A 230,686-nucleotide genomic window follows, 5' to 3' on the forward strand; every position below is an offset into this window, starting at 1 on the left:
ATCGCGCTTTCTCACTTCCTGGATGTCGATAATTCTTATCTCTACGTCCCAATCAAACAGGACGCGATAGTTTCCGATGCGCAGGCGATAGCCATACTGGTGATTCGTCAGCGCTTTGATGTTCTGCGATCCGGAGCAATTGGGCATGTCAGCCAAGTTGCCGACACCGTCGCGGATAGCGCCCTGGTGTTGCCTGTCGATCTTGCGCAGCTGTTTGGCGGCTTTGGGTGTCCAGAATATCGAGTTCATGGACAAAATATAAGTTAATTATAAGTTAAGTTCCTTGATATAAGTTTGGAAAAATTGCGCGAAGGCAGGCAAAAAACCATTTGTGACCTCTGCTCTTGCACTCCCACGGCTAACTTGAAACGCGCACGAAATATCACAAATACCATCGTTGGCAGTATTTATATTATTTTAAAAAATAATATAAATATCAATAACTTGAGGTAATTTCATCCAGCTGTTAGCCAGCATAAGTAAATGATTGTTCTGTTGTGGTGCCAGGGGAAGGGAGTCGATGTAATAGAAGCTTCCAAGATTTGCCTGCAAGCGCAGGCCCACCCCGTGAGGCACTGTTTACCATGCTCCAGCATCTGTCCAAACTCATCGTAGCTAGTGCCCTTGTGCTGGCTGTTTCTCCGGCCATCGCTGCCGACTCTTTACGCATTGGCGTGGTGCCGGGCGCCTATGCCGATTCCATCAATGCCGCGGCTCAGGATGCCAAGGCCCAAGGCATCAATGTCGAGGTGATTGAATTCACCGACTGGACCACGCCCAATGTGGCGGTGGATAACGGCGATATTGATATCAACTACTTCCAGCACCAGCCTTTCCTGAAAAACGCCATCGAGAAAAACGGCTACAAGCTGGCCAGCGCGGGCACGGGAATTCTGGCCAATGTGGGTGTGTATTCGCTCAAGCATCAGGCGGTGGACCAAGTCCCCCAAGGCGGCAAGGTAGGCATTGCCAACGATCCCGTGAACCAGGGCCGTGGTCTGCTGTTGCTGCAAAAAGTCGGGCTGATCAAGCTCAAGCCAGAGGTCGGTTATCTGGGCAGCCTGGATGACATTGTCGAGAACCCCAAAAAGCTCAGCTTTGTGGAAGTGGAAGGCCCGCAACTGGTGCGTATTACGGGTGATGTGGATATTGCCCAGGGCTATCCGCATTTCATCGTGGCGGCCAAAGCCTTTGATCCTTCCAGTGGTCTGGCCTACTCCGGTATAGAAGATGCGCAGTTTGCGATTCAGTTCGTGGTGAAAGCGGACCGTACCAACGACCCTGTCATTCAAAAGTTCATTTCCATCTATCAAAACTCGCAGTCTGTACGTGACGTGTCGCGTGCGGCATTCAATAACGACGAACGCCTCTACACCCTGGCCTGGCTGAATACCCAAGGAGGGGCGAAATAATGACGGCGATTTTCTCCTCTCGCGTGCAGCGTTGGGCGCTGGGCATTCTGTTTGCCGCTGCCCTGCCTTTCAGCAGCTCCGCCGCCGTGATCAAAGTGGGCTCCATTCCCGGTGCAACCTCGGATGCGGTGCAAGCGCTGATCCCGGAAGGCAAGAAGCAGGGTCTGGATATTCAGCTGGTGGAATTTACGGATTGGACGCTGCCCAATGAGGCCGTCAATAACCGCGATATTGATGTGAATTTCTTCCAGCACGAAGCCTTTTTGAACAATGCCATCAAGGAGCGTGGTTACGACCTGGAATTGATTGGTCTGGGCTTGCTGCAAAACATTGGCCTGTACTCGAACAAGTACCAGTCCCTGGACCAGGTTCCCAAGGGCGCAACCGTGTCCTTGCCGAATGATCCGGTCAATCAGGGCCGTGGCCTGTTGCTGCTGCAAAAAGCGGGCCTGATTACCTTGCGCCATGGTCTGGATACCGGGGCTACGGTCAATGATGTGGTGGACAACCCCAAGCAGCTCAAGCTGGTGGAAATTGAAGGCCCGCAACTGATTCATTCCCTGCCAGATGTGGATCTGGCCGTCGTCTGGCCCAGCTATTTCGTCAGCGCTGGCCGCAAGGCGGATGCGGGCAAGGCCCTGGTCTATTCCGGCATTGCCGACACCTTTTATGCAATGGGTTTTGTCACACGCAAAGACCGCGTCAACGACCCTGCCCTGAAACAGTTCGTGGAGCTGTTCCAGCAGTCGCAGGCGGTACGCAACACGATTGCAGACCGCTTTGATCACAACCCCCATCTGTACACCTTGCCCTGGCAAGGCAGCAGCACAGCGAGCAAGTGATATGGCATACACATCAGCACTACGGCGTAATTTGGACGAATTACGCGATACCGCCGAACAGGCCGCAGGACAGCGCGAGGTTCACAAGGCCAGTGCGTCTGTCAAAGCGGAACTGGAACAGCAGCCCAGCGTCGTCAAGGCAGGCAGCGTGGCCTTCCGTAATCTGTCCAAAATCTATCAGTCCTCGGCAGGCGCTGTGCCTGCTTTGCAGGACATTGATCTGGACATAGAGCCGGGCAGCATCTTCGGCATTATCGGTCGCAGTGGCGCGGGTAAGTCCAGCTTGCTGCGCACCATCAACCGGCTGGAGCGCCCAAGCAGCGGCCAGGTGTTGGTAGACGGCGTGGACATTGCCCGTCTGAATGAATCGGAGCTGGTGCAGCTGCGTCGCCGCATTGGCATGATTTTTCAGCACTTCAATTTGCTGTCTGCCAAGACGGTGTACGAGAACGTGGCCCTGCCCTTGAAGGTGGCTGGTGTGTCCGCGCAGGATATTGCCCAGCGCGTTCAGGAACTGCTGCAACTGGTTGGTCTGCAAGACAAGGCTGATACCTATCCCAGTCGTTTGTCGGGTGGGCAAAAGCAGCGTGTGGGCATTGCTCGCGCCTTGGCCACCGGCCCGGAGATTTTGCTGTGCGATGAAGCCACTTCGGCGCTGGACCCGGAGACCACGCAGTCCATCCTGAGTCTGCTCAAGGACATTAACCGCCGTCTGGGCATCACCGTCGTGCTGATTACGCATGAGATGAGCGTGATCCGTGAAATTGCCGACCGCGTGCTGGTGCTGGAAAAAGGCCGCATTGCCGAACAGGGAGAGGTCTGGCGTGTATTTGGTAAGCCGCAGCATGACGCCACCAAGGCGCTGCTGGCACCCTTGCAGCACACCTTGCCGGAGGACTTGCAGGCGCGTCTGGTGCAGCAGCCTCCTGAAACCGGGACCTACAGCCGCATCCTGCAATTGAGCTATAGCGGCGAAGGTGGCTGGGAGCCGGATTTGCTGCGCATTGCCCGCAGCCTGCCCGGCCAGCCGCAGCTGGTGCATGGCGGCGTGGACCGCATCCAGGGCCATGCACATGGACGCTTGCTGGTCGCTATTGAGGGGCATGTAAGCCTGCCCGATTTGAAATCCCTGACGCAAGGCCCGGCGGCCATCGCGCATCACATTGAGGACATTGGATATGTTGTGGAATCTGAGTATCCCCGCTGAACGTTATTGGCAGGCGTTTCTGGACACGCTGATGATGGTGGGCGTATCGGGGAGCATCGCCTTTCTGGCCGGTATTCCGCTGGCGGTGCTCTTGATTGTGACGGCCCCTCATGGCTTTTGGGAGTCGCCCAGGATCAACCGGGCGGTGGGTAGCGTGGTGAATGGTTTTCGGGCTACGCCCTTCATTGTTTTGCTGGTCGCGCTGATTCCTTTCACGCGTTTGCTGGCAGGCACCACGATTGGAGTGTGGGCGGCCATTGTGCCCCTGGCAATCAGCGCCACGCCGTTCTTCGCACGGATTGCCGAGGTCAGCCTGCGCGAGGTGGATTCGGGCCTGATTGAAGCGGCTCAAGCCATGGGCTGCAAGAAGTGGGACATTGTGCGCCATGTCTACTTGCCCGAGGCACTGCCCGGCATTGTGGGTGGCTTCACCATCACCATCGTGGCCTTGATCAGTTCCTCGGCCATGGCCGGTGCGGTCGGTGCCGGTGGCTTGGGTGACTTGGCGATCCGCTATGGCTATCAGCGTTTTGATACGCAGGTGATGTTGATCGTGATTGCTGTGCTGATTGCTTTAGTGACCGTAGTGCAGGTTGCTGGGGACCGCTACGTGCATTGGCTGCGCGCACGTTGATCCGAGTTCAGCCAAGGGCTGGCGCACGTAGTGGCGTCGCCTTGGCAAGGAATGTGATGTTCTTTGTTTGCTCGGACGCTCTGTCTTGAGCCGGGACGCAGGTGCTGGAAGCTGCGTCTATCCCTACCGTTTTTAGTCATTGAAAAGAGTGCCGTATGAATGATCGGATTACTCAGGGCGGAGCTTTGCCCGAAGCATCTGCAAAGCAGCGTCTGCCCTTGCCCCCCCAACAGCCTCATGTGATTGGCAGCGAGGCCGAAGCCCTCGCCATTGCTCGGCAATTGGCCACTGAATTTGCTCAAACCGCTGCCGAGCGCGACCGCCTGCGCCAGCTTCCCTGGGACGAGATAGAGCGCTATACCGCCAGTGGCCTGGGTGCCATCACTATTCCCAAAGCCTATGGCGGTCTGGAAGCTTCCAACGAAACGCTGGTGCAGGTGTTTGCCATCATCAGCGCGGCTGATCCTTCCCTGGGTCAGATCCCGCAAAACCATTTCGCGCTGATCCAGAACCTGAAAGACACCGGCACCGAATCTCAAAAGCAGCGCTGGTTCCAGGCGGTGCTGCAAGGTGCGCGTTTAGGCAATGGCGGGCCGGAGAAAAAGAGCAAGGCAGCGGTGATTACCGACATCACTGCCCATCTTGCTCGGGCAGCAGATGGCAGCTTGCGTGTCAGCGGTACACGCTTTTATTCAACCGGCGCCTTGTTCGCGCATTGGATTCCCTTCCGAGCCGCGGATGAGCAAGGCCGTGGTGTGCAAGTCTGGGTACGCCGTGATGCACCCGGTGTGCAGGTGATTGATGACTGGAATGCCTTTGGGCAACGCACCACCGCCAGTGGCAGTGTGGTATTCGACCAGGTTCTGGTTGATGAAGACCATGTGCTGGAAAGCTGGCGCTTTGTGGACAAGCCTTCCCTGTCAGGCCCGATTTCTCAACTGATTCAAGCCAGTATTGATGCCGGTATCGCCCAGGGTGCCTTGCGGGATGCGCTGGAATTTGTCCGCAATCGGGCGCGCCCCTGGACCGATTCGGGTGTGGCCAGCGCCACGCAGGACCCTCACATCATTCAGGAAGTGGGTGCTTTGCAGATTGAGGTGGATGCCGCTCAGGAAGTCTTGCTGGAGGCAGCGCGTTTGCTGGATGAGTTGGCCGCCAAGCCCGTGGATGCGGGCAGCAGCGCTCGTGCCTCTGTGGCCGTTGCCGAGGCCAAAATCCTGACGACAGAAGCTGCCCTGAATGCCAGCGAACAGCTCTTTGCCTTGGCTGGCTCATCGTCCACCCGTGCAGCTCATAACCTGGACCGCCACTGGCGCAATGCCCGCGTGCACACCTTGCATGACCCGGTGCGCTGGAAATATCACTTGCTGGGCAATTACCTGCTCAATGGCGCCTCGCCGTCTTATCACCAATGGAATTGAGGCCATGACTACACAGCTTTCTACATCCGTACACATCATCCAGTCCGAGGCCGAAGCGCTGCAAGCAGCCGAGCAGTTTGCACAATCCATTGCCCAACATGCGCTGGAGCGTGATCGCGACCGTATCTTGCCGCATCGCGAGGTGGAGCAGTTCAGTCAAAGCGGTTTGTGGGGCATTACGGTCCCCAAAGAATATGGGGGCGCAGGCGTCTCCACCGATGTGCTCACCCGTGTCGTGCAGCGCATTGCTCAGGCCGATGGCAACTTTGGCCATATCCCGCAAAACCACTATTACGCGCTGGAAGTGTTGCGTGTGGGGGCGACGCACGAGCAAAAAGCCTTTTTCTACGATCAGGTGCTGCAAGGCAAACGCTTTGGCAATGCATTGGCGGAGATCGGCAAGAAGGACTTTGTACGTCGCACGCAATTGCTGAAAGAGCCGGATGGCTGGTTCGTAGACGGCCGCAAGTTCTATTGCACGGGCTCGCTGTTTGCGCACTGGATTCCCACGTTGACGACCTCGCCTGATGATGGCCGCCTGTATCTGGTTTTTGTACCGCGCGGGGCTGCAGGCGTCACGCTGACAGACGATTGGGACGGCTTTGGCCAACGTGTCACAGGCAGTGGTTCGGTGGAGTTCACGCGTGTTCCTGTGCAGCCGCAATGGGTCGTGCCGTTCACGGATTCCTTCGAGCGTCCGACCACCATTGGCCCCTACGCCCAGATCATCCACGCGGCACTGGATTTGGGCATAGGCCAAGGGGCTTTCGAGGCCACCTTGCCCTTCATCCGCGAGCACAGCCGCCCCTGGATTGCCGCTGGTGTGGACAGCGCCGCACAGGACCCGTTGCTATTGCAGGAAGTGGGCAATGTGCATGTGCGTCTGCGTGCCGCGCAAGCGCTGCTGGCTCGCGCTGCCCGCTTTGTGGATGCCGCCCAACAAACCCCGGATGAGGACAGCGTGGCTCAGGCCTCCATTGCCGTCGCGCAGGCCAAAGCCCTGGCTACTAGCGCCAGTGTGTTGGCAGGCAGCAAGTTGTTTGAACTGGGGGGCACCAGCGCTACGCAGGCCCAGCATGGTCTGGATCGCTATTGGCGCAATGCCCGCGTTCATACCCTGCATGATCCGGTGCGCTGGAAATATCACGCCATTGGCAACTATGCCCTGAATGGCGTGCGTCCGCCGCGTCATGGTGCTTTGTGATGCCACCTGAAAAACCGTGTTTTGGCACGACTGCAAGGATGCAGAACAGATGCTCCACATGGCTCAAGGCGAGCCAATAAATATGTTTTAGCAAGGCATACATACGCTTCGATATGGCCTGTGTTCCAGGCCAAGAGCCTTTCTCTTTTATCTGGATTTTGATTGATGACTATCTCGCGATTTCTTAAAAAACTGACGGCATTCAGCCTTGTTTCTACCGCTGTCTTGTTGAGCAGCACAGCAACCGCAGCCCCTCTGAAAATCGGTGTTGTGCCCGGCATTTTTGCGGACTCGGTGGCCGTTGCCGCGCAGGAAGCCAAGAAGCAGGGTGTGGATGTACAGGTGATCGAATTTACCGATTGGGCCACGCCGAATGTGGCGCTGGATGCGGGCGATATCGATTTGAACTACTACCAGAACAGCAATTACCTGGCCAATGCCGTGCGCGACAAGGGCTTCAAACTGGTCAGTGTGCAGCCGGGCATTTTGTCTTACTTGGGCCTGTATTCCCTCAAGCACGCCACCTTGGCTGATTTGCCCGATGGCGCAAAAGTGGCAATTGCCAGTGACGCCGTCAACGTAGGCCGTGGGTTGCGCCTGTTGCAACATGCGGGCTTGATCACGCTGCGCCCTGAAACCGGCTTGCTGGGCACTCCGGATGACATTGTTTCCAACCCCAAAAACTTGAAGTTTGTGGAAGTGGAAGGCCCGCAATTGGCACGTGCCACGCAGGACGTGGATCTGGCTCAGGGCTTTCCGTATTTCATCCTGGCATCCAAAGCCTTCGATGCCACCAAGGCCTTGTCCTTGACCAGTTACGAGGACGATTCCTGGGCGATTCAGTTTGTGGCCCGTAGTGACAAGACGGAGGACCCGCGCATTGCCCAGTTCCTGGAGGTCTACAAAACATCGCCCGCTGTGCGCGAGGCAATCGATCAGTTCTACCAGGGCGAGAAAAAGCTGTATCGCCTGACCTGGTTGCCGCATTAAGCAAGGAGAATGCCCCATGACGCAGCCCAAGAAACACATCCATATCAACGCCTTCAATATGAATTGCGTCGGCCATATCCACCATGGTTTGTGGACGCATCCGCGGGATCAATCCACGCAGTACCACACCCTGAAGTACTGGACGGATCTGGCCAGAACTCTGGAAAAAGGCTTGTTCGACGGCATTTTTCTGGCGGATGTAGTCGGCTATTACGACGTCTACCAGCAAGGTGTGGACTTGACGCTGCGCGAGGGCATTCAACTGCCTGTGAACAATCCCTGGCTGCTGGTGTCGGCCATGGCGGCGGTCACGCAGCATATTGGCTTTGGCCTGACGGCGTCGGTGGCGGCGCATCATCCCTACACCTTCGCACGTGATGTCAGCACGCTGGATCAGCTAAGCAATGGCCGCATAGGCTGGAACATCGTGACCGGCTATGTGGATAGCGGAGCGCGGGGCTTGGGGCAGGATGGTCTGGATGCGCACGACAGCCGCTATGACCGGGCCGAGGACTTTTTGCAATTGGCCTACAAGCTGTGGGAAGGCAGCTGGGAAGATGGCGCGCTGATTGCCGACAAGCAGCGTCGCATCCATGCGCTGCCCGAGAAAGTGCATACCGTGCATCACGAAGGGCCGTTTTATCGCAGCAATGCGATTCATATGAGCGCGCCCTCGCCCCAGCGCACACCTCTGCTGTTCCAGGCTGGCACCTCGGCACGTGGGCTGCAGTTTGCCGGGCAACATGCCGAAGGCGTTTTTATCGGTGCGCGGGACCCGGAAGCGGCCAGGGACTCGTCCCGCAAGCTGCGTCAGGCAGCGATCAATGCGGGGCGGCAAGCGCAGGATCTGAAAATTTATGCGGGCGTGGCGGTCGTCACGGGTGCTACGGAAGCCGAGGCTAAAGAAAAATACGCCGACTATCTGGCCCATGCCAGCTCCGAAGGCGGCCTGGCGCACTTTGCGGCCAGCACGGGCGTGGATTTTGCCCAGTATGACCTGGACGAACCCATCAGCTTTGGTCCCAGCAATGCGATTCAATCCGCAGCGGCAGCGGCCCAGAAACAAGGCTGGACGACGCGCCGCAAGCTGCTGGAGCAATTCACGCTGGGTAGCCGCTACAAAACCATTGTGGGCGACCCACAGCAAGTGGCGGATGCACTAACTACCTGGATTGATGAAGGCGAGATCGACGGCTTCAACCTGACCCGCATCGTTGTGCCCGAAACCTGGGAGGACTTCGCCAGCTATATCGTGCCCGAGTTGCAAAACCGGGGCCGCTATCGCACGGCTTACGAAGGTGGAACCCTGCGCCAGCAACTGTTTGGGCAAGGTGATCGGGTATCTGCCACTCACCCTGCTGCGCAGTGGCGGCATTTGAATTCCGGCTCGACCTCGGAAGCGGGATCGGATGAGTCGGCCGCCTCCGCCTTGCAGGCAAGCTGATTCGGGCGGGAAAGAGCCTGTATCCGCTGCCTTGAACCCCCTTATTTACGAGCACTTTTATAAGGTTTGGACCATGTTGTTTGCCCGTTTTTCTATTCGTGCTGTGTTTGCCTTGGCAGCCTTGGGCCTTGCGGGCCAAGTGTCTGCTGCTGCGTTGAAAATTGGTGTCACCCCCGGCTCTTTGGCCGACTCTGTCGCCGTGGCGGCCAAGGAGGCCAGGCAAATTGGGTTGGAGGTAGAAGTCATCGAGTTCACCGACTGGACCACACCCAATACGGCCCTGGCATCGGGGGACCTGGATCTGAATTACTTCCAGCATCAGGCTTTTTTGGACAATGCTGTCAAAGAAGGTGGCTATGCCATTGAAAGTGTGGCTTACGGTTTGCTGCCCAATATTGGCTTGTATTCCAAGCAGTACCAGTCCTTGGATGCACTGCCCGAAGGCGCTTCTGTTGGGGTGGCCAATGACCCGGTGAATCAGGCGCGTGGTTTGCTGCTCTTGCAGACGGCGGGCCTGATCCAGCTGAAGGACGGTGTGGCGGCACGTGCCTCGATTCACGATGTGACGGCCAATCCCAGAAAGCTGCGCATTGTGGAAGTCGAAGGGCCGCAATTGGTGCGCGCAGCCGATGACCTGCCCCTGGTCCAAGGCTACCCGGCCCACTTTGTTAACGCCGGGCAGGCTGAACTGGCCAGCAAGGCTTTGCAGTATTCCACGGTGGATGACCTGTATTACGCGATTCGCTTTGTGGCTAGAAGCAGCCATAGAGATGATCCGCGCATACGCCAGTTTGTGGATCTTTATCAGAACTCTCCTGCCGTAGCCGCGCAGATCGACGCGTCTTTTGCGGGGGACAAGAAGCTGTATTCCTTGCCGTGGAAAACGGCGGGCCATGCCTCCATTACGCAGGCTCCTTGAGGGCTGAACATCATGATTACTGACACTGCCGTTTTTGCCCCTGATGCTGCGCCAGCGACAGCTTTTGCAAGAAAGGCGGAGGCTGCGCCTGCAAGTGTGCGGCCTTCTGATCTGGCTGCCTTGCGTGCCCGTTTCAGCGCCCTCTTTCAGCGCATTGCCGATACCGCTGCAGAGCGCGAGCACACCCGCACCTTGGCCTACGCACCCATTCTTTGGCTGAAAGACAGCGGCTTTACGGCTCTGCGTGTGCCGCCTCAATGGGGTGGCAGCGGTGTCTCCATTCCGGTGTTCTTTGAGCTGTTTCAGGAGCTGGCCGCGGCAGATTCAAATGTCGCCCAAATTCTGCGACCTCATTTTGGCTTCATCGACCGATTGTTGATTGATCGGGATGAGGCCACGCAAGCACAGTGGCTGCCGTTGGCAGGCCAAGGAGCGATCTTTGGCAATGCCACAACCGAGACTGGCTTGGGCGCTGTCGGACAACTGCAAACCACGCTGGAGCCTGATGCCGAGCAGGCCGGGCAATGGCGCTTGAATGGCCGCAAGTTCTACAGCACTGGCACTTTGTACGCGGATTGGGTCACCGTGGTGGCCCGCAGTACCCGGACGGGGCAGGAAGATGAAACGGTACATGCCGTGGTTGCCACCGACCAGGAGGGTGTGGAGCGTCTGGATGACTGGCATGGCTTTGGACAAAGGCTGACGGGCTCTGGCACAACGGTACTGACAGATGTGCTCGTGCCCGAGAGCGCCATCATCCGTTTTCCACGTCAGGAACCCACGCCTTTGGTGGCCTACTTTCAACTGGTGCATTTGGCGACCCTGGCAGGTATTGCCCAAGCCTTGCAGCGTGATGCTGTGGCCTATGTACAGGACCGCAAACGCGTCTTTAGCCATGGCAGTGCGGCGCTGCCCAAGGACGACCCTTTGGTGCAGCATATTGTGGGAGAGCTGGCCAGCACGGCTTATATCGCCCAACTGGCGGTACGTGATGTGGCGGCTCATTTGCAAAACATTGCGGATCAGCGGCAGGCGGGTGTGGAGATTTCCCGCGAAACCTTGGATGCTCTGGAACTGCGAACGGCACAGGCGCAAGTGGCGGTGGTGGAGCCAGTCTTGCGGGCAGCCACGCGCTTGTTCGATGTAGGTGGCTCTACGGCCTTGGAGGAGTCCCGTCGTCTGGATAGACATTGGCGTAATGCGCGAGCTTTGGCTTCGCATAATCCGGTGATCTACAAGGCTCGTTCGGTGGGGGATATTTTGCTGAACGAGGCCGAGCCTGTGTACTACTGGCATGTGGGGACCAAGGAGAGTTGAGGCTATGCGGCCAGTGACAGGGCCGCCTCTTGGAAACACAAAGGGCACGAATCATTCGTGCCCTTTTGCTTGGTACGCTCGGAGATCTGAGGATTGACGAGAAGCAAGCAGACTGTGGCGCTATCGCTAGTGCCCCCTTGGGGTGTTTTGGGGCGGGGATGTCGATAGGCTCCAAGGAGCACCATCAAAGAGGGGCGATTGTCTCGCCCTTTTGGTGTGCATTTTGTTCTACACCTGACGCTTGTATGTAATGAGTCAGAGGCCACCGGCCTCACCTTACCTGGGCAGCTGAAACAGCCTGGCCGCATTGCCATAAAACAGCTTGTCCAGAATTGCATCCTTGAAACCCAACTGCTGGAAGTCCTCAATACTCTGGCGAATCGGGCGGAAGGTGTAGGACGAACCAAACAGCAATTGCTCGGACAGAAAGCTGTTGGCTGCCTGCACATAGCCCTCATTACCTGGCTGGAAAATGTACATATCTGGCACCAGATGCACGTTCTCGTGCAGAAAGGCCAGGCCTATGGCCTGCTGCACATTGGGCCAATAGCCGTGATAGACCACCAAAGGCAGATCCGGGAAGGCTTTGGCCACTTTGGCCAGCCCGGCCGGGTCGTTATAGCGTGGGTCCGGTGTGGTGGGGCCGCTCATCAAAAAGACGGGCACTTTCAGGTGCCGGGCCAGCTCGTAAACCGGCCAGTAAATCGGGTCATCGGGGTGACGTGCTGGAACACCAAAACCCGGCTCGATATCAATGCCGGACAAGCCCAGTTCCTTGATGGCGCGTTCCGCCTCGGCCAGGGCTTCCTGCTCGCCTTGCAGGGTCGGGTCTATACCGGCAATGCCCAGCAATTCTTCGTGTCCATGCACGATCTGGTGAATGGTGTCGTTGGGCAAGTGTTGCGATGGCGTGTGGCGGCCTACGACTACCGCTTTGCTCAGCCCAGCCTGACGCACTTCTTCCAGAAAGCCCTCCTGGCTCAGCGACTTTTCAAAGTGGGTATCGCTGCCACGAGTGCCTACGCGGCGGTTCAGCCAACGAGCAGTGGCGTGTTCTGGCGAGCCGGGTTCAGCCCCGAAAAACTTGTGCAGGAAGGCAGGTCGGCAACGCAGATCGATTATTTTTTGGCTCATGATGCAGAAGAAAGTTGCTGGTTTTGAACACCGCGCGCGTCAAAGGCGCCGCCGGTCTGGGCGCGATCACTGACGGTGACGGCGCGTTTGCCCAGAAGTGGAAACACCAGCTCGGCAAAGCGTATGGACTCTTCCAGATGCGGATAGCCCGAGAGCACAAAGGAGTCCGCGCCCAGATCTATGTATTCCTGCAAGCGCTGGGCCACGGTCTGGGCATCGCCTACCAGGGCGGTGCCTGCTCCGCCCCGTACCAGCCCCACGCCTGCCCACAGATTGGGCGAGACTTCCAGCTGATCGCGACGGCCACCATGCAAGGCGGCCATGCGTTTCTGGCCTACCGAGTCCATGCTGGCGTAATTGGCCTGTGCCTTGGCAATGTCCTCGTCCGTTAATTTGCTGATCAGGCGATCCGCCTCGGCCCAGGCTTCTTCATTGGTTTCGCGCACAATCACGTGCAGGCGCACGCCCAGCCTTAATTTGCGACCACGGGCGGCGGCACGGCGGCGGATGTCCTCAAACTTCTTGCCCACCGCAGCCGGTGGCTCGCCCCAGGTCAGGTAGGCATCGACATGCTCGGCAGCCAGCTCGTGTGCGGCGTCCGAAGAGCCGCCAAAGTACAAGGGTGGATAGGGTTTTTGCACAGGCGGAAAGAAGTTGCGGCCGTTCTTTACCTGGAAGTGCTTGCCCTGAAAATTCACAGTTTCGCCAGAGAGCAATTGACGCCAGATCGTCAGATATTCATTGGCGTATTCGTAGCGGGAATCGTGGTCCAGAAACACGCCTTCGGCTGCCAGTTCAGTGGCATCGCCGCCGGGCACCACATTCAGCAGCAAACGGCCATGCAGGGCCTGGTCCAAGGACGCTGCCTGACGTGCGCTGGAGACGGGTGCGCCCAAAGAGGTGCGCAGTGCCACCAGTAGCTTGATGCGCTGGGTAACAGGAACCAGGCTGGCCGCCACCACCCAAGGGTCCAGGCAAGAGGCTCCGGTAGGAATCAGCAAGCCGTCATAACCCAGGTTCTCGCTGGTGACGGCAATGCTGCGCAGATACTCGTTGGTGGGGGCACGGCCAAAGTCGGATTTGCCCAGATAACGGGTGTCGCCCGAAGTGGGCAGGAACCAGAAAATATCGGGCGTGGTGGAGGTAATTTGGCTCATGCTGCCTGAGCCTCCAGAACGGTATTTTGCAGCGGCAAACGCGCTTGAATGCTGTGCAGCACAGGTACGGCCAGATCAACGGTGCGTTGGATGTGCTGTTGCAGGGCGGCGCTGCTGACTTCGCCATCCTGAATCTCTTCAGGCGTGGCATAGACCCCGATGGGCAAGGTCAGAGACTGGAAGAAGCTGAAGAGGGGACGCAGCTGATGTTCGATGACCAGGGCATGGCGCTGACTGCCGCCAGTGGCGGCCAGCAGCACAGGCGTGCCGTTCAGGGCATTCATGTTGACCAGATCGAACAGGTGCTTGAGCAGGCCCGGAATGCCTGCGCGAAAGATGGGCGAGCCCACGATCAGAAAGTCGGCCTGCTCAATGGCCTGGATGGCCTGATGCGCGTGGGCGGGCAAGGCGTCGGTGGACAGGGCCGCGCCCAGTTCGGGCAGCAGGCTGACCAGCTCGATGTTTTGCACGTCCAGTGCCAGTTGATCGTTCAGTGTGTCGCGCAGCGCGTCCAGCAGCACTTGGGTGCGGGAGGGACGGTGCAGGCTTCCATTCACAATAACGGTTTTCAGAGGGCGGCTCATGGCAATTCCTTGCAGTGAAATCAGGACAAGGTGCCGCCAGAAAACGGGGGCACCTGTGCGAGTCAATGCCTTGTATTACATGCCTGATCGCCGCCGCCACGAAAGACAATTCGCTCATGTGTTTATGGCCGATAAGCGTCCTTACTCTTTTGATTTGCTTATGAAAATCAGTATTGTTGAATGTGAAAAAATGAGCTGCCAAATGGCATGAATATGAAGAGTGTCAGGAGTCAAGCGAAGAGTCTGCTGCCTATGTTTTTCGGGGGCAGAAAAGCTGATCGGAACAGGAGTGCCAGAACTGGATAATGCGCAGCTGTGTTGTGCCAGAGCTGGATAGTTCGGTGCCAAATGAATCCATAGAATGAAAACAAGCCAATCCGGGGGGATTGGCATCCGACTGTGTCATACACGCAGCGGTTTTTATTTCTATGAGAGAGACAAGTCATGACTCAAAACAGCACCCCACCCTACATCGAGATCGAAAAGCGCATCGACAAGGTACGCGACGAATACGCTCTGGTTGAAGGCCACTTCGATACGTCTGAAGAAACCTCCCCCTGGATTCCCTTCGGCCCCAATATCTGGCTGCGTCACTTGAGCTTTGATATTCGCAACAACACCTCGGTGCACATCATGCGTGCCGACAAGGGTGGTTCTTTGGGGCGTCACCGTCACCGCGCTGTGGTGACCGGCTACATCCTGTCGGGCAGCCTGCGTTACGAGGAATACGATTGGGTGGCTCGCGCCGGCCATTACATCCACGAAAGCCCCGGCCGCACGCACACGCTGGTGTCCGATGAAGGCATGGAAACCCTGTTCCACCTGGGCACGCCTATCGAGTTCCTGGACGAGAACGACAACATCCTGGAAATCATTGATGTGTTCTGGATGATCGACCACTACACCAGCTACTGTAAGAAGCACAATCTGCCCATCAACCAGTCCATGTTCATCTAAGACTGTTTGAGGCTTGTGTGCCGTGTCTGCCCCGTTTGATGGGGCAGCTCCTGGAAGCGTTGCTGATAGTAGGCAGAAAACCGCCCCAGATGCCCAAAGCCATGTGCCAGGGCCACTTCGGTGACGTTGGGGCGGGGTCGGCTTTGCAGCACCTGATGGGCGGCGTCCAGACGCAGATTGCGTACCCAGCTCATGGGGGACTGCTTGTAGTGACGACGGCACAGCAGATGCAGGAAGCGGGGACTCACACCCGCTGCCTGAGCCAGATCATCCAGTGAGATGTTGCTGTGTAAATGCGCCAGCACATAGTTCCTGGCCTGGAGCAGACGCATTTGCCCTGCCCGGGCTGCGGCTCCCATGGATTCATCCACCAGAGCCTGCACAGCCTGTTCGTCGGCGGGATGACACAGCAGGAATAAAGCCAGGCTGCTTTCAATATGCTGCGTCCAGCTGGCCGAACGGTCGCTGTGTTGCGCCGGGAGCAGAAGCAGGTGCTGGATGAGGTTGGCCCATTGCGGGCCCATACAGGGGTCCAGCTTGTAGACACAGCCTCGGGTCATGCCCTCTTGTGCCAGAGTCTGGTGGCCCACGCCATCAAACAGGCTGTAGGGGATTTTCACGATCAGCTGTTCGCAACCGGCCTGCCACAAGGTGCGCACATGATGGCGGGGGGATACTACTGCAATATCGCCGGGATAGGCTGTTAATTTGTGATGGCCATCGCTGATGAATTCGGCCGTGCCCTGCAAGGGCATTTGCACCAGACAGAAGTCTCCGAAAGCATCGGCCTGGATTTCCACTTCAGCACCGTAACCCAGCCGCATCAGGCTGATCTGGTCTATATCGCGGCGGTACAGGCTGGTGTTGATGCGCCCGCGACCCCAATGCAGGGCATGCCGGGAAATGGCCCGGCTAAGTGGCTGATGAGACAGCTCGGCGCTGTGGGAATGAAAGATTGGATGACGGTACAACACCGACAGATCCAAGCCATTTTCTGCCGACATTGGGAACCCCTTGTTCCAGAGCATAAGGATGCGCGTGACCAGTGCCTAGTGTAGAAGTTGCGCGGCTAGGCGGGCATGGGGGCTATCCCTGATCGGGGTTTGATGGTTTTAGAATATTCTTTATTTACAGATAGATAGACGGCATTCTGTTTTATTTAAGTTTAAAAGAAGCTGTCTGTTTTTTGGTGCTGTGGTTGAGGTCTGAAGAAGTCGGCAGCAGGAGTTTTATCGCCCCTGTGCCCGATCCCCTTTCAAGGTCATGACAGCGCTTTCCACCGTAGCAATCATCTTGCCGTCTTCGCGCTGGATCTCACAGCGGTAATGGCTGATGCTGCGTCCGCGATGCGTGGCCCAGGCCCGGGCTTGCAGCCGTTCTTGCCAGACCGGGCGTAGAAAGGTGGCTTTCAGATCAATGCTGGTAAAGCTTTCGCCTTCCTGCATCAAGGTGGAATGGGCCGTGCCGATGGCGGCATCGGCCAGTTCGCACAAAAGGCCGCCATGTACAGTGCCCTGCTGGTTGCCATGCAAGGCAGCATCAGCGTCCAGCTCCAGCGTGGCGCTGGCTTCAGCTATAGCCGTAATGCGAAAGTTCAGCAGCCGGGAGATTGCTGTGGGGTAACGCATATGCGTGTGCTCGCCATCGGTCAGCGTGCCATCCAGTTGGCGTTGCAGATACTCCAGTACAGGCAAATGGCGAGATGAGCTTGGCATGGTGGTTCCAGTTGGAATAGATGATTTGAGAGTCTTGGGAATACTTGCAGCGAGGGTATGGGCTGCTCGATGATCAAAGGTTCAGGCGTGATCTGGAAAGCCGTCTTGGTCAGCCCCAACTTGCTTGCTGACCCGATCCGACCCGGCAAGTAGCGACAATTACCTTGTGCTCTGCCTCAAACAAAGGGTCGGATGATTAGCTGCAAACCCAGCACAGCCAGAAACAGCAACAAGCATTGCTTGAAGCGACGCGGGCTGATGCGTACGCGGATCTTTTGTCCCAGCCACATACCCAGCAAAGAAGGAATAATCACCAAGGTCGACATGCCTAGCTGATTGAGCTTGAACACATCGTGCATGAACAGGCCACCCGCCAGCGCGATTGTAGAGATCGTGAAGGACAGCCCCAAGGCTTGCACCAGCTCGTCTTTATCCAGATTCAGGGCTTGCAGATAGGGCACGGCAGGCATTACAAAAACGCCGGTAATGCCGGTGACGATACCGGTCACCAGACCAATCAAGGGTGAAAGCCAGGGTTCGAAGCGGGGTGACACGGTCAGGGCGGGGGCGATAAGGGCATAGCCTGCGTAAACCAGCAGTGCAATGCCCAAGGCCATGCCCGATAGCTGTGGCGAGGTATTGGCCAGCAGCGATGAGCCCCAGAGCGTGCCCAGCACAATGGTCAGCATCATGGACCAGAGCCTGCGCAGCAAAGCCAGCATGGACGGCCCGGCAAAGCATTGCCAGACATTGGTGATGAAAGAAGGCAGCACCAGCAAGGCGGCGGCCGAGGCGGGTGACATCACCAGACCCAGCAAGCTCATGGCGGCCGTAGGCAGGCCCATGCCGGTAATGCCTTTGACCATGCCCGCTACCAGGAAGGTGGCGCCGATCAGAAGAAGGAAAGAGAGTGATTCGTTCATGCCTGTATTGAAGCGTGGCAGGCCGGTGTACACAATGTGGATTTAAGACGGTATCCTTCGGTTTATCCGAAGGGTTTTCAGGAGTGGTCATGCGACTGGGGCTGGCAGATCTTCACTTGTTCTTGAGCATTGTGGATGCAGGCAGCATTACACAGGGGGCGGCACGCGCGAATCTGGCTCTGGCCTCGGCCAGCGAGCGTTTGCGTCGTATCGAGGACGATGCGGGCGTTGCCCTGCTGGAGCGGCTGCCGCGTGGAGTCGTCACCACAGAAGCGGGTGAGGCGCTGGCCCACCATGCCCGTTTGATGCTGCGTCAGCATGATCTGCTGAAAGGGGAACTGCAGGATTTTGCTGTCGGAGCGCGGGGGACCTTGCACCTGTATACGAACACGGCGGCCTTAACCGAATTTCTGCCGTCCCGTCTGGCACCCTGGTTGGCGCAGCGGCCTAATCTGCATATCGAACTGAAAGAGCGCACCAGCGCAGATATCGCGCGTACAGTTGCTGCGGGTTTGGCCGAGGCCGGTGTGGTGTCGGATGCAGTACAGGCATCGGGGCTGGTGCTGGAGCCGGTCGCCAAGGATCATTTGGTGCTGATTATGGCTGCGGCTCATCCCTTGGTGGCGCACGGCAAATTGAGCTTGCAGGATGTTCTGCATGAGCCTTTCGTGGGCCTGATGCCGGGTAATGCCTTGCAGGATCATCTGGACGAACATGCCCGCGCTGCGGGCCATGTTTTGGCGCAGCGCATCCGTATGAAAACCTTTGAGGGGCTATGCCAGATGGTGGCCCACGGCGTGGGCCTGGGGATTGTGCCGCAAGGCGTAGCCAGCCGCTACAAGCGCCGTCACGGCTTTGTAGCGCGGCCTTTGAGTGACACTTGGGCCAAGCGCTCCCTGTGCCTGTGTTATCAGGACTGGGACGCCCTATCCAAACCCATGCAGCGCTTGTTGCAGCATTTGGGGTCGACGAAGGTCTGCTGAGTCCAAGCTTTTTGCGGGAGCTTATTCACTGGCTGCTTGCTTTTCAAGTAGCCAGTGGGCAGATGTTAGGCGTAGTCCTCGTGCTGGTTTCCGCATTTTCCGTCGGCTTCAGCGGCCCGTTTATTTTGTCGCTGGTGCTTTGTAATTCTGTTGGTTGATTACTTACTCTAATGCTGGAGCTTATCTTTCTGGCTTTCGCTAAGCGCCCGCGAGGACAACGCTGACAAAGAGTGGACTGTTGGTGTAGTTACTCCAGCCCCTCCAGCTTGTGAGCTACAAGCGGCTCCTGCGATTCCGCTGGCTCCGTCAGGCTGACCTTCACTCCAATATCAGCCGGTTTGGCGTAGTGCAGGCTGCTGGTCACCAAAGCATTCACGCCCGTTGCGGCGTAGGCGGCTGCGTTACCTGCATGAATCCCGCCTGCTGCCAGAATGGTGACGTTGGGATGGGCTTTGCGTAGCGCAGGCACGATTTGCGCCAGGGTCTCAGGCGGGACTTTGTCGAACTGCACCACGTCTGCGCCAGCCTGGGCCGCGCTGTAGGCTTCGTCCAGATCCGCCGCTTCAATCACGATTTTCTTTTCGCACAAAGCGTATTTGTGACGGGCAATTGCACGGCCTACCTCTTCCCAGCCACCCATCAGCGCGCGGTGCTGGGGGAAGATCAAGATGGTTTCACCCAGGCCCAGCCGATGTGGCATGGCTCCGCCCGATAGTGTGGCTTTCAAGGCCAGCTTGCGCACGCCAGGGGCATGTTTGCGGGTGGTCAGCACCGCCACCGAGGCATTCACCGTTTGCACGGCCTGCACGACTTGATGCGTTAGGGTGGCGATGCCGCAGGCAAACTCCAGCAGGTTCTGGCCAACCTTCCAGGCACGCAGCAAGGCTTTGGCGGGACCTTGGGCCAGCAAGATGGTCTGGCCGGGCATGGCCGCCACGCCGCTGGGGGTGTAGTGCTGGGTCTGGCCGCCGCAAGAGCGCACAATCTCGGCCACCTCTTCGGTGCCTGCCACGCGGATATGGTCACGCACGACGTAACGCAGCGTGGTGTGCTGGTTGTGCAGGCCCAGCATGTGACTGGTCAGATCCAGGTAGGATGCATCTTCGCCAATCCATTGGTCGATTTGGCTTTGTTCAAAAAAAACCGTCATTTTTGATTCCCGTAGCGCCGCAGCGCCCAAAAGCAGGCTAATGCCGTCAGCCCCAGCAACCAGGACAGCGCATTGGCACAGTTTGTGTCGCCATCCAGGACGGCGTTGTAGATAGATAAAGACAAGGTTTCAGTCCGGCCCGCGATATTGCCGCCCAACATCAGCGAGATTCCGACTTCGCCCAGCGCCCTGCCACCCGACAGAATCAGGCCCGTGGCCAAGGCGGGCCGCAGCAAGGGCAACTCCACCCGGAAGAAGTAGGACCAAGTGCCATGGCCCAGCGTGGCCGCTGCTTCACGCAGCCGTGGCGACAGGCTGTTCATGCTGTTTTGCACGGGTTTGACCATTAAAGGCAGCCCGGCGATAAAGGCGGCAATCAACAAGGCCGCAGGCTGAAAAACAATATTGGGTGACCAGCCGGTGGCACTGGCCAGCCAGCCCTGTCTCCCCAAGGCAAGCAGCAGTAAATAACCGATGACAATCGGTGGAAAAACCAGCGGCAGACTCACCAGCGAATCGAGTAATCCGTGGCCCGGAAAGCGTTTTCTGGCCAGTACCCAGGCCAGCGCTACCCCCAGAACCAATTGGGCCACCAGGGTGGCGGCCAGCACATATACACTCAGACCCAGCGAGCTGCTGGAGCAGCTCATCCAGGCAGACATCACAGGCCGTGGCGCTCAAGAATGGACTTGGCCTTGTCCGAGCCCAGGAACTGGGTCCAGGATTGCAAGGCAGGGTTTTCAGGGCGGTCCTTGAGCACGGCCAGGCTCAGATCAATCGGGTCGTGACATTGGGCTGGCATGGGCAGGATGGTGCCCAGCTTGTCCTTGTGGGCCAGCGCTTCGCTGCGGTTGATGAAACCGGCATCCACTTCGCCGTTCAGCAAGTAAGTCGATACTTGCGGCAGCATGGCGACTTCAATGGTGCGACCATCGGCCTGGATTTTTTCACGTTCCATGCAGGTGGTGGCGGCGCGGCCGTAAACCGTTTTCTTGGCATCGCCAATTGCAATGCGGGCGTAGCTGGGCTGCTGCAAATCCTGGATGGAATCAATGGTCTTGCCCTTGGGCACGGCCAGCATCAGCGCACCCTGGCTGATGTTCACGAACTGCTGGGCAATGCCCATGGGTTCCAGAAAAAAGCGGTCGCCAATGATGGCGGCAATCTCCGGATTTTGCTCGCTCTGGGCGCGGACCTGCTGCATATTGCCAAAGCTGCTCTCTACCGTCAGGCCTGTTTCGTTATTGAAGGCTTCCATCAATTCCGTGACGGGCTTGCGATAGCCAGCGCCGGTGGCAATCAGCAGGTCGGAAGCGTGGGCCGTGGTGGTGATCGCCAGCAGGCAAGCGGCGGAAAACAGCAAAGATTTCATGGGGTTTCCTGTCGGTCAAATTCGTTATGAGTTCGAGTTTATAACGAGAAGGGACGGACAGGGACTACCAGGGTGCTTTTAGGCCGTGGGTTTGAAAGTGCTAGCAGGCGCAGTGGTTCGACCGCAGGGTTGAGATGTGTGGATAGGACGGCAAGCCGCGATCAAGCAGGTGTGCTGGAGGGCATGAAAAGGAGGCATTGCCGCCGCGTGAACATGATGTTTTCATGGTCTGGCTTACGGCTTACGGCTTACGGCTTACGGCTTACGGCTTACGGCTTACGGCTTACGGCTTACGGCTTACAGCCACAGCTCATAGCTCCTAGTCCGTAGCCCACCAGAGTTCACGGCAACACTCCCGCCTCTTTCAGCAAAGGCTCTTCATAAACGGAGTCTTCAGCGGGATAGCGCAGGTTCGGCACGTTTTTGGCCTTGGCCAAGGCCCAGATGATGCTCTCCCCGGCAGGCAGCGTATTGGGGGCTTGTGCGTACAAGGGGTCCTGAAATGCTGCCTCTGTTGAGGTGATGGTCCAACCCTTGGCGGTGAATGCCGCGATTACATCCGGCAATGCAGCCGCATTGATCTGGTTGGTATGCAAGAGGATCACATGAACCGGACTGCGTCCCAGAACCGCTTGAGCCAACTGATCGTAGTAGTTGGCACGATCCATCAGGTGAAGGATGTACTGCTCCTTCACGCGTTCTGCTTTGGCGCTGTTGCCCGCTTGTACATGATCCGCAAAGACCCGGCTGTAGTACCAGTCGCTGGCATCAATGGATACGGGCGCGCTCTTGTAATCATGCTCCGCCATCCATTGACGCAAGCCGTCGCGCTTGGCGATGGTGTCCCCTTCTTTCAAATAAGGAAAGCGCAGCATGGGGGTGAAGGTGGACAGACTTTTGAATGCGGCATCGGCAACTTGCACGTCTGCAATGAAGTCCTCCAGGCTGAGCGCCGGGTCGGCCAGGCTTTTATGGCTGGCGGTATGGTTGCCGACCCTATGCCCCTCTCTTGACCAGGCCTGAACCAGACTCAGCCCCCCTGCCCCGCCCATGCGGGCTAGCGAGGGGAACAGAGTCGCCTTGATTTTGTGGTCCCGCAGACTGGTCAATATTTGCTCATTCCATTGATGAGCTTGTGGTTGCGTACTGGGGTTGAAGCCGTCATCAAAGCTGAGGGCCAGGGTTTGAGCGGAGGCCCACGTCGCGCACAGAGCCAGAACAGCCGTAGCCAGGAAATGAAGGGGAGAAAAACGGAAAGCCATGCGGAAACGGAGGGTGCAAAAAGAGTGACAGAAACAGTGACAGAAACAGGCAAGCTTGCCCAGGCCTTGTCAGCATGCAGGACGGCAAGCGGCGGTGCAAGTTCGTAGTTATCGCAAGGGGCGAGTCAGAAGACGAAAAAAATCCCCATCCTGAACCAGCAAGATGGGGATTTTGGGGGGGCACCCGCCACCCGGAGTCAGGCTCCGGGCGACATCGTGTGCTTTAGGCCTGAGCGGCTTTGAAAGCCAGACGCCATTGGTGCAGCAAAGGCTCGGTGTAGCCGTTAGGCTGTTCCAGACCCTTCAGAACCAGATCCTGAGCGGCGCGGAAGGCAAAGGAGCCTTCAAAGTTGCCGGCCATGTTCTGATAGGCTGGGTCGCCCGCGTTTTGCTGATCCACCACAGCAGCCATGCGCTGCAGGGTTTCAACCACTTGTTCGTGGGTGACGATGCCGTGCAGCAGCCAGTTGGCGATGTGCTGGCTGGAGATACGCAGGGTAGCGCGGTCTTCCATCAGGCCCACGTTGTGGATGTCAGGCACTTTGGAGCAACCCACGCCCTGGTCAATCCAGCGAACCACGTAACCCAGGATGCCCTGAGCGTTGTTGTCCAGTTCTTCCTGGATTTCCTTGGCGGACCAGCTGGTATCAGTGGCCACAGGAATGGTCAGGATGCTGTCCAGGTAGTTGTTGGTGTCGCCTTCCAGACCCTTCTGGACGTCGACCACATTGACCTGGTGGTAGTGCAAGGCGTGCAGCGTAGCAGCGGTAGGCGATGGCACCCAGGCGGTGTTGCCACCGGCCTTCACGTGACCAATCTTTTGCTCCAGCATTTCAGCCATCAGGTCAGGCATGGCCCACATGCCTTTACCGATCTGGGCACGACCACGCAGACCGCATTGCAGGCCGATCTGAACGTTGTTGCGTTCGTAGGCAGGCTGCCAGTCAGCTTGTTTCATGTCGGCCTTGCGCACCACGGCGCCAGCTTGCATGCAAGTGTGGATTTCGTCGCCAGTGCGGTCCAGGAAGCCGGTGTTGATGAACACCACGCGCTCGGTGGCCTGGGCAATGGCTGCCTTCAGGTTCACGCTGGTGCGGCGCTCTTCGTCCATGATGCCCAGCTTGACGGTGTTGGGAGCCAGACCCAGCAGGCCTTCCACACGGTCAAAAATTTCGCTGGCAAAAGCCACTTCGTCAGGACCGTGCATTTTGGGTTTGACGATGTACAGCGAGCCGCTGCGCGAGTTTTTCTTCAGTTCCAGATCGCGCATGCCGATCAGGGTAGTGACCACGGCGTCCAGAATGCCCTCAGGGATTTCGCGACCTTCGCCGTCAATGATGGCAGGGTTGCTCATCAGGTGACCGACGTTACGCACGAACATCAGGGAGCGGCCAGCCAGAGTCTGGGTAGCGCCCTTCAGGTCGGTGTACTGGCGATCGTCAGCCAGGCGGCGGGTAAACACCTTGCCGTCTTTCTTGATTTCTTCGGTCAGCGAACCGGTAACCAGACCCAGCCAGTTGCGGTAGGCCAGCGTTTTGTCTTCGGCGTCCACGGCAGCCACGGAGTCTTCGCAGTCCATGATGGTGGTCAACGCCGATTCCAGGGCGATGTCTTTTACGCCAGCCGGGTCGGTCTTGCCGATGGGGCTGTTGGGGTCGATCTGCAGTTCAAAGTGCAGGCCGTTGTGCAGGAACACGATAGCTTCAGGCGCGTCGGGCTGACCACGGTAACCCAGCAGGGTCGATGGGTCTTTCAGGCCGGTGGTGCCACCGTTTTCCAGGGTGACGCGCACAGCGCCGTCAGCGATGGTGTAGGAGGTAGCCTGGTCGTGGCTGCCTTGAGCCAGAGGAATGGTGTCGTTCAGGAACTGACGGCCAAAGGCGATAACCTTGGCACCGCGCACGGCGTTGTAGCCACCGCCACGCTGCGCACCGTCGGTGTCAGGAATGGCGTTGGTGCCGTACAGAGCGTCGTACAGGCTGCCCCAACGTGCGTTCACGGCGTTCAGCGCGTAACGTGCGTTCATGATGGGCACAACCAGCTGAGGACCACCTTGTTCGGTGATTTCGGTGTCGACGTTGGCGGTGTTGACCTTGACGTTGGCAGGCGCGTCTTTCAGATAGCCGATGGAGCTCAGGAAGCTCTTGTAGGCAGGCATATCGGTGATGGGGCCTGGGTTGGCCGTGTGCCACTTGTCCAGTTCGACTTGCAAGCGGTCGCGTTCGGCCAGCAAGGCGCGGTTTTTAGGTGCCAGATCATGGACCAGCTTATCGAAACCAGCCCAGAAGGCTTCGGAGGAGATACCTGTGCCGGGCAGGGCTTCTTGTTCGATGAACTGATGAAGCACCTCGGCGACTTGCAGTCGCTGGCAGGAGATTCGAGTGGTCATGTGTACCCTTGCTGATAGTTAAAAGTGATTCGGTACAGCGGCAGGCCAAAACGGCCTTGCTGACTGCAATTACCTGGTCAAGAGCACATTCAGAACTTGCTGAATTCGCGGGTGGATAGACCCACGCGGCGCCAGGACACAAATGACATCAGAGGGCGAGCAGATTGCTTGAAGCGAAAATCATTAAAATACGCTAACCCATTGTAAATTAGCCTAAATACAAGCTAATTTGCGCGATGACGAGCTATGTCTCACACGCATGCCGAGCACACTGCCAGGTTGGATAACTTAAATTATGAAGGACTGACGCAAGCTGGATTTAATACTAAAAGTATTAAGACTACATACTTAATGTATTTACTGGTTTTGGACAAGTCTTATATATGAGGTAGAAGACGTGCCTGACTTCCACTTGCCATCATAAGCTGCCACATCAGGCCTTGCTTGAAATACTTGAGATGCCCGCCAAGCCGCTTGTCTAGCGCCATTAGCATAAAAAAGGGGGCTTGGGCTGCGAGGGCGTGCAGGGGGGCTGTCGGCCAGATCGCAGAAAAGTGGAATTTGCCCAAAACGGGGGTAAAGCCGCCAGTTCAAATGGGGTCCGTGAGTAAATTCCGTCTCAAAACCAACGATAGTCGTGTCCATTGTGTGGACAGTGGGGCTTGTGATTCAGTCGAAAACCAGTAACGACATTTGCTTTGGATGGGGACGGAGCTGTGGTCGCCTGGCTCTGATCCGGCAAGACGTGGGGGTGCTTACTGAGCCATTGCAAAGGTATATGGGCGATGGCCCCAGGTGCAGGCGAAAACAATAGCCGGGCTTCTGTATGGGGCGCGGTGATCCGCGAAAGCGGCATATGGTCAGGCTTCTCTGTTTGGCGGGTGCATGAGCGTCAGGATCGGGCGGCTGAATTTGTCATGGAGCCGTGTAGGAGGCGGAACAATAAACAGCTTATGATGCTTGCAGATCTGCTTGTCTTTGTTTCCCCTTGGAATACTTGTTATGTCTGATCCCAGCGGTTTTTCCCGTATTACGTCCACGCCCGAATTGATTCCGTTCAATGGCTATCAGGACGCAGGCCAGGCTTTGGCGCAGCTGCGCCATATCTATGACCGCAACACCGCCTTTTTGCGCGACTCGTTTGCCCAGTGTCTGGAAACCGGCTTTCCACGCGGGCAGCGTTTCAGAGCCTGCTACCCAGCGGTGCGTTTGCGTGTCGATACTTATCAGGAAGTGGATAGCCGTCTGTCTTACGGGCACGTGGTCGAGCCCGGTGTGTACATGACCACCATTACCGCCCCTGGCCTGTATCACGATTACTTGCTGGAGCAGTTGGAACTGCTGCTGCGCAATCACGGTGTGCAGGTGGAAGTGGGTGAGTCTTCCGTGCCTATCCCGCTGCATTTCGCGCTGAACAATGGCGTGCAGTCCACAGTGACAACCGTGCCCGAATCGCCCGGTGACACCTTGCGCGATCACTTCGATGTGCCGGATCTGGCCTATATGGACGATGCCATCGTCAACGGTACGTGGGAGCGTGTGCATAACGAGCCGTTGCCGCTGGCTCCTTTCACCGCACCGCGTATCGACTACTCCTTGCATCGTTTGCAGCACTACAGTGCCACCCGGCCCGAGTACTTCCAGAACTTTGTGCTGTTCACCAATTACCAGTTCTATGTGGACGAGTTCTGCCAGTGGGCGCGTGAAGTGCTGCAGGCTGATGACCAGGGCTATATCGATCTGGTGGAGCCGGGCAATATCATCACTCCAGCCGGTGCGAATGCCTCGACAACAGGCTCGCCCCTGGCTCGTGCGCCCCAAATGCCCTCGTATCACCTGCGCCGTGCCGATCACTCCGGCATCACGCTGATCAACATTGGTGTGGGGCCATCCAATGCCAAGACCATTACCGACCACGTCGCCGTCTTGCGCCCTGCTGCCTGGCTGATGCTGGGCCACTGCGCTGGTTTGCGTACTACACAGCGTTTGGGTGATTACGTGCTGGCGCATGGTTATGTGCGTCAGGATCACGTGCTGGACGAGGATTTGCCCACCTGGGTGCCTATCCCTCCCCTGGCTGAAATTCAGGTTGCCCTGGAGCAAGCCGTGGCCGAGGTGGCCGGGCTGTCCGGTTGGGAGCTGAAACGCATCATGCGTACCGGAACGGTGGCGTCCATTGATAACCGTAACTGGGAGCTGCGTGACCACCACGAGCCGGTGCGACGCTTGTCCCAGTCGCGGGCGATTGCGCTGGATATGGAGTCCGCCACGATTGCCGCCAATGGCTTCCGCTTCCGTGTGCCTTATGGCACCTTGCTGTGCGTGTCGGACAAGCCCTTGCATGGCGAGCTGAAGCTGCCGGGTATGGCTAGCGAGTTCTATGCGCGGCAGGTTGGTCAGCATCTGCACATTGGTATCCGGGCGCTGGAGTTGCTGCGCGAAATGCCCAAAGAAAGGCTGCACTCGCGCAAGCTGCGCAGCTTTCTGGAAACGGCGTTTCAATAAGGTATTGCAGGTACTCATATGGATAAAGCGTTTCAAGATTTTTATGCAGACAACTTCAGCCATTGCTACGGCTGCGGCAAACATAATCCCGACGGGCATCAGCTAAAGAGCTACTGGGACGGCGACGATACCGTGGCCCGCTACACACCCAAGCCAATTTACAGCGGTGGTGTGCCTAATCATGTGTACGGCGGTTTGATTGCTTCTTTGCTGGATTGCCATGGCACCGCTTCTGCGGCAGCGTTCATCTATCGGGATTTGAATATCGAGATGGGCACCAGCGAGGAGCCGATTCGCTGCGTGACAGCCTCTCTGAAAGTGGAGTTTCGGCGTCCTACCCCGATGGGGGCAGAGCTGACCGTGCAGGGCAAGCTGCGTGAGCTGGATGGGCGCAAGGTCTGGGTAGATCTGTCGCTAAGCGCGAATGGCGAGGTCTGTGCGACAGGTGAAATGCTGGCGATTCGCTTCAAGGAATAAGCGGGGGTGTCTGGGGCTTGAGGGGCCGCCAGACAATAAAAAGCCGGGCCCATTCAGGCCCGGCTTTTAGTCTTTCAAACCCAGCTAATTAGCGGCTGGCAGCAATTGCATCGCGTGCTTTCTTCACCAGATCTTCACCAATGGTCTTGGTCCACTTCTCGACCACGCCTTCGGTTGCCTTGGCAAAGGCAGCATGCTGTTCAGGAGTCAGCGTGGTGACCTTTACACCGTGGCTTTCGATCTCTTTCAGCAAGGTGGGGTCTTCAGCGGTGATGCCGGTACGGGCAATCACGATTTCACGCTTGCCGGCTTCAATAGCGGCTTCACGCACAATCTTCTGGTCTTCCTCGCTCCAGGATTTCCACACGTCACGGTTCACCACAAACACCAGTGGATCAGACACGTAGTTCCACAGGGTCAGGTATTGCTGCTGCACGTCGTACAGCTTGGCACCGGCGTAAATGGACAGGGGGTTTTCCTGGCCGTCTACGGCCTTATTAGCCAGTGCAGGTTGTGCATCCGCCCAGCTCATTTGCGTGGGGTTGGCACCCAGGGCGCTGAAGGTGTCCATGTATAAAGGTGAACCCACCACCCGCAGTTTCAGACCCTTCATGTCTTCAGGCTTGGTCACTTCGTGCTTGGAGTTGCTGAGCTGACGGAAACCGTTTTCACCCCAGGCCAGAGGCACCACACCGGCTTTCTCGATGTAGCCAAACAGGTCCTTGCCCACTTCGCCGTTGATCAGAGCATCGGTAGCTTTGGCATCAGGCTGCAGGAATGGCAGGGAGAACAGGTTCAGTTGCTTGATCTGGGGGGACCAGTTGATGGTGGAACCCACGGCCATATCAATCATGCCTTGGCGAATGGCGGTGAACTCGCGTGTCTGGTCGCCTTGCACCAGCGAGGTGCCGGGGTAGATCTTGATATTGATGCGGCCATCAGTGCGCTCGCGCACCAGATCGGACCAGATCACCGCCCCTTGGCCCCAGGGGAAGGTGGTCCCCACCACGATGGACAGCTTGTACTCGGATTTATAGGCAGCTTGGGCTGCAGGAACCACGGCCAGGGTGGCGGCTGTACATGCCAAAGCGGCCAGAATGTGACGTAATTTCATGGGTCAGGTCTCCCTTTCTATGAGTTGTGTTTCAGTCTTGTGGTTTTAGTTAAAGCCCAGGTAGCGTGGCAGCCACAGGGCGATCTCGGGTTCTGCGATCACAATCAACATGGTCGAACCCATGCCCAGCAGCAGCCAGCCTACCCAGCGCAAGGTGCTTTCCATGGGCACGCCCGCGATACGGCAGGCCACCATCAGGTTTACGGCGATTGGTGGGGTGAACTGGCCCAAGGCCACGTTCAAGGTCAGCAAGACACCGAACCAGACGGGATGCCAGCCAAAGTTGTAGGCAATAGGCATGAACAGCGGCACAAAGATCAGGAAGATCGAAATGCCATCCAGGAACATGCCCAGCACAATCAACATGACAATCATCAGCGCCAAAATGCCGTACTCGCCCAGACCGGAATTGATGATGGCATTGGTGACGGGGTCAATAATGCTCAGGGTGGACAGAGCCCAGGCAAAAATACCGGCCAGCGCCACGACCATCATGATGACGGCTGATAATTCGGCGGCTTCCCGCAGGATCAAAAACAGATCGCGGAACTTGATAGTGCGATGGATGACCATGCCTACGAACAGGCCGTAGAACACGGCCACAACAGCCGCTTCGGTGGGGGTGAACAGACCCAGGCGCATACCGCCCAGAATGATCACCGGCGCAATCAGACCCCAGGCTGCTTCTCGCAGGCTGCGCCAGAATGGTGGACGTGGCAGTTCGGCTTCGGCCAATCCCAGCTTGTGACGACGCGACAGCCAGATGGCCGGAATAATCAGGCCAATACCCGCCAGAATGCCGGGGAACATACCGGCCGCAAACAGCGCAGGTACGGAGGCCTCGGGCACCAGCACCGAGTAAATAATGAAGGCGATGGAGGGGGGAATCAGAATGTCGGTGGCAGCACCCGCGCCCACAATACTGGCCGCAAAAGGACCGGGATAGCCCGCGCGTTTCATGGCGCCGATCATGACCGCGCCCACGGCGGCGGCGCAGGCCGGGCCGGAGCCGGAAATACCGCCCAGGAACATGGCCACGCCAATGGCAACGACGGGCAACATACCAGGACCACGGCCAACCAGCGCTACGGCAAAGTTCACCAGACGGCTGGCCACGCCCGAGCGGTCAAAAATGGAGCCCACCAGCACAAACATAGGAATGGCCAGCAAAGGGTATTTGGCCAGACCGGCGTAAAAGCTTTGCGGCACGGCCATCAGGCCAAACCAGTGCGTATCCAGGTTGGACATCAAAATGGCAAAGGCACCGCCTATACCCAGGGATACGCCAACGGGCACGCCCACCAGCATCAAACCAATGAAGATGACGAACAGCAACGTTGCAATCATGATTTGGCCTGCCAACGACGCACCCACATGCCCAGCAAACGCAGGCTCAGGGTAGTAGACAGGATGGGCAGCCACATGCTGTACCACCAGGTCGGGACGCCAATGGACGGCGAGGTATCACCCCACTCGAACTCGTCCAGGGCCATGCGGCCAGACAGAATGGCCATGCCGATAAAGAACAGCAGGCTCATGCCAATGCCAAACAGGGCCAGGCGGCGTTGACGACGCTTTGTGCCCGCATCGGCAAAGACTTCAATACGAATGTGCAGGTGGCGCACACAGGCGCTGGCACCGGCATTCATGGTCAGGACCACCAGCAGGAAAATGGAGATTTCCTCGGTCCAGGCAAAGGAGCTATCGGTCAGATAGCGCACAAACACGTTGGCAAAGGTAATTAAAGCCAGGGCCGCCATGATCAGGACCGAAGCCCAGTCCTCTATTTGCAAAGGAATGCGCAAGCCGGATTCGGCGGGCGAGGCGGCGTGATTATCTGGTGTATCTGTAGAACTTGAATCCATGAGGTCTGTCAGATTTGGCAATAAAGCTACATGCTAGCGGTCAAAGACGGGGCTGGCAGTGAGTAATTTCCCCCGGTGCAATAGCACCTGCGGGCCTTAGTCGGCCAAGGGAAAGACGGAAGGGATAAGGGCGAGCACACACACAAAGTGGGGGTTTGTGTAGTCGCGTAGCTGATGAGGTGTGAACCTGGCCCGGCACGGCGAACCGACCTGTGGTGGGGTGTTCGGCCAGGGCTCGGCGGGGGTGTTGCCGGGCCTGTGCGGGCAATTAGCAGGGGTAAACAAACGGCCCCGGAGGGCCGCTTGAGCTAAGTGCGAGCTGAGGGAAGCTTACTCTTTTTTGCCGCCCTTTTTCTCTTTTTTGCCTTCTTTGTCCTTTTTGGACGCCTTCTTGTCCTTATTTTTCTCTTTGCCTTTATCTTTCTTTTTGGCTTTTTCTTTCTTCTTCTTTTTGTCTTTCTTATCTTTCTTGTCTTTTTCGTTTAAAGACTCTTTATCGCCGTCAGCATCCTCGTCTTTATCCTGATCAGACGTATCCTTTGCCGCTGTTTTACTTTCGGTGGCCTTGGAGCCAGCCGCTTTTTGTTTGGACGAAACTGGCGTTTTGCGGGCCTGCTCCATTTCCGCATCCAATTCTGCGGCCACTTCACGTAGCTCATCTGCAACAGCCTGGGAGCGATCTGATTGCAGGGCAATCATGGTGCCACGGCATTGGTCCGCGCCACATAGACAGCGATAGTTCTGCTTGAGCTCCTCGGTAATTTCATCGTCGATGACCAGCGAGTAGTCATACAAAAGCTCTTCCCCGGCGGGAATATCGCGCATGGCCACAATGAAGACACGCGAGCCATCGGCGTTTTCGTGACCTTCACAGTTGGGGGCACAAGAGTGGTTGATCCAGCGTGAATCATTGCCTCCTTGCCCACCATCCACAATTTTTCCGTTGCTCAAGGCAAAGAAAAACGTGTGAAAAGGTTCATCCGGATTGACCGGGAATAAGGCATCGGCCTGTTCCGGTGTAAGCCGCTTGCCAGCGTATTGCAGGATGCGAGTTCCGGCAGGAATATCGCGTAGCGCAAAGACGCCATTGCCATGCAGTTTGGATGGTTTAACGACGTGCCAGGGTTGGCGTTGAGTGACCATGGGGAATCAGCCTGTAAAAGGGGATAAACTGGACGGCGATCTCTATCTTACAAAACATGCAGGGCTACGCAACCATGTCACTTGAAACGACCGCCCACAACGGCGCGCAAATCTTGCTCGAAACCTTGATCGCTCAGGGTGTAGATACCATTTTTGGTTATCCTGGCGGAGCGGTGTTACCGCTCTATGATGCTCTTCATGCACAACCGCGAATTCGTCATATTCTGGTCCGTCACGAGCAGGCTGCCGTACACGCGGCCGAAGGCTATGCCCGTAGCACCGGTAAACCTGGCGTGGTGCTGGTGACATCAGGCCCCGGTATGGCCAATACCACCTCCGGTCTGCTCGATGCCTTGTGTGATTCTATTCCTGTCCTGTGTATTAGTGGTCAAGTAGCGACCACGGCAATTGGTACCGCTGCGTTCCAGGAGTGCGATGCGATTGGTATTTCCCGCCCTGTGACCAAGTGGAATGCCCAGGTTCGTCGCATTGAAGACGTGGCCTCCCTGACGGCCAAGGCCTTGCGCCTGTGTACCCAAGGCCGCCCTGGCCCGGTGCTGCTGGACTTCCCCAAAGATATTCAGATCGCCACCCTGCCCGCTGCCAGCAGCGAGGCTCCAGTCCAGGAAGAGGCCGACAGCCTGTTGGCTCCTGCCGCTCCGGCCCCGGCTCAGGAAGCCGCGATCAAACGCGCTGCCGCCATGATTGCCCACGCTCGTCGCCCTGTTTTTTACGGTGGTGGTGGCCTGATCAACTCCGGTGCTGACGCCAGTCACGCCTTCACCAGCCTGGTTCAGGAAACCGGCGCTCCTTGTACGCTGACTTTGATGGGCTTGGGTGCCTACCCCGCACGTGATGAGCAGTTCGTGGGCATGTTGGGCATGCACGGCACGCTGGAAGCCAATCTGGCCATGCACCATGCGGATCTGATTATCTGTGTGGGCGCTCGTTTCGACGACCGCATTACCGGCCGTCTGTCCGATTTCTGCCCGCATGCCAGCAAGATTCATATTGATATCGACCCCGGCTCCATCGACAAGGTGGTGCGTGCTGATGTGGCTTTGGTGGGCGATTGCTATCCCCTGCTGCGTGCCTTGCGCAAGGAGCTGTCGCACCACGAATTGCCCGAAGGTCGTCTGAATGACTGGTGGCAGCGTATTGGTGTGTGGCGTGCGCAAGAGTGTTTGAAGGTCACTCCACGCAGCGATGCAATTTTGCCTCAACATCTGCTGGAACGTCTGGACGCGCACCTGGAAGGCCATGATGCCATCGTGTCTACCGATGTGGGCCAGCACCAGATGTGGGCGGCGCAATACATCAAATTTGATCGCCCTCGCCGTTGGCTGACTTCGGGTGGTGCAGGCACCATGGGTTACGGCGTGCCAGCCGCTTTTGGGGCGCAGATTGCGCATCCGGACAAGCTGGTGGTGTGTGTCAGTGGTGACGCTTCGGTCTTGATGAATATTCAGGAACTGGCCAGCGCCGTGCAGCATCGCACGCCGATCAAGGTGATTCTGTGCAATAACCGTCACATGGGTATGGTGCGTCAGTGGCAAGAGCTGATTCATGATGGCCGCTACAGCCACAGCTATAACGAAGCCATGCCGGATTTTGTGGCCTTGTCGCGCGCCTTTGGCTGGGAAGCCGAACGCGTGGAGCACCCCGATCAGCTGGATGCGGCGCTGGAGCGCTGCTTGGCTCATGACGGCCCCTTCTTCCTGAACGTGGAAGTGCTGGCGCTAGAAAACTGTTTCCCCATGATGCCAGCGGGCTATGGCCATCAACAGGTCATGCTGTCCGAAGATAACTGGTACGTAGAAGAATAAGGTGCCCGGCTGGGACACAGGCGTAAAAACCCCTATGTCCCAGCCCGAGCACTACGCATTAAATACACTGATCCATTCAGACAGGAGGGGCATGCATGATGTACCGTCACATGAAGAACCGTCTTTTGGCCGCGGGTTTGATGCTGGGTTTAGGCCTGGCTGCGGGAGCGGCTACGGCTCAAACGTCCTTGAAGTTGGCCTACGCCTTATCCACCAGTTCACACTATGGTGCTGGCGCGAAAGCCTTTGCCAGTGCCTTGGAAAAGGATGGCAATTACACCATTGAGGCCTTTCCCAACAGCGCCTTGGGTGGTGAGCGCGAAGTTATTGAAGGCCTGCAACTGGGCACGATTGATCTGGCGATTGTGTCTACCGGCGCAACCCTGAACTTTGTGCCCAAGACCGGCGTGTTCGATATCCCCTTCCTGTTCCGCGATCTGCAACATGCCCGTCATGTGCTGGATGGCAAGATCGGTCAGGACATGCTGGCTGAGTTTCCCAAGCGCGGGATTGTGGCGCTGGCCTGGGGTGAGCAAGGTTTCCGTCACCTGACCAATAATGTGCGTCCTGTCACTACCCCGGCTGATGCCAAGGGTTTGAAGATACGCACCACAGAAAACCCCATTCATATTGCTGCTTTCCGTGAAATCGGCATTCTGGCAACGCCCATGGCCTGGCCGGAAGTGGCCACTGCCTTGCAACAAGGCACCATCGACGGTCAGGAAAACCCCTTGTCCGTGATTGTGTCGGCCAAGCTGCCGCAGCTGCAAAAGTATCTGTCGCTGACCGCTCACGTGTATGGCCCGGCCTTGGTTCTGATGTCCCCGGCGGTGTATGACGGCCTGTCCGATCAGGACAAGCAGTTGATGAAAGATGCCGGCGTAACGGCTGCTCAGGCCATGCGCGATTACGTGGACGACATCGAGAAAACCGGCGTGGATGCCGTCAAGGCGGAAGGCATGCAGGTCAATACGGTTGACCATGCTGCGTTTGCCAAAGCGGTAGAGCCTGTCTATCCCCAGTACTACAAACAGTTCGGCCAGGAGCTGGTCGAGTCTATCCGTCAGACTCAGTAAACGGCATTCATCATGAAAGCTCTGTTGTCCGTTCTGGATAAGGGCCTGTTTCGTCTGGTGTCCTGGGTGACGCAGTTGCTGTTGCTCTCGGCAGTGGCGGCTGCGTTCTATCAAGTGATTGCCCGGTTCGTGCTCCAGTCGCCCGCCGACTGGAGCGAAGCCTGGTCACGTGCCGCCCTGATCTGGACGGTCATGCTGGGTCTGTGTCTGGCCTTGCGTCAGGGCGCCATGCTTAGCGTGGATGTGCTGCGGCTCTGGGTCGGGAAGCGGACGCAGCATTGGCTGGATGTAGCCGTGCTGATTACTTGTCTGGCGTTTTTCGGCCTGTTGACCTGGGTCGGCATTCAAATGACCTGGCGGGTACGGTTTCAGACCATGCCCAGTCTGGAGTGGTCCATTTCCTGGGTGTACATCGCCATCCCGATTGGTGCCGTGCTGGCCATTTTGGGCCTGTTGGCTCGTTGGCTGGAGAAACCAGCGCCTGCTGTAGTCGATAACACGCAGCTCTAATTCAAGACCTGATTCCGTGCCTGTAAAGCACCACCGAACTCTGGATGTCTTACGGGCATCTGTTTAGACCGGAGACCGTATCGTGTCCCAGATCATGCTTGTGTCCATGCTGCTGTTTTTTGTATTGACGGTGCCCGTGGCGATTGCCGTGGGCCTGGCCAATATGGCGGGGGTAGCGTGGGAGGGGCGCATGACCTTCCTGGTCATCGCCCAGCAGTTGTATGCAGCTCTGGACAAGTATCCCCTGGTGGCGGTGCCTTTCTTCATCCTGGCAGGCAATCTGATGGAATCGGGCGGCATGTCCAACCGCATGGTGGAGTTTGCCAAAAGTCTGGTCGGTGGCGTGCAGGGTGGTCTGGCGTGCAGCTGTGTGCTGACCTGCATGATTTTTGCAGCTGTAGCCGGTTCCAGTGTGGCCACCACCTTTGCGGTCGGGGCAATTCTGATTCCCGCCATGGTCCGGCATGGCTACCCAGCACCTTTTGCCGCGTCCTTGCAGGCCTCAGCGGCGGAGCTGGGAGTGATTATCCCGCCGTCCATTCCCATGATTCTGTTCGCGGTATCCACGGACACCTCAGTAGGCGAGCTGTTTGTTGCGGGTATTGGCCCCGGCTTGTTGATTGGCGGTGCCTTGATGGTTTATGTGTGGTTATACGCACGTCGTCATGGTCTGGGTTTGCAGGACGGCGTGGGCCGTTTGGGTGTCTGGACGGCCTTTCGTCAGGCTTGGCTGGCCTTGCTGATGCCGGTGATTATTCTTGGCGGGATTTACGGGGGTATTTTCACGCCTACCGAGGCTTCAGCCGTAGCGGTAGTCTATGCCTTGATCGTGAGCATGTTTGTCTATCGCAGCGTTAAATGGGGCGATTTGTCCAAGGTGCTGCATCGGTCCGTGGTGTCCACGGCGGTGATCATGTTCATCATCGCCAATGCGGGGGTGTTTGGTTTCTTGCTTAATCGCACCGGCATTCCGGCTGCCATGGGGACATGGTTGGGGGAGTTGTTCAGCAGCCCCATGATGTTCTTGCTGGGCGTGAACGCGGCCTTGTTTGTGGTGGGAATGTTCGTCGAGACTTCGGCTTCGATTGTGGTGCTGGCCCCGCTCTTGTTGCCGGTGGCCATGCAGTTTGGCATTGATCCGGCGCACTTTGGCATCATCATGGTGGTCAATCTGGCCTTGGGAATGGTGACACCGCCTTTTGGTGTGAACCTGTTTGCGGCGTGTTCAGTAGCCGGAATTTCTTTGGAAAAACTGATACGTCCCCTGCTGCCTTTTGTCGTTGTCATCCTGGCCTGCTTGATGCTGATCAGCTATGTGCCAGAAGTCAGTTTATGGGCGCGAGACCTGGTGTACCGTTGATGAATTGTCTGCTTTTCTGAGCACTGTTCATGAGCTATTTCTTCCTGTTGTTGGTTCACCTTCTGGCTGCGATTTTCTTTATCGGCACCGTGTTTTTCGAGGTGCTGATGTTGTCGCCTTTGGCGCGTCAGGTTTCCCGCCCATCGATGCGGGAGTTCGAATATGCCCTGGGGCGTCGCGCGCGTCGCATCATGCCTTGGGTTCTGTTATTGCTTTACGGTGCGGGCTTGAGTCTGGCCTGGCAGCATCGGGCCTTGTTTGAGGTCGGCGGGGCCAGGGCCTGGATTCTGGGCTTGAAAATCACCTTGGCCTTGAGTGTGTTTGGACACTTCCTGTCCGTCATGGTGATGAGCCGACGCAAGACCATGACAGCGCGTCGGTCACGGATTATTCACCTGAGTGTTTTTGCACACGTACTGCTGATTGTGGTGCTGGCCAAGGCTTTGTTTTATTTGCCGCTTTAGTCGTGGGTTTTCATGCTGTGGCATTGATGTTTAGAAAGGGTTTGGCTGTGGAATAGTACTCGGATGCAGCTTGGCGTAGGAGAGCTTATTAAAAGCCAGGCGCAAGTCCGTGGGGCTCTGGGGGTGGGCTGAGCACTTGCCGGTGCTGCGCACCGGTTCCCTTGTCAGGAGATAGCGCAGGGCGCATCCTGAACTCGCACGATGGTTTGTCCACCGGACAAACCATAAGCGTCGTGCTCAAACAGCAGGATGCTTGGACCCCTGCGCTATCTCCTGACCGCGGCAAGTACTCTGATCCGCCCACCCCCAGAGCCCCACGGACTCGCGCCTTCACAGAGACTCTCTTCCCCAGCCTGCAAGCCCTACACGACTGCTCATAAAAAAAACGGCCCCCCAAAAAAGGGAGGCCGTTCTTCCAAAGAAACCAAGCTTTTTACTCCGCCTTGCTGGCCGTCTTTTTAGCAGCTGTTTTCTTGGCTGCCGTCTTCTTGGCCGCTGTTTTCTTCACTGCTGTCTTTTTAGCCGCCGCTTTAGTCGCCGTTTTCTTGGCGGCTGTTTTGCGACCTGGCTTCTCTGGGCGCGGCTCGAACTCAAAGCCGATCTTGCCGTCTGCCTGACGTACCAGGAAGGCTTTGAACTTGCGGTTGGTACGCGAAGACACGAAACCATCCAGCAGGTCTGTCTTGCCTTCGCCCAGCAGCTTGGCCATCTGCTCGCGGGTAATTTCCTGCTGCAAGATCACCTTGCCGCTACGGAAGTCGCAGCTCTTGGACGGGCCAACCGACTTTTCGCACAAGTAACGCAAGCCGTGTTCAAAGACGGAAGACTGGCACTTGGGGCAGGGGCCGACCGGGGTCTGGCCGCTGAAATCCAGAGCTTCCTCATCATCGTCATCGTTCTGGCCGAAGTCGAACTCCAGCTTGTACTCGTCGGTGATGCGCAAGAGAGCAGCAAAGGGGCGACCCATCTTGCTGATGAAGCCAGGTAGTGGACCCAGTTCTTTCTTGGCCAACAGCTCTTCAACTTCAGGCAGCTCGAAGGTGCGACCACCTGGGTGCTTGCCAATGGAGAAATCGCAAGCCGTGCAAGCATAACGACGGTAATTTTCTTTGACCACGCCACCACATTTAGGGCATGGAGTCTGCAAAGTCGCGTAATCGCCCGGAACCGTGTCGCGCTCGTATTCTTTAGCGCGCTTGACGATAACTTGCGTCATCTGCGCAATTTCACGCATGAACACGTCGCGGTCCAGCTGACGTTGCTCGATCTGCTTGAGCTGGTGCTCCCATTCGCCAGTCAGTTCGGGCGACGTCAGTTCGCTAACACCCAGACCGGACAACAAAGTCATCAGCTGACGTGCCTTGGCGCTAGGCACCAGTTCGCGGCCTTCACGACGCAGATAGGCTTCGTTCAGCAGACCTTCAATAATGGCAGCGCGAGTGGCTGGTGTACCCAGACCGCGCTCGGACATGGCTTCACGCAAGGCTTCATCGTCAACCAGTTTGCCGGCGCTTTCCATGGCCGACAGCAAGGTCGCTTCCGTAAAGCGTGCAGGCGGCTTGGTGGCCAGCGCTTTGGTGTTCACATCTTCAGTGCGAACCTTCTCGCCATCGGCAACCGGCACCAGGGAAGCATCTTCACCTTGAGCATCGCGGCCATAAATAGCCAGCCAGCCCGGTTTGACCAGCACTTTGCCTTCTGTCTTGAAGTGGTGTCCCGACACCTGCGTAATACGCGTAGTGACGCGGAATTCCGCGGCTGGGAAGAACACGGCCAGGAAACGACGGCTGATCAGCTCGTAAATCTTGTGTTCGGCATCGCTCAGCTCCCGAGGCACCTGCAAGGTGGGGATGATGGCAAAGTGATCCGAAACCTTTTTGTTGTCGAAAATCCGACGGTTGGGCTTGACCCATTTCTGCTCAACCACTTCCTGCGCAAACGGCTGTACCGAAGCGCTGGCAGGCGTACCGCTGTCAGCCAGCGCACGCATGGTCTCTTGCACCGTACTTATATAGTCTTCGGGCAGATAGCGCGAATCGGTACGTGGGTAAGTCAGGGCCTTGTGGCGTTCGTACAGCGTCTGCGCCAAGGACAAGGTGGTCTTGGCGGAGAAACCGAAGCGCGAGTTGGCTTCGCGTTGCAGCGAGGTCAAATCAAACAAGGCGGGCGACATCTGTGTGCTGGGCTTGGATTCCTCGGTGACTACACCGGGTTGCTCGCGGCAGGCGGCCACAATCGTTTGGGCAGCGGTCAGGGACCACAGACGCGAGTCTTTCTTCTCGGGGTCGTGCTCGTCTTTGGTGAATTTGGGGTCAAACCAGCGGCCGGTATACAAGCCGGCGGCAGCGATAAAGTCCGCGTGGACTTCCCAGTAATCGCGCGACACGAACTGGCGAATGCGGTTCTCGCGCTCGTTCACGATAGCCAGCGTGGGGGTTTGCACACGGCCCACGGGGGTTTTGAAAAAGCCGCCGTCCTTGCTGTTGAAGGCCGTCATGGCACGGGTGCCGTTAATGCCCACCAGCCAGTCTGCCTCGGCGCGCGAACGTGCCGCCGCTTCTAGCGGTTTCATGTCCTCGTCATCGCGCAGATTCTCAAATGCTTCACGAATCGCCGATTGTGTCATCGAACGTAACCAAAGCCTTTGCACCGGTTTTTTCGCCCCGGCGTACTGCATAATGTAGCGAAAAATCAGCTCACCCTCGCGCCCCGCGTCACAGGCATTAATAACAGCGGTGACATCTTTTCGTTTGATCAGCTTGACCAGCAGTTTCAAGCGCTCAGTCGATTTCTTGTCAGTCGGGTTGAGCTCAAACTGAGGGGGAATAACAGGTAGATGTGTGAAGCTCCACTTGCCGCGGACCGGATCATTAGGGGCCACCAGGCCCAGCAGATGGCCGATGCTGGAGGCCAGCACATAGCGATCGCTTTCAAAATAATCACCTTCTCGAGTGAAACCGCCCAATGCCCGCGAGATATCTACGGCGACTGAAGGTTTCTCGGCAATGATTAGTGTTTTATCCATATGATTCCAGTGACAGCAACTGCGCTGCAATGCGCGAAATGATACGAGGTGCTTATCCCTCTATGCAAGTTATGAGACCTGACAAGACTAACGTATGGCCAACGGACTGGCGAGTGTTTCTGACAAAACTGGCCTGGGGTTTGGCCGTTTTGCTGCTCGCCAGTGGTCTGGTGACCTGGATTGCGGCCAATTGGGAAAACTGGGGGCACGTAGCCAAATTTGCCCTGGCTCAAGGCGCCGTGCTGGTTTCTGCAGGGCTGGCCTTGCTGTTTCGCCGACGTTCCGGTGGCTGGGGTCATGATCTGGGAGTGCCTGCTGCTTTGACCGGCCTGGCCGCCGTGGCCACGGGCGGTTTGCTGGCGCTGATTGGCCAGACTTATCAGACTGGCGCAGACCCTTGGCAGCTTTTCGCATTGTGGACTGTGCTGATCATACCTTGGGTATTCACAGTGCGCAGTGTCTTTCTGTCCGTGCTGTGGCTGGTACTGATCAATACCGCCTTGTACCTATGGATAGATGTGACCCGCCTGGGCTGGTTTGAGCGCACCTATACCTCGCAGACCTTGATGGCTCTGGGGGTGAATGCGCTGCTCTTGCTGGCGGCCGAAACCATCTGGCGTGCGCGTCATGACCCGTGGCGCATCTTGCCGCGTGTGGCGGCAATTGCGGTGGGCTTTTTCATCGGTGCCCAGGTCATGGAGGGCGACTTCCTGCTGGGACTGGTCCTGTTCCTGGCGCTGTACGGTATTTATCATTACCGTCGCCCTGACCTGCTGATCATGTCGTTGGCCTCCTTCGGGGCTTATGGTTCCTTGAGTGCGCTGATCATCGAGCATGCGGGGAATGCCTTCCTCTTGATTGTGGTGGTGATTGTGGGCCTGGGCCTGGGGCTGCTGCGTTTCTTGCAGCAGCAGGTCGTCAATTGGCGACGGACTCATGGCGGTGATGTGCAGGCTGCTAAAGAAGATACGGCGGGCGTTATCAAGGCGGACGCAGGTGCTGGGACGCTTGAAGCGGCTGCAACTCAATCAACCGTCAACGCAGCAGCGGCAACAAGTCCTGCGGTTTCAACAGCAGAGGTCCTGGCCAATGCTCAGGCCAGCGTTCAGGCTGATGCCGCTCCCCAAGCGCAACATCTGGCCCAGGCAGATGCACTGGATGCCCAAGGCAGTGACGAACATCACCCTTGGTATCTGCGGCTGATCAAGCTGTTCCTGTTTCTGTTGCTGCCGCTGATCATCCTGCTGTATCTGGTCGTCTCGCTGGATTTGAGCCTGGAAGTGCTGGGTGTATTGGGCGGGATCATGGCGGTGGTGTCCCCGATTCTGTTTGCCAAAGCGCATACGGTGCCTAGCCGGGATCTGGTGGGCGGCTGGGTGGCGTGCGCGATCCTGCTGCTTAGTGCGCCCATTGTGGACATGCGTTATCCCTGGCCCCATGAAGTCAGCGCCATGCTGGCTGTGGTGATCAGCACTTTGCTGTACAGACAGGCCAAGGGCCAGTTTGTGCTGCGCATGTTGCTGACACTCTGGGCTTTGGCCGCGATCGAGTTCCTGGTGATCGAGCGCCTGTTTGATCGCTGGACCATGATGCCTTACTGGGTGCTGGAAATGCCCGCGGCCGTCATGTTCTTGGCGGCGTTGCTGCTGGGACATCTCTATTTGCGCGAGGGCAAGAAGTCCACTTTCTGGCAGCCCCTGTTCTGGTCCTTGTTGCTGTGCGCTCAAATCCACATTGTGTCTGCAGGCGCCCTGTTTTTCTCCATGCCCTTCTGGGATGAAACCCGCCCTTATCTGACACCAGCCGGTTTCCTGCTGGCGGTGGCTCCAGTAGCCATCCTGGCGTTTTACTGGCGCGGTTGGCGCGAACAGCCTCTGGTCTATGGCATTGCTTTGCTGGGCCTGGCTGCCTTGTGCGCAGTCTGGACGCCCTATCCGCCTGTGGCCTTGGCCCTGAGCTGGATTCTGGCCGCATACGCCTGGCGTTACCTGAGCTTGATGGCCGTGGCGGTAGCCATGGGCTTGTTCTGCCTGTGGCGCCTGTATTACATCCTGAACATCAGCCTGTTGGACAAGGCCGAGCTGTTGTTGGCAACTGGCGTAGGCTGCCTGGTGTTTGCTTACCTGGGCCAGTTGGGACGTAAGAAAGTGGTGGCAGATGCGCCGGTGCAGGCAGCTCCTAAAGGCATTCTGGCCAGCGTGTTGCTGGGGACTGTGCTGGTACTGGGCGTGGCTAATGTGGCCATTGTGCAAAAAGAACGGATCCTGAGCGACGGCCAGACTGTATTGCTGGAGCTGGCCCCTGTGGACCCGCGCTCCTTGATGCAGGGCGACTATATGTCCTTGAATTTTGCCCTGTCGGAAAACCTGTCTTATCTGGCCTGGCGCTTGCCCAAGGATGCCGTCGCCAAGATTGACTCCCAGCAGTGGGTCGTGATTGGCGTACAGCTGGATGAGAACAAGGTGGCGAAGATGAAAGGTGTTTATCTGGAGCTGGATGGCCAGGAGCGTCTATGGAGCGAAGAAGGCCCCGTGGCTGAAACGGGCGATGTGATGCGCTTGCGCATGCGTCGTCACCGCAATAACTGGACGCCCGGCACGGATGCCTGGTTCTTTGCGGAAGGCGCGGCAGATCGCTTTGATGCGGCCCGTTACGGCGAGTTTGCCGTGGTCGAGAACGGCCAAAGCTTGCTGCGTGCGATGCTGGACAAGGACAGACAGGCCATCAAGTAAGCCTGTGCCAGCTGTCCTGAGGCCGGATTGCTTTTAACAGAGGCGATCCGGCTTTCCTGTATCCGGGCTGTCTCTATAAAGAAGGCTAAATACCGTCCAAGCGATGGCAGGACCCATCAAAAAGGCCCGAATCCGCTGAAGTGTCGGATTCGGGCCTTGGTTTTTTGTGTTGAAGGACCCTCTTTATCGGGGCCGTTTCCTGAACAAAAAATAGGTTCCTGTGTATCAGCTTAGTGGGACTGACGGGTGGAGTCGTCGCTGAGCAGCTCTTCAAAGATCAGGTGATCGATTTCGGCTTCGTGGCTCCACAAAACCATCAGGGCGACAATTTTTATTTTGTCCAACGAGACCGGGCTTTCGTCCACCGTCATGGCGCTTTCAATCAGAATTTCGCGCAGGTGGGCGGTAAGAGCGCCGGAATTTTGCAAAAAGGTGATGAAACCCATCGCGTCAGCGCCCAGCACATTTTGTTCGTGCTCGGAAAAAATACGCTGACTGTTGGGACTGAGTTGAGCCGTAGGCTGACACTGTTGCGAGGTCTCGCCCAGTGCATGTAACCAGCCCAGTGCGTCGTTGATGTCCTCGTCTTCAAAGCCAATAGCGGCCAATTTGTGGGCCAGAACCTCCGCCTTGGGACAGGACTGGGGGTTGTAATACGTCTCGAATAGATAAACCAGGATATCAAACATGGGTATAAGGTTGCCGTCCTAAGTGATTAAAAAAACTGCGTGATTTCGGTAACCAGTGACCAAACTTTACGCTGATTTGCGGTAGGGGGCAAATGGGGTGTTCAGGGGATGGATGAGTCTTGCCTTGTGCATCCGGGCGGCTTTTCGCCGGGTTTTGCTCTGGCAGACGTCCTTTGCGGCAGGGCGTCTTTATGATTGAAACATAAATCGATTGTTGGGGCAGAAACTGTCGTTTATTTGAAACCCTGCAAGTGGGATCACAGCGGCTGAAAGGTCTCTAAACTAGCTGGCATCCGCATCCGCATCCGCATCCGCATCCGCATCCGCATCCGCATCCGCATCCAGCCTAGGCTCGTGGCTCAGTTGTTCGGGCTTGGCTCCGCAGGCAGCGGGAAGCGCTGCGCCCAGGCGCTGATGGCCTGACTCCAGAATTCGTCCAGGGTGTTCGCAGCCAAGGGAGCAAAACCCAGAAAAGCCCAGACCCGTTGCAGCGTCTCCATTGGATGGTCCAGGTCAAAGGCCGGGGCATGGTTCTGTTTGGAGAGCTTGCGGCCTTGTTCATCGCAGGCCAGCGGCACGTGCAACGTGCGCGGGACAGGCAGGCCCAGGACTTTTTGCAAGACGCGCTGGCGGGCTGTGGAGCTGAGCAAGTCGGCGCCGCGCACAACATCGGTGATCTGGCTGTCCGCATCATCAATGACTACAACAAACTGGTAGGCCCAGAGCTTGTCGGCGCGCTTAAGAATGTAGTCCCCTACTTCTTTGGCTACGTCCTGCTGTTGCGGCCCGGCCCAGCGATCGGTGAAGTGTTCCACCCCTTCCGGGACACGTAGCCGCCATGCACGGATGGTACGGTCTGCCGGGATGCCGTGGCGGCAGGTGCCTGCATAGGGATATTCGTGCGAATCCGGGGCGACTGGCATGGAAGCCGCCAGAATCTCCTGACGGGTGCAGGTGCAGCCGTAGACCAGATTCCGCTCGCGCAGGCCATCAAACACTTCCTGATAGCGTGCCAGCCGCTGACTTTGCCAAATCACCTCGCCATCCCAGTGCATGCCCAGACCTTGGAGCTGCTGCATGATGATCTGGTCGGCCCCCGCAACCACGCGTGGCGTGTCTATATCTTCAATGCGCAGTAGCCAGCGCCCGTTCTGGGCACGTGCATCCAGGTAGCTGGCCATGGCGGCAACCAGCGAACCCTCGTGCAAGGGACCACTGGGACTAGGCGCAAAGCGACCACAGTAGGGGGTAAGGGGCTGGGCGGTCATGAGTCGTTCTTAACGGCAAGAGCCCCTGTGTGGGGGCTCTTGTTTGTGCGACTTTACGCCTATTTTTCCAGCCCGGCAATGCGTTTTACACGGGCTGAAAGGGAGGAGTTTTAGCTCTCCATTGTGACCAGTTCTGCGCCTTCGGGCACTTGATCGCCCACCGCAAAGAACAGCTCGGCTACAGTGCCATCGGCAGGTGCCTGAATGGAGTGTTCCATTTTCATGGCTTCCATCACCAGCAGCACATCGCCCTGTTTGACGCTGGTGCCGGGTTCCACATTCAGGGCAATAATCTTGCCTGGCATGGGAGCGGTCAGGCGGCCACCGTGGGCTTCCTGACTGTTGGTGCCAGCACTGGCCAGGGTGTCGACCACGGCCAGAGTCCAGTCCGAACCGGCCTGGGCAACTTGCAGATGCTCGCCATCTTGCAGCACCTGGGCGCGGTATTCGACCTGATCCAGCCACAGACGCAAAGTCAGGGTTTTGGCCAGATCAGCCCTTGCCTCGGCTTGCCAGCGCAGCGCGTGTTGGGTTTCGCCCAGCGTGATCTGCCACTGGTTTTCACGACGTTGCAGCACAACTTCGTGGGCTTGCTCGCCCAGTTGCAGGGCCACTTTCTGGTCGTAGTCCCCGCTCAGACGCCAGGCGTCGTGTACGGCCCACGGGTCGGAGTTTTGGGCTTGCCCGCTCATACCTTGGTGAGTCAGCACGGCGCAGGCGGCAAAGGCCAAGACAGAAGCCGGAACGTCCTGATTGCTGGGGAACAGCGCATCGTGACGACGTGGGATCAGACCCGTATCCAGATCGGCCTGGGCAAAGGCTTCATCGCCCAGCAAGCGTTGCAGGAAGGTCTTGTTGGTGTGTACACCGGCCACCTGAGTGTCAGCCAGCGTGCGAATCAGGCGACGACGGGCCTGTTCACGATCAGCACCATGGGTGATGACCTTGGCGATCATGGGATCGTAGAAGGGGCTGATCACGCTGCCTTCACGCACACCGCTGTCGATACGCACATCACCAGAGGTAAAGGACGCGTGGGCGGGGTACTGCAAGCTGCGCAGCGTACCGATGGACGGCAGGAAGTCCTTATCGGGGTTTTCTGCGTAGATACGCACCTCGATGGCGTGGCCGTTGATGCTCAGCTCGTCCTGTTTGGCAGGCAAAGGCTGGCCGTCGGCCACACGAAGCTGCCATTCCACCAGATCGTGGCCGGTAATCAGTTCGGTGACCGGGTGTTCCACTTGCAGGCGGGTATTCATTTCCATGAAGTAGAAACGTCCGTCCTGCTCGGCAATGAACTCCACCGTGCCTGCGCCCACATAGTTCACTGCGCGGGCCGCAGCAATGGCGGCTTCGCCCATGGCCTGGCGACGCTCGGGCGTCATGCCGGGGGCGGGGGCTTCTTCAATCACTTTCTGGTGACGGCGCTGTACAGAACAATCGCGCTCGAACAGGTAGACGTACTCGCCATGTTGGTCACCAAAGACCTGGATTTCGATATGGCGTGGCTTGGTGATGTAGCGTTCGATCAGCACGCGGTCGTCGCTAAAGCTGCTGGCAGCTTCGCGCTGGCAAGAGCGCAAGGCTTCCAGAAATGCGCCGGATTCTTCCACAATGCGCATGCCCTTGCCGCCACCGCCAGCACTGGCTTTGATCAGCACGGGGTAGCCGATGTTGTCGGCTTGCTGGTGCAGGAAGTCGGGGTCCTGGTTGTCGCCGTGGTAACCGGGCACCAAAGGCACACCGGCTTTTTCCATCAGGGATTTGGCGGCGGATTTGCTACCCATGGCCGCAATGGCTTGAGCAGGTGGGCCTACAAAAATAATGCCGGCTTCTTCACAAGCGCGAGCAAAGTGCTCGTTCTCGGACAGAAAACCATAGCCAGGGTGGATGGCATTCGCGCCAGTGGCACGGGCGGCTTCCAGAATGGCGTCGATCTTCAAGTAACTGTCGCGTGGCTCGGGGCCACCGATGCGTACGGCTTGATCACAAGCACGTACGTGCTGGGCGTCGGCGTCCGCGTCGGAGTAAACCGCAACGGTACGCAGCCCCAGGCTGCGGGCAGTGGCGGCCACCCGGCAGGCAATTTCACCGCGATTGGCTATCAGCAGGGTCTGAAACACAGTGTCTCCTTGTCTTACATGCGGAACACGCCAAAGCGGGTGTCTTCAATAGGGGCGTTCAAGGCGGCGGACAGGCCCAGGGCCAGAACGCGCCGGGTATCCGAAGGCTGGATGATGCCGTCATCCCACAAACGCGCGGTGGCGTAGTAGGGGTGGCCTTCATGTTCGTATTGTTCGCGGATGGGGGCCTTGAAGGCTTCTTCTTCCTCGGCGCTCCAGCTTTGGCCACGAGCTTCCAGGCCATCACGGCGCACGGTAGCCAGCACGCTGGCCGCCTGTTCACCACCCATGACCGAGATACGGGCATTGGGCCAGAGGAACAGCAGGCGCGGGCTGAAGGCACGGCCACACATACCGTAGTTACCGGCACCAAAGGAGCCGCCCAGAATCACGGTGAACTTGGGCACGGCCGCGGTAGACACGGCGGTGACCAGCTTGGCGCCATGACGGGCAATCCCTTCGTTCTCGTACTTGCGGCCCACCATGAAGCCGGTGATGTTTTGCAGAAACACCAAAGGCGTCTTGCGCTGGCAGCACAGTTCAATGAAGTGCGCGCCCTTCTGTGCCGCTTCCGAGAACAGAATGCCGTTATTGGCGATGATGCCCACGGGCATGCCGTGGATATGAGCAAAGCCGGTTACCAGGGTGGTGCCAAAGCGGGCCTTGAATTCATCAAAATCCGAGTCATCCACAATGCGGGCGATCACTTCACGCACATCGTAGGGCTTGCGGGTGTCGGCCGGGATGATGCCGTTCAGTTCTTGCGGGTCGTAACGTGGCTCGCGGACTTCTTTCAGCGGCCAGGGCAGTTTTTTCTCGCGGTTCAGGCGGCCGACGCAGCGGCGTGCCAGCTCCAGCGCATGCAGATCGTTCTCGGCAAGATGGTCGGCCACGCCGGACAGACGGGTGTGCACATCGCCACCGCCCAGGTCCTCGGCGCTGACTTCTTCACCTGTTGCGGCTTTCACCAGTGGCGGGCCACCCAGGAAGATGGTGCCCTGGTCGCGCACGATGATGGACTCATCGCTCATGGCCGGAACGTAGGCACCGCCAGCGGTACACGAACCCATTACCACGGCGATCTGTGCAATGCCCTGGGCCGACATATTGGCCTGGTTGTAGAAGATGCGGCCAAAGTGGTCACGGTCCGGGAACACGTCTTCCTGGTTGGGCAGGTTGGCCCCGCCCGAGTCCACCAGGTACACGCAAGGCAGATTGTTCTGTTGGGCAATTTCCTGGGCACGCAAATGCTTCTTCACCGTCAGCGGATAGTAAGTACCGCCCTTGACCGTCGCGTCGTTGCAGACCACTACGCATTCAATGCCTGCAATGCGGCCGATGCCCGTGATGATGCCGGCACCGGGAGACTCGTTGTTATAGACATCCTGGGCAGCCAGAGGCGAGAGCTCCAGAAAGGGAGTGCCGGGATCAAGCAGACGTTCGACGCGCTCGCGGGGCAGCAGCTTGCCGCGACCCACATGGCGTTGCCGGGAGGATTCGGACCCACCCAAGGCGGTTTTCTGTAGCTTTTGGCGCAGATCAAGGATCAGGGCCTGCATGATTGAGGCGTTGTCCTGAAAGTCTTGGGAACGCGGATTGATGCGGGATTCAATAACTGACATGGCGTGCCTGGAAAGAGAACAGAGAAAAGCCCATAAAATCAGCCGGGCCGCAGCCCGGCTGATGAGCTTGCTTTAAACCAGCTCGACGGCCAGGGCGACAGCTTCGCCACCGCCAATGCACAGCGAGGCAATACCGCGCTTGCCGCCGGTCTTGCGCAGTGCGCCGATCAAGGTTGCCAGAAGGCGAGCACCCGATGCACCGATAGGGTGACCCAGGGCAGTGGCGCCACCGTGGATATTGACCTTGTCGTGCGGGATGTTCAGCTCTTTCATGGCGGCCATGGTGACCACGGCAAAGGCTTCGTTGATCTCGAACAGATCAACATCGGCCACGCTCCAGCCGGTTTTATCCAGCAGCTTCTGGATAGCGGCCACAGGTGCGGTCGTGAACCAGGCGGGTTCCTGAGCGTGCTGGGTGTGAGCCACAATGCGGGCCAGTGGCGTGGCGCCCAGTTCCTTGGCTTTCTCTTCGGTGGTGATCACCATGGCGGCGGCACCGTCCGAAATGGACGAGGCGTTGGCAGCAGTAATCGTGCCGTCTTTCTTGAAAGCGGGACGCAGCGTCGGGATTTTCTCGGGCATGGCTTTGGTGGGGGCTTCGTCCTTGGCCACAACGACATCACCCTTGCGACCAGCGATAGTGACTGGCGCAATTTCCCATTCAAAGCTGCCGTCATCGCTGGCTTGGCGAGCGCGGCGCAGCGATTCCAATGCGTAGGCGTCCTGCTCTTCGCGGCTGAATTCGTATTTGCTGGCGCAGTCTTCAGCGAACACACCCATGGCGGTGCCACGGCTGTACGCATCTTCCAGGCCGTCCATGGCCATGTGGTCATACACGGTGGAGTGACCGTAGCGGTAGCCTTCGCGGCCCTTGAGCAGCAGGTAAGGGGCATTGCTCATGCTTTCCTGACCACCTGCCACCACCACGTCCACGCTGCCTGCCTTGAGCAGGTCGTGGGCAAACATGGCGGCTTTCAGACCGGAACCGCAAACCTTGTGAATGGTGGTGCAAGCCACGCCCTGGGGCAGACCGGCGCCCAAGGCTGCCTGGCGTGCAGGGGCCTGGCCCTGACCGGCTTGCAGCACGTTACCCATGATCACTTCGTCGACCTTGTCGGCCTGAATGCCCGAGCGCTCCATGGCCGCCTTGATGGCGACGGCGCCCAGTTCGTGGGCGGCCAGATCGGACAGGCTACCCATCATGCCGCCCATAGGGGTGCGGGCGATCGAGACGATGACAACGGAATTAGTCATGAAAGACTCCTGGTTGCAAAGAGGAGACCGGCGCGCGCTTGGCAAACTCGTGCAGCTGCCGATCTTTGTTATATGGAAAAATATTTTCGATCCGACCTTGTGTCACTCGCAAGCGGCACTGAGTCCACCATTCAGGCTCCAGCAGTTCTGCGTGGTGGGCCATGAAGGCTTTGCGAATGCGCGGGTCGGTCAATAGAAAGTAGCCGAATTCTTCGGGAAATACATCGTTCGGGCCGATGGGGTACCAGGGTTCGCTGGCCATTTCGGCTTCTTCGTTAGGTGCGGGCGGGATGGCGCGGAAGTTCATCTCGCGCATGTGCTGGATTTCGTCGTAGTCATAGAAGACGACGCGGCCCAGACGGGTCACACCAAAGTTCTTGAACAGCATATCGCCTGGGAAGATGTCGGCGGCGGCCAGCTCCCGGATGGCCTTGCCGTACTGTTCCACGGCGGCATTCAGGGCGGGGTCGCTGGCCTTGTTCAGATACAGGTTCAGCGGGGTCATGCGCCGCTCAATGTAGACGTGGCGCAGCAAGATGGTGTCTTCGGACTCTTCCAGCAGGCTGGGCACTTCGCGGCGCAGCTCTTTCAGCAAGGCTTGCGAAAAACGCGCCTTGGGCAAGGCTACCTGGGCGTAATCCCAGGTGTCGGCCATGCGTCCGACACGATCATGTTTTTTGACCAGTTGGTATTTGCTGCGCACCGTGGCGTGGTCCATGCCCTGCTTTTGAATGCGGTCGCGGATCAGCTTGAACACATAGGGGTAGGACGGCAGGGTGAATACCGTCATCACCATACCGGCAATACCGGGTGCCAGATCAAAGTGATCGTGCGAGTGCGACAGGTGATGCAGAAAGTCGCGGTAGAACAGGGTCTTGCCCTGCTTCTGCAGGCCGATGGCGGTGTACAGCTCGGCCTTGGGCTTGCGGGGCAGCAGGCTGGACAGGAAGTCCACATAGGCCGACGGCGCTTCCATATCGACCAGAAAATAGGCGCGGGTAAAGCTGAACAGCGTGGACAGGTCGTCCGTGGTGTGCAGCAAGGCGTCTATATACAAGTGTCCCGAGGGGCGATGCAGGATGGCAATCGAAAACGGCAGCACTTCACCCTGATTGATCAGGCGGCCCACTACATAGGCACCCTTGTTGCGGAAGAACAGGGAGTTCAGCACCTGAATCTGGCAATCCGAGCCAATGCGCGAGCCATAGCCGCGCGGCAGACGGCGGCACAGTTGGCGCACGGCCATACGAGCCAGCGTGCGCACATCGCGCGGCAGGTCGGCAAAGGGGGCGGCCAGGCCGAAGTCGGCCAGCATACTGGTCAGGCTGGCTTCCAGACCTTCTTCGGTGGGGTAGTAGACCCGATACGAAGGCAGCGCACCGTCCAGATAATCCGTGGCAACGGCTGGTCGCACGAAAATGAATTCGTTGCGGAAGTAGTGCCGGTGCAGCACGCGGCAGGAGACGGAGTTGAAAAAGGTCTCCGCACACTCTGGCTGGCGGTGGCCCGAGAGCAAACGCACAAATTCAGCCTTGGCCTGCAACCACAATTGCTGCTGGGCCTCGTCCAGATGAGCCGGATCGGATGGCGTGGGCTGATGCAGACGCAGGTTCTGGCTAAGCATGGATGCGCATTCGCGCACCCGTGTGGCGTAGTACTCGATACGTTCGCGCGAGAGCTGCTGAATACCATGCCAGTCGCCTGATTCGTATAAAGACTTGGCGCGCTGGGCGCTGTAGCGAAACAGCGCATAGTGGCGATTGAACCCATCCAGCATGGCCTGGGCCACCTGGATAGCCGTCATCCCCGGTTTTTGAACCGGGGTGATGACGGTGGTTTCGCCAAAATCAGGGTTGGACATGCCTTTGCCTTTTTAGGCGGTTTCAGCGAACAGTTCGCGGCCGATCAGCATGCGGCGGATTTCACTGGTGCCCGCGCCGATCTCGTACAGCTTGGCATCGCGCCACAGACGGCCTGTGGGGAATTCGTTGATGTAGCCGTTGCCGCCCAGAATCTGGATGCCTTCACCAGCCATCCAGGTGGCTTTTTCAGCGCTGTACAGGATCGCGGCAGCGCAGTCTTTACGCACGGAACGCACGTGGCCTGCACCCAGACGATCCAGGTTCTTGCCCACGGCGTAGCACAGAGCGCGGCTGGCTTGCAGGGTGGTGTACATATCGGCCACCTTGCCTTGAATCAGCTGGAATTCGCCAATGGCCTGGCCGAACTGCTTGCGATCGTGGATGTAGGGAATCACCACATCCATCACCGCCTGCATGATGCCCAGCGGGCCACCGGCCAGCACGGCGCGTTCGTAGTCCAGGCCGGACATCAGTACTTTGACGCCACCGTTCAGTTGGCCCAGCACGTTTTCTTCTGGCACCTCACAGTCCTGGAACACCAGTTCGCCCGTGTGGCTGCCGCGCATGCCCAGCTTGTCCAGCTTTTGGGCAACGGAGAAACCGGCAAAATCTTTTTCGATCAGGAAGGCGGTAATGCCGCGTGCACCGGCTTGCGGGTCCGTCTTGGCGTATACCACTAGGGTGTCAGCGTCCGGGCCGTTGGTAATCCACATTTTGGAGCCATTGAGCACGTAGCGATCGCCCTTCTTTTCGGCGCGCAGCTTCATGCTGACCACGTCCGAACCGGCACCGGGCTCACTCATGGCCAGGGCACCAATATGCTCGCCGCTGATCAGCTTGGGCAGGTATTTCTGCTTCTGAGCTTCCGTACCGTTGCGGTTGATCTGGTTCACACAGAGGTTGGAGTGTGCACCGTAGGACAGGGCCACCGAGGCGCTGGCACGGGAGATTTCTTCCATTGCGATCATGTGGGCCAGATAGCCCAGGTTCGCACCACCGTATTCTTCGCTGACGGTCATGCCCAGCAAACCCATCTCACCGAACTTCTTCCACAAGTGCATGGGGAACTGGTCATCGTGATCCAGTTGAGCCGCTAAGGGGGCAATTTCGGCCTGGGAGAAGTCGGCGACAGCGTCGCGCAGCATGTCCAGGTCGGAGCCAAGATCAAAATTCAGGCCGGGCAGGCTCATGAGACACTCCGTGGAAATAAATGGGTTGTGGAATTGTATTTATATTACGTTTACGTAAACGTCATATATATGGGTTTTCCCTTATCGGGATTCCAGCTTCAACTGTTCGCTCATGGTGTGACAGATATCGAGCTGATCCTGGATTTCCTGCAAGGTCTGGTCCAGATCCTGCCGCTGGCGCTCCAGGCGCAGGCGATGCTCGTTCAATACCTCCTGATAGTGCTTAAGCTGGGAGGCCGTGTCCATCGGGGATTCATACATATTGATCAGCCGCAGAATCTCCGATAACTGCAGCCCCAGCCTTTTGCCGCGCAGGGCCAGCTTCAGGCGGGCGCGATCGCGGGGCTGATAAATGCGCTGAGTGCCTTGGCGCAGCGGGCTCAAGATTCCTTGATCTTCATAGAAGCGCAGGGTGCGGGGCGTGATGCCAAACTCGTGCGCCAGATCCGATATTGTCCAGGTTGTCGTTGTCATTTTTAGTGTGATTTACGTAAACGTAAACTATCATGCCATAGAGCCGGGGTGCGAACTAGGGCCTTTTAGTATGGTCTGCCCTTACGCCCTACAAGAGCCATTCATTGGAGCGAGCATGAATCCTAACGAACAAAAATTGAATTATCCCTGGGCAGATACCCTGCCCCCAGCGGGCGGCAGCCTGGAAGTCGCGCCGGGGGTGCGCTGGCTACGCATGCCTTTGCCCTTTGCGCTGGATCACATCAATCTGTGGCTATTGCGCGACCAAATCGATGGCCGCGAGGGCTGGACGATTGTGGACTGTGGCGTGGCTCGCCCCGAAGTGCGGGAGCTGTGGGAACAGGTTTTTCAGAATGAGCTGCAAGGCTTGCCCGTGCTGCGTGTAATCGTCACGCACATGCATCCGGATCATGTTGGTTTGGCGGACTGGCTGTGCCAGCGCTGGGATGCGCCGCTGTGGATCAGCATGACGGATTACGCGACCGCCAAGCTGTGGTCGGGTACGGGTGGACGCCAGACTGGTGCGGAAGCCGGTGGCCCGAATGGGGTGGCCGCAGAAGCGCACTTTGTCCGTCATGGCCTGCAGGATGAAAAAGCCCGCGAGCAGATTCGCAGCCGTGGGGATTACTACCCTTCGATGGTGCCTTCGGTGCCCGAGCGTTTTGTGCGCTTGATGGATGGTCAGCGTGTGGTGATTGCCGGTCGTCCCTGGCGCCTGATTGTGGGTTACGGCCATGCTCCCGAGCATATGTCCCTGTACTGTGAGGAGCTAAAGGTGCTGATCTCCGGTGACATGCTCTTGCCGCGTATCTCCACCAATATCAGCGTGTTCGATACCGAGCCTTTCGCCAATCCTTTGCCCTTGTATTTGAACTCCCTGCTGTCCTATCAGGACCTGGCCCCGGACACCCTGGTGCTGCCTTCGCACGGCAAGCCTTTCCGTGGCATGCACGAGCGTATTCGTCAGCAGCAGGAGCACCATGCCGAGCGCCTGGAGGAAGTGCTGGAAGCCTGTGCCCAGCCTTGTACCGCCGCCGACATTTTGCCCGTGCTGTTCCATCGCAAGCTGGACTCGCACCAGATGACTTTCGCCATGGGCGAGGCTATTGCCCACCTGCACGCCTTGTATTTCGACGATCGTTTGCGTCGCGAGATGGGCGAGGACGGGGTTTACCGCTTTCAGCGTATTTAAATACCGGGGCGCCTCTTAATAAGAGGGGGCAATATAGCGACTGTTGGCATAGGCGACCGGGCCTGCTGGCCTGTGGTAGCGTAGAGCTTTTCTTGCTACCGCCTGCCGACACTATGAGCTCTGATCTCGCCCTGGACACCGCCCTGCAACACACTGGTCTGGCCCCGTTCGATCCGCATACGGATGCGGCGCCGGTGGCCGTGCCCATCATGCGCACCAGTACGGTGCGCTTTCGCAATCTGGATGCCTTGGACCGTGCTCAGGCTGACAAGGCAGATCCTGAAAAACGCTCGGTTACCTACGGGCGCTCCGGTATGGATACCCATGCCGCGCTGGAGCAGGTGTTCTGTCAGCTGGAGTCTGCTACCCAGGCCTTGTTGGCACCGTCGGGCATGGCAGCCATTACCTTGGGTTTGCTGGCCTTGCTGGACTCCAGCGATCACGTGCTGATTGCCGACAGTGCGTATGGCCCGGTGCGCTATCTGGAAAAAACCGTGCTGCGTCGCATGGGCATACAGGCCACATTCTGCGCCCCGATCCCCGAGGAAATGGCCCGTCATCTGCAGGACAACACCCGCATGGTGTACGTGGAATCACCCGGTTCCTTGCTGATGCAGATGCTGGATATGCCCGCCTTGGCCGAATTTGGCCGCAAGCATGATTTGCTGCTGGTCACCGACAATACCTGGGGCTCGGGCTATATCTATCGTCCACTGGAATTGGGCTTTGATGTGTCTATCGTGGCGGGCACCAAATACGTGGCAGGCCACTCCGATTTGATGCTGGGTGCGGTGATGTCGGCCGACCCGGAGATCAACAAGCGCTTGCACGATAATCACTATGCTCTGGGCTTTTCCATCAGTGCGGACGATGCCTGGCTGGCTCTGCGTGGTGTTCGCACCCTGCCTATCCGTATGCGTGAAAGCGCCGCCAATGCCTTGAAGGTCTGCCAGTTTCTGGATAGCCGCCCTGAAGTCACCCGTATCTATCACCCGGCATGGCCGCAAGATCCAGGCCACGCTTTGTGGCAACGTGATTGCACCGGCTCTAACGGCATGTTGTCGGTGCAGCTACGGCTGAGCAATGCGCAGGCCCGTGTGTTTGTGGATGCCCTGACGCTGTTTGGTATCGGCTTTTCCTGGGGTGGCTTTGAAAGTCTGGTGCAACTGGTAGATACGAGCTTCCTGGGGGGCCACAGCTATTGGGAACAAAGTCAGGACAGTTTGGTGCGCCTGCATATCGGCCTGGAGTCCACCAAGGACTTGTGTGCCGATCTGACACAGGCTTTTGAGAAGGCGGCGCAGGCTTAGGCCTTTAACTGACTGCTCTAGCCAGGGACGCACCCTGGCTTTAATAAATGGCCCAGAATTGCAATGACGTTGGAATCCCGTATCTTCTTATAAGCCGCTGTTATCGAATTACTTACGGGCTACCGGCAGCTAATAGATCACAGATATAGAAACACCAAGGGCCCTCAAAACCGGAGCGAATCCAGTCTTGAGGGCCCTTGGCTGTATGGTTCAGCCAGATCGCTGATTAGCCATTGGTGACCATTTTCAGCAGCTCTTGAGCCTTGGTGATGCTTTCGTCGTAGCCATTGGCCAGTGCAGGCGAAGTCACAAACTTGCCACCCACGGCCAGGCTGGGTGTGCCCTGGATCTGGTAGGTGTTGGACAGTTCGTTGGCTTTATTGGCCTTGGTCTGTACGCCAAAAGAGTTGAAGGTCTGCTCGAAGCGGGCCTTGTCCACGCCTTGCTGGGCTGCCCAGGCCGTGATGGTCTTGGCATCAAAAATGCGCTCACGTTTCTGGTGAATGGCTTCAAACACCTTGGGATGCAGGTCCAGACGGTCCATGGCTTCCAGGGTGTAGTACAGCTTTTGCAGATCGGTCATGCCGGCATTGAAGGCAACAGGCACACGGCGCAGCACGACGTTGTCTGGCAGGCTCTTGGCCCAGGCTTCGACCTTGGGTTCCAGAATGGCGCAGTGTGGGCAGCTGTAGGAGAAGAACTCCAGCACTTCGGTTTTACCGACGCTGTCCGAGGGCTGAGCCGCAGGCAGGGTGACGTAGCCTTGGTTGGCTTGTTGAGCCAGCGCGCTGGTGGCGGGCAACAAGGTCGCCCCAGCCAACAGACTGGCACCGACCAGGGATCGTACAAACAATGCGTTCAGCTTCATGAATCAATTTCCTTAATGGGGAAGATGAGGTCTATGACCTGTGCAATGGCGGAAAAGTTCACCTTGGGGCTGCCTTTGGCGCAAATTGCTTAGGGCCGTACCACCGAAGTATCAATTTTTTCCTCGGCCAGACGGCTGCGTGCCCGGTTCATTTCGTCTATGCCCTTGAAGGGGCCCATGCGTACCCGATTCACCGTGCTGCCGTTGACCTGAGCGCTTTGCACCGATGCATCAAAGCCCAACATCAACAAGCGTGCCTTCATGGCTTCGGCGTCCGCATTGTTGCGGAAGGCACCTGCTTGCAGGTAGTAGGGGGTAGAGGTGGTGGCTGGCTTGGTCGCTGCCGGGGGCGCAGCAGGAGCCGGTGTGGCTGGTTTGCTGGCTGCCGGTGCCGGGGTGCTTGGAGCGGCAGGCGCTGTGGCCGGAGGCGTGACCGCAGGTGCCGCAGGAGCGGTATTGCGAGTCTCTGGCTGGCGCGCCGGTTCCGTACCCATGGCGGGCAAGGTGGCGATCAGATCACCCAAGGCATCTGGCGCCGCGGGCTTGGGCGGGATGCTGGGCAAATTGACGGGGGGCAAGGTCAAACCGGGAATGGTGTCGCCCGGCGGAGGAGTTTGTCCGCTGGAGCTGCCATACAGGTCCCGGTTCGGGTCCAGCAAGTCTCGCCCCTCAGGCAAGGCAACGGTAGGTTTGTCCCGGCTGGCCTTGTCCACAAAGGGCATGGGCACTTTGGTGACAAACAGGGCAACGGCAACCGCCGCGCCCAGACCCAGAATCAGGCCAATCAGAATGCCGGTATAGGTACCGCCGGAACTACTGGATTTTTTACGTGCTCTTGCCATATCTGCCTATGGGTTTACATACGTTCGGGTGCGGACACACCCAGCAGGTTCAGACCATTGCGAATGACTTGGGCGCAGGCCTGGGCCAGACGCAGACGGGCCAGACGCAAGGCGGTGTCGTCTACCGACACGCGCTCGGCGTTGTACCAGGAGTGGAAGTCCGCAGCGCAGTCGCGCAGCCAGAAGGCAATGTGGTGAGGAGCCAATTCGCGAGCGGATTGGGCCAGCACATCGGGGTATTCGGACAGACGCTGCATCAGGGCGATTTCGGTGGGGGCGGTCAAAGGCGTGATGTCGGCCTGAGGCACCTGATCCAGCAGTTCTGCCGACTGGTTCAACATGGAGTTGATACGGGCATGAGCGTACTGGATGTAGTAAACCGGGTTTTCTTCGCTCTTGGACAGGGCCAGATCGATATCGAATACGAATTCGGAGTCGGCACGACGCTGGATCAGGAAGAAGCGCACGGCGTCCTGGCCTACCCATTCGATCAGGTCACGCAAGGTGACGTAGCTGCCTGCGCGCTTGGAAATTTTCACTTCCTGGCCATTGCGCATGACTTTGACCATCTTGTGCAGGATGTAGGCCGGGAATTCCTTGGGGATACCCAGACCCAGACCTTGCAGGCCAGCGCGCACACGGGCAATGGTGCCGTGGTGGTCGGAGCCCTGAATATTGATGGCGTGGTGGAAACCGCGTTCCCACTTGGCCACGTGGTAGGCCACGTCCGGCACGAAGTAGGTGTAGCCGCCTTCGGATTTGCGCATCACGCGGTCTTTGTCGTCGCCTGTGCCCAGTTCGGTGGTGCGCAGCCACAGCGCGCCGTCCAGCTCGTAGGTGTGACCGGCGTCGATCAGGGCCTGCACGGTTTTTTCAACCTTGCCGGAGGTGTATAGCGAGCTTTCCAGGTAGAAGTTGTCGAACTTCAGGCCGAAAGCCTGCAAGTCCAGATCCTGTTCGCGGCGCAGGTAGGCCACGGCAAAGCGGCGGATGTCTTCCAGATTGTCCAGATCACCACTGGCGGTGACGGAGGCGCCATCGGCAGCCTGAACCGTTGCACCGGCCTGGTAGTCGCGGGCGATATCCAGAATGTAGTCGCCTTTGTAGCCGTCAGCGGGGAATTGCTCGCTGTCGGGCTCGATGCCACGGGCACGGGCATGCACGCTGGTGGTCAGGTTGTCGATCTGGTTACCGGCGTCGTTGTAGTAAAACTCGCGGGTAACGTCGTAGCCTTGCGAGCTGAACACGCGGCACAGGGAGTCGCCCAGCGCGGCCTGGCGGGCGTGGCCCACATGCAAGGGGCCGGTCGGGTTGGCCGACACGAACTCCACCATCAGTTTTTCCTGGGTAGGAGCGACGTGGCCGAAGTTCTCGCCCTGCTCGGCAATGGTCTTCAGGACAGCCTGATGCGTGGCGGTGGACAGACGGAAGTTGATAAAGCCCGGGCCGGCAATTTCCGCACCTGCCAGCAAAGCGGCGGCATTCGGATCGGCCAAGAGGGTATCGACGATTTGCTGAGCCAGCTCGCGCGGGTTGCGACCGGCTGGTTTGGCCAATTGCATGGCAATATTGCAGGCGGCATCACCGTGCGCAGCCACTTTGGGGCGCTCCAGCGTGATGTTGGGTTCAGCCTGGGGCAAGATGGCACGGACGGCAGCCTGTAGGCAGGCGATTAATTGAGATTGTTGCTCAGCAAGCATAGGAAAGGTCTGGATTGGTAGAAAGACAACTGAGGCGGGTGGTTCCCGCATCAGATGGAAGGCGCGACATTGGCCCGCCGGATAGCCCCACATGATAGCGTGATTTGACGCCAAATTCTTTTCAAGAAGCCTGGCGCTCCCATCCCAGGTGGTTATGTAACCACGTATCGTAAGCGTCCATGTCTACCCAACCCACTTGATTACCGGGGCGGATACGCCAACTGTTATGACGCTTGATCACTGTTTCCATGGATTGCTGGGTGGCCTTACCCAGACGCGGGTGCAGGTCTTGGTACATCAGGTTTCGACCCTGCCCGTGAAAGTCCACACCCCGCAAACTGCCTTTAGCTAGCCGCAGCCCAGGCAGGCGCATGTCCAGCAGAACAGGGTGACGGACGCTAAGGTCTGTGTGCGCCAGTTCCGCCAGCGTCAGGCCCGTTGCCCTGGCTTGCCAGTGCATCCAGGCCAGCGCCACTTTATCCAGATCGCTGATGGTTTCTTCGTTTTCATCAGGCAGCACGCCGCCGCCAATTTGGCTGTGTGCGCCGATAAAGGGCATTTCCACGGTGTTCATGGCCTCTGACAGGGCGCTCAAGGGGAAGTAGGCACGGTGTTCATGCATGGCGACGGCATGGGCAACCCAGCTCCAGGCGTCGGATACGCCCAGGCGATATTGGGAGTTGTTGCCGCCGCCCAGCCCGAATTGGGCCACGGTATCGAACAGTCCTAAAAAGCGGGGCGTGATGCAGGCTCGAATCGCACCGCGCTGCGGATCATTCAGCACAAACCACCCCTGTTGCACGTGATCCAGAATGCGATTGGAGAAGTCTCGTGCCAGTGCTGCTCCCCGAGAAAAACCCAGCAAATCTACAGGTGCAGCGCTCGGGGCCGGGCCTTGCTCCTGCATGCGATTCAGAAAGTTGTTCCATTGCGATTCCAGAATCCGCCCTGCTCGCCACGCGGTCAGTGCATCCCAGTTCAGGGTCACGGGATCGCCCGGCCCTTCGGCGTAATGCACCGCTCCATCCTGATACAACTGCGACAGTTTCCACACATTGCTATTGGTAATGGGGGCCTGTCGTGTGCCATCAAAGGCGAACAGAAGCAGGCCGGTGGGATCAATATGACGCAAGGGCTGTTGTTGGGCGTAACCCACGGCCTGGGTTTGTGGCCATGGGCCTAACGGGTCCGCCTCCAGATAGTGGCCGTGCTCGGGTAGATAGGTACGCAGCAGATTGTCGTGCCAGCCGGTAGCGGACTCCGTATATTGCCCCGGCAGACGTAGATTGAACTCCAGGGTTTCAAGCAAGGGTTCGGCCTGTCCAAAAGGGTTGAGGTCGGCAGCCCAGACCGGCCTGGCTTGCTGGTCGCTAATCAGCCGTACCGCACCCATCAAGTCACTATGCAGGTAGTACAGTTGCCCTTGCCCGTCTGGCTGATAAACAATCATGCCTATCGGCGTCAGCCCGGCATACAGATAGCGCCGGGAGATGAGCTGGCCGGGCGCAGCGGGTAAATCCAGTTCAGCCATCAATTGCTGACCATGAAAGAAGAAGGCGCGCTCCTGATTGCCTTGCTTGCGCCAGATGCGCTGGCCAAAGGCATCGTGCCGGTATTCGACCAAAGTGGTGTTTGCTGTTTGTACACGCTGTAAGCGACGGTTGGGACCGTAGTCCAGATTTAAGTTGCCGACGGCTTTCGCCGTGCCGGTGGAGGAACGCTGAATGGAAGCGGCTGGCTTTGGATGGCGTGCAGCAAGTGCGCCGCTGTGGTTCCAGGCCAGCCACTGTTCTGATTCCGTCTTGCCTTGGCGGAACGCGATCAGCCGGTTTTGGGCGTCGTAATGCAAAAGCCAATGGCGTGTTTGCTGTAGCAGCGGATATTCATGTCGATCCTCCAGCACCTTGCCTTGAGCATCCAGGCGGCGGGCTTGTGTCCAGACAGGTGTGCCATCCGGCTGCAAAAGCATTAAATCCACAGCTTGCCCGGTGTTGTTTGCATGGCTGATCAATTGAAGGCCATTGCCCCAGGCATAGCCCACCTCTTGTGCGTGGATCACGGTCTGGCTTTGCCCGGTTTTCGGGACCCACTCCAGAGACTGCAAACGTCCGTGTGCATCCCAGCGATAGCGCAGTTGTCCACCCTCCGGCAGGGTGTGCTGCGTCAGCCTGCGCTGTTCGTCGTACTCAAAGCGCGCGGTCCAGCTTTGGCCGGGGCTATGGCTACGTTCCAGACGGCGTTCTTGTAATAGGCCAGCCCGCAACTTCAGCCATTGCGTTTCCATGGGATGACGAATACGCAGCGCGCCAGGCCCGAGCCAGTCCAGTTCACTGCGTTCAGTTTCCTGATCTTGCTGATGTTCAAGGTTGCGCAAACGTCCCTGTTGGTCGTATTGAATCTGAAGTGAGCCTTCTCCGGCATATTCAATACGTGTCAGCTTGCCGTCCGGGTTCCAGTAGCGGGTTTCGCTTCCATGTTGCTCACTGGCCCAGCTCTGCAAGCGCCCTTTTGCATCAAGCGCCAGGCTTAGTGGCCCCCAACTGCCTTGCTTGTGCTCCAGCCGAGACAGAGTTCCATTTGCACGGCGCTGCGCGGTCCAAGGTCCGGCCTGCAACCAGCGCCCTTGTGGATCGTATTGCCACTCCGTGCTGTGGACCGGGCAGTCCTCACACAAGCGGCTTTCCAGTTTTTGTAGCCGCTGCTGGCCTTGATAAGCGCGGTAATGGAAGCGATGTCGCTCTGTGCCTATGGACCATTCACTCAGGCCCGGCTCATAGCGCGCCGTCCAGTCCTGATTGAAGGCGTGGGAGATCAAACGGCTGACTCGGCCTTGGGCGTCGTACTCCCATTGCTGGACTGGCTGAGGGGCTTGTTCCGGTGCTTGCAGGCGGCTGCCACCTAAACGGTGTGACCAAGGTGCAGGGGCCGGATGGTAGAGGCGTTGCATGCCGTCCGGACGGCTGACGCTGGCCAGCCAGATTTGCTGATCGTGCTGTTCCAGACGCAAGCGAAATGGCCCGGCCGGGGTTTTAATACTGATGGCTGTGGCTGTGGCTGTGGCTGTCGGCGCGGTTGTGGTTGCCGCCGTTGCCTTTTCTTCTTCTTCTTCTTCTTCTTCTTCTTCTTCTGCTGCTGCTGCTGCTGCCGTTTCCGCTGTCGTTATCACCGTTGTGACATTAGCTAGGGGCCTGGTTTTGGTTTGAGCTGGTCTTGGAGTCTGGGCCTGAGCCTGAGTTTGGTTTTGCTCTTGCCCTTGTCCTTGTCCCGGCCCCTGCCCCTGTGGCGACACCTGCTCCTGCGCTTGGTTTTTCCAGTCAAACACCAGCGTTTGGCCCAAATGATTACGTACAGTTTTAATCGCATACGCATGTGGATGCGTGTCCGGAAAGCGCTCTATATCCAGCCACTGCTGGGTCGAAACCCGCACATGGATCAACCAGCCCTGCTCGTCAAACCGTAGAATCAAACCGTTCGGCCCCTGCCAGAACCAGCCCGTACTTTGCTCCTGTGCTGGCGGGTACAAGCGAGTCTGTCGCCCATCTGGCATGAACAAGGCATGGCCTTGCTGCCGCAATTGCAGGTCGTAATTCAAGGCCCAGCCAGTTTGTCCAAGAGTCGGCGTAGGATTGCGTCCCTGCCCATTCCAGTGACGCTGCAATTGCAGCAAGGGCCAGGCCTGGCTTAATGGCAGGTCCGTATCGCTTTGGTATTTCTGACCGCTCAGTAAATCCACTGGATTGAGCAAACCCATATCTGCTGCGGGCTCGCCCTGTTCTCCCAAGGCCGCTGCCGGCGCACAGCGGGTGGATGACGGGGGCAAGGGACATTCAAGCGAGCTTTGTGACCAGGCCAGGGATGGCAAGGTGATCAAGAGCAAGATTAGCCAAGACAGGAGTGCGGCTGGCATGAAGGACTCTCCAAGACGGGGAAAATCCTGCTATCTTGCAGGGGTGTGTATCCTGAAAGTCGAATCGGAAACACAAAGATCCATAAGGAGAAACCGTATGCTAGTCGTCTTTAAAAGCAAAGCCGCCGCCGATGTTCTGATGTTCTCTGAACATGCCATGCCTATTCTCCGGGCCGCGGGGCGCTCCTATCCTGATGGTTTGCCCGAGCGTGGCGTGTTCACGGCAGAGCAACTGTCCGAAGCCATTGGCAATATCGAGCGAGCGATCGGGCAAGACCGGGAAAACAAGCATTCGCCCCACGAGGACGAAGACGAGGACAAGGAACACCCGATTTCGCAGGCCGTGAGCTTCAGCCAACGTGCCTATCCTTTGCTGGATATGTTGCGCCAGGCGAATAACACCGGCGTGCCGGTGATGTGGGAACCGGCAGATAGTTCCTGGTAGTCCCTGGAATGTCGGCCTGCCGACAATTTGGCAGGCCTTCTTTGCTTAAGCTCCAAAGTTGATCTATTTTTTTTCGGAGATCGTCTATGAGCGCTATGGTGCTTGTGATCTTTAGTCCTCGCCAGCACATAGAGCTGGTCACTCCTATACAAACCATTGATCCGGACAGCGGCAAGCAATCGCGCGACTGGTTCGATCGCACCTGGCAAGAGCTGGGCTGTGAACCTCTGCGCGCCAGCGGCAAAGTGCTGTTGCTGGACAAGATTATGGGCGTGGCTGATGCCCTGGGTTACACGCTGCTGTCGCAAGACGATGAGCGCGCCCAGGAGTTTGCGCGCCATTGCTTGCAAGCGGTGGGCTCCATGCAGGTCACCGTGGACTTGCCGGGCCTGGCGGTCACGTACTGATCAGGTTCAAGGCAATGGGAAACCGGCTCTGTGGGGCCGGTTTTTTTTATGTCTTTTTGAATGTTTTTGGGCTTGTGAGGCTGTTGGTTTGCAGTTGATGCTGCCGTCACAGTCATGAGCATAGGCCTCATCGCTGTTATTGCCGCTGCCAGCGCCACTACAACCTTGTGGGGCAGGCGTACCTTGAGAACTTGCACGGCTTTCGACCCAGCCTCCTGCCGGAGCTTCAGTTACACAATGCATAGGCTCAGTCTTCAGGGGCTTATTACAATCCAGCAGATTCAGACTTGGCTTGAAACTGCATAGTCTGCAACCCTGTTATCCGAAGCACTATGGATCTCAAAACGCTAGAAAAACACCTTGATGCCTCGCCACTGCTGCAAGCGCATAAACAGTATTTCCTGGATTTGGCGCAGCCCGCGGTGGCTATCCATTTGGGTAAAGACAAGGGCCAGCCCTTGCAAAGCCGTTTTGGTGGTCAGCCTATGGTGCCTCCCGGTTTTACCTGGCCCGAGCATCCAGATGGTCACTATCTGTTTGTAGGTCAGATCAACTTTGCGGAGTTGCCGCAGGGGCCGGATCGCCCGGCTGATTTGCCAAGCAGCGGTCTGCTGTCGCTGTTCTATGGTTTCGATGAAGATGACGCCATTTTCTGGCGTGATGAGGACTATCTCAAGGCTTATTACTGGGCAGACACCAGCGATTTCCAGGAGATTCAGGCGCCTCATCGCTGGAGCACGCGTAGCTGGGCGTTGGAGTTTGAAAACTGCATCGACATTCCGCGTCATGAGGAACTGCGTCAGGATTGGCCGGTTGATTTTGAGGAACTCTACGACTGGTTCGACGAGCTGGAAGAAAACGGTGAGCTGCCGGCTGACTACCTGCTGGGCCGCCCTTCCTGGGACAGTCTGGCCTATGACCCTACGCCCAACCAGGAGGAGCATCCGAGCCAATCGCGCTGGCGCTCCTTGTTGACCGTGCAGTCGCATGAAAAACTGCATTGGTGCTGGCAGGACGGTGCTCGTCTTATGGCTTTTATCGAAGACGATAAGTTGCGGGCCAAAGACTTTAGCCATTTGCAGGTTGATTGTGGCTAAGGGCAATCAAGCCATTTAGGGCATGGCTAGCTGCGTTGGCGATAAGAGATGTTCCCCTAAAGCTCTAGTGCTAAGCCAAGCCAAGCCAAGCCAAGCGAAGGTGAATGTTCGCACCTTTGTCGGTGCCGGTTTCACTACTTTGCTGGGTTTACTGCTTTTTGATACGAGTTGCCATGTTGCACCCACGAAAAACCCGCCTTGTGGGCGGGTTGCGGGCAGAGCGACGATAAGTCGGGCTGCGAAAGCGGGTCTGGCGCGGCTAGTGTGAGCCGGGCGGGCGCTTGGATGGGATCACCACCCAAGTCGCGGTATGAAGACGGTATTAAGCCGTTGTGGTTTCAGCTTCTTGCTGAGCGATGGTGTGGCGGTTAACCGCGCTCAAGATCGCCAGGAAGGAGGAAGTCACGATGTCGGCGTGAACGCCCACACCAAAGCCCGATGGGCTGTCACCGATACGCATTTCCACGTAAGCGGCAGCGCGGGTTTCAGCACCGGAGCCAATGGCGTGCTCGTTGTAGTCCATGATCTTGATGGATAGATCCAGGGCATTCACAAAGGCAGAGATCGCGCCTTCGCCCGAACCCTTCAAGGTGCGAACCTGGCCGTCGTGTTCCACATCCACTTCAATCGTGAATTGCTGGCCGCTGTCGGCGTGAGGCTGGCTGATGATGTTGTGCTTGAGCAGCTTGTAGTGCTTCTTGCAGTTCAGGTATTCGGATTCGAAAATGCCGTACACGTCCGAAGGCGTCACTTCCTTGCCGGAAGAATCGGTCACGCGCTGAATGGCGCGGCTGAATTCGATTTGCATGCGACGTGGCAAGACCAGACCGTGCTCTTGTTCCAGCAAGTAGGAAACCCCGCCCTTGCCCGACTGGCTGTTGACGCGGATAACCGCATCGTAGCTGCGGCCCAGGTCGGCCGGGTCGATAGGCAAGTAAGGCACTTCCCACAGTTCGTCGGATTTCTGCTGAGCCAGGCCTTTCTTGATGGCGTCCTGGTGGGAGCCGGAGAAGGCGGTAAAGACCAGATCGCCAGCGTAAGGATGACGTGGGTGCACGGGCAACTGGTTGCAGTACTCGGCAGTGCGACGCACTTCGTCGATGTCCGAGAAGTCCAGCTCAGGGTCCACGCCCTGGGTGTACAAGTTCAGGGCCAGGGTCACCAGGCAGACGTTGCCGGTGCGCTCGCCGCTACCGAACAAGCAGCCTTCGATACGGTCTGCGCCAGCCATCACGGCCAATTCAGCAGCAGCCACGGCAGTGCCACGGTCGTTGTGCGGGTGCACGCTCAAGGTCACGTTGCTGCGCTGTTCCAGATTGTTGTGCATCCACTCGATCTGGTCGGCGTACATATTGGGCGTAGTGGCCTCAATGGTCGCGGGCAAGTTCAGGATCACGCGCTCGTCGGCGGCTGGACCCCAGGCTTTCACTACCGCGTTACACACGTCCAGAGCAAACTCAGGCTCAGTGGTGCTGAACACTTCGGGCGAGTACTCGTAGCCCCATTGGGTTTGCGGGTACTTGGCCACTTCGTTCTTGACCAGACGTGTACCGGTCAAGGCAATTTCCTTGATCTCGTCCTTGCTCAAGTTAAAGACAATCTTGCGAAAGGCCGGTGCACATGCGTTGTACAGGTGAATGATGGCGCGTTTGGCACCGGCAGCGGCTTCGGCCGTGCGCTTGATCAGGTCTTCACGCGATTGCGTCAGGACGATGATGGTGACGTCTTCAGGAATACGGTTTTCTTCGATCAGCTTGCGAACGAAATCGAAGTCGGTCTGCGATGCGGAAGGGAAACCGACCTCGATTTCCTTGAAACCGATTTTGACGAGTTGCTCGAAAAAGCGCAGTTTGCGAGCCACGTTCATGGGCTCGATCAGGGACTGGTTGCCGTCACGCAAGTCTGTGCTCATCCAGATGGGCGCTTTGGTGATGCGCTTGGAAGGCCAGGTGCGTTCAGCGAAGTCGCGATCAAAGGCGACAAAAGGACGATACTTTTGAGAGGGGTTTTTCAGCATTGCCATGGGGATACCTGTCGGACAAAAAGTGTTGATTACTTCTTGCCGTCACCAGCGATTGCAGCATTTACGTAGGCCGGTGGCGGCACAAATGACGTAGATGTGGCTGAGTATTGGCTGCCGAACTGCCACAGGACACTAGGCCCGGCAACCGGACGCTAGTAGTAGCAGCTGGGATAGGCTGGAGGCAGGGGCCGAAGAACGGCCTTCACGCACGGAACGCGACAAGGCTGCTTCAGCGGCGGGGCTGAAACCTTGGCAGGCGTAGGAGGATTGGCGTGCGTGAGTCATGACCGTTAGTCAAACACAAAAAAAACAGGAAGGCAAGCTTTACGCTTGTGGCTCGTGGCGTTCGTAATCGGCTTGAAGCAGGCGGCTTTGCTGCTCGGCCAGTTCCATTTTGCCAAAGCGTCCGGCGCGCAACTCGCTATGGGCTCGTTGTAAATCGCCCACAGTCAAAGGACTGCGCTGGTCGGGCCAGCACCACAAAACTACTTCACGGGCCGGACGACTGAGCGATCGGGCCAGTTGAGCCACGGTGGACTCGTCGATAATGCGTTGCTGGTTGCGTCGCATGACCCCTTGTACGAAGCCATACAAAAGATAGGCAATAATGAGGGTTATGACGCCCACTACCGTCCACCAGAAAAACGGGTTGTATTGCTTGATCAGCGCCAGGTTTTGAATGCTCAAGGCCTGCAGGCCGGAGTAATCCAGGCCACGCCCAAAGCTGATGAGACGGTTGAGCAGGTCCCACCAGATAATGGCTACCACGATAGTGACTACGGTGCAGATAATAGTGGCCGTGGCGCACAGCTTGAACAGCGTGCTGCGCAGAGCCTGACTATCGTTGGCGGTGGGTGTCTGGGCGTTGTCAGTTTTCATGGAAACGATTGTACCTATGCTTACGCGTCAGTCACTAGATTTACGCCAGCAGCAAACGCTGGTTTTGACGCCGCAATTGCAACAGTCTATTAAAGTGTTGCAGCTATCGGGGGCCGAGCTGGAGCAGGAATTGGCTCAGGCTTTGCTGGATAACCCCTTGCTGGAACGTCTGGACGTGCAGACGGATGTCGCCGCCGAGCCATTGCCCGAAGCCACTTCGGGCGAGGCGGAATCCTCGTGGGCGAGCCTGGAGTTTCCCAAGCATCAGGGGGACTCGGACGACCCTGACTGGACCCCCGAATCGGCCATTGCCCAGGACCTGGCCGCTTATTTAAGCGAGCAGTTGGGACTGTTGCGTTTGAGCGACCGTGACCGCGCTTTGGCCCAATTACTGATCGATGAGCTGGACGATAACGGCTACCTGCCCGTCTCTCTGGAAGAGGTGCTGGCCTGCCTGCCTGAAGAGCTGGATATTGATGAAAGTGATTTGCGCTGTGCTCTGGCACAGGTGCAGTCTCTGGATCCGGCTGGTGTCGGGGCGCGGGATCTGGCCGAGTGCCTGGGCTTGCAATTGATGCAACAGGCCCAGCAGCTGGAACCTGCCTTGCTCGATTGCGCCCGTTATCTGGTGCGCGAGCATGTTGGTATTCTGGCCTCGCCCAGTCAGCTGCGTCAGCGTTGTGCGGGGCATTATCCGGCTGAACTGGTGGAACGGGCTCATCATCTGGTCTTGAAACTGGACCCCAAACCGGGGCGTGCCTGGACGCAGAACGTCTCGGCCTATGTGGTGCCGGACGTGTTGTTGATTCGTGGCAAGGATAGCTGGCAGGCGGCCTTGAATCCCCTGGCTGTGCCGCGCCTGCAACTGGTTAACCTGCACGATTATGAAATTGAAGCGCACCCAGCCTTGCTGGCGGAGCGTCAAAAAGCTACTGGCTTGCTGCGCAGCGTTAACAGCCGTTTCGTGACGATTTTGCGGGTGGCCCAAGCTATCGTGCAGATGCAGCAGGACTTCTTTACGCAAGGTGTGTCGGCGCTGAAACCCATGCAATTGGCCGATCTGGCGGCCGAGCTGGACTTGCACGAGTCCACGATTTCCCGCGCAACGCGGCAAAAGTACATGCAGACGCCGCATGGGGTGATGGAGCTTAAGCAGTTCTTTACCGTGGCGCTGGCCAGTGCCGATGGCAAGGCTGACCTGTCGGCGGCTTCGGTGCGTGCGCAGATCGCGCAGATGATTCGGGACGAGTCCCCCACCAAGCCTTTGTCGGACCAGCAGATTACCGATCTCTTGCAGGCTCAGGGCCTGACTTTGGCGCGCCGTACGGTGGCTAAATACCGGGAAGCGGAAGGTTTGGCACCGGCTTCACAACGCAAGATGCGGGCGGCGGCCGGGGTGTAGGAGCTGAATGCCACTGCATCTCTCGAAGATGCTTGGCAAGCCCAGAGGCTTACCGTTTTGGCTCGCAAGCCCTTTAAAACAATAAAAAAACAGGGCCTGGCATACACGCATGAACCGGCCCTGCAAAAGCGGAGTTAGACTCTGCCAGCCAGACGGAGAACTGGATGGCAGAGGTATCGCTGGTCTGCTTAGAATTTCATGGTGGCCGAAGCCAGGAAGGTACGTGGCGAACCCTGGCCATTGCTCAAAGGTACGACCCAGTAGGCTTTATTACCCACGTTTTCCAGGCTGGCGCGCAAGGTCACTTCCTTGCCGGCAAAGCGCGTTTTGTAGCGCATACCCAGGTCATAGGTGGTCACGCCCGGCATGTAGTAGCTGTTGCTGGCGTCGGCATATTGCTTGGACTGGCTGTGCAGGTTGGCATTCAAGGTCAGGCCCTGAACAAAAGGCGTATCCCATTCAATCCCGGCCTTGGCAACCCAGCGGGACAGGCCTACGGCCATACGTCCTTCGTTGGTCGGGTTGCTGGCCTTGCGAATCTTGGGGTCCAGGTAGGCAATGCCGCCGGTCAGACGCCAGTTCTCGGCGATTTGACCAAAGACTTGCACTTCCACTCCTCGGTTGCGCTGGCGGCCGTCATAGCTCAGGTTGGGCTTGCCATTGAAACGTTCGGCGCTCTCGTAGCTGTTGGGTTGGGTGATGTCAAAAAGAGCGGCGGTCAGCGCGTAGTCCCCGCTGTCATACTTCATCCCGATTTCGTATTGACGTGTTTTCTGGGGAGCGAAGATCTGGCCTTCGTTGGCGTAGTCATCGCCCACAATCATGCCCTGGGTCAGACCCTCGGCGTAGTTGGCGTACAGCATCCAGTCGTCACGCAATTGCCAGACACCGGCAATGGTGGGGGTCAGTGCGTTCTTGCTGTAGTTGTCGCTCTTGCCGCTTTTATCTTTGGTGCTGACCCATTGCTGGCGCAGGCCCAGTGTCAGCTGATATTTGCCATCCGCAAAAGACAGGGTATCGGCCAGCGCTGCACTGTACAGATAGCTGACGTTAGGCGCACTTAGCCCATTCATGGGGACATAAGGGCGAGCCGGGTAGTCCGGATCGTAGATATTGATGGTCTCGGACCAGCCCTTGATGGAGGTGTTGTCGCTGCGCGAGCTTTTGCGATTCCAGTCCAATCCAGCGCTGATGGTGTGGTGCACGGCGCCGGTGTCGAAGTTGTAGAACAGGCCACTATTGGCGGCCAGGTTGTAGCCGTTATTGTTGCGACGAGTCGCAGCCAGCTTCAGGTCCCCTTGCTCGTTCAGCAAGGTGCTGCCCTTGGTGTTGTAGTTGCTCATCTCGGACTTGCTGTAACCCGCCGAGCCGTAGACGGCCAGCTTGTCGCTGGCAGCCCAGTCTGCACGTACCAGCGCCGTGGTTTCGCGCGTCAGGCCAGCGGCCCAAGGGACACCCAGCAAGACATTGCCCTTGGGTGGCGTGGGCAAGGGGTTCTTGTCCAGACCCTTGGCCAGACGCACACCCCGGTTCAGGCCGGAAATGTACTCTTCCAGGTGGTACAGATCGGCAGACAGCTTGACGGAGCCCAGGCGATAGTCAGCGCCCAAAGAGATCAGCTTGTCGCGATTGGTACGGTGGTCCACTACGCCCTCGCCGTCCTTGAACACACCGTTCAAACGCAGGCCCAGCTCATTGGATTCCCCGAAACGACGGCCCAGATCCAGATGCGTCCCGAATTGGGAAGGCTGGATATAGGACATGGTGACGTTGGTGATGGGATCGTCCGTGGCACGCTTGGTCACCAGGTTGATCGAGCCACCCACATCGTTGCTGGCATTCATGCCGTTCAGAACGGCAGAGGGGCCTTTGAGAATTTCTAAACGCTCTGCGATGGCCATCACGCGGCGGCCACTGGTCAAACCTTGCAAACCATTTAGAGACACGTCACCGGCACGGAAACCCCGTATATACATGGTGTCTTTGCCGCCCGTTCCGCCTGCACCGGGGGTCTGTACGGAAGGGTCGTTCTTGCTGATCAGAATGCGCAGTTCCTGACCTTGCAGGTCTTCGATGTAGTCGCTGGTGTAGTTGATGGTGCTAAAGGGGGTGTTCATGACATCCCGGTTGCCCAGCAAACCCAGATTGCCGCCGGTAGCGACATGATTGCCTTCATAAGCGGGGGGCAAGTCAATGTATTCGCTGGCTTTGACTTCAATGGTGGACAAAGACGTAACCGGGGGAGCATCGGAAGATTGTGCCCAACTGCTGCTCGCGCTGAGCAGGCTCAGGCCAATAAGATGAGAAATGCGCATGGATCTTTAAGTTAAATATAAATAAAAATGATTCTCATTAATGTTTCATTTGTAGCATTTGCTTGTAGGTGGTTCAAGCAGTTAGGCGCCTTTGTGATATAAAAACGACCCTAAAAAACTTAGGGGTATAAGGAGGTGATGCAGTCGATTTCGCTCCGAAACCGCGCCGGAATCAGGGTTTCAGGGGGATTTTTGAGCAAATTCGAAGCGCGTCTGACTCCACGGTGGGAGTGCGTCCCATGGAGCTGTTTTGGCAAAACAGGCGATGTTTGCTTGGTAAGGGGTAGGCAAAGGAGCGGTGATGGCTCCCGGCTAATAAAGCAGCGGTTCAAGAAATTGTTCTATTTGTGGCCTGAACAGGCTTGAGCTGTGTTTTGATGCTTGTCGACTGCGACTGCGACTGCGACTGCGACTGCGACTGCGACTGCGACTGCGACTGCGACTGCGACTGCCAGGGCGGGAGGCAGGTAAGCAGCGGCGGAACTCCCCTTCCGCGACTGCCCCCTTTATCTATCGTCTTTAGCTAAATAACCAGGGTTCCTGTTTCCTGCGGTGTTGCTCGTATGCCTGGATCTGATCCATTTTCTGCTCTGTCACGCTGATGTCGTCCAGCGCCAGCAGCAGGCGGTGGCGACGTTCAGGCTCCACCTGGAAACGGATGTGTTGATCGGGACCGATCAACATGCAGGCTTCCAGATCTACCGTCCATTCATCCCACGGATTTTGCGCGGCAGTGGTGAATAAGCCATCAATCTGCTCCGCAGCCAGCTGTATCGGCAACATGCCGTTTTTAAAGCAGTTATTGCGGAAGATGTCAGCAAATGAAGGGGCGATAAGTACCGCAATGCCTAAATCCTTCAACGCCCAGACCGCGTGTTCGCGACTGGACCCGCAGCCAAAGTTTTCGCGTCCCAGCAGAATGCGGGCGCCTTGCGCATGCGGCTGATGCAGGCAAAAACTGTGGATCGGCTCACGCTCGGCCAGCGGTTTGCCGGGGTAGCCAATATCCGCGTACCGCCAGTTGTCGAAGGCATATTGCCCAAAGCCGGTGCGCGACAAGGAAGTCATGTACTGCTTGGGCAAGATCGCGTCGGTGTCCACATTGGCGCGGTCCAGCGCAATCAGGCGCGAGCGCACGGAAGTAAAGGGTGTGTTCATGCAGCGTCCCAGTGGCGGATATCGACAAGATGGCCTGCAATTGCGGCGGCAGCTGCCATGGCGGGGCTCATCAGGTGTGTGCGTCCCAAGGCGCCCTGCCTGCCTTCAAAATTGCGGTTGGAGGTGGAGGCGCAGCGCTCGCCCGGATTCAGGCGGTCTTCGTTCATGCCCAGGCACATGGAGCAGCCCGGCTCGCGCCATTCAAAACCGGCTTGCGTGAAAACCTGGTCCAAGCCTTCCTGCTCGGCCTGACGGCGTACCAATCCCGAGCCGGGTACGACCAAGGCTTGCAGCACCGTGCTGGCCACGCGTTTGCCTTTCACCATGGCCGCAGCGCTGCGCAAGTCTTCAATGCGGGCGTTGGTACAGGAACCAATAAACACCCGGTCTATGCTGATACCCGCCAGCGGCTGCCCGGCCTGCAAGGCCATATAGTTCAAGGCGCGTTGGGCGTCAGCCTGTTTGCCCGTGGTGGCCGCTAATGGATCAGGCACAAGCTGGTCGATAGCCGCCGCCATATCGGGGGAGGTTCCCCAGGTCACAGTAGGGGCGACCTGCGTGGCGTCGATTTGCAAGTGCTGATCGTATTGGCAGCCCTCATCGCTGATCAGCGTGCGCCAGTATTGTTCCGCCTTGTCCCAGGCCTCGCCTTTCGGTGCCAAGGGGCGACTGCGCACATAGTCCAGAGTCTTGTCGTCCACAGCGACCAGACCAATACGGGCACCCGCTTCGATCGCCATATTGCACAAGGTCATGCGCCCTTCCATGGACAAGGCGCGGATGGCGGGGCCGGTAAACTCGATGGCACAGTCCCGCCCGCCATCTGCACCCATGCGGGCAATGATGTGCAGGATCAGATCCTTGGCGGTGCTGGTAGCGGGCAGTTCGCCTTGCACATCCACTTGCAGGCTGCGCATGCGTTTTGCGGCCAGACATTGTGTGGCCAGAACATGCTCCACCTCGGAGGTGCCAATGCCAAAGGCCAAAGCCGCAAACGCACCATGCGTGCTGGTATGGGAATCTCCGGCCACGATGCTGGAGCCGGGCAAGGTCATGCCCTGTTCGGGTCCGATCACGTGAATGATGCCCTGGCGCTCGTCATCCAGCCCAAAATAGCGCAGGCCAAATTCCCGGCTATTGATCTCCATCTGGTCGATCTGCGCTTGGGCCAAAGGATCTTCCAGACGCTGATTGCGGCGACGAGTGGGCACGTTGTGGTCCACCGTGGTCAGTGCGGTTTCCGGGCGACGCACATGGCGTCCGGCCAGGCGCAAACTCTCGAAGGCTTGCGGACTGGTGACTTCGTACAACAACTGACGGTCTATGTAGATCAGATCATGCTCATCGTCTACTGCCGCGACGCGATGTGTATCCCAGAGCTTTTGAAAAAGGGTACGGGCCGTGCTCATGGTTGGCATACCTTCAAGGCGTAGGCAGGCCCCGCTTTGTGCAGGCGACTTTGAATAGGCTCTTGCGTCAGGGCCGCGATTTCTTCGGCCAAGGGCTGGAGCGCTTCCAGATTCAAACCTGTTTCCACACCGCTGATCTGGAACATATGCGCCAGATCTTCCAGGCTGGCATTGCCGCTGGCACCGGGGGCGTAGGGGCAGCCACCCAAACCGGCCAAAGCCGCATCGAAACGACGTCCGCCTTCACGATAGGCCGCCCAGGCATTGGCCAGCGCCAGCCCGCGGGTGTCATGGAAATGGCCGGTTACGCCCTGCTCGCCATACAAGCTCAAGGCGGCTTGGGTCAGGCGCTCTACATCCACGGGCGAACCCATGCCGGTGGTATCGCACAGGCTGATGGAGCTGGCTCCCATGCGCTGCACTTCCTGCATCAAGGCAATCACGTGTGCGGGGGCGACGGCGCCGGTAAAGGGGCAGCCGAAAGCGGTGGACAGGGACACGTTGACCGGCGTTTTTTCCGCCGCTTCCAGTACCTGTTCCAGCTGGGCCAGTGATTGCGCAATGTTCATGCGCAGATTGGCCTGGTTATGCGCTTCAGAGGCTGAAAACACAAAGTTCAGCTCGTTCATATTGGCTGCCAAAGCGCGCTGCGCACCGCGCAGATTGGGGACCAGTGCGGTGTAGCAGACTTGAGGGTCGCGTGTGGTCAGACTGGCCAGCTCGTCGGCATCCGCCAAGGAGGGGATGGCTTTGGGCGACGTAAAGGACGTCAGCTCAATCTTGCGCACGCCGCATTGAGGCAGTCCTTGCGCGATACGCAGTTTGTCCGGCGTAGGCACCCAGCGTGGCACGATTTGCAGGCCGTCACGCAAGGTGACGTCGGTGATCAATACGGTACTCATTCCACGATTCCTTGTTCGCGCAGGGCTTGGCGGCGCTCCGGGCTCATGCCCAGTTCTTGCAGGATGCTGTCTGTGTGCTCGCCCAACTCCGGCCCCAACCATTGAGTGGCGCCGGGGCTGCGGCTTAGCTTGGGCACGATGCCGGGTATGGTCAGCTCCTGGCCGTCTTCCAGTGTGTGTTTCTCCAGCATGCCGCGCGCCTGGTAGTGCGGGTCATCCAGAATGTCGGCGGCGGTGTAGATGCTGCCGCTGGGAACTTCGGCCTTGTCCAATGCTGTCAGCACATCTTCCAGGCTGCGCGCGCCGGTCCAGTCGCCAATGGTTTGGTCCAGCATGGCGCTGTGTTCCACGCGTCCGGCGTTGTCGGACAGGCGCGGATCGTTGGCCAGATCGGGCCGGCTCATGGCCTGCATCAGACGAATGAAAATGGCATCGCTATTAGCCGCAATCACCACCCATTTGCCGTCGCCGGTGGGATAGGTGTTGGACGGTGCGATACCGGGCAGGCTGGCTCCGGTGCGTTCGCGTTGATGACCATTCAGTTGATAGTCCGGAATCAGGCTTTCCATGATGGCAAAGACAGATTCGTACAAGGCCACATCAATCATTTGGCCCTGCCCGCCTTCCTGGCGCAGATGGTGCATGGCCAGCAGCGCGCCTATGGTGCCGTACAGCGAAGCCAGCGTATCGCCCAGGCTGACACCGGCTCGTACGGGGGGGCGATCCGGATAGCCTGTGCCATAACGCAGGCCACCCATACATTCCGCGATGGCGGCAAAGCCGGGGCGACGGTGATAGGGGCCATCCTGTCCATAGCCGGAGACGCGTACCATGATCAGGCGCGGGTTCAGTGCGTGCAGCGTTTCCCAGCCCAGGCCCCAGCGTTCCAGTACGCCAGGGCGGAAATTTTCAATGACGATATCGCTTTGCAGGGCCAGCTCACGGGCAATTTCCTGGCCCTCGGGCTGGCGCAGATCCAGCGCAATGGAGCGCTTGTTGCGGCTTTGCACGCGCCACCACAGGGAGGTGTCCTTGTGCAGCTGCCGCCAGCGGCGTAGCGGGTCGCCTTTGCCGGGCGGTTCGATCTTGATGACATCGGCCCCGAATTGGGCCAGCAGGCTACCGGCATAGGGGCCGGCAATCAATGAACCCAGCTCCAGGACTTTGATGCCTTTGAGCGGGGGTTCGGTAAAGCTGTTCTTATCCATTTCTGTTTCCTCCAGCTATGGATTCTGGAATAGAAAAAGAAAGTGGAAAAGCAATCAAATATTATGCTGCCATCGTAAAAAACGTGGGTGGAAGATAAATAAAAACCCGCATTAAGCGGGTTTTATTTTTAAAGCGTTCTAGGTAACCAAAGAATGATGTCGGGGAATATCGTCAAAATGATAATCGCCAGAATTTCCAGGGCCACAAAGGGCAGCGCACCACGAGTAATCTGCTGTAGCGAGATCTGCGGGGCAATGCCTTTGATCACATACAGATTCAATCCCACCGGCGGTGTAATTACGGCCATTTCGCAGGCAATAATCATCACAATGCCAAACCAGAGAGGATCGTAACCCAGGGCCACAATAACCGGCAGTAAAACAGGCGTGGTGATCAGAATAAGCGAAACAATATCCAGGAACATGCCGATCAAAATAAGAAACAGCAGAACGAATATCAGAATGACCCACGCCGGTTGAGACGAAGCCGTAATCAGCGTGACCAGCTTTTGCGGAATCATCAGACGCGTCATGATGTAGCCAAACAGCAGTGCGGCGGCCAGAATCAGCAAGATCATGCCGCTGGTGACGGCGGTGGAACGCAGGATTTGCAGCGCCGTGCGCCAGTTCATTTCGCCATAGGCAATGGCGATCAGGAACGCGCCGGAGGCACCGATACCGGCTGCTTCGGTGGGCGTGGCAATACCCAGATAGATAGTTCCGAGCACCAGCAGAATCAGCAGTGCGGCGGCCCAGATATCTTTCAAGGCACCCAGCTTTTGCGCCCAGGTAACCGTTTCCGAATTACGAGGAGCGGCTTCAGGGCGGAAGATGGCAACCAGCGCGACATAGATCACCATCATGACGGTAACCATCAGGGCGGGCAACAAGGCACCAATGAACAGCTTGCCGATGGACTGGTCCGCCATTTCGCCATACAGCACAAATCCGATGCTGGGAGGAATCAGCAAGGCCAGCGCACCGGCCGCGGCAATCGTCCCACCGGACAGGCTGGGCGAGTAACCGCGCTTGAGCATTTCAGGAATGGCAAAGCGGCCAATTGTGGCTGCGCCGGCCACACTGACACCGCTCATGGCACCGAACACAGCCGAGCTGCCCACACTGGCCACGGCCAAACCACCGGGCAAACGGTTCAACCACAGGTAAAACAACTGATAGAGCTTGCCGCCGATACTGGTGCGCGCAATGACTTCGCCCATCAGGATGAACAGCGGAATGGCGATCAGGGAGTAGCTGGCCATGCCACGGTGCAAGGTGGCGGGGATCACGTCCAGACCGGCCAGGCCGGACTTCATCAAAATACCGGAAATACTGGCAACACCCAGCGCGGCGAAGATGGGGGTACCGATAACCATCAGGATGGCAAAGCAAGCCATCATCAGGCTGAAAATGAGCATGGAATCCATGTCAGAACTCCTTGATGCTGTCGTTGGATTCCACACTGTTCGGAATGAACAGTTGGCGCAGGGTCGCCAGACCCAGCAAGGTGCCGCCCAGCGGGATCATGCCGTAAGCCATCCACAGGGGGAAACGCAGCATGGAAGCCGAGCGATAGTTACGGGCAATGGCGGTTTCCACCACCGAAATACCGGCCCACAAGAGCACCAGGCAGAAAAACAGAATGCACAGCTGCGACACGCAGCTTGCCAGGCGCTGGCCGCGTGGGGAAAACTTCTGGTGGAAAGCCTCGACGCTGACGTGGCGGTTTTCCAGGTGGACCCAGCCTATGGAAAGCCAGGAGCACACCAGCAGCAAGTACACACACACTTCAGTGATGTAAATGCTGGGGCTGTTAAAGACATAGCGCGCAATGACGCCATAGGTGCAGGCAAGCATCAGGGCGGTCAAAGCGACTTCAGCCACCAGGATGGCGACTCGGTTGCTGCCGCGCGCAAATGCGCCCAGGAAGTGAATAAGTGGATTCATGGTGTCTCCACACGAGAGCAGCGCGCCAGTGGTTCACACTGGCGCGTCTTCACGCGTGATCAGGGCTGGCGGGTTTTCTCGATCAGGTCCAGGTAGGCGGGACCGTTATCGACCTGCTTGCTCCACTCATCAATGGCAGGGCGGGTCAGCTTGCGCATCTCTTCCAACTGGGCGGGTTCAACGCGGTTGATCGCCACACCGGCTTGTTCGTAGCGTTTCAGCGCCTGGTCTACAAAGGCGTTCACACGATCAAACTGTTCTTGGTCGCGCTGGTGGGCGGCCTTGCTGATGATCTCTTGTAGATCAGGTGGCAGGGATTCCCACTTCTTGCGGTTGATGGTCAGCACGGACACGTCGATACCGAAGTTGGCGATGGACAGGTACTTGGCCACTTCGTACAGATTGCGGCCAATGCCGGTCAGCAATGGACGGGGGGTGGCGTCGATCACACCACGGTCAAAGGCCAGGTACAGTTCGGACGAGGGCATGCCGGTGGGCGAGCCGCCCAGCAGTTGCAGTGCGCGTGCGTCCATGGAGCTGGTCGAGGCCCAGACTTTGCCTTTGACATCCGCTGCCGAGTTGATCGGAGCCTTGCGGCTGTAGAACTCGTAGGGGTCCCACGGAGCCAGGCCCAGGACCACGGCGTCGTGTGTGTCGCGCAGCTCCTGTTCGGCACCCAGCTTGAACAGGCCCTGGTCCAGAGCACGTTTTAGGTGAGCCGTGCTGTCAAACAGGAATGGCAGGGTAAAGATGTTCAGCGCAGGCACGGTACCGCTGGGGTAGGTGCTGGTCATGTTGACGATGTCCACGTCACCACGCGACAGGGCGGGCAGTTCCTCGTAGCCGTCAAACAACTGGCCGGAGTGGAACACATTGATCTTGATCCGGCCCTGGCTTTCTTTTTCCACGGTCTGGACGAAGTTCTCGATTGGCTTCCAGGCGTATTCGTAGGAAGGGGGCAAGTAGGTCGAGAAAGTCAGCTCAACTTCTTGGGCGTGGGCGGGCGAAATGCCTAGCGCCAGGGTGCAGGCGGTCAGCGCCGCTGTCAGGGCTTTTTTCATGAAGGTCTCCTGTGGTTTCTTTTTTTGTGTAGCGTTAAAGCGTGTGTAGATGGGTGATCAAGTCCGCCGAGGGCAGGACTTCGGCGTATTTACTGGCCATATCGACCAGGTTGCTGCGGTGTTGGGCTGCCGAGCGGTCAGCCACCGCATCTTCAGCCACGAATGGGGCAAATCCCGACTGCAGGCTGTCCACCACGCTGGCACGGACGCAACCGCTGGTGGTGGCACCGGCCACAATCAGCATGTCGCAGCCCTGATGGGCCAGCAAGGCAGGCAGCGGCGTGCCGTAAAAGGCGGAAGCCTGGGTCTTGTACAGGATGATGTCTTGTTCGGGGTCGTAGTCCAGCCGTGGGTCCAGCTCACAGGCAGACGAACCGCGCAGCAGGCAGCGCAAGGACGAGGCCTTGGTCAGCCACAGATTGGCATCGGCCAGATGAGCCTCGTAGCCGATGATGGTGAAAATAACGCGACCCTTGCCACGCATGGCGCGGATCAAGGCATTGGTTTGCTCGATCTGGCTGTCGCAGTTCGAGGCCAGGGGCGTCAGGCCCGGTTCGGTAAAACCACGTTGAAAGTCGATAACGACCAAAGCCGGCTGTTGCCCCATGGGCAGGGTGCCGTCAAACCCCCCTTTCAGATTATCGCTATCGCGCATCTGTTCTCCCCTTATATTTTTCCTGACTTAAATAATCAGGTTCCGTATTATTTGCGTAGTCTGTCATCGCTAATGACGTGAGTACAGCGTCAAATTGCGATGGTGCTATCGCAATTGATGATGGCAGAGCGCTTGTCGCGATGGCCTTCATAGGATGGAATACTGGCTTATGAACATCGATCCCAAATCTTTGCGGCTGTTTTTGTTGGTGCTGGAGCGCGGCACCATCTCGGGGGCAGCCGAGCAGTTTCACATTGCCCCAGCGGCAGTCAGCAAGCGCCTTAGCGATCTGGAGCAGCAGCTAGGTGCAGCCTTGATCGAGCGCAGCAATAAGGGTGTGTATCCAACGGCAGCGGGTAAATCGCTGGCTGCCATGTCGCAACGTCTGCTGGATGATATGGATGCCATGGGCGCACTGATGCGGGACTTCGCGGGTGGAGCAACCGGGCATGTACGGATTGCTGCGAACCTGTCGTCCATCACGCAGTTTTTGCCGCAGGCTTTGAGCTCCTTTATGGCACGTCATCCCAAAGTGCGGGTGTCGCTGGAGGAACGTATCAGTGCCGGAGTCGCCCAGGCGGTGGCCGACAACAATGCCGATCTGGGCGTGCTGATTCGAGGCGTAGGCAGTGCCGAGGTGGAGTACTACGACTATCGCCAGGACGAGCTGGTTCTGCTGGTGCCCGCCACACATCCTTTGGCAGGTCAGGGAGAACTGGCCTTTGCCGATACGCTGGATTTTGACTATGTGGGCATGCATACCGGCAGCCATCCCAACCTTTTGCTGATACGTGCCGCCAGTGAACTGGAGCGCCCGTGGCGTTGCCGTGTGCAAGTCACCAGCTACGATGCGCAGTGCCGCATGATCGAGGCGGGTTTGGGGATTGGCGTGCTGCCCCGCTCCGTGGCCGAGTCCTATGTGCAGAGCCTGGGGCTGGTTTTATGTGTGATCAAGGAGCCCTGGACCTCCCGCCGCGTGGCCTTGTGTGTGCGTAGTCGCTATAGCTTGTCGCCCGCCGCGCGTCTGCTGATGGACCATCTGTTGCAGAATTGACGCGTCTGCCAGCACTAGCCAAAATCCCTGAAGGCAGGCTACAAGCCCTTTCCAGTGATTTTTCGGCACGCCAGATTTCTTAATGAGAATGACTCTTGATATTTTTAGAATTCTTGATAATAATAGTTCTCATGTTTATCTGCATATGTAACGCGATCACCGAGCGTCAAGTACAAGAAGCAGTACGTGGCGGCGCTTCCAGCCTGGCAGACCTGCAAGGTCAGCTTGGCGTGGCGTCTTGCTGTGGCTGCTGCGCGGAGACGGCTCAGGACTATTTGCCCGGCGGACGCTATGCCAATCAAACCATGATTGCTAGCCTTGAAACCGCCCGGGTGGATTACGCTGCCAACGACAGCCTGATCCCTGACCCTGAGTTTGGCCGTCTTGTTTGCCGCGCCTAAGCGCATGTTTTTGATCAGGATTTCCCATTCCCACTATTGCTAGTGGGAATGATTGTTATTGGTCCTGTTACTAACCCAAAAGCGCAACGCTTTCTGGGTGCTTTTTCGTTTTTTAAGCCATTGCCCATGCGTGCATGGTAGCCTGTCACATTCATCCCCCACTGTGTTTTTGCCTGCATCGCGCCTGTGTGCGATCTCTGGCGTGAGCAGCGTTTGTGGGGGCTCGGCGGCTCCTTGGGGGGAGCGCCGTCAGATTTACAGGAGAACAGCATGTTTGGCGATAAAGTGGTAATTCAGCATCTGAACAAGCAGCTAAAGAACGAACTAACAGCAATCAATCAATACTTCTTGCACGCTCGCATGTTGAACCATTGGGGCTTTAACAAGCTGGGCAAACACGAGTATGACGAGTCCATCGGTGAGATGAAGCACGCCGATATGCTGATTGAACGTATCTTCATGCTGGACGGCCTGCCTAACCTGCAGGACATGCACAAGATCATGATCGGTGAGAACGTGCCTGAATTGCTGGGCTGTGATCTGAAGCTGGAACAGGCTGCCCGTCAGACCGTGGTAGAGGCCATCGAATACTGTGAGTCCACTCGTGACTACGTGTCGCGCGATTTGTTCCTGAAGATTCTGGACGACACCGAAGAGCACATCGATTGGCTGGGCACTCAGCTGGAACTGATCGAAAAAGTGGGTCTGCAAAACTACCTGCAATCGCAGATGGGCGACCACGACGAGTAAGCATCCGCTGCTCAGGCTACAAAAAAAGCACCCGCTAAAACGGGTGCTTTTTTATTGGGCTACACAGACCGGGTAGCAGGCCAGACAAACTGGCTGTGGATACGCCCTGCAGCCTTAGAAGGACTTGCTAGGACAGCCTGCAACCTTGCCCCACGCATTATTGGGACCACAGTATTTGTTGCGTGCTTCCCAGGAACAGCTGGGACGGTCGAAAAAGCCTTTATTGCTGCAGGCATTGAGCTCCTGCTGCAATTGAGCTTGCCAGGCGCCATTGTTGGAGCCTGCGATTTGAATATCTTGAGGAGGTGGTGGAGGGGGCGTACCAACGTCGACAGGCTGGATAGGCTCGGAGCCTCCCAGATTGACGCGGGCAATTCCTTGCAATTCCCGGTTCTGCTCGGTCATGGCAATTTGAATAGCCTGCTCCAGCGAAATGGACGTGGTAGCCAGGGCAATGGGCGGCTTTTCTTCCGTTAGCGTAGAAGTGTCGATTTCCCAGGCGATCGGTGTGGGTGCTTGTGGCACTCCCAGTCGACCATTGGGCAAAGGCTGCGGCGGTTGCGCGGTAAAGGGTTTGCCATCGGCATCAAGCGTAGGCAAGTCTGACGGGTCGGGGGTGCTGACCGCCATGGACTTTTCAGGGCCGTGCGCGATAAGCCAGTTCCCCAGTTCCAGGCCGCCCCACACTGAAGCACCTGCTACCAGCAGCAAGACAGCAATGATAAAACGCCAGGGCATAAGCGATGTCTCGGTTGAATCAGGGGCAATCCGGTGGGCCGGATGCGCGTTATTAAAAGAAAAGAGCCGTCATTGTAGCGAAATGTCGGCCCTGCTCTTGTGACAGAATTAGACGGCATCCCCGAAAACGTGTCCACCATGTTCACGTAATGCGTGGAATTCAATGCCCGGATTCAGCTCCTGCGCCACGCGCAGCTGCGCAGGCGATGTTGCTAAAAAGGCAATGGCTTCGACCACGTCATAGGCGATATTGCCCGCGTTGGTCTCGATGAACTTCTTCATGTCCTTGGGGTCTTTGGCCGTTACCCAGCGAGCCATATTGAAGCGGCTGGACGACAGGCGTGCTTCCACACCGTACTCCGTTTTCAGGCGATGGGCCACCACTTCAAACTGCAGTTGGCCAACCGCGCCCAGCAGCATCATGCCGCCTGCCATATGGGGACGGAACACCTGAATGGCGCCCTCTTCACCCAGCTGGGTCAGGCCGGTACGCAATTGCTTGGTGCGCAGCGGATCTTTGACTTCAATGGACTGGAACAGTTCGGGAGCGAAGAAAGGCAGGCCGGTAAATTGCAGGTTTTCGCCTTCGGTCAGCACGTCGCCCAGTTGCAAAATGCCGTGGTTGGGCACACCGATAATGTCGCCTGCAAACGCATCGTCCAGCAGTTCACGGCGTTGCGACAGGAAGGACACCACGTTATTGGGGCGAATTTCCTTGCCGGTACGAGACACTTTCAGTTTCATCCCGCGCTTGAAATGGCCGGAGCTGACGCGCACAAAGGCCACACGGTCGCGGTGGGCTGGGTCCATATTGGCTTGCACCTTGAACACTACACCACTGAACTTGGGCTCGTCAGGCTGCACTTCGCGCTGCAGGGCGGCGCGTGGGCCAGGAGAAGGAGCCAGGTCAACCAGCGCGTCCAGCACTTCCTGCACACCAAAGTTATTGATGGCCGAGCCAAAGAACACGGGGGTTTGCTTGCCTTGCAGGAACAGGTCCAGGTCGAACTCGGGCGCTGCGGCGTTCAGCAGTTCGATTTCTTCCTGCGCCTTTTCAAAGGGCTCGCCAAAGCGTGCGGCAATCGCCGGGTTGTCCAGGCCGGGGATGATTTCATCCTCGCCATGACGTTCCTGACCGGGCTTGAACACACGCATATGGTTGGCGCGCAGATTGAACACACCGCCAAAGCGACGTGCCATCCCGATAGGCCAGGAAAACGGCACCACTTCCATGCCCAGGTGCGACTCAATTTCCGACAGCACATCCAGCGGCTCTTGAACTTCGCGGTCCAGCTTGTTTACGAAAGTGATGATGGGCGTATTGCGGGCCCGGCACACTTGCAAGAGGCGAATGGTTTGCGGTTCCACACCGTTGGCCGCGTCAATCACCATCAGGGCGGCGTCCACGGCGGTCAGCACACGGTAGGTATCTTCCGAGAAGTCCTGGTGGCCGGGGGTGTCCAGCAGGTTGATGACGCAATCGCGGTATTCCATCTGCATGACCGAGGAGGCCACCGAAATACCACGTTGCTTTTCAATTTCCATCCAGTCCGAGGAGGCATGGCGGCTGGCTTTACGGGCCTTGACGCTACCTGCAATCTGAATCGCACCCGCGAACAGCAGCAGTTTTTCAGTCAGTGTGGTCTTACCCGCGTCAGGGTGAGAAATAATGGCAAAGGTGCGGCGTTTCTTGACTTCAGAGCGTATGTCACCGGACGACATTGAAAATCCTTGTGGCAGCGCCAGTCTGGCGCGTGGAAAACAGTGAGCGAATTATCCGTAAAGCAGGGCTTGGGGGCAAGCGCAGGCGCGCACAAGGCTAACGCGACACGCTGGCCAATACCGTACCTGCCAGAATAAATAGCGAACCGAACACGCGGTTCAGCAGCCGCACATGGCTGGCCTGACGGAGCAAATGCAACATGCGGGCCGCCAGCGACGTGTAGCAACCCATGGCCACCAGATCCGTAAAGCACAGGGTCATGGCGATCAACAGGTATTGCAGCGGCATGGGCCGATTCAAGTCCAGAAACTGGGGCATGATGGCCAGCAGAAATACCAGACCCTTGGGGTTGGTGATGTTGATCAGGCAACCACGCAGCAACAGATCACGAATGCGAAAGTCGCTGGGTTCCTGGCCTGTAACCTGCACCGGCATGGCGTCGGTGCGCAATTGCTTCCAGCCCAGATAAATCAGGTAGGCCGCACCCAGCCATTTAAGCGTGGTGAAAGCCAGTTCCGAGCGCGCCAGGACTTGTCCCAGCCCCAGGCTGATGATGAATATCTGAATCATGATTCCGATATTCAGGCCAATCGCCATCCAGTAGCCACGCTTGAAGCCGTATTTCAGGCCGGAGGACATGGAGGAGATTGCACCTGGGCCAGGTGAAAACGAAATGACCCAGGAAGCCGCGAAAAAAGCGAGCCAGGTGCTCAGTGCCATGGTGTGCTCGGTTCAAAGGCGGGCGCTGTGCCCGCCTTTGGCAGGCACAGTCCCTGGCCGGATTTAGGCTTTGGCTTGGGCGGGGCTACGGTTGCTGCGGTTCGGGCCGCGGCTGTCCTGACGGCCACCGGGGCGACCTTGGCCAGCACGGGCTGCGCCACCGCCAGCACCGCCAGGAGCAGCACTGCGACGTGGGCGGTTGTCGTTGCCAGGACGGCGTGGACGGCTTTCGCCATTACCACCACGGCCTTCAGCGGAGCGACCTTGACCACCACCGTTGGGGCGACGGGCACCAGGAGCACGAGCGCCAGGAGCGCTGTTGAAGCGACGCTCTGCGTAGGTGTCTTCCTTGGCTTCTTCAGCCAGGGCAGCTCGCGAAGGAGGCGTCCAGCCTTCCACCACGATGCGCTCGATAGGATTGCGGGTCATGCGCTCGATCTGCTTGAGCAAACGCATTTCGCTGCGATCCACCAGCGACAGGGCCACGCCTTCGCTACCAGCACGGCCAGTACGGCCAATGCGGTGTACGTAGTCTTCAGGAACGTTAGGCAGTTCGAAGTTGACCACGTAAGGCAGTTGATCAATGTCCAGACCACGAGCGGCGATGTCAGTAGCAACCAGCACCACAACCTTGCCGTTCTTGAAGCCTGCCAGCGCACGGGTACGAGCCGCCTGGCTCTTGTTACCGTGCAGGGCTTCAGCGGCCATACCGTCCTTGGACAGTTTTTCGGCCAGACGGTTGGCGCCGTGCTTGGTGCGGCAGAACACCAGAACCTGGTTCCAGCCGCTTTCGCGGATGATGTGGCTCAGCAGGTCACGTTTGTGAGCCTGGTCAGCCAGAATCACTTGCTGGGTAATCAGTTCGTTGGTGGTGTTGCGGGCAGCAACGGCCACTTCGTCAGGGTTGTTCAGCGAACCACGGGCCAGTTCACGGATTTCGTCCGAGAAAGTTGCCGAGAACAGCAGAGTCTGACGATCAACCGGCATCAGGCTGATGATCTTGCGAATGTCGCGGATAAAGCCCATGTCCAGCATGCGGTCGGCTTCGTCCAGGACCAGGATTTCCACGCCGGTCAGGTCCACCGTGCGTTGACGCACGTGGTCCAGCAAACGACCAGGAGTGGCCACCAGAATGTCCAGGGGCTTACGCAGCGCATGGAACTGGGGGTTGATGTTCACGCCACCAAACATGACCATCGAGCGCAGACGGGTGTGCTGGCTGTACAAACGTACCGATTCTTCAACCTGGGCGGCCAGTTCACGGGTAGGAGCCAGGATCAGCGCACGTGGGCGGCCTGGTTTGCGGTTTTGCTGAGGGTTGTTCAGCAGACGGTGCAAGATAGGCAGGGTAAAGCCTGCGGTCTTGCCGGTGCCGGTTTGAGCGGCAGCCAACAGGTCACCACCTTCAATGACCTTGGGGATGGCCTGGGCTTGAATAGGGGTGGGGTGGGTATAGCCTGCGTCGGTTACAGCACGCAACAGAGGTTCTGCCAGCTCAAGAGAGGCAAAAGTGATTTGAGAGTCCAAGAATTTTCCAGTGACTAGCCCAAAAGCCCTCTTTGGGGCCCTACCAATCCAGGCTAAGGTGTTTTGTTATGGCGACAATGCCACGGCAGGGGCAAGAACGCCGCCTGCTGCAAGAGGCGCAGTGATTGGTGCGCTGCGCAATCCGCCATTATAGCGTGAAATTAGTAAAAATCCTCATTGACCATCTTGTATCATTTTGACCGGTAGCGTTAAAACAACCTGCTTCAAACGTAAACGGTCAGGCAGATTGTTCCGCCGGATTTGACAGAAATTGTTAAGCGCCGCCATAGACGGACTTGTTATGCTGCGGTACGCGGTTTACGCTTGGCGTGCACGCACCGCCGGGCTCTGTTTGGCACGTGCCCGAGCACAGGGGTCGCAACCCGTTTTTGTTGTTTATCTGCTTATTTTTGCAGGAAAAAAATCATGACATCATGGATACGATGGGTCTTTATCAGCAGCGTGGCGGTCTTGCTGTCTGGTTGTGGGTATAACGAGATCCAGCGCCTGGACGAGCAGGTCAAGGCCGCTTGGTCGCAAACTCTGAATCAATACGAGCGTCGCGCCGAACTGGTGCCCAAGCTGGTCAGCTCGGTCAATGCCTATATGGTGAATGAGCGCACAGTGCTGACTCAGGTTACCGAAGCCCGTGCCAAGGTTGGCACCATTCAGATGAAAGTGGACGATCTGGATAACCCCGAAGTGATGGCGCGCTTCCAGGAAGCCCAGAACCAGTTGTCCTCGGCGCTGTCGCGTCTGATCGCCGTGTCGGAAAACTACCCGCAACTGAAAAGCGATGGCCTGTTCCGCGACCTGATGACGCAGCTGGAAGGCACGGAAAACCGTATTGCCACCGAACGCGGCCGTTATGTACAGACCGTGCAGGAATACAACCTGTTCATCCGTCAGTTCCCTACCCTGATTACCGCCAAGCTGTTTGGCTACAAGGTCAAGGAAAACTACGGCGTGGATCGTCAAAGCGAAATCACGCGTGACCCCGAGGTCAAGTTTGATATCCCTGCGACCCCCGCTCCTGCTGGGTATTGATTAATTCTGGAGGTGGAGTCATGAACGTGCACGATCTTGCACTGACTGCTGGGCCTGGGTCTGCACGTTCTGGCAGGCTGGCGAGGGCCTGTGGCTTGTTGATGGCATTGCTGTTGCTGTGCTGGTCCTGGACACAGGCGCAGGCCAAGCCTGAGCCCATTCCCGCCATTGCGGGGTGGGTGACGGACACCACGGGCACTCTCAGCCCGGATCAAAAAGATGCCCTGAACCAGCAGCTCAAAGCGGTGGAGCAGGAAAAGGGCGCGCAGGTCGTGATCCTGATGGTGCCCACCACGGGTGAAGAAACCATCGAACAATATGCTTTGCGTGTCTTTGATCAATGGGAAATTGGCCGCAAGAAAGTGGACGATGGCATCTTGCTGCTGGTGGCCAAGGATGATCGCCGCATGCGTATCCAGACCGGTTATGGCCTGGAAGGCGCGGTGACGGACTTGCAGGCGGGCCGCATCATCCGCGAACAGATGACACCTCGTTTTATCGAAGGCAATTTCTACGCCGGTATCCAGGCCGCAGCCGATAGTCTGGTTGGTCTGGTCAACGGCGAAGAGCTTCCCCCTCCTCCTAAAAATGCACCTGTCACGTCTTCGGGTGAAGAAGGCGTGTTCTGGGAGCCTTTGCTGGCCGTAGGTGCGATTGTTTTTTTTGCCTCGCCCGTGTTTGCCGCGCTGGCAGCAGGCGTGTTCACCCTGGTGGTCTCAGGCAGCATCGGGCTGGCCTTGCTGGCCGCCGTGGTAGGCGCTGGTTTGAGCATGATTGGCCGACTCTTTGGCGCAGGCGGTAAATCCAGCTCCGGGCGCGCCTCGCGCCGTGGTGGCGTCGTTGGTGGCCTGGGTGGTTATTCCTCCGGTGGTTTTGGTGGGAATGGCGGCAGCAGCGGTGGTGGCTTCGGCGGTTTTGGCGGAGGCAGCGGCGGTGGTGGTGGCGGTAGCGGAGGCGGTGGCGCTTCCGGTAGTTGGTAAGGCCACAGGGGAGCGACATGAGTATGAATTGGAAAGAACTGTCGGGCTGGGCATCGGTGCAAGGCCAATGGCTGCGTCGTCGTCATTTCAACGCTGAAATGCTGGGCCATCTGGCTGAACAGATCCGCAAGAGTGAAGAAAACCATAGTGGCGAGTTGGTGGTCGCGATCGAGGCCGTCTTGCCCGCCCACGAAGCCGACAGCGCCCACCGTGCTCTGGAAGTCTTTGGCCGTTTGCGTGTCTGGGACACGCCCTTGAACTCCGGCGTCTTGCTGTATCTGGCTCTGGGTCAGCGCCGTATCCATATCATTGCGGACCGGGGCATCAAGGCTGATCCGGCTCAGTGGGCACAGATCTGTCAGAAACTGGAAAAAGATCTGGCCTCGCGTGAGTATTTGTCGGGTTTGCTGGCTGCGGTCAGCGCCATTGAAACTATCTTGCAGCAAGGCGCTCCGGCGCAGACTTCGGGCGTGGCGGCAGTCAATGCCTTGCCTGACGAACCTGTACTTCTTTAAGTGATGGCCAGTGCCATGAAACCGTCTGAATCCGTCGGCTCCTGGCAGCAGCAAACTCTGGTTGAAGCCATACGTTTGCGCGAGACCCTGTGGGGGCCTATTGAAGACCTGTCTGAGTCGCGCCGTGCGCGGGCCGCAGGGGGGTCCTTTGCCCAACGTGTCTCGGCTCGGGCCTTGGCGCTGGCTCGACGCGATGGGCTGGAGCAAGCCTGGACGCGCTGGTGGCGTGTTGCCCGCCTTTTGCTGATTGCCATGGCAGTGCTGGCTTTGCTGGCCGGGGCTGGAACAGCGGCGGGTGCATTGGGCGATGGCAGTCGAGCCGTGAATGTACTGACGGCCTTGGGCGCTTTGCTGGGTCTGCATGTACTGACTTTTATCTTCTGGCTGTTCAGCCTGGCCTGGTCGGGCAAAAGTAGCGGTACGGGCAGTTGGGCCGGTGATGCCTGGTGGTGGCTAAGTCGCCGCTTTGTCAAAGGCGATGCCAGTCTGGTTCCTCAGGCTTTTGCCGCCGTGCTGGCGCGCCGGGGCAGCCAATCCTGGCTGGCGGGCCTGATCAGCCACAGCTTGTGGGTGCTGGCCTTTTTGTCGGCTCTGAGCACCCTGCTGTTACTGCTGGCCTCGCGCCGCTACCACTTCAATTGGGAAACCACGCTTTTGACACCAGATACCTTTGTCTGGCTGGTTGAAGGTCTGGGTGCCCTGCCGTCCTTATTGGGCTTTGCCCTGCCCGATACCCTCACCATCCGTAGCAGCGATGGCCTGCAAATGCTGGATGCCCAGGCTCAGGCCTTGTGGTCCAGCTGGCTGTTGGGCGCAGTGGTGACCTACGGTTTGTTGCCTCGCGTGCTGGCTTTGGCCTGGAGCCTGTGGCAATGGCGTAAACACACGGCTCGCTTGAGTCTGGATGACAGCTTGCCGGGCTTGGCAGAGCTGCGCCCTCGTTTGATGCCCGTTAGCGAACCGACGGGTGTGGATGAGTTGGCGTCCCCGGACAGAGTGGCTCGCATTCAAAGTCAGCCCAGCACCCCTTTGGCTGCCAATGCGCTGTGTGTGGTGGGGCTGGAGTTGCCGCCAGAACATAGCTGGCCCCCTGCTTTCATGCAGGCGCAGATGCAGGATTTGGGCCGGGTGGATTCGCGGGCCGAGCGGCTGGATATTCTGGGGCGCTTGCAGTCCGCCAGTCCTCGTCATTTGCTGATGGTCTGTGATGCCGCCCAGACGCCGGATCGCGGTGTGGTGGCGACGCTGGTTGAATGGGCGCAATTGGCCCAGCAGTCCGATGTAGTGTTGCTGGACGAAGCCTTGGCCGACCCGGACCAGACGCGCCGTCGCAGTTGGCATGAGCGTTTGGTGGCGGCAGGCTTTGCGCCTGGGCAGATTCACGATCAATGGCCTGACTTGTCTTTGAAGGAGCCATCATGAGTGCTGCGGCCTTGACGCTGGCGGTGGTGGGTCACACCAATACGGGCAAGACCTCTTTGCTGCGTACCCTGACGCGGGATACGGAGTTTGGGCAGGTCAGCAATAGTCCAGGCACCACACGGCATGTGGAAGGCGCCAGGCTGACGGTGGACGGCGAGGCTTTGGTGGAGCTGTTCGACACCCCTGGTCTGGAAGACAGCATGGCCTTGCTGGACTTCATGGATCAGCTAAGCCAGCCCGGCGAACGTATTGATGGCCCAGAGCGGATACGCCGTTTTCTGGAGTCCCCGGCGGCACAAGGCCGTTTCGAGCAGGAAGCCCGTGTGCTGCGCAAGCTGCAATCCTGCGATGCGGGCCTGTATGTGGTGGATGCGCGCGATCCTGTCCTGAGCAAGCATAAGGACGAGTTGACCTTGCTGGCCTATAGCGGGCGGCCTTTGCTGCCTGTGCTCAATTTCGTGCGTAGCCCGCAGGCGCGGGTGCAGGAATGGCGTAGTGCCTTGGCACGTCTGGGACTGCATGCCTTGGCAGAGTTCGATACGGTGGCACCGGCTTTGGATGGCGAGGCTTTGCTGTACGACAAGCTGGCCGTGCTGCTGGAGACGCAAGCCGGGGTGCTGCAGCAGCTGAAGGTGGATTTGGCGCAGCAGGCTGTATTGCGGCGTCGGGATGCCTTGCGTTTGCTGGCAGAGCTGTTGATTGATGTGGCGGCCTGGCGCGTCAGTACCCCCTCGGACAAGGAGTCCATGGAGCTGGCCGCGCAGCAGTTACGCGAGCCAGTGTTGGCGCGCGAGGCCAAGAGTGTGCAGGCTTTGCTCAAGCGCTACAGCTTCGGTCGTCAGGATGTGGTGGCGGACTTGCTGCATTTTGAAGGTGGCCGTTGGGGCATGGATTTGTTTGACCCCCAGGCCTTGAAGGAATTTGGCGTGCAGCTGGGTAAAGGCGTGGCGGCGGGTGCCATGGCCGGGGCCACGCTGGATGTGATGACGGGTGGTCTCAGCTTGGGAACCGGGACGGTTCTGGGCGCCTTGGCCGGTGGTTTGTGGCAAGGCGCGGACAAGTGGGGCCAGCGTTTGATGGGCAAGCTGCGGGGCGAGACAGAACTGAGCGTGGATGATGCCGTGCTGCGTTTGCTGGCCGTGCGGCAGCTCAGTTTGATTGCGGCTTTGGAGCGGCGCGGTCATGCCGCACAGACCCCGATTCGCCTGGGCGAGATTGATGCCGAGAATTTTGATCAGGCTTTGCAGCGGGAATTGAATGTCTGGCGGGCGCAAGGCCTGCCGGAGGAGCTGGCACAGGCACGGATTCATCCGACTTGGTCTACCTTGCGCTCGGACTATGCGCCGGATTCGCGGCGGGAGACTTGTGTGCAGAGCCTGGTGCAGCGTTTGCTGGGGGCGCGCAATGCGCCGAATGCCAACTCTGTCGGGCAGCCACAGGGCTAGCAAACCCCGGCTTATTTCTTTTTATCTTTCATTAAGTGCGCGTAGCAGACCGGCGAGCTGGGTTCATTGCCGTCGTGTAGGCGGTCCTCTTCGACCAAAGCCTGGATCACAGCCTGTTTGAGCACCGTCAGGTACGAGGCTTGCGGGTCGTGGGTGGCGGTCAGCAATTGCAGTTCGCCTTTACGGGCCAGCTTCATCAAGGAGAGCAGGGAATCAGGGTCGTGCGCTAGCTGTTCTTGATAGCGACGCTGGAACTGCTCGGGCGAGATATCGCCACTATGAAAGCTTTTGCGCAGCTCGGTTGCAGGGCTGGCCTCGTGCAGCCACTGGACATCGCCCAGCTCGTCTTTGCTCAGGCCGCGTGGCCAGAGACGATCGGTGAGTACACGGGCCGCTTTGCCGGCAGGCTCATGGACGGCGTCGTAAATGCGATTCAAGGTGATGGTGTAGGGCATGACTGGCTCCGGGAGCGTCAGGCTTTCAGTGTTCAGGCGCTTGGCCTTAATTATCCATCTATCTGTTTTTTCTGTGAATCAGGGCCGCGATAGCGACAGGTATCGGTGGCAGGCGTCTTATGCCAAATAGCAAACTGCGGTGTAGCAGCCTTGCCGCCGTGTGTGGCGATGTTTTGGATCGCCCATCACACAGGCTGCAAGGCTGCTGTTTTGCGTTTGATGCAGCGTTTTACGCTTTCTTGCTGATCAGTCCGTAAACGAACAGAACGATGATGGCGCCCACGATGGAGCCGATCCAGCCTGCACCTTCACCCGGCACGTACCAGCCCATGGATTGGCCCAGGTAGCCTGCCACAAAGGAGCCGACGATACCCAGGATGGTGGTCATTATCCATCCCATTTTTTGCTCGCCGGGCATGATGGCTCGTGCCAGCAAACCTACGATAAAGCCGACAATGATCATGGAGATAATACTCATGGCGCTGCTCCTGTTGCTTTGTATGTCGGTCAGGGGGTCGGACCGCTGCTTTTATCTTAGGTATGGAGTTTTTAGGCGTCTATCTTTTTGCGTTTTTGAAACAGTTAAAAACGTCAGGTTTTGTAAACGGATGGCGTCTAATCAGCTTTGCTTAGGCCAGCAAGGTCGGTTTACGCTTTTGCACCCACTGCGTGGCCTGTTCATACGCGTAGGACAGTTGCAGCACGGCCATATCGGCCTGGGCAGGGCCCATGATCTGCAAGCCCATGGGCAATCCGGCTTCGTTAAAGCCCGCAGGCACGTTCATGACGGGCAGCCCTGCCAGAGAGCCGCCAATGACGATTTCCATCCAGCGGTGGTAGGTGTCCATCTTGCGCCCGGCGATTTCGGTGGGCCAGTGGGTCGTGCCTGCAAAGGGGAAGACCTGGGCGGTGGGCAGGACCAGATAGTCGTAGGTCTGGAACAGCTTGCGCAGGCTTTCGTACCATTTGCTGCGGTTGATGGAGGCTTGGTAGACCTGCGCGCCGCTCAGGTTCAGGCCCCCTTCTACTTCCCAGATGGCTTCGGGCTTCATTTGGGCGCGCAGCTCGGGTTTGGCGTACAGGCCCTGGGCGGTACCGGCGACGGTGAAGTGACGCAGTGTCAGCCAGGTTTGCCACAGCTGTTCCATGGAGTAGTCGGGTTGCGCCGCTTCGACGGTGCAGCCTATGGCTTCAAAGCTCTTCAATGCGCTCTGGCACAGATCCATGACACCGGCTTGCATGGGCAGGTAGCCGTTGTAATCGCCCAGCCAGCCGATGCGGGTGCCCTTGAAGTCGCGTTGCAGTTTGCCAGCGAATTGTTGCGGGTCCTGGTTGATGCTGAGCGGGCTGCGGGCATCGAAACCGGCCTGGGTGGACAGCAGCATGGCCAGGTCGGCCACGGTACGACCCATGGGGCCTTCGTAGCCCATTTGCTGGAAGAACACTTCGGAGGTCGGGCCATAGGGCACACGGCCTTGTGATGGCCGAAAACCGTAGACGTTGTTGAAGGCACCGGGGTTGCGCAGGGAACCCATCATGTCGCTGCCATCAGCGACGGGCAACATGCGGGTGGCCAGGGCCACGGCGGCCCCGCCGCTGCTGCCACCGGCACACAGGTCGGGCTGGTAGGCATTGCCGGTGGTGCCAAACACGGAGTTGTAGGTATGCGATCCCAGACCAAATTCCGGGGTATTGGTTTTACCGATCAGAATGGCACCGGATTGCCGTACCCGCTCCACCACGATGGCGTCCTGTTTGGGCAGATAGTCCTTGAAAATCGGTGAGCCATTGGTGGTGACGATATCGACTGTTGCCGCCAGATCTTTGGGTGCCTGGGGCATACCGTGCATCCAGCCCAGGTACTGGCCTGCTTTCAGTTGCTGATCGCGCTTGTCAGCCTGGGCCAGCAAGCCGCTGCGCTCTTGCAGGGACACGATGGCGTTGACCTTGGGGTTTACACGGTCGATATGGTCCAGATACGCCACCATCACTTCGCGGCAGGAGACCTGGCGTTGTGCAATCCAGCCCGACAGAGTCAGCGCATCGGCCATGATGATATCTTGAGCCGTGCCCGGACCGGGGGCGGTTTTTGCGAAAGCCTGGCGTCCCAGTGAAGGGGCCATACCCGCCAGCGACAGCAGTCCGGTGGTTTTCAAAAAGCGGCGGCGCGCGTCCAGGGGTGTCGAGGTATCTGTCATGTTTGTCTCCCGTTTTTTTGTAAGGCCATCCAAGTGGCTAGGCCATTCTATGCAGGTACAATGCGCGGCTCAAACGCCAAAAAATCATCAAGTTGATGCGGTCTGTGCATAAGCCGGTTCAAGCGTCAGCAAGGGGACAAGCATGGACTTTCGCAAGCTGCGGCACTTTGTGGCCGTTTGCGAACACGGTACCTTTCATCGGGCCGCGCAAGCCGTCCATTTAAGCCAGTCGGCCTTGAGCCGTAGCATCCAGGCTCTGGAGCAGGAACTGGGCGTGCCGCTGTTTGATCGCAGCAGTCAGCGTATTTTTTTGACGCCTTATGGCCGTGTACTTCTGGAGCGGGCGCACCGGGTGTTGCAGGAAGGCCGGGCCTTGCAGCGCGAGCTGGCCTTGCTTCAGGGCGAGGACGCAGGCAGCCTGCGCTTGGGGTTAAGCTCTACCCCCGCTGCGGTTTTGCTGCATCCGTGCATGGTGGCGCTGCTGGACGAATATCCGCGTTTGCGCGTGGATGCTGTGATTGGCCGCACGCTGGAACTGATCGAGGGCCTGCGCCGTGAACGTTACGATATGGTGGTGCTGGACGTCAGCGCGGTGACCGATGTGCGTGGTCTGGATATTGAGTATCTGCCCGCCATGCAAGGCGATATGCTGGTCCGCCAGGGCCACCCGCTTTTGCAGCTGGAGTCGCTGGATTTTGCGGCGATCAGCCAGTATCCCGTGGCCTGCTCTGTGATCAGCGATGATTTGACTGACCGCCTGATTGCCGAGTTTGGTGCCCAAGGTCATCCGGCAGCTTTGTACGCTTTTGTTGTGATAGCTTCAGCATTCAGCGCGATGTTGTGCTGGACAGCGATATGGTCTTGATGAGTGTGCTGGCGGCGGTACGGCGCGATATTGATGCCGGTGATCTGGTGCCGCTGGGCCTGTTTTCTTCTTCCTTGTCCGGGCACTATGCCCTGGTGCGTTTGTCGGGCCGCACGCAATTGCCGGCTCTGGATATTGTTTACGATCTGGCGCGTCGCCTGTGCAGGGCCTAGGCCAAACGCCCCGCTTTCTGATCTACCTTGTTTGAGGGTTTGCTGATGACGATCCCCCTGCCCATTCTGGACCTGAAACAGTTAGGTGCAGAACACTCCTTTCGTGCTTTCATCGGCTGGTGGCCAGACGCACAAACCCGCGCCTGGCTGGCGGAGCAGGCGCTACAGGCCCATGCACTTTATGGCGGGCGGATGATGCAGTCCGATCACTTTCACTTAACACTGGCGTTTCTGGATGGCAGCCGCGTGTCTGAGCTGCAGACCTTGGCGACACAGATGGCGGAATGGGCGGTGCCGGAGATCAAGCTGGACCTGACGATACGGGATGTATTCGAGAAACCGCAGGTGGTGTGGGCCGGGCCGGACGAGTCGCAAACCCAAGCACTGGCGGCCCTGCAGCAGTGGCATGACGAGCTTTGGGCCAGGCTGACTGCCTTGGGCTGGACGCAGCCGCCACGTCGTTTTCGCCCGCATGTGTCCTTGCTGCGCCATGTGCGGATTGCCGCTGATCAGCCCCATTGCCATGCTTTGCCTGCACAGGCGTTTGTGGGCGACGGTGCTGGCCTGATTGTGTCTGTCCCCAGTGAGCAGCGTAGCCAATATCATCTGGCCGCCATGATGAAGCCTGAAAGGACAGGTGCATGAATATCCGCTTTTTAGAAACCTTTATCTGGATTGCCCGTTTGGGCAGTTTCCGTGCGGCAGCGAACAAGCAGCATCTGACGCAGGCTGCCGTTTCAGGGCGGATTGCGGCTCTGGAAAGCGAGTTTCAGAAAACCTTGTTTGAGCGTGGCCACCGCGATCTGCGCCTGACTCCAGCAGGCCGCAAACTGATGCAGTATGCCGAGCAAATGCTGGGCATGGAACACGATTTGCGTGAAGCCCTGGCCGGCTCCAGTCGCTTGAGTGGCCGGGTGCGACTGGGCGTGGTCGAGTCCATTGTGCATACCTGGTTCAAGGATTTGATTCGTCAGCTGCATGCGCTCTACCCCGAGCTGGAAATTGAGCTGACCGCCGAGTCCACCTTGCGCCTGCACGACTTGCTCAAGCGCGGCACCATTGATGTGGCCTTGCAGACCGATCCCATCATGGGAGACGGCATACGCAACCTGCCGATGGGCTCCATGCGCATGGGCTGGGTGTGCATGGCCGATGAAACCATGCCGGTACGCAGCGGCTTGCAGGAGCTGGTGCAACGCTGGCCACTGGTGACGTTCCCTCGTGGTTCCCAGCCGCATCTGGCCTTGGTGCAGTTGCTTGAACCCTTGCCTGTCGATCAGGCTCGGATTCACTACGTTTCTTCAATTGCCGCCAGCACGCAATTGATCGAAGCCCAGCCTTGCATTGCCACCTTGCCCCTGGCGGCAGTCAGCCGTCAGCTGGACAGTGGCCTGTATCAGGAAATTGTGTGTGAGCATGCTTTGCCCGACTTGCGCCTGGTCGCCAGTTGGCGGCCCGATCCTTTGACGCAGACCGCCCAGGCGGTGATTGGGGTGGCGCTGGAGCGTATGCACCATTTTGCGGCCGAGCATCCTGGGCTGGCTTTACCCCCGCCAGACACGCGTGTCTTCGCGATTTAGCTGTTGAGGGTTTTCCCCTTGCCTGCGCATGTGTACTGAGCGTGGGCTTGCTTGATAATCTATATACCGCGCCACTCGCTTGAACTGATCGCTTTTTCCTATTGCCCCAGGCTGAAATAAACCGTTTGGAATCCGCCCAGAAGCCGTTGGACACTCCCATAAAGAGTGTGCAATGACTTTGATTCAGGAGGCTTTCGTGTCTGCTACTTTTCGTACTGATCGTGATGCGCCGGGGGAACTGTTCATCTGGACGGATATCGCCCCTGAGCATGAGCAGGATTTCAATCAATGGTATGAGCGCGAGCATATGGCTGAACGTGCGGCCATACCCGGCTTTCAGTGGTCGCGCCGTTATGTGCGACAAGGCACCGGGCGCAAGTACCTGGCCTTGTACCGTACCGAGTCCCTGCGCGTCTTTGGCACCGCGGAATACAAAAAGGCTTTTGAGCAGCAAACGGACTGGTCCAATACCAATTTTGCCCGCATGAGCAATACCCAGCGCCGCGTGATGGCGGTGTCTTTGCTGGGTGGTGCTGGTACGGGTTCCGTGGTTTTGCTGGTGCGTCTGCCTGAGCTGGCCCAACGGGAAGCCCTGGCGCGTCAATGCGCCGCCTACCTGGAACAGACCGATGGCCTGCTGGCCTTGCGCGTGCTGACGCCAGACCCTGAACTCTCTACCCCTTTGCCGTCCGAGGATACGCAGCAGCGTCGCCTGGACCCCTACCTGGTGGCTGATCTGACCACCCTGAATGCTGCTCGTACCCTGGCTGCCCGCTTGCAGCAGGATCTGGGAGTGGCGACCAACGATGTATCCGAGTTTTCTTTGCTGTGGGATCTGCAGTCACGGGATCTGAATGCGGGCCGCTCATAAGGCGGCCATCACCTCAATTCTTGGGAGAAGCAACATCATGATCAAAAAACTACTTTCCATGGCTTGCGTTCTGGCTCTGGCTGGCACCGCGCAGGCGGCGACCAACTGGAACATGAGCACGGAGCAGCCTGATAACAACTTCCTGACGCAAAACGCGCGTGAGTTTGCGGCGGACATCAAGGCGGCCACCAACGGGGAACTGAATATCAACGTGCAATCGAACTCGGTGCTGCTCAAGCGCCCCGAGGTCAAGCGTGGTGTACAGCAAGGTGTGGTGCAGGCTGGTGAAATGCTGGTGGCGGCCATTGGCAACGAAGATCCTTTGTTCGAGGTCGATAGTGTGCCGTTCCTGGCTTCATCCTTCGATCAGTCGGAAAAACTCTGGAAAGCCACTCGCCCCTTCCTGGCCGAGCGTTTGGACAAGCAGGGTATTGTGCTGGTCTATGGCTCGCCCTGGCCACCGCAAGGCATCTACACCAAAAAGCCGGTGGAACAGTTGTCTGATCTGGCCGGAGTCCGTTTCCGTGCCTACAGCCCAGCTACCAGCCGTTTGGTGTCCTTGATGGGGGCCGTGCCGACTACCGTACAAACGCCCGAAGTACCCCAGGCATTTTCCACCGGCATTATTGATGCCATGCTGACCTCGCCCGCCACGGGTGTGGATTCGCAGGCCTGGGACTATGTGAAGTACTACTACGACGCCCAGGTGTTCATTCCACAAAGCTTTGTGATCATCAACAAGCGTGCCTTCCAGCGCCTGCCCGAGAACGTCCAGAAAGCGGTTCTGGAAGCCGGTGAACGTGCTGAACAACGTGGCTGGGCCATGTCGCGCGAGCAGACCTCCAAGCTGACCCAGACCATGGCCGACAAAGGCATGGTGGTGGGCCAGTTAAGCGAGAAACTGGCTGGCGAGCTGCATGCCATTGGCCAGACCATGACCGAAGAGTGGCTGAAAAAGGCGGGTGCCGACGGCCAGAAGTTGCTTGATACCTACCGTCAGCCCTAAACCAAGGAGTGCGTCCATGATTGTGCTGGAGCGTATGGCCAGAGTATGCGGCGCACTGGCCGCACTCTTTCTATGTTCGATTGGGGTGGTGGTGACAGCGCAGATTGTGGCACGCCTGTTTTCCATGCAAATCCCCGCTTCGGATGACTTTGCGGGCTGGTTTATGGCAGCGTCGATTTTTCTGGCGCTGCCCTACGCCATGCTGCATGGCGACCATATCCGGGTGTCCTTGTTGCTGCAGGTGATCCCGGATCGTTTGCGACGCCCATACGAGTTATTGGCGACGCTGATCGGGGTCGCGCTGGCAGCCTGGTGCACCTGGGAAACCGCCCATTTTGTGTATGAGTCCTTCATTTACAAGGAAGTAGCGCAGGGCATGGTGGCTGTACCGCTGTGGATTCCCCAACTGGGGATGCCCATTGGTTTGGGCTTGCTGACCTTGATGTTGTTGCGGCGCTTGCTGCGTGTGGTTCAGGGTCAAGAACTGGAGGCGACTGAACATGGCTGATTTATCTCAGGCAATTGTGCTGTTTGTTGTTCTGCTTGCCTTGCTGGCCAGTGGCGTGTGGGTGGCGCTGGTTCTGATCGCTTGCGGTATTTTGTCTATTTTTCTGTATGCCGACGCGCCTGCGGGCATTATTTTTGCCACCAAGGCCTGGGACTCCTCGGCCAGTTGGGCTTTGACAGCGTTACCCCTGTTTATCTGGATGGGGGAAATTCTGTATCGGACGCGACTGGCCGAAGACATGTTCAGTGGCCTGGGGCCGTGGGTACAGCGTTTGCCGGGCCGCCTGGTGCACGTCAATACTTTGGGCTGCGGCATTTTTGCTGCAGTCAGCGGCTCGTCGGCTGCCACGGCGGCAACGATTGGCCGTATCTCTCTGCCTGAACTGAAGTCACGCGGTTATGACGACAGCATCAGTATTGGTTCTTTGGCCGGTGCCGGTACCTTGGGCCTGCTGATTCCGCCTTCCATTGTGATGATTGTGTATGCCGTCGCTGCACAGGTTTCCATCATCCGCTTGTTTGTGGCGGGTGTGCTGCCAGGCATTTTGTTGATGTGTCTGTTCTCGGCCTATATCGCGATCTGGTCGATTCGCCATCCGGATCGTGTGCCGCCTGCGACCGAAGAGTTAAGCCTGGGCGAAAAGGTACGACGCCTGCGTCTGCTGTTGCCTGTGGTTCTGTTGATTGTGGCGGTGATCGGGTCGATTTACGGGGGTATTGCAACTGCCACGGAAGCTGCCGTGCTGGGCGTAATCGGCTCTTTGGTCATTGCGGGTGTGGGGCGTTCCCTGAACTGGAAAACCTTTACCGCCAGTTTGTTGGGCGCAGCACGTACCTCCTGCATGATCTCTTTCATTCTGATCGGTGCCGCTTACCTGACCAGTGCCATGAGCTTTACCGGCTTGCCCGCGAATCTGGCCGCCTGGATTGGCTCTTTGGGCTTGAGCCAGTACGCCTTGATTGCCGTGTTGACGGTGTTCTTTGTGATTCTGGGCGCGTTTCTGGATGGCATTTCTATTGTGGTGCTGACCACGTCGGTCTTGTTGCCTGCCGTGATTGCCGCTGGAATTGATCCGATCTGGTTTGGTGTCTACCTGATCCTGACGGTGGAAATGGCCCAGATCACCCCGCCTATTGGTTTTAACTTGTTCGTGATTCAGGGCATTACCGGACGCAATCTGTTTGAACTGGTGCGCATGGCTTTCCCGTTTTTCCTGTTGCTGGTTCTGGCGACAGTCCTGGTGACGATATTCCCGCAAATCGTCATGGTCTTGCCTAACGCCATGTAAGGGAGGCTGGAGATGGCAGTTGCCTATGTAACTTTGGGCTCGCAGCGCTACAAGGTAGAGCGCGCCTGGACTCAGGCAGATATCAGCAGCATCACCAGTGTGGCGGTGCTGGCTGATGGGCGCATCGCCGCCTTGTTGCGTCGCCCGGCCTGCGTGCTGGTGCTGGCCCCGGATGGGCAGGTGTCAGCGCGCTGGTCCCTGGAGGACATCCTGTGCCCGCACCATATCAGTGCCCGTCCCCAAGGCGGGGTGCTGGTCACGGATCTGGACGGACATCAGGTTCTGGCGCTGGATGCCCAAGGTCATGAACAATGGCGTTTGGGCAAACCCGAGCAGCCACGCTGGCAAGAGCCATTCAACCACCCCACACATGCGGTCGAGTGCGCCGATGGTGGCTTGTGGGTCACTGATGGCTACGGCAATACTGTGGTCCATCGCTTTGATCCGCAACGCCAATGGCTGGCGGCATTGGGGGCGCCGGGCTCCGGTCCTTTGCAGTTCAGCACGCCCCATATGCTGGCTTGTGCCGCCGACGGCTCGGTCTGGGTAGCTGACCGGGAAAACAACCGTGTGCAGCATCTGGATGGGCAAGGCCGTTATCTGGGTGAACTGCGCCCCATGCACAAACCCATGGCAGTGGCCGTGCAAACAGACGGTTCGGTACTGGTTAGCGACCAAACGGCCAGTCTGTCCTTGTTCGACCCGGATTCGGGCACCCTGGTAGGACGTTGCCGGGTACAAGGCGTGTACGGACACGGCCTGTCCGCCGGTTTGGACGGGCGTATTTATATCGCGGAAATGTTGCCGGATTGTTTGACCTGCTTACAGCCTGCTTAATTGTCCACAAAGCATGAAAAAGTAGTCGGCGCTATGGAAGCTCTCAAAGCAAATCCATTAGACTATGCGCATGAATACGTCCGTGCCTCTGTATGTTCGTACAGATTCCTCCGGCCAGCTGCAATTGCTAGGCGATTGGTCCTTGCGTCACTACGAAGCGCTGCAAAGCAGTTTGCGCTCGCTCAGTGACAAGCAGGGTCCTTGGTCTTTGGATTTCAGCGAACTGAAGTCCCTGGACACCACAGGTGCGCAAGTCCTGTGCGAATGGCTGGGTGCCGAGCGTGTGCAAGCGGCCTTGGACAGTGCTCAAGGCTTGTCCAAAGAGCGCCATCAATTATTGCAAACCGTTGCCAAGGCGATGAGCCGCATGGATCATGGGCAGTTGGTCCCGGCGCGCTGGGGCATTACGGATTTGTTCGAGCGCGTGGGCCTGTCCATGGTCCACATCTCGCGCAATGTGCGTGAGCTGCTGGGCTTTATCGGCTTGACGCTGGAAACCCTGATTCTGAATATGCTGCGGCCCAGCCAGTGGCGCGTCACCTCGATTGTGGCGCAGCTGGAAGAAACGGCCTTTAACGCCGTGCCTATCGTGGCCTTGCTGACTTTCCTGGTGGGCGCGGTGATCGCGTTTCTGGGGGCGACGGTGCTGGCGGACTTTGGTGCCACCATCTACACCGTGAACCTGGTCGGCTTTTCCTTTTTGCGTGAATTTGCGGTGCTCTTGACCGCCATCCTGATGGCAGGCCGCACCGCCAGTGCCTTTACCGCGCAGATCGGCTCCATGAAAGCGAACGAGGAAATCGACGCTTTACGTGCCCAGGGCTTGAACCCCATGCTGATTCTGGTCATTCCACGCGTACTGGCCATGCTGCTGGCCATGCCTATTTTGACCTTTGTGGGCATGGTGGCCGGGATCTTCGGTGGCGGGCTGGTCTGCGCCCTGATTCTGGATATTTCACCCACCATGTTCATCAATATCTTCAATCAGGATATTGATTTGCGGCACTTCGTGCTGGGCATGGCCAAGGCTCCGATCTTTGCCTTTTTGATTGCCGTGATTGGTTGCCAGGAAGGTTTTAAAGTCACCGGCAGCGCGCAGTCCGTGGGTGAACACACGACCTCGGCGGTGGTGCAGTCCATCTTTATCGTGATCCTGATTGATGCGCTGGCAGCGCTGTTCTTCATGGAGATGGGATGGTAGAGGCCACCGCTCGTCCCATTATTCAAGTACGTGACCTGGACAATCGCTTTGGCGATCACGTTGTGCACGAGCATCTGGATATGGATGTGTATCCCGGTGAAATCGTGGGCGTAGTGGGTGGCTCCGGCACCGGCAAGTCCGTGCTGCTGCGCTCCATTCTGGGATTGCGCCCGCCTACTGGTGGCACTGTACGCATTTTTGATCAGGAAATTGGCACGCTGTCGCCCGAAGCCCGTTCGCGGCTGGAGCGTCGTTTAGGTGTGCTATTCCAGCAAGGGGCCTTGTTCTCCTCGCTGACGGTGGTGGAAAACATTGCCATGCCTCTGATCGAACACATTGGCCTGTCCCGTTCCTCTGCAGAACATATCGCCGCCATGAAAATGTCTCTGGCGGGTTTGCCGGCCAATGCGGCCACCAAATATCCGGCCGAGCTGTCCGGTGGCATGATCAAGCGTGCCGCCTTGGCACGTGCTCTGGCGCTGGACCCGGAAATCCTGTTTCTGGACGAACCTACTGCCGGTCTGGACCCGGTGGGCGCGGGTGATTTCGACCAGCTTATTTTGACCTTGCGCGATGCGCTGGGATTGACCGTGTTTCTGGTTACACACGATCTGGATACGCTCTACACCATTTGTGACCGAGTGGCCGTGCTGGCGGAAAAGCGCGTGCTGGTCAACGACACATTGGCGCGGGTAGAGCAAGTTGATAACGACTGGATCCGGGAGTACTTCCACGGTCCACGGGGACGGGCCGCCGAACAGGCCCAAAACCGTCGTCAGGAGCATAGTTAATGGAACCGCGTGCCCATCATGTATTGATCGGGGTCTTTACCTTGGTAGTGGCTGTGGCTGCTGTCCTGTTCTCGCTTTGGCTGGCCAAGGCCGGGCAAGATGCCGAGACCCGCGATTACGATATTGTCTTTCTGGAAGGTGTGCGTGGTCTGTCTCGTGGCAGCGCCGTGCAATACAACGGCTTGCGCGTCGGTGAAGTGCGCCAGCTGCGCCTGGATCCGAACGACTTGCAGCGTGTGCGCGCGCAAGTGTCGATTCAGGCTGCCATCCCTATTCACGAAGATACTCAGGCTCGCCTGGCATTGGCTGGCATCACCGGTCAATCCGTAATCGAGCTGAGCGGTGGCACACCCAATAGCCCCTTGCTGGAAGCCACAGGCGATGGCCTGCCCACGATTGTGGCCTCGCCCTCTCCGCTGGCCCAATTGATGGCGGGGGGTGAAGAGCTGATGACGCAAATCTCCAAGCTGCTGGATAACGCCAATACCTTCTTGTCCTCCGAGAACTCCAAGTCCCTGTCGGCCAGTTTGCAAAAGCTGGAAGCCTTGATGGGCCAGCTCTCGACCGCCAGCGAAGGTGTACCGGCTTTGGTGAAAGAGCTGTCCCAGGCCAGCCAGCAAGCCACGACTCTGCTGTCTTCCACGCAGGGTCTGGTAGACCGCCAGGGTACGCAGGCCATGAATGCCATTCAGAAATCCATGGAGGATTTCAGCCGTGCGACACAAAGTCTGAACAAGCTGCTGGAGCAAAATTCGGCAGCCATTGGCCGCGGTGCTCAGGGTCTGACCGAGATCGAACCCGCCTTGCGTGAATTGCGTCAGGTACTGGCCGGTTTCCGCGCCGTTACCTCCCGTCTGGAAGATAATCCAGCTGGCTACCTCTTGGGTCGCGACAAATTACAGGAGTTCACACCATGATGCCCACTGTTGTGCGTCGTTTGTTGCAGGCATCGCTAGTCGGTCTGGCTGCCTTGTCCACTGCCTGCTCGGTTCTGCCGCAGGCTGAATCGCTGACCTATTACCAGCTTCCCGCTGTGGCATTGACGGCCCAGCAAGCCCCGGCGGCACACAAGCAGCTGATTATTCAGGTGAACCGGCCCCATGCCGAGCGTCTGCTGGCCAGCTCGCGTATTACGGTTCTGCCGCAAGGCAATGAGCTAAGCGCGTATAAGGGCGTGCGTTGGGGTGACGATGTGCCCGCCTTGCTGCGCAATCGTCTGGCCGATGCCTTGCGTGATGCCGCCCAATTCCGGGCGGTGGTGCTGGATAGCGAATCCGTGATTGCCGATCTGGAACTGGGCGGCACGCTGGGTGCCTTCCAGGTGGAGTACATTCAGGGCGCACCGCGTGTGCGCATCCAGTTTGATGCGCTGCTACGTAATCAGCGCTCCGGTGAATTGCTGCAAACCCGTCGTTTTGTTGTACAGCAGGATGTCGTGGGCACCGCCGTGCCACAGGTGGTTGAGGCATTTGGACAGGCAAGCGATGCCTTGTCCTTGCAAGTCAGCCAATGGTTAGCTTCATTAACTGTTCAGGCCAATACTCTTTAATGACATGTACGAGTCACGTGATGAGCCCCTGATTACGGGGTGGCAATTTGCCAAGCGCCTGTTGGCGCATGCCCTTATCGGTATTGTTTTCGTGGCCTTTTCACTGATGCTGGGTGCATTGGGCCATATGTGGTTTGAAGAGAACGTGCACTGGCACGATGCGGCTTTAAATGCCGCCATGATGGTAGGTGGGCTCGGTCCGATGACCTTGCCTGAAACATGGGCTGGCAAAGTGTTTTTTGCTATTTATGGTGCGTATATCAGTCTGGTATTGGCCGCGACCTTCGGGCTGATTATTGCTCCTGTGCTGCATCGGATTTTGCATACCTTCCATCTGGAAGACTAAGCAAAAGATAAAAAACCGCACGCTAAGCTTTTGGCTTGCTGCTCCCGAAGGGGAGCTTTGTGCTGGGGGCTGAGCCTGGAGTCGGCCCGACGGCAAAAAAGGCGCTGTGTTTTGAGCAGTTCCAAAGGGTGGGATCTCCCTCTTTTGAAGAAACTGCCTAAAACACAGCGCCTTTTCTATTGCCTGGCGATGAATCAGCCTTGTACCCGTTCCTGCTCCAACTTGGCGATCAAGGCGGGTAGCTCGTCCATGCGGCGGAAGGTGTCACGCACGCCCAGGCTGCGCAATTCCTCTTCCTTGTCAGGAACCGGGCAGTAGCCCAGCACGGTTGCGCCTGCGGCCAGGCCTGCGCTTGCGCCAGTCACGCTGTCTTCCACGACCAGACACTGTGTGGGGTCAACGCCCAGACCGTGGGCAGCGGCCAGATAGACATCCGGGTAAGGCTTGTTGCGCGGCGTTTCAGCGCCGCTATAGATGTGGGTGCCGAAGTAATCCAGCAGGCCGGTCTGGCCCAATTGCAGCACCAGCTTGGCGCGGTCTGCGCCGGACGCGCAGGCAATCATGCCGGGCTTGTCACGCAAGATGGTATCGAGCGTGTCCTGAATACCGGGAATGGCCATGACTTCATTGGTCAGCGCATGGTTGCGGCGCATGCGAAAGGCCATCACCCATTCCATATCCAGATCTTTACCCGTCATCTTGCGCACGGTGGGCAGTTCGTCGGGCAGAGCCTTGCCAATGAACCAGTCATAGCACTGCTCGTACGTCATCACCCAGCCTTCCTCTTGCAACATATCCCGCAGTACACGAACCGTGATTGGTTCGCTGTCTACCAGCACACCGTCACAATCAAACAGCACAGCGGAAAATGTCATGGGTAATACCTTTTAAGCCAACAAAACTAGAAGTCTGTGATGATACAGCAGGCGGTCCGCATACAGAATTCAGGTGCAATATCGGTGCCAGACCTTATGGGCCCGTAGCGCGCCTAGTGAAAACCCCGACTTATAAATAATTGATTATTGATATATTTATATCTAAACTAAAATTTCATAACAAACCTTTCTGCGGAAGTTCCGTCATGGTGCATAAAACAACTCGGGTGGTGGCAGCGGCCTTGCTGGCTTTGGGAATGGCTGGCGCGCAGGCAGCGGAAGTAACGCTGAAAGCGGTGTCTGTCTTTACGATGGACACCTTCTTTACCAAGCGCTTCAAACAGTTCGTTGACAAGGTCAACACGGAAGGCAAGGGCCTGGTACAGATCAATGTGATTGGTGGTCCAGAGGCCATTCCTCCTTTCGAGGTCGGTAACGCACTGCGTTCCGGCGTGATTGATTTCGCCAATACCACTGCCGTGTTCCACGCCAATCTGGTGCCTGAAGCACTGGCTCTGACGTTGACCGAAAAACCCATGAGCGAGCTGCGTCAGAACGGCGGCTACGAACTGATGGACAAGATTCACCGCGAGAAAGCCAACATCACCTGGCTGGCCCGCACGACGGATGGTTTGCAATACCACATCTACACCAACAAGCCTGTGACCTCGGCAGACCTGTCGGGCTTCAAGCTGCGCGGTGTGCCCGTGTACTTGTCCTTCTTCCGCGAAATTGGCGCAACGCCGCTGCAGATTCCACCGGGCGAGGTCTACACCGCGCTGGAGCGTGGCGTAGTGGACGGCTATGGCTGGCCTTCCGTGGGCGTGATGGAAATGGGTTGGCATGAAAAGACCAAATACCGTGTGGAGCCAGGCTTCTACAACGTGGAAGTGGGCTTTTTCATGAACCAGAAGAGCTGGGAAAAACTGGACGAAGACCAGAAAGCCTTCATGCGCAAGCAGATCGAGTGGATGGAGTCGCAGAACGTGACTGAACACCAGATGGCAATTGATGAAAAAGCCGCCACCGAACAAGCCGGTGTGCAAGCTCTGGTTCTGGAACCTGAAGTGGCTCGTGCCTTGCGCACCAAAGCTTACGAAGCAGGCTGGGCCGGTATCGACAAATCCAGCCCCAAATACGCCGCGCAACTGCGTGAACTGTTTGGTGGTTATCACCCTTAAACAAGATTGCGGATTACGTAGTTTGACAGTGGACATTGTGCCCTTGGGACAGTGTCCACTTTTTGATGGTGCCATACGGGCGGCAAGATGCCCGCCCTTTCAGTGACCTTGATCTGCGGAGAAGACGCGATGTCTGCTGCAACAGCCCCGGAAGGCTTGCCTTCCAACACGACCTGGGGGCGTCCTTACGCCCTGTTAATGAACGCTTGCGGAGCCGTCGCGGCCCTGACCTTCGGGCTGATGAGCCTGCTGGTTTGTGCCGACGTGGTGCTGCGCAACCTGGGTTACGACGCGCTGTCCACCAGCGTGGAAGTAACCGAATACATGCTGATCATTGCCACCTTCGTGGCAGCACCGTGGGTGCTGTACCTGGGCGGCCATATCCGTATCGACGTGCTGTTCAACAACCTTCCCCTACCCATGCAGCGCTTGCTGGACCTGATCTCCAACCTCTTGGGCTTGTTCGTCAGCGCTGTGCTGGCCTGGCAATGTGCCGTGGTTGCCCTGGATGCCCACGAACAAGGGGCCATGGTGTTCAAAGCCCTGGTGTTCCCGGAGTGGTGGCTGAATCTGCCTTTGCTGTTTGGTGCATCCATGTTGGCGCTGGAATTCCTGCGTCGCCTGATTTCCCGTCCTGTTGAGCAAGGAGTCTGAGCATGGAATGGCACATGGCCTTGATCCTGCTGCTGGGATCACTTTTTCTCTTGATGGCCATCGGCACACCGGTGGTCTTTGCCTTCTTGTCCGTGAACTTGCTGGGTGCGTGGCTGTTTCTGGGTGAAGCGGCTGGTTTGGCCCAATGGGCGCGCAACACCACCGCCTCTATTGGCAGCTTTTCCTTAACTCCTATCCCCTTATTCGTACTGATGGGAGAGGTGCTTTTTCATACCGGATTGGCCTTCAAAGCCATCGACTCCATCGAACGCATGATCTCGCGCGTGCCGGGCAAACTGTCCATCGTCAGCATTCTGGGCGGTACGACCTTCGCTACCTTGTCGGGTTCGTCCATTGCCAACACGGCCATGATGGGCGGCGTGATGTTGCCAGAAATGCTGCGTCGCGGCTATCACCCCACCATGGCCATGGGACCCATCATGGCAGTAGGCGGTATCGCCATGCTGATCCCACCTTCGGCATTGGCTGTCATGCTGGGTAGCCTGGCTGGCATCTCCATCGAACGACTACTGATTGGCGGCATCCTGCCCGGCATGTTGATGGCAGCAGGCTTTCTGGCCTACGTGGTCGTGCGCAGCCGCCTGCGTCCGCAAGACGCACCCATGAGTGACGAAGATCCAGCCACTCGTCTGAAAGGCTGGGCCTTGTGGAAACCCTTCGTGTTTAACGTTGTGCCATTGCTGGGTATTTTTATTGCGGTGGTTGGCTCGATGCTGGCCGGTTGGGCATCGCCCACCGAATCGGCCGCGATCGGCGTGGTGGCTTCTGTAATCGCTACCATCGCCTACCGTGCCCTGACCTTGAAAGCCTTGTGGAAAAGCCTGATCGAAACCGCCAAAGTCTCGGTTGTGATCCTGTTCATCCTGGCCGCGTCCACCACCTTCGCACAACTGCTCAGCTTCTCCGGCGCCAGCGCAGGCTTCCTGGGCATGATCAAAGACTACAACCTGTCGCCCTTCGTGCTGGTGATCTGCATGTTGCTGGTGCTGCTGGTCATGGGCATGGTGCTGGATCAAATCTCCATGATGATGATCGCCTTGCCCTTCTTCATGCCCCTGGCCCTGGCCGCAGGCGTGGACACCGTCTGGCTGGGCGTGATGATCCTGATCGCACTGGAAATTGGCCTGCTGACCCCACCCTTCGGCCTGCTGCTGATCGTGATGCAAAGCGTGGCACCGCCATCCATCCGCTTGCCCCATATCTACAGCGCCGCCGTGCCCTTCCTAGCCATAGAAATAGCCGTACTGGCGCTGGTCCTGTTCATCCCCTGGATTGCCATAGGCCTGCCAGGACTGATCGGATAACACAGAGCAGGCAACTTGAAAGCGGGACAACAAGCATATTGTCCCGCGTAGAAAGCCAGAGTCTGGAAACGCTTTCAAAACAAAAAACCTCAGTTCGGCACATGCCAAACTGAGGTTTTTTATACTCGATAGTGCTGATCGTTTTTGCCGCCTATTTATGTGTAGCAAAGTGATTGATGTGGAAGCGGTACATAAGAACTTTAACGATCTTGCTGTTCATCACCGAGGTCGATTTGAGAGACGAGCAGGCTGCAGACAGTGTTCGTACCGACAGCGTTCAAGTCAGCTTTTAAGGCTTAAGAGCATAAGCCCACGTCTTTAACTTGTGTGTAGTAAAGCGTACTTAGACATTGGCAAATACGGGCTTAGGACATTGATTGCCTACCCCATCTTTCCAAGCAACCTCATTGATCAAGCAGCTCTACGATCAACCATTTCTACGACCAACCCTCTCGTTAAGAACACGAAGTCGGAGCATTCAAACCCCAATCAACAATCGTCCGATAAAAGATGCTGTGAGCTGATTGAGGGGCTGTCCCGGTGTTGGGGCGGATCAGGTGACTTGCCGCAGGCAGATAATTGCGCAGGGGTGCAAGCACCTTGCTGTTTGAGTCCGACGTTTGTGGTTTGTCCGGGGGACAAACCACCGGACGAGTTCAAGGTGCGCCCGTAGCGATTATCTGACCAGGGCACCGGCGCGCAGCGCCGGCAAGTTACCAGCCCCGACACCGGGACAGCCCCTTAATCAGCGTCTTCTAGTCACCTTCTTCATCGCGTCGAACAGTTGCTGACTCCAAGCCTTGAGTCATCCCGATCTCTACACGCTGGGCATCTAAACCCAACCCCATCCAGTCAAGCCATTCCAAAGAAAGCTGTTGAGAAAGTGCCTTTACTTCCGCACAGGATCAGCATAGATCCCGCCATCCCGCAAAGCCAAAGCGACCTTATCTTCCCGCTGCACTGACTCATCCAGCACACGAGCAATCAACACCGGCCCTGCATCGCTGGCCACCGTTGCCAGCATATACACGCTCGGCTTCTCGCCAGAGGAGAGGGCACTACGCGTCAGTTCTGTGACCACACCAGACGTACATGTCTGCGCCTCAAACTCATCCCCATGACACTTCGGACACAAGAACCGCGCCGGAAACACCCGATGATCACACTGCACACAACGAAAGACAGAAGGACTCATCACAAGGCCTCCAAAACAAGAGCCGTCGAACACATCCCATAGCGATACTCCACCATGCCATAGCCCGTGACCAAGCCATAACGGGCCTGGGCCACCTGACGCTCCCCGGCCTGAGCGCTTAACTGACGCATCACTTCCACCAAACCATGCAAGCTGCACGCCGCCCCGGCCTGCCCGGCCGACAACTGCCCGCCAGACGTATTCAAAGCCAGACGTCCTGACGCAATAGATTCATGGATAAATTGCTTCGCTCCATCCGCCTCAAAAAAGCCCAAATCCTGCAACTGCGCCAGCACCATGACCGGGTAATCGTCATAAATACTGACCACATCCATCTGCGCCGGACTCAAGCCCGAATCCGCCCACAAGCTTGGAGCCAAAGCCGCCAGACCCGTGCTCAAGCCGTCGCCTTGCTGATCATCAATATTATGAAAACTGCGTAAAGCCTTCACCGTAATTTCAGGCTGATTCTGCGCCGCCGGATGATCCGCGCGCATCACAATCAAAGCATTGGCCCCATCCACCACCGGCACACAATCCAGCCGCGTCAAAGGGTCCGCCACTTCAGGCGCATTCAGATAATCATCCAGACTCATGGGACTGCGATACACCGCACCCGGATTCATGCCGGCCCACATGCGCTGGCGCATCACCAAGGCCGCATAATCCGCTCGCTCCAAACCCAGCTTGCGCATCTGATTCGCCGTCAGCATGGCAAAGCGATGATTCGGACTGCCAGCCCCCAAAGGCCGCAAATGATCGTAAGTCGTCTGGTTATAGTTCTCGACCAGTTGCTGGAAATCCTTGGCTTGAAAATGATCCCCGGCCACGATCGCAATACAGCGTGCATCACCCGCCTGAACAGCACGAATAGCGTGCTGCAGAATATTCAGACCGCTGGCACCGCCATTGCTGTCATCCATAATCCAGCCCACCTTCAAGCCCAGCTTCCAGGCCAGATCAATAGCCCGATCCGGTGCATGGGTAAAGGAGGCTACCCCCAGACCATCAACATCGCTGGCCTTCAGGCCTGCTGCGGCAAGAGACTGCTTGAAAGCCTGGGCCAGCAGCTCGGACGTGCCAAGCTGACCACGCCGGGTGTAGGTGACCTCGGTTGCGCCCAGCAGGCGCACCGTGTCCAGATTGAAGTTAGGCGTCATATCGAATTCCTGTGGCAGCGATCAGCGGCGAACCTGATAGCCTGCTTTTTCTCTATCCCAGGTGTCGGGGCCAATGCCGCGATCACGCAGGGCAAACTTTTGAATCTTGCCATTTTCCGTGGTGGGCAAGACTTGGGCAAACTCAATAAAGCGCGGTACGGCAAAGTAAGGCAGACGGCGCTCACAATGCTGCAGCAGCTCCTCGCAGCTGACCGTGCAATCCGGGCGCAGCACAATCATGGCCATGACTTCATCCTCGGCCAGCTCGGACTTGGCGGCATAGACGGCAACCGTATGGACAGCAGGATGACTGGCCAAAGCCTGTTCGACTTCGTAGGAAGAAATGTTTTCACCACGACGGCGAATCATGTCTTTCAGACGGTCCACAAAGCGGTAGTAGCCATCGGCATCGCGCACGACGCGGTCACCCGTGTGGAACCACAGGTTTTTCCAGGTCTCCACCGTCTTGTCAGGCTGACCGTAGTATCCCAGCGCGAAGGCATAGGGTTCATCAGCGCGCAGCAACAGCTCGCCCACTTCACCGTCTGGCAGCGGGTTGTCGTTTTCATCCACGACCAGCGCCTCAAAGCCTTCAGAGACGCGGCCCATATAGCCATTGCGCTGTTCCTGAATGCCACGGCCCATCACATAGTTGGTTTCGGTAGAGCCAAAGCCATCCAGCAGATGCATGTGGCAGCGCTCCAGAAACTGGCTATGAAACTGCTCGGGAACACCGGGGCCCAGGGCAATACGGGTCTTGTGCAGCTTCTCTGCCGCTGTTTCTGGCTTGGACAGCAAGATAGGCACCATGGCGCCCAACAGATAGGTAATCGTCGCGCCGGTTTCGTACAGATTGTCGAAGAAACGGCTGGCCGAGAAACGCTTGTCCACCACCATGCAGGCGTCGCTGACCAGGGCCTGGAAAAACGTGTTCAAGGCATTGGTGTGGAACATGGGCAGGCAGGTGTACAGCACATCATCAGGCTTCATGCCCAGCTTGCTGGCGGTGTAAATACCCCACCAGTAGAACTGGGCGTGCGGGCACTGCACCCCTTTGGAAGGGCCCGAGGTGCCGGAGGTGTACAGAATGGCTAGCGTATCGCCGGGGCCTATATCAGCAGGCTCGCAGTAATCGCCCAAAGGAGGCAGATCGCAGGTGGCTACAGCCAGTGTTTGTGCGGCTTCCTGGCCCTGAATCAACCAGGCTTGCTGAACAGCAGTGGCACCAAGGTCCACATCTGCCAGCAGTGGTGTCAGATCCGTTTCCACCACCAGCAGACTGGCCTGGCTATTGCACAAGATGTGCTGCAACTGCGCCCCACGCGAAGCGGTATTGATAGGCACCACAATCGCGCCCAGCCAACCACAACCCAGAACCATATCCAGAAATTCGTGGCGGTTGGTACATAGCAGGGCAACACGGTCGCCTCGTTTGATACCGGCACGGCTCAGACGGCTGGCACTGGCGGCAGCTGCCTGCAGGGTTTGCTGGCCGGTGTAGTGGATGTTGCGGTCTGAAAACAGCGGAGCATCACCCATGCGCTCTGCGCGCAGGCGCAACAGGGCGGGCACCGTGCGCTGCGTGGCAGGTATTGAAAACAGCGGCAATTCAGAAGCTGGAATGGAATGGGCGTGCATGATCAATCTGTCTCCCGGCCAACGCGCGATCAAGGCGGCAAGCCGATATGCATGGGTGAAATTACTAATATCCTGCAAACAGTATACTGCAATATATTATTTTGAAATTCCTGTCCTTCACCGGAAAAACCCGAAGTAGCAGAGCTCACCAGGCAGTGGTATTTCGCGTAAACCAGGGGCGGAGCAAGGACAGAAAAGGAGGCGTTTTGCAGGCCAGGGCAGTACGGCCAGCAAGACGGTTGATCAGGTTTATGGACGACAGTCGATCAGCAAAAAGCAGGCCAGGCTCACGTGTTTGAGCGAATGTGCTTCACAATGACTTTGAATAAGCCCACAGGGGCAACGGGGATAGAACAATGAAGGTATGGCTTAAGTTGGCAACGTGTTGTGCGCTGATGTTGGGTGCACAGGCCCATGCTCAAAACAAGAATGTGACGCTGGTTGTGCCTTACCCTCCGGGCGGTGCGGCTGACCAGTTGGCGCGTGTGATTTCCCAGGAAATGGGCACGCGCTTTGATCAGAAAGTCATCGTGGAAAACCGCCCTGGTGCGGGTGCCCAGGTTGCCATGAACGTGGTGAAAAACGCCAACCCCAGCTCTTTGGGTACGGTGCTGTTCCTGGCCGATAGCGGTGCTTACTCCCTGAATCGCCACCTTTATCAGCGTCTGAATTACGATGTAGCTACCGACCTGATCCCCATGACGCTGGCTGCCAAGGCTCCTGTGTTCCTGCTGGTCAATAAAGACAGCCCCTTCAAGACCGTTCAGGATCTGGTCGCTGCTGGCCAGAAGCAGGAACTGACCTACGGTTCGCCAGGTATGGGTACCGGCACTCACCTCCTGGGCGAGATGCTGCGTAAAGAAACCGGCGCTCGTTTGGTGCACGTGCCTTACAAGGGTGCAGGTCCCGCTTTGATTGATGCCGTCAGCGGCCAGATCGACTTTATTTTTGACGTGCTGACGGGCAGCCGTGGCTTCCTGGAAGATGGCCGCCTGCGCGCGATTGCCGCGGCGACAACTGAGCGCAGCCCTCTGCGTCCAGACGTGCCTACGATTGCCGAAGCCGGTATCCCCAATGTGGCATTCACCATCTGGTGGGGTATTTCGGCCAAAGCCGGTACGCCTGACGAAGACGTAGCCCGCCTGACCGAGCAGCTGACAGCTGTCCTGAAAGAGGATGCAGTGGTCAAGAAATTCGTGGACTTCGGCATCCAGATCGAGCCTTCCACTCCCAAAGAGTTTGCTGATCTGATCGAGCACGATGCTCAAGCCATGGGACCAACCATCAAGGCCCTGGAAATCACGCTGGACTAAGCCGTGATGGCTTGAAGAAAAAAGGCGCTACGGCGCCTTTTTTTGTCGTGTGTGGGCTGTCCCGGAACCATGAGGGGGCACTGTCTTCAGCACACAAGACAGTTGCTTGGGCTGAAGAGCCAAACTTGCATATGGTTTACAGCCGAGGCTTTATATTGCCGGTGCTTGAGCAGGAAGCATCGACGGCGGCAGCAATCACAGCCTGCTTCGCAGCTTCCTGTTTATGCCGAACTGTTAAGCCAGCAATTCCGCCTGTTTGAGGCAATACGCCGAGCAGCAAATGACCAGATTTTCCATAATCAGATGGGCCGCCTGCTCTTCCTGGCGCTCGCTGAAGGCCTGACAAATCGCCTTGGCTCGCTGCATGGTTTCCAGACGGAATTGAGGGTCTTGCAAGCAGGCAATCCGGGCCTGATCGGCCTGATCATGCAGACGCGCCATCGTATCGACCAGCTGCTTGTTGGGCACCATGCTGATCCAGGCGCTGCGGAATGCCCAGTTGGCCTGAATATTGTCGATAGGGTCGCCCTGCTGATGCGTGGCTTCAATGCGGCTCAAGGCCTGTTCCATGGCCAGCATGCCCACTCTGCTTTGATTCACGCAAGCCAGCTTGGCGGCCGGTGGTTCCAGTAGCAGGCGCACTGAGAAAATATCCTCAATATCCTGGGCGGTGTAGACCCGCAGCACAAAGCCGCGCGACGTCCCTTCCAGTACCCCTTCGTTTTTCAGTTGCAGCAAGGCTTCACGCACCGGCATGCGCGAGACATTCAGGCTGGCGGCAATTTCGTTATCCACCAGCCGCACATCAAAGCCAATTTTGCCCAAGGCAATGTCCTGGCGCAGCATGCCGTAGACTTGTTCACGGATATTGGGTTCGCGTTTTTTATAAGGATTGGCAGCCATAAGCTCGCCCGGCGCCTGGCGCACGGCAAAAGACTCAAAGGGCTATAGGATACCAAGTAAGCCATGGGGGCTGACGCGTTTTATGTCAGGCCAAGTTGCAGGATAATAAGTTGTTTTCAGACCAGCACGCAGCAGGAGGGCCAGTCGATGCGGTGGCGGCATGTAGAAATTTTTGATGCGATTTGCCGTGGCGGCTCTTTGACGCAGGCCGCGCAGTTGCTGCATATCTCTCAGCCTGCGGCCAGCAAAATGCTGGCGACGGCAGAAATGCAGCTGGGCTTTCGCTTGTTTGACCGTGTGCGTGGCCGCCTGATCCCCACGCGTGAGGCCAGCATTCTGGCCCCCTACGTTGCGCGTCTGCATCAGAACCTGGATGACGTCAGCCGACTGGCGCGCAATCTGCGCTCTCACCATGAAGGTTTGTGGCGTATCGGCAGCAGTCCGGCTTTTGGTCTGGAGCTATTGCCAGTGGCATTGAGCCGTTGTCGTCAGGCTCACCCGGCCATGAGCTTCGAGCTGCGTACCCATCACAGCGGTGAGCTATTGCAAGCTCTGGAAACGCGCGACCTGGATATGGTGATGAGCTTTGATCAGGGCGAATCTTCCGGCGTGCAACAGCAGGTGCTGGCCCATACCGAACTGGTGCACGTTACCGTGCCGGGCGTTGCGCCTTTGCGTCATTGGGAGGAGATGGCCGAGCGCGCTTTCATCGCTTTGGACGCTGACGATCCTGTCGGCGCGATGGTGGAAGACCTGCTGCAAAGCTATGTCCCCGATGTGGCTCCCTCTATGCGTGTACAGACCCATTACGTGGCTTGCGGCCTGGTTTTACAGCAGGTGGGTGAGGCCCTGGTGGATCTGGTCACGGCCCGAGCCATGCAAGGCCGAGGCCTTGCCATACACCGCTTGCCCGAGCCTTTGCCGATTCCGGTCAGCATTTTGACGGCCCATGATGATGCCGGTTCTGGCTCGCGTGAGCGTGTGCTGGATCACATCCGGCAGGCTCTGCTGGAGTGCCGTTTCCCGGACTGAGCAGAAAGCTGATTCTATAACCCTGGGTTATGGAATGCGCCAACTATTCATTGGCGCTCTAAGGCGGCCCCCAAGACAATAGAGGCCAGTTATTGGGGGTATTTCCATGCATGTATGTATTATCGGCGCCGGTGTAATTGGCATGAGCACCGCGTTCATGTTGCGCCAGAAAGGGGTGAAGGTCACGGTACTGGAAGCCGGTTCACAAGTGGCCGGACAGACCAGCTTTGCCAATGGCGGACAGCTGAGCTACAGCTATGTGGCCCCCCTGGCTGATCCCGGTGTGTTCAAGGATTTGCCACGCTGGTTATTGAATAAAGACTCGCCACTGCGCTTCAAACCTGCGTTGAGCCCGCAGCAATGGCGCTGGTTGCTGCATTTTCTGAAAGCCTGCCGAGGCGATGTGGTGCGCCGTACCACCGCGCAGATGCTGACCCTGTCCTATCTGAGCCGCGACATTCTGCACGACTGGCAAGCGCGCTTCAATCTGGAATTTGCCCATCAAAACAATGGCAAGCTGATTGTGTTCCGCAGTCCCGGCCCATTCCAGCATGCGCGTGAACAGGCGCAATTGCAGGCGGATATGGGATCTTCGCAGCAAGTGCTGGAAGCGGCCCAAGTGCTGGAGCTGGAGCCTTCTTTGCAGGCGTTGGGCTCGCGCTTGCAGGGTGCGATTTATACACCTAGCGAAGAAGCGGGCGACGCTTATCTGTTTTCCGTGGCCTTGCATGAGCGCATGCAAAACGACAGCGACTATCAGCTGAAACTGAACACGCCGGTGCAGCGCTTTGTGATGGAAGGGCGTGATATTCGTGCCGTGCAAACCGCAGAAGGCGAGATACAGGCGGATCAGTTTGTTGTTGCCAGCGGTATGGGTACGGTTCCTTTGCTGCGTCAGCTGGGTGGCCGTCCTCTGATCTACCCATTAAAGGGCTACAGCTTGAGTCTGCCACTGGAAGGCCTGAATCAAGCCGTGCCGGCTATCAGCGTGACCGACTACGAACAGCGCATTGTGTACGCCCGTTTGGGTGAAGTGCTGCGTATGGCCGCAATGGTGGATATCGGCTTTGATGGGCTGGATATTCCCGCTGCCCGTATGGCGACCTTGAAGCAGCAGGTAAAGGATCTGTTCCCTGGCCTGCCACTGGAAAAGGCCCCGACCTGGGCCGGTTTGCGCCCTGCTACGCCTTCGGGCAAGCCGGTCGTGGGGGCCAGCAAGCTGGCTGGTCGTTTGTGGGTGAACGCAGGCCACGGAGCATTGGGCTTCACCCTGGCTTGCGGTAGCGCAGCGATTCTGGCGGCTCACCTGACGGGTGAGGCTTCGCCTATTGATGATGCGCCGTTTCGTCCTTAAGCCTTGAAGCAGATGATCGAGGCTGGACGATCAATTGTCAGTGGCCGGTTATGGCTTACGGTTGTTGTATGTATTGAATGATAGGTGCCAGATAGTTTGCCGCTACTAATCAGTAGCGATGATTGCGCGCCAGTAGATGTAGATGGGCAAGTTTCCCCTTGGGGGCTTGCCCATTTTTCATGTCTTACGTATTTGTTTTTAGACGGTCGCCCGCAGAACCGGCGTCGCTTTGAAGCCGGCCGTCAGCAACAGGGATAGACCATAAATTGCCACCGCCAGCACAGGAATCGACCACAGCGCATTGAAATCCAGTGCCGTGAACAGGTAGCGGTACATCAGGTCGATCAGCCAGGGGTGGATCAAATACACTCCCAAGGTCAGCTCCGCCAGATGGGCACTGATACGCGAGTTGATCAAGGGCTGATCCCAGTCACGCAGCAGTAGAATCAGCGCGATGGACATGGGGATGACGGTGATGCTCAGGTAATCATAAAAGTACGCACCCGTTTGCCTATCGTGCGTCATGGCCAGCGCATAAAAGCCCCATGCTGTTGCCGCGATACTGCTGAGCAGTACCGTGATAGTCAGCCAGCGAGGCACATTCACCGGCACTTTGCGCAGCAGATAACCGAGCAGAAAATAGGGCAGATAGGACAGGAACCAGGTAAAGAAAGGCGCAGAGTGGGTGTTCAGGTCCGGATTGCTGAGGGTGCTAAGGGCCGATAGCACAAAGGCTGCCCCGGTCAGCGCGGCCAGCTGCCTCAGGTTGGTGTTCTGGACCATCCGACGCAAAAAGGGCGTGAACAGGTACAGGAACACAATCATGTACAGAAACCAGAGATGGAAATAAGGCCGACCCTGCAGCAGCCGCTCCAGATAGGGGTAGGGGTCTGCCTCCGGCGTCCACCAGTGCTGCTTGAAGGCCGTCCAGCCCAGGTAGAAAGCGGTCCAGAATAGCAGCGGCAGCAAAACCCGCGCTGCCCGCTTGCGATAGAACAGCTTCATGCCTTCCTGGGGGCGAGGCTCCAGCAAGAGTGCCCCGCTGACCATGACGAAGACCGGCACACACCAGCGGGTGGCGGCATCGTAAAGATTGCCACTCCACCAGTTGGCTGTGCCCAGCTCGGCATTCAGGACGGCGTAGGCGGCTATATGCAGGCAGACGACAGAGAAAATCGCCACGATCCGTGCATTGCTGATCCAGTTCATGACAAGACATAAAAATCAGAGACCTCCCCATCCTAACGAGCAGACGTTTCTGATTTGTCCCCCAAATACGGGATTTAGCGTCCAGTTTTATCTGGATGTGACTGCTTGGCCGGAGGTTTTCTGCGGATGCAGGCTGGATGAAAGCATCCCGCTCTCTGTCGAGGAAGACTGAAAAAGGGTGTATAAATTACCAGCGTTATACGGTTAAATAGCAGGCTTAGCCAGACAGACCAGCCAGGGCATTCCTGAGCGGGCGGTGCTGGGCAGGAGTACGGTGGATGGAGCTGGATTTGCGGGGCTTGGATATGCTGATTGCCTTGGTCGCCTTGGCGCTGGGTTTGCTGATCGGGCTGTGGCTGCGGGCGCGCATGAGTGCGCCTATCGAGCAGGCATTGGAGGATCGCTGCGCACGTCTGGAACAAGATCTGGCCCAGGCTCAGGAGCAGACTCAGGATGCGCAGGACAGGGCCGTGGAATTGGACAAAGAACTGATACGCCGCGATGCCCAGCTACAGGCTCAGGAAATGCGTAATCAGGCCATACAAGAGGACCTGGAGCATAGCCGCGAGCAGATGCGCTTGCAGTTCGAGTCCCTGGCCCAGCAGATTCTGGAGGCTAAAGGACAGACCCTGCGTCAGGATAGCCAACGTACTTTGGATGAAATGCTGCGACCGTTTCGGGAGCAATTGGCGGGTTTCCAATTGCGTGTGAATCAAGTGCACGATGAAGCCGTCAAAGGTCAGACCGCCTTGAGTCTGGAGCTGCAACGCATGCAGGAAATGGGTCTGCGCATGAGTGCCGAGGCTCACTCCCTGGCGGTGGCACTGAAGGGCGATAAAAAGACCACTGGCAACTGGGGTGAAACCCAGCTGGAAAAAACGCTGGAAGTGGCCGGTTTGGTGCGAGGCGTCCACTTCGACACACAATGGCAGGCCCGTGACGAGCAAGGCCGCCTGCGATACCCCGACTTTGTCGTGCACCTGCCGCAAGACAAGCATCTGGTGCTCGATTGCAAAGTGTCCCTGGTGGACTACGACCGCGCCATCCGCGCCCAGACGGATGAAGAGCGTCAGCAAAGCCTGCAAGCTCATGTGCAGGCGCTACGCAATCATATTGATGATCTGGCTTCCAAGGATTACAGCGCCTTGCCCGGCTTGAGCAGCCCCGGCTTCGTGTTCATGTACGTGCCCATCGAAGCGGCCTATATGCAGGCTTTGCAGCATCATCATGGCCTGTTTGATTACGGCCTGGGCAAGAATGTTCTGATGGTTTCGCACACAACCTTGCTGCCTATTTTGCGCACCGTAGCCAATATCTGGATGATGGTGCGCAGCAACGAGCAAGCCCATGAATTAAGCCAGCGTGCGGGTGATATCTATAACCAGGTATCCATTCTGGCGGAACGTCTGAAAAAGCTGGGTGAAACCTTGGGGCAGGCAGGCAAGCACTACAACAGCACAGTGACAGCACTGGCAGGTCAGCAGGGGCTGTATGGTAAGGTCAGCCGCTTTGCCGAGCTATCGGCCAGGGCTAAACGTACCCAGCCCGGCATTGAGCCTTTGCATACGGATATAGAACACGAACGGCTGGATTGGGTATTGCTGGAAGATGAGGTGCCTGGCCAAAACAAGGACGTTGATGCCTGATGGTGTTTAGACCAGTGTTTGGGGCCGAATCAAGCTTTCGGCTGGGATACCAAGGGCGGTGTGCAAGCGCCAGATCATTGGCAGTGTCAGGCCGCGTTTGCGATTCAGGACCTCGTAGACGCGATTGCGCTTACCGATCATTGGCTCCAAGTCTTTGGCCGTCAAACCACCTTGTTCCATACGGAACTTGATGGCCTCTACAGGGTCTGGCAAATCAATCGGATAGTGTTTGGCTTCATAGGCCAATACCAGTGTGGTTAGCACATCCAGACGATCGCCATCAGGCGTGCCCAGATCTGGGTCAGACTCCATAAGCCGAGAGATTTCTTTCAGAGCCGACTTGTAATCGGCCTCGGTGTGTACGGGGCGGATTTCCATGTTTACTCCATTTCAATAGTTTCGGCGTCGACCTTGTCGTACTCCTCGTGAGTGCCGACAAATTTTACGTAGACGATGCCTAGTTTGAATGCCACTGCAACAATCAGGCGGTAGTTGTTGCCTTTGATGTTGAAGACGACACGCCGATTCTTCAAGATACTGGCACTACGATAGTGAGCCTTGATATCGGTGGGTTGAGTCCATTGCGCCTTAGTCGCTTCGTCGACCCATGCTTTGATGGGCTGCTCTGCGTCGGGGTGTTTCTCCCAGAATTGGCGAAGGGTGCTGACGGCTATGACTCGCATGATCTGATATTAGTCCCATTTTGGGACTAATGCAAGATTGTTGGAAGGGTGATGCAGGAGCTTACTGTGGCTCCACCGGTCCGCAGTCTTGCTGAATCACTTCCAGCCACTGCTCCACCAACTGCGGTGCGCAGAACAGGTAGCCTTGCAGTGCATGGCAGCCTCGGCGCAGCAGAAACTCTTTTTGCTGCTCGTTTTCCACACCCTCGGCCACGACATGCAGGCCTAGCTGTCTTGCCATCGCCAGCACGGTGCGCACAATGGCGTTGGCTTCCTGTTCCATGGGTACACCCAGGATCAGGCTGCGGTCCATTTTCAGTTCGTACAGCGGCAGGCGGCGGATGGCGGCCAGGTTGGAGTAGCCCGTGCCAAAGTCGTCCATGGAAAAGCGGATGCCCAGGTCTTTCAGCTCTCGCATCATGCTGTTGGCGGAGGCAAAGTCCTCCATCAGCACGCCTTCGGTAATTTCAAAGATCAGTCGGTGGGCGGGAGCGCCACTGGTTTCCAGAATCTGGCGGGTGCGGCGGGCAAAGTCAGGTCGGCGGAATTGAATCGGGCTGACGTTGATGGATATCGGGAACTGGCATTGCTGGGTTTGCAGCAGTAAATCACATACCGAGGCCATGATCCAGTCGCCCAATGGAGTGATCAAGTCTGTGCTTTCCGCCAGCGGGATGAACAGATTCGGTGTCAGCATGCCGCGGCTAGGGTGCAGCCAGCGCAGCAGCACTTCAGCGCCGCAAATGCGGTTTTGCTTGTCGTATTGAGACTGTACGAACAGGCGCAATTGATCGGAGCCGATGGCAAAACGCAGATCGTGCTGCAGGTTCAAATGCTCCTCGACGGCCTCTTGCATGCCGGGTTCGTACAAGGTGATCTGGTTGCGGCCATTTTCCTTGGAGCGATACATGGCCGTGTCGGCCTGTCGCATCAGGTCTTCCGAGGTCAGGGTGCTGTCGGTAATCAGGGCCAGGCCAATACTGCTGCTACTCAGGTAGGAGTGGCCTTCGATGCTGTAAGGCTCTTCCAGGCGCGTGCGCACCAGCTCGGCAAATTCCAGCGCTTCTTTGTAGCAGTCGCGCACGGTGCCGGGATGCAGGATTTTCAGGATGACAAATTCGTCCCCGCCCAGGCGGGCCACGATGTCCTGCGGATCAATAATCAGGGACAGGCGGCGTGCGACTTTGCGCAGCAGGGCATCACCAATGGCGTGCCCGCGAGCATCGTTAATGTGCTTGAAACGGTCCAGATCCAGGAAGTACAGCGCACCGGGCCGCTTGTACGGCTCTATGGTCTGCAGGTGACGTTCCAGACGTTGCAGCAGCAGGCGACGGTTGGGCAGCTCGGTGAGTGGGTCGTAGAAAGCCAGCCGGTAGTTCTCTGACTGCGTGGCTTTCAGGGCCGAGATATTGGTGGAGATGCAGTACAGACTGGTCTGCCGGGTCTCGGGGTCCTTGACCGGCATTTTGATGGAGAAGAACGTGGCGCGGATATCGCCTTTTCGGTCGCGTACCACTTCTTCGACGGCCAGGCGCTCGCCGCTGTACAGCACCTGTTCGTCGTTATGACGGAACTCGTTAATAGTCTGCTTGTTGGCGTACAAATCCTGGTCGGTTTTGCCCACAATGCTGACGGTGGTGTAGTTCAGGTCTTCACACAGTTTGCGGTTGGCGTACTGATAACGAAACTTGTCGTCCTTGATATAGACGTAAGCATCAATCGCATCCAGCACGGTATGCAGATGGTGCTCGGTACGGACCAGCTTCTTGCGCTGACGACGCAGACCAATACGCATCAGGGTGACGGTCAGCAGGGCAATGGTCAGCAAGACACCCAGCGTCAGCAAGGCGGGGATAATCCAGGGCTTGGTCGGTTTCTCGATCAGGCGCAGGCCCCACTGGTTCAGCGTTTCTGTGTAAAACGGGTCGTTATTGTCTTGCCACTGCTTGATATGGGTATCAATGGCCGCCAGCAGGTCCAGGTGGCGGTCCTTGGCAGTCACAAAGTAGGTATTGGTCGGCTCCAGCCGGATGGGGGCGGTTTTCAGGCCATGCTCGCCCGCATGGCGTACCCCAAATAAATGGCCGACTACTGCGGCGTCGGCCTGTTTGGTTTGGACCAGTTTCAGTGCGTTGTATTGGGAATCGGTGATGACCAGCTTGGAACCCAGCTCCAGTTTCTGCAAAATATTGTAGAGCTGGGTTAATTGCAGGGTTCCGCTCATGACGGCAATGCGTTTGCCATTCAAGTCGTTCAGCGCACCGATATGAGTGGTTTTGCCGGTGAAGATCTGAGACCAGTCCTCCAGCACGGCGCGACTGTGAAAGCTGTACAGGGCGGCGCGTTCAGGTGAATAAGCCAGGCCGGGCACAATATCCAGCAAGTCATTTTGCAGGGCATTCAGGCATTGCTGCCAGTCGCATTGCACGGCTTCCAGGGTCCAGCCTTCACGCTTGGCAATTTCCAGCAGCAGCTCGCCCATGATGCCGCCAGGCCGGGCCTGGCTGTCCAGCAGCAGTTTGGGTGGGTTTTCGTAAATACCCACGCGCACAATATGCTGTTGGGAATGCGGTGCAGCATGGGCGGCGGGGGATACCCACCCCAGAGCGGCCAGCATGCCTAGCACGTACATTGCCCTGCGCAGCGATAGAGTAAAAAGGCGGGGCAAGTTCATAGGGTAGAGGCTGCACAAAGCAGGTAATCGGGAGCGGGTGCGGTCATGCAACAATGATGCGACTAATTTAACTGAATATTGAGATGCGGGGCGGATGCTGCCACATTTCGGGCACAAATAGCAGGGAGCAGGCTAATGGCGGATTGTGAAACGGTAGAAGTGTGTGTTAAAGGGCGGGTGCAGGGGGTGGGTTTTCGCGCCAGCGCCTTGCGCCATGCTCATTTGTACGGCGTCAAAGGGTGGGTCAGCAATGCCGGGGATGGCTCGGTAGAGCTGCTGTTGCAGGGCAGCGCGGATGCCATAGACAGTATGGTGAGCTGGTTGTATATCGGCCCCGAGCAGGCGGTGGTTGAGCACGTGGATATACAGCGCTCTTATACCGACAAGCGGTATGATTTTTTTGAGATTCGCTAGCAAGCGAGAGCGGTGATCTCAGCGTTGATTGGGCCCGCCCCGAAAAGAAATAATTATAGTTATTAGCGGGCAAACCCTAGGAAAACATTTGTTTTTTTTGACGCTCTCCAGATTAACATGCGTTTTATTGTGTTGATGTGTGAGTAGGACGACAAATGGAGCCCTTGTTGCGTTTGCAGCGTATCTTGCCTGGCCTGACGCCCGAGTTGCGTCGTGCTGCTCAATGGGTGGAGCGCCACCCGGTTGAAGTCAGCCTGTGGTCCATGCGCAAACAGGCGCAGGAGTTGTCCATTGCTCCGGCCACGATGCTTCGTCTGGCCAAAGCGGCGGGCTACGAAAGCTATGACTGCTTTCGTGAGCCGTTTCAGCAGGCATTGCATCGCAATGGCGGCACGATGGCAGCGCGGGCCCAGAATTTGCAAGGCAACCGGGCTTCAGAGCAACAAATACGGGACCTGGGGGAGCAACAGGAGATGGCCCTGGAGTCTGTCTTGAGGCTTAATCCCGTCAGATCGCTAGACGCCTGTGCCCAGGCGATTCTGGGTGCTTCCAAAGTGGGTTTCATGGGTTTGGGAGTGAGCTTTGCCTGTGCGTTCCAGATGCATTATGCGTATCAATTGATACGCGGTAACGGCGTTCTGCTGAACCGGGCTGTGGACTTGTTTCTGGAGCTGGAGGCTGGCCTGGACAGCGGGGGTGTGCTGATTGTGATCAGCCAGGCTCCGTATGTGAAAACAGTGGTCAATAGTGTGCAGCAGGCGGTGCAGCGTGGCATTACCGTGGTCGCCATAACGGACAGTGTGCTGTCTCCGGTGGCGCAGGGCGCCGAGCATGTCTTGTTGTTTGATGCGCAGACCAGCGAGCAGCCAGCGGCCAGTTTTTTTCATTCTCTAGTGGGCACCGTCACGGTTGCCGAGCATTTATTGGCACGAATTGCCACCCTGGGCGGCAAGACAGTGGTGCAGCGCCTGGCGCAACTGGAGTCCTCATTTCGAAGTCAGGGAGTTTATTGGCAACAGGACGAGGCGGTTGGCTCCGCTCCGTCTACGTAAAGAAACCGGTCGTACCGGCTATACAAACAGGGGAGACCCCATGGGAGACACAAAGATGGAACACATTAGCAAAAAAACAGGCAGGAAAACGGTGTGGGCGCTTAGTGCAACAGCGGCTATGTGCGCCATGTTGCTCAGCCCCTTGCCTGCCAGCGCCCAGCAGAAGTTTGTCAGTATCGGGACGGGTGGTGTAACCGGGGTGTATTACGCGGCGGGTGGCGCCATTTGCCGTCTGGTGAATAAAGATCGTGGTACTGACGGTGTGCGTTGCTCGGTGGAATCCACGGGCGGTTCGGTCTTTAACGTCAATACCATCAAAGCGGGCGAGCTGGACCTGGGCGTGGTGCAGTCTGATGTGGGCTACAACGCGTATAACGGTGAAGGCCAGTTCAAGGATGGCGGGGCTTACAAGAAGCTGCGCTCGGTATTCTCCATTCACCCGGAGCCCTTTACTGTGCTGTCTCGCAAAGAGGCCAATGTCAGCAAGTTTGACGACTTCAAGGGCAAGCGTTTTAACGTAGGCAATCCGGGTTCGGGCACGCGAGCTTCCATGGATCAGTTGCTGCAGGCCATGGGACTGGATGCCAGCTTTTTCTCGCTGGCCTCGGAGCTGCGCCCGGATGAGCACGGCCCGGCATTGTGTGATGGAAAGATTGACGGCTTTATTTATGGCGTAGGCCATCCTTCGGCCAACATCCAGGATCCCACCACCTCTTGCGGCGCCAAGCTGGTGCCTCTGACCGGTCCTGCGGTGGACAAGCTGGTCGAGACTTATCCCTACTATGCCAAGGTCGCGATTCCTGGCGGCCTATACCCCAACAATCCTGACGACGTCCAGACCTATGGTGTTCTGGCGACCTTTGTGACATCCGAGGATGTGCCCGAAGAGTCCGTCTACAACGTCGTCAAGGCGGTGTTCGACAACTTTGATGACTTCAAACGTCTGCATCCTGCACTGGCGAATCTGAAGAAAGAGGACATGGTCAAAAATGGCCTGTCTGCTCCTTTGCACAAAGGGGCTGAAAAGTACTTCAAGGAAAAAGGACTGCTGTAAGACAGTCTGATTGACACCAGGCTGGCTGTGCCAGCCTGGCCGCAAGTGTCATGGCCATAGCTGTGGCCTTGCCTCTGGTCTGGAGGTCCTGGGCTGCCCGGCTCAGGTAGATCGGGTGCTTTGCTGACGGTGTCGGCGGTGCCGGTGCTCCACGCCAGGTTTTCCTGGAGACAAATGTAAATGACACAACAAGAACATAAAAAAACGGGGCCGGACATCGCCCTGACACAGGATGAGACGGCAGAACTGGAAAAACTGGTTGCCGATGTCGATCGTGGTGGCCGTTCTGTGGCGGGTGCCGCAGGCATGGTTTTGTTTTTGGCTGCAATAGGCTGGTCCTTGTTTCAGCTTTGGTATGCCTCTCCGCTGCCGTTTGCCCTGAATTTGGGCATTTTCAATGACACTGAAGCGCGTGCCCTGCATTTGGGCATCGCCATGTTTTTGGCTTATCTGGCTTTCCCTGCCCGCAAGCAGTCCGCGCGGGACAGAATTCCGATTCACGACTGGTTGTTGGCCCTGATCGCGGCCTTTTGCGGCTCGTACTTGTTCTTTTTCTATAAAGAACTGGCGACTCGCCCCGGTATCCCCACCACGATGGATGTGGTGGTGGCCAGTATGGGTCTGGTGTTGCTGCTGGAGGCGACGCGGCGCTCTTTGGGCGCGCCCATGGCGGTGCTGGCGATTGTTTTTATTGCTTATATTTTTCTGGGTCCCTGGCTGCCCGATGCCTTGTCTCACCGGGGTGCGTCCTTGCAGCGCCTGGTCTCGCATATGTGGCTGACCACGGAGGGCGTATACGGGGTTGCTCTGGGCGTGTCGGTCTCGTATATCTTTATTTTTGTACTGCTTGGTTCCTTGCTGGATCGCTGCGGGGCGGGCAATTACATGATGCAGGTTTCGTTTGCCTTGCTGGGGCATTTGCGGGGTGGGCCGGCCAAAGTTGCCGTGGTCTCCTCGGCCGTGAACGGGATTGTGTCGGCTTCTTCCGTCGCCAATGTGGTGACGGGCGGTATTTTTACTATTCCCTTGATGAAGAAAGCAGGCTACGGCGGTATTCGGGCCGGGGCGATTGAAACAGCCTCGTCCGTCAATGGTCAGATCATGCCGCCCGTCATGGGGGCGGCTGCCTTTTTGATGATTGAATATGTAGGCATCCCATATACCGACATCATTCGGCATGCCTTGCTGCCTGCGGTCATTTCATACATCGCACTATTTTATATCGTGCATCTGGAAGCGCTGAAGTTGGGTATTCAGCCCATGATGGCGTCGGGCAAGCCCAAGACCTTTACCCAGAAACTGGCGGGCTGGGGCATGGGTACCGCCGGCACCTTGATTGTGATGGGCCTGGTTTACTGGATAGGTGTTGGAGTTCAGGCAGTAGCGGGTGATGCGGCGATCTGGATTTTGCTGCTTTTGCTGCTGGTGCTGTATGTGTTCTTGCTGAAAGTGGCTGCAGATCACGAGGATCTGCCCACCGACATTAATGTGAAGACGCCGGTGCGCCCTGAGCCTTGGCCTACCGTACGTGCCGGTTTGTATTTCCTGATTCCGATCGGTATTTTGGTGTGGTGTCTGACAGTAGAGGTGATGTCTGCTGGTCTGTCGGCTTTCTGGGCTGTAATGGCCATGTTGTTTCAGATGGCCACACAGCGTCCCATCATCGCCTGGTTCCGCAAGCAGGCAACGGCTCAACCGCTGCGCCAGGGTGTCAGTGAGGTCTGGACAGGACTGCAGGAAGGCGCCCGCAATATGGTGGGTATCGGGATTGCCTGCGGGACAGCAGGCTTGATTGTGGGAGCCATTACCCTGACAGGTCTGGGCCTGCGCATGACAGCTTTTGTGGAGCTGGTCTCCATGGGCAATGTGCTGGTGATGCTGTTCTTTACCGCCGCCGTGTGCCTGGTTTTGGGTTTGGGCATGCCCACCACCGCCAACTACATTCTGATGGCGACACTGATGGCACCCGTCGTGGTGGAGCTGGGGGCGCAAAGCGGAATGGTAATCCCGCTGATTGCAGTCCACATGTTCGTGTTCTATTACGGGATCATGGCGGATATTACGCCGCCTGTGGGGTTAGCTACCTTTGCAGCCGCTGCCATTTCAGGGGAGGACCCGATCAAGACCGGGGTGCAGGGCGTCACTTATGCCATGCGTACGGCGGTGCTGCCCTTCATGTTCATCTTCAACCCCATGCTCTTGTTGATCGGCATACACAGTGTCTGGGAGTTGGTCCTGGTCGTGGTGGGCGCAACCGTGGCCTCTTTGGCATTTGCGGCGGCAACAATGGGCTGGTTGCGTATCAAAACCAGTTGGCTGGAGACGATCTTGCTGTTGCTGGTCACGTTCATGCTGTTCCGTCCGGACTGGTTCATGGACCATGTCAGCGAGAAGTATCAAAGCCGTCCCGCCTCCGAGTTGATGCAGGTGGTGCAGAACACGCCGGACGGGGGCAATCTGGTGGTGCAACTGGCCGGGATGAACCTGGAAGGCAAGGATTTGCAGAAAACGGTTGCCGTTTCTCTGCCAGCCTTGCCGGAAGGAGATCAGGCGACGGGACTGGCCGCGGCCAGCAAACGCCTTTCTTTGGCAGGTCTGACGGTCATGGCCTTTGGAGACACGGCTCAAGTGGCATCGGTTGCCTTTGGCAGTTCGGCACGCAGAGGGGGATGGGAGCAGGGTTGGGATATCCAGCAGGTTAAAGTGCCGCATCCCGATCGTCCATCCGAGTTCTGGGTGTTTCTTCCAGCATTCCTGATTCTGGTCTGGTTGTGGACAAGGCAGGGTGTGCGGATGCGGCGTGCTTTGCCTGCACACGGTGCTGCCCAAACCTGATCTCAAGCGCCAGCCGCCCCTGTGGCGGCTGGTAGTACACTGATGGCCCTGGATTTCAGGCCCGCTGCGCAAGCGGGCCGTTTTCTGTTTGGCTTTTGTGATGACATCTATTCGTTCTCTCCCACCCCTGGCGTCTCGTGATGGGGTCAGCCCCAGCAAAGTATGGTGTCCGCGTGGTTCGTGGCGCCTGCTGGAAGAGTTCTTGCTGGAACGCTTCCCCCATGTCAGCCCCGAGGTTCTGCTGGAGAGACTGGCCCGTGGCGACATTCTGGACCAGGACGGAGTCCGCCAACAGCCCGGCTCGCCTTATCAGGCGGAGCGTTGGCTATGGTATTTCCGTATGGTGGAAAACGAAGCAGTGGTGCCGTTTGAGATGCCTGTTCTTTACAAGGATGAGCGTTTGATTGCGGTGGATAAACCGCATTTCCTGGCAACGACGCCGGGTGGTCGTTATTTGTCCGAAACCGCCTTGACTCGTTTGCGCCGTGATTTTGGAGAGGATGACATCAGTCCTATTCACAGGCTGGACCGGGAAACAGCGGGAATCTTGCTGTTTTGCCGTGATCCTGCGTCTCGTGGTGCGTACCAGTCTCTGTTTCAGCAGGGCGAGATCGAGAAGGAATATGAAGCCGTCGCGCCGTTTCAAGAGAAACTGGCGAATGGACTACTGTACAGCAGTCGCATGAAAGAGGTGCCGGGGCGTTTTGTAATGGAAGAGGTGGCCGGAGAACCGAATAGCAGCACCGAGATCGTGTGCGAGCGCCAATGGCATACCGAGCAGGGACAGCATTTGGCGCTGTATCGCTTGCGTCCTCAAAGTGGTCGCAAACATCAATTGCGGGTGCATCTAAGCAGCCTGGGGGCGCCCATCGTCAATGATGTGTTCTATCCCGAGCTGTTGCCGGAGCGCGATGCGGATGACTTTAGCCAACCGTTGCAGTTACTGGCCCGACATATTGCATTTGTAGACCCCGTAACGGGTCAGCCACGGCGTTTCAGCAGTCGGCGACAGTTGGAGTTGGCGTAGTGGCGATAGGGTCTGTGCATAGTGGGCTGCCAATGACGAGTCGACAGCTCAAGCCCGGATCTTGATTCGGTCTGGCCGTTGAAGACTCATCATGATCACGACTTAGTAATCGCGAAAAATACCCTCAATCTCGTCGTGTTCCAGTTTGCTTGCCAGACACAGCATCAACAAGATCCGGGCTTTTTGTGCGGGCAGATAATGCGCAGCGATTGTGTGGTGATCTTCATCGTAGGCGCTGTCTGTCACAGGCCCTGCATGGATACGCGAAGCCCGAACACATACCACGCCCAGTCTGTGCGCCCGGCTGACGCCTTCTAGCGCACCGGGAGTCAGGCTGCCGTTCCCGGTTGCCGCCACCACAATGCCTTGCACACCACTTTGCGCGGCATGGCGGTAGAGCTCTGCCAAGGTGTCGGGATGATCGTAGAAGACCTGGACTTTAGGCAGACTGTGCAAGGAACGTACATCGAACAGACTGCTGTGCGTATGGGGCAGCAGAGTACGCATCATGAAGCGCGGCTGGCCGCCTGCAACCAGGCCCAAGGGGCCAGCATCGGGCGAGCCGAAGGCACTGGTTTGTGTCGTGTGTTGTTTGCTCAGGAAGCGCGCACTGTGGATTTGATCATTCAGCAAGACCAGTACGCCTTGATCCTGTGCCAGGGAAGAGCAGGCTACCTGGACGGCCTGATACAGGTTCAGTGGTCCGTCCGCACTCAGGGCCGAGGCGGGGCGCATGGCAGCCACCATCACCACGGGCTTGTCGGTTTTCAGGGTCAGGTGCAGGAAAAAAGCGCTTTCTTCCAGCGTGTCGGTGCCGTGAGTGATCACGGCTCCATTGATATCCGGCCTGGCCAACAGCTCATTGAGCTTGTGCGACAGCTCCAGCAGCATCAGCGAGCCCATCGCCCGGCTGTCCACATTGAAAACCTGATGACATTCCAGATCAGCCAGCTCGGTAATGCCGGGTACGGCCTGCAACAGCGTTTGCACGCCCTGGGTGATGTCGTAATCAGTCAGGCCAGTATTGGACTGAGTAGTGGCGGCGATGGTGCCGCCTGTGCCCACCAGGGCCAGTTTGGGGCGTGTCGGCATGAGAGTGTTCCGCGTCCAGTAGTAGCGCTATGGGGTGCGGAGAGACTGCTTCAGGATAACGCCGCGTTAACGGCGTACTTTCAGCCAGCGCTCGATCAGGTGCACCACCGACAGCAAAGTAAAGTTGATCAGCAGGTACAGCAAACCTGCAATAACAAAGGTCTCGATGATGGCGTAGTTCTGGTTCATCAAGCGCTTGGCATGGCCGGTCAGGTCCATGACGGCAATGGTCGAAGCCAGACTGGTGCCTTTAATCGCCAGCACAATTTCATTGCTATAGGCGGGCAGGGCCTGGCGGATTGCCAAGGGGAAGGCCACGCGGTGAAACCGTGTCCAGGCGGACATGCCTATGGATTTGGCCGCTTCAATCTGGCCCACTGGCACTGCCTGGAAACCGCCACGGAATACTTCGCTGACGTAGGCGCCACTGTTCAGGCCAATGGCCAGAATCGCGCAGCGCATGCCGTCGCTGAACAGCCACCACAGAGTGGGTGATTCCTTTACAAAACTCAGAGTGCCCACGCCGTAGTACAGCAGGAACAGTTGCACCAGCAGGGGGGTGCCGCGAAACAGGGTGCTGTAGCTAAAGGCAAAGCTGCGCAGGGCGCGGCTATTGGACTGGCGCATCAAGGCAAGCGACAGGCCAATGAATAGCGAGAGCACAATGCCCCACAGACCGATATACACACTCAAGCCAAACCCTTTGAACAGGGTTTCGACAGTGGTCTTGAATAATTCCAGATCAATCATGCCCGGGCTCTCATGCCTTTGCCGGTGTAACGTTCGGCCAGCAAAAACAGGGCCTGACTACAGGCGCCAATCAGAAAATAAAGCACGCCTGCAATCAGATACATGGCCATGGGTTCGCGCGTGTTGGCGGCACCCAGGGTCGCGGCACGCATGATCTCGACCAGACCCACCAGGGAGATCAGAGCCGTGTCTTTCAGTGCGGTTTGCCAGACGTTATTGGCACCCGGCAGGGCGTACCAGAACATTTGCGGCAGGATAATGCGGCGCAGGCGCTGCCAGGGGGACATGCCAATGGCTTTGGCGGCCTCGATCTGGCCTTCGGGAATGGCTTGCAAGGCACCGCGAAACACTTCCACGCTGTAAGAGCCTGCAATCAGGCCAATGGCCAGAATGCCGACCAGCGCGGGGAACCAGCGCGTCATCACATCTTCCATGCGCATGAAATCGGCCAGGTCGGAGACGACTTGGACCGAGCCAAAGAACAGCAGGTAGATGATGAGCAGCTCGGGGATACTGCGAACAACCGTGGTGTACAGGCTAACGGGGCCACGCAGCCAGCGTGGCCCGTTGGTCTTGATGCTGGCTCCTGTAATCCCAATGACTACGCCAAGGGCCATGCCCAAAACGGAGATCAGCAAGGTCATTGCTGCTCCGCGAAGGAACATCCAGCCCCAGCCTTCGCGCAGCACATTAAAAATGGTCTCTAGCATCAAGTGGTACTTCTCGACTTATTTCTTGCAGATCTCGTAGTTGGCGATGTCGATGTCAAACCACTTTTCGCTGGCGGTCTTGACGGTGCCATCGTCGATCAGCTTGCACAGGGCAGCGTCAACCTTGGCTTTCAGCTCTGCATTGTCTTTGTGAATACCGACGGCAATGCCATAACCCAGGGTTTCAGGGTCGGAAGAGCCCTTGATGACCAGCTTGGACAGGGCAAAGTTCTGCTCGCCAACCTTGTGCAGGAACTTGGACTGGGAAGTCAGGTCGGCAAAGGTGCCGTTCAGACGACCGGCGTCCAGATCGATTTGCATCTGGTCCAGAGTCTCGTAGTTCTTGACGGTGGTCTTGGGGGCTTTCTTGGACAGGAAAGCGCCGTGAGTGGTGCCACCTTGAACGCCAATGGTTTTGCCAGCCAGGCCATCAAAAATAGCTTGTTCGTTGTCCGCGCCAACCAGATCGCTGTTCTTGGGCAGAACGAAAATGGCGTCTTCAACAGCGTAAGGAATACTGAAGTTTACGCGCTTGGCACGCTCGGGGGTGTAGGACATGCCCGAGATGATCAGGTCAAAGCGCTTGGCATCCAGCGAAGGGATCAGGCTGTCAAAGGCTTGCACGATGAATTTGCAGTCGCTGTTCAGCTCCTTGCACAGGGCAGCGCCCACGTCGGCGTCAAAGCCGGTGACCTTACCGGCTGCGTCCACCATGCTCCATGGTGGGTAACCGCCTTCGGTACCGATTTTCAGGGTGTCTGCCATTGCAGCCTGGGAGCCCAACAGGGCCAGGCTGGCACAGATCAGGGTCTTGCTGAGGAAACTCATGGTCTGGCTCTCCTTTGTGGATAGGCTGGTGAGGGCCGTATTAGCCCTGCTGGTTTTCCAGCCTGTGTCGTATTCACGAAGCGATGATCTTACTGCATTGGTTGTAGAAACTGCTGTAGACGCTCGGATTGTGGCCTATCGAACAGGTCTTTGGGGTGGCCACGTTCTTCAATCAGGCCGTTGTGCATGAAAATGGTCTCGGAAGACACGTCACGCGCAAAATTCATTTCGTGGGTGACCAGGATCATGGTGCGGCCTTCCTGGGCCAGCTGGCGAATCACGCGCAGCACTTCGCCCACCATTTCCGGGTCCAGCGCCGAGGTCGGCTCGTCAAACAACAGGACATCCGGGTCCATGGCCAGTGCACGGGCAATAGCCACGCGTTGCTGCTGGCCGCCGGACAGCTCGGCCGGGTAGGCATCGCACTTATTGCTCAGACCCACCTTGCCCAGCAGTTCGCGGGCGTACTCAGCCGCTTCACGGGCCGGGCGGCCTTTGACGTGGATGGGGCCTTCGGTGACGTTTTGCAGCACCGTGCGGTGCGACCACAGATTGAAGTTCTGAAACACCATCCCCAAGCGGGCGCGGACTTGTTCCAGCAGGCGCGGATTGTCCGTCTGGCAAATGCCCTTGCGATTGCGATGGCTGCGCAAAATGTCATTGCCGATCTGGATTTCGCCCTGATCGGGGACGACCAGGTGGTTAATACAGCGCAGCAGGGTACTTTTGCCCGAGCCGGAGGCTCCAATAATGGAGAGCACATCGCCCTTGTGAGCTTGCAGGGAAATGCCCTTGAGCACCTCGTTGGTGCCAAAGCGTTTGTGGATGTCGCGTACCTGGACCGCCGCGTTCAGGTCATTGTTATTCACAGCAACGTCCTTGCGGTCAAAGAGAAAGGGGGTAAGGGTTTCATACGGGTGTCATATCCTGGATGCCCGATTCTACCGCTTTCCCCCTGTTTTTTTTGCACAAGCGCTGTATTTTGCTCATAAAAAGCGGCATAAACCGAGTACGCCGCCTTACGAGCTTAAGGATACAGGCCGCGTACCTGACGAGATTCCAGAATGCGGGCGCAACCCACAATAAAGGCAGCCGTACGCAAGGTGACGTTGTGCTCTTTGGCAACCGCCGCCACCGTGGTGTAGGCCGAGCGCATCATCATTTCCAGACGGTTGTTGATCTCGTCCTCGGTCCAGAAGAAGCTGGAGAAGTCCTGGACCCACTCGAAGTAGGACACGGTCACGCCACCGGCGTTGGCCACTACGTCCGGAACAATGGTCACGCCCTTGTCGTTCAGGATGTCGTCGGCTTCAGGAGTGGTGGGGCCGTTGGCGCCTTCGATCACAATGCGGGCGCGGATGCGATCGGCATTGTTCTTGTTGATCTGGCCTTCCAGTGCGGCCGGGATCAGCAGATCGGTTTCGACATGCCAGAAGTCTTCGTTGGAAATGGCCTCGGCATTGGGTGCCCCGGCCAGACCTTTGTGCTGCTCCATGTGGTTCAGCAAGGCCAGCACGTCCAGACCGTTGGGGTTGTACACCGTGCCGGTGTGATCCTGTACGGCCAGCACCTTGGCACCGGCTTCCTGGAACAGGCGGGCGGCGGTGCCACCTACGTTACCGAAGCCTTGCACAATGACGCGGGCGCCATTCAGGTCGATACCGGCGTCGCGGGCCGCTTCACAACCTACGGTAAACACGCCGCGGCCGGTGGCTTCCACACGGCCTAGGCTGCCGCCCAGGGACACGGGTTTGCCGGTGACCACGCCAGTGCTGGTGCCGCCCACATTCATGGAGTAGGTGTCCATCATCCAGGCCATGGTCTGGGCGTTGGTGTTCACGTCCGGTGCAGGAATATCCTTGTTGGGGCCGATGATCACGCCAATCTCGCTGGTGTAGCGGCGGGTGATGCGCTCCAGTTCAGCCTGGGAGTGGTTGCGCGGGTCAATACGAATACCGCCCTTGGCACCGCCAAATGGCAGGTTCACGGCAGCCGATTTGATCGACATCCAGGCAGCCAGCGCCATCACTTCGGACAGGGTGACGTCCTGGTGGTAGCGCACGCCGCCCTTGCCTGGGCCACGGGAAGTATTGTGCTGAACGCGATAGCCCTCGAAGTGGGCCACAGTGCCGTTATCCAGTTCAATGGGTACGTCGACAATCAGCGTGCGCTTGGGGCGCTTGAGTGTTTCAACCCATCGGGACAGTTTGCCCAGATACGGAGTGACTCGCTCCACTTGTTCGAGATAAATACCCCACGGGCCGACGTCGTCGGCGTTCAGGTATGACGGCAAAGCATGGGTGGGACGATCTGTCATGAGCTCCTCGATAAGGTTGGGGAAACGGGATACGAGTACACAGTGAAGACGCAAAATGCGCACAGACGCAGAACCTGGCAAACACGCTGTGGATTGGCTTAGCGGTGGCCGTGTGCAACAGTTATGCTATCGGAAATGGCCGCTGTTGTGTTTGCAGCGTTTGCGATGGTTTTATCTGGGTGCTGGTGCATTGATGGCTTCTTCTGACTCTTCCCTTTCTGGTCGCTTGGCGCAGTTGCGTCAACGCATCGAACAGGCTTGCTTGCAGGCCGGCCGCCCTGCTGATGCGGTGGCTCTTTTACCGGTAAGCAAAACCTTTCCTGTGCCCGTGCTGGCTCAAGCCCTGGATTTGGGCCTGTCACGAATGGGCGAGAACAAGGTTCAGGAGATTCGGGACAAGCAGGCAGAGCTGGCCGATCGCGCGGTGCAGTGGGTGATGATAGGCCATCTGCAGAGCAATAAGGCCAAAGAGATCGCACGTTTAGCCAGCGAAGTACAGTCTTTGGACCGTTTGTCGTTGGCTCAGGCGCTGGATCGGCATCTGCAAACCGAGCAGCGTAGCCTGGATGTGCTGATCCAGGTCAAGACTTCGCCGGAGCCCAGCAAGTTTGGTTTGGCACCGGAGCAATTACCTGCCTTCATGCAGTCCTTGCGCTCGCTGGATACCTTGAATGTGCGTGGTTTGATGACCATGGCCGTCAATAGCGAAGACCCCCAGGCGGTACGCGCCTGCTTTGCTACTCTGCGCCAGTGGCGCGATCGCCTGGTGGAGTTGGGCTATGAACAGGTGCAAGGCCTGTCCATGGGCATGAGCGGGGATTTCGAGCTGGCGATTCAGGAAGGCTCTACCGAAGTTCGGGTCGGCTCGGCCCTGTTTGGCGCACGCGATTACCACTAATCGATATCAGCATCGTTACTAATGCCCTGCGCAGGGCTGTCCGCGCATAATGTCTCTGCGCATCCCGGACGGGATGCTTAATACTTAAAAAGAATAGCGCCACAAGCGCTGTCTGCACGCATGGAGGAGACATCATGCATTGGAAGAGCTTTGGAGCCGGTGTGCTGTTGCTAAGCGCCAGCCTGACAGGAACGGCGATGGCAGCAGACTGGCCCCAGTCTGCCGTGACTTGGGTAGTGCCCTATCCCGCAGGGGGCGGTTCAGATGTGATTGCCCGATTGGTCGCCAAGCAATTGGAAAGCAGCCTGGGCCAGACGCTGATTGTGGAAAACAAACCGGGGGCGGCCACCATTATTGGCGCAACCTACGTCAGCAACGCCAAGCCGGACGGCTATACCGTAGGAACGGCCGATTCAGGTACGTTGGCGTTCAACTCCTCCCTGTACAGCAAGCTGCAATACGATCCGGCGGCCTTCACGTATGTGGGCGGTCTGGCTCGTTTTCCCCTGATGCTGGCGGTGCCACAAGAGTCTCCGTACAAGACGGTGGCGGATTTGCTGGAAGCCGCTCGTAAACAGCCTGAAAAACTGACGTCCTCGTCCGCTGGCAGTGGGTCCCCACACCATCTGGCGCTGGAAATGTTCAAGCAGCGCACGGACACCAAGATCGTGCACGTGCCCTACAAGGGTGCCGCCCCTGCCATTCAGGATTTGTTAGGTGGTCAGGTGGATATGTCTTTTGTGGACTCCGCGGCAGCACTGTCCAACATCAAGGCAGGCAAACTGCGGGTGCTGGCCGTTGCCACGCCTGAGCGCAGTGGTTTGTTGCCTGACGTGCCCACCATGGCCGAAGCCGGTATTGCCGACTTCTACGCCTATGCTTGGCAGGGCATCGTGGGGCCACCCAAGATGGATGAAGCGGCCCGTCAACGCTTGAGCCAGGATTTGATGCAGGCCCTGAAAACGCCTGAACTGGACCAGCGCATACGCGAGATGGGTGTAGAGCCCATGCCCATGACGCCCGATGAATTCCAGGCCTATGCCCAGCGTGAACGCGCTGAATGGGCCACGGTTATCGAGCGTGCAGGCATCCGTATGGATTGACGGTGATGCGGCCCATAGTGGCCGCATAATCAGGCGGCATACTCATCGCCGTAACGTTTCAGGCCGTCCAGGTCCAGCACCTGGACGCCACCATACTTGATCAGCAACAGCCCTTCGTTTTCCAGTTGACGCAGGGCCTGGTTGGCACGCTGGCGCGACACCCGCGCCAGGTAGCCGATTTCTTCCTGGGTAATGTCCAGGCGCAGACCTTTTCCGGGGTAGAGCAGCGGGTTGAACAGCTCTGCCAGACAACGTGCCACGCGGGCATCGGGCGTAGACAGGCTGTTGTATTCCGCCTTGCCGATAAATTGCGCCACACGTTCATTGAGCTGATGCAGGAGGTAGCGGTTGAAAGCAATGCTCTGGTCCAGCAAATCGTTAAAACTGTGCAGGGGCAAGCGGGCCACCTGGCTGTCGCGCAAGGCCACCACATCGTATTTGCGTTCTTCGTTTTTCAGCAAAGAGCCTTCGCCTATCCAGCCACCGGCAGGCACCCCGGTCATGGAGGCAATCTTGCCTTCGGAATTTCCCACCGACACCTTGAGCAAACCCGAGAGCACGCCGATCCATGCGGTGGCGCGTTCTCCCTTGCGTTCGACGATGGCTCCGGCCTCGTATGCGGTGATCAGTGTGTCGCGGCGGACACGCTCTTGCAGCTCGGGCGTCAACAGGCGAAACCAGGCGGCTCGCTCGGATAAAGCATCTACAACAAGCATGAGGATTAACCCTCGATAAAGGTCGAATGTCATGTCCGTGACAATCTTCGGGACGGGCAGCCGATAACTTGATTAATAACAGGCTGCAAATAGCTTGAAGGCAGAACATCAGCCTTCTGCCGCAATCATAAGCAGCCTCCTGGACCATAACAAGCCGGGAAAATTCGGAGGAGACATGGTTGTGCGGATGGATAAAGAGCAGGTAGCGGGTTTACCCGGCACCTTCCCAGCCTGGATAGAACACCATGCCCAGGTGCGCGGCAACAAAGTTGCCATGCGCGAAAAAGACCTGGGAATCTGGCAGACCTGGACGTGGCAGGAGCTGGCTGAACAGGCCGAGCAACTGGCTGCGGGCCTGGCCGGGCTGGGTGTCAAGGACGGTCAGCACGTCGCGGTGATCGGTGAAAACCGCCCGCGCCTGTATCTGGCCATGATGGCGGCGCAAATGCTGGGCGCCGTACCCGTGCCGCTGTATCAGGATGCGGTGGCCCAGGAAATGCTGCACGTCTTGCTGGATGCCAGCATACGCGTGGCCGTGGTCGAGGATCAGGAACAGGTCGACAAGCTGCTGGAAGTCTGGGACCAGTGCCCCGATCTGGATGCGCTGATTTATGACGATCCACGCGGTCTGCGCAACTATCAGCAAGAACAGCTGCAATACATCGAACAGGTCATGGAGCAGGGGCGCTTGCAATTGGCGCGTGATCCGGACTGTGTGCGTCGTATCTGGAAGGCCATTACGCCTGAGCATGCTGCTGCCATGTTCTACACCTCCGGTACCACCGGCAAGCCCAAGGGCGTGGTCTTGACCCACGGCGCTCTGGTGGATCGCGGTCTGGCTATTCAGGAGCTGGAGTCGCTGACCGATGCCGAGGAAGTGCTGGCTTACCTGCCTCCCGCCTGGATCGGGCAGAACATGTTTTCCTATACGCAGTTCCTGGTCACAGGCTTTACGGTGAATCACCCCGAGTCGCCCGAAACCGTGTCCATCGACCTGCACGACATAGGCCCAACCTATTACTTTGCTCCTCCCCGCGTGCTGGAAGGCTTGCTGACGCAAGTGACCATTCGCATGGAAGATGCCGGTGCCCTGAAGCGTGGCTTGTACAAGCGCTTTATGGCTTTGGCGCACCGCGTGGGTGTGCAGATTCTGGACAAGCGCCCCGGCGTGGGGATGTGGGATCGCCTGTGCTATGGCCTGGGCAATATCCTGATCTACGGCCCCTTGCGTAATGCCCTGGGTATGAGCCGCGTGCGTGTGGCCTATACCGCCGGTGAAGCCATTGGCCCCGATCTGTTCGACTTTTACCGCTCCATTGGCATCAACCTGAAGCAGCTTTACGGCGCTACCGAAACCTCGGTATTCGTTTGTGTTCAGGAAGATGGCCATGTGCGTGCCGACACCGTAGGCCCACCTGTGAAAGGCGTGGAAATCCGCGTGGCTGATAACGGTGAAATCCAGGTGCGCAGCCCCGGTTTGTTCAAGGAGTACTACCGCAATCCCGAGTCCACCGCCGAGTCCTTTACCGAGGACGGCTGGTATCACACGGGTGATGCCGGGTATCTGGACACGGATGGTCAGTTAAAGATCATCGACCGTGCCAAGGACGTGGGCAAATTGGCCGATGGCTCCTTGTTTGCACCCAAGTACATCGAGAACAAGCTCAAGTTCTTCCCCTTCGTCAAAGAAGCCGTGGCTTTTGGTGACGGCCAGGAAGAGGTGTGTGCCTTTATCAATATTGATCTGGAAGCCGTGGGCAACTGGGCCGAGCGTCGCAACCTGCCCTATGCCGGTTACACCGACCTGGCGGGCAAACCCGAGGTTTACGCCTTGATTCGCGATTGCGTGGCGCAGGTTAACGAGGATCTGGCCAACGATCCCAAGCTGGCCGGTTCGCGCATCAATGCCTTCCTGATTCTGCACAAGGAGCTGGACCCGGATGACGATGAACTGACCCGTACCCGCAAAGTACGTCGCGGCTTTATCGCGCAAAAGTACAAGGTTCTGGTCGACGCCCTGTTCAACGGCTTGGACAGGCAGTTTGTGGAGACAGAAGTGAAGTTTGAGGATGGGCGCAGCGGTCGCATTTCGGCAGACCTGCACATTGAGCGCATGACAGACGTAGCAGCAAGGAGCGCATGATGAGTGAGGCGCAAATGCCGGGCCGTCGCATTGGCCCAGTGGTACTGGATTTGAAGAATATTTCGCTGTCCTTTGGGGGTGTGAAAGCACTGACCGATATCTCGTTCAACATTCGTGAACACGAGATCCGCTCCATCATCGGCCCGAACGGTGCAGGCAAAAGCTCCATGCTGAACGTCATCAACGGCGTGTATGCACCACAACAAGGCGAGATTGTCTTGCGGGACCAGAGTTATGCACGCATGAACTCGCGTCACACGGCAGAGCAGGGCATTGCCCGTACCTTCCAGAACCTGGCGCTGTTCAAGGGCATGAGTGTGCTGGACAACATCATGACCGGCCGCAATCTGCATATGAAAAGCGGGGTGTTTGCCCAGGCTTTCCGACTGGGCGGTGCCGAGCGTGAAGAGATTCGCAACCGTGAATACGTGGAAGGCATCATCGACTTTCTGGAGATCCAGGCCTATCGCAAAACGCCGGTAGGACGCCTGCCTTACGGCCTGCAAAAACGGGTTGACCTGGGCCGGGCGCTGGCGATGCAACCGAGCATTCTGCTGCTTGATGAGCCCATGGCGGGCATGAACATCGAAGAAAAGCAGGATATGTGCCGTTTCATTCTGGATGTGAACGAAGAGTACGGCACCACGATTGTTTTGATTGAACACGATATGGGTGTGGTCATGGATATTTCGGACCGTGTGGTGGTCCTGGACTATGGCAAGAAAATTGGTGACGGAGTACCGGACGAAGTACGACAAAACCCGGACGTCATCCGCGCCTATCTTGGCGCTGGCCATTGAGGGGAACGGACATGGCATTTTTTCTTGAAACTTTGCTGGGCGGGCTGATGAGCGGGATGTTGTACGCCCTGGTCGCGCTGGGCTTTGTCCTGATCTTCAAAGCATCGGGTGTCTTTAACTTTGCACAGGGTGCAATGGTGCTGGTGGCTGCATTGGCCATGGCCCGTCTGTCCCAGTGGATTCCGCAGTTGCTGGGCATGGAGCCTGGCATTTTGGGCAATGTGCTGGCTTTCATCGTCTCGGCCATCTTGATGTTTGTGCTGGCTGTCGTGATTGAACGCTGGGTGTTGCGTTATCTGGTCAACCAGGAAGGCACAACCTTGCTGATGGCCACCATCGGTATCAGCTACCTGCTCGATGGCCTGGGCCAGATCGTGTTTGGCAGTTCCGTGTACTCCATTGACGTGGGCATGCCCAAAGACCCGGCTTTCATTCTGGAATCCGTGTTTGAAGGCGGTGTGCTGGTCAGCCTGGAAGACCTGAGTTCAGCCGTGGTTGCGGCCCTGCTGGTTGTAGCCCTGGCTATCTTCTTCCAATACACCAGCGTGGGCCGTGCCCTGCGGGCGGTGGCGGACGATCACCAGGCAGCGCAATCCATTGGTATTCCTTTGAACCGTATCTGGGTTGTGGTCTGGACCGTGGCCGGTTTGGTGGCTCTGGTGGCGGGCATTATCTGGGGCTCCAAATACGGGGTGCAGTTCACCTTGTCGACCGCAGCGCTGCGCGCCTTGCCGGTGGTGATTCTGGGTGGTCTGACGTCGGTGCCCGGCGCCATTGTGGGCGGCCTGATTATCGGTGTGGGCGAGAAGGTGTCCGAGGTTTACCTGGGCCCTTATGTAGGTGGCGGCATCGAGATCTGGTTTGCTTATGTGCTGGCCCTGGTGTTCCTGCTGTTCCGACCACAAGGTCTGTTCGGCGAGAAGATTATTGATCGCGTCTGAGGTGGAGTCGATATGATTTACCGCGAAAATGGTCAGTTCAAAAGCAGCTATCGGGCTGACCAGCAGATTTTTCCCATCCGCCAGGATCGCTATGTGGTGTTGGGCTTGTTGCTGGTGGCATTCCTGCTGGTGCCAGCCATGGCATCCAACTACTTCCTGCAAGCCATTCTGATCCCCTTTCTGATCCTGTCCCTGGCAGCGATTGGCCTGAACATTCTGGTGGGCTATTGCGGCCAGATTTCCATCGGTTCGGGTGCCTTCATGGCTGTGGGCGCCTACGCCGCCTGGAACTTTGGTGTTCGTATTCCGGAGCTGCCACTGGTCTTGCAGATCCTGCTGGGCGGTGTGTTCGCCACCTTGGTGGGTGTGGCTTTCGGTATCCCCAGCTTGCGTATCCGGGGCTTGTACCTGGCCGTCACGACCCTGGCCGCACAGTTTTTTGTGGATTGGGCTTTCCTGCGTATCGCCTTCTTCACGAACTACTCGCCCTCGGGCAACGTGTCGGTGCCAGCCTTGAGCGCCTTTGGTTTGCCAGTTCAAACCCCCATGCAGAAGTACTTGTTCGTGCTGATCTTTGTGGTGGTGTTTGCCTTGCTGGCCAAGAACCTGGTGCGTGGCGCGATTGGTCGCCAATGGATGGCGATTCGTGACATGGACGTGGCCGCTGAGGTGATTGGTATCCGCCCGGTTTACGCCAAGCTCACGGCCTTTGCCGTCAGCTCCTTCATCATCGGTGTGGCCGGTGCCTTGTGGGCCTTTGTGCACCTGGGTTCCTGGGAGCCGCTCGCCTTTGACCTGAACCGTTCCTTGCAGTTGCTGTTCATTGTGATCATCGGTGGTCTGGGCTCGATTGTGGGCAGTTTCTTTGGTGCCGCTTTCATGGTTCTGCTGCCCGTGTTCCTGACCAACGTACCGCACTGGTTCGGTGTGTCCATTGGCGTGGATACCGCCTCGCACATTGAGCACATGGTGTTCGGTGCCCTGATCGTATTTTTCTTGATTGTGGAGCCGCACGGTTTGGCTCGACTCTGGAGTATTGGTAAGGAAAAGCTGCGTTTGTGGCCCTTCCCCCATTAATAGCAGGTAGGCAGTTCATTACAACAACAGCCCCGCCAATCGGGACGGGGTACTTAGACAAATGGTACTTATCGGAGGACCAGGAGATGACAACACGACTGAAACGCGCTGTGCTCGGTTTGAGTGCTTGCGCTGCAATGTTGACCATGAGTACAGCCGCTGTGGCAGCCGAGGAACAGTACATTCCCCTGCTGACCTACCGCACCGGCTCGTTTGCCCCACTGGGTATCCCATGGGCGGACGGCAAGCTGGACTATCTGGCTTTGGTCAATGAACGTGATGGCGGTGTGAATGGCGTCAAGCTGGCATACGAAGAGTGTGAAACGGCGTATGCCACGGACCGCGGCGTAGAGTGCTACGAGCGCATGAAAGGCAAGAACGGCGGCGCTTCGGGTTTTGATACCCAGTCCACGGGCATTACCTTCGCGCTGACCGACAAGGCCTTTGTCGATGGCGTCACCATTGAAACCATGGGCTACGGTCTGTCGCACTCGGCTAACGGTGCGGTGTTCGAGTGGAACTTTCCGCTGCTGGGCACCTACTGGACGGCGGCTGACGTCATGATCCAGGACATCGCCAAGCAAGTGGGCGAGGACAAGCTGAAAGATCAGCGCATTGCTCTGGTCTACCACGACTCGCCTTACGGTAAAGAGCCTATCGCCCTGTTGCAGGCACGTGCCAAAGAGCAAGGCTTCAAGCTGGATCTGTACCCTGTGACCGCTCCTGGCGTGGAACAAAAATCCACCTGGCTGCAAGTGCGTAAAAACCGTCCTGACTTCGTCCTGCTGTGGAGCGCCGGGATCATGACGCCCACTGCCATTCGTGAGGCGCAGGCCGTGGGTTACCCACGTGACAAGATCTACGGTATCTGGTGGGCAGCGTCCGAGAGTGATGTGGTCGATCTGGGCCAGACCGCCAAGGGCTACAAGGGCATCACCATTCACAACAGTGCCGAGGACGGTCCAGTGCATGACGCTGTGCGCGAGATGCACGCCAAAGGCAAAGGCGCGGAAAACGGTGACAAGTACGTCGGCACTCTGGCTCACACCCGCGGCATGATGATTTCCATGATGCAGGTTGAAGCGATCCGCACCGCACAAGAGAAGTTCGGTAAAGGTCAGCACATGACTCCCGAGCAAGTGCGCTGGGGCTTCGAGAACCTGAATCTGGACGAAGCTCGTCTGAAAGAGCTGGGCTTTGAAGGCATCATGCGTCCCGTCAAAACCTCGTGCAACAACCACATGGGTGATGACTGGGCCCGTATTGTGCAGTGGGACGGCAGCAAGTTTGAAGTCGTGTCCGACTGGTATCAGTCCGACAAGAAATATGTCGATCCTTTAGTCAAGGAAATGTCGGCTAAATACGCCGCCGAGAAGAAAATTACGCCTCGCACCTGCGAAGGCTAAACCCAGGCGCCCAGGGTTCGCCCTGGGCACTGCATTGCGTGGGGAAGATTATGAGTGAGACCGTAGGCCAAGTGGATGAGACGCCCGCTCTGTTGGACGTCAATGGCATCGAAGTGATTTACAACCACGTCATTCTGGTGCTCAAGGGCGTGTCCTTGCGTGTGCCGGAAGGGCGGATTGTTGCCTTGCTGGGCGCCAACGGTGCCGGTAAAACCACGACCTTGCGGGCCGTATCGAACTTGCTGCGCGCCGAGCGCGGCGATGTGACCAAAGGCCAGATCCATCTGCGTGGCGAACGTATTGATCAACTGACTCCGGCTGATCTGGTCAAGCGCGGCGTAGTGCAGGTGATGGAAGGGCGCCACTGTTTTGCGCACCTGAGCATTGAAGAAAACTTGCTGACCGGGGCTTATACCCGCTCCCTGTCACGCGGCGATTTAAGCGCCGAGCTGGACAAGGTGTACCAGTATTTTCCACGTCTGAAGCAGCGCCGTACCAGTCAGGCCGGCTATACCTCGGGCGGGGAGCAGCAAATGTGTGCCATTGGCCGTGCCTTGATGGCCGATCCGGGCATGATTTTGCTGGACGAGCCTTCCATGGGGCTGGCACCGCAGGTGGTGGAAGAGATTTTCGAAATCGTGCGTGACCTGAATCAGCGCGAGCGCGTCAGCTTCTTGCTGGCCGAGCAAAACACCAACGTGGCCCTGAAGTATGCCGACTACGGCTACATCCTGGAAAACGGCCGAGTGATGATGGATGGACCCTCCCAGGCCTTGGCCGAGAACGAAGACGTCAAGGAGTTCTATCTGGGTGTGTCCGGGGGCGAGCGCAAGAGCTTTCGCGACAATAAATTTTATCGACGGCGCAAGCGCTGGTTGGCGTAACTCCGCCACCCCTGACCCCCTTTGACACTTTTAGTTTTGGGCAGCTTCTGGCTACACGGGGTGTGGTAGCAGAGCTTGGTATCGACACCTGTCTGTGTGCGGACAGAACGTCGGCTGGGCGCGGGAGTGTTTGAATGCCAATTCATCCCACTGGAGGAGAGATGAGCGAATATTACGACGAGCGCGAAACCCTGGAGCCGGAGGAGCGCGAAGCCGATTTGATGTCCCGTTTGCCGCAGGTCTTGCAAGCGGCCGCGAAAGGGGCCCCCGCGATTGCCAAGCAGCTGGATTCGGTGGATCTGGCTGCTGTGCGCAGCCGCGAGGACCTGCTGGCCATTCCGGTGTTTCGTAAAAGCGAGCTGCTGAAAGCTCAGTTGCAAGCGCGCGAACAGGCTCGCTCGGGCGGGCCATCGGCTGATTACGCGCAGTCCGTATTCGGGGGCTTTTCCTCCATTGCCTGGGGTGCGGCGCGCAAAGTGTTTGCCTCGCCCGGCCCTATGTACGAGCCAGAAAGCCGTCGCCCGGATTATTGGGGCTTTGCGCGTGCGCTGTACGCCGCCGGTTTCCGCCGCGAAGAACTGATTTTCAACTGCTTCTCCTACCATTTCACCCCGGCTGGCTCCATGATGGAAACCGCCGCACATGCCCTGGATTGCACGGTATTTCCAGGTGGCGTGGGACAAACCGAACAGCAAGTGCAGGCCATGGCTGATTTGCGCCCGCATGGCTACACCGGCACCCCCAGTTTCCTGAAGATCATCATGGAAAAAGCCCAGTCCATGCAGATTGCTCTGCCAGGGCTGAGCAAGGCCTTGTTCTCCGGCGAAGCCTATCCGCCTTCATTGCAAAAGTGGTTCAGCGAGCACGGCGTGGCAGGCTACCAGGCCTATGGCAGCGCTGATCTGGGCATGATTGCCTATGAAACCCAGGCCCGCGAAGGCTTGGTGCTCAATGAAAACCTGATTCTGGAGATTGTGCGTCCCGGCACAGGCCAGCCGGTTGCGCCGGGCGAAGTGGGTGAGGTGGTCGTGACCTCCTTTAATCCCGACTATCCGCTAGTGCGTTTTGGCACGGGCGATTTGTCCGCCATCATGCCCGGTCAGTCTCCTTGCGGTCGTACCAACCAGCGCATTCGCGGCTGGATGGGGCGTGCTGACCAGACGACCAAGGTGCGCGGCATGTTTGTGCATCCGGGGCAGGTGGAGCAGATTCGTCTGCGTCACAAGGAACTGGGTCAGGCTCGTCTGGTGGTGCGTGGTGCCAGTGGGCAGGACCAGATGGTGTTTCAGGTGGAAGTCACCTCCAAGCCCGAAGGTCTGGAAAGTGCCTTGGCCGACTCGATCCGTGAAATCACCAAACTGCGTGCACAGGTGGAATTTGTAGAGCCAGGTGCCTTGCCTCGGGATGGTAAAGTCATCGAGGACCAACGCAGCTACGATTAATTAGCCATGTAGATATGCACACAAGTAGCAGTCGGGCTGCGGTACTATGCTGGAAAATAGTCAATACCTATACCTTCTGAGGAGAGCCCGATGCGCTTTGTGCCCGTTTCTGCCGTAGTTTTGGCCTTGATGGCCAGCCTGCCTGCTGCCCAGGCCGCCACCCTGGACAATGTCAAACAGCGCGGTCACGTGCTGTGTGGTGTGACCACCGGCTTTGCCGGTTTTTCTGCCCCTGATGACAAGGGCACGTGGACGGGGCTGGATATCGACGTGTGTCGCTCGGTAGCCGCCGCCACCCTGGGCGACGCCAGCAAATTCAAGGCGGTGCCCTTGAACTCGCAGCAGCGCTTTACGGCTCTGCAGTCCGGTGAGATTGATCTGTTGGCTCGTAACACCACCGTGACTCAGCAGCGTGACACCGCTGTCGGTGCGATCCACGCCGGTATCAACTTCTACGACGGTCAGGGCTTTTTGGTGTCCAAGAAACTGGGCGTATCCAGCGCCAAGGAATTGAACGGTGCGACGGTTTGTATGCAGACTGGCACGTCTAACGAAAACACCATGGCTGACTGGGCGCGTGCTAACAAGGTTGAATACAAGCCTGTAGTGATCGAGCAGTTCAACGAAGTGGTTAACGCTTTCGTGGCTGGCCGCTGTGATGTGTTCTCTACCGACGCTTCCGGTCTGGCGTCGATCCGTATCTCCAAAATGGAGAACCCGGACGACTACCTGGTGCTGCCTGAAATCATTTCCAAAGAGCCGCTGGGCCCATTCGTCCGTCAGGGTGATGATGCCTGGCTGAACATTGTGAAATGGTCCATTCAGGCCAGCTTCAACGCCGAAGAGCTGGGTGTGACCGCTGCCAACGTGGACGAGAAGCTCAAGAGCAACAACCCCAATATCCAGCGTTTGCTGGGCGTGACTCCCGGTGCCGGTAAAAACCTGGGCCTGGACGAAAAATGGGCTTACAACATCATCAAGCAAGTTGGTAACTACGGTGAGTCCTTCGAGCGCAACGTGGGTAAAGGTAGCCCGTTGCAAATCGAACGTGGCCTGAACGCCTTGTGGATCGACGGTGGCCTGATCTACGGTCTGCCTATTCGTTAATTCTTTCGGGATTTGCGATATGCAAAAAGCAGCTCTCTTTGAGAGCTGCTTTTTTATTGACTGCTAGGTCTGGGGGTGATGACCTTGATGTGCTTTTTGTCCTTCGCGATGTGGGCTGCCCTGAGCCGTTGGTGTATGTATCGCTGTGTGTTGGAGCACGGCGATACATGGTCTGCCTAACTGCAGCACACGGTTTTCGGATGGGAGAGGCTCAGGATTGCTTGCCCCAATACGCAAATGGTACGGGACAAGCTTGGAGACTTAGCTCTTGCGCCGCAACACCAGGGAAATCTTGGCAAAGGCCACTTGCAGGTCTTGCGTGGCACCTTGAAAAATTACAGGGCGGCCACGCCGGGTAAAGCAGATCAGGCGCTTGGAGTTGAACAGCGGCACAAATTTGGCAAAGTGGATGTCTTGCCACTCTACCTGCCGCTTCATGACCCAGCTTTGGCGTATACCGTTCTGGTCAATGGTGGTGACGCCATGCCACATATGCCAGGCAATCAGAATCAGGCCGGTAAACAGCAGGACCAGACAGCCCGCCAGTACGGGGCTGATGGCGGCGCCTTGTGGGGAGCTGGCCACCAGCGCGAAACGCACGCCGATCAGGGCCAGCACAATCCAGGCGCTGGCCGCCACCCATTTGGGCCAGGAACGGCCTTGAATGGGAAGCGAACCCAGATCCTTCAACAGGTCGTCAATTTCCTCTTTCGAGGGGGCCTGGCTCATCAGCACGCGGCGGCCCCTTGCTTGCGGGCTGCCAGGGCGTTACCGGCATTGCTGGCCGATTTGCGCTTCAGATGAGCCGAAATCCACTGGCCCGTGTCCACCACGGCGTTCAGATCAATGCCGGTTTCAATATCCAGGCCTTGCATCAGGAACAGCACGTCTTCGGTGGCGACGTTGCCGGTAGCGCCCTTGGCGTAGGGGCAGCCGCCTAGACCGGCCACAGAACTGTGGAAAATATGAATGCCAGCCTGCATGGAGGCCACGATATTGGCGATGGCTTGGCCGTAGGTGTCGTGGAAGTGGCCGGACACATGAATGGGGTCAATGTGCTCGGTGACCATGCGCATGACCTCGTAGACCTGACGGGCCGTGCCTACGCCGATGGTGTCGGCTACGTCGATCTCGTCACAGCCCAGATCGATCAGGCGCTTGCCTACTTTCAGTACATTGGACGGAGCCACCGCGCCCTCATAGGGACAACCGAAAGAACAGCTGATGGAACCGCGCAGACGCAAACCGGCTTCTTTGGCGGCCTGGGCAACGGGGGCAAAGCGCTCCAGTGACTCTTCGATGCTGCAATTGATATTGCGCTGGGAAAACGCTTCGCTGGCGGCGGCGAAGATCACTACTTCGTCAGCCTTGGCGGCTAAGGCACCTTCAAAACCACGCATATTGGGCGTCAGGGCAGAATAAATCGTGCCGGGGCGGCGCTCGATGGCGGCCATCAACTCGGCACCGTCCGCCATTTGTGGCACCCATTTGGGCGAGACAAAGGAAGCGGCTTCCACGTTCACAAAACCGGCGTTGGACAGGCGATTGACCAGTTCGACTTTGATATCGGTGGGGATGAATTCTTTTTCGTTCTGCAAGCCGTCCCGAGGGCCGACCTCCACAATCTTGACGCGCGATGGGTATGACATGAAGTTTCCTGAAGGTAAGGGGCTGGGCCTGGAGGCCTTTACGTATTCGTCATGATACCTCTTGAAGGCCAGGGCTGGCCCCCTAGGAACAGCCCTATAAGCAGGCGGCGTGGCCGGGGTTTCGATGCAAATGAGTAGACCATGCTGCAGTGTGGTCCTGTCGGGTCCTAGGGCTTGATGCGTTGGAATCGCCCATCTGCCAGAGGCTCTATGCAGCCTGCCAGCTCCAGTTCAGCCAGGACAGCAGGCAACTCGGTTGCGAGCAGCCCTGTACGCCGCATCAGCTGTTCGGGGCTGAGCGGCGCAAAGTCGATACGCTCCAGAATAGGGCGCAACTCCTCGGGCAAGGCCTCATAGGGGTTGGGTTTTGCCCCAGTCTGGGGAGTGGCATCCAGATTGAAGTCGCTTTGCACATTGCCCAGCTCATCCAGAATGTCCTGGGCGCTTTCCACCAGCTTGGCACCCTGGCGTATCAAGGCATGGCAGCCGCGAGCCAGGGGGGAGTGAATGGAGCCGGGAATGGCAAAAACTTCTCGGCCTAGCTCTCCGGCCAGCCGGGCCGTGATCAGGGACCCGCTTTGTTTTGCGGCTTCTACCACCAATACGCCTTTAGCCAGAGCCGCCACAATGCGGTTACGGCGTGGAAAGTGGTGGGGCATGGCGCGGGTGCCCAAAGGAAACTCGCTAAGCAAGAGACCGTGAGCGCTGATTTGATGAGCCAGATCGCGGTGTGCCGCCGGGTAGACCAGGTCCAGCCCCGTTCCCATCACGGCAATTGTGCCTGAGGATTGTGGACCAGCTTTCAAGGCCCCTTTGTGCGCGGCCTGGTCGATGCCGCTGGCCAGACCGCTGATGATGCACCATCCTCTGGATGCCAGGGTAGCGGCAAAATCCGTTGCGGTTTCCTGGCCGGATTGGGTGGCATTGCGTGCCCCCACGATAGCCAGCCCTTTGCGCTGCAAGACACCCAGATCGCCATTGGCATAGAGCAGCAGAGGTGCATCGTGCAGGTCCAGCAAGGAGGCGGGATAGGTGGGGTCGGCCAGCGTCACGACATGGTGATTGGGCTGCTTGAGCCATTCCACCGCTTGTTCAATCTGTGCTTGCAACTCGTCCAGCGGTTCCTGGCTTAGCTGCACAGCCAGTTCGCTTGGAATATGGCGTGACAGGGTTTGAACTGAGCTTTGATAGATTTGCGGCGGCAGCCCGCAGGCAGCCAGCAATTGCCGGGCCTGGGCGGGCGCAAGTTCTGGCTCTAGCGACAGGCGCAACCAGGCACGCAATTCTTCCGAGATTTCATCCGAGGTTTCACCCGAGCTAAAATAATGAGACATAAGGTAGTGTGGCACGAAACCGATAATTGTTCTGTTTGGCCTGGACTGTTTTATCCAGGGTGAAGACCGTTTTTTTGCTAGGGCTTCGTGTGGTGCCGGGGCAATCGGGTGCCGCCCTGAAACTTGTTTTATTATATCGACTTATCGCTTTTTCTTCGGACATGACAATGGCTTTGCTTCCTATCCTTAAATTTCCTGACCCACGTCTGCACACGGTGGCCAAACCTGTGCAGGAGGTCGACGACCGTATTCGCAAACTGGTCAAGGATATGGCCGAGACCATGTATGACGCGCCCGGCGTAGGACTGGCCGCGACGCAGGTTGACGTGCACGAGCGCGTGGTGGTCATTGACGTATCGGAAAGCGGCAATGAATTGCTGGTGCTGATCAACCCGGAAATCACCTGGAAAAGCGAAGAGCTGAAGGTCTACGAAGAAGGCTGCCTGTCTGTCCCTGATACCTACGACAAGGTGGAGCGCGCCGCCAGTATTCGCTTCAAGGCTCAGAACGAAAAAGGCGAGTGGTACGAGAAAGAAGCCGATGGCCTGCTGGCCGTGTGTGTTCAGCATGAACTGGACCACTTGGATGGCAAGGTGTTTGTGGAGTACCTGTCCGTGCTCAAGCGTGAGCGTATCCGCAGCCGTCTGCGCAAGCAGCAGCGTGAAGCATTGAAGGCAGGGCAATAGTCGCCATGCGTATTGTTTTTGCCGGCACCCCGGATTTTGCCCGTATCGCCCTAGAGGCCCTGTTAGCGCAGGGCTTTGATGTTCCTTTGGTCATGACGCAGCCAGACCGTCCGGCTGGCCGTGGCATGAAGCTTAGTCCCAGCCCGGTCAAGCAAGCCGCTGTGAACGCCAATATCCCGGTGCTGCAGCCGCATAGCTTGCGTTTGGATGGCAAGTATCCCGAGGAAGCAGCTCAGGCCCGCCAGACCTTGCTGGATTTACAGCCGGATCTGATGGTGGTGGCCGCCTACGGCCTGATTTTGCCCAAGTGGACTTTGGAGCTGCCGCGCTACGGTTGCTTCAATATTCACGCCAGTCTCTTGCCTCGTTGGCGCGGTGCGGCACCGATTCAGCGTGCGATTCAGGCGGGTGATGCGGCCACGGGCATTACCATCATGCAGATGGATGAAGGCCTGGATACCGGCGATATGCTGGTGCGCAGCGAGCTGGCGATTCGTGATGATCACAGTGCCGCAACCTTGCATGACGATTTGGCGCAGCTGGGGGCACAGGCCTTGCTGGAAGCCTTGCAGCAAGTGCGTGATGGCACCTTGCAAGCGACTCCTCAGCCAGAAGAAGGCGTGACCTACGCTGAGAAACTGTCCAAGGCGGAGTCAGTGCTGGATTTAAGCCAGCCGGCCAAGGAACTGGAGCGCCGTATTCGCGCGTTTGACCCGGTGCCTGGCTCTACCCTGTCCCTGCCCGGTTTGGAGCAGCCCGTGAAGGTTTGGCGCGCTCAGGCAGTAGAGCAGAAGCATTCTGCGGAACCCGGCCAGGTACTGAACGTCAGTGCCCAAGGTATTGATGTGGCTTGCGGTGAAGGTGTGTTGCGTTTGCTGGAGCTGCAAAAAGCCGGTTCCAAGCGTCAGCCCGTCGCCGTCTTTGTGCAGGGCTGGCAGTCTCGCTAAGTTCTGCAGGGGTCAGGCGCCAGCTCTGCTCTGGCGCCGCCACTCCAGAGTCCCAATCACAATGCCGCTGGTACACACCACGGCAATCCCGATCCAGGTAAAGACATCCGGGAACTGACCCCAGATCAGCCACCCCAGTGCGGCTGCGGCCACAATTTGCAGATACACAAATGGGGCCAGCAAAGACGCCGAGGCGCGTTGATAGGCCTGGATTTGCAGCAGATGGCCCAGACAACCCCACAGTCCGGTCGAAATCAGAATTAACCATTGGAAAAAGCTCAGCTCTTTCAGGGCAGGCAGGGCGGCGGGCAGCAAAAAGGGCAGGGCAATGGTCAGGCAGATACTGCCGACTGCACCGCTCCAGATCAGGGTGGTCAGCGAATTGTCCACGGCCACGCGACGTGTTGCGATAAATTGCGTGGCGAACAGACAGGCGGTCATCAAACCAAACAGCACCCCTATTGGGTGCAGGCCAGCAGTAGGCCGGATGATGATCAGCACGCCCAGAAAGCCGACTCCGGCAGCCACCCAGCGGCTGATGCGCGGCGGTTCCTTCAGAATCCAGGGAGCAACGGATAGCACCAGCAAAGGCGCCAGAAAGTTGATGGAGGTAGCTTCGGCTTGAGGCAGATAGCTCAAGGCGTTGAAAAACGAAAAGGTGGACAGCATCATCACTGTGCCACGCAGAATTTGTGCTTTGGGGCGGGAGCTGCGCAGGATCTTGCGGCCCTTGACCGGCAATACCAGCGCCAGCACCAGCCCCAGGTGGACGACGTAGCGAAACCAGCACATCACCAGCAGTGGCACGCCAAAGCCCATAATCCATTTGCCGCTGGCATCCAGACCCGACAGGGCCCAGGAAGACAGAATCAGAATGAGCACCCCCGCCAATGGAAAGACCGCCGGTGTCATGGTCTGGGGCAAGGAGGAGGGTTGGGATGTGCTCATGACAGGCTCCTGACGAAAAGCACAAGGACGGCCGGATGGCCGTCCTGGATCGAACGTAAATCTTACCGGATTAGCGTTTGCGCAGGGGCAATACCCGTTCGATTGCTGAACCTACTGCCAGGAGGTGTTCGTCGTGGTAGGCAGGTGCGGCCACCATCAGGCCCACAGGGGCTTCATCAGCCGCATGGCAAGGCAGCGACAGGGCGCAGCCGTCCAGGAAGTTGATCAGGGTGGGGTTACGCAATACCAGGCCGTTGGTGGCGAAGTAGACGTCGTCCGATTCTTTCAGGTCGGCAATGCGAGGAGCGACCACAGGCACGGTAGGCATCAGGACGGCGTCGTAGCGTTCCAGACGGCTTTCCACAGCGCTGATCCAGGCCTGGCGTGTGTCTTGCAGTTCGATGTAGTCGGCGCAGTCGATGTCCTTGCCGCGCAGGATGCGGGAGGCTACGCGTGGGTCGTATTGCTCGCCCTTGCTTTGCAGGGTGTCGCGGTGCACGGACCAGGCTTCGGCGCAGACAAAGCCGCCTTTGCGGTTGATCTGTGGCAGTTGGTCAAATTCGGGCAAATTGATTTCTTCGACTACAGCGCCTTGCTCACGCAGCAGGGCGATAGCGCGGTCAAAGGCAGCACGCACGGTTTCATCAATGCCGTCAAACACAAAGGTCTTGGGCACGGCCAGACGCAAGGTGTCCAGGGCAGGCGTTGCCACGGGCACATAAGGCTGGTCGGTCAGGATGGAGTCCACAATGGCGCAACACTCTACCGAGGCAGCCAGAGGGCCATTGGAGTCCAGGCTGCGCGACAAAGGCATGGTGCCTTCGCTGGGAACGCGCTCGGCGGTGGGTTTGAAGCCGGTCAGGCCGTTAAAGGCCGAAGGAATACGGATGGAGCCGCCCGTGTCGGTACCAATGGAGAAAACCGACATGCCCTGGGCAACCGCGACACCGGCGCCGGAGGACGAACCACCCGGGATGCGGGCATTGTCACGGTCCCAAACGGAACGAGGCGTACCGTAGTGGGGGTTGATGCCCAGACCGGAGAAGGCAAACTCGGTCATATTGGTGGAGCCGATCAGAATGGCACCGGCGCGCAGCAGGCGCTCCACAATGGTGGCGTTCTGTTCGGCCGGTTCGGCGTCTTTCAGTACAGCCGACCCACCCAGAGTGATGCAGCCCGCGATGTCATGCAGGTTCTTGACCGACATGGGCAGACCTTCAACCAGCGAGCGGCTTAAACCGGCAGCGCGCAAAATGTCGGAGGCTTTGGCGGCGGCCAGAGCCTGTTCAGCAAACACTTCGATGAACGTGGCAGCGCCGTCACGGCTTTCGTCCTGGATACGGTCCAGGGCTTGCTGAGTCAGTTCGACCGAGGTGGTTTCGCCACGATCAAGAGCACGTTGCAATTCGGTAATAGTCGCTAGCATGGGTCACTCGCAAAATAAATGGGTGGGGCGGGCTGGGCCAGTTTAGGCTACTTCAGGCAGGATTTCGGTTACGTAGGTATGACGGATGCTGCGTTCGCGGCGGGGGTCATACAGTTCCATGGTGAACTGGGTAGCAGGACGAATGCCACCGATGGCACCGACCGTACCGCAGGTCATGCCAAAGCCTTCAGGCATGGTGGTGGACTGGAAGTAGCCTTCGATCAGTTCCAGCGGATTCTTCAGGGTGGACAAGGGACCGTCCTGGTACAGGACTTCCTTGCCGTCTTCCTGAATGTAGGCGCGGATGATCAGCTCGTCCCAGTAGTCGGTCACGTCGCTGAACAACCAGGCTTCGCGGGCAACGGGCTTGGCGCAGATCTGCTTGGACAGGGCCACGCTGTGGGCTTCCAGTACGCGGTCCGTGTGGTCCGAGGCCAGGCTGACCAGCAGGCGACCCTGGTGGTTGAACACAAACACTTCGGTCTCGCCGGACGAACCGGAGCCCACGACCTGGATGTCGGCATCCTGGATCATCTGGTTGGCGGCGATGCGGTAGTACAAAGGCACCGAGCTAGGGCGCGGTACGCCCAGTTCGGCCAGCTCTTCAATGTGGTGCTCGATGGCAGCCAGATCGCGGCCAGCCCAGCCGGCCACGATGCAGTGCTGCAAATCAGCTTCGATGATTTCAGTGTGGGTGGCCTGGGCCAGTTCAAAGGTCAAACGCATAGCAGTACTCGTTTACTCAAAGACAGATTGGGATTAACCGAACAGGCGTGGCAGCCACAAAGCCAGATCCGGGAAGATAGCCAGCAGGCCCACCATGGCCAGCAGCATGATCACAAAGGGCAGGCTGCCCATCATGACGTCATTCATGCTGCCGCTCTTGCGCAGGCTCTGGACCACAAACAGGTTCAGACCAACAGGCGGAGTGATCAGCGCCACTTCCACCAGAATGATGATGGCAATACCCAGCCACACCGGATCAAAGCCCAGGGCGATCATGATGGGAGCCACGATAGGGATGGTGGTGATCATCATGGACAGGGTTTCCATGAAGCAGCCCAGCACCAGGTAGAACACCACGATGATCATCAGCATGACCATGGGCGAGACACCCAGGCCCGTGATGGCGTCGGTCAGCGCATTGGTCAGGCCAGTGGCGGACATGACAAAGTTCAGGAAGGCCGAACCGATCACGATCAGCATGATCATGGCGGTGGCTTTCATGGTGCCTTCCAGCACTTCCTTGATCATGTTCCAGCTCATACGGCCCGAGAAGGCAGCCAGAATCAGAGCACCGACCACACCCAGGGCAGCAGCCTCGGTCGGGGTGGCAACACCGGCGTAAATCGAGCCCACGACCAGCAGGAAAATACCCAGTGGTGGAACCAGGTGCACCAGGCTGGCAAAACGCTGGCCCCAGGAGGCCTTGATCTTCGCACCGCCCCATTTGGGTTTGACCATACATGCAGCAGCAATTGCCAACATGAACAGCAAGGCCATGCCCAAACCGGGGATGATGCCGGCCAGGTACAGCTTGGGCACAGAAGTATTGGTCAGTACACCGTAGATCACCAGGTTGATCGAAGGCGGAATCAGAATGCCCAAGGTACCGCCAGCGGCCAGGCTACCCAGGAACAGAGGCTCGTTATAGCCTTGTTTCTTGATTTGTGGCAGGGCCACGGTGCCCACGGTGGCGGCAGTGGCCACGCTGGAACCGGAGGTGGCGGCAAACAGGGCGCTGGCACCAATGTTGGCGTGCATCAGGCCGCCGGGCAGCCAGGACAGCCACAGGCTCATGGCGTTGTACATGCGTTCAGCCATGCCCGAGCGCAGCAGAATCTCGCCCAGCATGATGAACAGGGGAATGGCCACCAGCAGGAATTCGTTGCTGGTGCCCCAGGAAATTTCGCCCAATGCGCCGGTCAGGGGCAGCATGGAATACAGCGGGTCCAGAATCAGGCCCAAAACACCCAGGGCAGCGCCCACGGGAATGCTCAGTCCGATCAGAACGAGCAGGAGAGTCAGTGCAGTACTAATCATTTGGTGTCTCCGTGGACCATGCGTTGGCCGGCCTCGGCTTCTTCAAGGGCTTCTTCCTGGGTGCTGCGAATGCCGCACAGGTTCTGGATGGCGTTCAGGTCACCCGTGATCAGGGCCAGGCTGGAGCGCAGCAGCATCAGTGCCAGGACGACACACAGCCAGATCAGGCCTGCGACCCACAGAAACTGGGGAATCCACAGGGGAGTGCCCATTGCTGTGTTCGCCGTGGACTGGTTGGTCCAGGAGATGTCGGCCACGCTGGTGGCATACAGGGTCAGATACACAATAAAGACCGAAAGTGCGACCAGGGCAATCCAGTCCAGCAGGGCGGCAAGGCGCACGGGCAGATGCTGGTAAATGGCGTCGATACGGATATTGGCGCGTTGCAAGGTGGCAAAGGACAAGGCCCAGGAGATGCTGATGGCAAAGGCATAGCCAGACAATTCATCGGAGCCGCCTAGCGAGCGTCCGGTGAATTTGCGAAACAGCACATCGGCCGTGATGTAGAGAGCGCTGATCAAGGTCAGGCTGCCAGCAAACCAGATGGCGTAGCGCGACAGATTGGTAGCACCAGCCAGCAGGCGGTTGAGCATGGCGAATTTTTCGGTATTTTCCATGGCGTCTAACCCGTATAGGGTTCAGGGAGCTTATAAATGGACGAGTAGGCCCTGGAGACAGGGTGGGCCCAGGTGCTGGGCCACCAACTGACGCGAGGGGTAGCGTCAGTTGGCAGTGACATCAAGTCAGATTACTTCTTGGCTTCAAAGCCCAGGATCGGGCTCAGGCTGGTGTTAAAGGCCGCCACAGTGTCAGCGGAGCTACGCTCGGCCCACTTGGGCACCACGGTTTCGCTCATGACTTTCTTCAGCAGTTCGCGGTCAGCATCGGTAGGTTTGACCAGAGTCATCTTGCCTTTCAGAGGCTGGGTGCAAGCGTCGGCGCCGGTGTTGCAGTCATAGCCTTCCTGCGTTTCCTTGGCAGCGGCAACCCAGATTTCTTCGGTCATGGCCTTGATGTTGCTGGCCAGGAATTCCTGAACTTTGGGGTCCAGCTTGTTCCAGGTGCCCAGGTTGGCAGCGTGAATCTGCTGGTTCCAGTTGATCGGCATTTCGTACAGCTTGGAGCTGACTTCGTACCACTTGGCCGAGTAGCCGGACATGGAACCGGTAATGGCGCAATCGACCACACCGTTTTGCAGAGCAGGAACCACTTCACCAAATGGGATGGTTACGCTGTTGCCGCCCAGAGCCTGAACGAATTCAGCCTGTGTACGGCTGCTGGTACGCACTTTCTTGCCTTTCAGATCGCTCAGGCCGTTGAAGTTGCCGTTGCAAAACAGAACCTGGGCAGGGTAGGTGGAGAAACCTAGTACCTTGACGTTGTTCTTGGCGTAGAACGCTTCGTAAGCAGGAGTGAAGGCGTCGGTCAGCTTCTTGGCCACTTCGATATCGGGAGCCAGGCCAGCCAGGTCGATGGCTTCGTTGATGGAGTTGTCGCTGGCGAAGTAGGCCAGCGTTGCTGTACCAAAAGGAATCACGCCTTGACCGATCAAGCGCATGATTTCAGGACCTTTCAGGCCCATGTCGTTAAAGCCCTTGATATCAGCGGTGATCTGGCCACCGGACAGCTCAGGCACTTTCTTGGCCCAGAAGGGCTGCTCTGTGTTCTGGTAGGCGGTCAGGTTGCTCAAGCCACCGACAACTTTCAGGGAAGTCTTGGGCAGTTCCTGGGCCATGGCGGCAGAGCCCAGGGCCAGCGAGCCTAAAGCCAGGGAGGTCAGTACGATTTTTTTCATAAGGTGCTCCTAATAGCGGTCCAGCTGTATGGTTGATAGAGTGCGCTCCCTTGTTGTCAGGGAGCTGCATATTGAAACCAAAGGGGCGACCGGTTTTTGGGCCGGTCAAAACTTGCTTAAAGCGCGGCCAGCCGTGTGTTGGGCAGGTCCGTAATCAACATATGGCCAGGGGCATGCGTGATACAAAACTGCGGCTTGGCCTGGGCGGCGACGGCTTGAGGGGTGACGCCGCAAGCCCAGAAAACGGGTAGTTCGTCGGGGCCGACTGGCACGGCATCGCCATAGTCGGGTTGTTGCAGGTCGCTGATTCCAATCAGGGACGGGTCGCCAATATGAACTGGGGCACCGTGCACGGACGGAAAGCGCGAGGTGATCTGAATGGCGCGGATGGCATCGGCAGCACGCATGGGGCGCATCGATACCACCAGGGGGCCGGACAGGCGCTGTGTGCCCTGGGTTTGGATCGAGCTGCGATACATGGGCACATTCACGCCCGCACTGATATGGCGTACATCAATTCCGTCGGCCAGCAGCGCTTCTTCAAAGGAGAAGGAGCAGCCAATCAGAAAGGACACCAGATCATCACGCCAGACTTGCTCAATGTTCAGGGGCTCAGCGCTGAGCTCGCCATTCTGCCAGACACGGTAACGAGGGAAATCCGTGCGCAGATCAATCGAGCCACCCAAGGTTGGCACCTGAAACTGACCGGGTTCCGTCACGGCCAATAAAGGGCAGGGTTTGGGGTTGCGCTGACAAAACAGCAGGAACTCATCGGCCCAGTCCTTGGGCAGAATCATCAGGTTGGCCTGCACATAGCCTGCCGCCAGTCCCGCAGTGGGACCAGTGTGGATTTCTTGACGGATCTGCTCGCGGCACGTTTCGGCCTCGGGCGCCAGTACAGGCAGGGTTTGCAGGTTCATGATGACCACTCGCACAAAGGGGGTTGATCACAGCCTCGGATTGCAACCGATCAGATAATTTGTGTCCAATCGTATGTTTGAATCCTAGGCCATAACGATTACTTATCGGACTGCACGTATTGTTGGGCGATTTCCTGGGCGTGATTGGCCACGACGCGAGCAATATGACTGTCCGGCGAATCCATCCAGCAGGCAAAAAATTCGATGGCCGGCAGGGGCTGATCCACCTTCAAAAGGCGCAGTTTTCCCTCGGAAAGCTCGTCTTTTATGACCTCGGGAGCCAGCACGCTGGGGCCCATGGCATGACGTGTCATTTGCACGATTGTGCTTAGCGATGCGCTGCCAAAAATACGTGGAGATTTGACGCCGGCACGCAGCAGGGCTTCGCGTGTGGCGAGGTAGGGAACGCTACCGGAGGGATAGGTGATTACAGGGTAAACCCCTAGCTCGGAAACGCTGACTTTGCGGCCATGCAGCTTCAATTCGGGGCTGGCGACCCAGCCTAATTGATAAGCGCACAGTCGAATGCATTGTTCTTTGGGGTCCTGGCCTACGCCCACAATCATGGCCATATCAATCTGGAAGCTGGCCAGTTGCTGGCGCAGCACGCTGGTGGTGTCGACATGGATCTCGATGACCAGAGCCGGGTATTCCTGATGCAGCTTGTCGATCAGCTCGTGCAGCCAGGTCTGCACAATGGTTTCAGCCACGCCCAGACGCAGCAGGCCGCGGATGGCGTTCTGCTCTTTGGCCGCGCGCAGCATTTCGGTGCGCAAATCCAGCATGCGCTGCGCGTGCGACAACAACTCCTGGCCTTTGTCGGTCAGTTTGATGCCCCGGGCACCCCGATCAAACAAGCGCAGCTCCAGACTGGATTCCAGTCCGGCAATGCGTTGAGAAATAGACGGTTGAGTCGTGTTGAGTTTTTCGGCAGCTGCCCGGAAACCGCCAAGCTCGGCAACCCATACAAAGGCTTCGATCTGTTTGAGATCAATCATGTTTCCGGTCCAGAAAATAGGCAGTCTTATTATGCCTGATGGCAATTGGCGGGCATAAGTAGAGCTAGCGGATATTTTTCTGCATCTTTGTTTGATTGGACGCGGCCACCACTATAATTCGCCCATGACTTGCAAGATACTGATTGTGCGTACGTCCTCTTTGGGAGATCTGGTGCATATGCTGCCAGCAATCTCGGACATTGCACGCCATGTGCCCGGTGCACAAATTGATTGGCTCGTAGAAGAGAGCTTTGCTCAGATTCCGGGCTGGCATCCGGCAGTAAATGAAGTGATCCCGGTGGCGCATCGGCGCTGGCGCAAACAATGGTGGTCTGCCCAGACACGTCAGGAGCGCGCCGCCTTGCGCGAGCAGCTGCAATCGCGCCAATACGATGTGGTGCTGGATATGCAGGCGCTGATGAAATCCATCTGGCTGGTGCGGCAGACTAAAGGTCGTCGTCATGGGCTGGACTGGAAGTCGGCGCGTGAACCGCTGGCCTCGCTGTTTTACGACGTGCGTCATCGCGTTGGTTTCTGGCAGCCTGCTGTTTTCCGTCAGCGCAGCCTGGCCGCAGCCGCCTTTGGCTATCAGTTTGAAGGCGATCCCGATTTTGGTTTGCAAGGCTTGGCCGCGCAAGCGCCCAAGGATGAAGATCCTTACGCCATCATCATGCCTTCGGCCAGCCGCGACGATAAGCTCTGGGAGCCGGAGAACTGGCAACAGGTCTTTGATCGTCTGCAAGGTGAAGGGATGGCACTGCGCTTGTTGGCAGGCAGTCCTGCCGAGTCCGCACGTGCCGAGGCGCTGATCGCCGGCCGCAGTCAGGCTCAGGTAATGCCTCGAATGGATTTGACGTCCATCGCTCTGCAATTGGCCGGGGCGCAAGTCATGGTGGGGCTGGATAGTGGTCTGACGCATTTGTCAGCCGGTTTGGGCCGTCCCACTATTGGTATCTATAAAGCCTCGACCCCGGTACGTACTCCTCTGGAAGGTTCTGCCTACACCGCCAGCCTGGGCGAGCGTGGCCATCCTCCGTCGGCGGAAACCGTGCTCTGTGCCATCGATCAGGCACTGGGGCGGACGGCCGTGCCGGAAGCGGCCTTGCTGGACTCGCCAAAAGACTAGTTCGGGTCGGATAGCCAATTCGTTTTTTGTCAGCCGGCTTTGTGCTTACAATACGCGATGCTAAGGGGCCTGCCGCCCCGCCTGGGTGCAGGCCCTTTGTCTGCCTGGCACCGTTTTCTATCTGTCTTCCTGGTAGCGTCGAGCGTGGCTTCGCTGCTGCTGATTTCATGCCGAGGCCAAGCGGGTGAACCGATTCTTCTATACCGCCTCTATTCGCATTCTGGCTCCAGCCTTGATGGCCTGGATGGGCTTGCGTGCCCGTCGAGCGGGTGGTGAATGGCAGGTGTTATCGGGCCCTCGCTTTGGTTTTTATGGTTCCCTGCCTGCGCCCAGGAAAGCGCCTGTGTGGGTGCATGCGGTCAGCCTGGGTGAAACGCGCGCGGCTCAACCTTTGATTCGTGCCTTGTTGGATCAGGGTGAGACGGTTTTGCTGACGCATATGACTGTCACGGGCCGTACAGAAGGGGCGAATGCATTTGCGGCTGAAATTGCCAGTGGGCAATTGCTGCAACAATGGCTGCCTTACGACTTTCCCGGCTCGGTACGACGTTTTTTTGCCCATTACCGTCCCTGTGCCGGGGTGCTGATCGAACGCGAGGTGTGGCCCAATCTGCTGGCTGCGGCACGCCGACAAGGTGTTCCCATGATGTTGGCCAGTGCCCGGTTCTCGGAAAGCGCACTGCGCACTAGCCTGAAAGCAGGCTCGGTCATGCGAGAAGCCTACCGTTCCTTCAAGCTGATCTACGCACAAAGTCTGGCTGATGCGCAGCGTCTGGAGCTGGCGGGCGCACAAGGCGTGCGTGTGTCCGGGAATCTGAAGTTTGATGTTGTTTTGCCACAGGACAAGATTGCACGTGGCCGTGGCTTTGCCAGTGACCTGGGCCGACGTGTGGTGGTGATTGCCAGTACGCGCGAGACTGAGCATGTCGATTTTATTGATGCCATTGCCCATTACCTGCGCCGTGAACGCGAGCATGGCAGTGAGCTGCATAGCCCCGTCCTGTTTGTCGTGATTCCGCGTCATCCCGAGCGTTTTGAGGAAGCGGCTGACTATTTGAATCAGCTAGGTTTGCGCTCTGTGCGGCGCAGCGAGTTGCTGGAGCAGGGCGATACCAGCACCAGCGCTATCCAGGCCTGCCGTGAAGTGGATGTGTTGCTGGGCGACACAATAGGCGAAATGCACTGGTATTACGGCCTGGCACGTGTCGCCATTGTGGCAGGCAGCTTCCAGCCTCTGGGCGGGCAGAATTTTATTGAGGCTTGCGCCGTGGGTGTCCCTGTGATTGTGGGCCCGCATACGCATAATTTCGCCCAGGCCATGCAAGATGCCATGCACGCCGGTGCCGCGATACGGGCAGGTACGCCAGCCTTGGCGTTGCAGCAGGCCGTGGAGCTGGTGGATGATCCAGCACGCCATCACAAGATGGCTGACGCGGGTTTGCATTGGGTTCAAATGCATGAAGGCGCAGTGCAACGCGTACTTTCTGGATTGGCACAAATTCGCGATTAAATACGTGGCTGTTTATTAGCTAATAAGTATTTAGTTTTACGTGTTTTGGAATTTGTGGCGATTTGAGGACAGCTTGTCTTGATTTGAATCAAGTTAAATAAAAAAGCCCGCATTAAGCGGGCTTTTTTGAGATCTAAAAACTGATCGAGATCGATTTACAGTTTTTGGATGCTCTTAGCTTGTGGACCCTTTTGGCCTTCAGCCGACACGTACGAAACGCGTTGGTTTTCTTCCAAGGATTTAAAGCCCGTGCCCAAGATGTCGGAATGGTGAACGAAAAGATCTTTGCCACCGTTGTCGGGGGAGATAAAGCCGTAGCCTTTTTCGTTATTGAACCATTTCACGATACCGGTTTCTGTTTGCATTTCCTGCATTCCCTAAAAATGACGAGCAATCTGCTCAAAAAAGATTGTCAAGATGTAAAAATCAGGGCAATGAGTATTAGAAACAATACCGTATTGAACAAACTTCGACGAACTTGAAATCCTGCACCGCCAATCGTAGGGGGTATTTAACCTGTAAGTCAAGCTAAATCGACCCTTTGCGTGGTTTTCAGGCAGTGTTTGATCAACAATTACAACCAAGCTTGTTATCGCAACGGACCCCTCTGCGCCCCTCGTTAAAGTCCGTGGTATTTACGACCAAATTCAAGCGTAGCATGAAAGAAACCGGACTTGCTACCACAGTCGTAACGCGTGCCTTCATATTCATATGCATATACCGCGCGACTTTCCAAAAGACTGGCAATTCCATCCGTTAATTGAATCTCTCCACCCACCCCTGCTTGAGTGCGTCGCAGGTGGTCAAAGATTTCCGGTTCCAATACATAACGGCCTACAACGGCTTGTGTAGAAGGGGCGACTTCGGGTGCGGGCTTTTCAACAATTCCATTAAGTCGAGTTGCTTTTGAGTCGACTAAATTACCCGAAACAATTCCATATTTATTTGTTTCATTTCTATTTACATTTTGAGTTGCGACAATACTTCCGTTGTATTGATGCGCAGCCTCAACCAGCTGCCGTGCCACGGGCGTGGTGGCGTCGATCAGGTCGTCGGCCAGCAGGACCAGGAAGGGCTCGTTGCCCACGATGGGGGCAGCGCACAGCACGGCATGACCCAGACCCAGCGCGCGTGGCTGGCGGGTGTAAATACAGCTTACATGGCTGGGAATGATGTTTTGAACGGCATCCAGCAATTCCAGCTTGTTCTTGCCTTCCAGCTCGTGCTCCAGTTCCGGGATGCTGTCAAAGTGATCTTCGATGGCGCGCTTGTTTCGGCCGGTGATAAAGATCAGTTCTGTGGCACCCGCAGCGATGGCTTCTTCGACGGCATACTGAATCAGCGGCTTGTCGACAATAGGCAACATTTCCTTGGGCATGGCCTTGGTGGCAGGCAGAAAACGCGTGCCTAGACCAGCGACGGGAAAAACAGCTTTGCGTATGGGTTTCATAATGTCGTCAATCGAGATCAGGGGGCAGCAGGTGTTGGGTGGCTGGGTGTTCCCAACTGAATGGAGTCCTGGTTTCGCTGCGAAAACTGCCGAGGCTCACGTCCTTGTTCGCTGGGAGGTGTGCCAAAAAAGCCTTGTCCAAAGGCTAGAAGGGCAACGTTGGCCACCAGGATCAGTATGAAAAGCAGTCGCATCGCAGATGCCCTGAAAAATACAGTTCAACCCAAGATTGTACGGGCAGGCGGGTTTAAGTTCATCCGTTTTAATGCCAATCGTATCCATGGGTCACCCGGATTGCGCAGGTGAGAGGGGCGGTTGTGAGCCTGGATCGACTTACAAATGAGCTGCAAACAGCGCCAGACCCCGCAAAGCGGGCGTTTCCAGCTCGTGCAGGCGGGGTATCTCTATATTGAGCAAGCGGCAATGATGACTTAATTGTTCTAACAGTTCTTGTTGCGCCAGTGCGCGGCCACCGCCAGCCAAAAAGACCAATGGGCAATGTCCCAGATGCTGACGGCCTTTCTCCCACTGCCGCAACACGGCTCCAGCCTGCGCTGCTGCAACCCCGGTACTGATAGCCGCTTGAGTATTGCGCGGGAATGCCGCTGTTTGCCCATGCGCTTCAGGCAGCTGTGCCGTATTTTGCTTGAGTGAAGCCAGCATCAGGCTGGGGCCGGGCAGAATGGACCCACCCAGAAAGTGACGCACTTCATTTTGTGCAGGTCCCAGCAGATCAATCGTGGTGGCCGTACCAAAGCTGATCAGCAAGGCGCCTTGCTCGTCCGGGTATTCCTGGGACAGCAAATCGCTTAAGCCTAGTAAAGAGGCCCAGCGGTCTGCGCCCAGTTGGCCTGCCTGTTCATAATCGTTGTGCAGCCCAAAAGCCTGCTCTTGCGCCTGCAACCAGCGTATCGGTCCCAAACCCAGACGGCTGACGGCTGCATCAATCTGCTTTTGCACCTGCGGCCCTGCCACATTCACCCCCAGCGCTTGCACACCTTTTTGCTTGGCAAATTCTTGCAGCGGGGCCTGGCCTGCTTCCAGCCAAACCGCCAATTGATCCAATTGGTCGGCATGCACGCTAACCGGCTGGCTTTCGCGCGCGCCGGTTAAAGGATGACACCACCCTAATTTGATACGGGTATTGCCAGAGTCGATGAGCAGGGTCATGCCGGGTCGTCAGAACTAAAAAGAGTGCAGTATAGCGATCAGCGTTGAGCGCGAACGGAAACTTCGCCCACTGTGACCGCACGTTCGGATCCATCGGGGTGGCGCAACAATAACTGCCCCGAGGTATTGATGCCCGTCACGATGCCCGTGTGCAGGATCTGGCCGTTATCGATGATATGGACTTGCTGGCCAATCAGCGCATCAACCTGCGCGTAGCGTGTGGGCAGATCCGCAAAACCGTGGGCGGTGACGTGATTCAGGCTCAGGTACAGGCTTTGTGCAACCTTGGCCACAATGTCCGAACATCGTGCCAGGGATGCTTGCTGGGAGTGTTCCGCAATGCTGCTCCAGTCCGCAATGGCGCGTTGCGTGTTCTGGCTGATGGTTTCCGCCTCACGCAGGTTCAGGCCTATACCAATAATCACCACATGATGGTCACTGGAGCTGGGCGCAGCGCTGGCGCGGGTTGCTTCAACCAGAATGCCGGACAGCTTGGCCTGATCCCACAGCACGTCATTGGGCCATTTCATGGCCAGACGATTGCGCACGGCTGGTTCCAGAAACTGGCGCAGCGCTTCCGTCGTTGCCAGACCGGACAGTGGCGAAAGAGTAGGCAACTGCCGCGCAGGCAGAAAAATATCGAAGGCACAGGAAAACATCAGGTTTGCACCGATGCTGTTTTCCCAGGTGCGCCCGGCGCGTCCACGGCCCCGGCTTTGCAGATGAGCGCCCAGTAACCAGGGACGCACACGCGGCCCGGACTCCTGGCGAGCCAGGGCGAGCAAATCCGCGTTGGTTGATTCGGTCGAGTCTACCCAGCGTATCTGGGGGAAATGTGGCAAGCGCGTACGCAACTCCGCCACCATATCGCGAGGGCTGGGTAGGGTGAATGCAGAAGAGGTATTCATGACAATCCGGTACACTGGATGAGTTAAACGTAATCTTATGTGATATTTGATCTGAGCATGTCTGAACGCGTAGATACAATCCAATTTTCCGGCCAGGCCGGTGTTATTGACTGTGCTCTGGACTGGCCAGCAGGCGAGCCCAAGGGTTGGGCCTTGTTGCTGCATCCTCACCCTTTGCATGGTGGAGCACGCAATAACAAAGTCGTGACCACCTTGTCGCGCAGTGCCACTCAACATGGTTTGCTGGCAGTACGCCCCGATTTCCGTGGTGTCGGAAAATCTGCTGGGGAGTTCGATAGCAGCCGTGGCGAAACCGCCGATATGCTGGCCCTGATTGAGCAATTCCCATCGCATTTCCCGCAGTGGAGTTCCGGCCCATCCATGTTGGCCGGTTTTTCATTTGGCACCGCGGTCGCTGCTCAAGTGTATGCCAGCCTGCAAGAAGCCCAGGCACCTTTGCCCAGTGCTTTCATCCTGACCGGCACGGCAGTCAATCGTTTCCGATTTCGGGATGTCAGCCCTCCTGCCGATACCTTATTAGTACACGGTGAAACCGACGATGTTGTTCCCCTGTCGGAAGGCATGGACTTTGCGCGTGAGCATCAACTGCCCATGGTGGTGCTGCCCGACGCCGGCCACTTTTTTCATGGCAAGCTGATTCAGCTGCGCGAGCTGGTTAGCCGTCATTTGGCCGGGCTTGGAACCTAAGCCGGGTTTTGCTTTCAAATCGTTGCGTTTTCCTGCTCAGACTCAGGGGCCTTGCCCCTCACAGGCCCAGATGGCTCTGCCATAATGGGTTCTTTCCGCCACTGTCAAAGCAATCGATTTTTCCCATGACTTCTATTCAAAAATTTGCATCTCCGGTCCTCTCCCGTTGTGTGGTGGCTCTTGCCCTGGCGCTGCCTATGGTGGCTCAGGCACAAACTCAAACCCCTGCCCCGACAGAATCGGCCCAAGTGCTTGGCGCTCAGACGCCTGCCTTGCCGGGTGATTTGTCCGTGGTGCCCGCACCTGGCCTGACGGCCCGTGCCTGGTTGTCCATGGACGTTAATAGTGGCCAGATCATCGCTGCAGAAGGGCTGAACGAGCGGGTCGAGCCTGCTTCCCTGACCAAGCTGATGACGGCTTACCTGGTCTTTGATGCTCTGGAATCCGGTCGCCTGAAGCTGGACCAAACCGTTGTGATTTCGGACAAGGCATGGCGCACCGAAGGTTCGCGCATGTTTGTGAAGGTCAACTCGCAAGTGGCAGTGAATGATCTGCTGCAAGGCGTGATCGTGCAGTCGGGTAACGATGCTTCTGTCGCTCTGGCTGAAGCTGTTGCTGGCAGCGAAGGTGCTTTTGCCGCCTTGATGAACGAAGAAGCCGCCAAGCTGGGTCTGACGGCGACGCATTTCAAGAATTCCACCGGCCTGCCTGATCCTGATCATCTGACCTCGGTACGCGATCTGGGGGTGTTGTCCGCGGCACTGGTTGCCCGCTTTCCCCAGTATCTGCACTACTACAGCCAAAAAGAGTACACCTACAACAATATCAAGCAGCCCAACCGTAACCGCCTGCTTTGGCTGGACAACACGGTTGATGGCCTGAAAACTGGCCATACCCAATCGGCGGGTTACTGTCTGGTGTCGACCGCCCTGCGCGACGGTCGTCGTGTGGTGTCGGTTGTCGTGGGTACAGCGAACGACGCCGCCCGTACAGAAAACAGCCTGAAGCTTCTGAACTGGAGCTTCCAGAACTTTGAAACGGTCAAGCTGTATGACGCCAGCAATCCTGCTGTCACCGCCCGTGTTTGGGAGGGTGAAGTCGAGAACGTGGGCCTGGGTACCGAAGGTGCCTTGTGGCTGACGGTGCCTCGCGGCAAGTCTTCGGAGATCAAGCCCGTTGCCAACTATACCCAGCCTTTGCTGGCCCCGTTGAGCAAGGGTGACAAGGTCGGTACACTGACTTTGTCCCTGGATGGCAAAGTCCTGTCCGAGCAGCCTTTGCTGGTGCTGCAAGATGTGCCCGAGGCAGGCTTTTTTGGTCGTATGGCCGACAAAGTGCGCTTGATGTTTGAGTAATCCCTTGGTGCGAGGCTGAACCTATGATTGCAGGCATTGATCCCGACAGTATTGTTTATTTGAACGGCGATTTCGTGCGCTTGGGCGAAGCCAAGATCTCGGTACTGGATCGTGGCTTCATCTTTGGCGACGGCATCTACGATGTCGTGCCTGCTTATCACGGGAAACCTTTTCGTATCGATGGACACCTGGGGCGTCTGGAGCGCAGCCTGGCAAAAGTAGGCATCACCAACCCCTTTACCCGTCGTGAATGGGAAAAGCTGGTGCTGGATATGCTGGCCCGTTCGGGCCGTGGTGCCGATTGCATGGTCTACATTCAGGTGACCCGAGGCGTTGCCAAGCGCGAACATGCCTTCCCCAGCAATGTGGCGCCCAGCATCTTCATCATGGTCTCGCCCTTCAAGCGTGTGCAGCAAGAACGAGAAACGGGTTTGAAGGCGGTGGCCATTGAAGATGAACGCTGGCTACGTTGCGATATAAAATCCGTTTCCTTGCTGGGCAATGTGTTGGCCAAGCAGCAGGCAGTCGAAGCCGGTGTGGACGAGGTCATTCAGTTCAGAGATGGTTTTCTGACCGAAGGGGCCTCCTGCAATATCTGGATTGTGCGCGACGGCACCTTGCTGGCACCCATGCGCAACAATTTGATCCTGGAAGGGATTCGCTACAGTTTGATGGAAGAGCTGGCCGCCCAGGCGGGCATAGCTTTTCAGGCGCGTCAGATCTCTCGTGAAGAGGTCGACACTGCCGACGAAATTATGATGACGTCAGCTACCAAAGAGGTGCTGCCCATCGTTGTGTTTAACGGTCAGCCCGTCGGTGACGGACGACCCGGCCCTGTCTTTGCCAAATTACGTGAAGGCTATGACAAGGCCATCAAGGCTGCGGAGCAAGCATGACTATTTCCCCCGAAGAATCGTTGATCGAATACCCCAGTGACTTTCCTATCAAAGTCATGGGCCAGACCCACGACACCCTGCAAGACGAATTGCTGGCCATTGTGCTGGAACACGATCCAGGTTTTGACGCTGCCACGATTGAGGTGCGTCCCAGCAAGGCAGGCAACTACACGGGCCTGACCTTTACCGTGCGCGCTGTCTCGCGCGAGCAGCTGGATAACCTTTACCGTGCCCTGCATGCGCACCATCTGGTGCGTGTGGTGATGTAAGCAGGGATCAGGCGTTCATGTCCGACTCAGTTCGTATCAAGTGGTTTGAGCGGCCTAGCGCCTATGAACCCATCTGGCAGGCAATGCGCGACTTCACCGAGCAGCGCGGGCCAGAGACTCCTGATGAAATCTGGCTTGTCGAGCACACACCTGTCTACACTCAAGGACAGGCCGGCAAGCCGGAACATCTGCTTAATCCCGGTGGCATCCCCGTGGTGCAAACCGACAGGGGCGGGCAGATTACCTACCACGGCCCTGGGCAGTTGATGGTGTACTGCCTGTTTGATCTGCGCCGGGTAGGGTTATACGTCAAAGAATACGTGCGCCTGCTGGAAGAGGCGGTGATTGCCTGTCTGACGCATTTTGGCGTTGAGGGCGCTTGCTGCAAGCCGGGAGCGCCGGGCGTGTACGTGCCGCAAGGGGCGACAAACCAGGAGCTGGCCAAGATTTCCGCACTGGGTATCAAGATTCGCAATGGCCGCTCTTACCATGGCCTGGCCTTGAATATAGGCATGGATCTAAGCCCGTTTAGCGGCATCAATCCCTGTGGCTATGAAGGACTGCAAACGACGGACATGTGCTCGCAAGGCATTAACGTCTCTATGGACGAAGCCGCGCAGTATCTATGCACGTATTTAAGTCAAGCACTGGCCCAACGTAGCCAGCTTGTTAGCGCCTGAGTGGCTGGTCTGGGGATTTATTGAGCACCGCATAACGCGATGCCCAGTCTCAAATATCGTTATTGATCAGGACGACGCGCCGTTTTAGGTTCCGCTCCATTGCGGCGCGCGTTTTTCGATAAAGGCGTCAATGCCTTCGCAGGCATCATGGCTCATCATATTGTCAGCCATGACCTGGCCGGCGTAGTCGTAGGCTTGTTCAATAGCCAGGCTGCGCTGGCGGTAGAACATGGCCTTGCCTGCACGGACGGCAACCGGACTCTTGGCCATGATGCTGTCGGCCAGTTTCTGTACGGTTTGATCCAGCTGGTCTTCGGCTACGGCGTAATTGATCAGCCCCAACTCTTGAGCACGTTGGGCGCTGATGAATTCGCCCGTCATCAACATTTCCATGGCGGCTTTGGGCGGCACGCAGCGCGACAGCGCAACAGCGGGGGTGGAGCAGAACAGGCCAACGTTAATGCCTGAAACCGCAAAGCGAGTGGACTCGGTGGCTACAGCCATATCGCAGGTAGCAACCAGCTGACAGCCCGCTGCGGTGGCCAACCCTTGCACGCGAGCAATCACCGGCACGGGCAAGGCCAGCACACCTTGCATGACGCGACTGCAGCGGCTGAACAGATCCCGGTAGTAGTCGTGCTCGGGCTTGGAGCGCATCTGTTTCAGATCGTGCCCGGCACAAAAGGCCTTGCCTTCCGCCTGGATAATGACGCACTGCAAGCTGGGGTCCTGGGCCAGCTTGTCCAGAATGTGTTGTAAAGAGTCCAACACTTCTTCAGACAGCGCGTTGTACTTGGCGGGCCGGTTCAAGGTGATGCGGGCCAGTCCCTGATGCTGTTCCAGCAGGACGGGATCGGCGGGGTGCTCTTGTGACATGTAAGTCTCCGTACTTATAGTATGTGCAGGTTTTATTTTCGGGTGTTGCTGCATCGTTAAGTCGACCTCTATATTAGAGGGGTCTGGTACAAACTATCGCCCTTGTTCTAGGCGCTTGTAAAGCGAAGGGGCTACAATTGGCCACTGCGCCCATCGTTTAGTGATGCTGCCCGCACGCTGTTTTTCTATTTAGACGCCTATGACCACCCCTACAGATACGTCCGTCGATTCCAAACCTACTGTGCGCCCTCGCGTTGTCGAATACGACGCAACGCAAAAGCAGAAGGCCGAGGCCAAGACCTCGCGCATTCCTATTAAGGTCGTGCAGGCAGAGCGTTTGAAAAAGCCTGATTGGATTCGGGTGAAGGCGGCTGCACCGAACTCCCGTTTCTACGAGATCAAGGAAACACTGCGCGAGCACAAGCTGTTCTCGGTGTGTGAAGAAGCTTCCTGTCCCAATATCGGGGAGTGTTTTGGCAAGGGCACGGCCACCTTCATGATCATGGGTGACAAGTGCACACGTCGTTGCCCATTCTGTGATGTGGGCCACGGTCGTCCCGATCCGCTGGACGAGAACGAGCCCGCCAACCTGGCCAAAGCCATTGGTGCCATGAAGTTGTCCTACGTGGTGATTACCTCCGTAGACCGTGACGACTTGCGTGATGGTGGCGCTGCCCACTTTGTGGAATGTATTCGTCAGGTGCGTGAGCATTCGCCCACCACCACGATTGAAGTGCTGGTGCCGGACTTCCGCGCACGTCTGGACCGTGCCTTGGGCATTCTGAATGCCTGCCCTCCTGATGTGATGAACCACAACCTGGAAACGGTACCTCGCTTGTACAAGCAAGCGCGTCCCGGTTCGGATTACCACCACTCCTTGAAACTGCTGCAAGAGTTCAAGAAGCTGCATCCCAACATTCCAACCAAATCCGGTTTGATGGTTGGTCTGGGTGAAACCAACGAAGAGATTCTGGAAGTGATGCGCGATATGCGTGCTCACGATATTGATATGCTGACCATTGGCCAGTATCTGCAACCATCAGGCCACCACTTGCCCGTGATGCGTTACGTGACACCTGATGAGTTTCTGATGTTTGAACGCGAAGCCTATGCAATGGGCTTTACCCATGCCGCTGTTGGTGCCATGGTGCGTTCGTCCTATCACGCAGATCAGCAGGCACACGCTGCAGGCGTGCAACCTTAAGGATAAGAGAACGGGTCTTCGTAAGACTTGGCTTTTATGTGAAGAACCCGGCCTTGGCGCCGGTTTTTTTTTATGCCTGCCAGGATTTCAGGCGCTGTTGATTCACGCCCGTCTGTTTTGGCTTCAGGTTCCAGAGCGGGTGGAAAACCAAAGAGCCTTTAACGGCTCTTTGATCATGCCATCAATGGCAACTGGGTGGTTTACTTGGATGGTGGGCTTTTCACCGCATCATTCTGAGCCAGGGCCTTGGCAGACAGGCTCTCTATATAAGGTTCTAGCACTTCGTCGTAATCTTCGACGCCCAAATACCAGGCTGTCAGGCCTTTGCTGTCTTGCTTGAGATCAGTCCAGCAGAATAAAGAGCGGTCAAAAGAGTCCTTGATGGTCTCGTTCACAAACTTGAATAACTCGTCCAGCAAGGGCAGGCTGCTTGAGGGGACGGCAAATGGCGTTTCCCCCTGAAATTGCCAGGCGTATTGTTCGAGCAGTTCGTTCGACCAAAGAGCATGTTGTTCTTGAGAGCTTAATTCTGGATTGGCAGGGCTTAAAGGCATGGTTCTGGATCAGGTAAGGGTAACGGATGGTCAAGCGCCAGTGGCAAACCATTGTATGGGGGCGGCGCCTTGCCCTTTGAGCCACTCATTGGCTTGCTGGAAATGACCGCAACCAATAAAAGGCACAGGGGGGCGGCGCGCAGCCAAGGGGGAAGGGTGATTGGCCTTCAAAATCAGATAGGGCTGCTGGGAGTGCTGCTGAATCAAAGCCTCTTTGGCCTGGGCATGAGTACCCCACAACATATAAACAATAGGACGCGTACTTTGCTGAGCCAGATTCATCAGCAGGGAGTCAGTAATCTGCTCCCAGCCTTTCTTGGCGTGAGAGGCAGGCAAACCGTCTTCTACTGTTAGCGATGTATTCAATAGCAAGACACCTTGTCGGCCCCAGTTGCTCAGATCATGGCTGTTTGGCAAAGCGGTGTCGGGATATTCCAGCTCCAGCTCTTTAAAGATATTGCGCAGACTGGGTGGAGCCGGGCAGGTGTCAGGCACTGAAAATGACAGGCCCTGTGCCTGATTGGGACCGTGATAAGGATCCTGGCCCAGAATCACTACGCTGACTTTCTGCAATGGCAGCAGTTCCAGCGCGCGGAAAGGGGCGACCGGGTAAATAGAGGCACCATCCTGGCACTCCTTATCCAACCATTTGGCCAGAGTTGCCAATATGTCTTGCAGCTCCGGGCGATCCAAGGTTGCACGCCAGTCGCTGGGAAGGCGGGCAGCTTGAGTCAGGATGTTCTCGGTCAGGAGATTGCCGGAGAGTATTTCTTCACCAATCAGGCTGAGCTGTGCCGCAGGGGCTTGAGAAGATGAGCGGGCCATAGTCTGCATACAGAGTTATTTGTCCGCCTATTGTAATAGGGGAGAGGTCGCCTACCTATCTGCCTGGATGGGGTGTCTCTATATAGAGAGGGGCTTGTCGGTCAAAAGTAGGGCGATTGGTATTCCTCTATATATAAAGGCATGACTGGCTCTCTATATATAGAGTGTTGTAGACCAGGTTCTAGATTAGCGGCCCATGGTGATAGCCGAGTCTTTGTTCAGCCTTCCCCAGGATCGCAACTGCATTCTTATCTTATCTTGTCTGTCTGTCTGTCTGTCTGTCTGTCTGTCTGTCTGTCTGTCTGTCTGTCTGTCTGTCTGTGAAAACACTTTTGGGGCGGGAGTTCAGTGAGAAACAAGAGAATCGATGCTGAGCCGGGGAGGAAAAGCCCGGAATCGACCCGTTCTGCGATGGGGTATTCTGGCGTTTCACCTGCCAGTTCTGGTGTCCCTCCAGCTATGAACGAGATATGGCTATTTCGGTATCATTTGGTTTCATTTTGGATTTCTTATATATAACAATGAGCTAAGTTGAAAATCACTGTAAACCATCTCTTTTACATGAAATATTCAGGTAAAAAACTTGCCAAGTCGAAAATCATCGTGCTATAGTTCTTTTCTCGCTGCAGCACACACAGGGTTTTCCCTGAAGCGCGACAGAGAGTAGTTAGACAAGTTTCACCGCCTTGGCCAAGAGGCCCGCACCGAAGCTTGAATGACTGAGTCAGGTAACTGACACGGCGTAAAACCCGGAGCTTGACAAATCAGAAAATTCTGTGTTAAAGTTCTAGGTTCTGCTCCAGAGAACGCAACGTTAAGTTTTTAAGCGGTTTCGAAGGTTGAAACGGATTTGAAAATTTACCCTTGTTTGTGAAGTTGGATGGTTAGCCTCACGGTTGATTGTTCATCAGGTAGTTCGGAACGAAAGTTCTGGTTTAAGCGGGACGAGTTAGACAGTTTTAAAACTTTCTAACTTCTTCAAAAAAAACGCTTGACACACTGCCTGATCTGCTTCATAATCTCGTTTCTCTGCTGCTAACACAGCAAGGCACGAAGCGCCAAGCGCGACGAGCCAGCCGGGTTAGTCAGTAGAACGACAGGCAACTGTCATTGCTCTTTAACAATTAACAGCCGATAAGTGTGGGCGCTTGGAATGAGCGAGTCGAACCCTTCGGGGATCGCCACAAGTTTGTATCAAGTGCTCACAAACGAAAGATGAAGAATTACCTTGTGTAACTCTGAATTTTTCTTTGAGACACAATCGGTCTCGTCGCAAGACGGGACAACCACAGAGATTAAACTGAAGAGTTTGATCCTGGCTCAGATTGAACGCTAGCGGGATGCTTTACACATGCAAGTCGAACGGCAGCACGAGAGAGCTTGCTCTCTTGGTGGCGAGTGGCGGACGGGTGAGTAATATATCGGAACGTGCCCAGTAGCGGGGGATAACTACTCGAAAGAGTGGCTAATACCGCATACGCCCTACGGGGGAAAGGGGGGGATCGCAAGACCTCTCACTATTGGAGCGGCCGATATCGGATTAGCTAGTTGGTGGGGTAAAGGCTCACCAAGGCAACGATCCGTAGCTGGTTTGAGAGGACGACCAGCCACACTGGGACTGAGACACGGCCCAGACTCCTACGGGAGGCAGCAGTGGGGAATTTTGGACAATGGGGGAAACCCTGATCCAGCCATCCCGCGTGTATGATGAAGGCCTTCGGGTTGTAAAGTACTTTTGGCAGAGAAGAAAAGGTATCTCCTAATACGAGGTACTGCTGACGGTATCTGCAGAATAAGCACCGGCTAACTACGTGCCAGCAGCCGCGGTAATACGTAGGGTGCAAGCGTTAATCGGAATTACTGGGCGTAAAGCGTGTGTAGGCGGTTCGGAAAGAAAGATGTGAAATCCCAGGGCTCAACCTTGGAACTGCATTTTTAACTGCCGAGCTAGAGTATGTCAGAGGGGGGTAGAATTCCACGTGTAGCAGTGAAATGCGTAGATATGTGGAGGAATACCGATGGCGAAGGCAGCCCCCTGGGATAATACTGACGCTCAGACACGAAAGCGTGGGGAGCAAACAGGATTAGATACCCTGGTAGTCCACGCCCTAAACGATGTCAACTAGCTGTTGGGGCCGTTAGGCCTTAGTAGCGCAGCTAACGCGTGAAGTTGACCGCCTGGGGAGTACGGTCGCAAGATTAAAACTCAAAGGAATTGACGGGGACCCGCACAAGCGGTGGATGATGTGGATTAATTCGATGCAACGCGAAAAACCTTACCTACCCTTGACATGTCTGGAAAGCCGAAGAGATTTGGCCGTGCTCGCAAGAGAACCGGAACACAGGTGCTGCATGGCTGTCGTCAGCTCGTGTCGTGAGATGTTGGGTTAAGTCCCGCAACGAGCGCAACCCTTGTCATTAGTTGCTACGCAAGAGCACTCTAATGAGACTGCCGGTGACAAACCGGAGGAAGGTGGGGATGACGTCAAGTCCTCATGGCCCTTATGGGTAGGGCTTCACACGTCATACAATGGTCGGGACAGAGGGTCGCCAACCCGCGAGGGGGAGCCAATCTCAGAAACCCGATCGTAGTCCGGATCGCAGTCTGCAACTCGACTGCGTGAAGTCGGAATCGCTAGTAATCGCGGATCAGAATGTCGCGGTGAATACGTTCCCGGGTCTTGTACACACCGCCCGTCACACCATGGGAGTGGGTTTCACCAGAAGTAGGTAGCCTAACCGTAAGGAGGGCGCTTACCACGGTGGGATTCATGACTGGGGTGAAGTCGTAACAAGGTAGCCGTATCGGAAGGTGCGGCTGGATCACCTCCTTTTAGAGCGAATGGCTCGCAAAGCGAAAGCGTCCACACTTATTGGCTGTTAGTTAATGTCATGACCATTGAAGGTATCGCCCACTGGTGATAGATGGGTCAGTAGCTCAGTCGGTTAGAGCACCGTCTTGATAAGGCGGGGGTCGTTGGTTCGATTCCAACTTGACCCACCAACGATTACCTCGGGGGATTAGCTCAGCTGGGAGAGCACCTGCTTTGCAAGCAGGGGGTCGTCGGTTCGATCCCGTCATCCTCCACCACCGCTTTTGTGGTTGGTTGTCGATACAGCAAGGTTCATGACAGAGTATAGGGCACAGGACAACAGCGGTTGACCTGGCGCTAGATTCAACGAAGAGTGTTCTTTTTAAAGAATACTGCTCGTTGGGTTATGCAACCCACGAATTGCTCTTTAACAATTAGGAAGAAGCACAACGAAGGTGTGTTGTCTAATAAACGCAAAGCGAATTTCGCCTTGTGATGACAATACACGGGTTGTGATTGCAACAGAACAAATTATGTTCAACGAAAGTTCTCAAAAATATAGACGTTGTCTGATCTTCGGATTGGATGACAGCTAAGGATTGATGAACGGCAACAACGTATACTCATATTCCTATAACAGCATCAAGCGTTATAGGATCAAGCGAATAAGTGCATATGATGGATGCCTTGGCGATCACAGGCGATGAAGGACGCGGTAGCCTGCGAAAAGCTACGGGGAGCTGGCAAACAAGCTTTGATCCGTAGATGTCCGAATGGGGAAACCCACCGTAGTAATACGGTATCCCATGCTGAATACATAGGCATGTGGAGGCGAACCGAGTGAACTGAACCATCTCAGTAACTCGAGGAAAAGAAATCAACCGAGATTCCGGAAGTAGTGGCGAGCGAAACCGGACCAGCCTGGATGTTTTAGCGTATTGAATAGTCGAATGGAATGGAAAGTCCAGCCGTAGCAGGTGATAGCCCTGTAGGCGAAATTCAGTACGTGGAACTAAGCATCGAACAAGTAGGGCGGGACACGTGAAATCCTGTCTGAATATGGGGGGACCATCCTCCAAGGCTAAATACTCGTGATCGACCGATAGTGAACCAGTACCGTGAGGGAAAGGCGAAAAGAACCCCGGAAGGGGAGTGAAATAGATCCTGAAATCGTATGCATACAAACAGTAGGAGCACCTTCGTGGTGTGACTGCGTACCTTTTGTATAATGGGTCAGCGACTTACATTCAGTGGCAAGCTTAACCGAATAGGGGAGGCGTAGCGAAAGCGAGTCCGAATAGGGCGATTCAGTCGCTGGGTGTAGACCCGAAACCAGGCGATCTATCCATGGCCAGGTTGAAGGCACGGTAACACGTGCTGGAGGACCGAACCCACTAATGTTGAAAAATTAGGGGATGAGCTGTGGATCGGAGTGAAAGGCTAAACAAGCCTGGAGATAGCTGGTTCTCTCCGAAAACTATTTAGGTAGTGCCTCGTATATTACTGCCGGGGGTAGAGCACTGTTATGGCTAGGGGGTCACAGCGACTTACCAACCCATGGCAAACTCCGAATACCGGCAAGTACAGTACGGGAGACAGAGCACCGGGTGCTAACGTCCGGACTCAAGAGGGAAACAACCCAGACCGCCAGCTAAGGTCCCTAACTATGGCTAAGTGGGAAACGAAGTGGGAAGGCATAGACAGTCAGGAGGTTGGCTTAGAAGCAGCCATCCTTTAAAGAAAGCGTAATAGCTCACTGATCGAGTCGTCCTGCGCGGAAGATGTAACGGGGCTAAGCCATAGACCGAAGCTGCGGATGTGTACTTTAGTACACATGGTAGGAGAGCGTTCCGTAAGCCTGTGAAGGTGTTCCGTGAGGAATGCTGGAGGTATCGGAAGTGAGAATGCTGACATGAGTAGCGATAAAGGGGGTGAAAAGCCCCCTCGCCGTAAGTCCAAGGTTTCCTGCGCAACGTTCATCGGCGCAGGGTGAGTCGGCCCCTAAGGCGAGGCAGAGATGCGTAGCTGATGGGAAGCGGGTTAATATTCCCGCACCGTCGTAGAGTGCGATGGGGGGACGGATTGCAGAATGTTATCGGGGTGTTGGATGTCCCCGTTGGCGCATCATAGAAGGCACTTAGGCAAATCCGGGTGCGTAATTCAAGGGTGTGACTGGATAGAGCTTCGGCTCTAAACTAACTGGAAGCAGTTCCAAGAAAAGCCTCTAAGCTTCAGCTCTACGAGACCGTACCGCAAACCGACACAGGTGGACGGGATGAATATTCCAAGGCGCTTGAGAGAACTCAGGAGAAGGAACTCGGCAAATTAATACCGTAACTTCGGGAGAAGGTATGCCTCATTAGTGTGATGTGCCTGCGCACAAAGCATGAAGAGGCCGCAGTGAATCGGTGGCTGCGACTGTTTACTAAAAACACAGCACTCTGCAAACACGAAAGTGGACGTATAGGGTGTGACGCCTGCCCGGTGCCGGAAGGTTAAGTGATGGGGTGCAAGCTCTTGATCGAAGCCCCGGTAAACGGCGGCCGTAACTATAACGGTCCTAAGGTAGCGAAATTCCTTGTCGGGTAAGTTCCGACCTGCACGAATGGCGTAACGATGGCCACACTGTCTCCTCCTGAGACTCAGCGAAGTTGACATGGTTGTGATGATGCAATCTCCCCGCGGCTAGACGGAAAGACCCCATGAACCTTTACTGTAGCTTTGCATTGGATTGTGAACCGGCCTGTGTAGGATAGGTGGGAGACGTTGAAGCGTGGTCGCCAGATCGCGTGGAGTCATCCTTGAAATACCACCCTGGTCTGTTTGCGGTTCTAACCTAGGTCCCTTATCGGGATCGGGGACCGTGCATGGTGGGCAGTTTGACTGGGGCGGTCTCCTCCTAAAGTGTAACGGAGGAGTTCGAAGGTACGCTAGAGACGGTCGGAAATCGTCTTGATAGTGCAATGGCATAAGCGTGCTTGACTGTGAGACTGACAAGTCGAACAGGTACGAAAGTAGGACATAGTGATCCGGTGGTTCTGTATGGAAGGGCCATCGCTCAACGGATAAAAGGTACTCTGGGGATAACAGGCTGATACCGCCCAAGAGTTCATATCGACGGCGGTGTTTGGCACCTCGATGTCGGCTCATCTCATCCTGGGGCTGTAGCCGGTCCCAAGGGTATGGCTGTTCGCCATTTAAAGAGGTACGTGAGCTGGGTTTAAAACGTCGTGAGACAGTTTGGTCCCTATCTGCCGTGGGCGTTGGATATTTGACGGAGCCTGCTCCTAGTACGAGAGGACCGGAGTGGACGTACCACTGGTGTATCGGTTGTCATGCCAATGGCATTGCCGAGTAGCTACGTACGGAAGAGATAACCGCTGAAGGCATCTAAGCGGGAAACTCGTCTGAAGATTAGATATCCCGGAGGCTTGACCTCCCTGTAGGGTCGTCCGAGACCAGGACGTTGATAGGCTGGGTGTGGAAGTGCAGTAATGCATGTAGCTAACCAGTACTAATTGCCCGTGTGGCTTGATCCTATAACCCTTGAGGTTGTAGTGAGTTAAGTTGTTGACCACAGAACGTAATATTGAAGTGCAGCGCAACCCGCGCTCGACACCTTCGTAACCGCTGCTAGCTGATCCGTACTGATCGCTAGCGGTGTGCTTCTTCCAATTGGCTGGGGCGTCCCTTAAAGACGACTCGGCAACCAGTTACGCTTGACGACCATAGCGAGGTGGTCCCACACCTTCCCATCCCGAACAGGATTGTGAAACGCCTTTGCGCCGATGATAGTGGACGGACGTCTGTGAAAGTAGGTCATCGTCAAGCTCTTATTCCTCAAAACCCCCGCAAGCTATCCGCTTGCGGGGGTTTTGTTTTATGGGTCGCTAACACACAGGCGACAGGCAAGAGCAGATGCTCGTGATTGCCTGACCCGTGGATCACGCACTTTAGGCGCACCGCCACCCCCCCTGGCTTCTGGATTACCTCACCCGGTTTACACTACAGCCATCCCTCCTGGCCCGTTCTGGGCACCGCTTACCTTCCATTCTTTTTTTACTACGCCTATTGGCCCAAACCTATTGAGTTGGTTATTGCGTACGCTCCCTACACCATGGGATTGATGTTCAATCAGCCATTACTTCTATCTGCAGGGTGGGGGAGTCTTACTATGGGTGTGCCTAGCGTTAGCTGCTGATGTGCAGCTTGAGGCTGCTTCTTTTATTTATCTTGGCTCCGCCATACTTTAGACGCGGGTTGGCAGCTGGTTGCCACTAGGTGGTGCCAATGCAGGCTGGAACCTGCGGCTTCATCTAACCGGTGGTTCACTGGCTGTTTGTACTCCAGCCCTGCTCAATTCTTTTTAGCGATGGCATCCAATAGGACAAGACCAGATTGGTGTTCGATCTGCTTCTTCTACCTGTACTTCTCCTCTCCTGACCCCTCCCTGAAATTCCTACTCAGTTTCCTTTTTGCTGTTGCAGCTATGAGGCCTGAGAAGGCCTATCGCACCGATTCAGAATCGAAGTCGATTTGGAAACGTAGCCGCTTCCAATCAACTCCACCCCTTAATATTCCCTACCTCTAACATGGTCAAATTTGACCGCTTCTTGCTTGGATTTGTTCCTAAGTCATGCTGAACTAGCAGTTCTGACTGTCTTTTTACCTCCTCTCCAAAACCTCGATTTAACTGTTTGACGTGTATCAATCAGGCGCCGAGCTAATCTGAACAAGAGGGAAAGGAGTATGTCAGTCTAGCTATGGTTTTATTTGGCTTATGGAAAAGATATGGCGGCTCAAGACTCGGCCTCGCAGGCAAGCAATGAAGATTTGTCGGACTCCAGGCTAGTGCAGGGCGAAGGGCCTGGGCGTTGGAAACGTATACAGGCTCAGTTGGCTCATCTGCCCATATTCAAGGAGCTACCACCGGAGCAACTGGAGCCTATCGCCCAAGGCACTCAGGAAGTGCACGCCTTGCGTGGGACGACGTTATTTCACAGTGGCGACCCTTGTTTGGGCTTTCACATGCTGGTCTATGGTCGGGTGAAGCTGGTATTTGTCTCGTCCACAGGATCCGAGCGCGTTGTGCGCTTGGTTGGGCCCGGAGAGGGATTCGGTGAGGCGCTGATGTTCATGGGCCGTAATTACATTGTGACGGCTCAGACTTTGGTGGATTCTTTGCTCCTGCACATCAACAGGGATACCTTGATGGAGCAGTTGGAAAAAGGCAGTGATGTTGCCCGCCTTATGCTGGCTGGTTTAAGCGAGCGGCTTTATCGCCTGATGGGCGAGCTGGAAGCCTACACGTTGCAAAATGGTGTGCAGCGGCTGGTCAGTTATCTCTTGCAAGAATGGCCAGGTGAAGAGGGGGTTCCCTTCAGGATTGATGTAGGCAAGTCCGTGATTGCTTCTCGTCTGAATCTGACCCCGGAGCATTTATCGCGTACCTTGCGTGATTTGATGGACCGGGATCTGATTCGGGTTCAGCGACGTAATTTTACGATTCTGGACAGTGCGGCTTTGCGGCAATATGGTGCTCTGCCTGATACGCGCGAATAGCACGCAGGCTATGGCGATAACGCTGCCAGGCTGTCCATAGATTCCAGGACAGAATTGCAAAGGACAACAGCAAGGCAGGGGCTGCCACCCACGCAAAAGATTCGATACCCCAGCTTGCCCCCGTCCAAAGCACCAGGCTCAGGCTATGCAAAGCCCAATGCACGCGGGCGGTGGATGCCGGAATGTAGTTGGCAGTCTTGGGGATAAGACGCAAGAGGGCACGGGTGTGCTCGGTATTGTCGGTATCCATGCTGACATGCTCCTGGGCCTCGCGCCAAAGCAGAAAAGGCACGATGGTATAGAGCATTCCACAGACGACGGAACCCAAGGCTCCCATGATCAGCAAGACTCCTATGGCCAGCTCTGCGTTGGAGGCGGTGGGACTGTGGGCCCAGAAGTTCAAAAGGACAGCAATCAAGAGGCTGCTTAAGGAGCTGTACCAGAACAAGGTGCTGGCTCCGGCTGTTGGACGTTTGCGTTTCCAGAGTCGTGCCCAGCTAATCACTGCCCACAAGCCGTAGCTTAGAAAGATCAGGTAGGTGACCAGATCACGTACAGGTAGCCAGGAGCCAGGCAAAGAAGCCAGGCCCCATTGCGCGATCAACAATGCACCGATGACCCAAGGTAACCAACGTACTAGAGGCGCCGGGTAGAGTTCGGTGATTTGAAAAATAGGTAGCAGTTGGAAGGACATGGCAATCAGCAGCAAGCCGGCCCAAGCGGCCACACCCATCATTACGTGCAGGCTCAGCAGATTGGCGACGGCTTGTTCGCTTGCCAGAGCGATCAGCATGGCAAGCCCCGTTGAGACGGTCAGCAGCAGCCCCAGCAAAGCCAGGCGGATAGGAGCAACAATCTCTTTGGCGCCGCGAAAGATATCGCGCCGAGAGCGCCACAAGGCCAGCACGACAGTCAGCAGATAGCCACCCAGGGCAAGGGCCAGACAAAAGCCTGCCAGTGTGTAAGCCCAGCTTTGCCAGCTAAGAAAGCCCGTCATCAGGAATAGGGTGCCAGCGCTGAGCAAGCCCCAAAAAACCAGAGCCCGACCGCGTGATACTTGAAGACGCACATTACAGGCCACCGCCAGAATATGCGCCAAAGAGGCAAACATGGCACTGCCCACGACTCCCAAGGTCCAGGCATGGGTCAAGGCCAAGGTAGCCGGGTGCCAGCGGGAGTTGAATAATTCCGGTCCGCTATAGAGCGCCAGTATGGCGGCCAGCAGTCCAAAAAATGGGACGTTCGCAAACAGGGGCAGGGTCAGTGACAAAGAGGGCGACTGATCCAGCGATAAAGCGCGTTGCATAGACTTAGTTCCTGCGGATGATGAGCTGAAAGCCGTTTTCCTGGTGTGTGCCGTGATATCTGAAACCACTGCGTCGCAGGATCTCATACAAAGGGAAGGGCTCTCGATCCAGCCACATGAGCAAGGCTTGGGTGGGAGCCAGTTCGGCCAGTGCTTCCAGGCAATGCTCCAACGGCTCGGGTGCGGGCAGGCCGCGAGTATCCAGCGTGATCTCAGTTTGTGTCATCAAGACTCCAGCACGAAAGGCTTGGAAGGCATTGTGTACCATTCTGCCCGCCTATGGCGCAGTCAAAGTGGGACTTGTTTGCCACGGGTCAGGAGGTGGGAAGAATTTGATATGCGTTAAGGCCCCTTAATTTCAGAGCAGGCATAGTGGTGGTCTTGTCGAGCCAGGATCCGCCCTGGCCAGATTGCTGATCGGGGAGTGTCATGAATACAGCGTCCACGGCTTTAGCCGCGTCCGATAACCCGCAGATGGAACTGGTTTGCCCCGCGGGCAGCTTGCCTGCCTTGAAAGCGGCGATTGATAACGGCGCCGATAGTGTCTACCTGGGGTTCCGGGATGCCACCAATGCCCGGAACTTCGCCGGGCTTAATTTTGATGCGCAGGCAATTGCACAAGGGATTGATTACGCGCATCAGCGCGGCCGCAAGGTTTTGCTGGCTCTCAATACCTACCCGCAGCCCAATGCCTGGCAGCAGTGGCGCGACGCAGTGGACCGGGCTGCCGAGGCTCAGGTCGATGCGGTCATCATGGCAGACCCTGGCTTGATGGCCTATGCCAGCCAGACACATCCCAATCTGCGCTTGCACTTGTCGGTGCAAGGTTCGGCCACCAACCCGGAAGCCATCAAGTATTACCACCAGAACTTTGGTATTCAGCGTGTGGTCTTGCCGCGTGTCTTGTCCATGGCCCAAGTGGAACAGGTCTGTGAGCAGGTCCCGGTTCAGGTTGAGGTGTTTGGTTTTGGCAGCTTGTGCGTAATGGTGGAAGGGCGCTGTGCCTTGTCCTCCTATGCCACCGGAGAATCGCCCAATACACATGGAGTCTGTTCCCCCGCTGGTCATGTGCGCTGGGAGCAAACTGATCAGGGGCTGGAGTCGCGTCTGAATGGTGTGTTGATCGACCGCTATCAGGATGGTGAAAACGCGGCTTACCCCACTTTGTGCAAAGGGCGCTTTGATGTGGCGGGCGAAAACTATTACGCCCTGGAAGAGCCTACCAGCCTGAACACCTTGTCCTTATTGCCGCAGTTGCTGGCGGCGGGTGTCAGCGCAATCAAGATTGAAGGCCGACAGCGCAGCCCGGCTTATGTGGCTCAAGTTACTCAGGTTTGGCGTCAAGCCATTGATTCGGCCAAAACCACGCCAGCTCGTTATTCAGTCCACCCGGCCTGGATGGGGGCTTTGAACAAATTGGCCGAAGGGCAGCAACATACGCTGGGTGCCTATTCTCGGCCCTGGAAGTAGAGCATGGGAGGCTCAAACATGAAATTATCCTTAGGCCCCTTGCAGTACTACTGGTCCCGCGTTGCCACCATGCAGTTTTATGAGTCGGCCTGCGACTGGCCAGTAGAGGTGGTGTATCTGGGCGAGACCGTATGTTCACGCCGTCACGAGCTACGGCTGGATGATTGGCTGGATATTGCACAGATGCTGGCTCAGGCTGGCAAGGTGCCGGTTCTGTCCAGCCAGGTTTTGCTGGAGTCGGGGCGGGACGTGAATACGCTACGCAAGGTCACCGAGCAGGCCGATTATCTGGTCGAAGCCAATGATATGGGGGCAGTACGTTTGATGCAGGGCCGGGACTTTGTCGCCGGCCCTTTTTTGAATGTTTATAACGGGCCGGTGCTGGATTTGATTGCCTCTCAAGGCGCTGTGCGCTGGGTGATGCCTCTGGAAATGGGTCGGTCGGGATTGGCGCAGTTGCAGCAGGACAGACCAGCGGGTTTGGAAACCGAGGTCTTTGCCTTTGGGCGTTTGCCCCTGGCTTTCTCGGCCCGTTGCTTTGCCGCGCGTAACCGCAACTTGCCCAAGGACAATTGCCAGTACGTGTGCATGGACTATCCCGATGGCTTGTTGCTGGAAACCCGTGAAGGACAGGGTTTTCTGACGATCAACGGTATTCAGACTCAATCTGCCTGGGTATATACCTTGCTGGAGCAGATACAGGATTTGCGTGACTTGGGCGTGGATATGCTGCGCTTGAGCCCGCAATCTCAACATATGGATGCGGTCGTGCATTTGTTTAATGACGTGATTCAGGGGCGTATTCAGGCAACGGATGCCCACGAGGATATGCTGCCTTTGCTGCCTGCTAAAGCCTGCAACGGTTTCTGGCATGGTCGTCCCGGCCTGGAATGGGTAGCGCCAGTGTCAGAGCGTTTTTAAGGGAAGGATGCCAGAGTGAATGAAATAACGACTCCCCGTTTGCCCGCTGTCGTGGCTGGTGTTTTAAGCCGTTTGCCCCCTTGGCCAGGCTCCCGCTTGTTTTGTACGGGCTTGAATGTGATGATGCGTCCGCACCTACCGGCTGATATTGCGGAGCGGCTGGAAGGTCGGGCTTTACGCATACAGGTGGCCGATGCCGGTTTGGCGTTTGACTACACCTGGCGACAAGGGGCTTTTTACCCTTTGTCGGCACGGTCGCAAAGCCCGGATTTAATCCTGAAAGCAGATCTTTGGGCTTTTTATCAGCTTTTGCAGCGCCAGGAAGACCCGGATACCTTGTTCTTTAATCGACGTTTGTCGATTGAGGGTGATACAGAACTGGGCCTGATGGTGAAAAACACTCTGGATGCCCTGGACCCCGATATTCTGCATCCGCGTGCAGTGCTCAAACAGGGGAAAGCGGCTTTGCAGGATGTGCTGCGTCGCCCGATCCGTACGCCAGCTTCTTCCTGAGACAGTCAAGAGCGCCGCACTTCAAAGTGCGGAAACAGCTTTTGGAGGTTTTCCAAAACTTCCGTTCCTGGGTAGGCCTGCAAAGCCTGCCCAGTTTCATTCAGGAAATCATCATCACAGCCTTGTGTGCGGAAAATCTGCACGGCATAGCGCTGCACGCCCAGCTCATGCAAGTGTTGCCCCAAGGCCTGGACCGAGGCGGGGCTATGCAGCTGGGGATGAATGGTGCTGCGGCATTCAAACAGAACGTCTTCGTTCAGCAGCAACTGCAAGCTGCGTAACGGTGCGGCCGCACTATTACTGCGTTGAGTAATGGCGTCGTAGTGGCTGAACTCTGCCTTGATATCCAGGCCTATCCAGTCCACCCAAGGCAGGATTTCCAGCAGTCTGGCCGGATGTGTGCCTGCCGTGTGTAAACCGATTTTGAAACCCAGCCTGCGTACCGCGCGTATGGCGGAACCCAAGGCTGGGTCCAACGTGGGTTCTCCGCCGCTAAAGACCACGGCGTCCAGCAAGCCGACGCGGCGATTCAGAAAATCCAGCAAGGCGTTCCAATCAATAGCACTGTCTGGCGTGCGTTCTTGCAGGTGAGGGTTATGGCAGTAGCCACAGCGCCAGGGGCAGCCTTGCACAAAGATGACAGCGGCTAATTGGCCGGGGTAATCCGTGGCCGAGAAAGGGGCGCAGCCACCCACTTTCAGGGCCACTTTGCGAGGAGGCATGGCCGGATAAAGATGGCGCGTGGCGTAAGTCATGGTGCTTGAGCGGATTTTTACAGAGTGGGGACAGTGCGGGTTACGGCTGCGCTGGCTTCGGTGAAGTAGCGTCGCTCGTGGAACTCGCCTTGCTTGCCAATGTTGAAAGACGACATGGGGCGGTGATAGCCCATGACGCGTGTCCAGATTTCGCAAGCTTGGCGTTCGGAATCTTGAAGAGTGATGGTGTCGGTGTTCATGAATAACTCCCTGGATAAAAAGGCCGTCACGCTAATTGGGTGTGACTAGCCAAGGTGTGTGCCAAGAGGCTGCTTGTAGAGAAATGCAGAGGAAAGCAAAAAGCCTGGTTTGATCTGAGTTAAGTGGGTTGCTTATAGCCAATTTCCGTAAAAGAGATCTGTTTGAAGAGATCGGCTTTAATGGACTGCTGTCGGTGTCGGTGTCGGTGTCGGTGTCGGTGTCGGTGTCGGTGTCTGCGGCGGCGTTGAGGTTTCCGCGCCCGCGATGGTTTGAGCATCAGTTTCGACCCTGGCCTGAGCTATCTTGTTGGCCAGAAGCTCACTATCGCAATGTGGGCAAAACTCATGTTTTCCAGACAGATAGCCGTGTTTGGGGCAGATGGAAAAGGTGGGTGTGACGGTGATGTAGGGTAAGGAAAAACGGTTCAAGGCTCGTTGCACCAGATTGCGGCAGGCATCGGTGCTGGACAGGGCTTCGGTCATGTACAGGTGCAGTACAGTGCCGCCGGTGTATTTTCCTTGCAGCTCGTCTTGTCGCTCCAGCGCCTCGAAGGGATCTTCGGTGAAACCCACCGGCAACTGAGAGGAATTGGTGTAGTAAGGCATCTGCTCGGTCCCTGCTTGCAGAATGTCGGGCCAGCGGGCGCGATCTTCTTTGGCAAAGCGGTAGGTGGTACCCTCGGCAGGGGTAGCCTCCAGGTTGTACAGGTGGCCGGTACTTTCCTGAAACTCCACCATGCGATTCCGGATGTGATCCAGCAAACGCAAGGCAAAGCGGTGGCCCCACGGGGTACAAAGATCTTGCTTATCCTGGGTAAAGTTGCGGATCATCTCGTTAATGCCGTTAACTCCCAGCGTGGAGAAGTGATTGCGTAAGGTGCCCAGATAGCGGCGCGTGTAGGGAAACAGCCCTTGGTCCATATGTTGCTGAATCACGGTACGCTTGATTTCAAGGCTGTCGCGGCCCATTTCCAGCAGCTGATCCAAACGGGCAAACAGACCGGCTTCATCGCCTTGATACAGATACCCCAGGCGGGCGCAGTTCAGGGTGACGACTCCCAGGGAGCCGGTTTGCTCGGCAGAGCCAAACAAGCCATTACCGCGTTTGAGTAGCTCGCGCAGATCCAGCTGCAGGCGGCAGCACATGGAGCGGATCATATTGGGTTCCAGCTCGGAATTAATGAAGTTCTGGAAGTAGGGCAGGCCATATTTGGCCGTCATGGCAAACAGGCGTTCGGCATTCGGGCTGTGCCAGTCAAAATCCCGAGTGATGTTGTAGGTGGGGATCGGGAAGGTGAAGGCACGGCCTCGGGCATCGCCCTCGCTCATGACTTCGATATAGGCCTGGTTGATCATGTCCATTTCGGCTTGCAGATCTCCGTAGCAAAACGGCATTTCTACGCCACCGATTTGTGGCACTTGCTCGCGCAGGTCTTCGGGACATACCCAGTCAAAGGTCAGATTGGTAAAGGGCGTCTGCGTACCCCAGCGCGAGGGTACGTTCAGGTTGTAGATCAGTTCCTGCATGCATTGGCGCACCTGCTTGTAGCTCAGACCATCCTTGCGGATGAAGGGTGCCATATAGGTATCAAAGGAGCTGAAAGCCTGGGCACCGGCCCACTCATTCTGAAGGGTGCCCAGAAAATTGACGACCTGGCCGACCGCGCTGCTTAGATGTCGTGGTGGGCCGGATTCGATTTTGCCGGGCACGCCATTGAGCCCTTCGTTCAGGAAGGTGCGCAAGGACCAGCCGGCGCAGTAGCCAGAGAGCATGTCCAGATCGTGGATGTGCAGGTCAGCCTGACGGTGTGCCTGGCCGATGGCTTCGGGGTACACATGGCTGAGCCAGTAGTTGGCAATCATCTTGCCTGAGCTGTTCAGAATCAGCCCGCCTAGCGAGTAGCCCTGGTTGGCATTGGCCTGCACGCGCCAGTCCTGGCGGTCCAGATACTCGGTAATGGAGCGGATGATGTCCAGCTGAGCAGCTGGACGCGTTGCGGTTTCCTGGGTAGCCATATTTTTCACCAAAACCTATATATAGTGATTTTTAGGATTCACGACACTATATATGGTGGTTTTTGATGGGGCTAGGCGATTGTTGCCCAGGCTTGATCTAGGTTAATTTTGTGCTCGAAGTGACTGGATCAAGGATTTTGTCGGAAAGAAGTCTTTGGGCACTCCTTATCCTGATTGTTCTTAGGTGGAGATTTATGAAGCCGAGAGGGTTGTGCTGCCAAGTGTAAAGAGGTGGCTATGGCCATGCTGTGCAAGCAAGCAAACTGTGCATGCAAGTAGCGCAACAGCAGCTTGGCTCCTGCCGGTGGAATCGCGCTGTAGCGGGCTTCACGAATAAGCGGTGTACTTGTCTGTTATTGTGCGCCAGATCTTTTTTGAGACGGCAAAAAATACCCGCTGACTTTTTAGAGGCCAGCGGGTATTTCTTGAATAACAGGATTTGGATAGCCGGTTTAGTGCTTGAATCGTGCTTCTAGCGCAGTACGCAGTGCCTGCTGATACTCGCTGACTTGTTCAAGCAGGCGTTCCTCGTGGGACGCCCAACCTTGCTTCTGTTCTTCCGTGCGCGTGGGGGCGGGCGACCAGGCAGAATCCGGAAAGAACGGGTCGTCCTTCCAACGTGGGATGATGTGCCAATGCAGGTGCGGCACCTGATTCCCGAACTGAGCCAGATTGATTTTGGCGACTCCCAGCTGTTCACGCTGAGTCTGCTCAACCACATAGACCGCCGCCATGATGTGCTGCCGCTGTTCTTCAGACAGGTCTGTCATTTCAGCCACGTGCTCTTGCCAGATCACTCTCGTATAGCCAGGAAATGGGCTGTCTGTGACAGCCAGTACCTGTAGCCCTGCGCCTGACCATAACAATTGATCAGGCTTCAAGGCGCACAGGGGGCAAGCGGAGGTGCTCATGCAGGCTGACCGAAGAACAGGTTCTGCAAGGCGACGCCCGGATCAGGCTCACGCATGAAGGCTTCACCGACCAGGAAGGCTTGCACCTGGTTTTCACGCATCAGGGCCACGTCTTCAATGGTGTGGATACCGCTTTCGGTGACAACGCGCTTTTCGCTGGGGATGAAGGGCAGCAGGTCCAGGGTGTTCTGGGTGCTGGTTTCAAAGGTGCGCAGATTGCGGTTATTGATACCCAGCAGGCTGGTCTTCATTTGCAGGGCAATATCCAGCTCGGCGCGGTCATGTACTTCAACCAGCACGTCCATGCCCAGTTCGTGGGCCATTTCTTCGTATTCCATCAGCTGATCCTGCTCCAGCGCGGCGACGATCAGCAAGATGCAGTCGGCACCCATGGCACGGGCATGGATGATCTGATAGGGATCAATAATGAAATCTTTGCGCAGTACGGGCAGCGCGCACACGGCACGGGCCTGGCGCAGGTGGTCGTAGGAGCCCTGAAAATACTGGATATCGGTCAGGACCGACAGGCAGGCAGCGCCGTGGGCGGCGTAGCTGGAAGCAATTTCCGTGGGGTTGAAGTCGGCACGGATCACCCCCTTGGACGGGGAGGCCTTTTTGACTTCCGCAATAATGGCAGGCTTGCCTTGCGCAATCTTGTCTTCAATCGCGCTGGCAAAGCCGCGCAGGTCGTTCCGGTTCTTCGCTTCGCGCAGCAGATCGGACTCGCTGCGCAGTTGGCGGGCGGTGACGACTTCAGCTCTTTTGGTGTCGAGGATCTTGGCCAGAATGTCGTTCATGGATTTAACTTCCTTGTATAAGCGCGGAATTGTTCGAGTTTTTCGCGGGCGGCACCGTTCGCAATGGCCTCAAAAGCCATGCGCAGGCCTTGTTCAATGGAGTCGGCGTGGTTGGCGGCATAGATGGCCAGACCAGCATTGAGGCCAACAATATCACGAGCCGTACCCTCTTGGTTATTGAGGGCTTCCATAATCATCACGGCAGATTCTTCTTTGCTGGAGACGCGAATGCTGCGGTTGGAGGTCATGGCCATACCAAAGTCTTCGGGGTGAATTTCGTATTCACGCACCTGACCGTCCTTCAGTTCGCCCACCAGGGTGGCCGCACCCAGAGAGGCTTCATCCATGCCGTCCTTGCCGTGTACGATCAGCACGTGTTTGGCGCCCAGACGTTGCATCACGCGGACCTGAATCCCCACCAGGTCGGGGTGGAAGACGCCCATCAGCTGGTTGGTTGCACCGGCCGGGTTGGTCAGTGGGCCCAGAATATTGAAAATGGTGCGCACGCCCAGCTCTTTGCGGACAGCGGCCACGTTTTTCATGGCACCGTGGTGAGCGGGGGCGAACATGAAGCCGATATTGGTTTCGGCAATACTTTGCGCCACTTGCTCGGGCGAGAAGGTCAGGTTCACGCCCAGGGCTTCCAGTACGTCCGCACTGCCGGACGAGGAAGACGCACTGCGGTTGCCGTGCTTGGCCACTTTTACCCCTACGGAGGCGGCCACAAACATGGAAGCGGTGGAGATATTGAAGGTATTGGAGCCGTCGCCACCTGTACCGCACATATCCAGCAGTTCGTCCGGGTTAGGCGTAATGACGGGGGTGGCAAATTCGCGCATCACCTGGGCGGCGGCAGAAATTTCACCCACGCTTTCTTTTTTCACGCGCAGGCCCATCAGCAAGGCAGCCGCGATCTGGGGCGACATTTCGCCGCGCATCAGCATGCGCATCAGATGCAGCATTTCGTCGTGGAAGATTTCCCGGTGTTCGATACAGCGCACCAGTGCTTCGGTAGGAGTGATGGTGTTCATGATTTAAAGGTCCAGAAAGTTCTTCAGTAAGGCGTGGCCATGCTCGCTTAACACCGACTCGGGGTGAAACTGCACGCCATAAATAGGCAATTCGCGGTGACGCACACCCATGATCTCGCCGTCTTCGGTTTGCGCGGTCACTTCCAGGCAGTCGGGCAGGCTGTCGCGCTCGATGGCCAGGGAGTGGTAGCGGGTGACGTTAAAGGGCGAGGGCAAGTTGCTGAATACGTCCGTGCCCTGGTGGGTAATAGGGGAGACTTTCCCATGCATGATTTGCTGCGCACGGATAATGCGCGCCCCAAAAGCATGTCCGATTGCTTGATGACCCAGGCAGACGCCCAGAATCGGTAGCTTGCCGGCAAAGTGCTGGATCAGTGCAACTGACAGGCCCGCATCTGCAGGGGATTTGGGGCCGGGCGAGACGCACAGATGGCTGGGATTCAAGGCTTCAATTTCTTCAAGTGTGACTTGATCGTTGCGTCGTACCACTACTTCCTGACCCAGTTCTCCAAAGTACTGGACCAGGTTATAGGTAAACGAGTCATAGTTATCGAGCATGAACAGCATGGGAATACTCCGGCAAAAAAAGGATGGCAGTCAGGCGATTAAATAGGCTCGTCCAGACCGAATTGCACTTGTTCGGCAGCGCGGATCACGGCGCGTGCCTTGGCTTCGGTCTCTTGCCATTCTTTTTCGGGATCGGAGTCGGCCACGACACCGGCGGCTGCCTGCACATAGAGCATGCCGTCCTTGATGACGCCGGTGCGAATGGCAATAGCCAGATCCATCTCGCCCGAGTAGCTCAGGTAGCCAGCTGCACCACCGTAAACGCCACGACGCACGGGCTCCAGTTCATCAATGACTTCCATGGCGCGTACCTTGGGGGCGCCGGTCAGGGTGCCTGCAGGGAAGGAGGCGCGCAGCACGTCCATCTGGCTCATGCCGTCTTGCAGTTCGCCGCAGACGTTGGACACCAGGTGCTGAACATGCGAGTAGCGCTCGATCGCCATGGTGTCTGTGACTTGTACCGTGCCGGTTTTGGCGATACGGCCAATATCGTTGCGGGCCAGGTCGATCAGCATCAGGTGTTCGGCGCGTTCTTTCGGGTCGGACTTCAGCTCGGCGGCCAGTGCGGCATCGGCTTCAGGTGTAGCACCGCGTTTGCGGGTACCGGCCAGCGGGCGAATGGTGACGCGTTCCATATTGCGACCATCCTGACGGTGTTCTTCCTGACGCACCAGAATTTCTGGCGATGCACCCACAACCTGGAAATCCTCGAAGTTCCAGAAGTACATGTAGGGCGATGGGTTCAGCGAACGCAGGGCGCGGTACAGGGACAGGGGCGAGTCGCGGAAAGGCTTGGTGATGACCTGGCCGATCTGCACTTGCATCAGATCACCGGCTGCAATGTATTCCTTGGCGCGGGCCACGGCCTTCAGGTAATCCTCTTTGTCGAAGTCGCGCTCGCATTCGGTTTGCATGCTGGCGTAGGCGTAAGGGATCACTACGGGCGAGCGCAGCTTTTCACGCAGCTCTTTCAGACGGCGCTTGGCCAGTACGTAGGCTTCGGGCTGGGCGGGATCCGCGTAGACCAGCAGGTAGGTGCGACCAGCCAGATTATCCACAATCACCAGCTCGTCCACTTGCAGCAGCATGATGTCCGGTACGCCTTCTTCCTGGTCGGAAGGGAAGGGTTTGCGATTCATGCCCAGGGACGGTTCGATGTGGCGCACGGTGTCGTAGCCGAAGTAGCCGGCCAGACCACCCGCAAAGCGGGGCATGCCAGGGCGCAGGGCTACTTTGAAACGGGCCTGGAATTGTTCGATAAATTCCAGCGGATCGCCTTCGGCTGTTTCGACGACCTTGCCATCGTGCAACACTTGGGTATGGCGGCCGTAGCTGCGGATCACGGTACGGGCAGGCAGGCCAATAAAGGAGTAGCGACCGAACTGTTCGCCGCCCACAACCGATTCCATCAGGCAGCTGTAACGTCCGCCTTCGGGGCCGTTGTGCGCCAGTTTCAGATAAATCGACAGGGGCGTATCCAGGTCGGCGTAGGTTTCCGCAATCAGGGGAATGCGGTTAAAGCCTTCTGCTGCTAGGGCATTGAATTCTATTTCTGTCATTGGGATCTCGAGGGTCAGTGGGTACGACGAGCCGGACAGAAACAAAAAAAAGCCCGGTCGTTGTGATTACCGGGCTTATTTTCCTGGAGGCGGTCCGCTGTGTACTACTTTGCAGGGACGCCAGACTTCAAGGTTATATCTACCCGATACACGAACGCCACCAGCGCCAATAAGCGCCGTAGATTGTGGATGCGTGAGTGCGAGTAGACATGAATTTTATGACGTAAATATGGTGTTGCGTTTGTTGCGCAGCCAGGTGGCCGCGTCGGCAATAGAGGCAACTATACCATCGGAATCCAGGCTTTGCACATCCTTGCCTTCGTTATAGCCGTAAGGAACCAACAGTACGGGGATGTTCGCCGCACGCGCTGCCTGGGCGTCATTCATGGAATCCCCAATGACCAAGGTTTGTTCGGGAGCCAGTTTCATTTGCTCGCAGGCGTAGACAAAGGGCATGGGGTCGGGCTTTTTGCGCGGGCAGGTATCGCCGCCTACCACCAGCTCGAAATATGGGCTCAATCCCGTTTGTTCCAGCAAGGGACGGGCAAATTGTTCGGGCTTGTTGGTGACCACGGCCAGACGCAATCCCTGGCTTTTAAAGTCGTCCAATCCTTTTAGTACACCGGGATACAGGCGGCTGTGTTGGCCATTACATAATTGGTAATGGTAATAAAATGATTCCAGTGCCTGGGTGTAGTCGGCAGAAGGTTCAGGCAGGTCGGTCAGGGCGCGTCGCACCAGGTTTTCCGAGCCTTTGCCCACAAAAGTGGCAATACGCTCCTCTGGGAGCGGGGGCAAACCAAGGTCGATACGCATGGCATTACATGCCGAGGCCAGATCGGGAATGGTATCGAGCAGGGTGCCGTCCAAATCAAACAGTACAGAGAAAATATTCATCTTTTTGTAGCGAACTTGTGACAAAATATTGTCAAATTCCTGTTAAGGTCGAGCAGAAAAAGTTTTCGGAACATCGGGTTTTCATTTCGTTTGATTCATCATGTTAAAGCTCCTTACTGCACGCGGGCTTATCAATTTAGTGAGCAAACCGTATTTTGGTACAAGATTGGCTTTCGATAGTCCGTTCAGAAAGGCCCTAGGAGCGGAAGTATGATGCTCGATACATTTCATCAGATTCTCGTAGAAAAACAAGTTACGCCGGTCTTTCAGCCCATTGTGGATTTGCAGTCCGGCTTTATTCTGGGTTACGAGGGTTTGATTCGAGGGCCAAAGGACACCAGTTTTTATTCGCCATTAGCTTTGTTCGACGCTGCCCGGCAGTGCGGGCGCCTATGGGATCTGGAAGAGCTGTGTTGCCATACCTTGGTCAGCAGTTTCAACCAGCAGGGTTTGGCGGGCAAACTGTTCCTGAATTCCAGCCCGGATGTGGTGATACGCATGTTGCCTTCGGCCCGCATCGAACCGCGTACCGGCATGCCACAACTGGATGGCATTGACTGGAGCCGGGTGGTGGTCGAGTTGACCGAGTCCGAGCGCACCGACAGCTACGACTATCTGAATCAGGCCATTGAGCTGTACCGGCATGAAGGCCTGCAGTTCGCCATTGATGATCTGGGCGAAGGCTATGCCTCGTTGCGTTTGTGGTCCGAATTGCGGCCTGAATACGTCAAGATCGACAAATATTTTGTGCGCGATATTGATACCGATGTGCTCAAGCAGCAATTGGTGCGTTCCATTTGCGATATCGCCAGCCACGCGCAATCTGTGGTGATTGCAGAAGGGATTGAAACCGGCGCGGAACTACGCACCCTGCGGTATTTGGGCGTGGCCTGTGGTCAGGGCTATTTGCTATGCCGGCCCCAACCCAATCCTCCGACTCAATTGGAACCTGCCCAGGCTGCCTTGTTTGGTCCTTCCAATGTGCGCGCTCAGCGCCAGGTACAGGGACGGGAGTCCATGAGTGTGCGACGTTTGCTGCGTGCAGCCCCGGCCGTTCCGGATCACACCCCGACCAACCGTGTTTATGAGCTGTTTCAAAGCCACCCCGATTTAAGCGCGGTGGCTTTGCTGCGAGGCAATCGGCCAACAGGCATTTTGCGCCGCAGCCAGCTTTACGATCAGCTTGCCCGGCCTTATCACCGCGAGCTGTATGGCAACAAACCATGTTCCCTGTTTATTGAAACCCCGCCGCTGATTGTGGATTGCGACACCAGCCTGCTGGAGTTGGGCACCTTGATGACGCAAGGAGCGGGGGATGCCTTGAGTGATGGTTTCATCATCACCGGCGCGGGAGAGTACTTGGGTTTGGGCTCCAGCGTGGAGCTGATGCGTGAAATTACGCAGATTCAGATCATGACGGCGCGTTATGCCAATCCCCTGACGCAATTGCCGGGCAATGTGCCGATTGATGAGCATATTGATGGTTTGCTGCGTAATCGTCAGAACTTCGCCGTGTGCTACGCGGATCTGGACCACTTCAAACCCTATAACGACTTGTACGGCTATCGCAAAGGAGATGAGCTGCTGCGCTCCATGGCCGAACTCTTTACCCGTTACGCAGTGGCACGCATGGACTTTGTGGGCCATGTGGGGGGCGACGATTTTATTTTGGTGTTTACCAGCCCGGATTGGGCCGAGCGCTGCCAAAGCATTCTGGACGAGCTGGAAAAAGAGCTGGAGTCCTTGTATCGACTGGAACACCGGCAAGCAGGCGGCTATCTGGCTGAGAACCGTCAAGGCGTGCTGGTATTTCACCCGCTAGTGAGCCTGTCTTTAGGTGTGGTCACTGTTGATGAGCCCGAATTGTATTCGGGCTCTTTAATTGCGGAGCTGGCCAGTTCTGCCAAGGCACAGGCCAAGCGTGTGCAGGGCAATGCCTTGTTTGTGGAGCGTCGCCGCCCGGACAATCCGGTTCGGCAGGGCAGTTATAGCCGCAATACGATGTTGCAGTAGAGGGAACAGCGGGTGCTGGCAGCAGGCCTGCCGGGTGGGCAGGCCGGACGCAGGGCTTAGGCCTGCTCTGCCAGCGCGATTTGCGCGCGCATGTCGCGGATGACCTGAGCGTAGTCGGGCTGACCAAAAATAGCCGAACCGGCCACAAAGGTGTCAGCACCAGCAGCGCGAATGGCGCCGATATTGTCCACTTTCACGCCACCGTCGATTTGAAGCAGGATGGGCTGGCCACCTTCTGCGGTCCAGGCATCAATGCGGGCACGGGCCTGGCGCAGCTTGTCCATGGCGCTGGGGATGAAGGCCTGACCACCAAAGCCGGGGTTAACGGACATCAGCAAGACCAGATCCAGCTTGTCCATCAAGTGATCCATCCAGTTCAGCGGGGTGGCCGGGTTGAACACCAGGCCGGCCTTACAGCCGTGGTCACGGATCAGCGCCAGGGTGCGATCCACGTGGCGCGAGGCTTCGGGGTGAAAACTGATGTAATTGGCACCGGCTTTGGCAAATTCGGGGATCAGCGCGTCCACGGGCTCTACCATCAGGTGTACGTCGATGGGAGCGGTAGTGTGGGGGCGCAGCGCAGCACAGACCATGGGGCCGAAAGTCAGGTTCGGTACAAAGTGGTTGTCCATGATGTCGCAGTGAACCCAGTCGGCTCCGGCGGCAATCACATTGCGGACTTCTTCACCCAGGCGGGCGAAGTCGGCCGATAAAATACTGGGAGCGATACGTGTGGAGCTGGCTTGGGACATAATAGGTGCCGTAAAGATTAGACATCACGAAAATCGTGGCCATATGTCATCATTATAGTTTCAAGCGGGGGGCTGTGCAGCGCTCCGTATTTGTACAGCCGTAACCTGGAATCCATCATGAAGCCTGACGATATTGAGGTGCAGATCACGCCCCAGTACCTGCCTGAGCAATCCGAACCCGATAGCAATCAATACGTTTTTGCCTATACCGTACGGATTACCAACAATGGACAGCAGACGGCCCAGATTATCAGTCGTCACTGGATCATTACGGACGACAATCAGCAGGTTCAGGAAGTGCGCGGCCTGGGTGTTGTGGGACAACAGCCAGTGCTGGCTCCGGGCGAGACCTTCGAGTACACCAGTGGCTGCCCCCTGAACACGCCGTTTGGCACCATGCGCGGCAGCTATCAATGTGTTGGTGAAAATGGTGTGCCCTTTGAGGTCGCCATTCAGGAGTTCATCCTTTCCTCCCCCCGTACCTTGCACTAAGGGCCAAACCCAGCCATGAAGATAATTTATTGCGTGCCAGCCGTATTGCTGGCATTAAGTGCCTGTTCCACTGTTCCTGTGGATCAGGGTTCTTCGTCAACGGCTCCGGGTACAGCAGAAGGCGGTCCTGATATCGCTCTGCAGCCTTTGCGCGTGCCGTCCCTGTCGGCACTGCCGGAAACCCCGGCGCGTGCGCTGGCGGGTCGTTATCAGGCCGTGAACTGGTCCACTTTGCCGGGCTGGCAGGCTGATTCGCTGGACCATGTCTGGAAAGGGTTTATCAATAACTGCAAGGGCCTGATGCGTCCGGTCAGCGGTTCGCTGGCCATGCCGGCACGTGCCAATCCCCGTGCCTGGCAACCCGTGTGTCAGGCTGCAGCGTCCGCAGGTCTGAACGCTGAGACCAAAGATACGGCGGCCGTGCGCAATTTCCTGCAGGAGCAGTTGCAGCCCTGGCGTTTGCTGACCGGCGATGGCGCGGTGGCTCAAAACACCGTCACTGGCTATTACGAACCACTGTTGAAAGCCTCGCGTACACGCAGCTCCGGTTATCAGTGGCCGTTGTTCGCCGCACCGGATGATTTGTTGACGATTGATCTGGGCAGCTTGTATCCCGAACTGGCTGGCAAGCGTATTCGCGGCAAGCAAGTGGGCAAACGTATCGTGCCTTACGACACACGCGAGCAGATCGTGTCCAAGCAGGATCGTCAGCCACCCGTGATTGTTTATGCAGAAGATCCGGTAGAAGGTTTCTTCTTGCAGATTCAAGGCTCGGGCCGTGCTGTATTGCCCGATGGCAGCGCCGTACGTCTGGCCTATGCCGACCATAACGGCCGTCCTTATGCTTCGGTAGGTCAATGGCTGGCCAAGCAGGGCGAGATGCCTTTGGCACAAACCTCCATGCAAAACATCAAGGCCTGGGCCAAGCGCAATCCGCATCGCGTTCAGGAAATGATGAATGTAAATACCGCCATGGTGTTCTTCCGTGAAGAGGCCATTGTGGATCAGGACCTGGGCCCTAAAGGTGCCTATGGCATTCCCTTGATTGGCCTGCGTTCCGTTGCTATTGATCCCACTTACGTACCTTTGGGTACGCCTGTGTATCTGGCCACCTCGCAGCCTGCGACGAACCAGCCTTTGCAGCGACTGGTCTTTGCTCAGGACACAGGCGCGGCGATTAAAGGTGCCGCTCGTACCGACTTGTACTGGGGCACGGGCGATCAGGCAGGCGCACAGGCAGGGCGCATGAAGCAGCAAGGTCAAATGTGGCTGCTGTGGCCACGTCAGGCAGGAGCACCGAGCGCACGATGAAGAAAGAACGAATTGTGGTGTGTGGCGGGGCCTTGGCCGGTATGGCCAGTGCCCTGGGTTTACGCAAGGCCGGGTTTGATGTCAGTATCCTGTCCCCCGCCTACAAGCCTATGGAGCTGGCGGCGGGGCAGTATCACCCCCGTGTCTATGCTGTCTCGGTCGCCAGCCAGCGTTTTTTGGCGCAGCTGGGTGCCTGGAACTTGATGTCGGCCCAGCGTATTTCGCCGGTGCAGGCCATGGAAGTCCATGGTGATGGCGGTGGTTGTCTGAATCTGCATGCCTGGCAGGATGCGCAGGACTATCTGGCCTGGATTGTCGAGTCCGGTCAGATGGAACAAGCTCTGTATCAAGCGCTGCAAGTGTTTGGTGTGCCTTGGATTGAAGATCGCTTTGAGCGCCTGGAAGGCAATACCATCGTTACCGCCGGACAAAAGCGCATCAGCGCCGATTTGTTCGTGGGGGCGGATGGTGCCCGTTCTGGCCTGCGCTCTGCTGCCGGCATTGAACATCATGGTCGTGAATACGGGGATGCCGGCCTGGTGGCCCATTTCAACGTAGAACGCCCGCACCAGCAAGTCGCCCTGCAGTGGTTTACAGGCGATTCGATTCTGGCCCTGTTGCCTATGCCGGATGTGGATGGCAGAGCGCAAGTCTCCATGGTCTGGTCCGTGCCGCAAGCACAGGCAGACAAGGTGCTGGCCATGCCTTCAGAGGAGCAGGCGCAGTATCTGCAAAACAGCCTGTTTTCCTTGTCCAATGGCCGTTTGGGGCAGCTCAGCTTGCGTAGCCCTGTACACGGTTTCCCTCTGACCTTTGAACGCAGCGGCCTGGTGTCGCCCGGCGTGGCGCTGGTGGGGGATGCGGCGCATCGCGTTCATCCTTTGGCCGGTCAGGGTTTGAATCTGGGTCTGGGCGATATCGAAGCCCTGATCAAGGTCTTGTCCGAGCGCGGCCCGCATTATTCGGTCGGTGATATGCGCGTGCTCAATCGCTACAAGCGCGCTCGCGCTGAACCGATTGCGGCCATGCGGGCAGCTACGGATGGCTTGTACCGTCTGTTCGCGGCACCGGGAGCACCGGCTTCCATGCTGCGTAATGCCGGCATGCAAGTGGTGGACCGCCTGCCCTGGGTGAAACGCCGCCTGATTGCGCATGCTGCCGGAATCAGCCCCGGCGCGCTCTTGTTCTAAGGCCGCTAGGGTCTTGTCGATTAGTAAAGGAAGTACGTCATGATGTTGCACCTTCGTTCTGTATTGGCTCTGGCGCTGTTGTCGCTGTGTGGCCTGGCTCAGGCAGCCAGCCCCGCCAAAGTAGACACTCGTTTCGAACCCACACGCCAGGCTTTTGAAGCCGCCTTCCCCGGTGTAACGGTGGATGGCATTCGCGCCACGCCGTTCCCCAATTTGCTGGAAGTGGAAGTGGGTGGCACCTTGCTCTATACCGACCCGCAGGCCAGCTTCGTGATGCAAGGTTCTTTGCTGGATAGTAAAACCCGTGTTGATCTGACCGAGCAGCGCATGCAGGAACTCAATCGCGTGTCGCTGAATGACTTGCCGCTGGATAAGGCCATCAAGCTGGTAAAAGGCGACGGTAGCCGTCAAATGGTGGTTTTTGAAGATCCCAATTGCGGCTATTGCAAACGTCTGCATACAACTTTGCAGGAGATCGACAATGTTACGGTTTATAGCCTGATGTTTCCCATCCTGGGACCGGACAGCCGCCGCAAAGCCGAGGACATTTGGTGTGCCCAAAACCCCGCTAAAACCTTGAGTGATTGGATGGGGGGCGGAGCGCGACCCGAGAAAGCCTCGTGTGAGCATCCATTGGATCAGTTATTGGCAGTAGGACAAAAACTGCGCGTTCAAGGCACCCCGGCCATTTACTTTGCCGATGGCAGCCGCGCTGATGGCTGGCTGCCTGCTGCCCAGTTGCAGTCTCGTCTGGACGCTGCCGCCCAGTAAGTATTCTGGCTGGTCTTGAGCTAGAACAACCCGCTTTCGAGCGGGTTTTTTATGTCCCATCGTTATGGAAACTATAATTATTTGTAGGGCATGATTTTAAAAGAACAGCGATTAGAAAATAATCCCGAGATGGTTCAGGCGGTAAGGCGGACGTTATTTTGAAGACAAAAAATTTCAAACGCCACATTTGACCATTCTTTACTTTGTGCTCCGTATTCTAGAAGTGATAATTCTAACTATTGATAAAAATAGTATTGTCGGCCCTCGTCGGGACCGCCGTGGGACTGACAATAATTAAATAGTAGGCGCTTATGGAACATGCACGCTGCGTGTTGATTGTTTTGGAAGAAGGCGAAGGCTTGCACTACTGGCTGGAGCAACTGCGGGTTTTCGGTACCAAGACAAGCGTTGTCAGATCCCTGGAGAAGGTCGCGGAGGCGCGTCTGAGCCAGGCTGATCTGCTGCTGTTTCCTGTCGAGACGGGCTACGTGCCTTTGATGGTGGCCAAGTTGCGCAATGACTTTGGTTCCCTGGGTATCGTGGCCGTTCAGTCCGGCCTGTCTGCCAGCGCCCGTGTGCAGCTGCTGCTGACGGGGGCGGACGCGTGTCTGGCACTGGATGTGCAAGTGCCCGAGCTGATGGCCTGGTGCCATGCTGTGCGTCGCCGGAATGTTTATGCTGCCGTGGGTGCCGCCCAGGCGATAGAAGAGGTTCAGGACCATAGCGGCCAGCAGGAATGGATCTTGCGCGACAAGGGCTGGACGCTGGTGGCTCCCAATGGGGTAGGCCTGGAGCTGACCCATAGCGAGCGTCAATTGATGGACGCCTTTATTCGCCATGCGGATGCCCGTTTCAGCCGTGAAGACCTGATGCGCGACAAGGGACTGGCTGCCAGCGACAGCCGCGCCGTGGATTCCCTGATCAGCCGTTTGCGCCGCAAGGCCAGCCAGGCTGGTGTGGCCTTGCCGATCAAATCGGTGCACGGCTGGGGCTATACCTTTACGGGCAAATTGATCGCCCAGCAAGAGCCACAAGACACGGAAATCATGGAGTTTTACGCGCCGCGTGACGATCAGGAGGCATCCCAGCCCACGCCGCTGGAACTCTTGCGTGCTTTGGAAACGCTGGATGTGCTGGACCCCCATGCCAGCGAAGCGCTGTCTTTCTCTTATCAGTTGCGGGTGGCGACCAGCACAGGTCAATACAGTGGTGTGGATGCTCAGGTGTTCTGGACCTCGCCCACAGGCTTGCGTTTGTCCTCGGACCTGGTGCTGCGCCATATGCCGGACTCGATCCACCGTCAGGCTTTGTGTGAATGGATGCTGCGCACCCTGATGGCTGACGTGCGTCGCTGGTGGCAGGAGTATTCGCTGCGTGCCAGCCATATCGGCCTGAAGTTGCCCATTGATATGCTGCTGCCTATGTACAAGCGCATGCCCAGCATGTTGCGTCAGTTCGAGCTGCAGCCTTGTTGTGTGGAGCTGGACTTGTTCAGCGACGAGGAGTTGGAAGAAACGCCGGAATTGATCCAGGCTTTGCAATTCCTGAAAGAGCAGGACATTCAGGTCTGGCTGACCAGTCCTGATATTGAAAACACCAAGCTCAACCGTTTGCGTGGCTGGCCGATCAGCGGGGTCAAGCTGGAAGCCGAGGTGATTCAACGAGCCTGCCGTGAACCAACGTTCAAGGCTTTGCTGGAAACCGCGTGCCATTTGCTGAGCGAGCAGGGCTTTGAACTGGTCATCAAAGGCGTGGATAACCTGGAACAGCGTGATCTGGCACTGAATCTGGAACTGGGTCACTACCAGGGGCGTCTGACCTCGGAATTGATGTCCGAAGACGGCTTCCTGCTGACTTTGGCCAGTAGCGAACCCTCTTTTGGCCAAGGCCATGACGCATCCCGACGCCTGAGCGGTAGTGTTTTGTAAGCCGCCTTAGCATCCAATCATCTCGATATGTAACTTTAGTTAAGTATTTCAAGCCCGAGGCCGTTACCCAGCTTGTTCGATGGGGCCTCCTTGCAGGCCGACCGTGCTGACACGGTCGGTTTTTGCGTACCTGGGACCTGTCTCTTCAGCGTTGCTCGGGGAATATGATGCGTTTGGGCTTGAAACAGAAGTTGTGGTTGCCATTGATCTTGTGCTTGATGGCTTTGGTGGCGGTTTTTGCGTTTGTGAACTATCAGCTCTATCAGGCACAGATGGAAGAGCGAAGAACCAGTTTGCAGCACATCGTCAATATTGCAGCGAACATTACGCAGGACTACCAGCAACTGGTCAGCAAAGGCGTTCTCAGCAAGGAAGAGGCGCAAAAGCAGGCGCTGCAACGCATCAGCAGTATCCGTTTTGGACAGGAAGGCTACGTGTCGGTGTTATCGACCGATGTGGTGTCCATCATGAATCCCAGCCGACCGGAGCTGGACGGTCAGGACGTCAGTGCCGTGGTCGATAGCAATGGGGTGCATCCTTTTGCCGAGATGAGCCGCATCGGCCGCAATGGCGGTGAAGGCTTTCTGGAGTATCACTGGCCCAAGCTCAGCGACAAGAGCAATGCGCCCAAACTGGCCTTTGGTAAGGGGGTGACGCAGTGGGATTGGGTGCTGACCTCGGGCGTGTATATCGACAATATCCAGGCGCGTTTCCTGAACAATCTGCTCAGCTCTTCGATCGTGTTCATTCTGATCGTGCTGCTGGTATCGACCGTCACCGTGTTCTTGGCGCGCCAGATCTTTGCCGAGCTGGGCGCTGAACCCAAGATTTTGCATGGAGCGGCCCAGGCCATTGCTAATGGCGATTTGCGTGTGGCACATTCCTTGCGTTCGATTCCGGACAATAGCGTGATGGCGTCCATCGAGCAGATGCGCCTGAAGCTGAACGAGGTCATGCGCACGCTGCAACACAGCAGTGGCGTGATTGCGGACGATACCTCGCAGCTGTCTGTGGGCAATCTGGAGCTGTCCAGCCGCACGACTCAGCAGGCGGCGGCCTTGCAGGAAACAGCATCGGCCATGGAAGAGATGACCGGTACGGTGCGCATGAGCGAAGAAAACGCCATGCGGGCTGAGGAAGTCTCCAGCCAGGTGCAGAAAACCGCTCAGCACGGTGGCCAGATGGTCAGCGAGCTGGTGGACCGCATGGGCGCGATTCGTGACACCAGCGGCAAGGTGGCGGACATCACCACGGTGATTAACTCGATTGCCTTCCAGACGAATATTCTGGCCTTGAACGCCGCTGTGGAAGCCGCGCGAGCCGGTGAACAAGGTCGAGGTTTTGCGGTGGTGGCCGGTGAAGTGCGTGCCTTGGCGCAGCGTACGACCGCTTCTGCCCAGGAGATTGCTCAATTGGTGGAGGCGTCCTCCAACAGCACCCGCGAAGGGGTGCAGTTGATGGGGCAGGTGGGTGAGGTCATTGATGAGATGGTCACCGGCAGCTCGCAAGTGATGACGATTGTTCACGAGATTGCGGCTTCTACTCGCGAGCAAACCATTGGTATCGAGCAAATCAATGTGGCTGTGGGTCAGCTGGATTCGGCCACTCAGCAAAACGCGGAGATGGTGAACCAGGTGGCGCACACCTCCAGCGAGTTGCAAGACCAGGTACAAGAGCTGGATCGTTTGATTCAGGCTTTCCGTCTGGGGTGATAAAAGGCGCCGCCTCGCGCCAGCCAAGGGGTGCGCTGATTATTTTTGATCGTATACTGCTTCTTGGTACTGGGCTTGTCCTGCGGCAAACCGGCATTTAGGAGGATGTATGTTGCGCGCACCTGTTGTTGCTGTATTGATGGTGGGAATGGTTGGGTCGGCTTGGGCGGCTACGCTGCCTTCGGCTCAAGGTGAAGTTCAGGCGCACGAACATCATGAACGAATACTGAGCTTGCAACAGAATGATCTGGTGCAAGGCAGTTGGCAGCACAGTGGTGATGTGGCGCTGGAGTTATTCGGCCCCGATGGCAAGGCGATTCGTCATTGGGCGGATGCACCGGAGCGGGGCGGTCCTTTTGGCTTTATTGCCAGCACGGCGGGCGAGTATCGTTTGCGTGTGCTGGGGCAGGGCGAGTATCAGTGGCAGGTCAAATCGGTCACGGCTCCCCAAACGCCGGCTCAGGCCGAACCTTTGCAAGGTGATGTGATCCGTCAGTGGAGCATGCGGTTGCGCGCTGGCGAGCCATCTCGCGGTTTTTGGGATTATGTGCAGCGTGTGGGTTCTCCTTTGGTGGAGCGCTACAGCAATACGCATGATCGCGTCACGTTTGTCTGGCGCGGTGCCCAGAACGAGGTGCGTCTGCACGGCGGGCCTTTCTCTTATACCGATCGCATGCATCGCTTGGGCGAGTCGGATATCTGGTACATCACCTACGATTTGCCGCGTGATGCCCGTTTTGCTTATCGCATGGCACCGGATGTGCCTTATGTAGGTCAGAACCTGGCGCGTGAAGTGCTGCGGGCGGCTTTGCAGCGCGATCCTCATAATTCCCAGGTTTTGCCGGAAAACAGCAAGGATCTGTTTGATGGTGAGTCGGTCTTGCGTTTGACGCAGGCTCCGGCCGAGGTGGTGAGCCTGGAGCCGCAGCAGTTGGGGCAGGGACAATGGCGTACGGAACGCTTGCCCAGCGAGGCCTTGGGTGTGGAGCGGCAGGTGCAGATTTATCAGCCTGCTGGCACTCGGGCCCAGGAAATTGATCACACTTTGATTTTGTTCGATGGTCGTGACTATCGGGATTTGGCGCGCGCGCCTGCCATGTTGGACACTTTGATTGCGCAGGGGCGTGTGGAGCCTATGTGGCTGGTCCTGGTGGACAATCCGGGCATGGCGGAACGGGCACGGGAATTGCCGCCGAATGAGGCTTACATCAAGTTTCTGGACAAGGAGCTGATGCCTTGGTTGAATGCCCAGGGTGTGCAGTCGACGGCGGACAAGACGGCGATTGGTGGCTCCAGTTATGGTGGTTTGGCCGCCATGAATGCTGCGTGGCGTTTGCCGCAGTGGTTTGGCAATGTCCTGAGCATGTCGGGGTCGTTCTGGTGGGCTCCGACGGGTGATGCTCGTGGGCAGTGGCTGACGCGCCAGATGGCGGATTCGCCTGCTGTGCCAGTGAAGGTTTATATGAGCGCGGGGGTGTTCGAGTCTTCAGGCTCCAGCCGGGATGTCAGCCTGGTGCAGGCTAATCGTCATCTGGATGATGTGCTGCGGGCACGGGGGTATGACGTGCGTTACGTGGAAAGCGCGACGGCGCATGATTTTGTGGCTTGGAGGGATGCTTTGGCTTTGGGGCTGGAGCATTTGTTTGGGATTGAGCAGGTTGAAGAGCCTGTTCAGGAGAAGAAGTAGTTGTAGCTGGGCTTAAGTTGTGAGGTACGGGCTATAGACAGGCTCAGTCGACTGGACCGGGAGGCTGTTCGGGTCGGGGCAGGCTCAGGCGGGGCTGAGCGTTTGCTGGTGCTGCGCACCAGTACCCTTGGCATAAGATTGCTACGGGCGGGGCCTGAACTCGCCGGGTACTTGGTCCCCCGGACCAAGTACAAACGCCCGGCTCAAACAGCAGGCCCCTTGCATCCCTACGCAATCTCATGCCCGCGGCAAGCACTCTGATCCGCCCCGCCTGAGCCTGCCCCGACCCGAACAGCATGGCAGCAGTGCTCTTGAGTGGGCCTGCTTTCAACGGCTGTAGGTTGGGGCGTTTGGAACGCTGCAGTTGCTCGATCTAGTTCATAAGACTCGACTGAGTTAAGGGGAATCCGACAGGGGGACCTGCACTGAGCAGGTCTAATCTGATGCAGGCCTGACTGCGCTTGGCTTTAATTAATCTCGTTCGCGATGTGTTGGTTCGCGTGTATTTTTCCTTGGCCCGGCAATATGTGCCCAGTCCTTATCGGCACTGGCTCTAATATTGGTGTGCGCATGCTTGTGTCCGGACTCGTTCCGATGAGCAATAAAAAAGGGCGGAGATTCCGCCCTTTTTTGCGTCTGGCTGTTTAGCCTTGGTCCAGTGTGGCACCGCCGTCCACGCGCAGGTCGGACAGGGTGATGTGGCTGGCGCGGTCCGAGAGCAGGAACAGGACGGCTTCCGCGATTTCTTCGGGGGTGGCGATTTTTTGCAGGGGGATGCCCAGGCGGTAGTTTTCGCCGGAGCCCGCGATGACGGTTTCGCGTGAGCTGCCTTGTGCCCACATGGCTTGTTGCATGGGGGTGTCGGTGGAGCCGGGGGAGATGACGTTCACCCGGATGCCGTGTGGGGCCAGTTCCAGGCCCAGGCAGCGGCTCAGTTGGGTGACGGCAGCTTTGGAGGCGGCGTAGGCGCCCATGGCGATGCGTGGGGTGGCGGCGGAGTTGGAGCTGACGTTGACGATGGCGCCTTGTTTGCGCTCGATCATGCCTTTGGCCACGTTGCGGCAGACGTTAAAGACGCCGGTGGTGTTGATGGCAAAGGTGCGATCCCATTGTTCGTTGCTCAGCTCGGTGATGCGGCCCATTTGCAGGACGCCCGCCACACAGGCCAGGCGCTGGATGGGCCCCAGTTTTTCCTGGCCTTGGGCCAGCGCTGCATCGACGGCATCGGCCTGGCTGATGTCGACCAGGTGGCAGGAGACGCGCTCGCTGTAGCTGGACTGGCTCAGTTGGGTCAGGCCTTCTACGTCCAGGTCCAGGGCGATGACGCGTGCGCCTCGCTCCAGCAGCAGTTTGGTCACGGCAGCGCCAATGCCACGGGCGGCGCCCGTGACGGCGACGCATTCGCCTGCAAATTCTTGTGTGTTAGTGCTCATGTGTGCGTCCTGTTTAGCTTTGCAGGCTGTCCTGGATTTCGGTGCAGGTCAGGCTGACGCCGCAGCGTTGCGAGACGTGGCGGATGGCCATTTGGTGTTCTTCCAGAGAGAAGTCGGCAACGCCGTCGATGGCCAGGAAGGGCTGCACGTCTTGCATGAAGGCTTCCAGGGCGGTGGTCATGCAGCCGATGTGGGCGTAGACGCCCGTGATGATCAGTTGGTCACGGCCCAGATTGCGCAGTTGCTCTCGCAGGTCGGAGCGCTGGAAGGCGCTGTAACGCCATTTGGTCAGCATGATGTCCTGCTCGGCCGGTGTCAGCTCCGGCACGACGGCTTGCTGGGTGTGAAATTCGGTGGCGGTCAGGCCTGGGCCCCAGAAATCGTTCAGCAAGGCACGGTCTTTCTCGGGCTGCTCGGTAGGCTGGGCGGTATAGAACACGGGAATCCCCAGCTTGTGGCAGACGTCGCGCAGGGCGGCGATGCGTTCGATCAGCATGGGGATAGGGGCCTGGCTCATATCGTATTTCTGCAGAAAGTAGGTCTGCATGTCGTGAATGAGCAGGGCGGCACGATTTGCCTGTGGGCGCCAATTGACGCGGTTGGCTACGGGGGTTTGAGGCAGCTCGTAGCTGGGCAACGCGTGAATGGTCATAAGTCGTGTCTCCGTTTTAAAGTGTTATGTTTTGCGCCAGACCCAGTGAGTTGATCAGGGTCATGAGTTTATTGCCGGTTTCCTGGCGCTCCAGGGCAGGGACGGAGCCGTCCACAATGCCGGCGCCAGCCGATAAGGTCAGGCCTTGCTGGGTGTAGTGGCCGCAGCGAATGGCCACGGCCCATTCGCCGTTTCCTTCATGGTCGTTCCAGCCTATGGCGCCTGCAAAGTAGCCGCGATCAAAGACTTCGGTGGCTTCGATGGCCTGCATGGCTGGCTGGGTAGGCAGGCCGCAGACGGCCGGAGTGGGGTGCATGGCCAGTGCCAGCTCCAGAGAGGTGACGGAAGGGTCACGCAAACGGCCGCTTATACGGGTGGACAGGTGCCACAGGTTGGCGGTGCTGGTCAGGTTGGGGCCGTCGGGCACTTCCATGGAGTCGCAGAACTGGGACAGGATACGCACCACGTCCTGAATCACGTAGGCGTGCTCGCGCAGGTCTTTGCTGGAGGCCATCAAGGTTTCGGCGCTGGTCTGATCGCGCTGCGGATCGGCAAAGCGTGGGGCTGTGCCTGCCAGCGGGTTGACTGTCACCAGATCGCCCTGGCGGCGTACCAGCAGTTCGGGGCTGGCCCCAAAAAACAGGTCCGGGTCTTCGGCCTTGCCGCCTGGCACAGGCAGGGCGTAGGTGTAGCCAGCCGGATTGCTGTGGAGCATGTTGCTCAACACAGTCTGACGATCCAGGGCTTCGTTCAGTGTGATGGTCACGGTGCGGGCCATCACAGTTTTGGAAATGTTCTGTTCGCGCATCGTTGCCAGGATGCGGCTGACGCTGTCTTCGTAGCCTTCGCCATCGGGCAGCAAGCTTTGGCTGGCAATGGTGTTGCCGGATTTGGCCAGCGGTGGGCGCTGGACCGGGCGCAGCAAGACGGGATCGCGCCGGTATTCCTTGGGCACTCGCAAATAGGCTTCGCGGGCCGGGTTAAAGGGGATTACGCCCAGCAGGAGGGGGGCGTCCAGACCTTCCTGTGCAGCTTGCGACAGCAAGGTTCGGGCATCGTCCAGCAATTGCCCCTGGGCATTATTGGTATGCCGCTCCAGTGCCGTGCCGTGTGCCATCAAACTGACGGAGGGAGAGGCAAATACGCTGCTGTCGGCCCGGTAATGCTTTAGCCATTCTTCAATGGCGGCAGGGCGGACTTGATCGTCGATACGGCTGTTCATAGGAGTCCTTTTTAAGGGCAGGGGTTTTGCCTTTGCGCCCCTTTTCATGGAAGGGGCGCGTCGGGCGATTACTTCAGGTGAAGACGCGTGATGCGGTCAGCAGTCTGGTCAGCCTTACCTTTGGATTTGTTGACCAGGTAGGCATTGCCTTCGCCATCCAGCGAGACGTGGTTGGGGAAGCTGCCGCCGTCCAGATTGGCAACGATTTCGCCTTTACCGTTAACAGCGGTCACGGTGCCTGCACCGCGAGAGGCCACGTAGGCCAGGGATGTCTTGGGATCAAAGACCACGTTCAAGGCGCCAGCGCCAATCTTGATGTCGTGCTGAATGGCACCGTCTTTGGCGTTGATGATCAGCAGGTTGTCGCTGCCTTGGGCGGCCACATAGACTTGATCATTCTTGCTGTCTACCGATACGCCAGCCAGGCCACGAGCGCCAGGAATGGGGAATACGGTTTGAGCATTGCCGTTTTTCAGATCCACAATGATCAGCTCATTGGTGCTGGCGCTGACGGTGTACAGACGGTCTTTTTCAGCGTCCAGGATCAGGCTCATGCTGCCGGGCTTGTTGCGGGTTTTCGATTGCAGTTCGATCGGGTCCAACTGAGTCAGCTTTTTGGTGTCGAACACGGCCAGGGTGTCAGCGCCGGGCGAGGACACGTAAGCGCGGTTGGTCTTTTCGTCCACAACCACATCACGTGGGTGGCTGACGACGCCGTCTTCAAACTGTTTGACCAGTTTCAGGTCTTTCTGGCTGTAGACAGCGATGGAGCTGCTGCGGGTGTTGGTAACCCAGACATTGCCTTGCTTGTCGTCCACGTCCACGCCATAAACGGCTTGAACCTGGCCATCGTCACGGCCTTTTTGTGCGGCCGGTGTCACGCTGGCTTCAACGGCCAGGGTCTTGGGGTTAACTTTGAGCAGCTGCGATTGCTTGACCGGTGGGCGGCCCACGGCGGAGGTCACGAACAGCACTTTGTTCTTGGGGCTGTAAGCGCTTTGGTACAAGCCGGGCACCAGGTGCTGGGATTGCAGTTCAAATTTGTCCTGGCCGCTCAGTTCAACTTTAGGAGAAACCTTCAGGTTGAAGATGCCGGCGGTCGAGGGCTTGCTGACCTGCATGACCACGGGGTGCACGCCAACGGCGGCTTCGGCAGGAATGGCAACGGTGGTGCTCAGATTGCCTTCTTTGTCAGCGACCAGCGCTTGAGGTGTCAGAGTGTGGCCGTTTTGCAGCAGGATCACTTCCTGGCCAGGTGTGAAACCACGGCCTGCCAGTTGGGCTTCATTACCTGCATAGACCACACCAGCGGCATTCATGGAGCCGCGGAAGTCAACATCAGGCTGGTCAAAAGCGGGGGCCGCAAAGGCATTGGCCAGGGACAGGGACAGGACGGCTGCGCTCAGGCCGGCCTTGCGCAGCAGTGCAGCAGGGGTACGGCGAATGCAATTGACATTGATTAGCATCTTTTAATCCTAAATAAAGGTTCGGTCGACAAGACGGTCCATGTAGGAGATCTTTCTACAGGCGTGCAGCAGGCGTGGGTAGAACAAAATCGAGATGTCAGGCATTGGGTGGGCCATCCTGTTTGCTGGCCGAACGCAGGCCTTGATTGAGAATTCCGAAACCACCCGCTACCGCGGCACAGGCCAAGCCCCCTACCGCAACGGCGACGGCCGGGCTGAGCAGGCGGGACAGATAGCCCATTTGCATATTGCCCAGAGCCTGGCCCAGAGAGTACTGCGTCATCCACAGGCTGGAGACACGGCCCAGGAGGTAGTCGGGAGTGTGGTGCTGAACCAGCGCCATACGCATGATTTTGGAAATGGTATCGGCGGCACCCATGATGGCCAGACAAATCAGGGCCCACCATAAGGTCGGTTGCAGGGACAGGGCGGCCACGGCCAAACCCCAGATCAGCACGGCAATCACAATGGCTGCACCGGGGCGGGAGACTTGGCGGCACCAGCCGCTGGACAGGGCGGCCAGCGTGGCACCTACAGCCGGAGCGGCGTAAAGGTAGCCGGTGGCAGTGGCACCCATCTTCAAAATGGTGTCGCCCCATTCGGGCATCAAAGCCAGAGGCGTCGCCAGAATCAGGGCGGCCAGATCAATCAGCAGCAGGGCGCGCAGCAAGGGGTGGCTGGCGACAAAGGTCAGCCCATCGCGCAGGGACTGGAAGGCATTTTTCTGTGGCTGCTTGCCGGCTTGCGGAGGCAAGGGCGGCAGAGCACGCAAGAGCAAAGGGGTGACGATGACACCACACAGCACGATCACGTAGCAGAACACCAGGCCAGGGCCTGCAATCAGTACGCCTGCCAGTGCTGGCCCGATAATGCCGCCCAATTGCATGGCCAGACCGGACAGCGCAGCCGCAGCGGCCAGCTTGTCGCGACCGACCAGCGCCGGGGTGGCCGACATCATGGCCGGAACGCTGATCCCGCCTGCTGCGCCACCAATGGCCGCAGCTACATAAATCAGCCAGACCTGGGGGTTGGGCAAGAGCGTATTGAGCAGGAACAGCACCACGCTGATGATATAGACGCTGCGCGACCAGACCATCAAGCTGCGTCTGTCCATACGGTCGGACAAGACACCGCCCGCAATCAGGGCCAGCACCATGGGGGTGGCCATGGACACGTTCAGAAAGGCAACGGCCACACTGGATTTGGTCAGCTCATAGAGCTGCACGCTGGCAGCCACCATCAGCATGCCGGTGACCAGCACGGTCGCGGCCCGAGCGAAGTAGGCAAAGCGGAAGGCTCGGCTTTCGATCAGCGGTGAGATATCCAGAAAGAAACGTCTTACAGACATGGCTTATACATCGAGTTCAGGTTGAGCTTGTGCCTGTTCGGCAAAAGCCATGGCCGAGTCCATCAGCGGGGCCATGATGGCCACAGCTTCAGTACCGGTCAAATGAGCGTGCAGGGAGGCAATGTCGTGCACGTCCAGCTGCCCTGCATAGGGCTTCCACAAATCGGGATGCAATTGTGTGCCTGCATGATCCAGCGCCGCGCGGAAATACAGCATGGAGCCGTCATAGGCGTGATGCTCGTACAGACGCACCAGGCGGTTATTGTTTTCCACCACCTGGAATACGCTGTCCAGACGCGTGTCGGGCAGTTCGGCCAGCGGATGACCGCTGCGCTTGAGGAAGTCCACCACACCCTGACGGGTCAGGGAAACGTCGGGCAAGCTGTCCGGGTCGTGACCCGCAATATGCAGCAGCGCCTTGTAGATGGCGTTGGGCTCGGGAGCCGGTTCGTTACGCCAGGCGTCGCTGGGGTAGGCGTCCAGCAAGGACAACATGCCCACCAGTTGACCGCGACGGCGTAGCTCTACGGCCATGGCCTGAGCAATAATGCCGCCTACGGACCAGCCTGCCAGATGGTAGGGGCCGTGCGGCTGAACTTGCTCGATACGGTCCACATAGACTTTGGCCATGGCGTCCAGGCTGCCATCCAGACCCAGCGAGGCGTCAGATAGCACGCTGGCTTGCAAACCATAGACAGCACGGCCTGGAGGAAGGTGACGCGCCAGCGCACCATAGCACCAGGACAAGCCACCGGCCGGGTGAATCACGAACAGCGCAGGCTGATCGTTTTGTGCTGGGCGCAAGGTGATGATGGGACCAAAACCATCGGCTGTCGTACTGCCAGCCTGATCCAGGTGTTTGGCCAGACGGGCAATGGTGGGGTATTCAAAAATAGTGCCAATCGACACGGCCTGACCACGCGCTTCACGCAGCATCAAGGCCAGTTTGGCGGCCAACAGCGAATGTCCGCCCAGGGCGAAGAAGTCGTCGTCGGCGTAAAACGCTTCGCTGCTTTCCAGCACGGTGGCGAAAGCGGCGGCGATTTGATGTTGAGTAGCGCCTTCCAGTGGCAAACCTGCCGAACGTGCCTGCAAGGCAGGGACGGGCAGGGCCTTGCGGTCCAGCTTGCCGTTGGCCGTCACGGGCAGAGCGTCCAGGCTGATCCAGGCGCTGGGCACCATGTAGGACGGCAAGTGCTCGCCTACATAAGCGGCCAGCGTGTTGTCTGTGCACTGGCTGCCTGCTTGCGGCACCCAGTAAGCCACAATCGCCATTTGACCGGGTACATCTTCACGGGCAATAACAGCGACGTGGGCCACATCGGGGTGACGCGCCAGCAAGGCTTCAATTTCGCCCAGCTCGATACGTTGACCGCGCAGCTTGATCTGGTGGTCGGAGCGACCCAGGAAAATAACCGCACCATCGTCACGCCAGCGGGCCACATCGCCGGTGGCGTACATGCGGTCGCCATGCAGGGCGTAAGGATCGGGCACAAAGCGTTCTTCAGTCAGGTCCGGGCGGCCCCAGTAGCCTTGCGCCAGTTGTCGGCCAGCCAGGTACAGATGACCGGCCACGCCGGGCGGTACGGGCTGCAACTGCTCGTCCAGAATGTACAGAGCGGTGTTCCACACGGGGAAACCGATAGGCACAGGCTGGGATTTGTCGTCGCGCGAAGCAGGCCAGTAGGACACGTCCACGGCGGCTTCGGTGGGGCCGTACAGATTGTGCAGCTCGGCGTTCAGCAGGGAATGGAAGCGGTCGCGGGTGGCGGCCGACAGTTCTTCACCACTACAAAACACCAGACGCGGCGCCAGTCCACGAGCGGCAGGCTCATCCAGGAAGGCGCTGAGCATGGAGGGCACAAAGTGCAGCACTGTGATGCTCTGTTCGCGCATCAGGCGGGCGATATGGGCCGGATCGCGGTGCGCTTGTGGCGGGGCCACGACCAGGGTCGCACCCGACAGGAAGGGCAGGAAGAACTCCCACACCGACACGTCAAAGGTGGCCGGGGTCTTTTGCAGAATGCGATCACCGGCACCAATGCCGTAATGCGTTTGCATCCACACCAGACGGTTGACGATGGCGTCGTGGTTGACCAGCACGCCTTTTGGGGTGCCGGTAGAGCCGGAGGTGTAGATCAGGTAAGACGGGTCATGCGGGCCAGCGGCTGTCCAGGCGTCTGCGCTGCAAGCCTGTTCAGGCTGAGGAACCAGCAGGGTGGCGTTCAGCGTGCAATCAGGTTGGCCAACCAGCAGGCGCGGTTGAGCGGCTTGCAAGATGGTGTTCAGGCGATCGGCAGGCTGGTCCAGATCCAGTGGCAAGTAGGCAGCACCGGCACGATGAATAGCCAGCAAGCTCAACACCAGTTCCAGCGAGCGGGGCAGGGCGACGGCGACGATATCGCCGGTCTGCACACCGGCCAGACGCAGTTGCGCGGCCAGATTGGTGGTTTGTTCGTCGATCTGGGCGTAGCTGAGTTTCTTGCCTTCAAACTCCAGGCCATTTTGTTCCGGGTGAGCCTGCAACTGGGCGTGGATCAGTGCCCACAGCGTGGTCTCGGGAACCGGGTGAGCGGTCTGGTTGACGGTTTCAATCCAGTGATAGTGTTCTGCTTCCGTCAGCGTAGGCACAGCAGACAGCGTGTCCGCTTGCAAAGCGCGCAACAGGAACTGTTCGAGACGAACCAGATGGGTTTGAATCTGCTCTTCGGTGTACAGACGCGGATTGGCTTCCACTTCCAGACGCAAACCACCGGCATCGGGCTGGGCGCGGAAGGTGAAGTTCAAGTCTTCCACGGGGCCAGCGCACAGCACAGTCTGGCTGGCGGTCAGGCCCGCTTGTTCGTAGGGGGCATCGAAAGGCAGGACGTTGATGATGGGGCCGTGCAGGCGACGCATGCCACCCAGCAAACCCAGATCACGACGCAGTTGTTCACTGCGATAGCGGCCATGACGACGTGCCTGACGCAGGGCCTTGGAAACCTGAATCAGGTACTGATTCAAAGGCTGGGATTCGTCGATCTGCAAACGCAGCGGAGCCACGTTCATGACGGTGGAGACGATACGGGCGCTGATGTGGCCCAGACGTCCCATCCACGGCACACCGACGGTGCATTCGTCCTGGCGGGTGTGACGGCGCACATAGGCGGCGGTCAGGCCCGTCAGAATGTCTGGCCAACTGATGTCGCTGCTTTGTGCCAGTGCTTGCAGGCTGGCCGTCAGCTCGGGCTTGACGGCGCTGCGTGCCAGCAGGAAATGATGGTCGCTCAAGGCCTGGGATTCGCTCAGGCTTTGGGCGGGTTCTGCATCGCTCAAGGTGTCCAGCCAGAACTGTCTGTCCTTGCTGCGGCGCTCGCTCTCCCGATAGCTTTGATCGTCATCCTGCAAAAGGGTGAACGATTCCAGCTCATGCCCATGATCTTCACGGCCGCTTAACAAGGCCTTGTAGAGCTTGACCACGCGCGTCTCGATCAGCGCCATGCCATAGCCGTCGGCGGCCAGGTGATGGATACGCTGATACCAAAGATGATGCTTGGGCCCCAGCACAAACAGGATGTGCCGTGCCAGTGGCGCAACGGTCGGGTCCAGCGGCGTGCGCAGGTCGGCCATCAACTGGGTTTGGGCTTGTTCGGCACCGTCTGCGTGCGCGGACAGGTCGACAATTTCCAGTTGGATAGGCTCTTGCGGGCGCAGGTACTGGGCCGGGCCATCGGGCGTGTCCACCATGCGCAAGGTCAAGGCATCGGCTTCAGTCAGCGTCAGATTGATGGCTTGCGCAAACAGCGCAGTGTCCAGCGCCGAGTGGATATGGGTGCAATGCCCTGTATTGAAAATCGGGTTGAGCGGGTCCAAACGCTGGGCGTACCACAGACCTTCTTGTGCTTCGGTCAGGGGGCGCAATGGCAGTTCGGAAGGGGAGCTAAACATAAGCGTGTTGCAGTAAGAGAATCAACGACCGTTTTGCTGGGCACGCTCGATCAGCGACCACCATTGGCCCAGGGTCACGACCGAGGCCATTTCGGAAAACTCGATAGGAGCGCCCGCTTCGCGCCAGCGCGTAGCCAAAGTCATGACGCGCATGGAATCCAGGCCCAGATCGATCAGGTTGTCGTCGTCCAGAATGTCCTGCGGGTCTTCATGCAGCATGGCGGCAATGTCTTGCCGCATGCGTTCCAGGGTAAGTGCAGTACTCATGATTATTCTTGCGTTGTGTTTTCTAATTGCTCGCGCAACTGGGCGCGCAGTTCTTTGCGGCTGATCTTCAAGGCCGCTGTTTCCATGAAACGATCCACAAACACGATTTGATCCGGCACCTTGAAGTCGGCCAGACCGCGGCTGCGTATCCATTTCTTCAGCTCAATGGCGCGTGGCTTCTCATCCTTGGGGATGATGAAAGCGCAGCTGCGCTCGCCCAGGAATTCGTCGGGTATCGACACCACGGCGGCATCAAAGACCTGCGGGTGGGCCAGCAGATGGTCTTCAATTTCCTCGGCGGAGATTTTCTCGCCAGCACGGTTGATGTGGTCAGTGGCACGGCCCTGAACCATCAGATTGCCTTCGGGCGTCATGCGTACCACGTCGCCTGTGCGGTAAAAACCGTCCTCGGTAAAGGAGCGGGTATTGGCCGACGGGTTGTTGTGATAGGCGCGGATTGTGTAGGGGCCACGAGTGAGCAGGTAGCCGGTTTCGCCAGGGGCGACCGGTGTGCCGTTGTCGTCCACGATCAGGATTTCATCGTCCGGGCTGATAGGACGGCCCTGGGTGTTGATGATGACGTCCTCGGGATCGTCCAGGCGGGTGTAGTTCACCAGGCCTTCGGCCATGCCAAACACCTGCTGCAAGGTCACGCCCAGGGTGGGGCGCACGCGCTTGGCTGCTTCGGAGTTCAGCTTGGCACCGCCTACCTGAATCACTTGCAGCGATTCCAGATTGGCATTGGTCTTGGTGGCCGCATCCATCCACAGCATCAGCAGCGGGGGAACCAGACTGGTGTCGGTCACGCCTTCGCGCTCGATCAGCTCAAAGCAAACGTCCGGGCTGGGGGCAGGGCTCAGTACCACTTTGGCACCGGCGTACAGCGCACCCAGAAAACCGGGCGAGCTCATGGGAAAGTTGTGAGCAATGGGCAAAGCGCCCAGGAACACACTTTTCTCGTCCAGACCGGCAATCTTGGCGCTTTCGCGCAAGGTGTAGATGTAGTCGTCGTGCGTGCGGGGGATCAGCTTGGACAAGCCTGTGCTGCCGCCTGAAATTTGCAGGAAAGCCACTTCGGAAGGCTGGGCGGCCGATACGGGCACGTCCACATTGGCAGCGCTGCTTTGCAACTGAGCCAGGGAGGTAAATTCTTGTGCCTCGCCCACGATGTAAACCTGCTCAATTTGCGGGCAGCGTTCACGCAGCTCGCGCACCAAAGGCAGGTAAGCAAAACCGGCATGAGCATCAACACCTATATAGGCGCGTGCTTCGGCGGAATTGGCAAAGTGTTCGACTTCGGTGATGCGGTGCGCAGGCAGGACGTACACGGGCAACAGACCGGCACGGAACAGGCCAAAGATCACACTGACAAATTCAGGGATGTTGGGCAGGTGCACCAGGACGCGGTCGCCCTTGCGCAGACCGGCTTGCAGCAGGCCTGCCGCGATCTGGCTGGCGTACTGATCCAGCGCGCCATAGGTCCAGCGCTGGGTGCCGCCAACAATGGCTTCGCGTTCCGGGTGGTTTTGCGCGCGCGTGCGCAGCAAAGCGCCAAAAGTTTCCCCTTGCCAGTGTCCAGCATCGCGGTATCGCTGGGCAAAAGCGTCAGGCCAAATTTGTTCAACAGGAATAGATTTCATCATGGTAATGAGAACTATTACATAAATAAGTTAGCTTGTCAGATTTACTCGTGGTAAGTCAGCTTAGCGTCAGGCAGTTGAATACTGTCCAAAAAGCTGACTGTCCAGGGAGCAAAGGAAGTGTTCAGACAGACCGCGGCGGCATAGTTTTCCACCGGCCGGTGACTGTGCACCACCAAACCTTGCAAGATGGGATGGGGGGATTGTACGGTGCATCCGTGATCTGGGTGACCGTCCAAGGATAATTCTTGAGGCTGAATATGAAAACTCGTGCCTGCTTGTTTCAGGGCGGCTTCTTTGCCACACCAAAGCGCGTAGAAGTCCAGATCGCTCTTTAGCCAGGAGCGCTCGGACGGCACACTGCAATGTTCGACCAGCCCCGGTTTGACGGGCAGGCGCATGGCTTCTATGTCTACGCCTATGGTTCGGTCGGCTATTCCGATCAGCACACGCTCGCCGCTGTGCGACAGGCTGAAGTGCAGATCGCTATCGTCCAGATCCAGCACCGGCTTGCCATGTTCCAGATGGGTGATGGGAACGGCGCGCGGCGTGCAGCCCAGCAGGGGCGCCAGAAAATGGCGCAGCGCACCGTGGGCCAGCAAGCTTAAATGCTGATCCGACTGCTGTCGGCGGCGGGCAATCATCGCCAAGGTGCTGTCGGGAATCTGGTTTCGTAACCAGGATTCCATACCGGGGGGCAGGGGAAGCGACAAGCTGTACACAGACAGCATGTCAAAGTCCCAAATGGCGTTGCAAAAGGGCCGCGTCCTGGCGAAGCTGTTCGGCAGGGCCGTCGTAAACCAGCTGACCATTGCCTAATAACAAGGCGCGATCGGCCAGTTGCAGGGCCAGACTCAAATTCTGTTCGGCAATCAGCACGGTAATGCCTTGCTCGTTCAGTGTTTGCAGTTGCGGCAGCAAGGTGTCCTGAATCGTCATGGGAGCCAGGCCTTCGCTGGGCTCGTCCAGAACAATAATGGAGGACTGCGTCAGCAGCGCACGGGCCAGTGCCAGCAATTGTCGTTCGCCACCACTCAAGGCCGAGCAGGAGGATTGACGGCGCTCGTACAGACGCGGCATGGCCTCGTAGATGCTGCTCAGCGTCCAGCGATCATCGGAGCGTGGACGTCGCGCCAGCCCGGCCAAACGCAGGCTTTCCTGCACGGTCAGCGTCGGGAAGCGTCCCCGGCCTTGCGGCACCAAAGCCATGCCCAGCAGGGCGATTTTGTGCGTGGGCCAACCTGCAATGTTTTTCCCGTGCACATTGATTTGTCCGCTCCATTGCGGGCCCATATTGAACAGGCAATGCAGCAGGCTGGTTTTGCCGGCACCGTTGCGGCCCAGCAGGGCTACGCTTTGTCCGGCGGGAATATCCAGCGAAATTTCTTGCAGAATGTCGGCACGGTCGTAGCGTGCATGCAGGCCCGAGATGTTCAGCGCTGTGCTCATGCTGCCTCCAAAGCCAGTTCACCCAGATAGGCCTGACGCGCGCCTTCGTGCTGACGCACAGCGTCCGGAGTGTCGCAGGTCAGCAAGGTGCCGGACGACAACACGGCGATCCGGTCACATTCCTGGAAAACAATATCAATGTCATGGCTGATCAGCAGCACGGCGCATTGGCCGCGCATGGCATGGACCAGCGCCATGACTTCACGCGATTCGGACTCGGACAGACCCGCGGTAGGCTCATCCAGCAAGAGCACGCGGGGTTGCTGCGCCAGGGCAATCAGCAAATCCAGAATGCGTTGCTCGCCATAGGACAGGGAGCGGGCCAGCAAATGGCCTCGACCAGCCAGGGCACTGTGTTCCAGCAAGGCTTCGGCAGCTTTCTGGCTGGCGGCGCGGGCGTCCTTGCGGCCCCACCAGTGGTAGGCGCAATCTTTTTTGATGCGCACGGCCAGGGCCAGGTTTTGCAGCAGGGTCAGTTCGGGGAAAATGCGGCTGGTTTGAAAGCTGCGCACCATGCCTTGCTTGGCGCGTTCAATCGGGCCCAGACTGCGCAGGTCCTTGCCTTCCAGAAACACCTGGCCGCTGGAAGGCGTGGCCAAACCGCTGATGATATTGAACAGCGTGGTTTTGCCTGCGCCATTGGGGCCAATCAGCCCCAGGGTTTCGCCCGCCCGCAGCTCCAGGCTGACGTCCGTCAGAATGTCCAGACCGCCCACATGCAAGGCCAGTTCGCGCGTGCTTAATAAAACGCTCATGCAGACCTCTTGCGTCGTTCTGCCAGACCGTTGGGCATGAACAGAACCGTCAGCACAAAGATCAAACCTACCAGCAACTGCCAACGATCCGTGTAGGAGCTCAGGTAGGTCTGGGCAAACAGGTAGAAGGTGGCACCGATGAATGCGCCTCGCCAGGTGCGTATGCCACCGATCACGCCCATGATGATGAGTGTGGCCGAGAAGCTCCAATGCACTTGCTGCGGGCTGACGTACTGATTCGCAAAGGGATACAGGCCGCCAGCCGCACCCGCTACCGCACCTGCAATCATGAAGGTGTAAAGGCGGATGCGCCATGCCTGATAACCCAGGGCAGCCATGCGCAAGGGCTGGTCACGCAGGCCGGTCAAGGCCAGCCCGATTGGGGCACGGCTGAAGGAGCGCAGCAGCAACCAGCAGATCACTGCCAGCACCAGGGCCAGAATCATCAGGGTGTAGGGGGCGCTCAGGGGCAGATCGCCCAGGCTCAGACGCGGGAAGCCGCGCAGGCCATCGGCACCGCCGGTGACATCACGCCAGCGAAACGCCACTTCCCAGATCAATTGACCGGCGACCAGCGTCGCCACCATGAAGAACAGTTCCGAACTGCGCAGGCTGATCAGCGCCATCAAAACGGACAGCAGGGTGCCCGCCACCATGCCCACCAGCAGCATCAGCGGCAGGGACGCGCCCCAATACTGGCTGCTGACAGCGGTGGCATAGGCGGCAAAGCCAAAGACGGCACCGTGGCCCAGGGAGACCAGACCGCCGTAACCAATCAAGAGGTTGATGCTAAGGACAGCGCAACCAATCAGCAGGGCTTCGGTGCCAAAGCGCCACAAGAAGGCGTCGCCCCAGAAATAGCTGCTGAGCAAGACCAGACAGGCCAGAGCGGGCCAAAGTCCAGTGCGCAGCAGGCAGGTGTTGAGCTTGTTCATTTAAACCTGACGCGTAGCGGATTTGCTCAGACCATTGGGCCAGCAAAGAAGAAGCCCCAGCATGACGGCTAGGGTGGCAGCATTGGCAAAGGCCGGGACCCAGACGCGGGCAAAGGTGGTGACGAAACCCAGAATCAGTGCGCACAGCAAGGTGCCGCGTACCGAGTTCAAGCCGCCAATGACCACCACCAGCAAGGCCAGCAAGAGAATTTCTTCATCCAGACCAGGGTAGACCGACAGCATCCCTGCGCCCAAGGCACCGCCCAAACCGGCCAAACCGGCGGCCAGTGCCATGCCGATGGCAAACAGGCGACGCGAGTTCAAGCCCAGGGTTTCAACAATCTGGGCGTCCTGTACGCAAGCGCGAATGGCTGCGCCCCACAGGGTGCGATCCAGCAGGAACCAGAACAGCAAGGCCAGCGTCAGGCCGGTGACGATCAGGAATAGGCGATAGGTGGGGAAGGGCAGGCCCATGATCCACACCCCGCCACGCAGCACTTGCGGCAGCATGGGCGAGAGCGTGTCGGCGCTGAAACCCCAGCGCATCAAGTCCGCCAGAATCACGGACAGGCCGTAGGTCAGCAGCACCTGCATCAAGTGGGTACGCTGGTAGAACTGGCGAAAGGGGAAGCGGTCCAGCAACAGGCCCATCAGCCCGCACAGCGCAAAAGCGGCGGGGAAGGCCAGCCACCAGGGCGCGCCGGATGCCAGCCACTGGACGCTGATATAGCCGCCCAAGAGGAAAAAAGAGCCGTGTGTCAGGTTGATGAAGTTCATCAGGCTGAGCACTAAAGACAGCCCCAGCCCTGCCAACATCAGCAGGGCTGAGAATGACAGGGCATTGAGGATTTGAAGCAGGAAATAAGACAAGGTGGAGCTCAAGAACGCGGGCCGGGGTCCTGGATGCGCTGGTAAGTGTGAACCACGGTGTTAAAGGGGCGACCTTGCGCGTCTTTTTCCACCCGGTTGACGTAAATATCCAGAATGGACTGGTTATTGCGCGGGTCAAAAGCCATGGGGCCAAAGGCGGTATTGATGGGCTTGTCCAGCAGGGCTTGCTTGAAGGCGGCCTTATTGGACAGATCGCCCTTGACCGCATCCAGACCGGCCTTGATGACCTGGCCGGTTACGTAACCGGAGGTGCTGGCCTCGCCGGGCAAACGGCCACGGCTGGCCTGGTAAGCAGCCACAAAGTCCTGGGCAGCCGGAGCGCCGGGCGATTGGTGGAAGGTGCTGACGCCACCCAAAGCGGCTTCGCCCACAGCGGTAATCACGTCTTCCTGATCGAACAGGGCGCCGGGGCCCACGATCTGGATCTTGCCGTGCAACTGGTAGTCCTGCATTTGCTGGTGGAAACGAACGGCGTCGGCACCGGCCAGGAAGGTGTAAACAAACTTGGGATTGCTGGCAGCCAGATTCATCAGGATAGGCGCGAAGTCGGGCGTACCCAAGGGTGTCCAGATGCGCTCGCCCAGCGTGCCGCCTTGTTCCTGATAGGTTTTGGCGAAGTCGTCAATGTATTCGCGGCCTGCGGTGTAGTCCGAACCCAGCGTGATACCGCCGGATTTTTCGATGTGCTCGAAAGTCCACAAAGCGCCAGTGTGGCCCAACATCCAGCTGGTTTTGGTGGGGCGGAACACGTAGGGGCTGGCGGCTTCACGGGCCAGACCATTGGCAGCGGCGTTGGAAATGAAGGTGGGCAGTTGCGCATCGTGCACGATGTCACGGATGGCCAGCGCGATATTGGCGCTGATGACTCCGCCCAGTACGTCGATCTTGTCGCGCTCGATCAGCTTGCGCACTTTACGGATGGCTTCGTCCGGTTTGCCGTGGTCGTCTTCTACCAGCAACTGAACCTTGCGCCCGCCCATTTCGTAATTGCACTGTTGCAGCATCAACTCCAGACCGGCGCGCATGCTTTCGCCCAGAGAGGCGAAGGGGCCGGACAAGGAAGTCAGCAGGGCAATTTTCAGGGGACCGTCTTGGGCGCGAAGCAGGCGGGGGACGCCAAATAGCAAAGGGCTGGCCGCAGCGGCCAGCAAGAGCTGGCGACGTCCAGCGCGAGTAGGAGAGAGAGTCACGAGATCTGATTTCCGTAAGAGAACCAAGCGTACCTGGCAAGACATCTCAGGTCGCTGCGCTACTACTAAATGTTAATCATTATCATTTTATGGTCTTTCCTGTCGTAAATAAAGGCTCATCGCCCTTGAATGTCCATTTCAAGCCTGGACGATCAGGGGCAACAGGCCCCGATGTGGGGCGGATTCAGGGGTGACAGGCGAGTGAAAGCGGCCAAGGGGACGCTTTACAGGAAAGACGGCAGGGCGTGACGCTTAGCGGGCATCCCCATTGATATTGGCGCGAATGCGGTTCAGAAACTGACGCAGCTGGGTCAGCTCTTCAGCCGAAAAGCCCTGAATGGCACGGTGATGGATGTCCAGAGCGGCGGGCAGGACGCGCAGAAAGTGCTGGCGACCTTGTTCATGCAGATGGATCAGCACACGGCGTTGGTCCAGCGGATCGGGCTGGCGGGACAGGTGGCCCGCATTTTCCATTACCACCAGGGCGCGCGACAAGGTGGTTTGATCCACGTCCGTATATTGCGCCAGGGTGCTGACGCCCAGGCCATCGGTTTCGTTCAGAAAAGCCAGTACGCGCCAATGCAGCAGGGTCAGTTCATGGCTGCGCAGCAAGGTTTGAAAGTCAGCATTTAAGGCCGAGGTGCTGCGATTGAGCAGATAGGGAATAAACGTATCGTGCCCGGTATAGGCGTCGGTCAGAGGACGGCTGGCCATAGTGAAGCGGCTTCCTTGATGCAGAAAAAAAAGCAGGCTACTCGTTCAGAGTGATTGAGTGAGCCTGCGAAAGCCCGGTCAGCGCTGCCATTGACCGGGCAAGTGGTTGGTTCAGTCTCAGTTCGTATGATCCACTTTGCGCTGCAAAGCGGCAATCGTCAGGTTCAGTGCGAAGCCCAGCACACAGATCCAGACCAAGGGTACAAACATATCAATCGTGCGGTAGCTGCGTGCGGCGGCGGTCAGCATATGGCCCAGACCGTCGGTGGAGGCAATCATCTCGGCCAGAAAAACCACCACGCAGGCAATCACGCCGGCCACCCGGACACCGGCCAGCACGGTCGGGCTGATGGCGGGCAAAATGATTTTCCACAGGCAGGCACTGCGGGATGTGCCCGCGGCACGTGCCGACCAGATCAGCTTGCGGTCCACGGTTTGCGCCGCCACCCAGCTGGCCATCAGCACAGGGAAAATCGCGTCTGAAACCACCAGGGCGATTTTCGATGAGCTTTCAAACCCCATGATCAGGATCAGTGCCGGGTAAAGGGCGATCTTGGGGATAGGGGCCAGCAGGCGGATCAGGGCATCCAGCAGAAACGAGCTCCAGCGCGTCAGCTGTGCAATCAGCGCCAGGGCGACACCGGCCACACAGGCAATCAGCAAACCGCTTAGCAGGCGGTAGACCGTAATGCCCAGGTTCTGCCAGAAGTCCGCCTGACCGGCCAGTTCCAGTACACGCATCAAAATGGAAGAGGGGGCCGGCAGCAACTGCGGGCTGACCCAGCCCGAGCGGGTGCATAGCTCCCAGACAATCAGCATCAGGGCCGGACTGATGCACAAAGACAGTCCCGACAAATCCCGGCGTTTGGCCGGGCGGGTTTGAGTAGAACGCATAGCTTGTCCCGGTGAGGCTAAGGTTTTGGTGGTCATAGCGTCATCCTTTGTCCATCAGGCTCTGGGTAGAGTCATGCCAGTGCGTGCAGCGTTTGCGGACAAACTCGAACAGCGCATCGCAGGCAATGCCCAGCACGGCCAGCAGCATGATGACCGCGTACACCGTGGAGTACTGCGCCATATCCATGGAGGTGAACAGCAGATTGCCTATGCCTTCCTGACGCGCAATCATCTCGGAGGACACCATCACGATCAGGGCCATGACCACCCCGACGCGGCAGCCAATCATGACTTCCGGCAAGGAGGCGGGCAGCACAATCTTGCCCAGACGGGCCAGTGGACCCATGCCCATGGATTGGGCCACCCAGATCAGCTTGGGCTCGATACGGGTTGCGCCGTGATAGCTGTGATAGAGCAAAGGCAGGGACACGCCCAGCGCAATGACCAGGATCTTGGAGAAATCTCCCAGACCGAACCACAGCATCAGGATCGGCATCAAGGCTGCTTTGGGCATGGGGTAGGCCAGGGCCACCAAGGGATAAAAGGCGGTATAGACCAAGCGACTGCGGCCCATGGCCAAACCCAGCGGCACGGCCACGACCAGCGCCAGGGCATAGCCTGCAAACATGCGGCCTACCGACTGCAGGATGGCCGACCAGGCCATCGGGTCGCTGATCAGGGCGGGCAGTTCGCCCAGGGCCGCCCAGGGGCTAGGGAAGGAATCCAGCCCCACCCAACGGGCCAGCCCCGCCCAGGCCAGCAGCACCAGAATGGCCGCCATGACCAAAGAGGCCCAGCGATTTTCATACCAGTGCTGTGGCGTCATGGGTGGGCCTCCGCCATCAGGGATTGCTCCAGACGAATAATGGTTTCCTGGTAAACCGGATTGCGCAGCAGCTCGCTACGGACGCGGGGGCGGGGCAAGTCAATATCCACCACCTCCTTGATGCGGCCAGGCGAGCCAGTCATGACAATCACGGTATCGGACAGAAAGACCGCTTCGTCCACGCCGTGCGTCACAAAGACCACGGTATTGCGCAACTGCTCCCACAAGCTGAGCAGTTCCGTTTGCAGGGTGACGCGCGTATGGGCATCCAGCGCCCCGAAGGGCTCGTCCATCAGCAGGATGTCCGGCTCATAGGCCAGGGTGCGGGCAATGGCCGCGCGCTGACGCATGCCGCCGGACAGTTCACGCGGATAGAAGGCGGCGTAAGGCCCCAGCTTGACCTTGTCCAGCCATTCGCTGGCGCGTTGTTCGGCCTGGGCTTTAGGCATGCCTTGTTCGCGCATGCCGTAGGCCACGTTTCCCAGCACGGTTTTCCAGGGAAACAGGGCATATTCCTGAAACACCGGGCCCCGGTCTGGACCTGGGCCGGTAATGGGCTTGCCCTTGACGCGGATCTGGCCGCTGGAGCAGGACTCAAAGCCCCCTAACATATAGAGCAGGGTGCTTTTGCCGCAACCGCTGGGTCCCAGAATAGACACAAAGCGCCCTGCCGGAATGCTCAGGGCGATGTCTTGCAGGGCCGTATGGCTGCGGCCCTGCCGGGTGTTAAAGGTTTTACCGACACCATCCAGTTCAATCATGGTGTTGCCTCACGTAAATCAGCCCGATAGAAGTCCTGCACGTTCAAGGCTTTTTTCAGGAAACCAGCCTTGTGATAGCGGTCGTAAGTGCCCTGGATGGACTCCAGATTGGGCTGCATGTCCGGGACGCGAGCAAAGTCCTTGTCCGTGAACAGGTACTGGGCCAGCAGGTCTTTGGGTGCACGGGTAATTTGTGCCGTCACGTCCACGGCCAGCGATGGGTCTTTGCTAAGCATGCCCATGGCTGTCTTCAAATCTTGCACGTAGGCACGCACTACCTCGGGGTTGGCGTCGCTATAGGATTTGCTGCAAGCCTCGAAAATCTGCACCGAGGGGCTGGCCACTTCGGACAGGGAGAACAGCTTGCGCAAGCCGCCTTTCTTTTCGTTCAGCAGGGCAAAGGGCTGGGCCATGGGGCCCGCATCAATGCGGCCACTGCGAATCGCGTCAGCCGCAGGTGGAAAGCCGGTTTCAACGATTTTCACGTCCTTGTCCGGGTCAATGCCGTTCTGGCGCAGCCACAGCAGCATGTCGAAGTACACGCCAGCCCCATAGGCGTTGGTGCCAATGACCTTGCCTTTCAGATCAGCCGCCGTCTTGATCGGGCTGTCTTCCTTCACCGCCCAGTAGACGGAGAAGTGATCATCATCCGAGTGCACGTGCTGGGCCACGATATAGGCTTCCAGACCGCTTTCGATAGCGCCATTGGCCAGCGACATGGGGGCCATGGTAGAGCATTCCAGAACGCCAGCGCGCATGGCTTGCACCATGGGCGAGGTGCCCTGGAACTGGGTCCACTGTATCTGGTATTTCTTGCCCAGTTGCGGGAACAGTTCGGGGCGCTTGGCCATCAGATACTTGGCTTCCTCGCCCGGAATGGTCCAACCTACCCGTAGGGTGGGGACTTCCTGAGCCTGGCTCAGACCGTGACAGCTCATCAGGGCAAACAGCAACGCAGCAGTTTTTTTCATTCCTGTGTCTCCTTGGCAAGGTTCTCGGCGCGGGCAGGGGCCAGGCCGATGTGATCCAGCATTCCCAGTACGCGGGCCAGCACATCGCGGCGGTATGCCTGTTGCTGGTCCACCGGGTATTCATGAAAGCCCTGTCCGCTGCGC

Annotated in this window: 206 protein-coding genes, 2 tRNA genes, 3 rRNA genes and 1 pseudogene (3 of these 212 only partly in view); 97 read left to right on the top strand and 115 right to left on the bottom strand. The window is 57.5% G+C overall.

All coding sequences use genetic code 11. From position 1 onward, the window contains the following. Positions 1–2, bottom strand: a 2-nt sliver of a protein-coding gene (locus tag DUD43_RS00500; protein ID WP_026483905.1) for a helix-turn-helix domain-containing protein. 325 nt of this gene lie to the left of the window's left edge; only 2 of the gene's 327 nt are visible here; only part of the start codon is in view: it crosses the left edge, with 2 bases visible at positions 1–2; the stop codon falls past the left edge of the window. Further along, positions 1–249, bottom strand: the 5' portion of a protein-coding gene (locus DUD43_RS00505; RefSeq protein WP_035269329.1) for a type II toxin-antitoxin system RelE family toxin. Its footprint begins 15 nt before the window's first position; the window shows 249 of its 264 coding nt (coding positions 1–249); the start codon lies at positions 247–249; its stop codon lies beyond the left edge, outside the window. The genes DUD43_RS00500 and DUD43_RS00505 overlap by 17 nt, the downstream gene beginning before the upstream one ends. Positions 250–584: 335 nt before the next feature. On the opposite strand from DUD43_RS00505, the gene DUD43_RS00510 reads away from it, so the two are divergent. The 10 genes from DUD43_RS00510 to DUD43_RS00555 all read left to right on the top strand — a co-directional run bounded on the left by DUD43_RS00510 (position 585) and on the right by DUD43_RS00555 (position 11,390). After that, positions 585–1,412: a MetQ/NlpA family ABC transporter substrate-binding protein gene (locus tag DUD43_RS00510; RefSeq protein WP_042484869.1), complete on the top strand. Its 828-nt coding sequence runs from the start codon at positions 585–587 to the stop codon at positions 1,410–1,412. Beyond that, positions 1,412–2,254, top strand: coding sequence for a MetQ/NlpA family ABC transporter substrate-binding protein (locus DUD43_RS00515; RefSeq protein WP_045930521.1), 843 nt, complete (start codon positions 1,412–1,414; stop codon positions 2,252–2,254). The genes DUD43_RS00510 and DUD43_RS00515 overlap by 1 nt, the downstream gene beginning before the upstream one ends. Position 2,255: 1 nt before the next feature. Continuing rightward, positions 2,256–3,461, top strand: a complete 1,206-nt coding sequence (locus tag DUD43_RS00520) for a methionine ABC transporter ATP-binding protein (protein WP_153228692.1) — start codon at positions 2,256–2,258, stop codon at positions 3,459–3,461. Further along, positions 3,433–4,095 carry a methionine ABC transporter permease gene (locus DUD43_RS00525; protein ID WP_153228693.1) on the top strand — a complete coding sequence of 221 codons (663 nt, stop codon included), beginning with the start codon at positions 3,433–3,435 and terminating at the stop codon, positions 4,093–4,095. The genes DUD43_RS00520 and DUD43_RS00525 overlap by 29 nt, the downstream gene beginning before the upstream one ends. Before the next feature lie 155 nt (positions 4,096–4,250). Beyond that, the gene (locus tag DUD43_RS00530; protein ID WP_153228694.1) at positions 4,251–5,516 is read left to right on the top strand and encodes an SfnB family sulfur acquisition oxidoreductase; all 1,266 of its coding nucleotides are present in this window, start codon (positions 4,251–4,253) and stop codon (positions 5,514–5,516) included. Between the two features lie 4 nt (positions 5,517–5,520). After that, positions 5,521–6,720 (top strand): SfnB family sulfur acquisition oxidoreductase, encoded by a 1,200-nt coding sequence (locus DUD43_RS00535; protein ID WP_153228695.1) that lies wholly within the window; start codon positions 5,521–5,523, stop codon positions 6,718–6,720. Between the two features lie 165 nt (positions 6,721–6,885). Continuing rightward, positions 6,886–7,710: a MetQ/NlpA family ABC transporter substrate-binding protein gene (locus tag DUD43_RS00540; RefSeq protein WP_153228696.1), complete on the top strand. Its 825-nt coding sequence runs from the start codon at positions 6,886–6,888 to the stop codon at positions 7,708–7,710. 16 nt (positions 7,711–7,726) lie between these two features. Next, positions 7,727–9,154: an LLM class flavin-dependent oxidoreductase gene (locus tag DUD43_RS00545; protein ID WP_153228697.1), complete on the top strand. Its 1,428-nt coding sequence runs from the start codon at positions 7,727–7,729 to the stop codon at positions 9,152–9,154. A 73-nt stretch (positions 9,155–9,227) separates the two neighbouring features. Beyond that, a complete protein-coding gene (locus tag DUD43_RS00550; protein WP_153228698.1) occupies positions 9,228–10,073 on the top strand; it encodes a MetQ/NlpA family ABC transporter substrate-binding protein in 846 nt (281 codons plus the stop codon). 12 nt (positions 10,074–10,085) lie between these two features. Next, on the top strand, positions 10,086–11,390 hold the full coding sequence (locus tag DUD43_RS00555; RefSeq protein ID WP_153228699.1) for an acyl-CoA dehydrogenase family protein: 1,305 nt from the start codon (positions 10,086–10,088) through the stop codon (positions 11,388–11,390). A 276-nt stretch (positions 11,391–11,666) separates the two neighbouring features. Here DUD43_RS00555 and DUD43_RS00560 read toward each other — a convergent pair whose 3' ends face one another. Genes DUD43_RS00560 through msuE form a run of 3 tightly spaced genes read right to left on the bottom strand, consistent with a single transcriptional unit; the run spans position 11,667 to position 14,265 of the window. Next, positions 11,667–12,524, bottom strand: a complete 858-nt coding sequence (locus DUD43_RS00560) for an amidohydrolase family protein (protein WP_153228700.1) — start codon at positions 12,522–12,524, stop codon at positions 11,667–11,669. After that, on the bottom strand, positions 12,521–13,681 hold the full coding sequence (ssuD, locus tag DUD43_RS00565) for an FMNH2-dependent alkanesulfonate monooxygenase (protein WP_153228701.1): 1,161 nt from the start codon (positions 13,679–13,681) through the stop codon (positions 12,521–12,523). The genes DUD43_RS00560 and ssuD overlap by 4 nt, the downstream gene beginning before the upstream one ends. Beyond that, positions 13,678–14,265, bottom strand: a complete 588-nt coding sequence (msuE, locus tag DUD43_RS00570; RefSeq protein WP_153228702.1) for an FMN reductase — start codon at positions 14,263–14,265, stop codon at positions 13,678–13,680. The genes ssuD and msuE overlap by 4 nt, the downstream gene beginning before the upstream one ends. A gap of 444 nt (positions 14,266–14,709) precedes the next feature. Here msuE and DUD43_RS00575 point away from each other — a divergent pair, with 444 nt between their 5' ends. After that, on the top strand, positions 14,710–15,222 hold the full coding sequence (locus tag DUD43_RS00575; protein ID WP_026483888.1) for a 2,4'-dihydroxyacetophenone dioxygenase family protein: 513 nt from the start codon (positions 14,710–14,712) through the stop codon (positions 15,220–15,222). Here the strand turns inward: DUD43_RS00575 and DUD43_RS00580 are convergent. From DUD43_RS00580 to DUD43_RS00590, 3 genes are all read right to left on the bottom strand, one after another. Beyond that, the gene (locus DUD43_RS00580) at positions 15,219–16,226 is read right to left on the bottom strand and encodes an AraC family transcriptional regulator (RefSeq protein WP_153228703.1); all 1,008 of its coding nucleotides are present in this window, start codon (positions 16,224–16,226) and stop codon (positions 15,219–15,221) included. The genes DUD43_RS00575 and DUD43_RS00580 overlap by 4 nt on opposite strands. A gap of 225 nt (positions 16,227–16,451) precedes the next feature. Beyond that, the gene (locus tag DUD43_RS00585; RefSeq protein WP_153228704.1) at positions 16,452–16,937 is read right to left on the bottom strand and encodes a PaaI family thioesterase; all 486 of its coding nucleotides are present in this window, start codon (positions 16,935–16,937) and stop codon (positions 16,452–16,454) included. Positions 16,938–17,113: 176 nt separating this feature from the next. Then, on the bottom strand, positions 17,114–17,860 hold the full coding sequence (locus DUD43_RS00590; protein WP_153228705.1) for a sulfite exporter TauE/SafE family protein: 747 nt from the start codon (positions 17,858–17,860) through the stop codon (positions 17,114–17,116). Positions 17,861–17,949: 89 nt separating this feature from the next. On the opposite strand from DUD43_RS00590, the gene DUD43_RS00595 reads away from it, so the two are divergent. Beyond that, the gene (locus tag DUD43_RS00595; RefSeq protein WP_153228706.1) at positions 17,950–18,843 is read left to right on the top strand and encodes a LysR family transcriptional regulator; all 894 of its coding nucleotides are present in this window, start codon (positions 17,950–17,952) and stop codon (positions 18,841–18,843) included. Between the two features lie 247 nt (positions 18,844–19,090). Here DUD43_RS00595 and modD read toward each other — a convergent pair whose 3' ends face one another. The 5 genes from modD to DUD43_RS00620 all read right to left on the bottom strand — a co-directional run bounded on the left by modD (position 19,091) and on the right by DUD43_RS00620 (position 25,016). Continuing rightward, positions 19,091–19,993 carry a ModD protein gene (modD, locus tag DUD43_RS00600; RefSeq protein ID WP_153228707.1) on the bottom strand — a complete coding sequence of 301 codons (903 nt, stop codon included), beginning with the start codon at positions 19,991–19,993 and terminating at the stop codon, positions 19,091–19,093. Then, a complete protein-coding gene (gene modB / locus DUD43_RS00605) occupies positions 19,990–20,655 on the bottom strand; it encodes a molybdate ABC transporter permease subunit (RefSeq protein WP_194273422.1) in 666 nt (221 codons plus the stop codon). Before modB ends, modD begins: the two co-directional genes overlap by 4 nt. After that, a complete protein-coding gene (modA, locus tag DUD43_RS00610) occupies positions 20,655–21,365 on the bottom strand; it encodes a molybdate ABC transporter substrate-binding protein (protein WP_153228708.1) in 711 nt (236 codons plus the stop codon). The genes modB and modA overlap by 1 nt, the downstream gene beginning before the upstream one ends. Before the next feature lie 341 nt (positions 21,366–21,706). Beyond that, positions 21,707–22,627, bottom strand: a complete 921-nt coding sequence (locus DUD43_RS00615) for a polysaccharide deacetylase family protein (protein ID WP_153228709.1) — start codon at positions 22,625–22,627, stop codon at positions 21,707–21,709. Positions 22,628–22,850: 223 nt separating this feature from the next. Then, positions 22,851–25,016, bottom strand: a complete 2,166-nt coding sequence (locus DUD43_RS00620; RefSeq protein WP_153228710.1) for a malate synthase G — start codon at positions 25,014–25,016, stop codon at positions 22,851–22,853. 1,002 nt (positions 25,017–26,018) lie between these two features. On the opposite strand from DUD43_RS00620, the gene DUD43_RS00625 reads away from it, so the two are divergent. Continuing rightward, positions 26,019–27,521, top strand: coding sequence for an AMP nucleosidase (locus DUD43_RS00625; protein WP_153228711.1), 1,503 nt, complete (start codon positions 26,019–26,021; stop codon positions 27,519–27,521). An 18-nt stretch (positions 27,522–27,539) separates the two neighbouring features. Continuing rightward, entirely contained in the window at positions 27,540–27,998 is a 459-nt protein-coding gene (locus DUD43_RS00630) for a PaaI family thioesterase (RefSeq protein WP_153228712.1), read from the top strand. An 88-nt stretch (positions 27,999–28,086) separates the two neighbouring features. On the opposite strand, the gene DUD43_RS00635 is transcribed toward DUD43_RS00630, so the two are convergent. The 4 genes and pseudogenes from DUD43_RS00635 to DUD43_RS19155 all read right to left on the bottom strand — a co-directional run. Next, positions 28,087–29,112, bottom strand: coding sequence for a DctP family TRAP transporter solute-binding subunit (locus tag DUD43_RS00635; protein ID WP_153228713.1), 1,026 nt, complete (start codon positions 29,110–29,112; stop codon positions 28,087–28,089). 45 nt (positions 29,113–29,157) lie between these two features. Then, positions 29,158–30,459, bottom strand: coding sequence for a TRAP transporter large permease (locus DUD43_RS00640; RefSeq protein ID WP_153228714.1), 1,302 nt, complete (start codon positions 30,457–30,459; stop codon positions 29,158–29,160). Next, a complete protein-coding gene (locus DUD43_RS00645) occupies positions 30,456–30,977 on the bottom strand; it encodes a TRAP transporter small permease (RefSeq protein WP_153228715.1) in 522 nt (173 codons plus the stop codon). The genes DUD43_RS00640 and DUD43_RS00645 overlap by 4 nt, the downstream gene beginning before the upstream one ends. 687 nt (positions 30,978–31,664) lie before the next feature. Continuing rightward, positions 31,665–32,120, bottom strand: a pseudogene (locus DUD43_RS19155) (SET domain-containing protein); the annotation flags it as partial. Positions 32,121–32,176: 56 nt separating this feature from the next. Between DUD43_RS19155 and ilvB the strand changes: the two are divergent. The 5 genes from ilvB (at position 32,177) to DUD43_RS00675 (ending at position 37,356) form a co-directional block, all read left to right on the top strand. Beyond that, positions 32,177–33,946: a biosynthetic-type acetolactate synthase large subunit gene (ilvB, locus tag DUD43_RS00655; protein ID WP_153228717.1), complete on the top strand. Its 1,770-nt coding sequence runs from the start codon at positions 32,177–32,179 to the stop codon at positions 33,944–33,946. A gap of 110 nt (positions 33,947–34,056) precedes the next feature. Then, a complete protein-coding gene (locus DUD43_RS00660; RefSeq protein WP_035269947.1) occupies positions 34,057–35,022 on the top strand; it encodes a TRAP transporter substrate-binding protein in 966 nt (321 codons plus the stop codon). Between the two features lie 12 nt (positions 35,023–35,034). Continuing rightward, positions 35,035–35,532: a TRAP transporter small permease gene (locus DUD43_RS00665; protein WP_009463607.1), complete on the top strand. Its 498-nt coding sequence runs from the start codon at positions 35,035–35,037 to the stop codon at positions 35,530–35,532. Positions 35,533–35,614: 82 nt separating this feature from the next. Further along, complete coding sequence (locus tag DUD43_RS00670; RefSeq protein ID WP_153228718.1) at positions 35,615–36,892, top strand: TRAP transporter large permease; 1,278 nt, start codon at positions 35,615–35,617, stop codon at positions 36,890–36,892. A 29-nt stretch (positions 36,893–36,921) separates the two neighbouring features. After that, positions 36,922–37,356 (top strand): CopD family copper resistance protein, encoded by a 435-nt coding sequence (locus DUD43_RS00675; RefSeq protein WP_063690988.1) that lies wholly within the window; start codon positions 36,922–36,924, stop codon positions 37,354–37,356. 433 nt (positions 37,357–37,789) lie between these two features. Here the strand turns inward: DUD43_RS00675 and DUD43_RS00680 are convergent, their stop codons facing one another. Continuing rightward, positions 37,790–40,381, bottom strand: a complete 2,592-nt coding sequence (locus DUD43_RS00680) for a DNA topoisomerase III (protein ID WP_153228719.1) — start codon at positions 40,379–40,381, stop codon at positions 37,790–37,792. 113 nt (positions 40,382–40,494) lie between these two features. Between DUD43_RS00680 and DUD43_RS00685 the strand changes: the two genes are divergently transcribed. Then, positions 40,495–43,113, top strand: a complete 2,619-nt coding sequence (locus DUD43_RS00685) for a GDYXXLXY domain-containing protein (protein WP_153228720.1) — start codon at positions 40,495–40,497, stop codon at positions 43,111–43,113. A 230-nt stretch (positions 43,114–43,343) separates the two neighbouring features. Here the strand turns inward: DUD43_RS00685 and DUD43_RS00690 are convergent, their stop codons facing one another. The 8 genes from DUD43_RS00690 to DUD43_RS00725 all read right to left on the bottom strand — a co-directional run bounded on the left by DUD43_RS00690 (position 43,344) and on the right by DUD43_RS00725 (position 53,595). Beyond that, positions 43,344–43,802 carry a DUF494 family protein gene (locus tag DUD43_RS00690; RefSeq protein WP_042484796.1) on the bottom strand — a complete coding sequence of 153 codons (459 nt, stop codon included), beginning with the start codon at positions 43,800–43,802 and terminating at the stop codon, positions 43,344–43,346. A 359-nt stretch (positions 43,803–44,161) separates the two neighbouring features. After that, positions 44,162–45,070: a tRNA glutamyl-Q(34) synthetase GluQRS gene (gluQRS, locus tag DUD43_RS00695; RefSeq protein WP_153228721.1), complete on the bottom strand. Its 909-nt coding sequence runs from the start codon at positions 45,068–45,070 to the stop codon at positions 44,162–44,164. A gap of 110 nt (positions 45,071–45,180) precedes the next feature. After that, a complete protein-coding gene (locus DUD43_RS00700; protein ID WP_153228722.1) occupies positions 45,181–47,193 on the bottom strand; it encodes an acetyl-CoA carboxylase biotin carboxylase subunit in 2,013 nt (670 codons plus the stop codon). Positions 47,194–47,207: 14 nt separating this feature from the next. Beyond that, positions 47,208–48,815, bottom strand: a complete 1,608-nt coding sequence (locus DUD43_RS00705; RefSeq protein ID WP_042484787.1) for a carboxyl transferase domain-containing protein — start codon at positions 48,813–48,815, stop codon at positions 47,208–47,210. A gap of 72 nt (positions 48,816–48,887) precedes the next feature. Beyond that, positions 48,888–50,069: an acetyl-CoA C-acyltransferase gene (locus tag DUD43_RS00710; protein WP_035269274.1), complete on the bottom strand. Its 1,182-nt coding sequence runs from the start codon at positions 50,067–50,069 to the stop codon at positions 48,888–48,890. Further along, entirely contained in the window at positions 50,062–51,873 is a 1,812-nt protein-coding gene (aceK, locus tag DUD43_RS00715) for a bifunctional isocitrate dehydrogenase kinase/phosphatase (RefSeq protein ID WP_228125976.1), read from the bottom strand. The genes DUD43_RS00710 and aceK overlap by 8 nt, the downstream gene beginning before the upstream one ends. Positions 51,874–51,942: 69 nt before the next feature. Next, the gene (locus DUD43_RS00720; RefSeq protein ID WP_063690996.1) at positions 51,943–53,121 is read right to left on the bottom strand and encodes an isovaleryl-CoA dehydrogenase; all 1,179 of its coding nucleotides are present in this window, start codon (positions 53,119–53,121) and stop codon (positions 51,943–51,945) included. A gap of 81 nt (positions 53,122–53,202) precedes the next feature. Next, entirely contained in the window at positions 53,203–53,595 is a 393-nt protein-coding gene (locus tag DUD43_RS00725; RefSeq protein WP_009463587.1) for a MerR family transcriptional regulator, read from the bottom strand. Between the two features lie 115 nt (positions 53,596–53,710). On the opposite strand from DUD43_RS00725, the gene DUD43_RS00730 reads away from it, so the two are divergent. After that, positions 53,711–54,787 (top strand): MBL fold metallo-hydrolase, encoded by a 1,077-nt coding sequence (locus tag DUD43_RS00730; RefSeq protein ID WP_153228724.1) that lies wholly within the window; start codon positions 53,711–53,713, stop codon positions 54,785–54,787. A gap of 113 nt (positions 54,788–54,900) precedes the next feature. Continuing rightward, a complete protein-coding gene (gene metC / locus DUD43_RS00735) occupies positions 54,901–56,097 on the top strand; it encodes a cystathionine beta-lyase (protein ID WP_153228725.1) in 1,197 nt (398 codons plus the stop codon). 226 nt (positions 56,098–56,323) lie between these two features. On the opposite strand, the gene DUD43_RS00740 is transcribed toward metC, so the two are convergent. The 4 genes from DUD43_RS00740 to DUD43_RS00755 form a co-directional block, all read right to left on the bottom strand. After that, positions 56,324–56,965 (bottom strand): thiol:disulfide interchange protein DsbA/DsbL, encoded by a 642-nt coding sequence (locus DUD43_RS00740; RefSeq protein ID WP_153228726.1) that lies wholly within the window; start codon positions 56,963–56,965, stop codon positions 56,324–56,326. An 89-nt stretch (positions 56,966–57,054) separates the two neighbouring features. After that, positions 57,055–57,807 carry an SPOR domain-containing protein gene (locus tag DUD43_RS00745; RefSeq protein ID WP_153228727.1) on the bottom strand — a complete coding sequence of 251 codons (753 nt, stop codon included), beginning with the start codon at positions 57,805–57,807 and terminating at the stop codon, positions 57,055–57,057. Between the two features lie 14 nt (positions 57,808–57,821). Then, a complete protein-coding gene (gene argS, locus DUD43_RS00750; RefSeq protein WP_153228728.1) occupies positions 57,822–59,507 on the bottom strand; it encodes an arginine--tRNA ligase in 1,686 nt (561 codons plus the stop codon). 121 nt (positions 59,508–59,628) lie between these two features. Next, a complete protein-coding gene (locus DUD43_RS00755; protein WP_153228729.1) occupies positions 59,629–63,414 on the bottom strand; it encodes a phospholipase effector Tle1 domain-containing protein in 3,786 nt (1,261 codons plus the stop codon). 97 nt (positions 63,415–63,511) lie between these two features. Here DUD43_RS00755 and DUD43_RS00760 point away from each other — a divergent pair, with 97 nt between their 5' ends. The 3 genes from DUD43_RS00760 to DUD43_RS00770 all read left to right on the top strand — a co-directional run bounded on the left by DUD43_RS00760 (position 63,512) and on the right by DUD43_RS00770 (position 65,363). Beyond that, positions 63,512–63,859: a DUF1840 domain-containing protein gene (locus tag DUD43_RS00760; protein ID WP_153228730.1), complete on the top strand. Its 348-nt coding sequence runs from the start codon at positions 63,512–63,514 to the stop codon at positions 63,857–63,859. 86 nt (positions 63,860–63,945) lie between these two features. Further along, complete coding sequence (locus tag DUD43_RS00765) at positions 63,946–64,266, top strand: hypothetical protein (RefSeq protein ID WP_153228731.1); 321 nt, start codon at positions 63,946–63,948, stop codon at positions 64,264–64,266. A 332-nt stretch (positions 64,267–64,598) separates the two neighbouring features. Continuing rightward, positions 64,599–65,363 (top strand): YwqG family protein, encoded by a 765-nt coding sequence (locus DUD43_RS00770; protein ID WP_153228732.1) that lies wholly within the window; start codon positions 64,599–64,601, stop codon positions 65,361–65,363. Positions 65,364–65,685: 322 nt separating this feature from the next. Here the strand turns inward: DUD43_RS00770 and leuA are convergent, their stop codons facing one another. From leuA to DUD43_RS00785, 3 genes are all read right to left on the bottom strand, one after another. After that, on the bottom strand, positions 65,686–67,380 hold the full coding sequence (gene leuA / locus DUD43_RS00775) for a 2-isopropylmalate synthase (protein WP_194273480.1): 1,695 nt from the start codon (positions 67,378–67,380) through the stop codon (positions 65,686–65,688). A 138-nt stretch (positions 67,381–67,518) separates the two neighbouring features. Continuing rightward, positions 67,519–67,671 carry a hypothetical protein gene (locus DUD43_RS00780; RefSeq protein WP_153228734.1) on the bottom strand — a complete coding sequence of 51 codons (153 nt, stop codon included), beginning with the start codon at positions 67,669–67,671 and terminating at the stop codon, positions 67,519–67,521. A gap of 39 nt (positions 67,672–67,710) precedes the next feature. Continuing rightward, entirely contained in the window at positions 67,711–68,265 is a 555-nt protein-coding gene (locus tag DUD43_RS00785) for a hypothetical protein (protein ID WP_153228735.1), read from the bottom strand. Positions 68,266–68,281: 16 nt separating this feature from the next. On the opposite strand from DUD43_RS00785, the gene rpoN reads away from it, so the two are divergent. Beyond that, positions 68,282–69,667, top strand: coding sequence for an RNA polymerase factor sigma-54 (gene rpoN, locus DUD43_RS00790; protein ID WP_153228736.1), 1,386 nt, complete (start codon positions 68,282–68,284; stop codon positions 69,665–69,667). Positions 69,668–69,855: 188 nt separating this feature from the next. On the opposite strand, the gene DUD43_RS00795 is transcribed toward rpoN, so the two are convergent. The 9 genes from DUD43_RS00795 to DUD43_RS00835 all read right to left on the bottom strand — a co-directional run bounded on the left by DUD43_RS00795 (position 69,856) and on the right by DUD43_RS00835 (position 80,322). After that, positions 69,856–71,982 carry a TonB-dependent receptor gene (locus DUD43_RS00795; RefSeq protein WP_153228737.1) on the bottom strand — a complete coding sequence of 709 codons (2,127 nt, stop codon included), beginning with the start codon at positions 71,980–71,982 and terminating at the stop codon, positions 69,856–69,858. A gap of 519 nt (positions 71,983–72,501) precedes the next feature. Then, the gene (gene leuD, locus DUD43_RS00800; RefSeq protein WP_153228738.1) at positions 72,502–73,140 is read right to left on the bottom strand and encodes a 3-isopropylmalate dehydratase small subunit; all 639 of its coding nucleotides are present in this window, start codon (positions 73,138–73,140) and stop codon (positions 72,502–72,504) included. After that, positions 73,137–74,549, bottom strand: a complete 1,413-nt coding sequence (leuC, locus tag DUD43_RS00805; RefSeq protein ID WP_153228739.1) for a 3-isopropylmalate dehydratase large subunit — start codon at positions 74,547–74,549, stop codon at positions 73,137–73,139. The genes leuD and leuC overlap by 4 nt, the downstream gene beginning before the upstream one ends. Beyond that, positions 74,546–75,451, bottom strand: coding sequence for a hydroxymethylglutaryl-CoA lyase (locus DUD43_RS00810; protein ID WP_153228740.1), 906 nt, complete (start codon positions 75,449–75,451; stop codon positions 74,546–74,548). Before DUD43_RS00810 ends, leuC begins: the two co-directional genes overlap by 4 nt. Beyond that, on the bottom strand, positions 75,448–76,659 hold the full coding sequence (locus DUD43_RS00815) for a CaiB/BaiF CoA transferase family protein (protein WP_153228741.1): 1,212 nt from the start codon (positions 76,657–76,659) through the stop codon (positions 75,448–75,450). The genes DUD43_RS00810 and DUD43_RS00815 overlap by 4 nt, the downstream gene beginning before the upstream one ends. A gap of 128 nt (positions 76,660–76,787) precedes the next feature. After that, positions 76,788–78,086, bottom strand: coding sequence for a TRAP transporter large permease (locus DUD43_RS00820; RefSeq protein ID WP_153228742.1), 1,299 nt, complete (start codon positions 78,084–78,086; stop codon positions 76,788–76,790). 1 nt (position 78,087) lies between these two features. Further along, a complete protein-coding gene (locus DUD43_RS00825) occupies positions 78,088–78,606 on the bottom strand; it encodes a TRAP transporter small permease (protein ID WP_153228743.1) in 519 nt (172 codons plus the stop codon). A 59-nt stretch (positions 78,607–78,665) separates the two neighbouring features. Next, the gene (locus DUD43_RS00830; RefSeq protein ID WP_153228744.1) at positions 78,666–79,667 is read right to left on the bottom strand and encodes a TRAP transporter substrate-binding protein; all 1,002 of its coding nucleotides are present in this window, start codon (positions 79,665–79,667) and stop codon (positions 78,666–78,668) included. A 34-nt stretch (positions 79,668–79,701) separates the two neighbouring features. Continuing rightward, positions 79,702–80,322 (bottom strand): isochorismatase family protein, encoded by a 621-nt coding sequence (locus tag DUD43_RS00835; RefSeq protein WP_153228745.1) that lies wholly within the window; start codon positions 80,320–80,322, stop codon positions 79,702–79,704. A 169-nt stretch (positions 80,323–80,491) separates the two neighbouring features. On the opposite strand from DUD43_RS00835, the gene DUD43_RS00840 reads away from it, so the two are divergent. From DUD43_RS00840 to bfr, 3 genes are all read left to right on the top strand, one after another. Continuing rightward, a complete protein-coding gene (locus DUD43_RS00840) occupies positions 80,492–81,376 on the top strand; it encodes a LysR family transcriptional regulator (RefSeq protein WP_153228746.1) in 885 nt (294 codons plus the stop codon). A gap of 131 nt (positions 81,377–81,507) precedes the next feature. After that, positions 81,508–81,777, top strand: coding sequence for a (2Fe-2S)-binding protein (locus DUD43_RS00845; protein ID WP_153228747.1), 270 nt, complete (start codon positions 81,508–81,510; stop codon positions 81,775–81,777). Positions 81,778–82,047: 270 nt separating this feature from the next. Continuing rightward, the gene (gene bfr, locus DUD43_RS00850) at positions 82,048–82,527 is read left to right on the top strand and encodes a bacterioferritin (RefSeq protein WP_035268652.1); all 480 of its coding nucleotides are present in this window, start codon (positions 82,048–82,050) and stop codon (positions 82,525–82,527) included. Positions 82,528–82,641: 114 nt separating this feature from the next. On the opposite strand, the gene DUD43_RS00855 is transcribed toward bfr, so the two are convergent. From DUD43_RS00855 to DUD43_RS00870, 4 genes are all read right to left on the bottom strand, one after another. Next, on the bottom strand, positions 82,642–83,265 hold the full coding sequence (locus DUD43_RS00855) for a hypothetical protein (protein ID WP_153228748.1): 624 nt from the start codon (positions 83,263–83,265) through the stop codon (positions 82,642–82,644). A gap of 108 nt (positions 83,266–83,373) precedes the next feature. Next, complete coding sequence (locus DUD43_RS00860; RefSeq protein WP_153228749.1) at positions 83,374–84,987, bottom strand: peptide chain release factor 3; 1,614 nt, start codon at positions 84,985–84,987, stop codon at positions 83,374–83,376. 97 nt (positions 84,988–85,084) lie between these two features. Next, positions 85,085–85,708 carry a LysE family transporter gene (locus DUD43_RS00865; RefSeq protein ID WP_153228750.1) on the bottom strand — a complete coding sequence of 208 codons (624 nt, stop codon included), beginning with the start codon at positions 85,706–85,708 and terminating at the stop codon, positions 85,085–85,087. A 63-nt stretch (positions 85,709–85,771) separates the two neighbouring features. Next, positions 85,772–87,235 (bottom strand): DEAD/DEAH box helicase, encoded by a 1,464-nt coding sequence (locus DUD43_RS00870; protein ID WP_194273423.1) that lies wholly within the window; start codon positions 87,233–87,235, stop codon positions 85,772–85,774. Between the two features lie 426 nt (positions 87,236–87,661). Between DUD43_RS00870 and DUD43_RS00875 the strand changes: the two genes are divergently transcribed. The 5 genes from DUD43_RS00875 (at position 87,662) to DUD43_RS00895 (ending at position 92,644) form a co-directional block, all read left to right on the top strand. Continuing rightward, the gene (locus tag DUD43_RS00875) at positions 87,662–88,282 is read left to right on the top strand and encodes a LemA family protein (protein WP_153228751.1); all 621 of its coding nucleotides are present in this window, start codon (positions 87,662–87,664) and stop codon (positions 88,280–88,282) included. Positions 88,283–88,383: 101 nt separating this feature from the next. After that, positions 88,384–89,262 carry a TPM domain-containing protein gene (locus DUD43_RS00880; RefSeq protein WP_228125862.1) on the top strand — a complete coding sequence of 293 codons (879 nt, stop codon included), beginning with the start codon at positions 88,384–88,386 and terminating at the stop codon, positions 89,260–89,262. Between the two features lie 17 nt (positions 89,263–89,279). Next, positions 89,280–89,777, top strand: a complete 498-nt coding sequence (locus DUD43_RS00885; protein ID WP_153228753.1) for a TPM domain-containing protein — start codon at positions 89,280–89,282, stop codon at positions 89,775–89,777. A 15-nt stretch (positions 89,778–89,792) separates the two neighbouring features. Further along, entirely contained in the window at positions 89,793–91,199 is a 1,407-nt protein-coding gene (locus DUD43_RS00890; RefSeq protein WP_194273424.1) for a DUF2868 domain-containing protein, read from the top strand. Then, the gene (locus DUD43_RS00895; protein WP_153228755.1) at positions 91,196–92,644 is read left to right on the top strand and encodes a DUF3482 domain-containing protein; all 1,449 of its coding nucleotides are present in this window, start codon (positions 91,196–91,198) and stop codon (positions 92,642–92,644) included. Before DUD43_RS00890 ends, DUD43_RS00895 begins: the two co-directional genes overlap by 4 nt. Before the next feature lie 11 nt (positions 92,645–92,655). Here the strand turns inward: DUD43_RS00895 and DUD43_RS00900 are convergent, their stop codons facing one another. The 3 genes from DUD43_RS00900 to DUD43_RS00910 form a co-directional block, all read right to left on the bottom strand. Next, positions 92,656–93,099, bottom strand: coding sequence for a DUF488 domain-containing protein (locus DUD43_RS00900; protein ID WP_153228756.1), 444 nt, complete (start codon positions 93,097–93,099; stop codon positions 92,656–92,658). A 229-nt stretch (positions 93,100–93,328) separates the two neighbouring features. Beyond that, entirely contained in the window at positions 93,329–93,577 is a 249-nt protein-coding gene (locus DUD43_RS00905) for a GlsB/YeaQ/YmgE family stress response membrane protein (protein WP_153228757.1), read from the bottom strand. A 151-nt stretch (positions 93,578–93,728) separates the two neighbouring features. Beyond that, a complete protein-coding gene (locus tag DUD43_RS00910; protein ID WP_153228758.1) occupies positions 93,729–95,297 on the bottom strand; it encodes an amidase in 1,569 nt (522 codons plus the stop codon). Between the two features lie 142 nt (positions 95,298–95,439). On the opposite strand from DUD43_RS00910, the gene DUD43_RS00915 reads away from it, so the two are divergent. From DUD43_RS00915 to DUD43_RS00980, 14 genes are all read left to right on the top strand, one after another. Further along, a complete protein-coding gene (locus DUD43_RS00915; protein WP_153228759.1) occupies positions 95,440–96,162 on the top strand; it encodes a LysR family transcriptional regulator in 723 nt (240 codons plus the stop codon). Next, positions 96,153–96,335, top strand: a complete 183-nt coding sequence (locus DUD43_RS00920) for a hypothetical protein (protein WP_153228760.1) — start codon at positions 96,153–96,155, stop codon at positions 96,333–96,335. Before DUD43_RS00915 ends, DUD43_RS00920 begins: the two co-directional genes overlap by 10 nt. Positions 96,336–96,380: 45 nt before the next feature. Next, entirely contained in the window at positions 96,381–96,980 is a 600-nt protein-coding gene (gene thpR, locus DUD43_RS00925) for an RNA 2',3'-cyclic phosphodiesterase (RefSeq protein WP_153228761.1), read from the top strand. Then, positions 96,977–97,915 (top strand): LysR family transcriptional regulator, encoded by a 939-nt coding sequence (locus tag DUD43_RS00930; protein ID WP_153228762.1) that lies wholly within the window; start codon positions 96,977–96,979, stop codon positions 97,913–97,915. Before thpR ends, DUD43_RS00930 begins: the two co-directional genes overlap by 4 nt. Positions 97,916–98,111: 196 nt before the next feature. Further along, entirely contained in the window at positions 98,112–98,786 is a 675-nt protein-coding gene (locus tag DUD43_RS00935; protein ID WP_153228763.1) for a DUF4286 family protein, read from the top strand. A 37-nt stretch (positions 98,787–98,823) separates the two neighbouring features. Beyond that, complete coding sequence (locus DUD43_RS00940; protein ID WP_035274876.1) at positions 98,824–99,792, top strand: TRAP transporter substrate-binding protein; 969 nt, start codon at positions 98,824–98,826, stop codon at positions 99,790–99,792. Positions 99,793–99,808: 16 nt separating this feature from the next. Beyond that, positions 99,809–100,300: a TRAP transporter small permease gene (locus tag DUD43_RS00945; RefSeq protein ID WP_153228764.1), complete on the top strand. Its 492-nt coding sequence runs from the start codon at positions 99,809–99,811 to the stop codon at positions 100,298–100,300. Then, positions 100,293–101,588 carry a TRAP transporter large permease gene (locus DUD43_RS00950; RefSeq protein WP_153228765.1) on the top strand — a complete coding sequence of 432 codons (1,296 nt, stop codon included), beginning with the start codon at positions 100,293–100,295 and terminating at the stop codon, positions 101,586–101,588. Before DUD43_RS00945 ends, DUD43_RS00950 begins: the two co-directional genes overlap by 8 nt. Before the next feature lie 12 nt (positions 101,589–101,600). Continuing rightward, positions 101,601–102,425 carry a PQQ-binding-like beta-propeller repeat protein gene (locus DUD43_RS00955; protein WP_153228766.1) on the top strand — a complete coding sequence of 275 codons (825 nt, stop codon included), beginning with the start codon at positions 101,601–101,603 and terminating at the stop codon, positions 102,423–102,425. A gap of 64 nt (positions 102,426–102,489) precedes the next feature. Next, complete coding sequence (locus tag DUD43_RS00960) at positions 102,490–103,626, top strand: ABC transporter permease (protein WP_153228767.1); 1,137 nt, start codon at positions 102,490–102,492, stop codon at positions 103,624–103,626. After that, a complete protein-coding gene (locus DUD43_RS00965) occupies positions 103,620–104,417 on the top strand; it encodes an ABC transporter ATP-binding protein (protein WP_153228768.1) in 798 nt (265 codons plus the stop codon). Before DUD43_RS00960 ends, DUD43_RS00965 begins: the two co-directional genes overlap by 7 nt. Then, the gene (locus DUD43_RS00970; RefSeq protein WP_153228769.1) at positions 104,417–105,334 is read left to right on the top strand and encodes an MlaD family protein; all 918 of its coding nucleotides are present in this window, start codon (positions 104,417–104,419) and stop codon (positions 105,332–105,334) included. The genes DUD43_RS00965 and DUD43_RS00970 overlap by 1 nt, the downstream gene beginning before the upstream one ends. Next, positions 105,331–105,966, top strand: coding sequence for an ABC-type transport auxiliary lipoprotein family protein (locus tag DUD43_RS00975; protein WP_153228770.1), 636 nt, complete (start codon positions 105,331–105,333; stop codon positions 105,964–105,966). Before DUD43_RS00970 ends, DUD43_RS00975 begins: the two co-directional genes overlap by 4 nt. A 4-nt stretch (positions 105,967–105,970) precedes the next feature. Continuing rightward, positions 105,971–106,312 carry a hypothetical protein gene (locus DUD43_RS00980; RefSeq protein WP_153228771.1) on the top strand — a complete coding sequence of 114 codons (342 nt, stop codon included), beginning with the start codon at positions 105,971–105,973 and terminating at the stop codon, positions 106,310–106,312. Between the two features lie 194 nt (positions 106,313–106,506). Here the strand turns inward: DUD43_RS00980 and DUD43_RS00985 are convergent, their stop codons facing one another. Further along, positions 106,507–107,187: an HAD family hydrolase gene (locus DUD43_RS00985; protein WP_153228772.1), complete on the bottom strand. Its 681-nt coding sequence runs from the start codon at positions 107,185–107,187 to the stop codon at positions 106,507–106,509. Positions 107,188–107,393: 206 nt separating this feature from the next. Here DUD43_RS00985 and dctP point away from each other — a divergent pair, with 206 nt between their 5' ends. The 3 genes from dctP to DUD43_RS01000 all read left to right on the top strand — a co-directional run bounded on the left by dctP (position 107,394) and on the right by DUD43_RS01000 (position 110,347). Beyond that, entirely contained in the window at positions 107,394–108,368 is a 975-nt protein-coding gene (gene dctP / locus DUD43_RS00990; protein ID WP_153228773.1) for a TRAP transporter substrate-binding protein DctP, read from the top strand. A gap of 129 nt (positions 108,369–108,497) precedes the next feature. Then, positions 108,498–109,022: a TRAP transporter small permease gene (locus DUD43_RS00995; RefSeq protein WP_153228774.1), complete on the top strand. Its 525-nt coding sequence runs from the start codon at positions 108,498–108,500 to the stop codon at positions 109,020–109,022. A gap of 2 nt (positions 109,023–109,024) precedes the next feature. After that, positions 109,025–110,347 carry a TRAP transporter large permease gene (locus tag DUD43_RS01000; protein WP_153228775.1) on the top strand — a complete coding sequence of 441 codons (1,323 nt, stop codon included), beginning with the start codon at positions 109,025–109,027 and terminating at the stop codon, positions 110,345–110,347. Positions 110,348–111,236: 889 nt separating this feature from the next. Here the strand turns inward: DUD43_RS01000 and DUD43_RS01005 are convergent. The 3 genes from DUD43_RS01005 to DUD43_RS01015 are packed head-to-tail and all read right to left on the bottom strand — an operon-like array spanning position 111,237 to position 114,340. After that, a complete protein-coding gene (locus tag DUD43_RS01005; protein WP_153228776.1) occupies positions 111,237–111,542 on the bottom strand; it encodes a zinc ribbon domain-containing protein in 306 nt (101 codons plus the stop codon). Further along, positions 111,542–112,702: a thiolase family protein gene (locus tag DUD43_RS01010; RefSeq protein ID WP_153228777.1), complete on the bottom strand. Its 1,161-nt coding sequence runs from the start codon at positions 112,700–112,702 to the stop codon at positions 111,542–111,544. The genes DUD43_RS01005 and DUD43_RS01010 overlap by 1 nt, the downstream gene beginning before the upstream one ends. A gap of 21 nt (positions 112,703–112,723) precedes the next feature. Next, positions 112,724–114,340 (bottom strand): ATP-dependent acyl-CoA ligase, encoded by a 1,617-nt coding sequence (locus tag DUD43_RS01015; RefSeq protein ID WP_153228778.1) that lies wholly within the window; start codon positions 114,338–114,340, stop codon positions 112,724–112,726. Between the two features lie 356 nt (positions 114,341–114,696). On the opposite strand from DUD43_RS01015, the gene DUD43_RS01020 reads away from it, so the two are divergent. Then, complete coding sequence (locus tag DUD43_RS01020) at positions 114,697–115,653, top strand: Bug family tripartite tricarboxylate transporter substrate binding protein (protein ID WP_026483815.1); 957 nt, start codon at positions 114,697–114,699, stop codon at positions 115,651–115,653. A gap of 234 nt (positions 115,654–115,887) precedes the next feature. Here DUD43_RS01020 and DUD43_RS01025 read toward each other — a convergent pair whose 3' ends face one another. Further along, the gene (locus DUD43_RS01025) at positions 115,888–116,556 is read right to left on the bottom strand and encodes a GntR family transcriptional regulator (protein WP_153228779.1); all 669 of its coding nucleotides are present in this window, start codon (positions 116,554–116,556) and stop codon (positions 115,888–115,890) included. 147 nt (positions 116,557–116,703) lie between these two features. Between DUD43_RS01025 and DUD43_RS01030 the strand changes: the two genes are divergently transcribed. Next, the gene (locus tag DUD43_RS01030) at positions 116,704–117,588 is read left to right on the top strand and encodes a LysR family transcriptional regulator (RefSeq protein ID WP_153228780.1); all 885 of its coding nucleotides are present in this window, start codon (positions 116,704–116,706) and stop codon (positions 117,586–117,588) included. 106 nt (positions 117,589–117,694) lie between these two features. Further along, positions 117,695–118,942, top strand: a complete 1,248-nt coding sequence (locus DUD43_RS01035) for a D-amino acid dehydrogenase (RefSeq protein ID WP_153228781.1) — start codon at positions 117,695–117,697, stop codon at positions 118,940–118,942. A gap of 198 nt (positions 118,943–119,140) precedes the next feature. Here the strand turns inward: DUD43_RS01035 and DUD43_RS01040 are convergent, their stop codons facing one another. Continuing rightward, positions 119,141–120,151, bottom strand: a complete 1,011-nt coding sequence (locus DUD43_RS01040; protein WP_153228782.1) for an acyltransferase — start codon at positions 120,149–120,151, stop codon at positions 119,141–119,143. Between the two features lie 278 nt (positions 120,152–120,429). Between DUD43_RS01040 and rmuC the strand changes: the two genes are divergently transcribed. Continuing rightward, complete coding sequence (gene rmuC, locus DUD43_RS01045; protein ID WP_153228783.1) at positions 120,430–121,797, top strand: DNA recombination protein RmuC; 1,368 nt, start codon at positions 120,430–120,432, stop codon at positions 121,795–121,797. A 6-nt stretch (positions 121,798–121,803) separates the two neighbouring features. On the opposite strand, the gene DUD43_RS01050 is transcribed toward rmuC, so the two are convergent. From DUD43_RS01050 to DUD43_RS01060, 3 genes are all read right to left on the bottom strand, one after another. Then, positions 121,804–122,175, bottom strand: a complete 372-nt coding sequence (locus tag DUD43_RS01050; RefSeq protein WP_153228784.1) for a helix-turn-helix domain-containing protein — start codon at positions 122,173–122,175, stop codon at positions 121,804–121,806. 2 nt (positions 122,176–122,177) lie between these two features. Beyond that, positions 122,178–122,480 (bottom strand): type II toxin-antitoxin system HigB family toxin, encoded by a 303-nt coding sequence (locus DUD43_RS01055; protein ID WP_153228785.1) that lies wholly within the window; start codon positions 122,478–122,480, stop codon positions 122,178–122,180. 61 nt (positions 122,481–122,541) lie between these two features. Next, the gene (locus tag DUD43_RS01060; protein ID WP_153228786.1) at positions 122,542–125,112 is read right to left on the bottom strand and encodes an EAL domain-containing protein; all 2,571 of its coding nucleotides are present in this window, start codon (positions 125,110–125,112) and stop codon (positions 122,542–122,544) included. 177 nt (positions 125,113–125,289) lie between these two features. Between DUD43_RS01060 and DUD43_RS01065 the strand changes: the two genes are divergently transcribed. The 5 genes from DUD43_RS01065 (at position 125,290) to DUD43_RS01085 (ending at position 131,536) form a co-directional block, all read left to right on the top strand. Continuing rightward, positions 125,290–125,568: an acylphosphatase gene (locus tag DUD43_RS01065; RefSeq protein ID WP_045930570.1), complete on the top strand. Its 279-nt coding sequence runs from the start codon at positions 125,290–125,292 to the stop codon at positions 125,566–125,568. A gap of 155 nt (positions 125,569–125,723) precedes the next feature. Next, a complete protein-coding gene (locus DUD43_RS01070; RefSeq protein ID WP_153228787.1) occupies positions 125,724–126,620 on the top strand; it encodes a MurR/RpiR family transcriptional regulator in 897 nt (298 codons plus the stop codon). A gap of 55 nt (positions 126,621–126,675) precedes the next feature. Continuing rightward, positions 126,676–127,674, top strand: a complete 999-nt coding sequence (locus DUD43_RS01075; RefSeq protein ID WP_153228788.1) for a TAXI family TRAP transporter solute-binding subunit — start codon at positions 126,676–126,678, stop codon at positions 127,672–127,674. Positions 127,675–127,854: 180 nt separating this feature from the next. Beyond that, entirely contained in the window at positions 127,855–130,509 is a 2,655-nt protein-coding gene (locus tag DUD43_RS01080) for a TRAP transporter permease (RefSeq protein WP_153228789.1), read from the top strand. A 100-nt stretch (positions 130,510–130,609) separates the two neighbouring features. After that, positions 130,610–131,536, top strand: coding sequence for a pseudouridine synthase (locus tag DUD43_RS01085; protein WP_153228790.1), 927 nt, complete (start codon positions 130,610–130,612; stop codon positions 131,534–131,536). Between the two features lie 102 nt (positions 131,537–131,638). Here the strand turns inward: DUD43_RS01085 and DUD43_RS01090 are convergent, their stop codons facing one another. The 6 genes from DUD43_RS01090 to DUD43_RS01115 form a co-directional block, all read right to left on the bottom strand. After that, on the bottom strand, positions 131,639–132,628 hold the full coding sequence (locus DUD43_RS01090; protein ID WP_153228791.1) for an asparaginase: 990 nt from the start codon (positions 132,626–132,628) through the stop codon (positions 131,639–131,641). A gap of 66 nt (positions 132,629–132,694) precedes the next feature. Further along, a complete protein-coding gene (locus DUD43_RS01095) occupies positions 132,695–133,378 on the bottom strand; it encodes an ABC transporter permease (protein ID WP_153228792.1) in 684 nt (227 codons plus the stop codon). Beyond that, positions 133,375–134,088 (bottom strand): ABC transporter permease, encoded by a 714-nt coding sequence (locus DUD43_RS01100; RefSeq protein WP_153228793.1) that lies wholly within the window; start codon positions 134,086–134,088, stop codon positions 133,375–133,377. Before DUD43_RS01100 ends, DUD43_RS01095 begins: the two co-directional genes overlap by 4 nt. Before the next feature lie 18 nt (positions 134,089–134,106). After that, positions 134,107–134,916, bottom strand: a complete 810-nt coding sequence (locus DUD43_RS01105; RefSeq protein ID WP_153228794.1) for a transporter substrate-binding domain-containing protein — start codon at positions 134,914–134,916, stop codon at positions 134,107–134,109. 89 nt (positions 134,917–135,005) lie between these two features. Next, complete coding sequence (locus tag DUD43_RS01110) at positions 135,006–135,785, bottom strand: ABC transporter ATP-binding protein (RefSeq protein WP_009460150.1); 780 nt, start codon at positions 135,783–135,785, stop codon at positions 135,006–135,008. Between the two features lie 158 nt (positions 135,786–135,943). After that, entirely contained in the window at positions 135,944–137,233 is a 1,290-nt protein-coding gene (locus DUD43_RS01115) for a Glu/Leu/Phe/Val family dehydrogenase (RefSeq protein ID WP_153228795.1), read from the bottom strand. 193 nt (positions 137,234–137,426) lie between these two features. On the opposite strand from DUD43_RS01115, the gene DUD43_RS01120 reads away from it, so the two are divergent. Further along, complete coding sequence (locus DUD43_RS01120) at positions 137,427–138,131, top strand: YggS family pyridoxal phosphate-dependent enzyme (protein WP_194273481.1); 705 nt, start codon at positions 137,427–137,429, stop codon at positions 138,129–138,131. 134 nt (positions 138,132–138,265) lie between these two features. Further along, on the top strand, positions 138,266–139,234 hold the full coding sequence (locus tag DUD43_RS01125) for a Bug family tripartite tricarboxylate transporter substrate binding protein (protein WP_153228797.1): 969 nt from the start codon (positions 138,266–138,268) through the stop codon (positions 139,232–139,234). Positions 139,235–139,263: 29 nt separating this feature from the next. Here DUD43_RS01125 and DUD43_RS01130 read toward each other — a convergent pair whose 3' ends face one another. Beyond that, the gene (locus DUD43_RS01130; protein WP_153228798.1) at positions 139,264–139,950 is read right to left on the bottom strand and encodes a Crp/Fnr family transcriptional regulator; all 687 of its coding nucleotides are present in this window, start codon (positions 139,948–139,950) and stop codon (positions 139,264–139,266) included. Between the two features lie 175 nt (positions 139,951–140,125). Between DUD43_RS01130 and DUD43_RS01135 the strand changes: the two genes are divergently transcribed. The 8 genes from DUD43_RS01135 to DUD43_RS01170 all read left to right on the top strand — a co-directional run bounded on the left by DUD43_RS01135 (position 140,126) and on the right by DUD43_RS01170 (position 149,750). After that, positions 140,126–142,093: an AMP-dependent synthetase/ligase gene (locus DUD43_RS01135; protein WP_153228799.1), complete on the top strand. Its 1,968-nt coding sequence runs from the start codon at positions 140,126–140,128 to the stop codon at positions 142,091–142,093. 14 nt (positions 142,094–142,107) lie between these two features. Then, positions 142,108–142,893 carry an ABC transporter ATP-binding protein gene (locus DUD43_RS01140; RefSeq protein ID WP_009460135.1) on the top strand — a complete coding sequence of 262 codons (786 nt, stop codon included), beginning with the start codon at positions 142,108–142,110 and terminating at the stop codon, positions 142,891–142,893. Between the two features lie 11 nt (positions 142,894–142,904). Beyond that, positions 142,905–143,834 carry a branched-chain amino acid ABC transporter permease gene (locus DUD43_RS01145; RefSeq protein WP_153228800.1) on the top strand — a complete coding sequence of 310 codons (930 nt, stop codon included), beginning with the start codon at positions 142,905–142,907 and terminating at the stop codon, positions 143,832–143,834. A 12-nt stretch (positions 143,835–143,846) separates the two neighbouring features. Continuing rightward, a complete protein-coding gene (locus tag DUD43_RS01150; protein ID WP_009460133.1) occupies positions 143,847–144,911 on the top strand; it encodes a branched-chain amino acid ABC transporter permease in 1,065 nt (354 codons plus the stop codon). A gap of 137 nt (positions 144,912–145,048) precedes the next feature. Further along, complete coding sequence (locus DUD43_RS01155; protein WP_409049750.1) at positions 145,049–146,317, top strand: ABC transporter substrate-binding protein; 1,269 nt, start codon at positions 145,049–145,051, stop codon at positions 146,315–146,317. 50 nt (positions 146,318–146,367) lie between these two features. Further along, positions 146,368–147,201, top strand: coding sequence for an ABC transporter ATP-binding protein (locus DUD43_RS01160; RefSeq protein WP_153228802.1), 834 nt, complete (start codon positions 146,368–146,370; stop codon positions 147,199–147,201). Positions 147,202–147,362: 161 nt separating this feature from the next. Beyond that, positions 147,363–148,643, top strand: a complete 1,281-nt coding sequence (locus tag DUD43_RS01165; RefSeq protein ID WP_153228803.1) for a phenylacetate--CoA ligase family protein — start codon at positions 147,363–147,365, stop codon at positions 148,641–148,643. Positions 148,644–148,733: 90 nt separating this feature from the next. Further along, a complete protein-coding gene (locus DUD43_RS01170; RefSeq protein ID WP_153228804.1) occupies positions 148,734–149,750 on the top strand; it encodes an amino acid ABC transporter substrate-binding protein in 1,017 nt (338 codons plus the stop codon). Between the two features lie 261 nt (positions 149,751–150,011). Here DUD43_RS01170 and DUD43_RS01175 read toward each other — a convergent pair whose 3' ends face one another. From DUD43_RS01175 to dprA, 3 genes are all read right to left on the bottom strand, one after another. Next, positions 150,012–150,479: a hypothetical protein gene (locus DUD43_RS01175; RefSeq protein ID WP_153228805.1), complete on the bottom strand. Its 468-nt coding sequence runs from the start codon at positions 150,477–150,479 to the stop codon at positions 150,012–150,014. Further along, on the bottom strand, positions 150,479–151,399 hold the full coding sequence (locus DUD43_RS01180; RefSeq protein ID WP_153228806.1) for a hydroxymethylglutaryl-CoA lyase: 921 nt from the start codon (positions 151,397–151,399) through the stop codon (positions 150,479–150,481). Before DUD43_RS01180 ends, DUD43_RS01175 begins: the two co-directional genes overlap by 1 nt. Before the next feature lie 167 nt (positions 151,400–151,566). After that, positions 151,567–152,733 carry a DNA-processing protein DprA gene (dprA, locus tag DUD43_RS01185; RefSeq protein WP_153228807.1) on the bottom strand — a complete coding sequence of 389 codons (1,167 nt, stop codon included), beginning with the start codon at positions 152,731–152,733 and terminating at the stop codon, positions 151,567–151,569. Positions 152,734–152,900: 167 nt separating this feature from the next. Here dprA and def point away from each other — a divergent pair, with 167 nt between their 5' ends. Both def and fmt read left to right on the top strand, forming a co-directional pair. Beyond that, positions 152,901–153,419 (top strand): peptide deformylase, encoded by a 519-nt coding sequence (gene def, locus DUD43_RS01190; RefSeq protein WP_026483790.1) that lies wholly within the window; start codon positions 152,901–152,903, stop codon positions 153,417–153,419. 5 nt (positions 153,420–153,424) lie between these two features. Next, positions 153,425–154,366 (top strand): methionyl-tRNA formyltransferase, encoded by a 942-nt coding sequence (fmt, locus tag DUD43_RS01195; RefSeq protein WP_086069849.1) that lies wholly within the window; start codon positions 153,425–153,427, stop codon positions 154,364–154,366. 12 nt (positions 154,367–154,378) lie between these two features. Here fmt and DUD43_RS01200 read toward each other — a convergent pair whose 3' ends face one another. From DUD43_RS01200 to DUD43_RS01235, 8 genes are all read right to left on the bottom strand, one after another. Next, positions 154,379–155,314 (bottom strand): DMT family transporter, encoded by a 936-nt coding sequence (locus tag DUD43_RS01200; protein WP_153228808.1) that lies wholly within the window; start codon positions 155,312–155,314, stop codon positions 154,379–154,381. 70 nt (positions 155,315–155,384) lie between these two features. After that, a complete protein-coding gene (locus tag DUD43_RS01205) occupies positions 155,385–156,740 on the bottom strand; it encodes an amidase (RefSeq protein WP_035268539.1) in 1,356 nt (451 codons plus the stop codon). Between the two features lie 42 nt (positions 156,741–156,782). After that, positions 156,783–157,466, bottom strand: coding sequence for a DUF2848 domain-containing protein (locus DUD43_RS01210; RefSeq protein WP_153228809.1), 684 nt, complete (start codon positions 157,464–157,466; stop codon positions 156,783–156,785). Positions 157,467–157,499: 33 nt separating this feature from the next. Continuing rightward, positions 157,500–158,783, bottom strand: coding sequence for a TRAP transporter large permease (locus DUD43_RS01215; RefSeq protein ID WP_026483786.1), 1,284 nt, complete (start codon positions 158,781–158,783; stop codon positions 157,500–157,502). After that, positions 158,780–159,400 carry a TRAP transporter small permease subunit gene (locus DUD43_RS01220; RefSeq protein ID WP_153228810.1) on the bottom strand — a complete coding sequence of 207 codons (621 nt, stop codon included), beginning with the start codon at positions 159,398–159,400 and terminating at the stop codon, positions 158,780–158,782. The genes DUD43_RS01215 and DUD43_RS01220 overlap by 4 nt, the downstream gene beginning before the upstream one ends. Positions 159,401–159,531: 131 nt before the next feature. After that, positions 159,532–160,578, bottom strand: a complete 1,047-nt coding sequence (locus tag DUD43_RS01225; protein ID WP_153228811.1) for a TRAP transporter substrate-binding protein — start codon at positions 160,576–160,578, stop codon at positions 159,532–159,534. Positions 160,579–160,694: 116 nt separating this feature from the next. After that, entirely contained in the window at positions 160,695–161,498 is an 804-nt protein-coding gene (locus DUD43_RS01230; RefSeq protein WP_153228812.1) for a putative hydro-lyase, read from the bottom strand. A gap of 98 nt (positions 161,499–161,596) precedes the next feature. Next, positions 161,597–162,496, bottom strand: a complete 900-nt coding sequence (locus DUD43_RS01235) for a LysR family transcriptional regulator (protein WP_009460118.1) — start codon at positions 162,494–162,496, stop codon at positions 161,597–161,599. 124 nt (positions 162,497–162,620) lie between these two features. Here DUD43_RS01235 and waaC point away from each other — a divergent pair, with 124 nt between their 5' ends. Both waaC and DUD43_RS01245 read left to right on the top strand, forming a co-directional pair. After that, positions 162,621–163,622, top strand: coding sequence for a lipopolysaccharide heptosyltransferase I (waaC, locus tag DUD43_RS01240; RefSeq protein WP_153228813.1), 1,002 nt, complete (start codon positions 162,621–162,623; stop codon positions 163,620–163,622). 184 nt (positions 163,623–163,806) lie between these two features. Next, positions 163,807–165,132, top strand: a complete 1,326-nt coding sequence (locus DUD43_RS01245) for a 3-deoxy-D-manno-octulosonic acid transferase (protein ID WP_153228814.1) — start codon at positions 163,807–163,809, stop codon at positions 165,130–165,132. A 155-nt stretch (positions 165,133–165,287) separates the two neighbouring features. Here DUD43_RS01245 and DUD43_RS01250 read toward each other — a convergent pair whose 3' ends face one another. The 4 genes from DUD43_RS01250 to DUD43_RS01265 form a co-directional block, all read right to left on the bottom strand. Beyond that, positions 165,288–165,497, bottom strand: a complete 210-nt coding sequence (locus tag DUD43_RS01250) for a cold-shock protein (RefSeq protein WP_026483779.1) — start codon at positions 165,495–165,497, stop codon at positions 165,288–165,290. Positions 165,498–165,751: 254 nt separating this feature from the next. Next, entirely contained in the window at positions 165,752–166,582 is an 831-nt protein-coding gene (gene galU / locus DUD43_RS01255; RefSeq protein WP_153228815.1) for a UTP--glucose-1-phosphate uridylyltransferase GalU, read from the bottom strand. Positions 166,583–166,915: 333 nt separating this feature from the next. Further along, complete coding sequence (locus DUD43_RS01260) at positions 166,916–167,752, bottom strand: type III pantothenate kinase (RefSeq protein ID WP_153228816.1); 837 nt, start codon at positions 167,750–167,752, stop codon at positions 166,916–166,918. Between the two features lie 38 nt (positions 167,753–167,790). Further along, positions 167,791–168,660, bottom strand: a complete 870-nt coding sequence (locus DUD43_RS01265; RefSeq protein WP_153228817.1) for a biotin--[acetyl-CoA-carboxylase] ligase — start codon at positions 168,658–168,660, stop codon at positions 167,791–167,793. Positions 168,661–168,717: 57 nt separating this feature from the next. On the opposite strand from DUD43_RS01265, the gene DUD43_RS01270 reads away from it, so the two are divergent. From DUD43_RS01270 to lipB, 5 genes are all read left to right on the top strand, one after another. Continuing rightward, positions 168,718–169,368, top strand: coding sequence for an alpha/beta hydrolase (locus DUD43_RS01270; RefSeq protein WP_194273426.1), 651 nt, complete (start codon positions 168,718–168,720; stop codon positions 169,366–169,368). A gap of 125 nt (positions 169,369–169,493) precedes the next feature. Continuing rightward, entirely contained in the window at positions 169,494–170,723 is a 1,230-nt protein-coding gene (locus DUD43_RS01275; RefSeq protein WP_194273427.1) for a D-alanyl-D-alanine carboxypeptidase family protein, read from the top strand. A gap of 23 nt (positions 170,724–170,746) precedes the next feature. After that, positions 170,747–171,619 (top strand): D-amino acid aminotransferase, encoded by an 873-nt coding sequence (locus DUD43_RS01280; RefSeq protein ID WP_153228819.1) that lies wholly within the window; start codon positions 170,747–170,749, stop codon positions 171,617–171,619. Then, positions 171,616–171,888, top strand: coding sequence for a DUF493 family protein (locus tag DUD43_RS01285; protein ID WP_153228820.1), 273 nt, complete (start codon positions 171,616–171,618; stop codon positions 171,886–171,888). Before DUD43_RS01280 ends, DUD43_RS01285 begins: the two co-directional genes overlap by 4 nt. 17 nt (positions 171,889–171,905) lie before the next feature. Next, a complete protein-coding gene (gene lipB / locus DUD43_RS01290) occupies positions 171,906–172,568 on the top strand; it encodes a lipoyl(octanoyl) transferase LipB (RefSeq protein WP_153228821.1) in 663 nt (220 codons plus the stop codon). Between the two features lie 84 nt (positions 172,569–172,652). Here lipB and DUD43_RS01295 read toward each other — a convergent pair whose 3' ends face one another. Continuing rightward, positions 172,653–173,444, bottom strand: a complete 792-nt coding sequence (locus DUD43_RS01295; protein ID WP_153228822.1) for an enoyl-CoA hydratase — start codon at positions 173,442–173,444, stop codon at positions 172,653–172,655. A 199-nt stretch (positions 173,445–173,643) separates the two neighbouring features. Between DUD43_RS01295 and lipA the strand changes: the two genes are divergently transcribed. Then, on the top strand, positions 173,644–174,648 hold the full coding sequence (gene lipA / locus DUD43_RS01300) for a lipoyl synthase (protein ID WP_021447088.1): 1,005 nt from the start codon (positions 173,644–173,646) through the stop codon (positions 174,646–174,648). A 200-nt stretch (positions 174,649–174,848) separates the two neighbouring features. Here the strand turns inward: lipA and DUD43_RS01305 are convergent, their stop codons facing one another. Together DUD43_RS01305 and DUD43_RS01310 are read right to left on the bottom strand one after the other, a co-directional pair. Beyond that, a complete protein-coding gene (locus DUD43_RS01305) occupies positions 174,849–175,202 on the bottom strand; it encodes a hypothetical protein (RefSeq protein ID WP_153228823.1) in 354 nt (117 codons plus the stop codon). Between the two features lie 30 nt (positions 175,203–175,232). Beyond that, positions 175,233–176,027, bottom strand: coding sequence for a uracil-DNA glycosylase (locus DUD43_RS01310; protein ID WP_228125863.1), 795 nt, complete (start codon positions 176,025–176,027; stop codon positions 175,233–175,235). Positions 176,028–177,324: 1,297 nt separating this feature from the next. Between DUD43_RS01310 and DUD43_RS01320 the strand changes: the two genes are divergently transcribed. The 6 genes from DUD43_RS01320 to DUD43_RS01345 all read left to right on the top strand — a co-directional run bounded on the left by DUD43_RS01320 (position 177,325) and on the right by DUD43_RS01345 (position 184,402). Further along, a 16S ribosomal RNA gene (locus DUD43_RS01320) occupies positions 177,325–178,861 on the top strand. 93 nt (positions 178,862–178,954) lie between these two features. Further along, positions 178,955–179,031, top strand: a tRNA-Ile gene (locus tag DUD43_RS01325). 11 nt (positions 179,032–179,042) lie between these two features. Beyond that, positions 179,043–179,118: transfer RNA gene (locus DUD43_RS01330), tRNA-Ala, on the top strand. Positions 179,119–179,495: 377 nt separating this feature from the next. Beyond that, positions 179,496–182,379, top strand: a 23S ribosomal RNA gene (locus DUD43_RS01335). A 179-nt stretch (positions 182,380–182,558) separates the two neighbouring features. After that, positions 182,559–182,671 (top strand): 5S ribosomal RNA (gene rrf / locus DUD43_RS01340). The 16S, 23S and 5S rRNA genes sit together here with 2 tRNA genes alongside, the layout of an rRNA operon. A 960-nt stretch (positions 182,672–183,631) precedes the next feature. After that, positions 183,632–184,402, top strand: a complete 771-nt coding sequence (locus DUD43_RS01345) for a Crp/Fnr family transcriptional regulator (RefSeq protein WP_153228826.1) — start codon at positions 183,632–183,634, stop codon at positions 184,400–184,402. On the opposite strand, the gene DUD43_RS01350 is transcribed toward DUD43_RS01345, so the two are convergent. Together DUD43_RS01350 and DUD43_RS01355 are read right to left on the bottom strand one after the other, a co-directional pair. Beyond that, the gene (locus tag DUD43_RS01350) at positions 184,341–185,708 is read right to left on the bottom strand and encodes a hypothetical protein (protein WP_153228827.1); all 1,368 of its coding nucleotides are present in this window, start codon (positions 185,706–185,708) and stop codon (positions 184,341–184,343) included. The two genes, DUD43_RS01345 and DUD43_RS01350, sit on opposite strands and share 62 nt — an antisense overlap. 4 nt (positions 185,709–185,712) lie before the next feature. Further along, positions 185,713–185,934: a DUF2249 domain-containing protein gene (locus tag DUD43_RS01355; RefSeq protein WP_228125864.1), complete on the bottom strand. Its 222-nt coding sequence runs from the start codon at positions 185,932–185,934 to the stop codon at positions 185,713–185,715. A gap of 248 nt (positions 185,935–186,182) precedes the next feature. Between DUD43_RS01355 and ubiU the strand changes: the two genes are divergently transcribed. Genes ubiU through ubiT form a run of 3 tightly spaced genes read left to right on the top strand, consistent with a single transcriptional unit; the run spans position 186,183 to position 188,612 of the window. Beyond that, positions 186,183–187,178, top strand: a complete 996-nt coding sequence (gene ubiU / locus DUD43_RS01360) for a ubiquinone anaerobic biosynthesis protein UbiU (RefSeq protein WP_153231505.1) — start codon at positions 186,183–186,185, stop codon at positions 187,176–187,178. An 18-nt stretch (positions 187,179–187,196) separates the two neighbouring features. After that, positions 187,197–188,099 carry a ubiquinone anaerobic biosynthesis protein UbiV gene (gene ubiV, locus DUD43_RS01365; RefSeq protein WP_153228829.1) on the top strand — a complete coding sequence of 301 codons (903 nt, stop codon included), beginning with the start codon at positions 187,197–187,199 and terminating at the stop codon, positions 188,097–188,099. Between the two features lie 15 nt (positions 188,100–188,114). After that, on the top strand, positions 188,115–188,612 hold the full coding sequence (gene ubiT, locus DUD43_RS01370) for a ubiquinone anaerobic biosynthesis accessory factor UbiT (protein ID WP_228125865.1): 498 nt from the start codon (positions 188,115–188,117) through the stop codon (positions 188,610–188,612). 5 nt (positions 188,613–188,617) lie between these two features. Here ubiT and DUD43_RS01375 read toward each other — a convergent pair whose 3' ends face one another. The 9 genes from DUD43_RS01375 to DUD43_RS01415 all read right to left on the bottom strand — a co-directional run bounded on the left by DUD43_RS01375 (position 188,618) and on the right by DUD43_RS01415 (position 197,345). Then, positions 188,618–189,367, bottom strand: coding sequence for an anaerobic ribonucleoside-triphosphate reductase activating protein (locus DUD43_RS01375; protein ID WP_045930644.1), 750 nt, complete (start codon positions 189,365–189,367; stop codon positions 188,618–188,620). Between the two features lie 17 nt (positions 189,368–189,384). Then, a complete protein-coding gene (gene nrdD, locus DUD43_RS01380; protein ID WP_153228830.1) occupies positions 189,385–189,567 on the bottom strand; it encodes an anaerobic ribonucleoside-triphosphate reductase in 183 nt (60 codons plus the stop codon). A gap of 177 nt (positions 189,568–189,744) precedes the next feature. After that, entirely contained in the window at positions 189,745–191,583 is a 1,839-nt protein-coding gene (locus DUD43_RS01385; RefSeq protein ID WP_153228831.1) for a ribonucleoside triphosphate reductase, read from the bottom strand. Between the two features lie 452 nt (positions 191,584–192,035). Beyond that, positions 192,036–192,494 carry an HIT family protein gene (locus DUD43_RS01390; protein ID WP_153228832.1) on the bottom strand — a complete coding sequence of 153 codons (459 nt, stop codon included), beginning with the start codon at positions 192,492–192,494 and terminating at the stop codon, positions 192,036–192,038. Beyond that, positions 192,491–193,291 carry an indole-3-glycerol phosphate synthase TrpC gene (gene trpC / locus DUD43_RS01395; protein WP_042488673.1) on the bottom strand — a complete coding sequence of 267 codons (801 nt, stop codon included), beginning with the start codon at positions 193,289–193,291 and terminating at the stop codon, positions 192,491–192,493. Before trpC ends, DUD43_RS01390 begins: the two co-directional genes overlap by 4 nt. Beyond that, on the bottom strand, positions 193,288–194,322 hold the full coding sequence (trpD, locus tag DUD43_RS01400; protein WP_035268496.1) for an anthranilate phosphoribosyltransferase: 1,035 nt from the start codon (positions 194,320–194,322) through the stop codon (positions 193,288–193,290). The genes trpC and trpD overlap by 4 nt, the downstream gene beginning before the upstream one ends. Positions 194,323–194,325: 3 nt before the next feature. After that, positions 194,326–194,889 (bottom strand): anthranilate synthase component II, encoded by a 564-nt coding sequence (locus DUD43_RS01405; RefSeq protein ID WP_021447083.1) that lies wholly within the window; start codon positions 194,887–194,889, stop codon positions 194,326–194,328. Positions 194,890–194,927: 38 nt separating this feature from the next. After that, on the bottom strand, positions 194,928–196,448 hold the full coding sequence (gene trpE / locus DUD43_RS01410) for an anthranilate synthase component I (RefSeq protein ID WP_153228833.1): 1,521 nt from the start codon (positions 196,446–196,448) through the stop codon (positions 194,928–194,930). A gap of 216 nt (positions 196,449–196,664) precedes the next feature. Further along, positions 196,665–197,345, bottom strand: a complete 681-nt coding sequence (locus tag DUD43_RS01415; RefSeq protein ID WP_194273428.1) for a phosphoglycolate phosphatase — start codon at positions 197,343–197,345, stop codon at positions 196,665–196,667. A gap of 210 nt (positions 197,346–197,555) precedes the next feature. Here DUD43_RS01415 and DUD43_RS01420 point away from each other — a divergent pair, with 210 nt between their 5' ends. Further along, positions 197,556–199,358 carry a GGDEF domain-containing protein gene (locus DUD43_RS01420; protein WP_153228835.1) on the top strand — a complete coding sequence of 601 codons (1,803 nt, stop codon included), beginning with the start codon at positions 197,556–197,558 and terminating at the stop codon, positions 199,356–199,358. 56 nt (positions 199,359–199,414) lie between these two features. On the opposite strand, the gene rpe is transcribed toward DUD43_RS01420, so the two are convergent. Beyond that, a complete protein-coding gene (rpe, locus tag DUD43_RS01425; RefSeq protein WP_153228836.1) occupies positions 199,415–200,110 on the bottom strand; it encodes a ribulose-phosphate 3-epimerase in 696 nt (231 codons plus the stop codon). 117 nt (positions 200,111–200,227) lie between these two features. On the opposite strand from rpe, the gene apaG reads away from it, so the two are divergent. The 7 genes from apaG (at position 200,228) to DUD43_RS01460 (ending at position 209,201) form a co-directional block, all read left to right on the top strand. Beyond that, positions 200,228–200,602, top strand: a complete 375-nt coding sequence (apaG, locus tag DUD43_RS01430; protein ID WP_021447080.1) for a Co2+/Mg2+ efflux protein ApaG — start codon at positions 200,228–200,230, stop codon at positions 200,600–200,602. Positions 200,603–200,617: 15 nt separating this feature from the next. Continuing rightward, positions 200,618–201,913, top strand: a complete 1,296-nt coding sequence (locus tag DUD43_RS01435; protein WP_153228837.1) for a murein transglycosylase A — start codon at positions 200,618–200,620, stop codon at positions 201,911–201,913. After that, positions 201,910–203,103 (top strand): FAD-dependent monooxygenase, encoded by a 1,194-nt coding sequence (locus DUD43_RS01440; RefSeq protein ID WP_153228838.1) that lies wholly within the window; start codon positions 201,910–201,912, stop codon positions 203,101–203,103. The genes DUD43_RS01435 and DUD43_RS01440 overlap by 4 nt, the downstream gene beginning before the upstream one ends. A 39-nt stretch (positions 203,104–203,142) precedes the next feature. After that, entirely contained in the window at positions 203,143–203,874 is a 732-nt protein-coding gene (locus DUD43_RS01445; RefSeq protein WP_153228839.1) for a DsbC family protein, read from the top strand. A gap of 311 nt (positions 203,875–204,185) precedes the next feature. Beyond that, positions 204,186–205,802: an EAL domain-containing protein gene (locus DUD43_RS01450; RefSeq protein WP_153228840.1), complete on the top strand. Its 1,617-nt coding sequence runs from the start codon at positions 204,186–204,188 to the stop codon at positions 205,800–205,802. Between the two features lie 164 nt (positions 205,803–205,966). After that, entirely contained in the window at positions 205,967–207,514 is a 1,548-nt protein-coding gene (locus tag DUD43_RS01455; RefSeq protein WP_228125866.1) for a methyl-accepting chemotaxis protein, read from the top strand. A gap of 109 nt (positions 207,515–207,623) precedes the next feature. After that, the gene (locus DUD43_RS01460; protein ID WP_153228842.1) at positions 207,624–209,201 is read left to right on the top strand and encodes an alpha/beta hydrolase; all 1,578 of its coding nucleotides are present in this window, start codon (positions 207,624–207,626) and stop codon (positions 209,199–209,201) included. 644 nt (positions 209,202–209,845) lie between these two features. Here the strand turns inward: DUD43_RS01460 and DUD43_RS01465 are convergent. From DUD43_RS01465 to DUD43_RS01560, 20 genes are all read right to left on the bottom strand, one after another. After that, positions 209,846–210,634 (bottom strand): 2,3-dihydro-2,3-dihydroxybenzoate dehydrogenase, encoded by a 789-nt coding sequence (locus DUD43_RS01465; RefSeq protein ID WP_153228843.1) that lies wholly within the window; start codon positions 210,632–210,634, stop codon positions 209,846–209,848. Between the two features lie 13 nt (positions 210,635–210,647). Further along, positions 210,648–211,286 (bottom strand): isochorismatase family protein, encoded by a 639-nt coding sequence (locus tag DUD43_RS01470; RefSeq protein WP_153228844.1) that lies wholly within the window; start codon positions 211,284–211,286, stop codon positions 210,648–210,650. A 16-nt stretch (positions 211,287–211,302) separates the two neighbouring features. Continuing rightward, positions 211,303–212,508, bottom strand: a complete 1,206-nt coding sequence (locus tag DUD43_RS01475) for an isochorismate synthase (protein ID WP_153228845.1) — start codon at positions 212,506–212,508, stop codon at positions 211,303–211,305. Between the two features lie 68 nt (positions 212,509–212,576). Continuing rightward, the gene (locus DUD43_RS01480; RefSeq protein WP_153228846.1) at positions 212,577–213,974 is read right to left on the bottom strand and encodes a YncE family protein; all 1,398 of its coding nucleotides are present in this window, start codon (positions 213,972–213,974) and stop codon (positions 212,577–212,579) included. A 97-nt stretch (positions 213,975–214,071) separates the two neighbouring features. Then, positions 214,072–215,322, bottom strand: a complete 1,251-nt coding sequence (entS, locus tag DUD43_RS01485) for an enterobactin transporter EntS (protein WP_153228847.1) — start codon at positions 215,320–215,322, stop codon at positions 214,072–214,074. A 3-nt stretch (positions 215,323–215,325) separates the two neighbouring features. Then, positions 215,326–219,249 carry a non-ribosomal peptide synthetase gene (locus DUD43_RS01490; protein WP_153228848.1) on the bottom strand — a complete coding sequence of 1,308 codons (3,924 nt, stop codon included), beginning with the start codon at positions 219,247–219,249 and terminating at the stop codon, positions 215,326–215,328. 21 nt (positions 219,250–219,270) lie between these two features. Further along, positions 219,271–219,516, bottom strand: coding sequence for a phosphopantetheine-binding protein (locus DUD43_RS01495; RefSeq protein ID WP_042488626.1), 246 nt, complete (start codon positions 219,514–219,516; stop codon positions 219,271–219,273). A 2-nt stretch (positions 219,517–219,518) separates the two neighbouring features. After that, positions 219,519–221,159: a (2,3-dihydroxybenzoyl)adenylate synthase gene (locus tag DUD43_RS01500; RefSeq protein ID WP_153228849.1), complete on the bottom strand. Its 1,641-nt coding sequence runs from the start codon at positions 221,157–221,159 to the stop codon at positions 219,519–219,521. A gap of 41 nt (positions 221,160–221,200) precedes the next feature. Continuing rightward, the gene (locus tag DUD43_RS01505) at positions 221,201–221,887 is read right to left on the bottom strand and encodes a 4'-phosphopantetheinyl transferase family protein (protein WP_153228850.1); all 687 of its coding nucleotides are present in this window, start codon (positions 221,885–221,887) and stop codon (positions 221,201–221,203) included. Between the two features lies 1 nt (position 221,888). Continuing rightward, positions 221,889–222,605, bottom strand: a complete 717-nt coding sequence (locus DUD43_RS01510) for an ABC transporter ATP-binding protein (protein ID WP_153228851.1) — start codon at positions 222,603–222,605, stop codon at positions 221,889–221,891. After that, positions 222,602–223,360, bottom strand: a complete 759-nt coding sequence (locus DUD43_RS01515) for an ABC transporter ATP-binding protein (RefSeq protein ID WP_153228852.1) — start codon at positions 223,358–223,360, stop codon at positions 222,602–222,604. Before DUD43_RS01515 ends, DUD43_RS01510 begins: the two co-directional genes overlap by 4 nt. Further along, positions 223,357–224,295 (bottom strand): branched-chain amino acid ABC transporter permease, encoded by a 939-nt coding sequence (locus DUD43_RS01520; RefSeq protein WP_153228853.1) that lies wholly within the window; start codon positions 224,293–224,295, stop codon positions 223,357–223,359. Before DUD43_RS01520 ends, DUD43_RS01515 begins: the two co-directional genes overlap by 4 nt. Next, complete coding sequence (locus DUD43_RS01525) at positions 224,296–225,177, bottom strand: branched-chain amino acid ABC transporter permease (RefSeq protein ID WP_021447074.1); 882 nt, start codon at positions 225,175–225,177, stop codon at positions 224,296–224,298. After that, complete coding sequence (locus DUD43_RS01530) at positions 225,174–226,376, bottom strand: ABC transporter substrate-binding protein (RefSeq protein ID WP_228125867.1); 1,203 nt, start codon at positions 226,374–226,376, stop codon at positions 225,174–225,176. The genes DUD43_RS01525 and DUD43_RS01530 overlap by 4 nt, the downstream gene beginning before the upstream one ends. Positions 226,377–226,628: 252 nt before the next feature. Further along, positions 226,629–227,090 carry a MarR family winged helix-turn-helix transcriptional regulator gene (locus DUD43_RS01535; protein ID WP_042488605.1) on the bottom strand — a complete coding sequence of 154 codons (462 nt, stop codon included), beginning with the start codon at positions 227,088–227,090 and terminating at the stop codon, positions 226,629–226,631. A 117-nt stretch (positions 227,091–227,207) separates the two neighbouring features. After that, complete coding sequence (locus DUD43_RS01540) at positions 227,208–227,984, bottom strand: ABC transporter permease (RefSeq protein ID WP_228125868.1); 777 nt, start codon at positions 227,982–227,984, stop codon at positions 227,208–227,210. Between the two features lie 40 nt (positions 227,985–228,024). After that, positions 228,025–228,810 (bottom strand): ABC transporter permease, encoded by a 786-nt coding sequence (locus DUD43_RS01545; protein WP_153228854.1) that lies wholly within the window; start codon positions 228,808–228,810, stop codon positions 228,025–228,027. Further along, positions 228,807–229,571 carry an ABC transporter ATP-binding protein gene (locus tag DUD43_RS01550; protein WP_153228855.1) on the bottom strand — a complete coding sequence of 255 codons (765 nt, stop codon included), beginning with the start codon at positions 229,569–229,571 and terminating at the stop codon, positions 228,807–228,809. Before DUD43_RS01550 ends, DUD43_RS01545 begins: the two co-directional genes overlap by 4 nt. Continuing rightward, positions 229,568–230,542, bottom strand: a complete 975-nt coding sequence (locus DUD43_RS01555; protein ID WP_153228856.1) for an ABC transporter substrate-binding protein — start codon at positions 230,540–230,542, stop codon at positions 229,568–229,570. Before DUD43_RS01555 ends, DUD43_RS01550 begins: the two co-directional genes overlap by 4 nt. Beyond that, a protein-coding gene (locus DUD43_RS01560; protein ID WP_153228857.1) for a 3-hydroxybutyryl-CoA dehydrogenase crosses the window boundary here: on the bottom strand, positions 230,539–230,686 show its 3' portion. It continues 869 nt past the right edge of the window; the window shows 148 of its 1,017 coding nt (coding positions 870–1,017); its start codon lies off the right edge, out of view — the gene reads right to left on this strand; its stop codon occupies positions 230,539–230,541. The genes DUD43_RS01555 and DUD43_RS01560 overlap by 4 nt, the downstream gene beginning before the upstream one ends.

Origin of the sequence: Alcaligenes faecalis (assembly GCF_009497775.1) — a bacterium.
In the GTDB taxonomy this organism is placed as follows: domain Bacteria; phylum Pseudomonadota; class Gammaproteobacteria; order Burkholderiales; family Burkholderiaceae_B; genus Alcaligenes; species Alcaligenes faecalis_D.

Coding starts and splice junctions, on each gene's coding strand:
- DUD43_RS00510 (WP_042484869.1), top strand. CDS start 585: ATGCTCCAGCATCTGTCCAAACTCATCGTAGCTAGTGCCCTTGTGCTG.
- DUD43_RS00515 (WP_045930521.1), top strand. CDS start 1,412: ATGACGGCGATTTTCTCCTCTCGCGTGCAGCGTTGGGCGCTGGGCATT.
- DUD43_RS00520 (WP_153228692.1), top strand. CDS start 2,256: ATGGCATACACATCAGCACTACGGCGTAATTTGGACGAATTACGCGAT.
- DUD43_RS00525 (WP_153228693.1), top strand. CDS start 3,433: ATGTTGTGGAATCTGAGTATCCCCGCTGAACGTTATTGGCAGGCGTTT.
- DUD43_RS00530 (WP_153228694.1), top strand. CDS start 4,251: ATGAATGATCGGATTACTCAGGGCGGAGCTTTGCCCGAAGCATCTGCA.
- DUD43_RS00535 (WP_153228695.1), top strand. CDS start 5,521: ATGACTACACAGCTTTCTACATCCGTACACATCATCCAGTCCGAGGCC.
- DUD43_RS00540 (WP_153228696.1), top strand. CDS start 6,886: ATGACTATCTCGCGATTTCTTAAAAAACTGACGGCATTCAGCCTTGTT.
- DUD43_RS00545 (WP_153228697.1), top strand. CDS start 7,727: ATGACGCAGCCCAAGAAACACATCCATATCAACGCCTTCAATATGAAT.
- DUD43_RS00550 (WP_153228698.1), top strand. CDS start 9,228: ATGTTGTTTGCCCGTTTTTCTATTCGTGCTGTGTTTGCCTTGGCAGCC.
- DUD43_RS00555 (WP_153228699.1), top strand. CDS start 10,086: ATGATTACTGACACTGCCGTTTTTGCCCCTGATGCTGCGCCAGCGACA.
- DUD43_RS00560 (WP_153228700.1), bottom strand. CDS start 12,524: ATGAGCCAAAAAATAATCGATCTGCGTTGCCGACCTGCCTTCCTGCAC.
- ssuD (WP_153228701.1), bottom strand. CDS start 13,681: ATGAGCCAAATTACCTCCACCACGCCCGATATTTTCTGGTTCCTGCCC.
- msuE (WP_153228702.1), bottom strand. CDS start 14,265: ATGAGCCGCCCTCTGAAAACCGTTATTGTGAATGGAAGCCTGCACCGT.
- DUD43_RS00575 (WP_026483888.1), top strand. CDS start 14,710: ATGACTCAAAACAGCACCCCACCCTACATCGAGATCGAAAAGCGCATC.
- DUD43_RS00580 (WP_153228703.1), bottom strand. CDS start 16,226: ATGTCGGCAGAAAATGGCTTGGATCTGTCGGTGTTGTACCGTCATCCA.
- DUD43_RS00585 (WP_153228704.1), bottom strand. CDS start 16,937: ATGCCAAGCTCATCTCGCCATTTGCCTGTACTGGAGTATCTGCAACGC.
- DUD43_RS00590 (WP_153228705.1), bottom strand. CDS start 17,860: ATGAACGAATCACTCTCTTTCCTTCTTCTGATCGGCGCCACCTTCCTG.
- DUD43_RS00595 (WP_153228706.1), top strand. CDS start 17,950: ATGCGACTGGGGCTGGCAGATCTTCACTTGTTCTTGAGCATTGTGGAT.
- modD (WP_153228707.1), bottom strand. CDS start 19,993: ATGACGGTTTTTTTTGAACAAAGCCAAATCGACCAATGGATTGGCGAA.
- modB (WP_194273422.1), bottom strand. CDS start 20,655: ATGTCTGCCTGGATGAGCTGCTCCAGCAGCTCGCTGGGTCTGAGTGTA.
- modA (WP_153228708.1), bottom strand. CDS start 21,365: ATGAAATCTTTGCTGTTTTCCGCCGCTTGCCTGCTGGCGATCACCACC.
- DUD43_RS00615 (WP_153228709.1), bottom strand. CDS start 22,627: ATGGCTTTCCGTTTTTCTCCCCTTCATTTCCTGGCTACGGCTGTTCTG.
- DUD43_RS00620 (WP_153228710.1), bottom strand. CDS start 25,016: ATGACCACTCGAATCTCCTGCCAGCGACTGCAAGTCGCCGAGGTGCTT.
- DUD43_RS00625 (WP_153228711.1), top strand. CDS start 26,019: ATGTCTGATCCCAGCGGTTTTTCCCGTATTACGTCCACGCCCGAATTG.
- DUD43_RS00630 (WP_153228712.1), top strand. CDS start 27,540: ATGGATAAAGCGTTTCAAGATTTTTATGCAGACAACTTCAGCCATTGC.
- DUD43_RS00635 (WP_153228713.1), bottom strand. CDS start 29,112: ATGAAATTACGTCACATTCTGGCCGCTTTGGCATGTACAGCCGCCACC.
- DUD43_RS00640 (WP_153228714.1), bottom strand. CDS start 30,459: ATGATTGCAACGTTGCTGTTCGTCATCTTCATTGGTTTGATGCTGGTG.
- DUD43_RS00645 (WP_153228715.1), bottom strand. CDS start 30,977: ATGGATTCAAGTTCTACAGATACACCAGATAATCACGCCGCCTCGCCC.
- ilvB (WP_153228717.1), top strand. CDS start 32,177: ATGCAGGGCTACGCAACCATGTCACTTGAAACGACCGCCCACAACGGC.
- DUD43_RS00660 (WP_035269947.1), top strand. CDS start 34,057: ATGAAGAACCGTCTTTTGGCCGCGGGTTTGATGCTGGGTTTAGGCCTG.
- DUD43_RS00665 (WP_009463607.1), top strand. CDS start 35,035: ATGAAAGCTCTGTTGTCCGTTCTGGATAAGGGCCTGTTTCGTCTGGTG.
- DUD43_RS00675 (WP_063690988.1), top strand. CDS start 36,922: ATGAGCTATTTCTTCCTGTTGTTGGTTCACCTTCTGGCTGCGATTTTC.
- DUD43_RS00680 (WP_153228719.1), bottom strand. CDS start 40,381: ATGGATAAAACACTAATCATTGCCGAGAAACCTTCAGTCGCCGTAGAT.
- DUD43_RS00690 (WP_042484796.1), bottom strand. CDS start 43,802: ATGTTTGATATCCTGGTTTATCTATTCGAGACGTATTACAACCCCCAG.
- gluQRS (WP_153228721.1), bottom strand. CDS start 45,070: ATGACCGCCCAGCCCCTTACCCCCTACTGTGGTCGCTTTGCGCCTAGT.
- DUD43_RS00705 (WP_042484787.1), bottom strand. CDS start 48,815: ATGTCAGTTATTGAATCCCGCATCAATCCGCGTTCCCAAGACTTTCAG.
- DUD43_RS00710 (WP_035269274.1), bottom strand. CDS start 50,069: ATGACTAATTCCGTTGTCATCGTCTCGATCGCCCGCACCCCTATGGGC.
- aceK (WP_228125976.1), bottom strand. CDS start 51,873: ATGACGGCTATCCAGGTGGCCCAGGCCATGCTGGATGGGTTCAATCGC.
- DUD43_RS00720 (WP_063690996.1), bottom strand. CDS start 53,121: ATGAGCCTGCCCGGCCTGAATTTTGATCTTGGCTCCGACCTGGACATG.
- DUD43_RS00725 (WP_009463587.1), bottom strand. CDS start 53,595: ATGACAACGACAACCTGGACAATATCGGATCTGGCGCACGAGTTTGGC.
- DUD43_RS00730 (WP_153228724.1), top strand. CDS start 53,711: ATGAATCCTAACGAACAAAAATTGAATTATCCCTGGGCAGATACCCTG.
- metC (WP_153228725.1), top strand. CDS start 54,901: ATGAGCTCTGATCTCGCCCTGGACACCGCCCTGCAACACACTGGTCTG.
- DUD43_RS00740 (WP_153228726.1), bottom strand. CDS start 56,965: ATGAAGCTGAACGCATTGTTTGTACGATCCCTGGTCGGTGCCAGTCTG.
- DUD43_RS00745 (WP_153228727.1), bottom strand. CDS start 57,807: ATGGCAAGAGCACGTAAAAAATCCAGTAGTTCCGGCGGTACCTATACC.
- argS (WP_153228728.1), bottom strand. CDS start 59,507: ATGCTTGCTGAGCAACAATCTCAATTAATCGCCTGCCTACAGGCTGCC.
- DUD43_RS00755 (WP_153228729.1), bottom strand. CDS start 63,414: ATGCCAGCCGCACTCCTGTCTTGGCTAATCTTGCTCTTGATCACCTTG.
- DUD43_RS00760 (WP_153228730.1), top strand. CDS start 63,512: ATGCTAGTCGTCTTTAAAAGCAAAGCCGCCGCCGATGTTCTGATGTTC.
- DUD43_RS00765 (WP_153228731.1), top strand. CDS start 63,946: ATGAGCGCTATGGTGCTTGTGATCTTTAGTCCTCGCCAGCACATAGAG.
- DUD43_RS00770 (WP_153228732.1), top strand. CDS start 64,599: ATGGATCTCAAAACGCTAGAAAAACACCTTGATGCCTCGCCACTGCTG.
- leuA (WP_194273480.1), bottom strand. CDS start 67,380: ATGCTGAAAAACCCCTCTCAAAAGTATCGTCCTTTTGTCGCCTTTGAT.
- DUD43_RS00780 (WP_153228734.1), bottom strand. CDS start 67,671: ATGACTCACGCACGCCAATCCTCCTACGCCTGCCAAGGTTTCAGCCCC.
- DUD43_RS00785 (WP_153228735.1), bottom strand. CDS start 68,265: ATGAAAACTGACAACGCCCAGACACCCACCGCCAACGATAGTCAGGCT.
- rpoN (WP_153228736.1), top strand. CDS start 68,282: ATGCTTACGCGTCAGTCACTAGATTTACGCCAGCAGCAAACGCTGGTT.
- DUD43_RS00795 (WP_153228737.1), bottom strand. CDS start 71,982: ATGCGCATTTCTCATCTTATTGGCCTGAGCCTGCTCAGCGCGAGCAGC.
- leuD (WP_153228738.1), bottom strand. CDS start 73,140: ATGAACACACCCTTTACTTCCGTGCGCTCGCGCCTGATTGCGCTGGAC.
- leuC (WP_153228739.1), bottom strand. CDS start 74,549: ATGAGCACGGCCCGTACCCTTTTTCAAAAGCTCTGGGATACACATCGC.
- DUD43_RS00810 (WP_153228740.1), bottom strand. CDS start 75,451: ATGAGTACCGTATTGATCACCGACGTCACCTTGCGTGACGGCCTGCAA.
- DUD43_RS00815 (WP_153228741.1), bottom strand. CDS start 76,659: ATGGATAAGAACAGCTTTACCGAACCCCCGCTCAAAGGCATCAAAGTC.
- DUD43_RS00820 (WP_153228742.1), bottom strand. CDS start 78,086: ATGGATTCCATGCTCATTTTCAGCCTGATGATGGCTTGCTTTGCCATC.
- DUD43_RS00825 (WP_153228743.1), bottom strand. CDS start 78,606: ATGAATCCACTTATTCACTTCCTGGGCGCATTTGCGCGCGGCAGCAAC.
- DUD43_RS00830 (WP_153228744.1), bottom strand. CDS start 79,667: ATGAAAAAAGCCCTGACAGCGGCGCTGACCGCCTGCACCCTGGCGCTA.
- DUD43_RS00835 (WP_153228745.1), bottom strand. CDS start 80,322: ATGCGCGATAGCGATAATCTGAAAGGGGGGTTTGACGGCACCCTGCCC.
- DUD43_RS00840 (WP_153228746.1), top strand. CDS start 80,492: ATGAACATCGATCCCAAATCTTTGCGGCTGTTTTTGTTGGTGCTGGAG.
- DUD43_RS00845 (WP_153228747.1), top strand. CDS start 81,508: ATGTTTATCTGCATATGTAACGCGATCACCGAGCGTCAAGTACAAGAA.
- bfr (WP_035268652.1), top strand. CDS start 82,048: ATGTTTGGCGATAAAGTGGTAATTCAGCATCTGAACAAGCAGCTAAAG.
- DUD43_RS00855 (WP_153228748.1), bottom strand. CDS start 83,265: ATGCCCTGGCGTTTTATCATTGCTGTCTTGCTGCTGGTAGCAGGTGCT.
- DUD43_RS00860 (WP_153228749.1), bottom strand. CDS start 84,987: ATGTCGTCCGGTGACATACGCTCTGAAGTCAAGAAACGCCGCACCTTT.
- DUD43_RS00865 (WP_153228750.1), bottom strand. CDS start 85,708: ATGGCACTGAGCACCTGGCTCGCTTTTTTCGCGGCTTCCTGGGTCATT.
- DUD43_RS00875 (WP_153228751.1), top strand. CDS start 87,662: ATGACATCATGGATACGATGGGTCTTTATCAGCAGCGTGGCGGTCTTG.
- DUD43_RS00880 (WP_228125862.1), top strand. CDS start 88,384: ATGGCATTGCTGTTGCTGTGCTGGTCCTGGACACAGGCGCAGGCCAAG.
- DUD43_RS00885 (WP_153228753.1), top strand. CDS start 89,280: ATGAGTATGAATTGGAAAGAACTGTCGGGCTGGGCATCGGTGCAAGGC.
- DUD43_RS00890 (WP_194273424.1), top strand. CDS start 89,793: ATGAAACCGTCTGAATCCGTCGGCTCCTGGCAGCAGCAAACTCTGGTT.
- DUD43_RS00895 (WP_153228755.1), top strand. CDS start 91,196: ATGAGTGCTGCGGCCTTGACGCTGGCGGTGGTGGGTCACACCAATACG.
- DUD43_RS00900 (WP_153228756.1), bottom strand. CDS start 93,099: ATGCCCTACACCATCACCTTGAATCGCATTTACGACGCCGTCCATGAG.
- DUD43_RS00905 (WP_153228757.1), bottom strand. CDS start 93,577: ATGAGTATTATCTCCATGATCATTGTCGGCTTTATCGTAGGTTTGCTG.
- DUD43_RS00910 (WP_153228758.1), bottom strand. CDS start 95,297: ATGACAGATACCTCGACACCCCTGGACGCGCGCCGCCGCTTTTTGAAA.
- DUD43_RS00915 (WP_153228759.1), top strand. CDS start 95,440: ATGGACTTTCGCAAGCTGCGGCACTTTGTGGCCGTTTGCGAACACGGT.
- DUD43_RS00920 (WP_153228760.1), top strand. CDS start 96,153: ATGGTCTTGATGAGTGTGCTGGCGGCGGTACGGCGCGATATTGATGCC.
- thpR (WP_153228761.1), top strand. CDS start 96,381: ATGACGATCCCCCTGCCCATTCTGGACCTGAAACAGTTAGGTGCAGAA.
- DUD43_RS00930 (WP_153228762.1), top strand. CDS start 96,977: ATGAATATCCGCTTTTTAGAAACCTTTATCTGGATTGCCCGTTTGGGC.
- DUD43_RS00940 (WP_035274876.1), top strand. CDS start 98,824: ATGATCAAAAAACTACTTTCCATGGCTTGCGTTCTGGCTCTGGCTGGC.
- DUD43_RS00945 (WP_153228764.1), top strand. CDS start 99,809: ATGATTGTGCTGGAGCGTATGGCCAGAGTATGCGGCGCACTGGCCGCA.
- DUD43_RS00950 (WP_153228765.1), top strand. CDS start 100,293: ATGGCTGATTTATCTCAGGCAATTGTGCTGTTTGTTGTTCTGCTTGCC.
- DUD43_RS00955 (WP_153228766.1), top strand. CDS start 101,601: ATGGCAGTTGCCTATGTAACTTTGGGCTCGCAGCGCTACAAGGTAGAG.
- DUD43_RS00960 (WP_153228767.1), top strand. CDS start 102,490: ATGCGCATGAATACGTCCGTGCCTCTGTATGTTCGTACAGATTCCTCC.
- DUD43_RS00965 (WP_153228768.1), top strand. CDS start 103,620: ATGGTAGAGGCCACCGCTCGTCCCATTATTCAAGTACGTGACCTGGAC.
- DUD43_RS00970 (WP_153228769.1), top strand. CDS start 104,417: ATGGAACCGCGTGCCCATCATGTATTGATCGGGGTCTTTACCTTGGTA.
- DUD43_RS00975 (WP_153228770.1), top strand. CDS start 105,331: ATGATGCCCACTGTTGTGCGTCGTTTGTTGCAGGCATCGCTAGTCGGT.
- DUD43_RS00980 (WP_153228771.1), top strand. CDS start 105,971: ATGTACGAGTCACGTGATGAGCCCCTGATTACGGGGTGGCAATTTGCC.
- DUD43_RS00985 (WP_153228772.1), bottom strand. CDS start 107,187: ATGACATTTTCCGCTGTGCTGTTTGATTGTGACGGTGTGCTGGTAGAC.
- dctP (WP_153228773.1), top strand. CDS start 107,394: ATGGTGCATAAAACAACTCGGGTGGTGGCAGCGGCCTTGCTGGCTTTG.
- DUD43_RS00995 (WP_153228774.1), top strand. CDS start 108,498: ATGTCTGCTGCAACAGCCCCGGAAGGCTTGCCTTCCAACACGACCTGG.
- DUD43_RS01000 (WP_153228775.1), top strand. CDS start 109,025: ATGGAATGGCACATGGCCTTGATCCTGCTGCTGGGATCACTTTTTCTC.
- DUD43_RS01005 (WP_153228776.1), bottom strand. CDS start 111,542: ATGAGTCCTTCTGTCTTTCGTTGTGTGCAGTGTGATCATCGGGTGTTT.
- DUD43_RS01010 (WP_153228777.1), bottom strand. CDS start 112,702: ATGACGCCTAACTTCAATCTGGACACGGTGCGCCTGCTGGGCGCAACC.
- DUD43_RS01015 (WP_153228778.1), bottom strand. CDS start 114,340: ATGCACGCCCATTCCATTCCAGCTTCTGAATTGCCGCTGTTTTCAATA.
- DUD43_RS01020 (WP_026483815.1), top strand. CDS start 114,697: ATGAAGGTATGGCTTAAGTTGGCAACGTGTTGTGCGCTGATGTTGGGT.
- DUD43_RS01025 (WP_153228779.1), bottom strand. CDS start 116,556: ATGGCTGCCAATCCTTATAAAAAACGCGAACCCAATATCCGTGAACAA.
- DUD43_RS01030 (WP_153228780.1), top strand. CDS start 116,704: ATGCGGTGGCGGCATGTAGAAATTTTTGATGCGATTTGCCGTGGCGGC.
- DUD43_RS01035 (WP_153228781.1), top strand. CDS start 117,695: ATGCATGTATGTATTATCGGCGCCGGTGTAATTGGCATGAGCACCGCG.
- DUD43_RS01040 (WP_153228782.1), bottom strand. CDS start 120,151: ATGAACTGGATCAGCAATGCACGGATCGTGGCGATTTTCTCTGTCGTC.
- rmuC (WP_153228783.1), top strand. CDS start 120,430: ATGGAGCTGGATTTGCGGGGCTTGGATATGCTGATTGCCTTGGTCGCC.
- DUD43_RS01050 (WP_153228784.1), bottom strand. CDS start 122,175: ATGGAAATCCGCCCCGTACACACCGAGGCCGATTACAAGTCGGCTCTG.
- DUD43_RS01055 (WP_153228785.1), bottom strand. CDS start 122,480: ATGCGAGTCATAGCCGTCAGCACCCTTCGCCAATTCTGGGAGAAACAC.
- DUD43_RS01060 (WP_153228786.1), bottom strand. CDS start 125,112: ATGTACGTGCTAGGCATGCTGGCCGCTCTGGGGTGGGTATCCCCCGCC.
- DUD43_RS01065 (WP_045930570.1), top strand. CDS start 125,290: ATGGCGGATTGTGAAACGGTAGAAGTGTGTGTTAAAGGGCGGGTGCAG.
- DUD43_RS01070 (WP_153228787.1), top strand. CDS start 125,724: ATGGAGCCCTTGTTGCGTTTGCAGCGTATCTTGCCTGGCCTGACGCCC.
- DUD43_RS01075 (WP_153228788.1), top strand. CDS start 126,676: ATGGAACACATTAGCAAAAAAACAGGCAGGAAAACGGTGTGGGCGCTT.
- DUD43_RS01080 (WP_153228789.1), top strand. CDS start 127,855: ATGACACAACAAGAACATAAAAAAACGGGGCCGGACATCGCCCTGACA.
- DUD43_RS01085 (WP_153228790.1), top strand. CDS start 130,610: ATGACATCTATTCGTTCTCTCCCACCCCTGGCGTCTCGTGATGGGGTC.
- DUD43_RS01090 (WP_153228791.1), bottom strand. CDS start 132,628: ATGCCGACACGCCCCAAACTGGCCCTGGTGGGCACAGGCGGCACCATC.
- DUD43_RS01095 (WP_153228792.1), bottom strand. CDS start 133,378: ATGATTGATCTGGAATTATTCAAGACCACTGTCGAAACCCTGTTCAAA.
- DUD43_RS01100 (WP_153228793.1), bottom strand. CDS start 134,088: ATGCTAGAGACCATTTTTAATGTGCTGCGCGAAGGCTGGGGCTGGATG.
- DUD43_RS01105 (WP_153228794.1), bottom strand. CDS start 134,916: ATGAGTTTCCTCAGCAAGACCCTGATCTGTGCCAGCCTGGCCCTGTTG.
- DUD43_RS01115 (WP_153228795.1), bottom strand. CDS start 137,233: ATGACAGATCGTCCCACCCATGCTTTGCCGTCATACCTGAACGCCGAC.
- DUD43_RS01120 (WP_194273481.1), top strand. CDS start 137,427: ATGGCTTCTTCTGACTCTTCCCTTTCTGGTCGCTTGGCGCAGTTGCGT.
- DUD43_RS01125 (WP_153228797.1), top strand. CDS start 138,266: ATGCATTGGAAGAGCTTTGGAGCCGGTGTGCTGTTGCTAAGCGCCAGC.
- DUD43_RS01130 (WP_153228798.1), bottom strand. CDS start 139,950: ATGCTTGTTGTAGATGCTTTATCCGAGCGAGCCGCCTGGTTTCGCCTG.
- DUD43_RS01135 (WP_153228799.1), top strand. CDS start 140,126: ATGGTTGTGCGGATGGATAAAGAGCAGGTAGCGGGTTTACCCGGCACC.
- DUD43_RS01140 (WP_009460135.1), top strand. CDS start 142,108: ATGCCGGGCCGTCGCATTGGCCCAGTGGTACTGGATTTGAAGAATATT.
- DUD43_RS01145 (WP_153228800.1), top strand. CDS start 142,905: ATGGCATTTTTTCTTGAAACTTTGCTGGGCGGGCTGATGAGCGGGATG.
- DUD43_RS01150 (WP_009460133.1), top strand. CDS start 143,847: ATGATTTACCGCGAAAATGGTCAGTTCAAAAGCAGCTATCGGGCTGAC.
- DUD43_RS01155 (WP_409049750.1), top strand. CDS start 145,049: ATGTTGACCATGAGTACAGCCGCTGTGGCAGCCGAGGAACAGTACATT.
- DUD43_RS01160 (WP_153228802.1), top strand. CDS start 146,368: ATGAGTGAGACCGTAGGCCAAGTGGATGAGACGCCCGCTCTGTTGGAC.
- DUD43_RS01165 (WP_153228803.1), top strand. CDS start 147,363: ATGAGCGAATATTACGACGAGCGCGAAACCCTGGAGCCGGAGGAGCGC.
- DUD43_RS01170 (WP_153228804.1), top strand. CDS start 148,734: ATGCGCTTTGTGCCCGTTTCTGCCGTAGTTTTGGCCTTGATGGCCAGC.
- DUD43_RS01175 (WP_153228805.1), bottom strand. CDS start 150,479: ATGAGCCAGGCCCCCTCGAAAGAGGAAATTGACGACCTGTTGAAGGAT.
- DUD43_RS01180 (WP_153228806.1), bottom strand. CDS start 151,399: ATGTCATACCCATCGCGCGTCAAGATTGTGGAGGTCGGCCCTCGGGAC.
- dprA (WP_153228807.1), bottom strand. CDS start 152,733: ATGTCTCATTATTTTAGCTCGGGTGAAACCTCGGATGAAATCTCGGAA.
- def (WP_026483790.1), top strand. CDS start 152,901: ATGGCTTTGCTTCCTATCCTTAAATTTCCTGACCCACGTCTGCACACG.
- fmt (WP_086069849.1), top strand. CDS start 153,425: ATGCGTATTGTTTTTGCCGGCACCCCGGATTTTGCCCGTATCGCCCTA.
- DUD43_RS01200 (WP_153228808.1), bottom strand. CDS start 155,314: ATGAGCACATCCCAACCCTCCTCCTTGCCCCAGACCATGACACCGGCG.
- DUD43_RS01205 (WP_035268539.1), bottom strand. CDS start 156,740: ATGCTAGCGACTATTACCGAATTGCAACGTGCTCTTGATCGTGGCGAA.
- DUD43_RS01210 (WP_153228809.1), bottom strand. CDS start 157,466: ATGCGTTTGACCTTTGAACTGGCCCAGGCCACCCACACTGAAATCATC.
- DUD43_RS01215 (WP_026483786.1), bottom strand. CDS start 158,783: ATGATTAGTACTGCACTGACTCTCCTGCTCGTTCTGATCGGACTGAGC.
- DUD43_RS01220 (WP_153228810.1), bottom strand. CDS start 159,400: ATGGAAAATACCGAAAAATTCGCCATGCTCAACCGCCTGCTGGCTGGT.
- DUD43_RS01225 (WP_153228811.1), bottom strand. CDS start 160,578: ATGAAAAAAATCGTACTGACCTCCCTGGCTTTAGGCTCGCTGGCCCTG.
- DUD43_RS01230 (WP_153228812.1), bottom strand. CDS start 161,498: ATGAACCTGCAAACCCTGCCTGTACTGGCGCCCGAGGCCGAAACGTGC.
- DUD43_RS01235 (WP_009460118.1), bottom strand. CDS start 162,496: ATGATTGATCTCAAACAGATCGAAGCCTTTGTATGGGTTGCCGAGCTT.
- waaC (WP_153228813.1), top strand. CDS start 162,621: ATGACTTGCAAGATACTGATTGTGCGTACGTCCTCTTTGGGAGATCTG.
- DUD43_RS01250 (WP_026483779.1), bottom strand. CDS start 165,497: ATGCAAACAGAAACCGGTATCGTGAAATGGTTCAATAACGAAAAAGGC.
- galU (WP_153228815.1), bottom strand. CDS start 166,582: ATGAAACCCATACGCAAAGCTGTTTTTCCCGTCGCTGGTCTAGGCACG.
- DUD43_RS01260 (WP_153228816.1), bottom strand. CDS start 167,752: ATGACCCTGCTCATCGACTCTGGCAATACCCGTATCAAATTAGGGTGG.
- DUD43_RS01265 (WP_153228817.1), bottom strand. CDS start 168,660: ATGAATACCTCTTCTGCATTCACCCTACCCAGCCCTCGCGATATGGTG.
- DUD43_RS01270 (WP_194273426.1), top strand. CDS start 168,718: ATGTCTGAACGCGTAGATACAATCCAATTTTCCGGCCAGGCCGGTGTT.
- DUD43_RS01275 (WP_194273427.1), top strand. CDS start 169,494: ATGACTTCTATTCAAAAATTTGCATCTCCGGTCCTCTCCCGTTGTGTG.
- DUD43_RS01280 (WP_153228819.1), top strand. CDS start 170,747: ATGATTGCAGGCATTGATCCCGACAGTATTGTTTATTTGAACGGCGAT.
- DUD43_RS01285 (WP_153228820.1), top strand. CDS start 171,616: ATGACTATTTCCCCCGAAGAATCGTTGATCGAATACCCCAGTGACTTT.
- lipB (WP_153228821.1), top strand. CDS start 171,906: ATGTCCGACTCAGTTCGTATCAAGTGGTTTGAGCGGCCTAGCGCCTAT.
- DUD43_RS01295 (WP_153228822.1), bottom strand. CDS start 173,444: ATGTCACAAGAGCACCCCGCCGATCCCGTCCTGCTGGAACAGCATCAG.
- lipA (WP_021447088.1), top strand. CDS start 173,644: ATGACCACCCCTACAGATACGTCCGTCGATTCCAAACCTACTGTGCGC.
- DUD43_RS01305 (WP_153228823.1), bottom strand. CDS start 175,202: ATGCCTTTAAGCCCTGCCAATCCAGAATTAAGCTCTCAAGAACAACAT.
- DUD43_RS01310 (WP_228125863.1), bottom strand. CDS start 176,027: ATGGCCCGCTCATCTTCTCAAGCCCCTGCGGCACAGCTCAGCCTGATT.
- DUD43_RS01345 (WP_153228826.1), top strand. CDS start 183,632: ATGGCGGCTCAAGACTCGGCCTCGCAGGCAAGCAATGAAGATTTGTCG.
- DUD43_RS01350 (WP_153228827.1), bottom strand. CDS start 185,708: ATGCAACGCGCTTTATCGCTGGATCAGTCGCCCTCTTTGTCACTGACC.
- DUD43_RS01355 (WP_228125864.1), bottom strand. CDS start 185,934: ATGACACAAACTGAGATCACGCTGGATACTCGCGGCCTGCCCGCACCC.
- ubiU (WP_153231505.1), top strand. CDS start 186,183: ATGGAACTGGTTTGCCCCGCGGGCAGCTTGCCTGCCTTGAAAGCGGCG.
- ubiV (WP_153228829.1), top strand. CDS start 187,197: ATGAAATTATCCTTAGGCCCCTTGCAGTACTACTGGTCCCGCGTTGCC.
- DUD43_RS01375 (WP_045930644.1), bottom strand. CDS start 189,367: ATGACTTACGCCACGCGCCATCTTTATCCGGCCATGCCTCCTCGCAAA.
- nrdD (WP_153228830.1), bottom strand. CDS start 189,567: ATGAACACCGACACCATCACTCTTCAAGATTCCGAACGCCAAGCTTGC.
- DUD43_RS01385 (WP_153228831.1), bottom strand. CDS start 191,583: ATGGCTACCCAGGAAACCGCAACGCGTCCAGCTGCTCAGCTGGACATC.
- DUD43_RS01390 (WP_153228832.1), bottom strand. CDS start 192,494: ATGAGCACCTCCGCTTGCCCCCTGTGCGCCTTGAAGCCTGATCAATTG.
- trpC (WP_042488673.1), bottom strand. CDS start 193,291: ATGAACGACATTCTGGCCAAGATCCTCGACACCAAAAGAGCTGAAGTC.
- trpD (WP_035268496.1), bottom strand. CDS start 194,322: ATGAACACCATCACTCCTACCGAAGCACTGGTGCGCTGTATCGAACAC.
- DUD43_RS01405 (WP_021447083.1), bottom strand. CDS start 194,889: ATGCTGTTCATGCTCGATAACTATGACTCGTTTACCTATAACCTGGTC.
- trpE (WP_153228833.1), bottom strand. CDS start 196,448: ATGACAGAAATAGAATTCAATGCCCTAGCAGCAGAAGGCTTTAACCGC.
- DUD43_RS01415 (WP_194273428.1), bottom strand. CDS start 197,345: ATGAATATTTTCTCTGTACTGTTTGATTTGGACGGCACCCTGCTCGAT.
- DUD43_RS01420 (WP_153228835.1), top strand. CDS start 197,556: ATGATGCTCGATACATTTCATCAGATTCTCGTAGAAAAACAAGTTACG.
- rpe (WP_153228836.1), bottom strand. CDS start 200,110: ATGTCCCAAGCCAGCTCCACACGTATCGCTCCCAGTATTTTATCGGCC.
- apaG (WP_021447080.1), top strand. CDS start 200,228: ATGAAGCCTGACGATATTGAGGTGCAGATCACGCCCCAGTACCTGCCT.
- DUD43_RS01435 (WP_153228837.1), top strand. CDS start 200,618: ATGAAGATAATTTATTGCGTGCCAGCCGTATTGCTGGCATTAAGTGCC.
- DUD43_RS01440 (WP_153228838.1), top strand. CDS start 201,910: ATGAAGAAAGAACGAATTGTGGTGTGTGGCGGGGCCTTGGCCGGTATG.
- DUD43_RS01445 (WP_153228839.1), top strand. CDS start 203,143: ATGATGTTGCACCTTCGTTCTGTATTGGCTCTGGCGCTGTTGTCGCTG.
- DUD43_RS01450 (WP_153228840.1), top strand. CDS start 204,186: ATGGAACATGCACGCTGCGTGTTGATTGTTTTGGAAGAAGGCGAAGGC.
- DUD43_RS01455 (WP_228125866.1), top strand. CDS start 205,967: ATGATGCGTTTGGGCTTGAAACAGAAGTTGTGGTTGCCATTGATCTTG.
- DUD43_RS01460 (WP_153228842.1), top strand. CDS start 207,624: ATGTTGCGCGCACCTGTTGTTGCTGTATTGATGGTGGGAATGGTTGGG.
- DUD43_RS01465 (WP_153228843.1), bottom strand. CDS start 210,634: ATGAGCACTAACACACAAGAATTTGCAGGCGAATGCGTCGCCGTCACG.
- DUD43_RS01470 (WP_153228844.1), bottom strand. CDS start 211,286: ATGACCATTCACGCGTTGCCCAGCTACGAGCTGCCTCAAACCCCCGTA.
- DUD43_RS01475 (WP_153228845.1), bottom strand. CDS start 212,508: ATGAACAGCCGTATCGACGATCAAGTCCGCCCTGCCGCCATTGAAGAA.
- DUD43_RS01480 (WP_153228846.1), bottom strand. CDS start 213,974: ATGCTAATCAATGTCAATTGCATTCGCCGTACCCCTGCTGCACTGCTG.
- entS (WP_153228847.1), bottom strand. CDS start 215,322: ATGTCTGTAAGACGTTTCTTTCTGGATATCTCACCGCTGATCGAAAGC.
- DUD43_RS01490 (WP_153228848.1), bottom strand. CDS start 219,249: ATGTTTAGCTCCCCTTCCGAACTGCCATTGCGCCCCCTGACCGAAGCA.
- DUD43_RS01495 (WP_042488626.1), bottom strand. CDS start 219,516: ATGAGTACTGCACTTACCCTGGAACGCATGCGGCAAGACATTGCCGCC.
- DUD43_RS01500 (WP_153228849.1), bottom strand. CDS start 221,159: ATGATGAAATCTATTCCTGTTGAACAAATTTGGCCTGACGCTTTTGCC.
- DUD43_RS01505 (WP_153228850.1), bottom strand. CDS start 221,887: ATGCTGTCTGTGTACAGCTTGTCGCTTCCCCTGCCCCCCGGTATGGAA.
- DUD43_RS01510 (WP_153228851.1), bottom strand. CDS start 222,605: ATGAGCACAGCGCTGAACATCTCGGGCCTGCATGCACGCTACGACCGT.
- DUD43_RS01515 (WP_153228852.1), bottom strand. CDS start 223,360: ATGAGCGTTTTATTAAGCACGCGCGAACTGGCCTTGCATGTGGGCGGT.
- DUD43_RS01520 (WP_153228853.1), bottom strand. CDS start 224,295: ATGAACAAGCTCAACACCTGCCTGCTGCGCACTGGACTTTGGCCCGCT.
- DUD43_RS01535 (WP_042488605.1), bottom strand. CDS start 227,090: ATGGCCAGCCGTCCTCTGACCGACGCCTATACCGGGCACGATACGTTT.
- DUD43_RS01540 (WP_228125868.1), bottom strand. CDS start 227,984: ATGCGTTCTACTCAAACCCGCCCGGCCAAACGCCGGGATTTGTCGGGA.
- DUD43_RS01545 (WP_153228854.1), bottom strand. CDS start 228,810: ATGACGCCACAGCACTGGTATGAAAATCGCTGGGCCTCTTTGGTCATG.
- DUD43_RS01550 (WP_153228855.1), bottom strand. CDS start 229,571: ATGATTGAACTGGATGGTGTCGGTAAAACCTTTAACACCCGGCAGGGC.
- DUD43_RS01555 (WP_153228856.1), bottom strand. CDS start 230,542: ATGAAAAAAACTGCTGCGTTGCTGTTTGCCCTGATGAGCTGTCACGGT.